The sequence below is a fragment of the Vreelandella sp. 21 genome, assembly GCF_050995515.1.
Lineage (GTDB): Bacteria > Pseudomonadota > Gammaproteobacteria > Pseudomonadales > Halomonadaceae > Vreelandella > Vreelandella alkaliphila.
Genome location: NZ_CP194673.1, coordinates 1,841,792 through 2,070,447, shown reverse-complemented (window position 1 = coordinate 2,070,447; position 228,656 = coordinate 1,841,792). Strand labels below are relative to the sequence as shown.

225 protein-coding genes, 6 tRNA genes and 1 pseudogene (2 of these 232 running past the window's edge) are annotated in these 228,656 nt (G+C 51.1%); 135 read left to right on the top strand and 97 right to left on the bottom strand.

Going from position 1 to position 228,656, the window contains the following annotated elements; all coding sequences use genetic code 11:
* Positions 1-457, bottom strand: partial view of an FxsA family protein gene (locus ACN06F_RS09785; RefSeq protein ID WP_038484793.1) — the 5' portion only. 14 nt of this gene lie to the left of the window's left edge; 457 of the gene's 471 nt are visible here — the first part of the coding sequence; it begins with the start codon at positions 455-457; its stop codon lies off the left edge, out of view.
* A 229-nt stretch (positions 458-686) separates the two neighbouring features.
* Between ACN06F_RS09785 and ACN06F_RS09780 the strand changes: the two genes are divergently transcribed.
* Positions 687-1,448: an SDR family oxidoreductase gene (locus ACN06F_RS09780; RefSeq protein WP_038484790.1), complete on the top strand. Its 762-nt coding sequence runs from the start codon at positions 687-689 to the stop codon at positions 1,446-1,448.
* Between the two features lie 79 nt (positions 1,449-1,527).
* On the opposite strand, the gene ACN06F_RS09775 is transcribed toward ACN06F_RS09780, so the two are convergent.
* The 3 genes from ACN06F_RS09775 to ACN06F_RS09765 form a co-directional block, all read right to left on the bottom strand.
* Positions 1,528-2,568, bottom strand: coding sequence for a hypothetical protein (locus tag ACN06F_RS09775; protein ID WP_253485382.1), 1,041 nt, complete (start codon positions 2,566-2,568; stop codon positions 1,528-1,530).
* A gap of 39 nt (positions 2,569-2,607) precedes the next feature.
* Positions 2,608-3,237, bottom strand: coding sequence for a hypothetical protein (locus tag ACN06F_RS09770; protein WP_038484784.1), 630 nt, complete (start codon positions 3,235-3,237; stop codon positions 2,608-2,610).
* Between the two features lie 158 nt (positions 3,238-3,395).
* Positions 3,396-3,480: transfer RNA gene (locus ACN06F_RS09765), tRNA-Leu, on the bottom strand.
* An 86-nt stretch (positions 3,481-3,566) separates the two neighbouring features.
* Between ACN06F_RS09765 and ACN06F_RS09760 the strand changes: the two genes are divergently transcribed.
* Positions 3,567-4,286 (top strand): ComF family protein, encoded by a 720-nt coding sequence (locus ACN06F_RS09760; RefSeq protein ID WP_198349666.1) that lies wholly within the window; start codon positions 3,567-3,569, stop codon positions 4,284-4,286.
* A gap of 33 nt (positions 4,287-4,319) precedes the next feature.
* Positions 4,320-5,294 carry a serine/threonine protein kinase gene (locus tag ACN06F_RS09755; protein WP_433923815.1) on the top strand — a complete coding sequence of 325 codons (975 nt, stop codon included), beginning with the start codon at positions 4,320-4,322 and terminating at the stop codon, positions 5,292-5,294.
* Between the two features lie 56 nt (positions 5,295-5,350).
* Here the strand turns inward: ACN06F_RS09755 and ACN06F_RS09750 are convergent, their stop codons facing one another.
* A complete protein-coding gene (locus tag ACN06F_RS09750) occupies positions 5,351-5,944 on the bottom strand; it encodes a hypothetical protein (RefSeq protein ID WP_120386890.1) in 594 nt (197 codons plus the stop codon).
* A gap of 297 nt (positions 5,945-6,241) precedes the next feature.
* Between ACN06F_RS09750 and folE the strand changes: the two genes are divergently transcribed.
* Positions 6,242-6,793: a GTP cyclohydrolase I FolE gene (gene folE, locus ACN06F_RS09745; protein ID WP_038484772.1), complete on the top strand. Its 552-nt coding sequence runs from the start codon at positions 6,242-6,244 to the stop codon at positions 6,791-6,793.
* A gap of 119 nt (positions 6,794-6,912) precedes the next feature.
* On the top strand, positions 6,913-8,370 hold the full coding sequence (locus ACN06F_RS09740) for an NAD-dependent succinate-semialdehyde dehydrogenase (RefSeq protein WP_038484769.1): 1,458 nt from the start codon (positions 6,913-6,915) through the stop codon (positions 8,368-8,370).
* A 114-nt stretch (positions 8,371-8,484) separates the two neighbouring features.
* Here ACN06F_RS09740 and purH read toward each other — a convergent pair whose 3' ends face one another.
* The 8 genes from purH to ppa form a co-directional block, all read right to left on the bottom strand.
* Positions 8,485-10,065: a bifunctional phosphoribosylaminoimidazolecarboxamide formyltransferase/IMP cyclohydrolase gene (purH, locus tag ACN06F_RS09735; RefSeq protein ID WP_038484766.1), complete on the bottom strand. Its 1,581-nt coding sequence runs from the start codon at positions 10,063-10,065 to the stop codon at positions 8,485-8,487.
* 60 nt (positions 10,066-10,125) lie between these two features.
* The gene (fis, locus tag ACN06F_RS09730; RefSeq protein ID WP_038484762.1) at positions 10,126-10,449 is read right to left on the bottom strand and encodes a DNA-binding transcriptional regulator Fis; all 324 of its coding nucleotides are present in this window, start codon (positions 10,447-10,449) and stop codon (positions 10,126-10,128) included.
* On the bottom strand, positions 10,446-11,486 hold the full coding sequence (gene dusB / locus ACN06F_RS09725) for a tRNA dihydrouridine synthase DusB (RefSeq protein WP_084183728.1): 1,041 nt from the start codon (positions 11,484-11,486) through the stop codon (positions 10,446-10,448). The genes fis and dusB overlap by 4 nt, the downstream gene beginning before the upstream one ends.
* 99 nt (positions 11,487-11,585) lie before the next feature.
* Positions 11,586-12,497, bottom strand: coding sequence for a 50S ribosomal protein L11 methyltransferase (gene prmA / locus ACN06F_RS09720; RefSeq protein WP_433923814.1), 912 nt, complete (start codon positions 12,495-12,497; stop codon positions 11,586-11,588).
* Between the two features lie 128 nt (positions 12,498-12,625).
* The gene (gene accC / locus ACN06F_RS09715; RefSeq protein WP_038484756.1) at positions 12,626-13,966 is read right to left on the bottom strand and encodes an acetyl-CoA carboxylase biotin carboxylase subunit; all 1,341 of its coding nucleotides are present in this window, start codon (positions 13,964-13,966) and stop codon (positions 12,626-12,628) included.
* A gap of 30 nt (positions 13,967-13,996) precedes the next feature.
* Complete coding sequence (gene accB, locus ACN06F_RS09710) at positions 13,997-14,461, bottom strand: acetyl-CoA carboxylase biotin carboxyl carrier protein (RefSeq protein ID WP_433923813.1); 465 nt, start codon at positions 14,459-14,461, stop codon at positions 13,997-13,999.
* Positions 14,462-14,757: 296 nt separating this feature from the next.
* Positions 14,758-16,638 carry a protein-disulfide reductase DsbD gene (dsbD, locus tag ACN06F_RS09705; protein WP_433923812.1) on the bottom strand — a complete coding sequence of 627 codons (1,881 nt, stop codon included), beginning with the start codon at positions 16,636-16,638 and terminating at the stop codon, positions 14,758-14,760.
* Positions 16,639-16,855: 217 nt separating this feature from the next.
* Complete coding sequence (gene ppa / locus ACN06F_RS09700) at positions 16,856-17,386, bottom strand: inorganic diphosphatase (protein ID WP_009724723.1); 531 nt, start codon at positions 17,384-17,386, stop codon at positions 16,856-16,858.
* 257 nt (positions 17,387-17,643) lie between these two features.
* Here ppa and ACN06F_RS09695 point away from each other — a divergent pair, with 257 nt between their 5' ends.
* Positions 17,644-19,359 (top strand): bifunctional protein-serine/threonine kinase/phosphatase, encoded by a 1,716-nt coding sequence (locus ACN06F_RS09695; protein WP_095603012.1) that lies wholly within the window; start codon positions 17,644-17,646, stop codon positions 19,357-19,359.
* A gap of 91 nt (positions 19,360-19,450) precedes the next feature.
* Here ACN06F_RS09695 and ACN06F_RS09690 read toward each other — a convergent pair whose 3' ends face one another.
* Both ACN06F_RS09690 and rnt read right to left on the bottom strand, forming a co-directional pair.
* A complete protein-coding gene (locus tag ACN06F_RS09690; protein ID WP_038484744.1) occupies positions 19,451-20,710 on the bottom strand; it encodes a 6-phosphofructokinase in 1,260 nt (419 codons plus the stop codon).
* A gap of 199 nt (positions 20,711-20,909) precedes the next feature.
* Positions 20,910-21,578, bottom strand: a complete 669-nt coding sequence (gene rnt / locus ACN06F_RS09685) for a ribonuclease T (RefSeq protein ID WP_038484741.1) — start codon at positions 21,576-21,578, stop codon at positions 20,910-20,912.
* A gap of 209 nt (positions 21,579-21,787) precedes the next feature.
* Between rnt and ACN06F_RS09680 the strand changes: the two genes are divergently transcribed.
* The 3 genes from ACN06F_RS09680 to ACN06F_RS09670 are packed head-to-tail and all read left to right on the top strand — an operon-like array spanning position 21,788 to position 24,546.
* A complete protein-coding gene (locus ACN06F_RS09680) occupies positions 21,788-23,008 on the top strand; it encodes an argininosuccinate synthase (RefSeq protein ID WP_038484737.1) in 1,221 nt (406 codons plus the stop codon).
* 53 nt (positions 23,009-23,061) lie between these two features.
* Positions 23,062-23,388 carry an HlyU family transcriptional regulator gene (locus tag ACN06F_RS09675; protein WP_120386896.1) on the top strand — a complete coding sequence of 109 codons (327 nt, stop codon included), beginning with the start codon at positions 23,062-23,064 and terminating at the stop codon, positions 23,386-23,388.
* Positions 23,389-23,418: 30 nt separating this feature from the next.
* Positions 23,419-24,546, top strand: a complete 1,128-nt coding sequence (locus ACN06F_RS09670; protein WP_120386897.1) for a DUF294 nucleotidyltransferase-like domain-containing protein — start codon at positions 23,419-23,421, stop codon at positions 24,544-24,546.
* 3 nt (positions 24,547-24,549) lie between these two features.
* On the opposite strand, the gene ACN06F_RS09665 is transcribed toward ACN06F_RS09670, so the two are convergent.
* The 4 genes from ACN06F_RS09665 to ACN06F_RS09650 are packed head-to-tail and all read right to left on the bottom strand — an operon-like array spanning position 24,550 to position 29,952.
* Positions 24,550-27,318, bottom strand: coding sequence for an ATP-binding protein (locus ACN06F_RS09665; RefSeq protein ID WP_433923811.1), 2,769 nt, complete (start codon positions 27,316-27,318; stop codon positions 24,550-24,552).
* 2 nt (positions 27,319-27,320) lie between these two features.
* Positions 27,321-27,524 carry a hypothetical protein gene (locus ACN06F_RS09660; RefSeq protein ID WP_038484725.1) on the bottom strand — a complete coding sequence of 68 codons (204 nt, stop codon included), beginning with the start codon at positions 27,522-27,524 and terminating at the stop codon, positions 27,321-27,323.
* Positions 27,521-29,581 (bottom strand): exonuclease domain-containing protein, encoded by a 2,061-nt coding sequence (locus ACN06F_RS09655; RefSeq protein ID WP_433923810.1) that lies wholly within the window; start codon positions 29,579-29,581, stop codon positions 27,521-27,523. Before ACN06F_RS09655 ends, ACN06F_RS09660 begins: the two co-directional genes overlap by 4 nt.
* On the bottom strand, positions 29,578-29,952 hold the full coding sequence (locus tag ACN06F_RS09650) for a response regulator transcription factor (RefSeq protein WP_038484719.1): 375 nt from the start codon (positions 29,950-29,952) through the stop codon (positions 29,578-29,580). Before ACN06F_RS09650 ends, ACN06F_RS09655 begins: the two co-directional genes overlap by 4 nt.
* Before the next feature lie 153 nt (positions 29,953-30,105).
* On the opposite strand from ACN06F_RS09650, the gene ACN06F_RS09645 reads away from it, so the two are divergent.
* Positions 30,106-31,164 (top strand): tRNA-queuosine alpha-mannosyltransferase domain-containing protein, encoded by a 1,059-nt coding sequence (locus tag ACN06F_RS09645; RefSeq protein ID WP_120386901.1) that lies wholly within the window; start codon positions 30,106-30,108, stop codon positions 31,162-31,164.
* A 53-nt stretch (positions 31,165-31,217) separates the two neighbouring features.
* On the opposite strand, the gene nth is transcribed toward ACN06F_RS09645, so the two are convergent.
* The 12 genes from nth to ACN06F_RS09585 form a co-directional block, all read right to left on the bottom strand.
* A complete protein-coding gene (nth, locus tag ACN06F_RS09640) occupies positions 31,218-31,856 on the bottom strand; it encodes an endonuclease III (protein WP_038484713.1) in 639 nt (212 codons plus the stop codon).
* A 15-nt stretch (positions 31,857-31,871) separates the two neighbouring features.
* The gene (locus ACN06F_RS09635; protein WP_038484710.1) at positions 31,872-32,573 is read right to left on the bottom strand and encodes an electron transport complex subunit E; all 702 of its coding nucleotides are present in this window, start codon (positions 32,571-32,573) and stop codon (positions 31,872-31,874) included.
* A complete protein-coding gene (rsxG, locus tag ACN06F_RS09630) occupies positions 32,570-33,205 on the bottom strand; it encodes an electron transport complex subunit RsxG (RefSeq protein ID WP_120386902.1) in 636 nt (211 codons plus the stop codon). Before rsxG ends, ACN06F_RS09635 begins: the two co-directional genes overlap by 4 nt.
* Positions 33,202-34,251, bottom strand: a complete 1,050-nt coding sequence (locus ACN06F_RS09625; RefSeq protein WP_433923809.1) for an RnfABCDGE type electron transport complex subunit D — start codon at positions 34,249-34,251, stop codon at positions 33,202-33,204. Before ACN06F_RS09625 ends, rsxG begins: the two co-directional genes overlap by 4 nt.
* Positions 34,248-35,927: an electron transport complex subunit RsxC gene (gene rsxC / locus ACN06F_RS09620; protein WP_120386904.1), complete on the bottom strand. Its 1,680-nt coding sequence runs from the start codon at positions 35,925-35,927 to the stop codon at positions 34,248-34,250. Before rsxC ends, ACN06F_RS09625 begins: the two co-directional genes overlap by 4 nt.
* On the bottom strand, positions 35,914-36,516 hold the full coding sequence (gene rsxB, locus ACN06F_RS09615; protein ID WP_038484697.1) for an electron transport complex subunit RsxB: 603 nt from the start codon (positions 36,514-36,516) through the stop codon (positions 35,914-35,916). The genes rsxC and rsxB overlap by 14 nt, the downstream gene beginning before the upstream one ends.
* Positions 36,517-36,521: 5 nt before the next feature.
* Positions 36,522-37,103, bottom strand: a complete 582-nt coding sequence (gene rsxA / locus ACN06F_RS09610; protein ID WP_433923808.1) for an electron transport complex subunit RsxA — start codon at positions 37,101-37,103, stop codon at positions 36,522-36,524.
* Positions 37,100-38,701 (bottom strand): sensor domain-containing diguanylate cyclase, encoded by a 1,602-nt coding sequence (locus ACN06F_RS09605; RefSeq protein WP_433923807.1) that lies wholly within the window; start codon positions 38,699-38,701, stop codon positions 37,100-37,102. The genes rsxA and ACN06F_RS09605 overlap by 4 nt, the downstream gene beginning before the upstream one ends.
* 92 nt (positions 38,702-38,793) lie before the next feature.
* Positions 38,794-40,830 carry a methionine--tRNA ligase gene (gene metG, locus ACN06F_RS09600; RefSeq protein ID WP_038484687.1) on the bottom strand — a complete coding sequence of 679 codons (2,037 nt, stop codon included), beginning with the start codon at positions 40,828-40,830 and terminating at the stop codon, positions 38,794-38,796.
* A gap of 99 nt (positions 40,831-40,929) precedes the next feature.
* Positions 40,930-41,211, bottom strand: coding sequence for a hypothetical protein (locus tag ACN06F_RS09595; RefSeq protein ID WP_433923806.1), 282 nt, complete (start codon positions 41,209-41,211; stop codon positions 40,930-40,932).
* A gap of 186 nt (positions 41,212-41,397) precedes the next feature.
* Entirely contained in the window at positions 41,398-42,579 is a 1,182-nt protein-coding gene (locus ACN06F_RS09590) for a 1-acyl-sn-glycerol-3-phosphate acyltransferase (protein WP_433923805.1), read from the bottom strand.
* A 58-nt stretch (positions 42,580-42,637) separates the two neighbouring features.
* Entirely contained in the window at positions 42,638-43,576 is a 939-nt protein-coding gene (locus ACN06F_RS09585; RefSeq protein ID WP_120386907.1) for a recombination-associated protein RdgC, read from the bottom strand.
* Between the two features lie 157 nt (positions 43,577-43,733).
* Here ACN06F_RS09585 and ACN06F_RS09580 point away from each other — a divergent pair, with 157 nt between their 5' ends.
* The 8 genes from ACN06F_RS09580 to ACN06F_RS09545 all read left to right on the top strand — a co-directional run bounded on the left by ACN06F_RS09580 (position 43,734) and on the right by ACN06F_RS09545 (position 54,783).
* The gene (locus ACN06F_RS09580; protein ID WP_271909919.1) at positions 43,734-44,168 is read left to right on the top strand and encodes an acyl-CoA thioesterase; all 435 of its coding nucleotides are present in this window, start codon (positions 43,734-43,736) and stop codon (positions 44,166-44,168) included.
* 153 nt (positions 44,169-44,321) lie between these two features.
* The gene (gene gyrA, locus ACN06F_RS09575; RefSeq protein ID WP_038484673.1) at positions 44,322-47,096 is read left to right on the top strand and encodes a DNA gyrase subunit A; all 2,775 of its coding nucleotides are present in this window, start codon (positions 44,322-44,324) and stop codon (positions 47,094-47,096) included.
* Positions 47,080-48,183, top strand: coding sequence for a 3-phosphoserine/phosphohydroxythreonine transaminase (gene serC, locus ACN06F_RS09570; RefSeq protein ID WP_038484670.1), 1,104 nt, complete (start codon positions 47,080-47,082; stop codon positions 48,181-48,183). Before gyrA ends, serC begins: the two co-directional genes overlap by 17 nt.
* Positions 48,184-48,188: 5 nt before the next feature.
* Complete coding sequence (gene pheA / locus ACN06F_RS09565; RefSeq protein ID WP_038484667.1) at positions 48,189-49,280, top strand: prephenate dehydratase; 1,092 nt, start codon at positions 48,189-48,191, stop codon at positions 49,278-49,280.
* 11 nt (positions 49,281-49,291) lie between these two features.
* Positions 49,292-51,583, top strand: a complete 2,292-nt coding sequence (locus ACN06F_RS09560; RefSeq protein ID WP_433925099.1) for a bifunctional prephenate dehydrogenase/3-phosphoshikimate 1-carboxyvinyltransferase — start codon at positions 49,292-49,294, stop codon at positions 51,581-51,583.
* Positions 51,573-52,262: a (d)CMP kinase gene (cmk, locus tag ACN06F_RS09555; RefSeq protein WP_433925098.1), complete on the top strand. Its 690-nt coding sequence runs from the start codon at positions 51,573-51,575 to the stop codon at positions 52,260-52,262. The genes ACN06F_RS09560 and cmk overlap by 11 nt, the downstream gene beginning before the upstream one ends.
* Before the next feature lie 184 nt (positions 52,263-52,446).
* A complete protein-coding gene (gene rpsA, locus ACN06F_RS09550) occupies positions 52,447-54,123 on the top strand; it encodes a 30S ribosomal protein S1 (RefSeq protein WP_009724761.1) in 1,677 nt (558 codons plus the stop codon).
* A gap of 285 nt (positions 54,124-54,408) precedes the next feature.
* The gene (locus tag ACN06F_RS09545; protein WP_009724762.1) at positions 54,409-54,783 is read left to right on the top strand and encodes a histone-like nucleoid-structuring protein, MvaT/MvaU family; all 375 of its coding nucleotides are present in this window, start codon (positions 54,409-54,411) and stop codon (positions 54,781-54,783) included.
* A 77-nt stretch (positions 54,784-54,860) separates the two neighbouring features.
* Here ACN06F_RS09545 and ACN06F_RS09540 read toward each other — a convergent pair whose 3' ends face one another.
* Positions 54,861-55,694, bottom strand: coding sequence for a helix-turn-helix transcriptional regulator (locus ACN06F_RS09540; protein WP_038484659.1), 834 nt, complete (start codon positions 55,692-55,694; stop codon positions 54,861-54,863).
* Between the two features lie 370 nt (positions 55,695-56,064).
* Between ACN06F_RS09540 and ACN06F_RS09535 the strand changes: the two genes are divergently transcribed.
* Positions 56,065-56,412 (top strand): hypothetical protein, encoded by a 348-nt coding sequence (locus ACN06F_RS09535; protein ID WP_038484656.1) that lies wholly within the window; start codon positions 56,065-56,067, stop codon positions 56,410-56,412.
* Between the two features lie 27 nt (positions 56,413-56,439).
* Here the strand turns inward: ACN06F_RS09535 and ACN06F_RS09530 are convergent, their stop codons facing one another.
* Genes ACN06F_RS09530 through pilB form a run of 6 tightly spaced genes read right to left on the bottom strand, consistent with a single transcriptional unit; the run spans position 56,440 to position 62,128 of the window.
* Positions 56,440-57,312, bottom strand: a complete 873-nt coding sequence (locus ACN06F_RS09530; RefSeq protein WP_038484653.1) for a DNA replication terminus site-binding protein — start codon at positions 57,310-57,312, stop codon at positions 56,440-56,442.
* Positions 57,313-57,325: 13 nt separating this feature from the next.
* Positions 57,326-57,559 carry a DNA gyrase inhibitor YacG gene (gene yacG, locus ACN06F_RS09525; RefSeq protein WP_038484650.1) on the bottom strand — a complete coding sequence of 78 codons (234 nt, stop codon included), beginning with the start codon at positions 57,557-57,559 and terminating at the stop codon, positions 57,326-57,328.
* 39 nt (positions 57,560-57,598) lie between these two features.
* The gene (gene coaE / locus ACN06F_RS09520; RefSeq protein ID WP_433925097.1) at positions 57,599-58,195 is read right to left on the bottom strand and encodes a dephospho-CoA kinase; all 597 of its coding nucleotides are present in this window, start codon (positions 58,193-58,195) and stop codon (positions 57,599-57,601) included.
* A gap of 41 nt (positions 58,196-58,236) precedes the next feature.
* A complete protein-coding gene (locus tag ACN06F_RS09515) occupies positions 58,237-59,082 on the bottom strand; it encodes a prepilin peptidase (protein WP_433925096.1) in 846 nt (281 codons plus the stop codon).
* A gap of 55 nt (positions 59,083-59,137) precedes the next feature.
* Complete coding sequence (locus ACN06F_RS09510) at positions 59,138-60,367, bottom strand: type II secretion system F family protein (RefSeq protein ID WP_433925095.1); 1,230 nt, start codon at positions 60,365-60,367, stop codon at positions 59,138-59,140.
* A 6-nt stretch (positions 60,368-60,373) separates the two neighbouring features.
* Positions 60,374-62,128, bottom strand: coding sequence for a type IV-A pilus assembly ATPase PilB (pilB, locus tag ACN06F_RS09505; RefSeq protein WP_433925094.1), 1,755 nt, complete (start codon positions 62,126-62,128; stop codon positions 60,374-60,376).
* A gap of 214 nt (positions 62,129-62,342) precedes the next feature.
* On the opposite strand from pilB, the gene ACN06F_RS09500 reads away from it, so the two are divergent.
* The 4 genes from ACN06F_RS09500 (at position 62,343) to ACN06F_RS09485 (ending at position 64,464) form a co-directional block, all read left to right on the top strand.
* Positions 62,343-62,738 (top strand): prepilin-type N-terminal cleavage/methylation domain-containing protein, encoded by a 396-nt coding sequence (locus ACN06F_RS09500; RefSeq protein ID WP_269438750.1) that lies wholly within the window; start codon positions 62,343-62,345, stop codon positions 62,736-62,738.
* 163 nt (positions 62,739-62,901) lie between these two features.
* The gene (locus ACN06F_RS09495) at positions 62,902-63,357 is read left to right on the top strand and encodes an anti-virulence regulator CigR family protein (RefSeq protein ID WP_198349682.1); all 456 of its coding nucleotides are present in this window, start codon (positions 62,902-62,904) and stop codon (positions 63,355-63,357) included.
* A gap of 94 nt (positions 63,358-63,451) precedes the next feature.
* Entirely contained in the window at positions 63,452-64,261 is an 810-nt protein-coding gene (locus ACN06F_RS09490) for an inositol monophosphatase family protein (RefSeq protein ID WP_231656968.1), read from the top strand.
* Between the two features lie 126 nt (positions 64,262-64,387).
* A tRNA-Pro gene (locus ACN06F_RS09485) sits at positions 64,388-64,464 on the top strand.
* Positions 64,465-64,607: 143 nt separating this feature from the next.
* On the opposite strand, the gene ACN06F_RS09480 is transcribed toward ACN06F_RS09485, so the two are convergent.
* Together ACN06F_RS09480 and ACN06F_RS09475 are read right to left on the bottom strand one after the other, a co-directional pair.
* Entirely contained in the window at positions 64,608-65,360 is a 753-nt protein-coding gene (locus ACN06F_RS09480) for a VIT1/CCC1 transporter family protein (RefSeq protein ID WP_198349693.1), read from the bottom strand.
* Positions 65,361-65,438: 78 nt separating this feature from the next.
* Complete coding sequence (locus tag ACN06F_RS09475; protein WP_433925093.1) at positions 65,439-65,798, bottom strand: hypothetical protein; 360 nt, start codon at positions 65,796-65,798, stop codon at positions 65,439-65,441.
* Between the two features lie 335 nt (positions 65,799-66,133).
* Between ACN06F_RS09475 and ACN06F_RS09470 the strand changes: the two genes are divergently transcribed.
* Positions 66,134-68,863, top strand: coding sequence for a cation-translocating P-type ATPase (locus tag ACN06F_RS09470; protein ID WP_433925092.1), 2,730 nt, complete (start codon positions 66,134-66,136; stop codon positions 68,861-68,863).
* 96 nt (positions 68,864-68,959) lie between these two features.
* Here ACN06F_RS09470 and ACN06F_RS09465 read toward each other — a convergent pair whose 3' ends face one another.
* The 3 genes from ACN06F_RS09465 to ppnN all read right to left on the bottom strand — a co-directional run bounded on the left by ACN06F_RS09465 (position 68,960) and on the right by ppnN (position 71,465).
* Complete coding sequence (locus ACN06F_RS09465) at positions 68,960-69,160, bottom strand: hypothetical protein (RefSeq protein ID WP_095602977.1); 201 nt, start codon at positions 69,158-69,160, stop codon at positions 68,960-68,962.
* 124 nt (positions 69,161-69,284) lie between these two features.
* The gene (locus ACN06F_RS09460; RefSeq protein ID WP_038484447.1) at positions 69,285-70,010 is read right to left on the bottom strand and encodes a sulfite exporter TauE/SafE family protein; all 726 of its coding nucleotides are present in this window, start codon (positions 70,008-70,010) and stop codon (positions 69,285-69,287) included.
* Positions 70,011-70,082: 72 nt separating this feature from the next.
* Positions 70,083-71,465 carry a nucleotide 5'-monophosphate nucleosidase PpnN gene (ppnN, locus tag ACN06F_RS09455; RefSeq protein WP_038484444.1) on the bottom strand — a complete coding sequence of 461 codons (1,383 nt, stop codon included), beginning with the start codon at positions 71,463-71,465 and terminating at the stop codon, positions 70,083-70,085.
* Between the two features lie 176 nt (positions 71,466-71,641).
* Between ppnN and ACN06F_RS09450 the strand changes: the two genes are divergently transcribed.
* Positions 71,642-72,544 (top strand): LysR family transcriptional regulator, encoded by a 903-nt coding sequence (locus ACN06F_RS09450; protein WP_038484441.1) that lies wholly within the window; start codon positions 71,642-71,644, stop codon positions 72,542-72,544.
* 63 nt (positions 72,545-72,607) lie between these two features.
* Here the strand turns inward: ACN06F_RS09450 and gcvP are convergent, their stop codons facing one another.
* A complete protein-coding gene (gcvP, locus tag ACN06F_RS09445; RefSeq protein WP_433925091.1) occupies positions 72,608-75,502 on the bottom strand; it encodes an aminomethyl-transferring glycine dehydrogenase in 2,895 nt (964 codons plus the stop codon).
* Between the two features lie 77 nt (positions 75,503-75,579).
* Positions 75,580-75,969 (bottom strand): glycine cleavage system protein GcvH, encoded by a 390-nt coding sequence (gcvH, locus tag ACN06F_RS09440; RefSeq protein WP_009724484.1) that lies wholly within the window; start codon positions 75,967-75,969, stop codon positions 75,580-75,582.
* A gap of 410 nt (positions 75,970-76,379) precedes the next feature.
* Here gcvH and ACN06F_RS09435 point away from each other — a divergent pair, with 410 nt between their 5' ends.
* Together ACN06F_RS09435 and gcvT are read left to right on the top strand one after the other, a co-directional pair.
* Complete coding sequence (locus tag ACN06F_RS09435) at positions 76,380-77,789, top strand: alanine/glycine:cation symporter family protein (protein ID WP_038484435.1); 1,410 nt, start codon at positions 76,380-76,382, stop codon at positions 77,787-77,789.
* Positions 77,790-77,882: 93 nt separating this feature from the next.
* Entirely contained in the window at positions 77,883-78,995 is a 1,113-nt protein-coding gene (gene gcvT / locus ACN06F_RS09430) for a glycine cleavage system aminomethyltransferase GcvT (RefSeq protein ID WP_433925090.1), read from the top strand.
* A gap of 50 nt (positions 78,996-79,045) precedes the next feature.
* Here gcvT and ACN06F_RS09425 read toward each other — a convergent pair whose 3' ends face one another.
* The 3 genes from ACN06F_RS09425 to ACN06F_RS09415 form a co-directional block, all read right to left on the bottom strand.
* Positions 79,046-79,999 (bottom strand): LysM peptidoglycan-binding domain-containing protein, encoded by a 954-nt coding sequence (locus ACN06F_RS09425; RefSeq protein ID WP_433925089.1) that lies wholly within the window; start codon positions 79,997-79,999, stop codon positions 79,046-79,048.
* Complete coding sequence (locus ACN06F_RS09420; RefSeq protein WP_433925088.1) at positions 79,936-80,817, bottom strand: acyltransferase; 882 nt, start codon at positions 80,815-80,817, stop codon at positions 79,936-79,938. Before ACN06F_RS09420 ends, ACN06F_RS09425 begins: the two co-directional genes overlap by 64 nt.
* A gap of 146 nt (positions 80,818-80,963) precedes the next feature.
* Positions 80,964-81,857, bottom strand: a complete 894-nt coding sequence (locus tag ACN06F_RS09415) for a LysR family transcriptional regulator (protein WP_038484424.1) — start codon at positions 81,855-81,857, stop codon at positions 80,964-80,966.
* A gap of 147 nt (positions 81,858-82,004) precedes the next feature.
* On the opposite strand from ACN06F_RS09415, the gene ACN06F_RS09410 reads away from it, so the two are divergent.
* The gene (locus ACN06F_RS09410; RefSeq protein WP_009724478.1) at positions 82,005-82,703 is read left to right on the top strand and encodes a CoA transferase subunit A; all 699 of its coding nucleotides are present in this window, start codon (positions 82,005-82,007) and stop codon (positions 82,701-82,703) included.
* A 45-nt stretch (positions 82,704-82,748) separates the two neighbouring features.
* Entirely contained in the window at positions 82,749-83,414 is a 666-nt protein-coding gene (locus ACN06F_RS09405) for a CoA transferase subunit B (RefSeq protein WP_433925087.1), read from the top strand.
* Positions 83,415-83,454: 40 nt separating this feature from the next.
* On the opposite strand, the gene ACN06F_RS09400 is transcribed toward ACN06F_RS09405, so the two are convergent.
* Both ACN06F_RS09400 and ACN06F_RS09395 read right to left on the bottom strand, forming a co-directional pair.
* Positions 83,455-84,222, bottom strand: a complete 768-nt coding sequence (locus ACN06F_RS09400; RefSeq protein ID WP_038484418.1) for a DUF1338 family protein — start codon at positions 84,220-84,222, stop codon at positions 83,455-83,457.
* Between the two features lie 122 nt (positions 84,223-84,344).
* On the bottom strand, positions 84,345-84,608 hold the full coding sequence (locus tag ACN06F_RS09395; RefSeq protein ID WP_433925086.1) for a GrxA family glutaredoxin: 264 nt from the start codon (positions 84,606-84,608) through the stop codon (positions 84,345-84,347).
* A gap of 142 nt (positions 84,609-84,750) precedes the next feature.
* Here ACN06F_RS09395 and hybE point away from each other — a divergent pair, with 142 nt between their 5' ends.
* Together hybE and ACN06F_RS09385 are read left to right on the top strand one after the other, a co-directional pair.
* Positions 84,751-85,188 carry a [NiFe]-hydrogenase assembly chaperone HybE gene (gene hybE, locus ACN06F_RS09390; protein ID WP_120386928.1) on the top strand — a complete coding sequence of 146 codons (438 nt, stop codon included), beginning with the start codon at positions 84,751-84,753 and terminating at the stop codon, positions 85,186-85,188.
* Positions 85,189-85,263: 75 nt separating this feature from the next.
* Complete coding sequence (locus tag ACN06F_RS09385; RefSeq protein ID WP_038484408.1) at positions 85,264-86,037, top strand: 3-hydroxybutyrate dehydrogenase; 774 nt, start codon at positions 85,264-85,266, stop codon at positions 86,035-86,037.
* Between the two features lie 52 nt (positions 86,038-86,089).
* Here ACN06F_RS09385 and ACN06F_RS09380 read toward each other — a convergent pair whose 3' ends face one another.
* From ACN06F_RS09380 to ACN06F_RS09370, 3 genes are read right to left on the bottom strand one after another with little or no spacing between them, the layout of a single operon-like run.
* Positions 86,090-86,629 (bottom strand): response regulator transcription factor, encoded by a 540-nt coding sequence (locus ACN06F_RS09380; protein WP_038484404.1) that lies wholly within the window; start codon positions 86,627-86,629, stop codon positions 86,090-86,092.
* Positions 86,630-86,667: 38 nt separating this feature from the next.
* Positions 86,668-87,942, bottom strand: coding sequence for an ATP-binding protein (locus ACN06F_RS09375; protein WP_198349699.1), 1,275 nt, complete (start codon positions 87,940-87,942; stop codon positions 86,668-86,670).
* A gap of 7 nt (positions 87,943-87,949) precedes the next feature.
* Positions 87,950-88,366, bottom strand: coding sequence for a hypothetical protein (locus tag ACN06F_RS09370; RefSeq protein ID WP_038484398.1), 417 nt, complete (start codon positions 88,364-88,366; stop codon positions 87,950-87,952).
* A gap of 149 nt (positions 88,367-88,515) precedes the next feature.
* Between ACN06F_RS09370 and pyrC the strand changes: the two genes are divergently transcribed.
* A complete protein-coding gene (pyrC, locus tag ACN06F_RS09365) occupies positions 88,516-89,553 on the top strand; it encodes a dihydroorotase (protein WP_038484395.1) in 1,038 nt (345 codons plus the stop codon).
* Positions 89,554-89,635: 82 nt separating this feature from the next.
* Here the strand turns inward: pyrC and mtnN are convergent, their stop codons facing one another.
* Both mtnN and folD read right to left on the bottom strand, forming a co-directional pair.
* Complete coding sequence (gene mtnN, locus ACN06F_RS09360) at positions 89,636-90,349, bottom strand: 5'-methylthioadenosine/S-adenosylhomocysteine nucleosidase (protein WP_038484392.1); 714 nt, start codon at positions 90,347-90,349, stop codon at positions 89,636-89,638.
* Positions 90,350-90,397: 48 nt separating this feature from the next.
* Positions 90,398-91,264, bottom strand: coding sequence for a bifunctional methylenetetrahydrofolate dehydrogenase/methenyltetrahydrofolate cyclohydrolase FolD (gene folD / locus ACN06F_RS09355; protein WP_038484389.1), 867 nt, complete (start codon positions 91,262-91,264; stop codon positions 90,398-90,400).
* A gap of 319 nt (positions 91,265-91,583) precedes the next feature.
* Between folD and ACN06F_RS09350 the strand changes: the two genes are divergently transcribed.
* The 7 genes from ACN06F_RS09350 to ACN06F_RS09320 all read left to right on the top strand — a co-directional run bounded on the left by ACN06F_RS09350 (position 91,584) and on the right by ACN06F_RS09320 (position 95,983).
* Positions 91,584-91,660: transfer RNA gene (locus ACN06F_RS09350), tRNA-Pro, on the top strand.
* Between the two features lie 92 nt (positions 91,661-91,752).
* Positions 91,753-91,829, top strand: a tRNA-Arg gene (locus ACN06F_RS09345).
* A 57-nt stretch (positions 91,830-91,886) separates the two neighbouring features.
* Positions 91,887-91,961: transfer RNA gene (locus tag ACN06F_RS09340), tRNA-His, on the top strand.
* A gap of 46 nt (positions 91,962-92,007) precedes the next feature.
* Positions 92,008-92,082, top strand: a tRNA-His gene (locus ACN06F_RS09335).
* A gap of 527 nt (positions 92,083-92,609) precedes the next feature.
* The gene (locus ACN06F_RS09330; protein WP_433925085.1) at positions 92,610-93,851 is read left to right on the top strand and encodes an NAD(P)/FAD-dependent oxidoreductase; all 1,242 of its coding nucleotides are present in this window, start codon (positions 92,610-92,612) and stop codon (positions 93,849-93,851) included.
* Positions 93,852-94,026: 175 nt separating this feature from the next.
* Positions 94,027-94,236, top strand: a complete 210-nt coding sequence (locus ACN06F_RS09325; protein ID WP_198349701.1) for a putative motility protein — start codon at positions 94,027-94,029, stop codon at positions 94,234-94,236.
* A 508-nt stretch (positions 94,237-94,744) separates the two neighbouring features.
* Entirely contained in the window at positions 94,745-95,983 is a 1,239-nt protein-coding gene (locus tag ACN06F_RS09320) for a tyrosine-type recombinase/integrase (RefSeq protein ID WP_433925084.1), read from the top strand.
* On the opposite strand, the gene ACN06F_RS09315 is transcribed toward ACN06F_RS09320, so the two are convergent.
* The 4 genes from ACN06F_RS09315 to ACN06F_RS09300 all read right to left on the bottom strand — a co-directional run bounded on the left by ACN06F_RS09315 (position 95,959) and on the right by ACN06F_RS09300 (position 97,243).
* Complete coding sequence (locus ACN06F_RS09315; protein ID WP_433925083.1) at positions 95,959-96,144, bottom strand: helix-turn-helix transcriptional regulator; 186 nt, start codon at positions 96,142-96,144, stop codon at positions 95,959-95,961. The genes ACN06F_RS09320 and ACN06F_RS09315 overlap by 25 nt on opposite strands.
* Before the next feature lie 27 nt (positions 96,145-96,171).
* Positions 96,172-96,294: a hypothetical protein gene (locus tag ACN06F_RS09310; protein WP_433925082.1), complete on the bottom strand. Its 123-nt coding sequence runs from the start codon at positions 96,292-96,294 to the stop codon at positions 96,172-96,174.
* Between the two features lie 146 nt (positions 96,295-96,440).
* On the bottom strand, positions 96,441-96,884 hold the full coding sequence (locus tag ACN06F_RS09305) for a hypothetical protein (protein WP_433925081.1): 444 nt from the start codon (positions 96,882-96,884) through the stop codon (positions 96,441-96,443).
* 2 nt (positions 96,885-96,886) lie between these two features.
* A complete protein-coding gene (locus ACN06F_RS09300; protein ID WP_433925080.1) occupies positions 96,887-97,243 on the bottom strand; it encodes a hypothetical protein in 357 nt (118 codons plus the stop codon).
* 142 nt (positions 97,244-97,385) lie between these two features.
* On the opposite strand from ACN06F_RS09300, the gene ACN06F_RS09295 reads away from it, so the two are divergent.
* Positions 97,386-97,682: a hypothetical protein gene (locus tag ACN06F_RS09295; RefSeq protein WP_433925079.1), complete on the top strand. Its 297-nt coding sequence runs from the start codon at positions 97,386-97,388 to the stop codon at positions 97,680-97,682.
* A gap of 177 nt (positions 97,683-97,859) precedes the next feature.
* Here the strand turns inward: ACN06F_RS09295 and ssb are convergent, their stop codons facing one another.
* From ssb to ACN06F_RS09265, 6 genes are read right to left on the bottom strand one after another with little or no spacing between them, the layout of a single operon-like run.
* Positions 97,860-98,411, bottom strand: a complete 552-nt coding sequence (gene ssb / locus ACN06F_RS09290) for a single-stranded DNA-binding protein (protein ID WP_433925078.1) — start codon at positions 98,409-98,411, stop codon at positions 97,860-97,862.
* 52 nt (positions 98,412-98,463) lie between these two features.
* The gene (locus ACN06F_RS09285; RefSeq protein WP_433925077.1) at positions 98,464-99,258 is read right to left on the bottom strand and encodes a DUF2303 family protein; all 795 of its coding nucleotides are present in this window, start codon (positions 99,256-99,258) and stop codon (positions 98,464-98,466) included.
* Entirely contained in the window at positions 99,258-99,617 is a 360-nt protein-coding gene (locus tag ACN06F_RS09280) for a hypothetical protein (protein ID WP_433925076.1), read from the bottom strand. Before ACN06F_RS09280 ends, ACN06F_RS09285 begins: the two co-directional genes overlap by 1 nt.
* 59 nt (positions 99,618-99,676) lie before the next feature.
* Positions 99,677-100,270: a 3'-5' exonuclease gene (locus tag ACN06F_RS09275; RefSeq protein ID WP_317998941.1), complete on the bottom strand. Its 594-nt coding sequence runs from the start codon at positions 100,268-100,270 to the stop codon at positions 99,677-99,679.
* Positions 100,271-100,327: 57 nt separating this feature from the next.
* Positions 100,328-101,341 carry a hypothetical protein gene (locus tag ACN06F_RS09270; protein ID WP_433925075.1) on the bottom strand — a complete coding sequence of 338 codons (1,014 nt, stop codon included), beginning with the start codon at positions 101,339-101,341 and terminating at the stop codon, positions 100,328-100,330.
* Positions 101,334-102,164 (bottom strand): Rad52/Rad22 family DNA repair protein, encoded by an 831-nt coding sequence (locus ACN06F_RS09265; RefSeq protein WP_433925115.1) that lies wholly within the window; start codon positions 102,162-102,164, stop codon positions 101,334-101,336. Before ACN06F_RS09265 ends, ACN06F_RS09270 begins: the two co-directional genes overlap by 8 nt.
* Here ACN06F_RS09265 and ACN06F_RS09260 point away from each other — a divergent pair.
* Positions 102,145-102,192 (top strand): prepilin-type N-terminal cleavage/methylation domain-containing protein, encoded by a 48-nt coding sequence (locus ACN06F_RS09260; protein ID WP_422938744.1) that lies wholly within the window; start codon positions 102,145-102,147, stop codon positions 102,190-102,192. The genes ACN06F_RS09265 and ACN06F_RS09260 overlap by 20 nt on opposite strands.
* 55 nt (positions 102,193-102,247) lie before the next feature.
* Here ACN06F_RS09260 and ACN06F_RS09255 read toward each other — a convergent pair whose 3' ends face one another.
* The 5 genes from ACN06F_RS09255 to ACN06F_RS09235 all read right to left on the bottom strand — a co-directional run bounded on the left by ACN06F_RS09255 (position 102,248) and on the right by ACN06F_RS09235 (position 103,685).
* Positions 102,248-102,412 carry a hypothetical protein gene (locus tag ACN06F_RS09255; RefSeq protein ID WP_235253221.1) on the bottom strand — a complete coding sequence of 55 codons (165 nt, stop codon included), beginning with the start codon at positions 102,410-102,412 and terminating at the stop codon, positions 102,248-102,250.
* The gene (locus ACN06F_RS09250) at positions 102,409-102,705 is read right to left on the bottom strand and encodes a hypothetical protein (RefSeq protein WP_433925074.1); all 297 of its coding nucleotides are present in this window, start codon (positions 102,703-102,705) and stop codon (positions 102,409-102,411) included. Before ACN06F_RS09250 ends, ACN06F_RS09255 begins: the two co-directional genes overlap by 4 nt.
* Positions 102,705-102,905 (bottom strand): hypothetical protein, encoded by a 201-nt coding sequence (locus tag ACN06F_RS09245; protein ID WP_433925073.1) that lies wholly within the window; start codon positions 102,903-102,905, stop codon positions 102,705-102,707. Before ACN06F_RS09245 ends, ACN06F_RS09250 begins: the two co-directional genes overlap by 1 nt.
* A gap of 122 nt (positions 102,906-103,027) precedes the next feature.
* Entirely contained in the window at positions 103,028-103,198 is a 171-nt protein-coding gene (locus ACN06F_RS09240; RefSeq protein ID WP_157698011.1) for a hypothetical protein, read from the bottom strand.
* A gap of 256 nt (positions 103,199-103,454) precedes the next feature.
* Positions 103,455-103,685, bottom strand: coding sequence for a hypothetical protein (locus ACN06F_RS09235; protein ID WP_433925072.1), 231 nt, complete (start codon positions 103,683-103,685; stop codon positions 103,455-103,457).
* Positions 103,686-103,784: 99 nt separating this feature from the next.
* Between ACN06F_RS09235 and ACN06F_RS09230 the strand changes: the two genes are divergently transcribed.
* Positions 103,785-104,288 carry a hypothetical protein gene (locus tag ACN06F_RS09230; RefSeq protein WP_433925071.1) on the top strand — a complete coding sequence of 168 codons (504 nt, stop codon included), beginning with the start codon at positions 103,785-103,787 and terminating at the stop codon, positions 104,286-104,288.
* A 1,033-nt stretch (positions 104,289-105,321) separates the two neighbouring features.
* Here ACN06F_RS09230 and ACN06F_RS09225 read toward each other — a convergent pair.
* From ACN06F_RS09225 to ACN06F_RS09215, 3 genes are all read right to left on the bottom strand, one after another.
* The gene (locus tag ACN06F_RS09225) at positions 105,322-106,344 is read right to left on the bottom strand and encodes a serine/threonine-protein kinase (RefSeq protein ID WP_433925070.1); all 1,023 of its coding nucleotides are present in this window, start codon (positions 106,342-106,344) and stop codon (positions 105,322-105,324) included.
* Positions 106,338-106,799 (bottom strand): hypothetical protein, encoded by a 462-nt coding sequence (locus tag ACN06F_RS09220; protein ID WP_433925069.1) that lies wholly within the window; start codon positions 106,797-106,799, stop codon positions 106,338-106,340. The genes ACN06F_RS09225 and ACN06F_RS09220 overlap by 7 nt, the downstream gene beginning before the upstream one ends.
* A gap of 89 nt (positions 106,800-106,888) precedes the next feature.
* Complete coding sequence (locus ACN06F_RS09215) at positions 106,889-107,683, bottom strand: S24 family peptidase (RefSeq protein ID WP_433925068.1); 795 nt, start codon at positions 107,681-107,683, stop codon at positions 106,889-106,891.
* Between the two features lie 44 nt (positions 107,684-107,727).
* Here ACN06F_RS09215 and ACN06F_RS09210 point away from each other — a divergent pair, with 44 nt between their 5' ends.
* The 28 genes and pseudogenes from ACN06F_RS09210 to ACN06F_RS09075 all read left to right on the top strand — a co-directional run bounded on the left by ACN06F_RS09210 (position 107,728) and on the right by ACN06F_RS09075 (position 126,544).
* Positions 107,728-107,925 (top strand): helix-turn-helix domain-containing protein, encoded by a 198-nt coding sequence (locus tag ACN06F_RS09210; RefSeq protein WP_433925067.1) that lies wholly within the window; start codon positions 107,728-107,730, stop codon positions 107,923-107,925.
* A gap of 55 nt (positions 107,926-107,980) precedes the next feature.
* On the top strand, positions 107,981-108,307 hold the full coding sequence (locus ACN06F_RS09205; protein WP_317997600.1) for a hypothetical protein: 327 nt from the start codon (positions 107,981-107,983) through the stop codon (positions 108,305-108,307).
* Positions 108,308-108,326: 19 nt separating this feature from the next.
* On the top strand, positions 108,327-108,530 hold the full coding sequence (locus ACN06F_RS09200; protein WP_089038259.1) for a hypothetical protein: 204 nt from the start codon (positions 108,327-108,329) through the stop codon (positions 108,528-108,530).
* 109 nt (positions 108,531-108,639) lie between these two features.
* Positions 108,640-109,002: pseudogene (locus ACN06F_RS09195) on the top strand (replication protein); the annotation flags it as partial.
* Positions 109,003-109,468: 466 nt separating this feature from the next.
* Positions 109,469-110,230 carry a replication protein P gene (locus ACN06F_RS09190; protein ID WP_433925066.1) on the top strand — a complete coding sequence of 254 codons (762 nt, stop codon included), beginning with the start codon at positions 109,469-109,471 and terminating at the stop codon, positions 110,228-110,230.
* On the top strand, positions 110,227-110,445 hold the full coding sequence (locus ACN06F_RS09185; protein WP_433925065.1) for a hypothetical protein: 219 nt from the start codon (positions 110,227-110,229) through the stop codon (positions 110,443-110,445). Before ACN06F_RS09190 ends, ACN06F_RS09185 begins: the two co-directional genes overlap by 4 nt.
* Complete coding sequence (locus tag ACN06F_RS09180; RefSeq protein WP_433925064.1) at positions 110,442-110,951, top strand: hypothetical protein; 510 nt, start codon at positions 110,442-110,444, stop codon at positions 110,949-110,951. Before ACN06F_RS09185 ends, ACN06F_RS09180 begins: the two co-directional genes overlap by 4 nt.
* Positions 110,951-111,262 (top strand): hypothetical protein, encoded by a 312-nt coding sequence (locus ACN06F_RS09175; RefSeq protein WP_433925063.1) that lies wholly within the window; start codon positions 110,951-110,953, stop codon positions 111,260-111,262. The genes ACN06F_RS09180 and ACN06F_RS09175 overlap by 1 nt, the downstream gene beginning before the upstream one ends.
* Positions 111,262-111,384, top strand: coding sequence for a hypothetical protein (locus ACN06F_RS09170; protein ID WP_433925062.1), 123 nt, complete (start codon positions 111,262-111,264; stop codon positions 111,382-111,384). Before ACN06F_RS09175 ends, ACN06F_RS09170 begins: the two co-directional genes overlap by 1 nt.
* A gap of 157 nt (positions 111,385-111,541) precedes the next feature.
* Complete coding sequence (locus ACN06F_RS09165; protein ID WP_433925061.1) at positions 111,542-111,736, top strand: hypothetical protein; 195 nt, start codon at positions 111,542-111,544, stop codon at positions 111,734-111,736.
* Positions 111,737-112,130: 394 nt separating this feature from the next.
* The gene (locus ACN06F_RS09160; protein ID WP_433925060.1) at positions 112,131-112,658 is read left to right on the top strand and encodes a hypothetical protein; all 528 of its coding nucleotides are present in this window, start codon (positions 112,131-112,133) and stop codon (positions 112,656-112,658) included.
* A 25-nt stretch (positions 112,659-112,683) separates the two neighbouring features.
* On the top strand, positions 112,684-113,688 hold the full coding sequence (locus ACN06F_RS09155; protein ID WP_433925059.1) for a hypothetical protein: 1,005 nt from the start codon (positions 112,684-112,686) through the stop codon (positions 113,686-113,688).
* 101 nt (positions 113,689-113,789) lie between these two features.
* On the top strand, positions 113,790-114,377 hold the full coding sequence (locus ACN06F_RS09150; RefSeq protein WP_433925058.1) for a hypothetical protein: 588 nt from the start codon (positions 113,790-113,792) through the stop codon (positions 114,375-114,377).
* A gap of 85 nt (positions 114,378-114,462) precedes the next feature.
* Positions 114,463-115,011 (top strand): glycoside hydrolase family 24 protein, encoded by a 549-nt coding sequence (locus tag ACN06F_RS09145; protein WP_433925057.1) that lies wholly within the window; start codon positions 114,463-114,465, stop codon positions 115,009-115,011.
* Positions 115,011-115,316, top strand: a complete 306-nt coding sequence (locus tag ACN06F_RS09140; protein ID WP_433925056.1) for a hypothetical protein — start codon at positions 115,011-115,013, stop codon at positions 115,314-115,316. Before ACN06F_RS09145 ends, ACN06F_RS09140 begins: the two co-directional genes overlap by 1 nt.
* On the top strand, positions 115,313-115,780 hold the full coding sequence (locus ACN06F_RS09135; RefSeq protein ID WP_433925055.1) for a 3TM-type holin: 468 nt from the start codon (positions 115,313-115,315) through the stop codon (positions 115,778-115,780). The genes ACN06F_RS09140 and ACN06F_RS09135 overlap by 4 nt, the downstream gene beginning before the upstream one ends.
* Before the next feature lie 268 nt (positions 115,781-116,048).
* A complete protein-coding gene (locus ACN06F_RS09130; RefSeq protein ID WP_433925054.1) occupies positions 116,049-116,618 on the top strand; it encodes a hypothetical protein in 570 nt (189 codons plus the stop codon).
* Positions 116,599-118,209, top strand: a complete 1,611-nt coding sequence (locus ACN06F_RS09125; RefSeq protein WP_433925053.1) for a terminase — start codon at positions 116,599-116,601, stop codon at positions 118,207-118,209. The genes ACN06F_RS09130 and ACN06F_RS09125 overlap by 20 nt, the downstream gene beginning before the upstream one ends.
* A 20-nt stretch (positions 118,210-118,229) precedes the next feature.
* Positions 118,230-118,679: a hypothetical protein gene (locus tag ACN06F_RS09120; RefSeq protein WP_433925052.1), complete on the top strand. Its 450-nt coding sequence runs from the start codon at positions 118,230-118,232 to the stop codon at positions 118,677-118,679.
* The gene (locus ACN06F_RS09115) at positions 118,672-120,927 is read left to right on the top strand and encodes a portal protein (RefSeq protein WP_433925051.1); all 2,256 of its coding nucleotides are present in this window, start codon (positions 118,672-118,674) and stop codon (positions 120,925-120,927) included. The genes ACN06F_RS09120 and ACN06F_RS09115 overlap by 8 nt, the downstream gene beginning before the upstream one ends.
* Before the next feature lie 253 nt (positions 120,928-121,180).
* Positions 121,181-122,134 (top strand): hypothetical protein, encoded by a 954-nt coding sequence (locus tag ACN06F_RS09110; RefSeq protein ID WP_433925050.1) that lies wholly within the window; start codon positions 121,181-121,183, stop codon positions 122,132-122,134.
* Between the two features lie 51 nt (positions 122,135-122,185).
* The gene (locus tag ACN06F_RS09105; protein ID WP_433925049.1) at positions 122,186-123,130 is read left to right on the top strand and encodes a hypothetical protein; all 945 of its coding nucleotides are present in this window, start codon (positions 122,186-122,188) and stop codon (positions 123,128-123,130) included.
* 56 nt (positions 123,131-123,186) lie between these two features.
* Positions 123,187-123,507: a hypothetical protein gene (locus tag ACN06F_RS09100; protein ID WP_433925048.1), complete on the top strand. Its 321-nt coding sequence runs from the start codon at positions 123,187-123,189 to the stop codon at positions 123,505-123,507.
* Between the two features lie 3 nt (positions 123,508-123,510).
* Positions 123,511-124,212: a DUF6682 family protein gene (locus ACN06F_RS09095; protein ID WP_206049615.1), complete on the top strand. Its 702-nt coding sequence runs from the start codon at positions 123,511-123,513 to the stop codon at positions 124,210-124,212.
* Positions 124,212-124,742: a hypothetical protein gene (locus tag ACN06F_RS09090; RefSeq protein WP_433925047.1), complete on the top strand. Its 531-nt coding sequence runs from the start codon at positions 124,212-124,214 to the stop codon at positions 124,740-124,742. Before ACN06F_RS09095 ends, ACN06F_RS09090 begins: the two co-directional genes overlap by 1 nt.
* Before the next feature lie 8 nt (positions 124,743-124,750).
* Complete coding sequence (locus ACN06F_RS09085) at positions 124,751-125,791, top strand: hypothetical protein (RefSeq protein WP_433925046.1); 1,041 nt, start codon at positions 124,751-124,753, stop codon at positions 125,789-125,791.
* Between the two features lie 10 nt (positions 125,792-125,801).
* Entirely contained in the window at positions 125,802-126,122 is a 321-nt protein-coding gene (locus tag ACN06F_RS09080; RefSeq protein ID WP_433925045.1) for a hypothetical protein, read from the top strand.
* A complete protein-coding gene (locus ACN06F_RS09075; protein WP_433925044.1) occupies positions 126,119-126,544 on the top strand; it encodes a hypothetical protein in 426 nt (141 codons plus the stop codon). The genes ACN06F_RS09080 and ACN06F_RS09075 overlap by 4 nt, the downstream gene beginning before the upstream one ends.
* Positions 126,545-126,562: 18 nt before the next feature.
* On the opposite strand, the gene ACN06F_RS09070 is transcribed toward ACN06F_RS09075, so the two are convergent.
* Positions 126,563-126,946 (bottom strand): hypothetical protein, encoded by a 384-nt coding sequence (locus tag ACN06F_RS09070; RefSeq protein WP_433925043.1) that lies wholly within the window; start codon positions 126,944-126,946, stop codon positions 126,563-126,565.
* Between the two features lie 119 nt (positions 126,947-127,065).
* Here ACN06F_RS09070 and ACN06F_RS09065 point away from each other — a divergent pair, with 119 nt between their 5' ends.
* The 10 genes from ACN06F_RS09065 to ACN06F_RS09020 are packed head-to-tail and all read left to right on the top strand — an operon-like array spanning position 127,066 to position 149,609.
* On the top strand, positions 127,066-128,691 hold the full coding sequence (locus ACN06F_RS09065; protein WP_433925042.1) for a hypothetical protein: 1,626 nt from the start codon (positions 127,066-127,068) through the stop codon (positions 128,689-128,691).
* A gap of 27 nt (positions 128,692-128,718) precedes the next feature.
* Entirely contained in the window at positions 128,719-134,154 is a 5,436-nt protein-coding gene (locus ACN06F_RS09060; RefSeq protein WP_433925041.1) for a phage tail tip fiber protein, read from the top strand.
* A gap of 7 nt (positions 134,155-134,161) precedes the next feature.
* Positions 134,162-134,515 (top strand): hypothetical protein, encoded by a 354-nt coding sequence (locus ACN06F_RS09055; RefSeq protein WP_433925040.1) that lies wholly within the window; start codon positions 134,162-134,164, stop codon positions 134,513-134,515.
* Complete coding sequence (locus ACN06F_RS09050; RefSeq protein ID WP_433925039.1) at positions 134,502-134,873, top strand: hypothetical protein; 372 nt, start codon at positions 134,502-134,504, stop codon at positions 134,871-134,873. Before ACN06F_RS09055 ends, ACN06F_RS09050 begins: the two co-directional genes overlap by 14 nt.
* Positions 134,874-134,904: 31 nt before the next feature.
* Entirely contained in the window at positions 134,905-135,417 is a 513-nt protein-coding gene (locus tag ACN06F_RS09045) for a hypothetical protein (protein WP_433925038.1), read from the top strand.
* A complete protein-coding gene (locus ACN06F_RS09040; RefSeq protein ID WP_433925037.1) occupies positions 135,414-136,034 on the top strand; it encodes a hypothetical protein in 621 nt (206 codons plus the stop codon). The genes ACN06F_RS09045 and ACN06F_RS09040 overlap by 4 nt, the downstream gene beginning before the upstream one ends.
* A 2-nt stretch (positions 136,035-136,036) precedes the next feature.
* Complete coding sequence (locus ACN06F_RS09035; RefSeq protein WP_198361470.1) at positions 136,037-136,513, top strand: hypothetical protein; 477 nt, start codon at positions 136,037-136,039, stop codon at positions 136,511-136,513.
* Positions 136,510-136,749 (top strand): hypothetical protein, encoded by a 240-nt coding sequence (locus tag ACN06F_RS09030; RefSeq protein WP_433925036.1) that lies wholly within the window; start codon positions 136,510-136,512, stop codon positions 136,747-136,749. Before ACN06F_RS09035 ends, ACN06F_RS09030 begins: the two co-directional genes overlap by 4 nt.
* 9 nt (positions 136,750-136,758) lie before the next feature.
* Positions 136,759-137,979 carry a hypothetical protein gene (locus tag ACN06F_RS09025; RefSeq protein ID WP_433925035.1) on the top strand — a complete coding sequence of 407 codons (1,221 nt, stop codon included), beginning with the start codon at positions 136,759-136,761 and terminating at the stop codon, positions 137,977-137,979.
* Entirely contained in the window at positions 137,979-149,609 is an 11,631-nt protein-coding gene (locus ACN06F_RS09020; RefSeq protein ID WP_433925034.1) for an LPD38 domain-containing protein, read from the top strand. The genes ACN06F_RS09025 and ACN06F_RS09020 overlap by 1 nt, the downstream gene beginning before the upstream one ends.
* Here the strand turns inward: ACN06F_RS09020 and ACN06F_RS09015 are convergent.
* Positions 149,596-149,811 (bottom strand): hypothetical protein, encoded by a 216-nt coding sequence (locus tag ACN06F_RS09015; RefSeq protein WP_433925033.1) that lies wholly within the window; start codon positions 149,809-149,811, stop codon positions 149,596-149,598. The two genes, ACN06F_RS09020 and ACN06F_RS09015, sit on opposite strands and share 14 nt — an antisense overlap.
* A 338-nt stretch (positions 149,812-150,149) precedes the next feature.
* Between ACN06F_RS09015 and ACN06F_RS09010 the strand changes: the two genes are divergently transcribed.
* The 3 genes from ACN06F_RS09010 (at position 150,150) to ACN06F_RS09000 (ending at position 153,161) form a co-directional block, all read left to right on the top strand.
* Positions 150,150-150,284, top strand: a complete 135-nt coding sequence (locus tag ACN06F_RS09010; protein WP_433925032.1) for a hypothetical protein — start codon at positions 150,150-150,152, stop codon at positions 150,282-150,284.
* Between the two features lie 468 nt (positions 150,285-150,752).
* Positions 150,753-152,342 (top strand): peptide chain release factor 3, encoded by a 1,590-nt coding sequence (locus ACN06F_RS09005; RefSeq protein ID WP_433925031.1) that lies wholly within the window; start codon positions 150,753-150,755, stop codon positions 152,340-152,342.
* A 33-nt stretch (positions 152,343-152,375) separates the two neighbouring features.
* Positions 152,376-153,161, top strand: a complete 786-nt coding sequence (locus ACN06F_RS09000) for a TatD family hydrolase (protein WP_433925030.1) — start codon at positions 152,376-152,378, stop codon at positions 153,159-153,161.
* On the opposite strand, the gene ACN06F_RS08995 is transcribed toward ACN06F_RS09000, so the two are convergent.
* Positions 153,158-154,126 carry a YgfZ/GcvT domain-containing protein gene (locus tag ACN06F_RS08995; protein ID WP_433925029.1) on the bottom strand — a complete coding sequence of 323 codons (969 nt, stop codon included), beginning with the start codon at positions 154,124-154,126 and terminating at the stop codon, positions 153,158-153,160. The genes ACN06F_RS09000 and ACN06F_RS08995 overlap by 4 nt on opposite strands.
* A 177-nt stretch (positions 154,127-154,303) precedes the next feature.
* Between ACN06F_RS08995 and ACN06F_RS08990 the strand changes: the two genes are divergently transcribed.
* From ACN06F_RS08990 to ACN06F_RS08960, 7 genes are all read left to right on the top strand, one after another.
* A complete protein-coding gene (locus ACN06F_RS08990) occupies positions 154,304-154,501 on the top strand; it encodes a hypothetical protein (protein ID WP_038484371.1) in 198 nt (65 codons plus the stop codon).
* Complete coding sequence (locus ACN06F_RS08985) at positions 154,501-154,908, top strand: OsmC family protein (RefSeq protein ID WP_038484368.1); 408 nt, start codon at positions 154,501-154,503, stop codon at positions 154,906-154,908. The genes ACN06F_RS08990 and ACN06F_RS08985 overlap by 1 nt, the downstream gene beginning before the upstream one ends.
* A 25-nt stretch (positions 154,909-154,933) precedes the next feature.
* Positions 154,934-156,958: an excinuclease ABC subunit UvrB gene (gene uvrB / locus ACN06F_RS08980; RefSeq protein ID WP_038484365.1), complete on the top strand. Its 2,025-nt coding sequence runs from the start codon at positions 154,934-154,936 to the stop codon at positions 156,956-156,958.
* 3 nt (positions 156,959-156,961) lie between these two features.
* Positions 156,962-157,783 (top strand): endonuclease VIII, encoded by an 822-nt coding sequence (nei, locus tag ACN06F_RS08975; RefSeq protein WP_120386930.1) that lies wholly within the window; start codon positions 156,962-156,964, stop codon positions 157,781-157,783.
* Between the two features lie 177 nt (positions 157,784-157,960).
* Positions 157,961-159,466, top strand: a complete 1,506-nt coding sequence (locus tag ACN06F_RS08970; RefSeq protein WP_433925028.1) for a fumarate hydratase — start codon at positions 157,961-157,963, stop codon at positions 159,464-159,466.
* A gap of 118 nt (positions 159,467-159,584) precedes the next feature.
* Positions 159,585-161,003 carry a cardiolipin synthase gene (gene cls, locus ACN06F_RS08965; protein WP_433925027.1) on the top strand — a complete coding sequence of 473 codons (1,419 nt, stop codon included), beginning with the start codon at positions 159,585-159,587 and terminating at the stop codon, positions 161,001-161,003.
* Positions 161,004-161,055: 52 nt separating this feature from the next.
* Positions 161,056-161,973, top strand: coding sequence for a LysR substrate-binding domain-containing protein (locus ACN06F_RS08960; RefSeq protein ID WP_038484353.1), 918 nt, complete (start codon positions 161,056-161,058; stop codon positions 161,971-161,973).
* A gap of 32 nt (positions 161,974-162,005) precedes the next feature.
* Here the strand turns inward: ACN06F_RS08960 and ACN06F_RS08955 are convergent, their stop codons facing one another.
* A complete protein-coding gene (locus ACN06F_RS08955) occupies positions 162,006-163,100 on the bottom strand; it encodes a bifunctional nicotinamide-nucleotide adenylyltransferase/Nudix hydroxylase (RefSeq protein WP_038484350.1) in 1,095 nt (364 codons plus the stop codon).
* 175 nt (positions 163,101-163,275) lie between these two features.
* On the opposite strand from ACN06F_RS08955, the gene ACN06F_RS08950 reads away from it, so the two are divergent.
* Together ACN06F_RS08950 and yccX are read left to right on the top strand one after the other, a co-directional pair.
* Entirely contained in the window at positions 163,276-164,175 is a 900-nt protein-coding gene (locus ACN06F_RS08950) for a YihY/virulence factor BrkB family protein (protein ID WP_095602958.1), read from the top strand.
* A gap of 145 nt (positions 164,176-164,320) precedes the next feature.
* A complete protein-coding gene (yccX, locus tag ACN06F_RS08945; RefSeq protein WP_120386934.1) occupies positions 164,321-164,596 on the top strand; it encodes an acylphosphatase in 276 nt (91 codons plus the stop codon).
* Here yccX and ACN06F_RS08940 read toward each other — a convergent pair.
* Positions 164,593-165,558, bottom strand: coding sequence for a D-2-hydroxyacid dehydrogenase (locus ACN06F_RS08940; RefSeq protein ID WP_433925026.1), 966 nt, complete (start codon positions 165,556-165,558; stop codon positions 164,593-164,595). The genes yccX and ACN06F_RS08940 overlap by 4 nt on opposite strands.
* Positions 165,559-165,760: 202 nt before the next feature.
* Here ACN06F_RS08940 and ACN06F_RS08935 point away from each other — a divergent pair, with 202 nt between their 5' ends.
* The 13 genes from ACN06F_RS08935 to ACN06F_RS08875 all read left to right on the top strand — a co-directional run bounded on the left by ACN06F_RS08935 (position 165,761) and on the right by ACN06F_RS08875 (position 176,751).
* Positions 165,761-166,042 carry an FmdB family zinc ribbon protein gene (locus tag ACN06F_RS08935; protein WP_038484338.1) on the top strand — a complete coding sequence of 94 codons (282 nt, stop codon included), beginning with the start codon at positions 165,761-165,763 and terminating at the stop codon, positions 166,040-166,042.
* 66 nt (positions 166,043-166,108) lie between these two features.
* On the top strand, positions 166,109-167,890 hold the full coding sequence (aspS, locus tag ACN06F_RS08930; RefSeq protein ID WP_038484334.1) for an aspartate--tRNA ligase: 1,782 nt from the start codon (positions 166,109-166,111) through the stop codon (positions 167,888-167,890).
* A 117-nt stretch (positions 167,891-168,007) separates the two neighbouring features.
* Positions 168,008-168,559 carry a crossover junction endodeoxyribonuclease RuvC gene (gene ruvC / locus ACN06F_RS08925; protein ID WP_231656948.1) on the top strand — a complete coding sequence of 184 codons (552 nt, stop codon included), beginning with the start codon at positions 168,008-168,010 and terminating at the stop codon, positions 168,557-168,559.
* Between the two features lie 70 nt (positions 168,560-168,629).
* Positions 168,630-169,238, top strand: coding sequence for a Holliday junction branch migration protein RuvA (gene ruvA / locus ACN06F_RS08920; RefSeq protein ID WP_231656947.1), 609 nt, complete (start codon positions 168,630-168,632; stop codon positions 169,236-169,238).
* A 42-nt stretch (positions 169,239-169,280) separates the two neighbouring features.
* Entirely contained in the window at positions 169,281-170,318 is a 1,038-nt protein-coding gene (gene ruvB, locus ACN06F_RS08915) for a Holliday junction branch migration DNA helicase RuvB (protein WP_095602952.1), read from the top strand.
* Positions 170,315-170,707, top strand: coding sequence for a tol-pal system-associated acyl-CoA thioesterase (ybgC, locus tag ACN06F_RS08910; RefSeq protein WP_038484323.1), 393 nt, complete (start codon positions 170,315-170,317; stop codon positions 170,705-170,707). The genes ruvB and ybgC overlap by 4 nt, the downstream gene beginning before the upstream one ends.
* Positions 170,708-170,890: 183 nt before the next feature.
* Positions 170,891-171,571 (top strand): protein TolQ, encoded by a 681-nt coding sequence (tolQ, locus tag ACN06F_RS08905; RefSeq protein ID WP_226912576.1) that lies wholly within the window; start codon positions 170,891-170,893, stop codon positions 171,569-171,571.
* Between the two features lie 11 nt (positions 171,572-171,582).
* Positions 171,583-172,020, top strand: coding sequence for a protein TolR (gene tolR, locus ACN06F_RS08900; RefSeq protein WP_120386936.1), 438 nt, complete (start codon positions 171,583-171,585; stop codon positions 172,018-172,020).
* A complete protein-coding gene (tolA, locus tag ACN06F_RS08895) occupies positions 172,013-173,239 on the top strand; it encodes a cell envelope integrity protein TolA (RefSeq protein ID WP_433925025.1) in 1,227 nt (408 codons plus the stop codon). The genes tolR and tolA overlap by 8 nt, the downstream gene beginning before the upstream one ends.
* The gene (gene tolB, locus ACN06F_RS08890; protein ID WP_038484314.1) at positions 173,239-174,525 is read left to right on the top strand and encodes a Tol-Pal system beta propeller repeat protein TolB; all 1,287 of its coding nucleotides are present in this window, start codon (positions 173,239-173,241) and stop codon (positions 174,523-174,525) included. The genes tolA and tolB overlap by 1 nt, the downstream gene beginning before the upstream one ends.
* Before the next feature lie 46 nt (positions 174,526-174,571).
* Complete coding sequence (gene pal, locus ACN06F_RS08885; RefSeq protein ID WP_038484311.1) at positions 174,572-175,117, top strand: peptidoglycan-associated lipoprotein Pal; 546 nt, start codon at positions 174,572-174,574, stop codon at positions 175,115-175,117.
* A 47-nt stretch (positions 175,118-175,164) separates the two neighbouring features.
* Complete coding sequence (gene ybgF / locus ACN06F_RS08880; protein ID WP_038484308.1) at positions 175,165-175,956, top strand: tol-pal system protein YbgF; 792 nt, start codon at positions 175,165-175,167, stop codon at positions 175,954-175,956.
* Positions 175,957-175,989: 33 nt separating this feature from the next.
* On the top strand, positions 175,990-176,751 hold the full coding sequence (locus ACN06F_RS08875) for a YciK family oxidoreductase (protein WP_038484305.1): 762 nt from the start codon (positions 175,990-175,992) through the stop codon (positions 176,749-176,751).
* 73 nt (positions 176,752-176,824) lie between these two features.
* Here ACN06F_RS08875 and ACN06F_RS08870 read toward each other — a convergent pair whose 3' ends face one another.
* Both ACN06F_RS08870 and ubiG read right to left on the bottom strand, forming a co-directional pair.
* Positions 176,825-177,493, bottom strand: coding sequence for an HAD-IA family hydrolase (locus ACN06F_RS08870; protein WP_198349709.1), 669 nt, complete (start codon positions 177,491-177,493; stop codon positions 176,825-176,827).
* Positions 177,494-178,237, bottom strand: a complete 744-nt coding sequence (ubiG, locus tag ACN06F_RS08865; RefSeq protein ID WP_198349710.1) for a bifunctional 2-polyprenyl-6-hydroxyphenol methylase/3-demethylubiquinol 3-O-methyltransferase UbiG — start codon at positions 178,235-178,237, stop codon at positions 177,494-177,496. It abuts the gene before it with no gap.
* 165 nt (positions 178,238-178,402) lie between these two features.
* On the opposite strand from ubiG, the gene ACN06F_RS08860 reads away from it, so the two are divergent.
* From ACN06F_RS08860 to ACN06F_RS08835, 6 genes are all read left to right on the top strand, one after another.
* Entirely contained in the window at positions 178,403-179,695 is a 1,293-nt protein-coding gene (locus ACN06F_RS08860; protein WP_198349711.1) for a nucleotide sugar dehydrogenase, read from the top strand.
* A gap of 9 nt (positions 179,696-179,704) precedes the next feature.
* On the top strand, positions 179,705-180,553 hold the full coding sequence (locus ACN06F_RS08855) for a hypothetical protein (protein WP_038484293.1): 849 nt from the start codon (positions 179,705-179,707) through the stop codon (positions 180,551-180,553).
* 84 nt (positions 180,554-180,637) lie between these two features.
* Positions 180,638-182,491, top strand: a complete 1,854-nt coding sequence (gene tamA, locus ACN06F_RS08850; protein ID WP_198349713.1) for an autotransporter assembly complex protein TamA — start codon at positions 180,638-180,640, stop codon at positions 182,489-182,491.
* 9 nt (positions 182,492-182,500) lie between these two features.
* Positions 182,501-186,508 carry an autotransporter assembly complex protein TamB gene (gene tamB, locus ACN06F_RS08845; protein ID WP_433925024.1) on the top strand — a complete coding sequence of 1,336 codons (4,008 nt, stop codon included), beginning with the start codon at positions 182,501-182,503 and terminating at the stop codon, positions 186,506-186,508.
* A gap of 9 nt (positions 186,509-186,517) precedes the next feature.
* Positions 186,518-187,138 carry a peptide-methionine (S)-S-oxide reductase MsrA gene (gene msrA / locus ACN06F_RS08840; RefSeq protein ID WP_038484287.1) on the top strand — a complete coding sequence of 207 codons (621 nt, stop codon included), beginning with the start codon at positions 186,518-186,520 and terminating at the stop codon, positions 187,136-187,138.
* A 70-nt stretch (positions 187,139-187,208) separates the two neighbouring features.
* Entirely contained in the window at positions 187,209-187,706 is a 498-nt protein-coding gene (locus ACN06F_RS08835) for a c-type cytochrome (RefSeq protein ID WP_231656939.1), read from the top strand.
* Between the two features lie 39 nt (positions 187,707-187,745).
* Here ACN06F_RS08835 and can read toward each other — a convergent pair whose 3' ends face one another.
* Positions 187,746-188,393, bottom strand: coding sequence for a carbonate dehydratase (gene can, locus ACN06F_RS08830; RefSeq protein ID WP_038484281.1), 648 nt, complete (start codon positions 188,391-188,393; stop codon positions 187,746-187,748).
* A 172-nt stretch (positions 188,394-188,565) separates the two neighbouring features.
* Here can and gorA point away from each other — a divergent pair, with 172 nt between their 5' ends.
* From gorA to ACN06F_RS08810, 4 genes are all read left to right on the top strand, one after another.
* Positions 188,566-189,948, top strand: a complete 1,383-nt coding sequence (gorA, locus tag ACN06F_RS08825; RefSeq protein ID WP_198349717.1) for a glutathione-disulfide reductase — start codon at positions 188,566-188,568, stop codon at positions 189,946-189,948.
* Between the two features lie 236 nt (positions 189,949-190,184).
* The gene (gene ectA, locus ACN06F_RS08820; protein ID WP_030072977.1) at positions 190,185-190,763 is read left to right on the top strand and encodes a diaminobutyrate acetyltransferase; all 579 of its coding nucleotides are present in this window, start codon (positions 190,185-190,187) and stop codon (positions 190,761-190,763) included.
* Between the two features lie 124 nt (positions 190,764-190,887).
* Positions 190,888-192,156 carry a diaminobutyrate--2-oxoglutarate transaminase gene (gene ectB, locus ACN06F_RS08815; protein WP_038484274.1) on the top strand — a complete coding sequence of 423 codons (1,269 nt, stop codon included), beginning with the start codon at positions 190,888-190,890 and terminating at the stop codon, positions 192,154-192,156.
* An 84-nt stretch (positions 192,157-192,240) separates the two neighbouring features.
* Positions 192,241-192,639: an ectoine synthase gene (locus ACN06F_RS08810; RefSeq protein WP_038484271.1), complete on the top strand. Its 399-nt coding sequence runs from the start codon at positions 192,241-192,243 to the stop codon at positions 192,637-192,639.
* Positions 192,640-192,777: 138 nt separating this feature from the next.
* Here the strand turns inward: ACN06F_RS08810 and ACN06F_RS08805 are convergent, their stop codons facing one another.
* Positions 192,778-193,308 carry a DUF3833 domain-containing protein gene (locus ACN06F_RS08805; RefSeq protein ID WP_038484268.1) on the bottom strand — a complete coding sequence of 177 codons (531 nt, stop codon included), beginning with the start codon at positions 193,306-193,308 and terminating at the stop codon, positions 192,778-192,780.
* 224 nt (positions 193,309-193,532) lie between these two features.
* On the opposite strand from ACN06F_RS08805, the gene ACN06F_RS08800 reads away from it, so the two are divergent.
* The 6 genes from ACN06F_RS08800 to yidD all read left to right on the top strand — a co-directional run bounded on the left by ACN06F_RS08800 (position 193,533) and on the right by yidD (position 198,223).
* A complete protein-coding gene (locus ACN06F_RS08800; protein ID WP_038484265.1) occupies positions 193,533-194,372 on the top strand; it encodes an ATP-dependent zinc protease family protein in 840 nt (279 codons plus the stop codon).
* A gap of 38 nt (positions 194,373-194,410) precedes the next feature.
* Entirely contained in the window at positions 194,411-195,934 is a 1,524-nt protein-coding gene (locus tag ACN06F_RS08795; protein WP_038484262.1) for an inactive transglutaminase family protein, read from the top strand.
* Positions 195,931-196,929, top strand: a complete 999-nt coding sequence (locus ACN06F_RS08790) for an alpha-L-glutamate ligase-like protein (RefSeq protein ID WP_038484259.1) — start codon at positions 195,931-195,933, stop codon at positions 196,927-196,929. The genes ACN06F_RS08795 and ACN06F_RS08790 overlap by 4 nt, the downstream gene beginning before the upstream one ends.
* 31 nt (positions 196,930-196,960) lie before the next feature.
* Complete coding sequence (locus tag ACN06F_RS08785; RefSeq protein WP_038484256.1) at positions 196,961-197,410, top strand: transcriptional repressor; 450 nt, start codon at positions 196,961-196,963, stop codon at positions 197,408-197,410.
* Positions 197,410-197,877: a phosphoribosyl-AMP cyclohydrolase gene (gene hisI / locus ACN06F_RS08780; protein WP_433925023.1), complete on the top strand. Its 468-nt coding sequence runs from the start codon at positions 197,410-197,412 to the stop codon at positions 197,875-197,877. The genes ACN06F_RS08785 and hisI overlap by 1 nt, the downstream gene beginning before the upstream one ends.
* Before the next feature lie 70 nt (positions 197,878-197,947).
* Complete coding sequence (yidD, locus tag ACN06F_RS08775) at positions 197,948-198,223, top strand: membrane protein insertion efficiency factor YidD (RefSeq protein ID WP_205739042.1); 276 nt, start codon at positions 197,948-197,950, stop codon at positions 198,221-198,223.
* A gap of 26 nt (positions 198,224-198,249) precedes the next feature.
* Here yidD and ACN06F_RS08770 read toward each other — a convergent pair whose 3' ends face one another.
* Positions 198,250-198,666 carry a SufE family protein gene (locus tag ACN06F_RS08770; RefSeq protein WP_038484250.1) on the bottom strand — a complete coding sequence of 139 codons (417 nt, stop codon included), beginning with the start codon at positions 198,664-198,666 and terminating at the stop codon, positions 198,250-198,252.
* A 38-nt stretch (positions 198,667-198,704) separates the two neighbouring features.
* Positions 198,705-199,928 carry a tyrosine-type recombinase/integrase gene (locus ACN06F_RS08765; protein WP_232482905.1) on the bottom strand — a complete coding sequence of 408 codons (1,224 nt, stop codon included), beginning with the start codon at positions 199,926-199,928 and terminating at the stop codon, positions 198,705-198,707.
* Positions 199,929-200,104: 176 nt separating this feature from the next.
* On the opposite strand from ACN06F_RS08765, the gene ACN06F_RS08760 reads away from it, so the two are divergent.
* Positions 200,105-201,139: a DNA-binding protein gene (locus ACN06F_RS08760; protein ID WP_038484244.1), complete on the top strand. Its 1,035-nt coding sequence runs from the start codon at positions 200,105-200,107 to the stop codon at positions 201,137-201,139.
* Between the two features lie 103 nt (positions 201,140-201,242).
* On the opposite strand, the gene nfuA is transcribed toward ACN06F_RS08760, so the two are convergent.
* On the bottom strand, positions 201,243-201,854 hold the full coding sequence (gene nfuA / locus ACN06F_RS08755; RefSeq protein ID WP_038484241.1) for a Fe-S biogenesis protein NfuA: 612 nt from the start codon (positions 201,852-201,854) through the stop codon (positions 201,243-201,245).
* Between the two features lie 286 nt (positions 201,855-202,140).
* On the opposite strand from nfuA, the gene metH reads away from it, so the two are divergent.
* The 4 genes from metH (at position 202,141) to ACN06F_RS08735 (ending at position 209,481) form a co-directional block, all read left to right on the top strand.
* Positions 202,141-205,836: a methionine synthase gene (gene metH / locus ACN06F_RS08750; protein ID WP_120386950.1), complete on the top strand. Its 3,696-nt coding sequence runs from the start codon at positions 202,141-202,143 to the stop codon at positions 205,834-205,836.
* Positions 205,836-207,152 (top strand): MATE family efflux transporter, encoded by a 1,317-nt coding sequence (locus tag ACN06F_RS08745; RefSeq protein ID WP_433925022.1) that lies wholly within the window; start codon positions 205,836-205,838, stop codon positions 207,150-207,152. The genes metH and ACN06F_RS08745 overlap by 1 nt, the downstream gene beginning before the upstream one ends.
* A 138-nt stretch (positions 207,153-207,290) precedes the next feature.
* Positions 207,291-208,949 (top strand): nitrite/sulfite reductase, encoded by a 1,659-nt coding sequence (locus tag ACN06F_RS08740; protein WP_038484232.1) that lies wholly within the window; start codon positions 207,291-207,293, stop codon positions 208,947-208,949.
* Entirely contained in the window at positions 208,936-209,481 is a 546-nt protein-coding gene (locus ACN06F_RS08735; RefSeq protein WP_433925021.1) for a DUF934 domain-containing protein, read from the top strand. The genes ACN06F_RS08740 and ACN06F_RS08735 overlap by 14 nt, the downstream gene beginning before the upstream one ends.
* Positions 209,482-209,596: 115 nt before the next feature.
* Here the strand turns inward: ACN06F_RS08735 and smrA are convergent, their stop codons facing one another.
* Entirely contained in the window at positions 209,597-210,187 is a 591-nt protein-coding gene (smrA, locus tag ACN06F_RS08730; RefSeq protein ID WP_433925020.1) for a DNA endonuclease SmrA, read from the bottom strand.
* A gap of 121 nt (positions 210,188-210,308) precedes the next feature.
* Between smrA and ACN06F_RS08725 the strand changes: the two genes are divergently transcribed.
* Genes ACN06F_RS08725 through ACN06F_RS08715 form a run of 3 tightly spaced genes read left to right on the top strand, consistent with a single transcriptional unit; the run spans position 210,309 to position 211,842 of the window.
* Positions 210,309-210,779, top strand: a complete 471-nt coding sequence (locus ACN06F_RS08725; protein WP_433925019.1) for a gamma-glutamylcyclotransferase family protein — start codon at positions 210,309-210,311, stop codon at positions 210,777-210,779.
* A 47-nt stretch (positions 210,780-210,826) separates the two neighbouring features.
* Positions 210,827-211,453 carry an NAD(P)H:quinone oxidoreductase gene (wrbA, locus tag ACN06F_RS08720; protein WP_038484219.1) on the top strand — a complete coding sequence of 209 codons (627 nt, stop codon included), beginning with the start codon at positions 210,827-210,829 and terminating at the stop codon, positions 211,451-211,453.
* On the top strand, positions 211,450-211,842 hold the full coding sequence (locus ACN06F_RS08715; protein ID WP_038484216.1) for a DUF2069 domain-containing protein: 393 nt from the start codon (positions 211,450-211,452) through the stop codon (positions 211,840-211,842). The genes wrbA and ACN06F_RS08715 overlap by 4 nt, the downstream gene beginning before the upstream one ends.
* A 30-nt stretch (positions 211,843-211,872) precedes the next feature.
* Here the strand turns inward: ACN06F_RS08715 and ACN06F_RS08710 are convergent, their stop codons facing one another.
* Positions 211,873-212,565, bottom strand: coding sequence for a cytochrome b/b6 domain-containing protein (locus tag ACN06F_RS08710; RefSeq protein WP_038484213.1), 693 nt, complete (start codon positions 212,563-212,565; stop codon positions 211,873-211,875).
* A 237-nt stretch (positions 212,566-212,802) separates the two neighbouring features.
* On the opposite strand from ACN06F_RS08710, the gene pdxH reads away from it, so the two are divergent.
* Entirely contained in the window at positions 212,803-213,447 is a 645-nt protein-coding gene (gene pdxH, locus ACN06F_RS08705; protein ID WP_038484211.1) for a pyridoxamine 5'-phosphate oxidase, read from the top strand.
* A gap of 116 nt (positions 213,448-213,563) precedes the next feature.
* Here pdxH and ACN06F_RS08700 read toward each other — a convergent pair whose 3' ends face one another.
* The gene (locus ACN06F_RS08700; RefSeq protein ID WP_231656925.1) at positions 213,564-216,311 is read right to left on the bottom strand and encodes a bifunctional acetate--CoA ligase family protein/GNAT family N-acetyltransferase; all 2,748 of its coding nucleotides are present in this window, start codon (positions 216,309-216,311) and stop codon (positions 213,564-213,566) included.
* Positions 216,312-216,417: 106 nt separating this feature from the next.
* On the opposite strand from ACN06F_RS08700, the gene ACN06F_RS08695 reads away from it, so the two are divergent.
* Positions 216,418-217,359 (top strand): histone deacetylase family protein, encoded by a 942-nt coding sequence (locus ACN06F_RS08695; protein ID WP_038484205.1) that lies wholly within the window; start codon positions 216,418-216,420, stop codon positions 217,357-217,359.
* Positions 217,360-217,461: 102 nt separating this feature from the next.
* A complete protein-coding gene (locus ACN06F_RS08690) occupies positions 217,462-218,094 on the top strand; it encodes a helix-turn-helix domain-containing protein (protein ID WP_038484202.1) in 633 nt (210 codons plus the stop codon).
* Positions 218,095-218,135: 41 nt separating this feature from the next.
* On the opposite strand, the gene ACN06F_RS08685 is transcribed toward ACN06F_RS08690, so the two are convergent.
* The 8 genes from ACN06F_RS08685 to ACN06F_RS08650 all read right to left on the bottom strand — a co-directional run bounded on the left by ACN06F_RS08685 (position 218,136) and on the right by ACN06F_RS08650 (position 222,986).
* On the bottom strand, positions 218,136-218,486 hold the full coding sequence (locus ACN06F_RS08685; protein ID WP_433925018.1) for a TusE/DsrC/DsvC family sulfur relay protein: 351 nt from the start codon (positions 218,484-218,486) through the stop codon (positions 218,136-218,138).
* Positions 218,487-218,488: 2 nt separating this feature from the next.
* On the bottom strand, positions 218,489-218,776 hold the full coding sequence (tusB, locus tag ACN06F_RS08680) for a sulfurtransferase complex subunit TusB (protein WP_038484196.1): 288 nt from the start codon (positions 218,774-218,776) through the stop codon (positions 218,489-218,491).
* A 36-nt stretch (positions 218,777-218,812) separates the two neighbouring features.
* Positions 218,813-219,178: a sulfurtransferase complex subunit TusC gene (tusC, locus tag ACN06F_RS08675; RefSeq protein ID WP_038484193.1), complete on the bottom strand. Its 366-nt coding sequence runs from the start codon at positions 219,176-219,178 to the stop codon at positions 218,813-218,815.
* A gap of 53 nt (positions 219,179-219,231) precedes the next feature.
* A complete protein-coding gene (gene tusD / locus ACN06F_RS08670) occupies positions 219,232-219,621 on the bottom strand; it encodes a sulfurtransferase complex subunit TusD (RefSeq protein ID WP_038484190.1) in 390 nt (129 codons plus the stop codon).
* Between the two features lie 81 nt (positions 219,622-219,702).
* On the bottom strand, positions 219,703-220,383 hold the full coding sequence (locus tag ACN06F_RS08665; RefSeq protein ID WP_038484188.1) for a Bax inhibitor-1/YccA family protein: 681 nt from the start codon (positions 220,381-220,383) through the stop codon (positions 219,703-219,705).
* 221 nt (positions 220,384-220,604) lie between these two features.
* On the bottom strand, positions 220,605-220,781 hold the full coding sequence (locus ACN06F_RS08660) for a hypothetical protein (RefSeq protein ID WP_167457121.1): 177 nt from the start codon (positions 220,779-220,781) through the stop codon (positions 220,605-220,607).
* A gap of 115 nt (positions 220,782-220,896) precedes the next feature.
* Complete coding sequence (locus ACN06F_RS08655) at positions 220,897-221,901, bottom strand: aldo/keto reductase (RefSeq protein WP_287706511.1); 1,005 nt, start codon at positions 221,899-221,901, stop codon at positions 220,897-220,899.
* A 56-nt stretch (positions 221,902-221,957) separates the two neighbouring features.
* Complete coding sequence (locus ACN06F_RS08650; RefSeq protein WP_433925017.1) at positions 221,958-222,986, bottom strand: hydrolase; 1,029 nt, start codon at positions 222,984-222,986, stop codon at positions 221,958-221,960.
* Positions 222,987-223,283: 297 nt separating this feature from the next.
* On the opposite strand from ACN06F_RS08650, the gene ACN06F_RS08645 reads away from it, so the two are divergent.
* Together ACN06F_RS08645 and cydB are read left to right on the top strand one after the other, a co-directional pair.
* Entirely contained in the window at positions 223,284-224,696 is a 1,413-nt protein-coding gene (locus ACN06F_RS08645; protein ID WP_433925016.1) for a cytochrome ubiquinol oxidase subunit I, read from the top strand.
* Positions 224,693-225,691, top strand: a complete 999-nt coding sequence (gene cydB, locus ACN06F_RS08640) for a cytochrome d ubiquinol oxidase subunit II (protein WP_038484179.1) — start codon at positions 224,693-224,695, stop codon at positions 225,689-225,691. Before ACN06F_RS08645 ends, cydB begins: the two co-directional genes overlap by 4 nt.
* A gap of 121 nt (positions 225,692-225,812) precedes the next feature.
* Here the strand turns inward: cydB and ACN06F_RS08635 are convergent, their stop codons facing one another.
* Positions 225,813-226,982, bottom strand: coding sequence for an alpha-hydroxy acid oxidase (locus tag ACN06F_RS08635; protein WP_433925015.1), 1,170 nt, complete (start codon positions 226,980-226,982; stop codon positions 225,813-225,815).
* 301 nt (positions 226,983-227,283) lie between these two features.
* On the opposite strand from ACN06F_RS08635, the gene ACN06F_RS08630 reads away from it, so the two are divergent.
* On the top strand, positions 227,284-228,656 hold the 5' portion of the coding sequence (locus ACN06F_RS08630) for a PilZ domain-containing protein (protein ID WP_433925014.1). Its footprint extends 361 nt past the window's final position; the window shows 1,373 of its 1,734 coding nt (coding positions 1-1,373); the start codon lies at positions 227,284-227,286; its stop codon lies beyond the right edge, outside the window.

Genomic DNA, 228,656 nt, shown 5'->3' with positions numbered 1-228,656 from the left:
CTGTTTCATCGCGGCTAATGAATTCACCTTCAATCGGCCCTTCTTGACTGCTTGAGCGTGATGTCTGGGCCTGTTCGTAGCTTGCTTGCTGCTGTTGGTCAGCAGTGCTTTTTAAGCCTAGCCAGGTGAGGGCTTTAAATATTAACTGGCGAGCGTTAGGCAGCAGGCAGGCGATGCCTAGCGCGTCAGAGAGAAAGCCTGGGGCCAAAAGTAGGGCGCCTCCGAAAATCAGAGCGGCCCCGGTAAACAGTTCTTGAGAGGGAATTTCGCCCACTTGCATGCGCTGTCGCGCGCGCGCCAGAGTGGAAACACCCTCTTTGCGAATTAGGTGTAGTCCAATGAAACCAGTGCCCAGTACTAGAAGCAGAGTGGTTAATAAACCAATTTGGCTACCGATCGAAAACAGTAGTACAAAATCAACTAACGTAAACAGCGATATAAAAAGAAGAATGGGCATGACAGACTCCATAACAAACGTAATTCGTCAATATGGTGGCAGAATTCACGAAAACAAGCAGCCAGCGTTCGGTTAGCTTGCTTGCGTATGTGTTCTAATGCTCGATATTTCGCTCAATAGCTTCTATGCTGCGATGCACAATGGCGCCATTTTACGAGGCGATATAGGTAGCGCTTAGCAAGCAATTTAAAGTATCGGTCTTTATAAGTATCGGCCTAAGGAGAATCAGATGAACCTGACAAATAAAGTGATCGCGATTACCGGGGGAGCTCGCGGTCTGGGCTTTGCTATGGCGGAGCGGCTAGGCAAGCAAGGTGCTCGGTTGGCGCTTTTGGATATGAGTGCAGCAGCATTGGATGAGGCGGTATCAGCGTTAGCGTCTCAAGATATTCAAGCACACGCATTTGTGACCAATGTGGCTGATGAGCAGTCAGTGCAGCAGGCATTTGCTGACATTGCGGCCCGCATGGGACCGGTAGGCGGTTGTATTAATAATGCAGGGATCACTGACGATGGCTTGCTGATCAAAGCAAAAGAAGGGGTGGTTGAAAAACGTATGTCGCTATCTGCTTGGCAGAAAGTGCTTGATGTCAATTTAACTGGCGTTTTTCTGTGCGGCCGGGAAGCGGCAACGCAGATGGTAGAAGCTGGGCACCAGGGCGTTATTGTCAATATTTCAAGTATTTCCCGAGCCGGAAATATGGGGCAAAGTAACTATGCTGCTGCTAAAGCTGGTGTCCATGCGTTGACAGTTACCTGGGGCAAAGAGCTTGCCCGTTACGGTATTCGCACTGGAACCGTAGCGCCAGGGTTTGTTGAAACCGACATGACAGCTTCCATGCGGCCTGACATGTTGGAAAGAATCTCTTCCAGTGTGCCTCTTAAGCGGTTGGGTAATCCGGATGACATCGCGAAAAGCGTTGCCTTCATTTTTGAAAATGATTACTTCACGGCGCGAATTATCGAGTGTGACGGCGGTTTGCGGCTTTAAATAACGGTGGCAACTAGCTAATAGGCCATTGGCTGAATTGCCAGTGGCCTATCGCGTGTTCGCGGTGGGCCACTAATTGCTAGAAGTGGAAGTAATCGCGCTGGAGTTCGCGCTGGAAATACATTTCTACCCGTAATGTCATCGCCCAGCGCGGGTCGTAGCTAACCTCTCGCTGAAAATGCAGTTCTGGAATGACATCTGCAAACAGTATTCCTTTATGAATATCTCTGCGGTAGCGAGTTTGCAGGTAGTAGTTTGTCATTCGTGGGTTAGACAGGCTTTCGCCAATAGCGATAGCTGAATAGCGAAGTGCACTACGGCGGTTCAAACGCTGGTTTAGCTGCACTACCTCACTGTATTCAAGCGTGTCTTCCTCTTCACGCCATTGCACATTGGTGATAAATCGCAGGTGGCGATTGGTGGAAAGCGGGCGGCCAAAATCCCACTCGGTGCGTGCTGAATAACCTGAGTTGTTAAACCAGGATAGTCGATTAAATGATTCTAGCTGCCAGGGGCTATCCTTAAAGTCCCACAGGCGTTCGCTGGTAAAGCGGACATAAGGGTCAAGAGGCAGACGAAGGCGTACGCCAGCGCCAAAGCGGTTGCTCCAGTTCTCACGTTTGTCTCTACTTTCTAACCAATCAAGGCCGAATGTCGATGTTCTACGATCGCGCTGATCGTTATAGAGCCGCCCAGAGCCTTGATCAGCCAACGTGCCTTGTGATTCTTCTGGATCACTTTCGATGATTAAGCGAAGGCGGTCTTCTGTCGTGGGAAGATCGATGCGATAGCGCACGCTAATGTCTCCGCTAGTGCCTTCGCCTTCCATCCAGTCAATTTCCTGGCCAAGGCGAAGGTAAGATCTGTTATCGACAGAAGCTGATTGATCACCACCAAAAAAAGAGTCAATGTTTCTTGATGTGTTGTCTACCCAGTTGCCAATGCTTGCTCGAAATGGCTCAACGCGCGCTTCAGCCCACTCCGGTAAGTCGCTATCTTCCTCCTCAATAGAATAGGTCTCTGCAGTGGTAGCTCCAGCAATAGAGGTTTCAGCAGAATAAGAGAGTGGCGACAGTGCACAAAATACGCCAAGGCAAACGACAGCGAGCACTGATTTCATCGAAGGGTCCCTAGAAAAATGTTGTCCGAATGCGACTTGTTATTTTGCTTTGTACATTTCAATATCTTTAGCCCATTGCAGTACGCGTTGTCTTTCCCGGCGGCTGGTCATACGTTTCGTATCGACCTGCAGCGGGGTTAGTTGTTGAAGCGGGTCGGCTGACAAGTTTAATTCAAAGTGCCGTGTTGCGCCGACAGGCATATCTTCAGAGCTATAAATAGCGATGACGCGTATTTCGAGTTGAGGCGTATGCTGTCTTAAAGAGTGCTCATCAATACCATAGTGGCGGATAAGTTGCTGCAAGATAGCGCCAAAGGATTGTATGTGAAGATAGTCGCCCGACGCTAGGGGGCCTTGGTGTGTCCGATAACCTGCTTTTTCATCATCGCCGCTTTGCTGCTGATATTCCACAACATCAAGCTCATAGCTGTGCTCATTCGTGTGTAATACAGCAACTAAATGCTGAATATAAATGGCTTCACTGCTCATGTTGCTTATCAAGCAGAGCGCGTCTTTGCCAACACCCTTGCCTCTGTTAACGATAATCCTAGGGCGTCGCTGGCGGACATAGCCGTTGTAAAGCAGTTGGGCATAAAATACCCAGACAAGAAGGGTGCAGATGCTGGCAATCGCAGAGATTGCTTGGGCGTTATCTTTAAGCCATTCCATGGGTTGAGGTCCTTCTCAAATCAAAGTGGCATTGATAACTGCTAACGTAGCTCAAAAAGAGGTTGGGGTCAGCTAGTTGAGTAATGTTGGGGTCGTAAAACAAAAAAATTCGGTTAGCATAAAGCTACCGAATTTTTCGAAGGCAAAGGCCTTTAAATTGGTGCGGATGGGGAGACTCGAACTCCCACACCTTACGGCACTAGAACCTAAATCTAGCGTGTCTACCAATTCCACCACATCCGCTGAAGACGAGACGTATATTAACAGCATTCGTATTAATGTCAACGGTGTATCATTAAAATTGTTAATTAAACCAGTCTGGGAAAAGTATGTTTCTGACGCGGTTGGTACATGGTGCAAACACTTGGGCCAAAAAGGGGCTGCCAGGCTACTGCGCGTTTTGCCTTTCTCCCGGGCAAACCAGTGGTGGTTGGTGTCAGGAGTGTTTTGAACAGTTGCCGTGGAATGCCAATGGCTGCTGGCAGTGTAAAGAGCCTTGGGGTGTTGGGGGCGTAGCATCCGTTCAATCTGTTTGTGGTCACTGCAGAGAGAACCCTCCAGCGTTTACCGTCGCGACGGTGGAGCTTTTATTTGAAGAGCCTATAAGAGAGTTAGTTCATGACTTTAAATTTAATGCGTCGCCCCGTGCGGGAATGTTGCTGGTAGAGCTGATGATGAGTAAAGCTCCCAGCTATTTGGGAGGAGGTCTCTTGCCTGTGCCGATGCATACCACTCGAGCGCGGCAGCGTGGTTTTAATCAGTCTCGCTGGTTGGCTGATCAACTAGGCAAGCGGGTCAAATTGCCCGTGTTAACGGCTGAATGTCGTCAACAGCTGCCTTCTCAACGGACGTTAAACAGAAATGAGCGAGCAAAAAATTTAGTAGGTGCCTTTCATATTAATGGTCCACTCCCACCACATCTCACGATTATTGACGACGTTGTTACTACTGGCGCGACCTGCCAAGCACTTGCTGAAGAAGCGCTTCGTGCGGGTGCTAAACGTGTCGATATTTGGGCAGTTGCTCGAACACCTCTGGTGCATAATTGATAGAATGCAGGCTTAATTGCACAGGAGCGGTATATGCCACACCCGTTTAGTACGCTTTCTCCGGACACAGTGATGTCTGCTGCGGAGTCTGTTGGGATTTGGCCAGCTGGCGAACCGTTTGCACTTAATAGCTATGAAAATCGAGTGCTGATGTTTCGTGACGATGACGGTAAGCGCTGGGTTGTGAAGTTCTATCGTCCTGATCGTTGGGCAGATGAGGTCATTCAGGAAGAGCATGATTTTCTTCAAGAGTTGGCTGCTGCTAATGTGCCCGTTGTTGCGCCCTGGCGGGATCAGCATGGCAAATCACTCCATACTTACCAGCAATTTCGCTTCACGCTTTACCCTCAATGCAGTGGTCAAGCGCCTGAGTTAGACAATCCTTCGCATCTTTTTGCATTAGGTAATGCGTTAGGGCGGTTACATGCAGTGTCATCACGAAAGGCGTTTGTGTACCGTCCAACATTAGAGTGGCAGGGCGATATTCATGATGCTGAGGCCCGTGTTATCGAGAGTAAAAGGCTAAGCAAGCATCAGCAGCGCGCTTATCACAACGTTGTACAGAAAATTCTTCGTCATCTTGAAAAGCACCCCATCGCCAGCAATCAAATGATTCGAACGCATGGTGATTGTCATCTGGGCAATGTTTTAGGAAGAGATGACTCATTTACCTTGGTGGATTTTGACGATTGCCTTATGGCGCCCGCTATCCAAGATGTATGGATGCTGTTACCCGTTGATGATCCATCTAGCTGGCGAGCACAGCTAAGTGAAATTGTTGAAGGCTATGAAGAGGAGCAGACATTTCCGCAACAACAGCTGTCGCTAATCGAGCCGTTGCGGGCTTATCGTCTTATCCGATACACCGCGTGGCTTGTTTCTCGCTGGGATGATCCAGCGTTTCCTCGTGCGTTCCCATGGCTGGCGGAGAGCGGTTATTGGGATCAGCACATCCGCCAGCTTGAGCAGCAGTTGTTACAGCTTGAAAAGCCTATTTGGCTAGCATAACAATTGCACCGATAGTTAATTAAGCATCGCCCCCATTGACGATGAGTGACATGGTTTTATTCAGGTTGATTGACGGAGCGTGGGTTTTCAGCGCTTGCATCGGGGTCAGGCCGATCTGATGGGATGGGGTTGGCTACGCCTTCTCCATCAGCCTCTCGTCGAGCAGCATTAATCTCCGCTGAAGGGTTATCTTGAGCGTTGATATCGATATTTTCATCCAGTGTCACCACGAATGCTTGGCCTGGCGATAAGGTGCAAGGCGACTCATCACAGGCAAGACCATACTGACCGTCTTCTGCATACGCACCGGCACTAAATGAACCGGTGAAAATAGCGCTTTCAGCATCGTGTGTTTCAATGCAGGTTGCGTCTTGAGTTGTAATGCGAATGCGTCCATTAGTGTACTGTGCATTGGCGACTAAAACGCAGTATTCGGGCAACTGATGCGAGGCACTGCCAGCTTGGGTTGGATGAAGTAAGATATCTTCATAACGCGATTGGCTGTCGGTAAAAGCAAACTCTTCGATGACCTCGACACCGACACTGGCACCTTTAGGTAGTGTTAATGTCTGTTCGGCGGCTAACAAGGGTGTTGCCAATGCAGTTCCCAATAGGGCAGTTAAGAAAAACGGTGCAGGTTTGAATGACATAAGGAACTCTCAGATGAGCGCTACGAATTAAGCTGACTAGTTCGACCCATGATAGCACAGCTTAAATAGTCTCAAAGGGGGGTGCGCGGCACTCTGCCACAGCAGGGTTAGGTGCGTTAAAATAACGGGATGTGGTGTTTATTATTGTGCAAAAGTTGTTTAGCGTATATTTTTTGTACATGATTGGCGCACAGCTCTCAGCTATTGATAGATAGCAATATTTCGCTGTTGATTAAACGCTTTAGTAGTCCAGACGTTTTTCAGTGGCTAGCACGTACAGTTTTGATGAGGCTTCAAATGACCGACGACATTGCTCAACACTATCGCCACATTATCGCCGCAATCGGTGAAAATCCTGACCGTGAAGGACTGCGCGATACGCCCAAAAGAGCCGCAAAAGCAATGCAGTTCTTGAATGCTGGCTACCAGCAATCACTTGAGGAGATTGTTAATGGCGCAGTATTTGAGTCACAAACAGATGAAATGGTCCTTGTAAAAGACATTGAACTGTACTCCATGTGCGAGCACCACTTGCTACCCTTTATTGGCAAATGCCATATCGCCTATCTGCCTAGCGGAAAAGTACTAGGACTTTCGAAGTTTGCCCGTATTGTTGATATGTATGCTAGGCGTATGCAAATTCAAGAGAACTTGACGCGTGAAATTGCTGAGGCAGTGCAGCAAGTTACCCAATCAAGAGGTGTCGCTGTGGTGATTGAGGCACGCCATCTTTGTATGATGATGCGCGGTGTGGAAAAGCAAAATTCAAGCATGACATCTTCTGTGATGCTGGGGAGTTTTCGCAGCAACCAAGCAACGCGGCAGGAGTTCTTAACGTTAATCAGCTGAAATATTGGCTAAGAATCTTTGGCAGATTTCATTGCAAAGATTTGGTTAAACACGCGGTTTCGTCTTAGCATGAACAGGTCAATGAGCCCGTGAGGCCAATATTTGGTCAGGAGTCTGTCATGGAAGCGCTGAAAGAAACACAGCTGTATTGCCCGTTTGCCTATATCGATGGTAGCTGGGTAGCCGCCGACAGCGGTGAGCAAATTAATGTCTTAAACCCTGCGACGGGCGAGCCCGTTGGTGATATGCCACGACTGGGCAAAGTTGAGACTGAGCGCGCTATCGATGCGGCGGATGCTGCGCTACCCGCCTGGCGTGCGTTGACGGCTCAAGAACGAGCTGATCTGCTGCTGAAGTGGCATGATCTCATGCTGGAGCATAAACACGATCTCGCTTTGCTCATGACCTACGAGCAAGGCAAGCCAGTAAAAGAGGCAGAGGGCGAGATTGTCTATGCCGCTAGTTTTTTACGTTGGTTTGCAGAAGAAGCGCGCCGTGTTTATGGCGAGACTATTCCCGCCGCTAAATCGAACCAGCGTATTGTGGTGACAAAACAGCCTGTCGGTGTTGTGGGGGCTATTACCCCCTGGAATTTTCCGGCGGCTATGATCACGCGTAAAGCAGGCGCCGCGTTAGCAGCGGGCTGTACGATTGTCGTTAAGCCTGCAAGCCAAACGCCATTTTCTGCAACGGCTCTCGCCATGTTGGCAGAAAGAGCAGGCATTCCCCGTGGCGTGTTTAATGTAGTGCCTGGCAGTGCTGCAGATATCGCCAGTGCACTTACTCAATCACCCAAAGTGCGCAAAATTACCTTTACGGGCTCTACGGAAGTTGGTCGCAAGCTTATGGCTCAGGCGGCTGAGCACGTGCAAAAAATATCCCTTGAGCTGGGTGGCAACGCGCCCTTTATCGTTTTTGAAGATGCAGACCTTGATGCCGCTGTAGAAGGTGCCATGGCTGCGAAGTTTCGTAATGCTGGCCAAACATGCGTATGCACTAACCGGTTCTTGGTGCAGTCCAGCGTTATTAACGCCTTCTGTGAGAAGTTGGCGGTTGCTATGAATAGTGAGCTTTACGTAGGTAATGGCACCGAGCCCAATATTAATATTGGTCCTTTGATCGATGGTGAGGCGGTCAAAAAGGTTAGTGAGCATGTGCAGGATGCGGTCGACAATGGGGCTGAGCTGCTGCTAGGTGGCCATCCGCATCCACTCGGTGGAAACTTCTTTACTCCGACGCTGATTAGCTTTGCAACAGATAAGATGAAGGTGGCTCACGAAGAAACCTTTGGCCCTCTGGCGGCAGTTTTTCCCTTCGATGAAGAGGAAACTGCTATCGAGATGGCTAATGACACCGAGTATGGTTTAGCCTCCTATTTCTACTCACAAGATCTGGGTCGCGTTTGGCGCGTCGCTGATGCACTTGAGTATGGCATGGTGGGAATTAACACCGGCCTTATTTCTAATGCAGCCGCTCCTTTTGGTGGCGTTAAAGCGTCCGGCCTTGGGCGTGAAGGTGGGCATCAAGGTTTGGAAGAGTACCTTGAGACAAAATATCTGTGTATTGATCTAGGTTAAGCGCAGGCGCAAGTACTACAAATAAATAGTGCTATAAATAAACAGCACTATCAGCAAGCAGGCCCCCATCGGAAAAATCCGCTGGGGGCCTGTTTTTATGGCAAGACGAGGCGATTAATGACGGAAGTGGCGCATGCCAGTAAATACCATGGCAATACCTGCTTCGTTAGCGGCATCAATGACTTCCTGGTCACGCATGGAACCGCCGGGCTGAATAACGGCAGTAATGCCTGCGGCTGCGGCGGCGTCAATACCATCGCGGAAAGGGAAGAATGCATCTGACGCCATTACCGAGCCTGGTACTGAAAGACCTTCATCTGCCGCTTTAATGCCCGCAATTTTCGCTGAGTAAACGCGGCTCATTTGGCCTGCGCCAACACCCACTGTTTGACCCTCTTTGGCGTATACAATCGCATTCGATTTAACGAATTTAGCGACTCGCCAAGCAAAACCCAGGTCGCGAAGTTCTTGTTCCGTTGGAACTCGCTCGCTAACTACGGTTAGTTCTTCGCGGGTTACCATGCCCTGGTCGCGCTCTTGTACCAAAAGTCCGCCGTTAACACGTTTAAAGTCAAACGCAGGCTGTGTTTCGCCAGGCCAGTAGGCACTGACATCAAGCAGGCGTACATTCTGCTTCTCTGCCACGATAGCAACTGCCTCATCACTTACGCCGGGTGCGATAATAACTTCAACAAACTGGCGATCAATAATTGCCCGAGCGGTTTCGGCATCTAGCGCCACGTTAAACGCAATAATGCCACCAAAAGCGCTGGTCGGATCGGTAGCGAAGGCTTTGTCATATGCTTCAAGTGCAGTAGCGCCAATGGCTACACCACAAGGGTTGGCATGTTTGACGATGACACAAGCCGTTTCATCAAACGCTTTAACGCATTCAAATGCTGCATCTGTGTCGGCCACGTTATTGAAGGAGAGTGGCTTACCTTGCAGAGTTTTTGCAGTGGCGACGCTCGGTTCGCTTGCTTGGGGGTCCACGTAAAAAGCAGCTTGCTGATGCGGGTTTTCGCCGTATCGCATGTCCTGCTTTTTGTCCAATTGCAGGTTGAAAGTGCGAGCAAACGTTGCGTTTTCGCTAGTCACTTTACGGCCAAGGTAATTGGCAATGGCGCCATCATAACCGGCGGTGTGTTCAAATGCTTTCACGGCCAGATCAAAGCGGGTAGCGGCGCTCACTTGACCGTCTTGCGCAGCCAGCTCTCCCAGTACCCGAGCATAGTCATCGGCATTTACCACGATGGTGGTAAAGGCGTGATTTTTTGCGCATGCGCGCACCATGGTCGGCCCGCCGATATCGATATTTTCGATGGCGTCTTCCAGTGTGCAGTCTGGGTTGGCAACAGTGGCAGCAAATGGATAAAGATTAACGACCACCATGTCGATGGGGGTGATGTCGTTCTCTGCCATCACCGCATCATCCTGACCGCGGCGCGCCAGAATTCCACCATGGATTTTGGGGTGCAGTGTTTTTACACGGCCATCCATGATTTCAGGAAAACCAGTGTGCTCAGAGACTTCTTTAACAGGAACAGAATTTTCCTGAAGCAGTCGGAAGGTTCCGCCAGTTGAAAGAAGTTCTACGCCGTGTTGGCTTAAACCGCGGGCGAATTCAACAATGCCGGTTTTATCGGATACGCTCAAAAGGGCGCGACGGACGGGGGTAGCAGTACTATCAGCCATTAGAGTGCTCGTGTGCAGAGTCAAGGAGTTAACATCGAAAATTACAAACGACAACGCCCCTTATGGGGCGTCACCTTCAATCAATCCATAGAGCTTAAGTTTTTTGCGCAATGTGCCACGGTTTAAACCCAATACATCCGCGGCTCGGGTTTGGTTGCCTTCAGTATGTTCCATTACGCAGCTAAGTAGCGGCGCTTCTACTTCGGCCATCACCATCGCGTAGAGATCAGTTGCCTGGCTGCCATCGAGATGCTCGAAGTAACGGCGTATCGCTGTCTCAACCGCTTCTCTAAGTGGTTGGGGCGGTACGCTCGCGGCGGGGTCCGCCAGAGTGCCTGAGAGACGGTGAGAGAGCTCGTTCGAAAGCAGGTCGCGTTCAGTCATGCAGCATGGCTTCCTTTAGCTAGCAGACGCTCTGCAGCGTCTTGCGTCATGGCATCATTAATCCAATTAAATTGCGATGCTGGGGTGGCAAGCGCATTAAATTGCTGCTTCAGCAGATAATACTGTTTGTCGTTGAAGCGAGGGTCTTCGTTCAAGTACCAACCTAGGTGTTTTCGCGCTATGCGAACACCCATTGTATCGCCATAAAACGTGTGCAGAGCTTGTAAGTGCTCATTGAGAACGTTGCGGCGCTCATCAAGAGTTGGGGGTGTTAGCAGTTCTCCATGGGCAAGATAATGGGTAATCTGCTCGAATATCCATGGGTTGCCTTGCGCCCCGCGGCCAATCATTACTGCATCGGCACCTGTATATGACAAGACCTCTTTGGCCTTTTGAGGGCTGGTAATATCCCCATTGGCGATAACCGGTATCGTCAGGTGCGATTTTATGTCAGCGATAGTGTCGTACTCAGCCCATCCAGTATAGCGCTGCTCTCGATGACGTCCATGTACTGCTAAGGCTTGGATGCCTGCAGATTCCGCGAGTTTAGCAATGCGTAGGCCATTGTTAGCTTCAGCAGACCAGCCTGTGCGAATTTTTAAGGTAACTGGAATATCAACGGCTTTTACAACGGCGTCTAGAATTTCGGCTACTAGGGCTTCATCACGCATTAGGGCCGAACCAGCAGCCTTATTGCAGACCTTTTTAGCTGGGCATCCCATGTTGATATCAATCACCTGGGCGCCTAGTTCGGCGTTAAGGCGCGCAGCATTGGCAAGCATTTCAGCGTCACCCCCGGCAATTTGTACAACCCGTGGGTCGGGCTCGCCTTGGTGATCCATGCGTAGCTTGGACTTTCGGGTATGCCAAAGAGAGGGGTCGGCTGTCACCATTTCGCCGACCACCCATCCAGCACCTAAACGCCTACAAAGTTGGCGAAATGGGCGATCGGTAACGCCAGCCATCGGTGCCAAGATGACTTGGTTGGGTAGCTGGTGAGGCCCTATCATTGGTGGCTGAAAGTTTTGTGTGGTCATTGTGCTGCGCTGTAGATACAGATAAAAATCGCCGAGTAGGCGTTTCAAGGGGGCGTATGATACGCCTACTCGGCGATGGGGTGAAGGCCGTTGGCTAGATTAAACGGCGCGGTAGCCTGATAGACGAACCCACCCTTTGCGAATTGTGGGCTCTTCCATTATCAAGCCCTGGGCTTCGTAGGCTTGCAAGACCTCATTCGCTTGGTTCGCTAAAATGCCAGACAATGCTATTTGTCCGCCGGGTGCGACATGGCCTGCAATCATTGGGGCTAATTCAACTAATGGCCCAGCTAAAATATTGGCGGTGACAACTGGGTAGTGGCCGTCGATCAGCTGTTCAGGATAGTAAAGGGACAATTGTGCGTCGCTAATCTGATTGCGCGCTGCGTTGTCACGGCTTGCCTGAAGTGCCTGTGGATCTATATCAGTAGCATCGGCGTGGGTTGCCCCTAACTTTAGCGCGGCAATGGCAAGAATGCCTGAGCCGCAGCCCACATCTAGGACGGTTTTATCTTCCAGTCCGCCGCTAACCGCAAGGCTATCCAGCCACTCCAGGCAAAGCGCTGTCGTGGGATGGGTGCCAGTGCCAAAGGCAAGGCCTGGGTCAAGAATGAGATTGACGGCATTGGCTTCTGGGGGCTCATGCCAGCTCGGTACGATCCATAGCCGTTGGCCCATTCGCAACGGCGTAAAGTCATCCATCCACTCTCTTTCCCAGTCTCTATCGGCTAAAAGTTCATACTCAATCGCTGGGCAGGGTTCGCCGGGGACTTGTTCAGACCAAGCGGCTTGAATGCGCTCAAGCATGGATTCAACGCCATCTAAGTCATCATATAGGCCAGTGAGAATTGTATCTTGCCAAAGCGGGGTAGTGCCTCGCTCTGGTTCGAAAACAGGATCATCGTGGGCGTCTTGAAGACCAATGGCCGTCGCGCCTTCCTCTAACAGTAGATCTTCTAGTAATTCGGCTTGTTCTGGAGCAACGTGGGCTTTGAGTTGGAGCCAGGGCATCAGTAATCTCCACTGCGTGCGTGCATTCACGCAAAGGTAAAACAATAACGGGGTGGCTATGGCCACCCCGTTGAGCATTATCAGCTATCTATTCAGCTCAGCGCCTTTGCAGATATTAATTTCTGGTATTAGCTACTGAGTTTCTTTTCAAGATAGTGAATGTTGACGCCACCTTGGCGGAAATAACTATCCCTCACCAAATCTTTTTGCAGATCAATATTGGTCTTGATCCCCTCGACCAGCAGCTCATCTAGGGCGTTACGCATACGCGTCAGGGCAATCTCGCGATCAGCCCCCCAGGTGATTAGCTTGCCGATCAGTGAATCATAATGAGGCGGTACGGTGTAGCCAGTGTACAGATGAGAGTCCATACGCACGCCAAGGCCACCCGGAGCATGGAACAGGGTGACTTTGCCTGGAGAGGGCATAAACGTACGCGAGTCTTCCGCATTGATCCTGCACTCAAAGGCATGGCCATTGATCTTTACGTCTTCTTGACGAATCGAAAGTGGCAGGCCGGAGGCAATGCGCAACTGTTCCTTAACGATATCTACGCCTGTGACCATCTCGGTGACAGGGTGCTCTACCTGTACACGGGTATTCATCTCAATAAAGAAGAAATCACCGTCTTCGTATAGAAACTCAAAGGTGCCCGCGCCACGATAGTTAATTTCGAGGCACGCTTGGCGGCATGCTTCTAGCACCTTTGCACGCGCTTCCGGGTCGATTCCAGGGGCAGGCGCTTCTTCCAGAACCTTTTGGTGACGACGCTGTAAAGAACAGTCGCGATCATAAAGGTGGATAGCATTGCCTTGGCCGTCAGCCAGCACCTGGACCTCAACATGGCGGGGTTTCTCAAGGAATTTTTCCATGTAAACCGTACCATCGCCAAACGCTGAGTGCGCCTCAGTGCGAGTGACAGTAATGGCTGAAAGCAGATGGCCTTCAGTGTGCACCACCCGCATGCCGCGGCCACCACCGCCTGCAGCAGCTTTGATAATTACCGGATAGCCAATGCGGCGTGCAGTGGCTAGGTTGGTGGCTTCATCGTCACCTAACGGGCCATCTGAGCCAGGCACGGTAGGAACGCCAGCAATCTTCATTGCTTCAATGGCACTAACTTTATCACCCATCAGGCGGATAGTTTCCGCGCGCGGGCCAATAAAGGTAAAGCCAGAGCGCTCAACCTGCTCAGCAAAATTAGCGTTTTCCGAGAGAAAGCCGTAACCAGGATGAATGGCGCTTGAATCTGTCACTTCAGCAGCGCTTATTAATGCAGGAATATTCAAGTACGACTGCGCTGAGGAGGCGGGGCCGATGCATACCGCTTCGTCGGCCAAGCGAACATGCATCAATTCACGGTCGGCTTTGGAGTGAACCGCAACGGTTTTAATTCCTAGCTCTTTACAGGCCCGGAGAATACGAAGGGCAATCTCGCCGCGGTTTGCGATAAGTACCTTGTCCAGCATGGGAGAATCCACCCGTGTTGTTTTGAAAGATTAAGCGATGACGATCATAGGTTGATCGAATTCCACCGGCTCTCCGTCTTCCACTAGGATGGCCTCGACGACGCCGTCGCGATCGGATTCAATTTGATTCATCATTTTCATTGCTTCAACGATACATACCGTATCGCCTTGCTTAACCGTATCGCCAACTTCCACAAACGATTTGGCGCCCGGTGCTGGGCTACGGTAGAACGTGCCTACCATGGGTGAATTAACCGCTTCACCTTGATAGCTTACGCCTTGGGGCTCTGCCTCAGCAGCCGGAGCGCTGGGTTGAGTTGGTGCCTGCTGCATAGGCGGCATTTGAGCGTACTGTGGCATCGGCTGAGGCTGCCACGTTGCACCATTCGGATGGCGGCTGATGCGGACGGACTCTTCGCCTTCCTGAATTTCGATTTCGCTAATGTTTGATTCTTCGAGGAGTTCAATCAGTTTTTTAACTTTACGAATATCCATACCTGTTGCCCCAAAAGTGATGAAAGTTAATCGCAATGCAGTTGAGTATCGTATCGCCAACTGCATTGAGCGCTGTCACAGCGCAGTAAACCTTGTTTGAAAATGAAGAGAACGCTGCACGATGTTGAACGTTACCCGGTGCTAAGTCCTAAAACATGAAGATTTTAGCTGATATGGCTGCGAAGTTTGCCGAAAAAGTACGGGCATGTCTAGTGAAGGCCGACATAAGCTCGTTGCTGGTTATTTAAACAACTGTTTGACGACGTTCGCGACACAAGGTGGTCATAGGCTTCAGCTCAGCCTTGTTGCCAGCGCCGTAACGCTTCCAGGTGCTGTACTAGCTGGGTAGCCGTTATTTCACCTTGAATGCGCGCATCTCGTACTTCTTCGCCCTGGCTAAAAAAAAGCAGGCTTGGCGGGCCGAATAAGTTAAAGCGGTTTAGCAGTTCCCGACTTTGAGCATCCGTATTGGTGACATCGACCTCAATCAGGCGGAAATCGTTCAATGCAGCGACCACTTTGGGGTCTGGAAAAACATCGCGCTCCATTAGCTTGCAGGAGATACACCAGTCAGCAGTAAAATTAACAAAGGCAGGCTGTTGGGCACTCGCGGCTTCAGAGAGTGCGTTTTCAAGTGCGCTCAGTTCATCAACTTGCTGAAAAGCAAGCGTTGCTTGCGGCGTGCCGCTGTCCGTTGAGGAGCTTGATACCGTTAAGGGGCGTAATGGATTGCTGCCGCCCTGGGCAGCGCCAATGACAAGAGCAATGCCCCATGCCAGTAGCATCAGCCCTAATGTTTGTCGTGCTTTAGGCCAGCCTTGCGACTGATTCATATTTAAGGCGCCCAGCATGAGTGCGCTACCTATGGCCAGCGCTGCCCAGAGCAAAAGCGCTATCGAAGGCGGCACTAATCGCTCAACCATCCAAATGGCAACGCCCAGTAACAGCAATCCGAAAGCAATTTTAACGCCGTTCATCCAAGCGCCTGAGCGGGGTAGTAGCGTTGCCCCAAAGGTGCCCACTAATAGCAGTGGCACACCCATGCCTAGGCCTAGTGCAAATAAAACAGCTCCGCCCATGGCAGCGTTTCCTGTCGAGGAAATAAACACCAACGCACCGGCAAGTGGGGCTGTTACACAGGGTGAAACCACTAATACCGATAGTGCGCCTGCCAGGGCTAGGCCTGCAGGGCCGCTTTGCTGTGCACGTGCTTGCCAGCCGTCAATTTTTGAGGCCAGTCGCGGCGAAACCCTTAAATCAAACGCCCCGAACATAGCTAAGGCAAATAGCGTAAATAGAACAGCAAAGGTAACTAGCACCGGCGCTGATTGCAGGTGGGCCTGAAGATTTAAGCCCGCGCCAAACAGACCCATCAACACACCGACTAACGCGTAGGTGGACGCCATGCCCAAAACATAGCTGGCTGAGAGTACAAACGCTCGGGGTCGAGTTGGTTTTTGTCCTACGATAATTGAGGACAAAATAGGCACCATCGGTAGGACGCAGGGCGTGAAAGTAAGGCCCAGTCCAGCGATAAAAAATAACCCCAAGGCAAGAGGGAGGCTGGCGCTGCCGAGCAATGCGCTAAAGCGGCTGTCTTCGCTTTGTGGAGCTGAAAATTCAGTGCTGCTATTGGTGCCCGCGGTTTGACTAATTTGCTGGTCATCGCTGCCTTCAGCGCCTGACAGTGCATGATCTGCAGCGTCCCAGTCAGCAAAGGCCGTGGGAGGAGATGACTCTAAGGCTTCAAGCGATATAGTTTCTGGCGGATAGCAAAGACCTGCGTCGGCACAACCTTGGAACGTCAGTTCAATATCGATCGGGCCACTATAGGAGGGGGAAAATGGCGTTTCAAAGACTAATTTGTCACGAAAAACATACACATCGCCCATGAATTCATCAGTTGTGAATGTTCCTTGCGGAAGTAGCGGTTCATCAAGGGATACAGCGTCCGTTTTGCTGCTAACGCTAAATTGGTGGCGGTATAAATAATAGTCGTCCGCAATATCGATACCAATATAAATGGCGCTGCCATCATGCCAAGCAGTAGGCTGAAAGGCTTCTAGAACAGGTAAAAAATCGCTTTGATTACTGGAAGAGGAAAACCACTGAGCATGGGCTAGCAGGGGAAGCCAGCAGAGTAACAGTAACAGACTTAAACGCTTAAAAGGCAACACGAAGTATCCTTACGCAGACGGATCAGGGAGATTTTGAAATAGCATATCCTACCTTGTGATGTCAGCGTAGATGCTGCGGTGACGTGACGCGCTTCTTCATGCTCCGTTAATGTTGAATCTCAGGCCTCGGAATTAAACGACAGATAATAGAAAAGGCTGCCACATGGGCAGCCTTTAAGAGGAAGTGCGGTCTGGCGTTATTGCTCAACCCGATAGATTAAGCTTTTTGGTAAGCCGCGACTGATTTTTCAATCGCTTTGCGTGCCGCTTCAACACCTTCCCAAGACTCTACTTTCACCCACTTACCTTTTTCGAGGTCTTTATAGTTCTCGAAAAAGTGAGCGATTTGCTGACGTAGCAGTTCAGGAAGATCAGTCACTTCTTGAACATCATCATACAGAGTGCTCAGCTTGGGATGCGGGACGCATACCAATTTTGCATCTTCGCCTGCTTCGTCGGTCATATTCAAAATGCCAACAGGGCGAGCGCGAATGATGCTGCCCGGAGCCACGGGGTGGGGGGTAACTACCAAAGCATCCAGCGGGTCGCCATCATCGGCCAGGGTGTGGGGGATAAAGCCGTAGTTAGCCGGATAGAACATGGGGGTTGCCATGAAGCGGTCAACCAGAAGGGCACCCATATCTTTGTCGATTTCATACTTAATCGGCGCGTGATTAGCGGGAATTTCGATCGCCACGTAAATATCGTTGGGCAGATCCTTTCCAGCGGGGATGTTATCGAAGTTCATCGTTTATTCCTTGGCTTGGCTTATTTAGTGCGAAGGCTAAGCAGTTGATGCATTGCATTAATGGCGGAGAATTATACGAAGTTGGCTAGTGGATTACCAATGCGACATAGGTGTGTGCCGCTAACAATGACGATGAATCCAAAAATAAGCGTCGTTTTTCGCCATCACGACGTTTGGCGGGCATCGCTTCCCTTGATCAGCGTGTATCATAACCACTGTGTGGTTCCCATGAAGAGCCTAAAGCCTAGGAGGATGAGTTGGCGCACGCCCAGTTACTAATTAGTTATGGCCAAGCCTTTGTGGCCCCTGATAGGCGTCTACACCGTAGCTCCATGTCGGTGCGGTTGCCTGATGCGCAGCTGTTGAAAGTAAAAGGGGGTTGCGCAGTTATTAGTGACTCGATTTCTCGTAACACCTTGGCTAAACAGGCAGGTGATTTAAGTGTTCGCGGTTTTTTGGCTGACTATTACTCTACGCCTGACCACTGGGACACGAAAACGTCGGCAACCCGGGTACTTCGTGCTCTCAACGGTTGGTGCTACAGCCAAAGCAAGCATGTTAAAGAAGGAAGTTTCGTATCTTCGCTATCCGCGATGGTCTTTCGCGAGCGTGAAGCGCACCTATTTCATATGGGGGATACGTTAGTTTTTCGATTGCGAGGCGCTGAGTTCGAGCAGCTAACCCGCGACCATGTGACTGATATTGGCGGCTATCGTTACCCCTCACGTGCTTTGGGGATGGATGGAAGCGTCGATATCGACTATACCCATCTACCGCTTAAACAGGGCGACTTTTTTGTTTTTACTACTCAGGGCGTCCGTGGCACCTTAATGCCATCTGATTACGTTCGTCTGATCCGCCAAAATGCCAGTGATCTAGACGCGGCCTGTGAGTGCTTAGCGAGCGAAGCAAAGCAGCGTGCCCAAGATAGGGGGTATGGAGGTGATCAATTTTGCTTTCAGCTGCTGCGTATTGATGAGCTGCCGGAAGAGTCTGAAGATCACCCAGGGCTTATTTATGGTGACCTGCCTATTCCCCCCGAGCTGACGCCAGGAGAGCGGTTTGATGGGCTTGAGGTGCTGTCGGTGCTGTCACGTAATGCGCAATCAAGAGTTTATCGCGTCCGTGATGTGCATTCAGAGCGTGAAATGGTGATGAAAGCACCCAGCCCAGAACTCTCTTTGCGTAATGCCTATCTGGAACATTTTTTACTGCAGCAATGGGTGGTAGAGCGTGTAAATTCGCCCTTTGTCGTTAAAGTAATGCAGTCGTCACGACCACGCCGTTACCTTTATTATTTAATGCAGCACGTTGAAGGTGAAACGCTCCGCCAGTGGGCGGAAAGGCATCCACAAGCGAGTTTGGTGCAGCGTCTGGATATCGCCAATCAACTGGGTAAAGCGGTTCAAGCGTTGCATCATCGCGATATCATTCATCAGCAAATTACCCCTGATAATGTGCTGATCGACCCACACGGCAAACTCGTGTTGGCAGATTTCAGTGCCTGCCATATGCGCGAGGTGGATGGCCATCGCCACTCGGGCGAGCTACTTCGCCAAATTGGTTTTAATGAACACACGGCCCCTGAGTACGCACTGGGTGATAGCGTAGGTCGGCGCAGTGACCAGTATTCATTAGCATCAACGGTCTATTGGTTGCTGACAGGGGCATTGCCTTATACGTTGACGCCTAATCGACTGCGCAGCCACACCGATCTTGAAGAGCTCAGCTACCGTAGCGCCCGAACAACCAATCCAGAAATATCGGCTGAGCTTGATGACGCGTTGCGTCGTGCTCTAGATCCTCAGCGTGCACTGCGTTTTAGGCGGCTCTCCGAATTTCTTCATGCCTTAAGAGTCCCGTTAGGGCGCGTGCCCAGTCGTGAGGAGCCTCGCCAAGAGTCACGGCGTTTTTGGCAGGGGGTGGCGGGTATTCTGCTGCTCTTATTGGTGCTTTCTTGGTTATTGCGCTAAAAGCTTAACGTTGCTCACTTAATAAACGCTAACCATAAAAAACGGGGCGATGAATCATTTCACCGCCCCGTTTTTACAACACGCTAACTATTTACAGCGTGAATTTAGGCAGTTTCTGTTCCACTTTTGCGAGCTTTAGCTTAGCTACTTTAGGCAGGCCGTTTTCAAACGGAGGGAAATCCTCGCCCTGAATGAGCGGAGAGAGATACGCTCGGCAAGCGGGTGTAATCGCAAAACCGTTTTCGCTAATGAAATCCCGTGGCATGAATTTTTCTTGGTTAGCCACTTGTGACAGCGGCGCCGAGATGACATCCCACTGATAGGGTTCCTGTGAAATACGGCGTATGGCGGGCATCATGGCATTTTTGCCTGCAAGTGCTAATGTTACCGCCTCGCGGCCCACTGCATAGGCTTGTTCAACGTCGGTTTTAGAGGCCAAATGGCGCGCCGCGCGCTGTAAATAATCAGCAACTGCCCAGTGGTATTTGTAACCAAGGTCTTGCTTCACCATCCCTGCAAGTGTCGGCGCTACGCCGCCTAATTGGCGGTGCCCAAAGGCATCCGTATTGCCGGCATCGGCAAGGAAAGTGCCATCTTCATAGCGTGCGCCTTCAGAAACAACGATGACGCAATAACCGTACTTCTGAACGCACTCTTCAACGCGCGCCATGACCGCTTTACGGTCAAACGATACTTCAGGAAAGATAATTAGGTGAGGCGGCTCGCCTTCGCCTTCACCCGCTAAACCACCTGCAGCTGCAATCCAGCCAGCATGACGGCCCATCACTTCAAGGACGAATACTTTAGTGGATGTGGCGCACATAGACGCAATATCCAATGAGGCTTCAAGCGTCGAGGTGGCGATATATTTGGCAACGCTACCAAACCCGGGGCTGTTGTCGGTAATAGGCAGATCGTTATCAACAGTTTTCGGTACATGAATCGCAGTTAGCGGGTAGCCGAGTTTTTCAGACAGTTGGGACACTTTGAGGCAGGTGTCTGCGCTGTCACCGCCGCCATTGTAGAAGAAGTAGCGAATATCGTGGGCTTTGAAGACTTCGATTAAGCGTTCATATTGAGCACGGTGAGTGTCAATGTCTTTCAGCTTATAGCGGCAGGAACCAAATGCACCGCCAGGCGTGTGGCGCAAGGCAGCAATCGATTCATCGCTCTCTTGAGTCACATCGATGAGGTCTTCCGTTAAGGCACCGATAATGCCGTTATGACCGGCATATACCTTGCCAATCTGGTCGGGCGCTTGTCTGCAAGCTTCGATAACGCCACAGGCGCTGGCATTGATGACGGCGGTAACGCCACCGGACTGGGCGTAAAAGGCATTATGCTGGGCCATGGAAACGTCTCATCTCCTGAAAACGGATGGTTAAAACAGTAGTCAAGCAAAGGACAATAATTATCCTTTGCCTGTGTTAATCGTTGTGCGTTTAGACGCGTGTAATGCTAGAGCACGCTTCTATATAAAATTGTGCAAACGCGGGGTTTGCAGCGGCGAAGTTTAGCGCAAAGCCTCAGTGGGTGCATCTTGGGGCTCATTACTCGCTGTCATCCAGTTCTTGTTCCTGCTGAGCCAGCCGCCATCCGCCTAAGTCTTTATAGCGGTTGACCATCGCACAAAAGAGCTCTGCTGTGCGTTCGGTATCGTAGCGGGCCGAGTGGGCGGACTTGTTATCAAACTCGATACCTGCCGCGCGGCACGCACGAGCAAGCACTGTTTGGCCGTATACAAAGCCTGCCAGGGTTGCTGTGTCAAAGCTGGAAAAAGGGTGAAACGGATTCCGTTTTACGCTGCAGCGGTTCGCCGCCGCATTTAGGAAGCCATGATCAAAGGCAGCATTATGACCAACCAGTATTGCCCGTGAGCACCCATGTGCCTTGATTGATTTGCGGATGGGGCGAAAAATTTCACCTAGCGCTTCAGATTCGCTTAGCGCCACTTGGCGACGCAGTGGGTCATCTAGATTAATGCCTGTGAAATCAAGCGCAGATTGCTCAACGTTCGCGCCTTCAAACGGATGAATGTGATACGCGTAAGTGGCGTCGGGTAATAAATTACCGTCAGGGTCCATGGTAAGCGTCACGGCAGCAATTTCGAGTACTGCGTCACTTTGGGCGTTAAACCCACCCGTTTCTAAATCAATGACAACCGGCAGATAACTGCGAAAACGTTGGGCCATCAATTCGCGGGCAAATGCCTCGCTCATGCAGCTCTCCTTAGTAAAGCGAGTAAGTAGTTAAAATAAGCGGTTAAAGCAACCCCTTTGTTGGCTATGATTCTAGCAGCTTTACCCCTTAGGCGTCGTTGACGGTATTCGCTGAGCATTGAGAGCGCTATACTCGTAGTTTATGTTATTGCACTGCGCTCAGCGCGGTGTCGTTGGGTGAACTACTTTTCATGAACAAGGAGCAAAGAATGTCCGATGTCAAAAAGGTTGTGCTGGCGTATTCAGGCGGCCTGGACACATCCGTTATCGTTAAGTGGTTGCAAGAGACCTACAACTGCGAGGTAGTGACCTTTACAGCCGACATCGGTCAAGGTGAAGAAGTCGAGCCCGCACGCGCTAAGGCTCAAGCACTAGGTGTTAAAGAGATCTATATCGAAGATCTTCGCGAGGAATTTGTTCGCGATTATGTATTCCCAATGTTCCGAGCGAACACCATCTATGAAGGCGAGTATCTCCTCGGCACTTCTATTGCTCGTCCGTTGATTGCTAAGCGCTTAATTGAAATTGCTAATGAGACGGGCGCTGATGCCATTTCTCACGGTGCAACGGGTAAAGGTAACGATCAGGTTCGTTTTGAACTGGGTGGCTACGCACTCAAACCTGGCGTGAAGGTTATTGCGCCCTGGCGCGAGTGGGATCTCACTTCGCGTGAGAAGTTGATGGCTTACTGCGAAGAGCACAATATTCCCGTTGATTTTTCTAATAAAAAGAAAAAATCACCGTACTCCATGGATGCCAACCTGCTGCACATTTCTTATGAAGGCGGCATTTTGGAAGACCCATGGGCCGAAGCAGAAGAGGACATGTGGCGTTGGAGTGTTTCTCCTGAAGCCGCGCCTGAGCAGCCGACTTATGTAGAGCTGACGTTTGAGAATGGCGATATCGTCGCTATTGATGGTGAAGCGCTTAAGCCTCATGAAGTGCTTGAAAAGCTTAACAAGCTAGGTGGCGATAATGGTATTGGCCGCCTGGATATCGTTGAAAACCGTTATGTTGGTATGAAGTCCCGTGGTTGCTACGAAACACCGGGGGGCACGATCATGCTCCGTGCTCACCGCGCCATTGAGTCGCTGACGCTTGACCGTGAAGAAGCGCACTTGAAAGATCAACTAATGCCTAAATACGCTGAAGTGATCTACAACGGTTATTGGTGGAGTCCAGAGCGTCGTATGCTACAAGCGGCGATCGACGAAACACAGAAAAACGTTGCGGGCGTTGTTCGCATGAAGCTCTATAAAGGCAATGCAACGGTTGTAGGGCGTAAGTCCGAGCAGTCGTTGTTTGATGAGTCGATTGCAACGTTTGAAGATGATGCGGGCGCGTACGATCAAAAAGACGCAGAAGGCTTTATTAAGCTGAATGCATTGCGTCTACGGATTGCTGCCGGTAAAGGTCGTCAACAGAGCTAAGCATGCTAAGCGGCCAGGCGAAGTCTGGCCGCTTTTGTTGCGAAGGAGTCCGAATGTTTAAAAAACTATTTTCTGGCCTGTTGGGTGGCGCGGGTGCTGGAGCCTCGGAAGGAGGCACCAAAGCGGCCGAGCCAGTTGAATATAAAGAGTACTTAATTGTGTCTCAGCCTGATAACCAAAGCGGACAATTTCGCGTCAGCGGTTGGATCCGTAAGTTGGATGGCGAGGGCGTTACTCACGAGCACCGCTTTGAACGCTCTGACATGCTGCCAGGTCGTGAAGCCTGTGATGCGATGATGGTCGCTAAAGCGCAGCGCTTTATTGATGAAGTGGGTGAGGAGATGTTTACGGCTGATCCTCGTAATGCTAGTGAAACCTAGCAAGCTTTTCGTTTAGTTGAGGAGCGGAGTATGCACATGGTGTACCGTGCTTCCCCTTGGCGCTCCTTGGTATGTCATCATGGCTCATTAGATATCTCGGCGCTAAGTGCTCCACTTCGCGATTTTTACGCGCATACCTCTCTTTTTAATCCATCCTTATCTGACGCCTATGCCGCACAGCTCTCTTTTGTTGAGACATTGCTGCGTTATGACTTGCCTGCTTGGCGTATTAGCGAACTCATTAGCGACCACATCGCTTGGCTTTATCGCCAATCGATAGCAGCAGCGCTAGATGAAATGCAGGCACAAGGGTGGGGTAAGCCGCCGGTGGATTACTGCGTTGTTACGCTCGGCTCGGCGGCACGCTTTGAAAGCTTGCTTGGGCCTGACCAGGACAATGCGCTGATTATTGACGACTATCCTGACGCTCGACACGTTGAAATTGATGGCTACTTTCAGGCGCTAGGCGAACGTTTTACACAACGCTTAGATGAAGCGGGCATTCCGCTTTGCCGTGGCCATGTCATGGCGCGTTGGCCAATGTGGCGCAAGCGCTTGAGCGAATGGCAGCAGCAATTTGCAATTTGGAGTGCGGATCGTCAGGTTAAGCGGGTGCAGCAAACCAATATATGGCTCGATTTTTATCCTGTGGCAGGGAATCCTGAGCTCGCACAAACGTTAGGCCAACGGGTGCGTTCAACTCTCTCAAGCGCGCCTTTGTTCATGGATGAAATGGCGGCGTTGTTAGATGAGTTGCCGGTGGCGCTTGACCGGTTTGGTCGCATTGCTTCACATCCTGGGCTAGCTGCTCCCTATGACCAAGCAATCGATCTTAAGCGACAAGGATTGATGCCTCTAATAAGCGCTGCCCGATTACTCTGTGTGCGATACCAGCGAAGTGAGATAGGAACACGTGAACGGCTAACGGCACTTGCCCATTTCACACGTGCGTTGACGAAGGAGCAATCGGACTTACTGATAGCCGCTTTTAACCGTATGCAGCACTTGCTGCTAGAGCAGCAGCGCCACAATAAGTATCACGGGCAGACAGCTGACGGCTGGGTGGACCTGCGACGTCTTCGTGATGATCAGCGGTTACTGCTGAAATTTGATTTACAGCAAATCAAAGCGTTTGTTAACCAAGTAAAGCGCTTATAACGGCTATTCCCCTGTAAGCTGCGAAGAGTTACTTAGAGTTGACTCCTTAGGGGCTGCTGGCAGCTCTAGGGTTAAGCATGCGCCACCTAGCGTTTTAGCGTCTTCCACCCAAAGCCTTCCACCAAGGTGAGCAATAATGCCTCGACTGATAGGTAAGCCAAGGCCGCTACCTTTGGGGCGCCCGCGTGGTGTCTCACCGCTTTGCTGTATTTGATGAAATTTCTCAAATACGCGCTCACGCTCGTCAGCGCTGATACCTGGGCCGTTATCTTCAACGCTTAAACGAAAATGATTACGGTGCCGATAAAGTGCCAGCCGCACTTGAGGCTGCTGGCGGTCAGCAAATTTACTGGCGTTATCGAGCAGGTTAATAATGACTTGCTCCAAGCGGTCTTGGTCACCGACCACCATGGCGGGGTCAGCCGCTAAACTGATATCGAGGGTAATACCTCGATCTTCATGTAAGCGGGCAACTGCATCGATGCTCTGCCTCGCTAGGGCTGCTAGGTCGAGGGTGAGAGGATGAAGCGTCAAGCGACCGCTCTCTAAGCGCGCAAGGTCAAGAATTTCCTCGATTAAACGCGAAAGACGCTGGCTCTCATGGACAATAACGCCCAGAAAATGTTGGCGTTTTTCATCGGGTAATTGATCACTATCGCGTAATATTTCGGCAAACGCGCGTATCGAGGTTAGCGGGGTTCGAAGCTCATGACTTACCATAGCGACAAACTCGTCCTTCAGGCGGTCAAGCTCGCGCAGCTGTTCATTGGCACTGCGTAGCTCGTCACTTACGGCGACTAATTCTTGTGATTTTTGCTCTAGTCGACGGTTGTACTCCAGGGTTTGTGACGTGGTGTCTAAAATACTCAAAATCGACTCAAGATCCAGTGCTTCTCCGCGTACCACTGAATTGATTAGTACGCGCGCTGATGCACTGCCAAGTGAACCTGCTAGCGCCTGCTCTGAACGGGTAATTAGATCGGCCGTTGCCGGTTCGTCTGAGCGGTAGTCGCTTTTATTAATGCTTTGGTTAAACACCCGATGGGTGACTTGGTTGCCAAGGTAGCGAATAAGTAATTCTTTTAAGGCGCCTTGAGTCGTCTGTCCTCTCCATAAAGAGGTCGTTTGCAAGTTAGGGTGTAAGGCGCCAGTGAAAAGGGCGGCTTGGGTTTGCTCAAGTGGCGTAGGGCGGCTAAAAAGTGACACGCCAATCAGTAAGCCAACATTTGCCAGCATACTCCACAGCAGTGCGTGGGAATAAATATCCCAATCTTCCAGGCCAAATAAGCGGTAAGGCATCAGCCAAGAAATGCCCCATGGCCCCTGAGTTAGAAACGTTGCATCTAACCAACCGGATTGGGCAAAACCTGGCAGCAGTAACGTATAGCACCAGACTAAAAAGCCTGCGATTAAGCCAGCGGTGGCTCCTTGGCGAGTCGCGCCGCGCCAGTAGAGGCCAATTAACAGGGCTGGGGCAAATTGTGCCACCCCCGCAAAGGATACAAGCCCGATAGTGACAAGGCTGTAGGAGTCACCAATCAGCGCGTGATATAGATAGCCAAGCAGCAGTATCAAAACGATGGCAATTCGGCGAATGCCCAACAGCCAACCTGCCAACTCGCCGGACGTGCTCAGGTGAAGGCGTTGTGTTCTTAGCAGTAAGGGCATAATGAGCTGGTTACTCACCATGGTAGAAAGTGCAATCGTTTCAACAATCACCATGCCAGTAGCTGCTGAAAGACCGCCTATAAATACGAGTAAGGGTAATCCTTCAAGCCCTGCAGAAAGGGGTAGTGTCAGCACAAAACTATCGGAATCGCCCGCGCCAGCTCCTAACAGAAGACCAGCAAAGGCGATAGGAATAACAAACAGGTTGATTAGCAACATATAAAGCGGAAATAACCAGCTCGCCCTGGCTAAATGCTGTTCATCGACGTTTTCGACAACCAGCACCTGGAACTGACGAGGCAGGGTTAAAAAAGCCAGAAAAGCCAGTATTAGCATTCCGGCCCAGCCAGTGGCACCGCCTGGTACGCTTTCCAACCCCATTTTTTCCGCTACTTCTGGCATTGTGGCGACGCTGGCGAATAGCGCACTGGGGCCTTCATACAACACAAACACCACAAAAATACCGACGGCCATAAACGCAATTAGCTTCACCAGTGATTCCAAGGCAATAGCAGCAACCATTCCCTCATGTCGTTCACTGGCATCGAGATGGCGGGTGCCGAAAAGTATAATAAATACCGCAAGCACTAAGGCGACCCAAAGCGATTTGTCCAGCCAGAAACGCTCATCAACCAGGGTGGCATCCGCTGTATTGGGGTAGTTCACAAGTACTGCATGGCTAACGGTGATCGCTTTTAACTGCAGTGCAATGTAGGGCGTTATACAAATAAGGGCCATTAATGCAACGAGTGCGCCTAAGCTGGTGCTTTTGCCATAACGAGCACTAATGAAATCAGCAATAGAAGTGATGCGCTGGCGGGATGCGATGCGTACCATTTTGCGAATGACGACAGGGGCGAGAAGCATCGCTAGGGTTGGACCAAGATAGATAAGCAGGAAGCTGGGGCCATGGTCTGCTGCGCGTCCCACGCTGCCATAGAACGTCCATGCGGTGCAGTAGACGGCAATCGATAGGGCATATACCGTGGGCGAGCCAATTAATGATCGGCCCTGCTCGGCACGACGGTCCCCCCACGCGGCGACGACAAACAGCAGCGCCAAATAGCCAAATGCCGTTCCTAGAATCACTGCATCTGTACGCATGATCAGCGTCCCGAACGTTGTTCCATTAACCAGGCGGTGAGGCCAATTACCGCGCCCCAAGCAATAAACAGATAAAGCGGTAACCAGCTCATGCTCAAAGAGCTGAGCCGGTCAACCATGATAATCAGCGGGGGGCTGAAGAGCAGTATTGCTAGGGCGAATAAGGCTATTAAACGCTCGATTTGCCGTGAGCCTGGATGTTTCATGAGGCGCTAGCATCTTGACGATCAAACGCGTTGGCCTGCAGCGCCAACAGCTGCTCTAACGTATCCACGCCACGTGCTTCAAGCCGGGGTAACAACGCTAGCCATAATTCAGCGGTTACACGGGCGTCACCAAGCGCCGTGTGGCGAGTGCCTGGTGGGAACGTAAGATCGTATCGTTGTGCCAAGGTATCTAAATCATGCCCATCTAACGCTTCGTCTAATGCTCTTGAGATTAATAAGGTATCGATGACAGGCAAATCAAAGATAACCCCTTTGTTAGTAATGGCGAGCATATCAAACGCGGCATTATGCGCTAATAAAACCGCTTCACCGATGTAATCTCGAAAGCGCGTTAGGACAATATCAAGGGGCGGTGCGCCGGCCACATCAGCATCTGTCAATCCGTGTATCGCTGTACTGGTAGGGGGGATTGGACGTTTCGGATCGACTTTTTGATCAAAGACCTCGCTGGCCAACAGCCGCGCATTGACCACCCGACAAGCCCCTAGGCTAATCACCGTATCCCCTCGGCGAAGCTCAAGGCCGGTGGTCTCAGTATCAAATGCAACCACCTCTAAACTGCGTAACGTGCGGTTAGCCAATTCCTCATCGGGTGGCGGCAGGTCAGCAATGCCGAAATCATGGAACTCTGGTCGCGGAGGTGCGGTTTCTCGAGGCGCCCCAACGCGCTCCATGGCTGGTAGCGGCAGGCGCAGGCGCGCATGAATAGCATCATCGTCAGCAAGGCTCCAAATATCGCTCGCATGCTGGCGCAGTACGTCTGACACCAGCGGATTAAGCGGCAGCGATGGCAGAGGCTGGCGACGCCATTTCGCTAGCTCATGCTCTGGTAAGGGGCTGCCTTGCCAAATTAAGTCCAAATAAACCCGCTTGTTGCCAAGGCATATCTCACCTTCAAAATGGCTAACCGGCAGGTGAGAGTTAAGATGCTTGACTAAGGAATCAAACAGAACAATCAGTGCCGGTGCGTCGCCTTTAAACCAGGCAGGCATGCCGACGGGGGTGATGAGCCGATGCGCTGGATCTAAGCGTTCATCCAGGGCTTGCCAGAAGTCATTCGACCACATGGGGGTTAAGCGCTCGCCTTGATGTTGCAAATCATCCAATAACTGTCCGATTTGACCAACATTATCACCTAGGGTGGCGCCTTCCTCTTGGATTACCTGCTCGAACCGCTGGCGTAACATAGGGTTCTCAGTGCCGTTATGGCGCAGTTGTATCAGTGCATCCGCTGCACTGGTCAGGCTTGCCGTATGTTGGCGTAGGAGGGGTAGCTTGGTGGCGAGTTCTGCTCTAACACCCATTTCATTTGACCAGGACGCGGTTGCATCGCTAAACGTTAGTAGTGTTTCTCCATCACTGCCAGGAACTCGACGTAGCACGACCTTTAACCAGCGGTTATCACAGGGGGCAAGCAGTTCGCGGGGCGAACCATCCGCGGGAAGTTGGCTAAGAGCTTGTTGTAGGCTGGCAACGGGTAGTAGCGCTTCTAAGCGTTTACCCAAGCCCAACGCCGTATTATCGACAAAGAAATCTTCCGCGGCCTGGTTGAATAGCATCAAACGGCGGTGGTGGTCACATAGTAATAAGGGGGTTTCGAGTACTTGCAGCAGCGTTTCTAATTCGCGACGTATTTTTGCGGCGCTACGTGCGCCATCGGCATGAGCCGTAGCTAATTGATTGCGGTCAATGCGCCAACTCTCGCGCACTCTTCGTAGGTCAGGGCCAAGCCCTTTCAGCCAGCCTTCTGGCGGGTGTTCATCACGAGCATCTGGGTTTGCCACTAATCTGGCTAGCTGAACCTGTAAATGGCGTAGAGGGGTGAACAGCATACGTTCTAATAGCAGGCCAACTAAAAATATCGTTGTGCCGCCGGAAAAACTGCCCAACCAGAGCGCTACACGGGTAGGGCCAGTAGGCGAAAGCTGAGCATCCAGCCACGCAGCAAAAATAGCGCCCCCCAGCAAGCTGATACCGCTTAGCAGCAGCCATAGGCCAATGAGTCGCTGACGTTTAGGGAGCCCGTCACGGGTCATTGTGGGTTACCATTGAGCAGTGATTTAACTTTTTCAATTAGCGACTGGGTCGAAAACGGTTTGGTGATGTAGTCATCAGCCCCTAGCGCTAAGCCTTTCTCACGTTCGATATCTCGCCCATGGGCGGTCAGCATAATGACCGGCAGCTGAGCGGTCGCTTCTGAACGGCGAAGATGCTCTAGTACATCAAAACCGCTGATTCCGGGCAGGCTGATATCAAGCAGTAGCAGGTCGGGGGCGGAATCGTTGATACGTTCGAGTGCGGCTTCTCCGTCGTAGGCGGTGACAACTTGAAAGCCTGCCTGCTCCATTAAAAATTCCAGAGACAGTACAATATTGGGCTCGTCGTCGACCACGAGTACTTTGGCCATGATGCCCTCCCTAAAGGGGTCGTTGTTAGGTGTTTGATTAGAGTGTATGTAGCGCGACAGGTTAGGCCAAGACGACCTTGGCCGAATGCTCGTAACGTCTCTCATCAAGTGGCTGCTTTTTACTTCGCTTAATGGGCTTTTATTAAGGTGTTTATGCGCGTTTTATTATTGTCTGCTTATGAGGCTGTTAGTCACCGCTATTGGGCACAAAGTCTGATGGCTGAAGTAAATGATGTCTCTTGGACGTTGCTGAGCTTGCCGCCACGCCACTTTTCGTGGCGAATCCGCGGTAACCCATTGAGTTGGTGGTTAAAAGAGTATGAGACACTGAGTGAACCCTATGAGGTTGTGTTAGCCACTTCGATGGTCGATATTGCCACGCTCGTTGGCTTATTCCCTCATTTGGGGCGTGCCAGAAAGGTTGTTTACTTTCATGAAAACCAGTTTGCTTACCCAGAGTCTAGTGATCAAATCTCCCAGGTGGAGGCCAAAATGGTCAATTTATACGCGGCGTTGGCGGCGGATACGTTGGTGTTTAATACCGCTTACAACCGTGACTCTTTTTTTGACGGCGCGCGGCGGTGGTTAAAAAAGATGCCTGAAAACCTGCCAGCAGCTAAACCATTAGAACGTTTACGCCAACAGTCAAAAGTGTTGCCTGTGCCAATGATACCGTCAGGTAAAGCCTCCCCAACTAACGCACACCCACGGCGGATTATTTGGAATCATCGCTGGGAGTACGATAAAAACCCCGAGGATTTCTTTGCAGTGCTGTTCAAGCTGAGTGAGCAGCAGGTTCCTTTTGAGCTGGCGGTGCTTGGGCAGCGATTTTGTGATGTACCCGCTATTTTTGAAGAAGCAGAAGAACGCTTGGCGGCGCACACGATTTGCTGGGGGCCGCAGCCAGAAGCAGAGTACCGAGCACTGCTAGCGGGTGGTGGTATTGTGGTCTCGACCACGTGGCACGAGTTTCAGGGGTTAGCCATTATGGAAGCTGCCCAGCGCGGCGCGATTCCGCTAGTGCCAGACAGGCTGTGTTTCCCTGAATTATACCCTAACGACTATCGCTTTGATGGCACGCAAGAGGGGCTTTACCAACGACTGCACGCTTGGTTAACCGACCCCGCTAGCCAACCAGCACTGTTGAATACTCAGCAGTGGCAGTGGCCCGAATGGCGTCGCGCTTACCGTGCGCTTTTGATGGGGCACTGATCACTGAATTGTTGGTCGAGGTCCTGCTTTGCTCACGTTAACAACCAGTGGGCTTAAGCAAGTTCGGTTTTGTCTTTATAGTCGCACAGGTCTTCAATAATGCAGCTGCCGCAGCGTGGTTTGCGGGCAATGCAGGTATAGCGCCCATGTAGAATCAGCCAGTGGTGGGCGTCCTGTTTAAATGCATTTGGAACATGGCGTAGTAGCTTTTGCTCAACCTCAACGACATCTTTGCCTTTGGCGATACCCGTGCGATTAGAAACTCGAAAAATGTGCGTGTCTACGGCGATGGTGGGCTGACCAAACGCGGTGTTTAGAATCACATTGGCGGTCTTTCTCCCTACTCCCGGCAAGGCTTCCAGCGCTTTGCGTGTTTCAGGCACCTCGCCACCATGTTGATTGATCAGCAAGTGACAGGTTTTCATCAGGTTTTCGGCTTTAGTGTTAAACAGCCCGATGGTTTTAATATAACTTTTTAGCCCATCGATACCCAGGTCAATAATCCCTTGGGGCGTATTGGCCACAGGGAAAAGCTTGTCAGTGGCCTTGTTAACGCCAACGTCCGTCGCTTGAGCAGACAGCAGCACTGCTGCTAGCAGTTCAAAGGGCGTGCTCCAGTTTAGCTCAGTCGTGGGATGGGGATTCTCCGCCTGTAGGCGAGCAAAAATTTCATAACGCTTTTGGGCATTCATCGGATGCTCTCTTGGTTATTTGATAGTGCCAGTAACACGTACTCGACGATCTGTTCGGGGCACTGCTTGAGCAGGTTGCGCGCGAGCGCTACGGCGTTGATCAAGTACATTCTTTAACGCAATCAATAGCCCCGCAACGAAAAAAGCCCCGGGCGGCAGCACGAAAAACAAAAACTGATAATCATCTACGAAGGTGAGTTGCCAGTTGGTAGCAATAGGCCCAAATAGTAGCGCCATATCGCTAAACAGCGTGCCTTGCCCAAGCAACTCGCGTAGCGCCCCGAGCAGAATCAATACGGCACCGAACCCGAGGCCCATCATAAAGCCATCAATGGCAGCCGGTATGACTGGCTGGCGGGAAGCGAACGCATCTGCACGCCCTAAAATGGCGCAGTTAGTGACAATCAGCGGAATAAAAATCCCCAACACTTGGTAAAGCGAATAGGCAAATGCAGCCATTAAAAGCTCAGCGCAGGTCACGAAAGCGGCAATCACCATGACAAAGGCAGGCAGTCTTACTGCGCTGGGAACCTGGTGGCGAATCAACGAAATAGTAGTGCTAGCGCACACCATGACAAGCAGGGTAGCGAATGCCAATCCCAGTGCATTGACAACGCTACCACTAACAGCCAGTAAGGGGCATAGCCCCAATAACTGAACGAGAGCAGGGTTATTCGACCATAGGCCGTTTCGGGCTAGTTCGCGCCACTGACTCATGGGGTGGACTCTTCGAAGGTGATAGGGAGTTCTGTTTCGGTGACATAGCTCAGTGCACTATGGACAGCGTTGACGACTGCGCGTGGCGTAATGGTGGCGCCCGTAAAAGCGTCAAAGTGGCCACCATCTTTACGCACGGCCCATCCACCCGGTGGCAGGCTGTTTAAACTCAAGCCATTAAACTCGGTTATCCAGTCACTTCGCTGGCGCTCAATGTCATCGCCAAGCCCAGGCGTTTCTTGGTGCTGGGTAACGCGTACACCGGTAATGCGTTGTTGCTGGTCAATGCCCACCAGTAGCCGAATTTCGCCATTGTAACCTTGGCGAGTAACGACCGGCAGGATGACGACCCGTTGATGATCGCGCTGGACGTACCATCCCTGTTGAGGTTCGCGGTGCCCCAACTGTTCCGGGTTAGGGAGCTTGAATACGCCATCTAAAACCGTTTGAACCGCTATATCTGTTAATGCGGCAGGCAATACATCCTGCAGTTGGCGGTGTTGATAGGCTAGCTGATGATCAGCGATACGCTCGGCAGTCACCGCACGGGTCAACGCAACGCTGCCAGCAGTGACCAGTGAGAACATTCCTAAGGCGAAAGCGCCGCGTAGCATGGCTTGGCGGGGCGTCATGGTGAGTCACCGTGCTTTGCATGCTGCTGTAATTTAGGCTGGCCCGTAGGGCGTGGCACGGTATAGATATCCAATAGCGGTACACATAAGTTCATCAGTAAAACGGCAAATGCCACGGCATCGGGGTAGCCGCCAAACGTGCGAATAATCATGACCAACGCGCCAATCCCCGCGCCAAAAAACAGTTTTCCTCGGCGACTAGTCGCTGCCGAGACGGGATCGGTGGCAATGAAAAATGCGCCGAACATTGCTGCACCTGTGGTTAGGTGAAACAGCGGTGAAGCGAAGTGGCTTGGGTCGCTGGCATAAAAAAGCGTGGCGAGCACTGCCATGCTAACAAGCATCGAAGCAGGGATATGCCAGCTAATAATTCGTTTGGCAATTAATAGCAGTCCACCTGCTAACCAAGCTAGCGCGACGTTGCGCCAAGCGTTCAATGTCCCTTCAGGTAAAGGCTGACTAGCCCAAAATTCGCTGGCCAGTACCGTTTCACCTTTATGTTTAAAGGCATCTAGCGGCGTAGCACCACTTAGCGCATCAAGTGTGGAAGTCGGTAAGGTACCGCTTATCTGGACCCATAGGTTTTCAGAGATTAGAGGCTGCGGCGGCGACCATAACGTCATGTAAGTGGGAAACGATACGAGTAGTAGTGCGTAGCCCACCATGGCGGGATTGAAAGGATTCTGGCCTAGGCCGCCATACAGTTGTTTAGCAACCACGATGGCCGCAATAACGCCTATCCCAAGGAGCCACCAGGGGCTAGCAGGTGGTAGCGATGCACCTAACAGTACGCCGGTTAATACTGCACTTGAATCTCTAAGTGCAGGCTGTAACGGGCGCTGGCGAAGTTTTAACACCAGCGCTTCTGCGCCGAGTGCAAACAGGGCTGCTAAAAGCACATTGCTAATAACGCCCAGGCCGAAGTAAAACGTCATTGCGGCAAGCCCAGGCACGGTGGCGACGATTACCCATCGCATTAGATGGGCGGTGGGTGGCATCGTATTTAATGATTCAGTCGTTCGCTGCGAGGCGTGCATCATGCTCATGGCGATTCCTGTTGTGCCATCGTGGCGCGAGCTTCAGCCAGCCGAGTATCAGCTGCCTTAAGGTTTTCTTGGGCGGTGGCCAGTTGAGTTTCTAAATCATCGTGGCGCTGACTTGGGTCTTCTGCTGCAGCCCTTGCGAGGGTTTTTTCAGCTTTTCTCACTGCCGCTTTAGCGGCGGTTTGAGCAATGCGCAAGCTGCGTAAATCCACCACTTGCACTGTACTGTCGGTTGCCTTTGAGCTATCTGACGTCTGACGACTTTGTGCCTGCCTCGCTTGGCGACGAGCTTGCTTTTCTGCATTCTCGCGCGCCAGGCGAGCCTGACGAAATTCAAATCGATGTTTAGCGTGCTCGGCTTTGGCGGACTCAATGCGCTTAACGCGAATACGCTGCTTTGCCGAACGATAGTCTTGTACTAATGGGATATAACTAGGGCAAACATAACTGCAGGCACCGCACTCAATACAATCAAATAGGTGGAATTTTTCCAATGTAGCGTCGTTCTCTGCACGGGCATACCAATGCAGCTGTTGCGGAAGAAGCTGAACAGGGCAAACACTTTCACAAGCGCCACAGCGAATGCAGGGAGACTCACTGGGGGCTGGAGGAAGTTCTTCACGGGTGGCTGCAATCAAGCAGTTTGTCGTTTTGGTCACCGGGACATCAAGTGTTGTGAGTGGTAAGCCCATCATCGGGCCGCCCACAATGACTTGATGAAGCTGCTGGTTTGCTAACCCTACCTGCTGAAGCAGCGTTTCAATAGATGTACCAAGGCGTACCCAGTAGTTGCCTGGTGTGCTGATGGCGTCTCCCGTCAAGGTGACAATTCGCTCGACCAAAGGTTTGCCATCACGAACTGCGTATAGCGCTGCCAGCAGTGTGCCGGGGTTGTGACAGAGAACACCGACATCGGCAGGAAGGCCACCACTGGGAACATCGAGGTTGAGCAGTTTCTTGATCAATTGGCGCTCACCACCGCTGGGGTAGCGGGTCTCGATGACCTTCATCGTTATGCTCACTGGATGCTGGCAGTCAGACTGTTGAAAGTGAGAGAGCGCCTCCTTTAATGCATGGATCGCTTCGGGCTTATTATCTTCAATACCCACCACAATCTGATGGGCACCGCAGAGCCTAGCGACCATTTGCGCGCCTTCCAGTATCTCGGTTGGATAGTGGCGAAGAGCCAAGTCGTCTGCTGTGATATATGGCTCGCATTCGGCGGCGTTGACGACGAGCGTATCAATGCGGTGATGATCCGCTATTTGGGCTTTGATATAAGCGGGAAAACCGGCACCACCAAGGCCTACTAGCCCGCAGCTGTCTAGTCTCGCAATGGTCGTTTGGTGGTCTTCGGCACGCCAGTTAAGAGAGGGCAGCACTTGCCAGCGATCTAAGCCATCAGCGTCGATGGTGATGGCGTTATCACTAATCTGAGTCACTGTCCCGCTAATACTGGCGTGCAGGTTGGCCGATACCATGCCGTCTCGCTGGGCAATTAGGCTACCCACCTGAACCGTATCATTGATAGCAACACAGGGGATCGCGGGATTACCTGAATGCTGTTTAAGCGGAAGTGTTACTTGGGTAGGCAAAGTCGCGTTGCGAAGCGGCGATTGGTTCGAGCGATCTTTTCGTTCGGGCGGAGTAATGCCGCCCGGAAATTCATAGGCCGGCATGCTGACTCCTGGTTAGCTGGCGATCGCTGGTGATTAAAGGTGCGTTGGTGACGACAGGCTGCCATTGGTTGAGAGGCTTGCTTCTGGGCAACATATCAATACAGTCGACCGGGCAGGGCGCAACGCACAAATCACAGCCGGTGCATTCATCTTCTATCACTGTATGCATTTGCTTTGCAGCGCCAATAATGGCATCTACTGGGCATGCTTGAATGCACTTAGTGCAGCCAATGCACTCGGCTTCACGAATAAATGCGACGGTATCTTCGGTGGCTGCTTCGCCATCCAGTGGCACAGGCTCTCGGCCTAATAAGTCGGCTAATGCGTGAATAGTCGCTTCGCCGCCAGGCGGGCACTTATTTAACGCATCGCCCTGATTGATGGCTTCGGCATACGGCCGACAGCCTGGGTAGCCGCACTGGCCACATTGGGTTTGTGGCAGCAGCGCATCAATCTGCTCTACCAGCGGATTTTCTTCGCCCTTGAAGCGCACACTGGCCATTCCCAGTAGTGCCCCAAACGTTATTCCAATTCCGGTCAACACACCCACTGCACTGAGAATGCCCCACCAAGAAAAGATGTCTCCCATGGCGGTTACCCCTGTGCTAATCCTGAAAAACCGAGAAAGGCCAGTGACATAAGGCTCGCTGTGACCATTGCAATGGCGGCACCTCTAAACGGGGTTGGTATATCAGCATTGACCAATCGCTCGCGCATCGCTGCGAACAGCACCAAAATCATCGAAAACCCAAGCGCAGCACCCAGGCCATAGAGAGTCGTATGAAAGAAACTCAGCTCGCGGTTAAGCGATAACAGGGCAACACCAAGTACCGCACAATTAGTCGTAATCAGCGGTAGAAAGATCCCCAGCACTTGATGCAATAGGGGGCTGAGTTGACGCACCATGATTTCGGTAAATTGCACGACGGCGGCAATAACAACGATAAAGCTGATAGTGCGAAGATAGGTAACGTCCAAGGGCACAAGTAAGCCATGATAGACCACATAACTAGCGGCAGATGCTAGTGTCAGCACGAACGTCGTCGCTAGCGACATACCCATCGCGGATTCCAGCTTATTGGAAACCCCCATAAACGGGCAGAGCCCTAAAAACTGTACCAATACGAAGTTGTTGACCAGCGCAGTACTGACCAAAATCAAGAAGAGTTCATTCATAGCGGCGTATTTTGCGCAGAAAGAGTGTTACTGGCTTTAGGGGGGGTAAATAGCACAACCTGATGTCTTCCGGCTGCTTTTGCAAGATAGAGCGCTTGGTCGGCTGTACTCATTATGGCGCTTGGCGAAGGCGATTTGCTATCTTTCAGCGTAGCGATACCAACGCTTACCGTTACATAGGGCTTCACGGGTGATGTGGCGTGGGGTAGCTGCAGTTGGTCTATCACTCGCGTCAGTTGCTCGCCAATGCCCTTGGCAGAATCTGGAGAAGCTCCCGGCAAGATGGCGCTGAACTCTTCTCCTCCCGTTCTGGCAATTAGGAAGTTGAATTTGGTTGCGATGCTATTAAAAGCGCCAGCAACTTGCTGCAAACATTCATCGCCTTGTTGATGACCGTAGTGATCGTTGTACAGCTTAAAGTGATCAATATCCAACATCATAACCGCTAATTCACTTGGTGTTGAGACAGCGTCTGAAAAGGCCGTTTCTAGGCGCTGATCATAAAGCCGGCGGTTAGGTAGACCCGTTAGTGCGTCATGGGTGGATAGCTTCAGCAGCTCGGCATTGAGCTGCTGCTGGCAGGCGAATTGCTCTTGAAACGTACGTGCCAGTAACCCTATCTCATCGTTGCGTTTGGTAAGCCCATGGGCATCCGCCCCATCAATGCCTACTTGCTGAGTAAATTGAGTTAATAAACGTAGCGGCTTTAGCACAATTTTCTCAAGAAGCAGTAGTACCAAGGCAATGACCATGATCATCAAGCCAGCGGTCCATAACAGCACATAACGAAATGTGGTTAAGCTGGTTAAATAACTTGTACGATTAAGCTCAATGCCTACGCCTAACGATACAGAGCTGAGATAGCTCGATGTAGGGAAGTAACGTTCGGCAAATACCGTATTGCCTGAAAAGCTGAAAACATCGCTGATAGAAATCGTCTCCTTACTGAGGTTGAGGGTGATAGGTAGCCCTGTATAAACCTCCATAAACGCCAACCAATCATCATCTAATGAGCGCGTCTTGAATAACCACCCAGCTGCCGTGCCACTTTTGTCAGTGCGTAAAATTGGGCTAGAGGCCATTATTGCCGGAGGGCGGTCAGGGTAAATGCTACTCTGATCGGTTCTGTTTTCGGCAATGGCTGTCTGCATATTGGTTACCCATGGGTTCATCCAACTGCAGTCATCGATAGGGGCTCTACATGTTTGGTAGTCGCCTGTTACTGGATTTATTCCAGCAAGAAAGTGCACGTCTCCGCTGGCTGTGAAAAATGCCATGAGCTGATAGCGCATGTCTTCAAACATTTCTTGGCTAAAGTTGACGTCTGCATAGCGTGGATACTCTCCTTGTATGAACTGATAAGTATCATCCCAGTGAGCCCAGTCCCGTACTTGCGAATGTAGCTGCTGTTGATCCAACTCAAAGCTACGTTCAACACGGTCCAGCTCCCGTTTTACCGTAGCCCGTTCTTCTGCTTGCAGTGCCGGGAATATAAGCCATGCGCTTATTGATGCCAGCGCGGCTATTGCACATAGAAGTAATCCGCCAAGGGCAGCGAAAAAACGAAAACGCAATGAGCGTGGGATACGCTGGTGCATATAGCGAACTCAGTAGGGTTAAAATATCAGTATGAACTCATGAAAAAGGGGCTGAGGTTGCGTGCTCAGCCCCTTTGTCAAAGTATACCTAATTAAGTTACGCGCTGTCCTGGTTCCGCACCGGCATCGGGGGAAAGTAGGTAAATGCCTTCTTTGTTAGCAGATGCTAATACCATGCCTTCTGATAAACCAAAGCGCATCTTACGAGGAGCTAAATTAGCTACCATGATCGTCAAGCGGCCCTCAAGTGCTTCTGGTGAATAGGCAGAACGAATACCTGAGAAGACATTACGTGTTTCACCACCTAAATCCAGCGTAAGCTGGAGCAGCTTGTCAGCACCTTCAACGTACTGTGCCTTGGCAATGCGGGCAATGCGTAAATCAACTTTAGCGAAATCTTCAAAGCTGATTTCTGCCGCAATCGGTTCTTCCGACAGGGGACCTTTGGGAGTGTTTTTCAGTTTCTGCTCTTCCACTAAATCCTCCTTGGATGCCTCAATCATAGCGTCAATCTTAGCCCGTTCAACACGCGTCATTAATGGCTTGAATTTATTGATTGAGTGATTGACTAGTACGGTATTGCGGCTGTCCCAGTCAAGTGACTCAATCGCCAGGAATTCACGTGCCTGTTCGGCCATGGTTGGCACCACAGGTGAAAGATAGACCATCAACTGGCGGAACAAGTTGATGCCTACTGAGCAGATTTCCAGTACTTCGGCGTCTTGGTCTTCCTGCTTGGCTAGTGCCCAGGGGGCCTTGTCGGCGATGTACGTATTGGCTTCATCGGCCAATTCCATAATTTTGCGCATGGCCCGGCTAAATTCACGCGCCTCAAAATCGTCAGCAATCTCATCGCCAGCCGCGATAAAGCGCGCGACCATTTGTGGTTCGGCACAGTGTTCAGCCAGCTTGCCGCCGCCCAGTTTTTTCACAAAGCCGGCGCAGCGGCTGGCGATATTGACAACTTTTCCTACTAGATCAGAGTTAACTCGCGCAGAAAAGTCGTCGAGATTAAGGTCCAGGTCATCCACTTTGGACGTTAATTTAGCGGCAAAATAGTAGCGTAAATACTCTGGATTTAAATGTTCAGCGTAGGTAGCTGCTTTGATGAAAGTGCCACGAGATTTTGACATCTTGGCACCGTCTACAGTTAAGAAACCGTGACAGTTGACCGCAGTCGGCGTACGAAGGTCTGCACCGTGCAACATGGCAGGCCAAAACAGGGCGTGGAAATAGACAATATCTTTGCCAATGAAGTGGTAAACCTCTGCATCGGAACCCTTCTTCCAAAAGGTATCGAAGTCGATACCTTCCCGATCACATAAGTTTTTAAAACTTGCTAGATAGCCAATGGGGGCATCTAGCCAGACATAGAAGTATTTACCTGGAGCATCAGGAATTTCAAAGCCAAAGTAGGGCGCATCTCGGGAGATATCCCACTCATTAAAGCCCGACTCGAACCACTCCATCAGCTTGTTACGAATTTGTGGCTGTACATGGCCATCATTAATCCATTGCTGAAGAAATTCAGCAAAGTCTGGCAGCTTGAAGAAGTAATGCGTAGAGCTACGTACTTCTGGCGTTGCCCCAGAAATAGCTGAGACAGGGTTGATTAAGTCAGCAGGCGTGTAAGTGGCACCGCACTTTTCACAGTTATCGCCATATTGATCATCGGCACCACATTTAGGACACGTGCCCTTAATAAAACGGTCAGCTAGGAATAGACCCTTTTGCGGATCAAACATTTGCTCAATATCGCGGGTGGCAATATGGCCTTTATCACGCAAGCGGGTGTAGATCAGTTCGCTAAAATAGCGGTTTTCTTCTGAATGGGTGGAATGATAGTTATCAAATCCCACGCCAAAGCGGGCGAAATCTTCTTGATGATCTTGGGAAACGCGCTCGATCAGGGCTTCGGGCGTAATACCTTCCTGCTCAGCCCGCAGCATAATGGCAGTGCCGTGGGCGTCGTCGGCGCAAACGTAGTAGCACTGCTGTCCACGACTTTTTTGAAAACGCACCCAAATGTCGGTTTGGATGTACTCAAGAAGGTGACCCAAGTGAATGGCGCCATTGGCATAAGGAAGCGCGCTTGTCACCAAGATGTTGCGCGGGGCAGTATTTGACATGGTGAATGATAATTCCGGTTAGGCAGTGCAAATAAAGACGGCGAAGTAGGGGTGCGCTTCGCCGGTAACGTCAACATGCTGCTTACAGCTATTTCTCCATTAGTAGAGTGCCTGCTCTTCCTGAACGACTTCACGCAGAAGCTCTAAAAAAAGCTTGTCAGCTTCAGAGTGCTCAGTGGGGTCTTCGGGAATATGGACGCTCGTAGTGTCGGAGATTTCGTTGGCAATTTTGGCCATTACGGCAGGGCTGTTGCCTTGGACTAGCTGCTGTCGTGCAATCGCTAGGGATTGTTCTAAGATTTTTGGGTCTTGGAGCAGCTTGCGAATAAAATCGCGTAGTTCATTAATAATACGTGTTTTTTGAATTTCTGATGCGGACATTGGAGTTCTCCTTAAGACCGCGCTTGAGGGATGTTCAAGCGAGACCAATGAATGCTTTGACCATAGCACTTTTTTTACAGCTGAGCATGGGTTCCTGGAAGCATTGGATGCAGTCTATTGGCTTTTACTAGCACACTGTTCCAGTAAGGTTGCTTCCTGGACGTATGTTTCCAGTACCCTTGCGCTTTAAAGGCTCAGGCGCCCAGCCTTGTGTTTGACAGGGTTAGCGTATTGTTCCAACCAATAAGGCCGCAACGCTTCAGGTATGCTAGCCAGCCGAGCGTTAAAACGCTCTCTGTCTTGACGCGTTATCGTTTTGCGGGCGATCAGTTCTGGTGATTCGCCTAGGGCTTCCAGTGCTAAATAATGGCTAGGAAACAGGCGATAGCCACCGATCACTTGGCGGTCAATTTCCGCTGCCACTTCATCCGGCGTTGCCATATCAGCGCCTACTGGGCTACCAAAACGCAGTTGCACCCGACCTTTAGAGCCCGTGATACCTGACACAATAGAGCGAATATCTTCGAATTCGCTTTTTGCGTAGCTTCCTTCGGTAGCGATATCGTGGAGTTCCTGAGCTTTCTGTTGGTCGCAAGGGTCGTATTCGTAGCTAATCGATACCGGCACCAGTTTCAACTCGGCAATGGCATCACCGAATACCATATCCCGGTCAGCGTTGCGTCTGGCCATGGTCAGCATTTTGATGATGGCGGGATCGGTGCGATCAATGCCATTTTTAGCACGACCCTCTCGCTGCGCCATCCAAATAGAGTGCTGATCAACAGTAATTGAGTGACGAATATAGGCTGATAACTGCTGATATGCCGCCAGCATCGCACGCTTGCCTCGGGCGCTGCGCGGTACAATAAAACTTTTGTTTAACCGCATCAGATCGGTGACGTAAGGCTTTTTCAGGAGGTTGTCTCCGATCGCAATGCGTACTGTATCGCGACCAGCCAGATAAAGCGCATAGTTCACAAAGGCGGGGTCTAGCGATATATCGCGATGGTTGCCTATAAACAGGTAAGCGCTGTTGTTATCGAGCTTATCAAGCCCGGAGACTTCGAAGGCATCCGTGGTGGTGCGAATCATGCGCTCCATATAGCTGGCGATACGCATCTGGAAGTCATATACGGATGTAACGCCCTTTACTTCACGACGGACGGCATGGCCTGCTAAAGCGCGGGCGATGGGGGGCGCCCACTTGGCCATGCGCGGGAGCCTGAACTGAGTCAATGCATTTAAAAGCTCGCTATCATGTGATAAGCGCTCAAGAACATTGGCCACTTCATGATCCATATAGGGGCGAATGTCAGCCCAGGGGTCGTTGGCGGTGTCGGCGTTAAGTGCGTTGTTGTGATGAGTCATGCGATCCGTTGGATATAGGCAGAAATAAACAGTTTATATCAGCAGGCTAACGGCTGAATTAAGCGTCTGGCTGCGTAGCAGCTTCGCGCTGAGCTTCACCACCCAGCCACTCGATTAGGCGAGGAATATCGTCAGAAAGTGCCTGCGCCATCAAAATAAAATCAGTTTCTAAGCGAGCAAGTGCATCATCGCCATCATCTGCGTGATCAGCTTCCTCTATTAATGCATCGCCAAAACGCAATGATTTCAGCGCTAAATCATCATGCAGAACAAAGCTTAAACGACCTTCCAGGCTAACTGCGAGCTTGCTGGCTTGACGTCCGCTTTCAAGCAATTGCTGGATCTCGTCGCTGTCTAGATCAACTTGGCGAGCACGCAGCACGCCATCATCGCCTTTGGCTTTTAACTCAACCTGATCCCCTAACACAAGGTCGGCAGGGCGGCTTTCCGCTTCGCCCAGCCATTGCGTCATCGCACGGATAGGCAGTGTTTGTGATGTGAGCGGCGTGACTTTCAAGCTGCCCAACGTTTCACGTAGTAGATCCAGCACGTCTTCTGCCCGTGTACGAGAGCTGGCATTGACGCCAATTAATTGACGGCGCGTATCCCACCATAAATCGATTTTCTGACTGCGAACAAATGCGCGGGGCATTAGTTCCTCAGTGACTTGCTCTTTCAGCGCCGTTTTTTCTTTGCGCGTTACCTTGCGCCCTTCGCTGGCTTCGATATCAGCGACTTTATCGTCCACTTCCTCTTTTACTACAGACGCAGGAAGCAAGCGCTCTTGGCGCAGGGCTGAAAGTAGTCGGTGGCCTTGGATTTCATGCAGCCGCTGACCACCACCCAGTCGTCCTGCCGGGGCTGTCCACCCTAAACGACGCGCATCCGCACTGCCTAGCGGCTTGGCTGCATGCTCGTCGAGTGCATTCGCTAGTGTATCGCTATCAAGCTCAGGGGCGCCGTGAAGGCGGTATAAATGTAGGTGCTTAAACCACATGTCACCAATCCTATTAAAAAGGTGGCACATTATGGCGAAACCAAGCCTTTCCTACCAGCGCCTTAGGGGATTGCCTTGTTGTTGCACTGGTTTAAAACTTGTGTTTGATTTGAGTGGTTTTGTGAATGGTTAACAGATTTTTAAAAATGGGGGTGTTATGTCTACAGCAATATCCAGTGTTGCACTGCGAGTACGTGGTTACCATTTAGACGGCTACGGTCACGTCAACAACGCGCGCTATCTTGAATTTATGGAAGAGGGGCGCTGGGCTTTTTTTGATGACCATCCGCGCCTGATAAATCAACTTCATAAGGCAGGCCGAGCGTTTGTCGTGGTCAATCTGAATATTGATTATCGAGCAGCCGCTGTTCAGAACGATGATTTGCAGGTTATGACCGGCATAGTAGATGTGGGTGATCGTAGCGCGATTTGCCATCATCGAATTGTGCGTCAAGACGGCGTACTGGTTGCTCAGGCAGATTTGACCTTTGTGCTGCTAGATACGAAGGCAAATAAGGCTGCTCCTATTGAAGGAGACGTGCGAGAGGTGTTTGAGGGGCTTGTGGTCGATAAAGGCGCCTTTTTAGCGTAAAGCGTAATGCCGTTGCCACTGACTGCCCATGGTGCTTATGCAGTGGTATGATGGTGCTGACTCTGCGCGCCGCCTTGGTGTGGTATCAAGGGCGGCTTTTTTAAGCGCTTTCAACTCTCGCAGTGCCAATGCAGTGCAAAGGATCTGACTTTCATGGGTGACATCGCCAGAGAAATCTTGCCCGTCAATATTGAAGACGAGCTTAAACAGTCGTACCTCGACTACGCGATGAGTGTCATTATTGGTCGCGCTCTTCCCGATGTGCGTGACGGCCTCAAGCCTGTTCACCGGCGCGTGCTTTTTGCCATGCACGAGCTGAGCAACGATTGGAATAAACCGTACAAGAAGTCGGCGCGTGTCGTCGGCGATGTCATCGGTAAATACCATCCGCACGGTGACAGTGCGGTCTATGACACTATCGTTCGTATGGCCCAGCACTTTTCCATGCGTCACGTACTGGTGGATGGTCAGGGTAACTTTGGTTCTATTGACGGTGATAACGCGGCCGCCATGCGTTACACCGAAGTGCGTATGGCACGCCTTGCCCACGAGCTGCTAGCTGACCTGGAAAAAGATACCGTTGATTGGGTCGATAACTACGACGGCACCGAGCGCATTCCAGCCGTGCTGCCAACCAAAGTTCCTAACCTGTTAATCAATGGGTCATCAGGGATTGCGGTGGGCATGGCGACCAATATTCCGCCCCATAACATGCGGGAAATAATTGATGGTTGTCTGGCGTTAATTGATGATTACACGCTCACCGTTGATGACCTCATGCAGTACATTCCAGGGCCGGATTTCCCTACCGGGGGCATTATCAACGGTCGCGCGGGTATTTTAGACGCCTACCGCACCGGGCGCGGGCGTATCTATGTGCGTGCCTGCCACACGATTGAGCATGATGATAAGAGTGGTCGAGATCACATTATTATCACTGAACTGCCTTACCAGGTGAATAAAGCGCGATTGATCGAGAAAATCGCTGAGCTGGTAAAAGAGAAGAAAATCGAGGGTATTGCTGAACTCCGCGATGAGTCGGATAAAGACGGCCTGCGCGTAGTGATCGAGATCAAACGCGGCGAATCGGGTGATGTCGTCGTCAACAACTTGTTTGCGCAAACACAATTGCAAAATGTGTTTGGGATTAACATGGTGGCGCTGGAAAATGGTCAGCCGCGCACTCTGAACATAAAAGAGATGCTTGAGGCGTTTATTCGCCACCGCCGTGAAGTTGTTACTCGCCGTACCTTGTATGAATTGAAAAAAGCCCGTGAGCGTGGTCATTTGTTGGAAGGTTTGGCAGTTGCCATCTCCAACATTGATGAAGTGATCGAGCTGATTAAGGCATCTCCCAATGCCTCTGAAGCGCGTGAAAAATTGTTGGCTAAAACGTGGAAGCCTGGACAGGTTACCGCGATGCTGGAACGCGCTGGCGCAACCTCATGCAAGCCTGAAGAGCTAGATGAAGGGTTTGGTCTAAATACGGCGGCGACGGAATATCGACTGTCGCCCGCGCAGGCTCAAGCAATTCTAGAGCTTCGTCTGCATCGCCTAACGGGTCTTGAAACCGAGAAGCTGTTAGACGAATACCTGTCGATTCTTGAGAAAATCGCGGAATTTACGACCATCCTGGCTTCTCCAGATCGTCTGATGGAAGTGATCCGAGAAGAGCTGCATGCTGTACGTGAGCAGTATGGCGATGACCGCCGTACGGAAATTCAGGCGAGCCACCTTGATTTGTCGATTGAAGATCTCATCGCTGAAGAAGATATGGTGGTCACTGTTTCCCGCTCAGGCTACGCCAAGACTCAGCCGTTGTCTGATTATCAGGCTCAGCGCCGTGGTGGACGAGGTAAATCAGCCACTGCGATGAAAGATGAAGACGTTATTGAACACCTGCTGGTCGCATCTACCCATGACACTGTGCTGCTGTTCTCTAACAGGGGTAAGGTGTATTGGCTGAAAGTGTATGAGATGCCCAACGCCAGTCGTGGCTCTCGGGGCAAGCCACTGGTCAATATGCTACCGCTTGAAGAAGGCGAAGCCGTCAACGCCATTTTGCCAGTGCGTGATTACGATCCTGAGCACTACATTTTCTTTGCCACGGCGAAAGGTACCGTTAAACGCACCAGTCTTGAGCAATTCTCTCGCCCACGTAGTGTCGGCTTGATTGCTATTGATTTGGAAGAGGGCGACCGTTTGGTGGGGGCTGCTATTACGTCTGGCTCTGATCACGCCATGCTGCTTTCCTCTAACGGTAAGGCTATCCGCTTCGAAGAAGGCAATGTGCGCGCCATGGGGCGTACCGCCCGTGGTGTGCGCGGTATGCGTCTGGCGGGGGATGCTGAAGTTATTAGCTTGATCATTCCCAAGAGCCAGCAAATTGACGCTGAAGATGACGCCGATGTAGATGCTGATAGCCAGGTTGTCACGGCCGAGAATGCTCAAGCGGAAGGTCAAATCTATATTCTCACGGCCAGTGAGAATGGCTACGGTAAGCGTACGCGCCTAGAAGAATTTCCGCTGCGTGGTCGTGGTGGGCAGGGTGTTATTGCCATGCAAACCAGCGAACGTAATGGCGCTCTGGTAGCCGCAATGCAAGTCTATGACAGCGATGAAATGATGCTGATCACTGATCGCGGCACCTTGGTGCGCACTCGGGTTGAAGAAGTGTCCACGACCTCGCGAAATACTCAGGGGGTTATGCTGATTCGCCTGGGTAAAGAAGAAAAACTAGTTAAAACTGTCCGTGTGGATGAGCCTGCCGAAGTAGATGAGCTTGAGTCAGATAGTTCAGAAACAGACGTTCTAGACACCGGTGCGATTGATACCGATGTCGTCGATAGCGATGCTGTTGATCCAGGCAAGCCAGATAGCGCTGACGATGGCGAACAGGAACAGGGAACCGATGACACGTCATTATAACTTTTGTGCAGGGCCAGCGGCCCTGCCTGTTGCCGTGCTTGAACGTGCGCGCAACGAACTGCTGGACTTTCAAGGGCGTGGCTTGTCTGTTATGGAGATGAGTCATCGCAGTGATGAGTTTGTCGCTATTGCGGATCGAGCAGAAGCAGACCTGCGTTATTTGCTGGATATTCCCAGTAATTACAAAGTGCTTTTCTTGCAAGGCGGAGCCAGCATGCAGTTTGCGATGCTGCCGATGAACTTGCTTGGACAAGGGGGAAGCGCCAATTTTATCCAAACAGGCATTTGGGGCAAAAAGGCGATTAGTGAAGCCCGGCGGTTAGGGTTTAACTGTAATGTGGCAGCGAGTAGTGAAGATAATGGTCATACGGCGGTGCCGGATGAAAATGCACTGGCGATTAGCAGCGATGCTGCTTACTTACATTACACCTCAAATGAAACCATCGGTGGTTTAGAGTTCGACTATACGCCAAGGGTGCAGCGCGCAGATGGTGCTGATGTGCCTCTGGTATGCGATATGTCCTCGAACATTCTATCTGGCCCTATCGATGTAACGCAGTTTGGAGTGATTTACGCGGGAGCTCAGAAAAACATTGGCCCGGCTGGCTTAACTCTGGTTGCTATTCGTGATGACTTACTCGGCAAAGCGCCTAGCTCCATTCCGTCGCTGTTTGACTATCAAATGCTTGCAGACGCAGGCTCTATGGTCAACACGCCACCAACGTTTGCATGGTACTTGGCTGGCCTTGTTTTCCAGTGGTTAAAAGATGACATCGGTGGCTTAGAGGTGATGGATGACATTAACCAGCGCAAAGCACAGAAGCTTTACGCTGCTATTGATGCCAGTGATTTTTATACTAATCCGATTGCCAGCCGTAACCGTTCCCGCATGAATGTTCCGTTTGTGCTAGCCGATAGCAGTTTAGATAGCGTATTCCTGCAAGAAGCTGACGAGGCGGGGCTTCTTAACCTAAAGGGCCATCGTAGTGTTGGCGGCATGCGTGCGAGTTTATATAACGCGGTGCCTGAAGAGGCCGTTGATGCGCTAATCGCCTTTATGGCGGACTTTGAACAACGAAGAGGCTAACCATCATGTCCGATACGCCGATTAATTTAGACGACTTACGTCAACGTATCGACCAGTTGGATGGCGATATTCTGCGCTTGATTAGTGAGCGCGCCAACTGCGCCCAGCAGGTGGCACACGTTAAGCTTGCTCAAGATAAAGACGCCGTATTTTATCGTCCTGAGCGGGAGGCGCAGGTGCTGCGTCGCATTATGTCGTTGAATCAAGGCCCGCTAGACTCAGAAGAGATGGCGAGGCTGTTTCGCGAAATTATGTCGGCGTGTCTTGCGCTGGAGCAGCCTGTCAAAGTTGCCTACCTAGGCCCAGAGGGTACATTTACCCAGCAGGCGGCGCTTAAGCACTTTGGTGAGAGTGCTGTCAGTATGCCGATGGCAGCGATTGATGAAGTCTTTCGTGAAGTAGAGGCAGGTGCTGTTCATTATGGGGTGGTGCCGGTAGAGAACTCCACCGAAGGGGTTGTCAATCATACGCTTGACACCTTTATGGACTCATCGATCAAGATCTGCGGTGAAGTAGTACTACGCATTCACCACCACCTGCTAATTAGTGAAACCACGCGTCGGGATAAGGTCTCACGCATCTATTCCCACCCGCAATCGTTTGGCCAGTGCCGTAAATGGCTTGATGCTCACTATCCCCATGCTGAGCGGGTGCCTGTTTCCTCTAACGCAGAAGCTGCCAAGCTGGTCAAAACAGAGTGGCACAGTGCAGCAATTGCCGGAGATATGGCGGCCAAACTGTATGGTCTAGAGCGCATTGCCGAAAAGATTGAAGATCGCCCTGATAACTCCACGCGCTTTCTAATTATTGGTAATCAAGATGTGCCGATATCTGGCGAGGATAAAACCTCAATTGTTGTCGCTATGCGTAACCAGCCCGGTGCACTGCATGATCTGCTGGAACCGTTCCATCGTCACCGCATTGATTTAACGCGGATCGAAACACGGCCTTCGCGGACTGGTGTTTGGAATTACGTGTTCTTTATCGATTTCAAAGGGCATCGGGATGAGCCGCAGGTCGCGGCAGTGCTCGAAGAAGTAAGACTACGTGCTTCTGAGCTGCGTGTGCTTGGCTCCTATCCTCTAGGCGTGCTGTGACGGAGTGTACTTTGCAAGTTTTGGATAGTCGCGCTGACGTTAGGTCATCTTGCCAAGAGTCACATTTATTGATTGTTGGCCTTGGCTTGATCGGGGGGTCGCTGGCCGCCGCGCTACGGCAATCAGGTTTCAAAGGACATATTTCAGCGTGTGACTCCAATGCGTCAGAAATCGCCTTGGGGATTGATTTAGGGTTGATAGACCATGGTGGTTCGCAGCTAGCAGAACTGCTTGATGACGTCTCTATGGTGATTTTGGCCGTACCGGTATTGGCCATGGAGAGTGTGATGGCCACCCTGGCAGGTTCGCTTCACCGTGCGTCTAAAAATGTGGTGATTACCGATGTGGGCAGCACGAAAGCGACGATCCGTGACTGTGCTGTGCGTGCCTTTGGGGAGGTGCCCCCTTCAGTGGTGCTAGGTCATCCTATTGCAGGCTCTGAAAAAAGTGGTGTTGCCGCAGCAGATCCCGCCCTCTATATCAATCACAAAGTGATACTAACGCCTGAGCCGAATGTCGACGCAGGAGCGCTTGCGCGGGTTGAGGCGTTGTGGTGTGCCACTGGCGCAGATGTACTGCAAATGAGTGTAGAGCGGCACGACCAAGTGTTGGCGCGTACCAGTCATTTGCCGCATTTGCTGGCATTTTCGTTGGTCGATACGCTGGCACGTCAAGACGAGCGGTTAGAAATTTTTCGCTATGCAGCCGGTGGGTTTCGTGATTTTACCCGAATCGCGGGCAGCGACCCTGTTATGTGGCGAGATATCTTTATTGCCAACCGGGACGCCGTCTTGTCGTCGTTAGATGATTTTGAGGCGGGGCTCGCTCGGTTGCGGAAGGCGGTAGAAAGTGGCGATAGCGATGCCCTTATTGCAACGTTTGATCGTGCCAGTCATGCACGCCATTATTTCGATACGTTATTGAATAAAACCAGCTATCAGGCGGAATATCATATGCAACCACACGGTAAAGTGACTTATCGGGTGCAGCCGGGCGGCCAGGCGCAAGGCCGTCTGCGCGTGCCGGGCGATAAATCAATGTCCCATCGCTCCATTATGCTGGGTGCTCTGGCGGAGGGTGTTACCGAAGTTAAAGGATTTTTAGAGGGTGAGGATAGCCTCGCGACTTTGCAGTCCTTCCGTGAAATGGGTGTTGCCATTGAGGGGCCATATCAGGGGAGAGTTACTATCCATGGCGTAGGGATGCATGGCTTGAAAGCCCCGGCAGGCCCGCTGTACGTGGGTAATTCAGGTACAGCCATGCGCCTGTTTGCGGGATTATTGGCAGGTCAAGCGTTTGATAGTGAGCTAACCGGTGATGAGTCGTTAACCAAACGGCCAATGGGGCGCGTTGCTGACCCTCTGCGCTTGATGGGGGCGACTATCGACACCGCTGAAGGTGGGCGTCCGCCACTTAAAATTAAAGGTGGCGCCGCATTGAAGGGTCTTTACTACGACATGCCGATGGCCAGTGCGCAGGTGAAATCCTGTTTGCTGTTAGCCGGTATGTACGCCGAAGGTGAAACTCGCGTGCGTGAGCCAGCGCCTACTCGCGATCACACCGAGCGTATGCTTAATGGTTTTGGCTACGAGGTCTCGCGCGAGGGCGATACTTGCTGGCTTCAAGGTGGTGGTAAGCTGACGGCAGGCCCGATAGATGTCCCTTCTGATATTTCTTCTGCCACGTTCTTCCTCGTCGCTGCGGCAATTACGCCAGGGGCTGACATTACCCTTGAGCACGTAGGTATCAACCCTACGCGCGTTGGTGTGATTAACATCCTCAGCCTGATGGGAGCTGACTTAACGCTTGAAAATGAGCACGAGGTAGGTGGTGAGCCGGTGGCGGATATCCGTATTCGCTATGCGCCTTTAAAAGGGATTGATATCCCGGTTGATCAAGTACCGCTTGCCATTGATGAGTTTCCCGCACTGTTTATCGCGGCTGCTAACGCGCAAGGCAAAACGCGCTTGCGCGGTGCTGAAGAGCTACGGGTCAAAGAGTCTGATCGGATTCAGGCAATGGCCGATGGGCTGGCGATACTAGGCGTTGAACACACGGTTGTTGAAGATGGTATTGATATTGTTGGCAATGCTGACGATGCCGTGGCGAGCTACGGCGGTGGTCGTATTGATAGCTTAGGTGATCACCGTATTGCCATGGCGTTTGCAATAGCCTCTTTGCGTGCAAGCGATGAGATTATTATTGATGACTGCGCTAATGTGGCCACCTCTTTCCCTGATTTTGTGACCTTGGCGCAGCGTATCGGTATGCAGGTAAGTGTGGAGGGAGCTAATGCCGATTAAATCCCCTGTGCTAACGATTGACGGGCCGGGTGGTGCAGGTAAAGGCACCATCAGTGGACTGGTCGCTGAACGTCTGGGGTGGCACCTATTAGATAGTGGGGCGCTTTATCGGCTTACTGCTCAGGCAGCTTTAAAGCATGACGTGGCCTTGGATGACGAGGTGTCGTTGGCGTTGCTTGCCGCACAGCTGGATGTTGCTTTCCCAGTGCTTGATGGGCAGCCTCGCACGCTTTTGGAAGGTGAAGACGTTTCTCGAGCGATACGTACAGAGCAGGCTGGTGAGCGGGCATCCCGTGTGGCGGCTCTACCGCAAGTTCGTGAAGCATTGCTTCAGCGTCAGCGAGATTTTCAACAATCGCCAGGCTTGGTAGCCGACGGCCGTGATATGGGAACCGTCGTGTTCCCTGATGCGCCATTAAAAATTTTTCTGACTGCAAGTGCGCAGGAGCGGGCTCGGCGTAGGCATCTACAGTTGCAGGAAGCCGGGGTGGATGCTAGTCTATCGAGTCTTTTAAAGGAGATTCAGGCACGCGATGCACGCGATACGCAGCGCAGTGTGGCTCCTCTCAAGCCGGCAGATGACGCCATAACGCTTGATACCACATGCCTGAGCATACCGGAAGTGGTTGATCAGTTGACCGAATTGCTGGCCCAGCGTGGCATGGTAAACGGCACCTGATTCTCCCTTGCGGCGTTTTTGGAAAGGTGTCACGACGTGGCAGGGCGATTACTCCATATCAGAGAGCCCGGTCAGGTCTAACCAGCGCTAACACCTCCAGAAGCAGAATGACATTAGGCCCGTACTTGCTGGTGGTACGGAGAAGGCATTTATGCCTCAACAACGTTGATCACGTAGGAAAACCATGAGCGAAAGCTTTGCTGAACTGTTTGAACAGTCTCTTAACGACATCAACATGGAGCCAGGCGCAATTGTCGCGGCTCAGGTTGTCGACATTGACGGTGACTGGGTTACCGTTAACGCTGGTCTGAAATCTGAAGGTCAGATCCCTGCGTCACAATTCCGCGATGAGAACGGTGAACTGACCATCGCTATCGGTGACGACGTGCACGTTGCACTTGAAGCCGTAGAAGATGGCTTTGGTGAAACGCGTCTGTCCCGTGAAAAAGCCAAGCGCGCAGAAGCTTGGAAGATTCTGGAAGCAGCCTTCGAGAAAGACGAAGTCGTCAAGGGCGTGATCAACGGTAAGGTCAAAGGCGGCTTCACAGTCGACGTCGACTCTATCCGTGCCTTCTTGCCGGGCTCTCTGGTTGACGTTCGTCCGGTTCGTGACACTGCGCACCTGGAAAACAAAGAGCTAGACTTCAAAGTCATCAAGCTTGACCCGAAGCGCAACAACGTCGTTGTTTCGCGTCGTGCTGTATTGGAAGCCGAAAACAGTGCTGAACGTGAAGCACTGCTGGCAACCCTGCAGGAAGGTCAGCAAATCAAAGGTATCGTTAAGAACCTGACTGATTACGGTGCCTTCGTCGATTTAGGCGGCGTTGATGGTCTGCTGCACATCACTGATATGGCGTGGAAGCGCATTAAGCATCCGTCTGAAATCGTTGCTGTTGGCGACGAGATCAACGTCAAAGTGTTGAAGTTTGACCGTGAGCGTAACCGCGTATCTCTAGGTCTTAAGCAGCTGGGTGAAGATCCTTGGGTCAACATCAAAGACCGTTACCCGGAAGGCACCAAAGTGCACGCAGTCGTCACTAACCTGACTGACTACGGCTGCTTTGCTGAGCTGGAAGAGGGCGTCGAAGGTCTGGTTCACGTTTCAGAAATGGACTGGACTAACAAGAACATCCATCCGTCTAAAGTTGTCCAAGTGGGCGATGATGTTGACGTTATGGTTCTTGATATCGATGAAGAGCGTCGTCGTATTTCTCTGGGCATCAAGCAGTGTACTGCTAATCCTTGGGAAACTTTCAACGCTGAATACAACAAGGGCGACCGTGTTTCAGGTACCATCAAGTCAATCACTGACTTTGGTATCTTCATCGGCCTTGAAGGCGGTATTGATGGTCTGGTTCACCTGTCTGATATCTCTTGGACAGAAACTGGCGAAGAAGCTGTCCGTAACTTCAAGAAAGGTGACGAAGCTGAAGCCGTTATTCTTTCAATCGATCCTGAGCGTGAGCGTATCTCCTTAGGTATTAAGCAAATGGATTCCGATCCAGTAGCTGAATATCTGTCGGTTAACGACAAAGGCAGCATCGTTACAGGCCGTATCGTAGAAGTTGATGCCAAAGAAGCACACGTTGAGCTAGCGACTGATGTTATTGCTATCCTCAAGGCGTCTGAAATCAGTGCTGATCGCATTGAAGATGCCCGTAACGTGCTGAATGAAGGCGATAGCATTGAAGCGCGTATCGTAAGCGTTGATCGTAAGAGTCGTCAGATCAATCTGTCGGTTAAAGCGAAAGAGCAAGATGATACTCGTCAAAATCTGAAGAAGCTGCGTGATCAAGAGCCGGAAGCAGGTGGTCCGACCACTATCGGTGATCTAATCAAACAGCAGATGGGCCAAGACTAATTAAGTAGTTGATAGCCCAGAAAAACGCCGCCCTAATGGGCGGCGTTTTTTATGAATTTGTATGATGTGAAATAGATCACTAGCCTATGTTTGACTTGCGTATAAAGCTAGTTTTTATAGTTCCAACTAAGCAATAAAAATTGATTAGTATTTAAGCTAAAGTCAACTAGACTATTGTCAGCTGGCGCATTTAAAGCAATAATGTGCGCGCATCCTGAACTCGTGCGTATTGAGTTGGTAGATTGATTAACTCACGCAGTCAAACCTATGCTAAAAGGAATCCCCATGTCGTTATTAAATGAGTATATTCAAAAGGAACAGCAGCTAAAACAACTACAAGAAGACTTACAGCGCTTGGAAGGTGATCAGCGCTTGAAAAGCGAGCTTGAATTTAAAGCTAAACTTGAAGCGTTAATGAACGAGTTTGGTAAGCGCCCTTCTGATGTTATTGCATTGCTGGACCCTAACGCGGATCAGCGTGGATCCAAAGGTGCTGCGGCATCCTCTACGCGTCGTAAGCGTCGTCTGAAGATTTATAAGAACCCGCATACTGGTGAAGTGATTGAAACCCGCGGCGGTAATCATAAAGGCCTGCGTAGCTGGAAAGATGAGCATGGTGATGAGGCTGTCGAATCCTGGCTAGAGCGTATGGAAGACTGAGTCGTTTTAAACCGGCATTTCTAACAAGAAGTGCCGGTTTTGGTTTAATGAAAGCGGATAAAAACTATTCAGGCTGGCTAGGCAGATAAAGGTATTCGTAGCTCAATATGATCTGGATGCCATAATACTTGCGGTGCATCACCGCTGATATTTAAACGATTTTTTTCATCCATTAATGCCACTAGCGTTTCAGACATTACATAAGATAATTGTGAAATGTTATCGAAGTATATTTTTGCATAGTAGCGTGAAGGAATGTCTACCCGACGGTAGTTGACTGGCAGTGCTAGATATTCGGCAGTATCTCTATTTTCTAGATAGAGCCCGATATCAGTTCTAGTGTGGTTCGGTGCAGGTTCTTCTACAGCGGCCGTCACTTTCTCTGTTAAAAGGTCTGGCAATACCATGGTTGGGGTAGATGTCTCTAGTTGGGCTTGTAGGTGCTCTAAATGGTTAGCGTGATACTTTGTGTTGCCTAGCCCATGAATGTGGTCTGGTGCTTGGTACAAGCGCATTAAAACCACATGTGCGGGACGGTTTTTTTCAATGCTGATTGTGAATTTTTTGTCAGGTCTGTTCAGAAGATACAGGCTGCTTACCACTTGGCGATATTCGCGGGGTGACAGCCGATAGCGGCGCTGAAATGCGCGTGAGAAAGAAGAGTGATTAGTATATCCACAACGAATAGCGATTTGCGCTATATTTTGTGAGGTGAGTGAAAGCAAGACAGCGGCTCGCTCAAGACGCCTTTTTTCACGGTAAGCACTAGGTGAAATGTTGAAGCAGTGGCGGAACTGCCGGCGTATTTGTGATGCTGAGTATCCTAAGTGGTTAGCAAGGTCTTCGATTCCAAGCGGTTTATCGAGAGTGTCTTGCAGCCAGATCTCAGCTCGCATCATTGCATTGAACATTATCTGGCCTCCTATGCTTAAGTCGTACAGGTCGCGCTACTCATCTCACCTGTAATGCACCATCCCGGTGCTTGCGTTGCTAGTGATCTAATAGGCGATTAACATTGCTGCTTGCCTACTAGATGAATTTGCCGCTATATGCGCCACCTTAGGTTGCTTAACTGGGCGTTTTTGCTCTGCCAGTAGGAGCATCCTGTTTTATATCGGGAGCAGCTTATTTATTACTAAGCTGTGATGCCTTTATGCTGGGAAGATAGAGCAAAGGCAAGTTTGCTCAGAGGCTTTACGCGTTTGGGCACAGTTTTGTCGGAAAAAGGTCTGTTTCAGCAGACTTGTCATCCATTTCAAGTAAGGTGTAAATGAAACATCGATGAAATATCAAAAGGTTCAAAAACAGCTAGATGAGCGTGAAAAACTACGTAAGTTTCGTGAGTTGGATGATGCCTTCGCGCAAGCGCTGCGCCAGTTAGAAGATCCTAACAGCGATTTCAATATTCCAACGGGACCGCCAGTACGTTCAATTGCGGCGTTGGAAGCTGACGATCAAGCTGCAGACGAAGTGGCACATTCGCATGAGCAAGAGCGCTTGTTTGATCAACGCTTAAAAGTGCTGATTGGCGAATATGATTTGTCGGAGCGAGATGTAAGCGAGGTCGTACACGCGCTGCTGGAGTCTAAGCAGTGGAAGCTTGATGACGTGCCTGTAGCAGGTAGATAATGCGACGTTATGAGGTGAGGTAGCTCGCTAGCGATACCGATAGATGCGTAAGCTAGGTAAATATACGTCATCTTCGAGTTTTTCGTCGCGCCGCTTAGCTCTTGTGCGAGTCGTTGGAGGCGTTTCTGCTGGGGCTTTGAGATGTGGTAATCGTCCTTCATTTGCAGGCACAATTAGCGGCATTGCAATATTAAGTGCTCGTCGCGTGTGTCCATCCGCAAGCGGTTCGACAAAAAACAGATTTGCGCGCATTAAAGGGGCTTGGGTTTGCACCTGCGCCAATATTTCTCCACTTGGAATGCTGGCGAGCTTGCGTAGTTGTATGCGGATATGTGGTGCATCACTGTCTAGCTGTAATAATTTTTGCTCAGCCTCTTGAACACTAACGCGTTTGATTGAGCGACCGCTGCTATACCACGCTAGCCTAACTCTAGACACCGGCGCAGGGGCAATGGGGAGTTGTCGCCAGCACTGTTTTAGATGGAGTCTTGCAAATCCGCTTTTACGCAGTATGTCGTCGATATGGGGATGACGGTTTGGTAAACGAGACTTAGCGTCGCTCAACGCGTTTGGATGAGACTGCTTAATGCGCGCGAGTAAGTCGCTGATATTTGCCTTTGCGTGGTTAATTTGATGACACGCTGCTAATAAATCATCGTTAGCGGCGATGACTGCGATGTAGTTACGCGTTTCGCGGCCATCCTGTCCCTGCTGATGCCACATGTCCAGTAGTGCATCCCGCAACCAAATAGGCTCGCTAACGTCATGATGAAACCGCCAAGTAGGTGGTGGGTTAAATTCGTATAGCGCTGCAGCCCGCTCAATGGTGGCTACCAGTTGATCAAAGTGGGCATCAAGCTCATGCAGTAGATGATATAGAGGCAGCGTGGCGTCAGTCATGTTGGGCGAGCCTTTAAGAAAGAGGTGTGTCTCTATCTGCTTGAGCAAGCAGGGTATCTAAGTCTGCCTCATCCATGGCGGATTCACCTGCAATGCGATGCGACTCTTCCGCCCAAGCGCCCAAATCAAGCAGTTGGCAACGTTTGCTACAAAAAGGGCGATAAGTACTTTCTGGCCCCCAGATAACTTTCTTGCCACATTGGGGGCAAGCAACCTCTAGCGGTGAATCATTTGCCGGTGTGGGCATGACAAACTCCTGTTTCAAAAGTGCGTCTCAAGTACGTCGTTAAGTGCACTCGGCGCGATAACGACGATCCAGTTGGATGACCTGGCGCATCATATTCGCATGGTCACCACTGTTGTCGATGACATCATTGCCTTTAGCAAGGCGTTCTTCGCGTGGAAGTTGGGCGGCGAGGATAGCACGCACCTGGGATTCACTCACCCCATCCCGGGCAAGTGTGCGTGATAATTGCAGCGATTCGGGCACATCGATGACTAACGTACGATTGACCAGCTTATCTTGACCAGACTCAAAAAGCAGAGGAGACACTAATAATACATAAGGCGACTGCGCCTGCAGACGGTCCAGATGCAAAAGAAGGCGTTCGCGTACCTTGGGATGAGTGACAGACTCTAACCACTGCCGTTGTACAGGATCTTCAAAAATGATGGTACGCAGTGCTGATCTATTCAGTGTTCCGTCGGAGTTCAATACGTCTGTGCCAAAGTGTTCGGCAATAGCAGCTAGCGCGGGTTCGCCAACGGCAACGACTTCTCTAGCGACATCATCGGCATCTACCCAGCCAATCCCCAGTTCTCCAAACGCACGGGCAACAGTAGACTTTCCCGAACCTATACCACCTGTCAGTCCAATGATCATGCATGCTCCCCAAAAAAATTGAATTAAAACCGACATTAGGCTTAATACAGCAACGACGTATAGAGTGTCATTAACTCGTTGCCTACAAGTAGGCAAATCCAGCCCGCCAGCGCAAGAAAGGGACCAAAGGGGAGAGGTTGGCCACGTAACTGGGGAGAAATAGCTTGAGCGGCTAATCCTATGATTGCGCCAATACCCGCAGATAAAATAATCAGTAGCGGCAACATGCTCCAACCCACCCAAGCGCCAAGGGCAGCGAGTAACTTGAAATCCCCAAATCCCATGCCTTCTTTGCCTGTTATGAGCTTAAATAGCCAGTAAAAGCTCCATAACACAACATAGCCCGCCATTGCGCCGATAACAGCGCCAGGGAGCAGCAGAGGCTGAAAGAGCAATTGGTAAGCTAAGCCAGCCCATAACAACGGTAGGGTCAACATATCAGGGAGTAAATAGGTACGAAAGTCGATCACTGCCAAAGCCAGTAGCGTTATACAAGCACCATAGATAAACATTGCGCTTAGCGTCGGGCCATGCAAGGCCACAACCACGATTGCAAGTAGTCCGCCCATCAGCTCTACGAATGGATACTGTACACTGATGGAGGTTTGGCAATGAGCGCATTTCCCCCTTCTTTTTAGCCAGCCTATTAAGGGTAGGTTATTGTGCCAAGCAATTGGGTGTTCGCAGCGTGGACACATTGACCTTGGAGTAGCAAGGTTAAAGCGGGGGGATGTTTCTTCGGCCAGCTCAAGGGAGGCACGTGCTTCATTGCGCCAGCGGCGCATCAGCATAACGGGTAAACGGGTGATGACAACGTTAAGAAAACTGCCAAAGCAGAGGCCGATTAGTAAAGCAAAAAAGAGGTAAAAGCTTGGTGATAAACCCATGGTATTCCAATTGTTGGGGAAGTGCTTGTTGGGGAAGTGCGTATGAACGGTTTATTTATAGTGCGGTGCCAATTTCAAAAATAGGCAAATACATGGAGACTACAACGCCGCCCACTAGCGCGCCAAGGACAACGATAATAATCGGTTCCATTAACGAGGTCAGGGCGTCTACTTTATTATCCACTTCTTCTTCGTAGTAATCGGCTACTCGGTTAAGCATGGCATCCAGTGAGCCGGCTTCCTCACCAATACTCACCATTTGAACTGCCAGCGCTGGAAAGCGGTTGGTCATACGCATGGCGAAATGCAGCTGTTGTCCGGTAGTTACATCTTGGCGCACTTCATTAATAGCTCTGATATACACGCGATTATCCGCGGCACCTGCGGCAGTTTCGAGCCCCTCAATTAGTGGCACGCCAGAAGTAAAGGTAGTCGCTAAAGTGCGTGTAAATCGTGAGACAGCCGATTTGTGTAAAATATCGCCAAGGATAGGCAGGTGAAGCATCAGGCTGTCTAACCGATAAGCGACGCGTGGTGAGCGTCGCGCTGCAGTTTTCAGCAGCATGATACTGCCGATTAGTGTACCCGTTGCTTGTAACCAGTACTTTTGGGCCATGTCCGATAAGTTAACCGTAAACTGAGTGAGCGCTGGCAGTTCTGCGCCAAAACCTTGAAACATGCTCTCAAATTCAGGCACGACTTTGATGAGTAGCAGCATGGTAACGGCAATACCAATGATCATCACCGTAGTGGGGTACCAGAGTGCTTTTTTGACACGATTTTTGAGTGATTCAACTTTCTCTTTATAACTGGCTACCCGCTCCAGCATCTGGTCAAGCGCACCAGCCTGCTCACCCGCGTCGACTAGGCTAACAAACAGGCGGTCAAACTGTTTGGGGTGTTTTGCCATGGCGCTGGAAAGGCTATCACCCGAAGAGACGTCTTCCATGATTTGCTGGGTTAGTGCTACCATCGCGGGTTTTTTTAGGCTTTCAGAAACGGCTTGTAACGCCTGAAGAATAGGGATACCTGCTCGTACCATAGTGGCCATTTGCCGTGCAAAAATCATGATATCGACGTTGGTTACCTTGCTGCGACCACTAAAGCTGCTGCGTTTTTGGATTTTTGTGGCGACGATACGCTGCTTAGCCAGTTGTTCAATGATTTCCGGCTTGGTGCGGCCAATCAGCTCGCCTCGCATAGCTCGGTCTTGTGGCCCTTTGCCTTCCCACTTCCAACGGTGTAGCGGCGTTGGCTTGGTGCGATATGCTTTAGCGTTGGCCATGGCGCGTTACTCCTTACTGATGCGGTTAACTTCTTCCAGACTAGTGCTGCCATCCAGCACACGATGTAGGCAACGCTGATAAAGGCTAGGGTAACCTTCGCGGCGCGCTTGTTGGTCGATATCCAGCGCATCGCCATCGCGCATAATCAGCTGGCGCATGGCATCAGTAATAGGCACCACTTCATAGATACCAATACGACCTTTATAGCCCTGTGTGCACTGTTTACAGCCGACCGCTGAATAAATCGTGCCGTTGCGAATATCCTGTTGGCTAAAGCCAGCTTGACGCAGCGCTTCGTTAGGAATCTTAGCGGGTGTTTTGCATAGGTCGCATAGCTTGCGTGCCAAGCGCTGGGCAATAATCAAGCTAACGGAGCTTGCGATGTTATACGATGCGATGCCCATATTCGCTAAACGGGTTAGCGTTTCAGCGGCGGAGTTAGTGTGTACGGTAGATAGCACTAAGTGGCCTGTTTGGGCTGCCTTTACGGCAATTTCGGCGGTTTCCAAGTCGCGAATTTCGCCCACCATGACGACATCAGGGTCTTGGCGTAAAAAGGCGCGCAGAGCGCTGGCGAAGTTCAGACCGATTTTAGGGAGAACGTTCACCTGATTGACCCCCGGCACTTTAATTTCTACCGGGTCCTCGGCGGTGCAGATATTGCGCTCAATTTGGTTAAGAATGTTGATACCTGTATAAAGCGTCACTGTTTTACCGCTCCCCGTAGGCCCGGTAACCAGAATCATTCCTTGAGGCTTCTTAAGCGCGTGTTCATAAACGGCCTGCTGTTCAGGGCTAAAGCCTAGCTGCTCGATAGCGAGTTGAGCAGAGGCAGGATCTAGCAAACGCAGTACTATTTTTTCACCAAACACAGTGGGCAGTGAGTTCACTCGAAAATCAATTGAGCGTGTGCGTGAAAGCTGCAGCTTGATTGCACCATCCTGAGGCAGGCGCCGCTCAGAGATATCCAACCGAGACATGATTTTTACACGTGCCGCGATGCGGTGCCGCAGCGCAAAAGGTGGGCGAGCAATTTCAAACAACATGCCATCAATACGAAAACGCACCCGGTACTGGGTTTCATAGGGCTCAAAGTGAATATCGGAAGCGCCGCGGCTGATAGCATCTAGCAGTATTTTATTGACGAATTTGACGACGGGGGCATCTTCGCTATCTGTTACTGCCTTGTCTAATGTCGCCTCATCTTCGTCAAGCTGAACAATACTCAACGCGCTGACCGCATCATCTACGTTTTCCAGTTCATCTAGCATGCTGCGCTCATTTTGCGCTAGATACTGCGTTAGAGTGTTTTTAAGTTGATCAGCGGGAGCCAGTACTCCATCTACACTTAGCCCGGTAGCAAATTGAAGTTCATTCAGTTGGGTTAGCGTAGCGGGGTAGGGTACAGCGACAGTAAGGCGGTGCCCGTGGCGTGCCAGGGGAAGAACATCTAGACGCTCTAATATTTTAACGGGGTAGTCGCTGGCGGGTGGTAGCGCGTTTATACGAATGGCATCTAGGTCAACGACCGGTAAACCATACTCCCAAGCAGCGGCCAGCGCTGCTGCGCCTGATTCTACTAGCCCACTATCGACCACGTGCTGTAACAGCGACACGTCAAGCTCTGTTGCTGTGCTTTCCGCGACATTCGCCTGGGCTTCGGTCAGCACGCCATGTTCTATCAGCCGTTTAGTGATACCGTGCAGGCCGCTATGCATGGCCGCCTTGCTCAGCGCCGGCCTGGGGGTTAAATCGTTCATGGCTAAACTCAATCATGTTTATTTTATTTTTTGTGTTAAATATTAATTATTATTAATGGTCAACGGAAATGTAACGGTGAGCTTGCTATAGTTGGTTAAATATAGCATTGAGAAGCTGTTGGTGTTGTTAAATATTGTGGCATTGATTTGTTTAACACACTTTCGGTCTTCATGTTATTGAAGAGGAAGTTTGATAACACAAAGGAGAAGTGTTATGGATAAAAGATTTTTTAAAATAACTACAATTCACAAACAGAGTGGTTTTACTCTCATTGAACTGATGGTAGTCATTGCTATTATCGGCATCTTGGCTGCCATCGGCGTGCCCAAGTATGGAAGCTACTTGGACCGCTCAGAGGCTTCAGCATGTGTTGGAGAACTCAACTCATATCGAACACTTTCAATCGCGGAAGCGTCTCTCGGAGAGGGCGCGCCTGAATTCAGCTTTCAGTCATGTACTGAAAATACGGATGTCGAGGAGCTATTCACTGTATTTGCAGGCGCTGAAGATAACCAATCATTAGAAGCTATTGAAGTTTCAACTCAGGATCGTCAGGAAACTGTGTATGTATCTGGAAGCGGGATAATTTCTATGACTTCCGAGGAATAGTGTACAGCGCCTTAAAATCTAACCATTAGCTTTGGTCGTTGTGCCAGCTAATGGTTTTTTTGTATCTGCAGGCTTTTGCCCGTATTTTTAATATTGTTCAATCTTCACACTGCCTGCGCATTTGCTCTCTATACTCAATGCTCCTGGTCATAAGGAGCCGATAATGAAATCAATTTCTCTTAGCGCTTGCCTGTTAGTTTGCACCCTGTTGTGGCAAGTGGCGGCAGTCGCACAGCCAGCACACGCACCCGCCCATGGTGCTAGAGACAGCAGCCCACATTCCGAGCGCCAGCGTGGCGGGCAGGATATAGGCCGACATGAGCGTCGCCATCGCGACGAACGCGTTGTAGATCTTCCTCGTATCAACGAACGTGAACTGCTTCGTCTCTTGCGGCAATACGATGCGCCACGTGCCCAGCCATTGCCGCCGGGTATTCAGCGCAACTTAGAACGCGGTAAACCCCTTCCTCCGGGAATTGCAAAACGCTTTGATGGTCCGTTGGCATCTCAGCTTCCCCAGTATCCCGGCTACGAATGGGAGCGCGTAGGGGCCGATGTCGTACTCATTGAGGCGGCTACCCGTATCGTTGTCGATGTGCTGGTGGATGCACTTCGTTAAGGATTGTTTCGCATGGCGTCATGGTAATGCCATGCGTCACCGCTTAAGCTGAGCTTATTTCAGGCAATGTGAAACCATCAAGTAAGGAGCGTTAATGACGGCTTACACCCTAGAAGAGCGGCTGGCGCTGGCAGTGCGTATTGCGGAGGAGGCAGGCGATATGATTCGCCGCGCCCGCGAACAGCAAGACTTCAGTCAACGTTTAAAAGCCGGCATTGAGCTGGTTACCGATGTTGATGTGGCAGTTGATACGCTAATTAGCCAGCGCCTGGAGGAGCATTTTCCTGGTGAAGCGAGGCTGAGTGAAGAACTAAGCCCTGAGCGTGCGCTGCATACCCCCGCCGAGCAGCTGTGGGTGGTAGATCCTATCGATGGAACCGTCAACTTTGCCCAAGGCCTGCGCCATGTGGCGGTGTCGATTGGCTGGATAGAGAACGGCATCGCTAAAGTAGGCGTTGTTCATGCACCTTTCTTGGGTGATACCTTCAGTGCCGCGCAAGGATTAGGTGCGTACTGCAATCAGCAACCAATCAAACCGAGTGACGCTGATACGCTTGAAAGCACTCTGGTGGCTACCGGTTTTCCCTACGATAAACAGGCTCGCAAACAGCTTCTACCACGTTTGGAAGCCGTGTTGGTGAACTGTCAGGATGTTCGTCGCAATGGCGCAGCTGCGATTGACCTCTGTGATGTCGCCTGCGGCCGATTAGACGCATATTACGAAAGCGTTTCACCATGGGACTTTGTCGCGGGTTGGGTCATTGCTCGTGAAGCAGGCGCGAAAGTAGGCCACTTAACTGAGGTACCTGACGGCGTGCCAGTTGACCTCTACCCAGAGCAACTGCTCGTCACAACGCCCAAGGTATATGATGCCATGGCATCGCTACTTAAGAGCATCGAGTAAGTGCAAGCGGCAACCAATTGAAAAGAAAGCGCAAAAAGAGCTTTTCATTTGGTTAAGAAAGCGCTAGTATACGCACCGTCTTGAGGCAAACGATGTTGGTTAACATTCGTTGTCAATCCAAGATATCGGAGTGTGGCGCAGCTTGGTAGCGCGTTGCAATGGGGTTGCAAAGGTCGCAGGTTCGAATCCTGTCACTCCGACCAAACAGATAAAACGGTCACTTAGCTATTACAGCGGTGGCCGTTTTTTGGTTTTAAGCTTCATTCTGGATTAGCAATCATTAGCATAAGTTGTGAAGCTTACTGACATACTATGATTATTAATAGCCAAGCAGGTCTTTATAGGCCTAGCCTGCTAATAGACGCTGCGCGAGATAGCCTGTCGCAAAGGCGAGCCCGGCCGCAGCGCTACCCATGAAAAGAGTACGCAGGCCTGAGCGCCAAGCCGGTAGGCCGTAGACGGCGCTCTTGAGCATGCCAATAGCAAGGAATACGCCGCAAGCCAGCCCTAGACTGGCTAGAAACTGCGTCGTGGTTGCTATGCTAGGTATCGTATACGGAAGTAACGGTAGAGCGCCTACGATCAAAAAAGCACTAAAGGTAACTAACGCTGCTCGAAGAGGGTTAAGTCCAACAGATGAAAGCCCATGTTCTTCTTGTAACATAGTAGTCACCCATCTATCCGGTTCACGACATAGCGTTTCCACTACTTGTTCAAGTAGTTCTCCTTCGAAACCTTTAGCGTGAAAAAGTTGGCGAATCTCTTCGCGTTCGCCCTCAGGCACCAGGTCAATATGTTGCCGTTCGATACGCTCAGTACTGGCGATCTGAGCAAGCTGTGCCTGCCCGGCTTCGTAATTGCTTACTGCCATGCTGAAGCCGTCAGCGAGTAAGTTGGCGAAACCCAGTACAAGCGCCACCTGTGGTGAAAAACCTGCTCCAAATGCCCCTGATACAACCGCAAAAGTCGTCACGCAACCATCGATACCGCCGAGCACAGCATCTGGAAGCGTTGATGCTTTTACTGGAGTCGCTAGCCGTTTACGCACTGCATCAGGGTGATGGTCGCTAAGTAGACTTTCACGGCTTGGGGTTGGCATATCAAGGCCTCGTACTTCCCTGGGGTAAGAGGGCCGTTGAATAATTGCTCACAGCCCTCAGGTTAGTCTAGCCACAGCTTACAGCTCACTCCATATCCGCTCGCGTAAGTCCTCGCTGAGTTCCGATACCTTGCGCATGCGGTTAAAAGTGGCCTCTGTCATGTCTCCTGCGATGCTGTGGTAGCAAGCTGCCATTGATGCTGGGGTTTGAGGTCCTTCAAAACCGAGCATGCAGCAGGTTAGCTTGCTGTAGATGGGGGCCACGGTTGAAATGAAATCAAGCTCATACCGAAGTGCTTCGTTAATAGTTTCTAGCCAGACGCGTTGCAGCTTTGCGGCCGAATGTGTGGCTTCCACCCAAGGCTGATGCCAAAGAACCAGTATCGTATCCTTGTTGGTTGTATTCGCTGTCAGATTGGGAAACATTAACGTTGTCATTGTATTGGTTCCTTGTGTGCAGTTAGGAGTCGAACCCTGTTAGGAATAGCATAGTCGCGCCCAGAATAAAGGTTGTCATTAGTAGCTGCTCCTTTGACGCTGATCATATTTTTACTATCTACGAGAAGGTTTAGCTCTTTAGTTTGATTCTTACGACCTATTCCAAAAATTAACGGATCAAAATAGCTAATTAAATGCTGAGCGACGCTACTTAGCCTGGGTGGCGTGGCGTTTTTTGCGTTGCATCATTTCCTTGTTACTTTATGGATAACAGTAGTACTGCAGCGCAGCAACCTGCTGTAAGCTGACAATATATTTAACAAGGGAGCTTATGGATGGAAAACCCTCAAACACCTGCCAAGTCATCGCGAGAGTGGCATAGTGCCTCGATAGATCAAGTGCTTGAGTGGCAGGGTGTTACTGCCGACGGCCTATCTACCACTGAGGCTCAAGCGCGCATAGAGCGCTATGGTCCGAATCGTCTTCAGCAGGCTCAGGGACGTCCTTGGTATCGGCGTTTATTGGATCAGCTCAATAATATTTTAATTCTTATACTGCTGGTTGCTGCTATTGCCAGTTTCCTGCTTGGGCACGTCATTGATGCGGCGGCCATTGTGGGGGTGGTAGCCGTGATTGCGCTGATTGGTTTTATCCAGGAAGGAAAAGCTGAGCAAGCGCTTGATAGCATCCGCAATATGCTTTCTCCCCAGGCCAATGTCATACGTGACGGGAAGCGCACCACAATTCCTGCCGAAGCGTTAGTGCCAGGGGACATCGTGCTGGTGGAGAGTGGTGACCGGATACCTGCGGACGTGCGACTGATTGAAGCGCGGCGTTTTCGCACCGACGAGGCGGCTCTAACTGGGGAGTCGGTTCCTGTTGAGAAGCAGTCGCACCCAGTGGGCGCAGATGTGGATCTTGCGGAGCGCAGCAGTATGGCGTTTGCCAGTACAATTGTGGTGCAAGGCAATGCCCGTGGTTTGGTCGTTGAGACGGGGCGTTACACTGAAATCGGCAAAATTTCTGAACTTCTGCGTGGTGTAGAAAAAATTAAAACACCGCTGCTTCAGCAGCTTGATCGTGCGGGTAGGGTGCTGGCAATTTTTATCTTGGGTGCCGCCGCTATTACCGCGCTGTTAGGCACGCTTCTTCATGACCAGCCCGCTGCGGATATGTTTATGGCTGCTGTCGGTCTAGCGGTGGCCGCGATTCCCGAAGGTCTACCTGCCATTGTTACCATTGGGCTCGCGCTTGGTGTGCAAAGCATGGCGAAGCGCAACGCCATTATTCGTCGGCTTCCTGCTGTAGAAACGTTGGGCTCCATCTCGACTATTTTTTCCGATAAAACGGGCACATTGACGCGCAATGAAATGACGGCTCAAGCGGTATGGCTGGGTGACGAGCAGTTTTTCATCGAGGGTATCGGTTTCTCGCCCAAGGGGGCTTTTTATCGACTGCGTGCCTGCGGTGAACAAGAAACAGAATGTGTCGATATGGACAGTGCCCAACCGTTAAGCGATTTTTTACGTGCTGGCGTATTGTGTAACGACACTGAGCTGCATCAGCAAGCGGGACAGTATCAGATTTATGGTGACCCGACAGAGGGCGCGTTAGTAGTTGCCGGTGAAAAAGCAGGTATAAAAACGTCAGAGGTGCGCCAGCAGTTTCCACGGGTAGATGCAATCCCTTTCGAGTCAGACTTTAAGTATATGGCCACTCTGCATGCAGGAGCTGATGGCCAGCGTGTCATCGTAAAGGGGGCGCCTGATCGTTTGATAGAAATGTGCGACAGCGTTGCTACCAAGCAAGGCACTGTCGATATTGATCGTAATGAGTGGGAAAACCGTATTCACGAGCTTTCCTCGCGAGGTTTACGCGTACTAGCTATTGCGGATAAACCTGCCGCTGCAATCGATGAGCTTGATCATCACCATATTGAAGGTGGGTTGCGCTTACTGGGAATTATTGGCTTGCTGGACCCACCAAGAGAAGAGGCCATTGAAGCGGTTAAACGTTGCCAACAAGCGGGTATTCGTCCCGTTATGATTACCGGTGATCATGCTTCGACAGCGCTGGCTATTGCTAAACAACTGGGTTTTGCGCAAACCCATAAAGCGCTGACCGGGCGAGAAATTGAAGCGATGTCCGATACAGCGTTAGAAGATATCATTTTAGAGATTGATGTCTTTGCTCGGGCATCACCCGAGCACAAATTGCGTTTAGTTAAGGCGATGCAGGCGCGGGGCGGTGTTTGCTCCATGACTGGGGATGGTGTTAATGATGGGCCTGCCTTAAAACGTGCTGATGTCGGCGTTGCTATGGGAGTACAGGGGACTGAGGCGGCGAAAGATGCTTCTGAAATGGTACTGGCAGATGATAACTTCGCAACCATTGTCAGTGCTATTGAAGAAGGCCGCAAAGTCTACGATAACATCCGTAAAACGATCACCTTTATTCTGCCCACCAACGGTGCTCAAGGCTTGGCGATCATGCTAGCCGTGCTATCCGGCTCGGTGCTACCGGTAACGCCGTTACAGGCATTATGGGTAAATATGGTGGTAGCGATTACGCTAGGTCTGGCATTAGCGTTTGAGACTGGGGAAAAAGACTTAATGGCGCGCCAGCCAAGAGATCCTAAAGCACCGCTGCTTGATCTGTTTTTATTATGGCGAGTGATTTTTGTGTCTGTGCTACTGCTTGTTGGCGTCTTCGGCATGTTCTCTTGGATACTCAACCAAGGTGGCAGCGAAGCGCTAGCGCGGGCAGGGGCAGTCAATATGCTGGTCACTGGTAGTGCCGCTTATTTGATCAATAGCCGCTTTTTAATTAATAGTACGCTGTCGTTTGCTGGCATTTTTGGCAGTCGGCCGGTATGGATCGCTATTATGATGGTGATGCTGCTGCAAATGGCGTTTACCTATCTACCCTTTATGCAGCTTATCTTCGGTAGCGAAGGGTTAAGCATTATGCATTGGCTAGCCATCATTTTAAGTAGCGGAATGATTTATCTGTTAATTGAGGCTGAGAAAATGGGCTGGCGCATACTCGAGGCTAAGCAGAAATAAGCCAATACCTATTTGTGAAAGATCAGCGCCACCTAGGGGAATTGAAGAACAAGCCACAGGTGGCGCAACCATACTCATTTTTGCTGAGCACTCTATTTAGCCTTGTGAGTGGTGATCTGCAAGTGCGGCTGCAATGGCTTCTTCCCATTGGCCTGCGGTAATTTCCCAGTGCGCCATTTCATCCTGATCCGGCGCACCTTCTGAGGCTGCATTCAGCTCTTCAGGGGAGTAGCGTTCAAAGCAGTGCTTGGCGAATGCTTTGGTTTTTCCATCCCGAAGCTGATCGATCATTTCCATGCTGTTTATCCTTTCCTTGGTGGTGGTTCTCACCTTGCCATTAACGCCTAGGCAAGGAGTTGCGACTGCGTTATCAGTGTAGCGGTTTGACACTCTTTCTGCTCAGTGAGGCGGTCGTCATGGTTTAAAGTGCAGCATCCACAATAATTTTGACTGCAATGCCTGCTAGCAACAGCATGATGAGATTATCAAACCAACGGTGCGGTAGGCGTTTGCCGAGCTGTGCGCCGATGGGCATGGCGGCGAGAATGACGAATAGCGCTATAAAGCTGTAAAGCGTGCGTTCCAGTGTGAGTATTTCCGCACTCAGCAGCGCGGGTATTTGCACGCAGGTGATGGCAACAAAAAACACAGAGATAGAGCCGATAAACACGCGTCGCTCCAACTGCATTGCGTTTAGAAACGTTACAGACGCGGGTGCTGACATACCCGCCGCACCTTGCAGTACGCCAGCGAGCAAGCCAACAGGCAGTACGATGCGGTTGGCGGTCGCGAAAGGAAGAGCAAGCGTTCGCCTAGCTATTTTGATGACTAAATAGAGCACGATCGACGCGGCCACCCCAAGCGATAAAAGAGTGGGTGATAACACGACTAATCCCCATGTGCCCAACACAATGCCTAACCCACCTGATAAAGAGAAGGCAGCGAGAAAACGCAGTGGCAACAAATGATGCCTGTATTGCCAAACCTGTAAAACATTGCTGAACAAATTGGGGGCGATTAATACGGCAATGGCTAGCTTCACGTCGTAGAGCATGGTGAGAACAGGTACGACTATGACTGGCACGCCAGAACCGATGGCACCTTTGATGATGCCTGCTGCAATCAGCGTTAAAAGAGCAATAATCACGGTGAGTTTCCTGATGTATCAGGCGCAGCGTGGCTGGGTTGCGCCTGATAAAGGCTGTGCTTGCTAAATTAGTTACTTGAGAACATAGCAGGGTGTATATGCTTGTCCATCAAGTTTCATGCGTCCTTGGGCGACAAATGAGGTTAATAGCTCGTCTAAGCGCTGCATGAGTTCTGGTTCAGCGGTTAACTCAAAAGGTCCATGGGCTTCAATTGCTCGAATCCCCGGCTCTTTAACGTTACCCGCCACAATGCCAGAAAAAGCACGACGCAAGTTGGCCGCTAGTTCATGAGTAGGCTGCTGACGGTGAAGCGCTAGACCGCGCATAGCTTCATGGGTTGGCTCGAAGGGGGCCTGAAAGTCACGTGCAATGGTAAGACGCCAGTTGTAGTAAAAAGCGTCCTGATGCTTGCGGCGGAAGTCTGCAATCTCGTCAATTTCTTCACGCATTTTGCGTGCGACAGCCACAGGATTGCCGGTAATAATCGTGTAGTAGCGGCGGATATCCTCGCCCAGCGTATAAACTAAGAATTCATCGATTTTCTGGAAGTACTCGGCAGAATCAGCTGGGCCAGTAAACACGAGTGGGTAGGGAATATCGTGATTGCTTGGATGCAGCAGGATTCCCAGCAGGTAAAGAATTTCTTCTGCAGTACCCACCCCTCCGGGGAAAACAATAATACCGTGCCCTAAACGCACGAATGCTTCGAGCCGTTTTTCGATGTCTGGCATGACAACTAGCTCGTTAACGATAGGGTTAGGCGCTTCGGCTGCAATGATACCTGGCTCAGAAATACCTAAATAGCGGCCATCTTTACGACGCTGTTTTGCATGGGCAACGTTAGCTCCTTTCATGGGGCCTTTCATAGCGCCAGGGCCGCAGCCGGTGCAGATGTCTAGATCCCGCAAGCCAAGGTGATAACCAACGTCCTTGGTATACTCATACTCTTCTCTGGAAATCGAGTGGCCACCCCAGCACACCACCAAACTTGGGTCGCGCCCAGGCTTCAGCGTGCCCGCCTTGCGCAGGATATGAAACACGGCGTTAGTTGTGCCTTCACCCGTGGTTAAGTCAAACCGCTTGTGGTGTTGGATTTCGTTGTAAACATAAACAATGTCGCGAAGAATGGATGATAAATGTTCACGTATACCACGAATCATTCGTCCGTCGACAAAGGCTTCGGCGGGAGCATTGGTTAGCTTCAGGCGGATGCCTCGGTCTTGCTGTAAAACTTCAATATCAAAGTCTTTGTAGGCTTCCATGATGGCCAAACTATCATCCGTTGGGCTGCCGCAGTTAAGCACCGCGAGTGCACAGCGGCGTAGCAGGTCATGCAGGCCACTTTTAGAGGTGCTTTTTAAACGGTTGACCTCATGCTGGGAAAGCACTTCGAGGCTCCCTTCCGGGGAAATAATGCTGGAAATGGTGGCGCGCGGCACTGGGAGTTGCGTCATTAGTCTGGCTGTCCCTAATCATATTGTTAACGAAACCACATACTATCATGGCCTTTACTAACTGAATTCAAGCAATAAGGGTAGTGCTGGTCCTTAGCGTCCGTTTAAGAGTCGGATTGTGCTACTCTGTGCTCTCGTTAAGAGCACACGGTGGCTAGTTAAGATGGCGCTTTATTATGTTTAATGCCCAGTATTTTCGGACGTTTATAACGTTAGTGGAAACGGGGAGTTTCACACGAACTGCGCGCCGTTTGGAGATGACGCAGCCTGGCGTCAGCCAGCATATCCGCAAGTTAGAAAGCTATTTAGATAAACCGCTGATAGAGAGAAAGGGCAGAAGTTTTACGCTAACGGAGTCTGGACGAAGGGCTTATGATTATGCGTTGAAGCTATTTGCCGAGCATGAGCAGTTTCGCCATGGTTTAGATGACGACTCGCTGGATAGCGGTGAATGCCGGATTGCATCCCCAGGAAGTGTTGGGTTGATGTTTTATCCTTTTATTCTTGGCCAGCAGCAGATGCACCCCAACTTAACGGTCAATTACAGTTTTGCTTTTAATCACGAAATCGTTAATGACCTGCTTGAAGGCCGCTACGATATTGGCATCGTGACTGAGCAGGTCAACCATACCGAATTGACCTGCACGGTATGGCACAAAGAGCCATTATGTTTAGTCGTGCCTGCTGATTTCGCTGGTAGCACGCTAACCGACCTGATGGGCATAGGCTTTCTTAATTACTACGACGGCATTAATCACGCCAACGCACTGCTGCGCGCCAATTATCCAGACGAATTTCGTTCAATGACGCACTTTCGACATCAGGGATTTACTAATGAAGTGAGCATGGTGCTGGATGCGGTCGCGCGAGGGCTAGGTTTTACCGTTGTCTCACGCCTGGTGTTAGAAACCTCCCCTTGGCAGCGCCAAGTAAAAGCGTTGGCGTTACCTCAAGGGATTAATGAAGTGCTTTATCTATTGCGCCGGCGAGATTCGGTCTTGCCGAAACGTTATGAAAAGCTACTGGAGGGGTTTCATCACCAACGCCTGCAAGAAAAAACGCCCCTGGTGCCCGAATAACGAGCGCCAAGGGCGTTTAAGAGACAGGGATGTCTTGTCGTCTAATAGCGTATGCGTTGAGTATTAACGGCGGTATTCGTCAATGCTAGGGCAAGTGCAGATAAGTTGCCGATCACCGAATACGTTATCAACGCGGTTAACCGCAGGCCAATACTTTGACGCAGCTACAGCCTCTGTTGGGAAGGCGCCCAGCTTACGGTCATAAGGGCGTTGCCACTCGCTATCCATCAAATCTGCTTGGGTATGAGGGGCATTCACCAACGGGTTATTATCCAGCGGCCAATCACCCTTTTCGACGCGCGCAATCTCTTCTCGAATCGCGATCATGGCATCACAGAAGCGATCAATTTCGTAGAGTGACTCAGACTCTGTAGGCTCGATCATCAGTGTGCCTGGTACAGGGAACGACATGGTCGGTGCATGGAAACCGTAGTCCATCAGACGCTTGGCAATATCTTCTTCACTGATACCAGAAGCACTCTTGAGCGGGCGAATATCGATGATGCATTCGTGGGCGACATTGCCGTTCTGGCCACGGTAGAGAATCGGATAAGCACTCTCTAATCGCTTGGCAATATAATTGGCATTAAGAATAGCCAGCTCAGTTGCTTCGCGAAGCCCACGTGCGCCCATCATCTTAATGTAAGCCCAAGAGATTGGCAGAATTGACGCGCTGCCAAATGCTGCAGCGGAAACCGCACTGTTTTCTGGGTTAACACCATTAATAGGCGTAACCACGTGATTGGAAACGAAGGGGGCAAGGTGAGCTTTGACACCAATCGGGCCCATGCCCGGGCCACCGCCACCGTGGGGTATACAAAATGTTTTGTGCAGATTGAGGTGCGAGACATCACCACCGAAGTCACCGGGCCGCGTCAAACCCACCTGAGCATTCATGTTGGCACCATCCACATACACTTGGCCGCCATGCTGATGTACTACCTCGCAAATCTTGCGAACATGGGACTCAAATACACCGTGAGTAGAGGGATACGTGATCATTACTGCAGATAGGCGATCACTGTGCTGCTCGGCTTTGCGCGTCAGGTCATCCAAGTCAATGTTGCCGTTGGCATCACACTCAACCACGACAACGTCCATGCTCAGCATGGCGGCCGACGCAGGGTTAGTGCCGTGGGCAGAGCTGGGGATTAAACACACATCACGATGGGATTCTCCTTGTGCTGCCTGATAGCGACGAATGGCTAGCAGCCCCGCATATTCACCCTGGGCACCTGAGTTGGGCTGCATGGAGATATGGTCATAACCCGTCACTTCCACTAAGAAAGCGGCTAGCTCATCAATCATTTGATGATAGCCGGCCACTTGGTCGCGGGGGGCGAACGGGTGGAGGTGCGCAAACGCAGGCCAGGAGATCGGAATCATTTCACTGGTAGCGTTTAGCTTCATCGTGCACGAACCCAGCGGGATCATGGCATGAGCCAAGGAAAGGTCTTTGTTCTCGAGACGTTTCAAATAACGCAGCATCTCGGTTTCGCTGCGATAACGGGTAAACGTGGGGTGTTCCAAAAAGCTGCTTTCACGCCGATACAGTGGAGGAATGCCGCTGAGTTCGTCACTAATAACCTGTCCATCCAGCGCTGCGACGGACAAGCCGTGCTCATCGCCTAACAGCACATCAAACAGCGTCGCGACGTCGTGAGCTGTCGTAGTTTCATCCAGGCTAATGCCCACATCGCCATTGGCGAAGTAATGAAGGTTGATATCATGCGTCATGGCGCGGCCATGAATTTTTCCAGCATCTACTTGGGTCAGGCGGAGCGTATCAAACCAGCTGTCGTTCGCTAACATGACCCCACCTTGCTTAAGACCTTCCGCTAGCAAGGTGGTGAGGCGATGCACGCGGCCTGCAATTTTGCGTAGGCCTTCTGCACCATGGTAGGTAGCGTAGAAGCCAGCAATATTTGCTAGTAGTGCCTGAGCAGTACAAATATTGGAAGTCGCTTTCTCGCGGCGGATATGTTGCTCGCGGGTTTGCATGGCCATGCGTAATGCAGTGTTACCGCGGCTATCTTTGGATACACCAATAATGCGGCCAGGAATCGAGCGCTTTAGCTTGTCGGATGTGGCGAAGAAAGCCGCATGCGGGCCACCGAAGCCCATGGGGACACCAAAACGCTGGGAGTTACCGACGACGATATCAGCGCCCATTGCGCCTGGTTCTTTAAGCAGCACTAGGCTCAATAGATCCGTGGCGACGCACGTCATGATGCCGCGTTCTTTGGCAGCACTTAGTAGAGGAGAAATGTCCGTGATGTTGCCGCTGGCGGAAGGATATTGCACCAGGGCACCAAACACATCGTGTTCTGCCAGCGTTTCTGCTGGGCCACTGATTAGCTCAAAGCCAAAAAACTCCGCGCGAGTTTTGATAACGTCTAATGTTTGCGGAAATAGATCATCGGCAACAAAGAAAGCCGTTGACTTACTTTTCTTGTTGCTACGCTTGCATAGCGCCATCGCTTCTGCTGCGGCGGTCGCCTCATCCAGCAATGAAGCATTGGCAAGCTCCATACCGGTTAAATCCATAATGACCTGCTGAAAGTTGAGCAGGCCCTCTAGTCGGCCTTGAGATATCTCAGGTTGATAAGGCGTGTAAGCGGTGTACCAGCCCGGATTTTCCAGCACATTGCGCTGAATGACTGCCGGCATGTGGGTGCCGTAGTAACCTTGCCCGATGTAGCTTTTGGCTACTCGATTTTGGCGCGCCAGCTGGCTTAAATAGTCTAAAGCTTCTGCTTCACTGCGTGGGTCGTCCAGGGCTAACTCACGGCCAAGGCGGATATCGCTTGGCACGGTTTGCTCAATAAGATCTTCCATGCGCTGCAAATTGAGCGCTTTTAACATGGTGTCGACATCAGCGGGGCTAGGCCCATTGTGGCGTTTGATAAAAGCATCATGGTCGGCCAGTTCGGCCAAACGGCGTGTTTCAAATGGCATGGGAGGGTTCCGAACGTAATGAGAAAACCGCGCAGGGTGAAACTAGAAAGCCTGCTTTACGCAGGCTTTCCGACTAATTAATCGTCTGAACTAAGTGTTGCCTGGTAAGCATCTGCGTCTAGCAACCCTTCAAGGGCTGTGTCTGTCAGGCGCACCTTCATGATCCAACCACCTTCATAAGGCGCTTCATTGACTGTCTCCGGCGAATCTTCAAGTGCCTCATTCACTTCGATAACTTCACCGTTAACCGGCGAGTAAAGGTCAGAAGCCGCCTTAACAGACTCGATAACGCCAAACTCTTGGCCTTTGTTGAGTGCCTGACCGACTTCTGGCAGTTCAACGAAAACAACGTCACCCAACGCTTCTTGGGCATGATCAGTAATGCCGATCGTGACGGTACCGTCTTGGTGGTCAAGTACCCATTCGTGGCTTTCGGCATAACGAAGATTGGCAGGAAGATTGCTCATGATGATTCCCTTTATGAAACAGTTGTCTGGACAGGAGCATACTAACGCCTGTCGTTCGCCTTGGCGACTATTGGCCAGTTCTAAGTCAGGCGATCTGTGCCATATGTTAACGTGTTTCCAATCGGAAACAAATTTCTTCAACACCCCATGGCGGCAAAAAAGCCACTTCGAGTTTCCTGATGCTTTACATCTGTTAGAATTTGTAAAAACAGATGCTTTCTCTGCTGAGTTGCGACATCACGATGGATGCGCACTAGGAAAATGGTGTAAAACATGCTGATCATGCGTTTTTTCAAAGCGTGAGACGCGCTATGGTGGAAATGTTTGATAACTCAGCAGCATTAAATAAGGCAGCTTGACTGCCCGGTACCCATAATAAACGAGCTAACGAACAGGGTAAGGAGAAGCGCGTGGAAATACTAACTAACCTCCTAGGGGCAATTAACGGTGTCGTTTGGGGCCCGATAATGTTGGTCCTACTGCTAGGTGTAGGGATTTACTTACAGATTGGCTTGAAACTGATGCCGATTAGAAAGCTCGGTGTGGGTTTCAAACTAATGTGGCAAGGCCGCGACCCTAAGCCTAGCAAAGCAGATGCTGACCAGGCGTCTGCTGACCAAGACGGTGAGATTTCGCCTTTTGATGCACTGATGACGGCGCTATCTGCCACGATTGGCACAGGTAATATCGCGGGTGTGGCAACGGCTATTGCGCTTGGTGGCCCAGGTGCGGTGTTCTGGATGTGGATCACTGCGTTAGTGGGGATGGCCACTAAATTTTCTGAAGCAGTTCTGGCTGTGCGTTATCGTGAAACCGATAGCACTGGCTACCATGTCGGTGGCCCGATGTTCTATATAAAGAATGGCCTCGGTAAGAAATGGCTCTGGCTGGGGGGGCTGTTCTCATTCTTTGGTGCGGTAGCAGCTTTCGGGATCGGTAACACCGTACAGTCCAACTCTGTAGCGGATGCTATGGATTCTACCTTTGGTGTTCCGCATTGGCTAACCGGCGTAATTATCATGGTGCTGGCGGGTGCTGTTATCCTCGGTGGCATTAAGCGCATTGCAAAAGTAGCCGGTAAACTAGTGCCCATCATGGGGATTGCTTACGTGATTGCCGGGCTGTTGGTATTGATCATTAATGCAAGCCAAATTGGTGAAGCGTTTGGTTTGATTTTCTATTACGCCTTTAATCCGATGGCAGCAGCGGGTGGCTTTGCCGGTGCGGCAGTAATGGCAGCTATCCGGTTTGGTGTAGCACGCGGTATTTTCTCTAACGAAGCAGGTTTAGGTAGTGCACCAATTGCACACGCAGCAGCGCAGACCAAAAACCCGGTTCGCCAAGGCCTCATCGCCATGCTGGGCACCTTTATCGATACCATCGTCGTTTGCACCATTACGGCACTGGTTATTTTGACCTCCACGGTATGGATTGATGGTGAGGCGGGTGCATCACTGACGGCGCTTTCGTTCGATGCTGCCTTGCCCGGTTTTGGTAACCAGATTGTTGCGATTGCCCTAGCTGTGTTTGCATTCACCACCATTCTTGGCTGGTCTTTCTACGGCGAAAAGTGCTGTCAGTTCCTGTTCGGTACACGTTCGATTATGCTGTATCGCGTGCTGTTCGTTCTGGCAATCCCGCTGGGTGCTATCGCGCAGCTTGGTTTTATTTGGCTGATGGCTGATACCTTTAACGCTATGATGGCCATTCCTAACTTGATCGCGCTGGCGCTACTTTCGCCAGTGGTATTCAAACTTACCCGTGATTACTTTGCAGGCAAAGATGTGCTGCCAGGTGAAGCGCTGGATCATGATAAGTAAGCCCTATTCAACGTAATATGGGCCGATAAGATGTAATAGAGCCGGGAAGCCAGTCATGGCTTCCCGTTTCTCTTTCTCGACCGAGGAAATCCCATGACCGACCTTAAACAGACGCCACTCCATGAATTGCATCTTTCGCTAGGAGCCAAAATGGTTCCCTTTGCGGGTTATGACATGCCGGTGCAATACCCATTGGGTGTCAAAAAAGAGCATGAGCACACACGTCAGCAATGTGGGCTGTTTGATGTTTCTCACATGGGCCAAATAGCGGTTTCTGGTGACAATGTTGCCGAAGCGCTTGAGTCACTCATCCCAGCAGACCTAGTGGGGTTAAGCAAAGGTGAACAGCGCTACGGACTATTAACCGGGACTGATGGCGGTATTATCGATGATCTAATGGCCGTCAATGCAGGTGATCATTTTTATTTAGTCGTCAATGCTGCTTGCAAAGAGCAGGATATTGCCCATCTGCGTACGAATCTTGCTGCTACTCATCACATTGAGGTGCTCGACCGTGGGCTACTGGCTCTGCAAGGCCCGCAAGCACGCGATGTCATGGAACGTTTGTGCCCCCAAGCGTGTGAGCTAACGTTTATGCAGCATGGCCGCTTCACGATGGCGGGGCAGGAAGTCTGGATTAGTCGTAGCGGTTACACCGGTGAAGATGGCTTTGAAATATCAGTGGCTTCTGATGCATGCCAGGCATTTGCAGAGCAGCTGTTAGCTGAGCCCGAAGTTGAAGCGATTGGTTTGGGTGCGCGCGACTCGCTTCGCCTAGAAGCAGGGCTGTGTTTGTACGGGCACGATATGGATATGACGACGACGCCTGTAGAAGCTGGGCTTATTTGGGCGATTGGTAAGCCTCGCCGACATGATGGGGAGCGTCCAGCAGGTTTCCCAGGAGCGGATCTTATTCTGCACCAAGTAGCCGCGAAAGATCATACGCGTAAGCGGGTAGGGCTAGTGGCAGAAGGGCGTGCACCAGTAAGAGAGGGCGCGCTTTTAGTTGATGCAAATGGCAATGAAATTGGTGTTGTGACTTCCGGTGGCTTTGGGCCAAGTGTTGGTAAGCCAATTGCCATGGGGTACGTGGGGCGCGAATGGGAAGCGCCTGAGACCACTGTTTATGCGTTGGTGAGAGGTAAACAGCTGCCGATGGTGGTGACACCTACCCCGTTTGTGAAGCCGGGCTATTATCGCGGCTAACACCGCCAATGTTCATAAAAAAGCCCCTGAAATTCAGGGGCTTTTTTACGTCATCTTAATACTTGTCGAGGATCAATCGGTTTGCCACCTTGACGCAGGTCGAAAAGCAAGTCGTAGCGCTGTGTCGCACTACTTTGGCCGACATCACACAGCGGGTCGCCTGTACTCACTTGCTGGCCGACACGGACTAAAATGCGTTCGCACAGCGCGTAGACGGTTTGTAAGTTATCCGCATGATGAATAATGACAACTTCGCCAAGCTGGCGCATTCCATCTGCAAAACGCACTTCACCTGGCGCGACTGCTTGGGCTTTGGCACCTGCTTGTGTGGCCAGTAGCATAGGTTGAAGCGTACCACGGCTATCGGCACCAAAACGGCGCACAATCCGGTAATCCTCTAAGGGCCAAGGCCAACGACGTGCAGATGCAGGTAGGCTTGCGCTTGGCGTCGGTGCCGACGCTGGCCGGCTTGCGCTGGAACTGCTGGCGCTGCTTGAGGTGGTGCTGCTACTAAGCGGTACACTGACAATTTGGCCAACTCTGAGCGCTGTTGGAGAGGTGCCTGGATTGGCACTCTGTATACGCCCCGGCGTGGTGCCAAAATGGCGCGCGATACTTGAGTAGGTATCGCCAGGCCGAATCTGGTAGCGATAGGGCCCGCCAGAGGGCGCTCGCTCTTGCTGGGTAGGTATTAATAAACGCTGTCCAACGTTTAAGCGTTGAGCATTTGTTCCGGGGTTGAAGCGTTCAAGACGTTCTAGTGGAACGTTTGCTCGGTTCGCAAGTTTTCCCAGCGTATCGCCGCGCTGTACCTCTACCCATTCACCATTTATTTGACCGGCAGTACTACTGGGGACAGGGTTATTTTGATCATTTGAAGAGTGAGAGCCAGCACATCCCACTAACAACGTTGCTAGCACACAGACCGCTAACCACCGAGCTAGTCGTGGTTGGTTTGCTTGGCTAACAAGGCGTCTTTTTCCTGCCAGAGTGAATTGATCCATGCGTGGAACCGTTCCTTGTGCTGCTGTTCTTCGTGATAGTTGGCTTCGTTCATCCATTGGGGAATAGCGAGTTGCCTTGCGTTAAGTGTAATGCAAGCCTCTTTTCCGCATAGAAAACCCCAGAAAGTTGGCGTTGGATTTTCATAGCTGATGGTTACATCCAAAATGCCATCCAGTTTGTCACCAAGCAGGCTAAGCACCTGAGAGACACCGCCAGCCTTGGGTCTCAGTAAGTGCCGAAATGGGCTTTGCTGTTTTTCCCGTTTTGCTAAGGTAAAGCGTGTCCCCTCGACAAAATTAAATATTGCAATAGGGGCATTTCTAGCTTGCCGGCAAACGCGCTCAGTTGACTCACGGTCGATAGTGGCGAGTTTAGGGTTTTTGGCAAGTTGCTCTCGACTGAAGCGCCGCATAAAAGGGAATTCTAACGCCCAAAATGCCAGCCCGACGATAGGAATCCAAATTAACTGATGTTTCAAAAAGAACCGAGGCATTGGAATGCGGCGATGCAATGCCATAAACAGAATGAAGATATCTGTCCAACTGCGGTGGTTTGAAATAACCAGCCACCATTGATGTGGACTGAGTGAGTCCGGAATGCTGATATTGACATCAGGCTTGATCCACCGGCGCATCCACCACAGATTTGCGCCAATCCAATTGAGCGCAACGCTGCACAGGCCATCAAGAATTCTCTGTTTTTGATGTCGTCCTGGGGTGATGACTTTTAACAGCGTTAACAAAATGAGTGGCACGCCCCAAAACAGCGTCGTTAGCGTCAGCAACAACAGGCTGACGACTCCTTTGGCAGTAGACATACCACAGTTCCTTTTACGTATGATGACACCAGTGGTGCAATTCTAGCGATAGGTGACCAATTTAAAGGCAACCCCGCGTAAATGCTAAAGGATCACGCCCCCGCTGCCCAGTATATTACCAAACCTTAGCATGCTTAACGGATGTGCTAGGGCGTCAGTGTCGGTGTGTTGATACCTTCGATTAGCACTTTACTCAGTGCCTGTGCCGCGACAGATAACTCATGATGCGTCAGTATCCCAACTCGGCAGGCAATGCCTGGTGAGGTTAAGGGAACGCAACGAGCGCCGAGTTGGTGCATTTGCTGAATACACATTGAAGGCACGGCACTTACACCTAAGCCATCTGCCACCATTCTACCAACGGTTGAGAGCTGATGGCTTTCAAAAGCGACCGGTAAGTCAATGTGTTGTTTGGCAAGTCCCTGCTCTAACAATCTACGCACCATTGATGGGCGTTGAAGGGTAATAAAATCCTGTTGTAACAATGTGGCCCAGCTCAGTGTGTTGGCCTGGGCCAAGCCTGATTCGGGGGGGACAACAGCGATAAACTGATCTTCAAAGAGTGGCGTAAACGTTAAGCTGCCGGTTCCTTCGGGTAAAAAGGCAATGCCGATTTCCACTTGGCGAGAGCGCACCATGTCGATGACTTCTTCGTTGATAACATCATGGACAGTAATATTAATTTTAGGATATTGCCGACGAAAGGTAACCAGAGCGCTGGGAAGCAAATTACACGCAAAAGAGGGCATGGCTGCTACGCTTAAACGGCCAAGTTGGAGAGTGAAGCGTTGGCGTAGTCGCTCTTCAGTATTATCCCATTGAGCAAGTAAATGCTTCGCCAGTGGGATAAGGGTTTCACCTTCAGGTGTGAGTCGAACGCTACGGGTACTGCGTATCAGCAGTTTTCCCCCCAGCGAATCTTCAAGCCCTTTGATGGCCAAGCTGAGTGCTGGCTGAGACAAGTGCAGGCGCTCACAGGCTTGGGTAAAGCTCAGAGTTTGGGCTACCGCCAGAAAAGCGCGAAGTTGCTTAACGGTCATACAGACCCTTTAATAAGTTTTTTATATAAATTGATAAGAAAAACAAACTTAACAAATATATCATCTGGTACAACACTGGCTATACAGATCCAACCGCATCATAACGACGCGTGCAACGTACCACCGATAATAATGCGAGGCATAACAATGGCAGGATTTGATAAGCGTGTATCTTCCTATGAGGAAGCGATGGAAGGTATCGAAAGCGGCATGACCGTTATTGCTGGCGGTTTTGGCCTTTGCGGCATTCCTGAGAATTTGATCGCTGAGATTAAACGTCGGGCTGTCACTGACCTCACGGTAGTATCTAATAATTGCGGTGTTGATGGTTTCGGGCTAGGTGTGCTGCTCGAAGATCGTCAGATTCGTAAAATTCTCGCTTCTTATGTTGGCGAGAACGCAATGTTTGAACAGCAAATGCTTAACGACGAAATTGAAGTTGTGCTAACACCCCAAGGCACGCTGGCCGAGAAAATGCGCGCCGGTGGTGCGGGTATCCCCGCATTTTATACCGCCACAGGTTACGGAACACCTATTGGTGAAGGTAAAGAGGTGCGTGAATTTAACGGCCGCCACTATATTTTAGAAGAAGCCATTACCGGTGATTTCGCGATTGTTAAAGGCTGGAAAGCGGATCGCTACGGCAACGTCATGTATCGGCATACGGCACAGAACTTCAATCCCATGGCAGCCACCGCTGGAAAAATAACGGTTGTAGAAGTTGAGGAAATTGTTGAACCAGGCGAATTGGAGCCAAGCCAGATCCATACCCCCGGTATCTATGTGGATCGCATTATTCAAGGCTCATTCGAGAAGCGCATCGAAAAACGCACGGTACGTAGCTGATCGCTCTCTGGTTTAGACATTTTCACTCAATAAGAGGTATACACCATGGCTTTAACACGTGAGCAAATGGCACAGCGCGTTGCGCGTGAACTTGAAGATGGCTTTTACGTCAATTTAGGTATCGGCATACCTACGCTGGTTGCCAACTATGTGCCTGACGGCATTGATGTCATGCTGCAGTCCGAAAATGGACTGCTGGGTATGGGGCGTTTTCCCACTGAGGAAGAAGTTGATGCTGATATGATCAACGCTGGTAAGCAGACGGTCACCGCTCGTCCTGGGGCTGCTATTTTCTCTTCAGCAGAATCATTCGCTATGATTCGTGGCGGTCATGTGGATCTGACCGTGCTGGGTGCTTTTGAAGTGGACCAAGAGGGAAATATTGCGTCATGGATGGTGCCAAGCAAGCTCATCAAAGGGATGGGCGGCGCGATGGATTTGGTTGCTGGCGCAGAAAACATTATCTGTACCATGACGCACGCCTCGAAACACGGTGAGTCCAAGTTACTAGAAAAGTGCACGCTTCCTCTAACAGGGGCAGGTTGCATTAATCGTGTATTGACCGACCTCGCTTATTTGGAAATTAAAGACGGTGCTTTTATTCTCAAAGAGCGTGCACCGGGTGTCAGTGTTGAAGAAATTATTGAAAAAACAGCTGGCAAACTGATTGTGCCCGACCACGTTCCTGAAATGACGTTTGACGCGGAATAACCCTTAGTCGACTACTTTTAGCAGGCGTGAGCTGATCAGCTCACGCCATTTCACAGCGGGTGTGGAAAGGTAGCAGGATTTCAGCAATACGCTCATGGTCGTCGCCGACATGTTTTTGCACGAGTGCTAGTCCCCCCAGACAAAGGCGATGCTCATCGCCTGAGCTGAAAACGGTCTTTAATGGCATTGCAGGATAAAATCGATGCTCAATTAGCGGTGACACGGCAAATACGCCGTTTTGTTGCCCCTCAAAACTGGGCATGCCGCATGCTTCAAGCTGACTATGCAAGGTGTCTAGGGGCTCGCCAATCGTTGAGCAGTCGAAACCTGCGTGATGCAGTCTAGGGCCCATGATCGCTAGCCAGGCAGCGAGGGGGTGTGCCTGTTGTAATTGCTGGTAAAGTGCCCAAGAGGGCATTGGCCATGGGCGTCCTCGGCATAGTAAATTTTGCCCTTGGCAATCGGCCGGATGACTTTGTAGCACGAGCTGCGTTAGTGCTTCGCGGGGTGCTTTTGAAAGCGCACCCAGCTGCAATTCTGCTAATACCAGCCAACTGCTACTGTCATTAGGTGCAAGTAAATGCACCAAAAGGCCTTTATCAGCCATAGCGTAATGGCCAACTGATCGGTAGCCCATATGTGCAAGGCTGGTGTTGAGCTCGCTAGCAGCAAAGGGGCCATAATTTAGCGTCACCAAGGTCAAATACTCGGCTGACGTACTTAGCGGCCACAATCTTAGTCCGCCAAGGTCTGGGTGTGTATGCACGTAGTCCAGCCAAAGCTGTTGAACAAACTCCTCTCGCTGCATTGGGATACCCTCGCCGCCTAATCGAACGCCACATGAACTGTCATATAAACTGTGATACTTCAGTATAGGCAAGCGAAGATTTGGTTGTTCAACGGGTGTAAACGTCAGTTTTAACGCCTGGGTTAAGAAGCCAGCAGCTGCTGTTGGCGCACAAAATGGTCGAACTCAGTAAAACCACCGATGTGCTGTTGGTCAACAAACACTTGGGGAACGGTATGAATAGGTTTGCCAGCCGTTTTTGCAATATCTTCCTTGGTAACGCCTTCTGAAGGCATATCAACGTAGCGGTAGCCTTCTATCTTTCCGTTATTCTCTAAATGCTCTGCGAGATGCTTTGCGCGTACGCAGAAAGGGCATGACATGCGGCCAAAAATTACCACAAACATCGTAGAAACTCCTTTAGGATAAAGATCTATTAAAAATGGGTTGCCTATTGTGGCGCAGCTCATGCAGTTTGGCTAATAGCGCTACACTACACGCTTCATTAAGCCGTGTTATGGGCGAATGTTTAATAATTTGGAAGAACGTATGCGAACCTTAGCTGCCCAAGAATACGCGCGCTTAGCTGAATTAGCGTTGCATTATCGAGATGCGCATCTGCGCTCAATGAAGCAGGCGGATCATTATAACCCTCGTCTTGGAGTTGATGCACTGTGCTTCCAGCCTTGGGAAGAGGAGCATGCGTCACTACTGGTCGGTGCGTTAATAACACCTTGTGCGATGTGGCTAGTTGCTGTGCCATGCCTGAATCAGCATGGTCCCCTGGGAAATGCATTGCGTCTCAACCTTCCTTCTGGCCACTATTCGCTCTCATGTGAACAGTTGCCCAGCGGCAGCGAGCTTTATAAGCGCGTCATTCTGGAGGATCTAAGTGATCTGGAAAGTATGCAGGAAGCTGCGCGACTAGCCCAACGCATGATGATGCAGCTAATGGTGTCTGATAAATCTTCTTCAGAGGTTGGTTAGGCAGAAACGTCTACCTCTATCTACACTGTTGTTTTTACATTTTTACTCTGAATAATCTCAGCAAAAGGAACGTTTATGTCCTCTGAAAAAGCTGTCACACCCCGTGTTGCTGTGGTCACTGGCACTAGCAGCGGTATTGGTGAAGCGGTGGTGAAACATTTCTGTGAGCAGGGTTTTCAAGTGTTAGCAGTAGACTTTAACCCGGCTGGAAAAGAAGTGGCTGACGCGGCTGGCGCAGCGTTTTATCAGGGGGATTTAACCGACCCCGACGCGTGCCGTGGAGCGATTGCTGATGCGGTTAAACGCTTTGGTGGCGTCGATATTTTGGTTAATAATGCAGGTATTCAGCACGTCGCTTCTATTGAGACGTTCCCTGAAGAGAAGTGGCGTCAAATCATTGATTTAATGCTGACAGCGCCGTTTTTGCTTACCCAGGCAGCATGGCCACATATGCGTAAAAAAGGCTGGGGACGTGTGATTAATATTGCGTCTGTTCATGCGCAGGTGGCTTCGCCTGGCAAAGCCGCTTATATCAGTGCCAAGCACGGCATGATCGGGCTAACGAAAACCGCCGCTTTAGAAGGTGGCGAGCAGGGGATTACCGCCAATACTATTTGCCCTGCCTATGTGAAAACACCGCTGGTAGATAATCAGATCGCCGACCAAGCCAAGCTACATGGGATGGATGAGCAAGAGGTGATTGAAAAAATCATGCTGAAAAACGCAGCGGTTAAGCGCTTGATCGAGCCTTCCGAGGTTGCTCAACTAGTTGCTTACTTAGCTTCCGATGCGGCAGGCGCTGTAACGGGCGCAAGTTGGAACATTGATCTAGGATGGACCGCCCAATAACATCAAGTTGACGCCCACTCTTTGCGTCGTTGTTGCGCAAAGAGTGGGGGAATTACCGACGTACCGGGCGCTTCTGTAATTTGCGTTGTAATGTGCGCCGATGCATGCCGAGTGCCCTAGCCGTGGCTGAAATGTTGCCATCATGCTCTTGCAACACCTTTTGAATGTGCTCCCACGTTATACGGTTGATAGAGGGAGGGTTGTCGGCTAGCTCAATATTTGGATCGCCATCCTGATGGTCAAAAGCTGCAATAACATCGTCGGCATCTGCTGGTTTACACAGATAGTTAACGGCGCCAAGTTTGATGGCTTCTACCGCTGTGGCGATGCTGGAATACCCCGTTAATACCACAATACGGCAATTCGGTGCGCTTGCCAGCATGTCGGGCAGTAGCTTAAGCCCGGAACTATGCTCAAGTTTTAGATCGAGTGTTGCCATCGTTGGCATGAACTGCGTGATCAGCGTCATTGCTTGATCAGCATCGTGGGCAACTTGCACTTCAAAACCACGACGCGAAAGCGCTCTGCTTAACACGTGACAAAACATTTCATCATCGTCGACGATTAAAAGGCGTTGGTCTTGCGTCTGCATGATGTCCTCGATTTTCTGGCGAATGCTCTGCGTCGCTGTTACTTATCAGGGGCGGAACAAAGCGGCAACGTCACTTCCGTTAACGTACCGCCTTCAGGATGATTGTACAGACTTACTCCACCACCGAAACGATTAATGGTGGCATGGGTTAAAAACAGCCCGATCCCCATGCCTTTGCTTTTGGTGGAAATAAACGTATCGCCTAGCTGGTCAGCAATCGACATGGCGATGCCGGGGCCGTGGTCGCGTATATCAATAACAACGCTTTCATCTTGCCAATCCAAGCGAATAGCAATGTGCTCTGGATTAGCGTCGGCAGCGTTATTCAGCAAATTGGTTAGCGCTTGATCTAATGTGGCATCGACGGCCAACCAGGGACGGCCGCGTTTCTCGGCAACATCAAAAAAGTGGCTAACATCTGGCCTGATAACGAGCCAACGTTGCACAACGGTGGCTAACCACAGTTCAGCATCCAGTATCTCTGGTTCTGCCATGCGCCGACGATCAGCCGTCGTGACAAGGTGTTGTAAGCGTGATTTGCACACGTCTACCTGCTGGCGAAGAATGGCTATATCTTGTTGCAAGGGGGAGTCATTAGGCGCGTCTTGGTACATTTCATTTAGCAGTACGGCCATGGTTGAAAGCGGCGTGCCAAGCTCATGAGCCGTACCAGCGGCCTGAGTAGCAACGGCTAATACCTGTTCATTGCGCAGGGCCGCTTCTCGCGTGCGAGATAGTGCTTTATCTCGATTACGCAGTGCGTGGGCCATTTTGTAGATAAAGAACGTGACAAGCCCGGCTGATAAGCCGAAATTAAGCCACATACCCAATACGTGCAGGCTTAGTGGGCCGTCGCTGTTAATGTGGCCCAGCTGAGGTATCGGGTGATAAAAGAACATCAGGTAGGTGTACCCGGCCATTGAACACGCGGCGATGATCCAAGCATGCCGCCAGGGAAGTGTTGCGGCGGCAATAGTGACAGGCACTAAATAGTAAGTAATAAAGGGGTTTGTTGAGCCGCCTGAAAAATAAAATAGCAGCGTTAAGCCTGCAATATCGGCCAATAAGTGGGCAAGATATTCGAAATGATTAACCGCTTTTGGTCTGCCTAAACGCCACCATGTGACGATATTCAGTATCCCCATGGCAATCACAACACTGACGACTGCGGTCACTGGCAAGTCGAAAGCGAGTAGCTCTATGCCAACAATAATGGCCAGTAAAAAACCGGTCCAGGTGATACCTCTGACGATCGTTAATCGAACGAGGTTACGGTTTGGCGTCGAGAGCGGGAGAGGTAGGGCGGTAGGCATAGCGTGCTTATTTGCTCGATGCTTTCACGTTGTGAATAACATATTTTATAAATAACGTCATAACGAACGTCAGCCATCCCGCCGAGGCAAGCAAGTTGAATAGCAGCATTTTAGGAGGTAGCCAGGCACTGCCCAGTACAGCCTCTAACATGATATGGAAAAACATAGCGAGCAAGAGTGGCAGTGCTAGCGTATGAATCCACATGTCAGTACGGCGCTTACGTACGTGATAGCGTTTCAACAGGTAACGCAATGGACGGTGCGCCCAACCGAATAGCACGAGTGCACCAACAACGAATAGGACAGCCAGCGTCGGTTCGGTACTCCCAAAATACATTGAAAAGGATATCGACCAGGCAAGACCAAGCCATAATAATCCTTCAATACTGGCGATAATGTCCGCATAGCGACGCACATTCTGCATAAAAAACTGAGTCCTTGATCTTACAAAGTGTCGCCATGATACGACACTTGGGAACGACTGTGGGATGGATAGGGGAGATTTATCCCTTACCCGTATTGGGTATACTGTTCTGACCCTTTTACTTAATTCATTTCTGCACAGGACTTGCCGTGGACGCTATTACGTTGACTCGCCCCGATGATTGGCATCTTCATTTACGTGATGATGAGGCGCTAAGCGCTGTGGTAGGTCATACCGCCGCCCAAATGGGGCGTGCGATTATAATGCCTAATCTAAAGCCGCCGATAACCACTACCGCACAAGCACTAGCGTATCGGCAGAGAATTTTAGCAGCGTTGCCCGAAGGGAGTTCTTTTGAACCTTTGATGACGCTCTATTTAACAGACACGACGCCCCCTGAAGAAATTGAGCGTGCTGCTGAAAGTGGTGTCGTGAAAGCCGTGAAGCTCTATCCCGCGGGCGCTACCACTAACTCTGCATCGGGCGTCACCGACATTGCGCACTGCGATGACACTATTGCGATGCTAGCAAACGTTGGTATGCCGCTGTTGGTGCATGGTGAAGTTACCGATCATGAAATTGATATTTTTGATCGAGAAGCGGTGTTTATTGAGCAGGTTATGAAACCGCTTTTGGCTAGACACCCTAATCTTAAGGTAGTGTTTGAGCATATTACGACCCAGCAGGCTGCCGAGTTTGTCGCTGCTGCGCCTGATAATATTGCTGCCACGATCACAGCCCATCATCTGCTGTTTAACCGCAACAAAATGCTGGCAGGTGGTATTCGTCCGCATTATTACTGCTTGCCCATACTAAAGCGTGAGCAGCACCGTCAGGCGTTGTTAAAAGCGGCGACCAGCGGCAGCCCTAAATTCTTTTTGGGCACCGATAGTGCGCCTCATGCCCAGGGTGACAAAGAGTCTAGCTGCGGCTGTGCAGGGGCATATACAGCGCCTGCTGCCATTGAGCTCTATGCAGCTGCCTTCGAGGAAATGGGTGCCTTGGACAAGTTAGAAGCGTTTGCCAGCCTCAATGGACCACGTTTTTATGGATTACCGGCTAATGCTGATAGCGTGACGTTGGAGCGTCGTTCATGGAGTCTGCCAGCGCATTATCCCTATACGGCTGGTCAGCATATTATTCCATTAATGGCGGGTGAGAGCTTGGCATGGAAGCTGAAAGCGTAGTTCGTATAGCTGGATAGCAAATCATAAAAACGGAGCCAACTGGCTCCGTTTCTTTAACGCTTTAAGCACTCTTTTTTAACGTCTATTTCTTGTTCTTACCAAGCTCGATCAGCATCTGATCCACCATCCGTGATGAATGGTCAGCCGCGATGTCTAAAAATTGCTCGAATGACAGGTGGTTGTCACCGCCGCCGGGTATATCAGACAGCGCGCGAATGACCACAAATGGGCAGCCATAAAGATGACATGTTTGTGCAATAGCGGCGCCTTCCATCTCGACGGCTAGCATGGTTGGAAACTGTTCACGGGTAGTCGCGACACGAACAGGATCGGCCATAAAGGCATCGCCTGTGGCGATGAGCCCCTCACGTACATTGACTTCACCTAATGAGGCAATGGCGTTGCGGGCAATATCACGAAGTTGTTTGTCTGCTTGGTAGGCTGCCGGCATTCCAGGTACCTGACCAAGCTCATAGCCAAAGACCACTGCGTCAACGTCATGATGGCGAACTTCATCCGAAATAATCACATCACCAATAGCAAGGTCGCTCGCAAAGCCGCCTGCGGAACCAGTGTTAATGATCGCATCAGGCTGGTGCCGCTCAAGTAAAATCGCGGTGCCTACCGCCGCATTGACCTTGCCTATCCCCGACTGCAGCACAATAATTTCCAAGCCGTGACGTGTGCCCGTATAAAAAACGAAGCCAGCATGCTCGTAGCGTTCAGCGCCTTCTAGCTGTCCTGCCAGTATGTTCACTTCCTGCGCCATCGCGCCGATGATTCCAATACGTTGCACTCGTGATTACTCCTTAATAAATCGTTAACGGCAGTGGTGTGTGTAACACTACTGCTCTAGGCCTTTGTCGTGCCGTTCAGCGGCTTCTAGCGTGTTTTCAAGTAGCGTGGCAACGGTCATCGGCCCAACGCCGCCAGGCACGGGTGTAATGAAACTGGCACGCTCTGCCGCGGCTTTAAAATCAACGTCACCAGTGAGCGTGCCGTCGTCTTGGCGATTAATGCCAACGTCAATCACGATGGCGCCTGGTTTGATCCATTCCCCTTTGACAATGCCGGGTTTGCCGACAGCGACAACAACCAAGTCAGCGCGGCGCACATGAGACTCAAGCTGTAGCGTGAAGCGGTGGCATACCGTGGTGGTGCAACCTGCCAGCATCAACTCCAACGCCATCGGCCGACCGACAATGTTGGACGCGCCGACTACAGTGGCATCTAACCCTCGAACGGCAATGCCGCTATGGGCGAGCATGGTCATAATACCTTTAGGTGTGCAGGGCCTGAGCGAGGGCATACGTTGCGCTAGACGACCAATGTTGTATGGGTGAAAGCCGTCAACGTCCTTGTCTGGGCGAATGCGCTCAAGAATAGGGCGAGAGTCTAAATGCTCTGGCAATGGTAGTTGAACAAGAATGCCGTCAACCGTTGCATCGTTGTTTAACTGATCGACCAGTGCTTCAAGTTCATGCTGCTGCGTATCAGCGGGTAGCGCATGTTGAAAAGAGTGGATGCCTGCCTGCTCACAGGCGCGGTGTTTGTTGCTGACATAAACATGGGAGGCTGGGTCTTCCCCGACCACAACAACAGCTAGTCCAGGTGCCCGAGCGCCAGCTTGCTGGCGCGCGCTGATTTTCTCGGCAACTTGCTGGCGGACATTAGCGGCGATGGCCTTACCATCGATAAGTTGGGCGGTCATGTAATAGAATCCCTGTGAAGGTTAGAAACGAAGCTGAGTGACTATGTCTAGGCCGTGGCGTTTAAAGTATGGGGGCGGCGCGTGAGCATCGTGCCCGAACACCGATACTTAAACCCTGCTATCTATAATTCAGCCCCTGGAATTGTGTGGCTGAGCGCAGGAGGTCACTGGCTTTCGAGAAGGCCTGATTTTCGCATGCTAGGGCGGCAAGGCAAAGCTTCTAACGAATCAATCACTTTAGGTGTTGACTTTAAACTCAGAAATAGTAATATATGCCTCGCTTGAGACGGGACATGCAGCAGCGTCTAAGGTAAGAAATCGGGATGTAGCGCAGTCTGGTAGCGCGCCTGCTTTGGGAGCAGGATGTCGGGGGTTCGAATCCCTCCATCCCGACCACATACCTAGCGCGGAAGGTGGTAACTTGCTTTTCCGAACATTGGTTGTGGTCAAGTGCTCATCAGTATTCAGTCTCTTAGAATGCTTTATGTGCGCCCATAGCTCAACCGGATAGAGCAACGGCCTTCTAAGCCGTAGGTTGCGGGTTCGAGTCCTGCTGGGCGTGCCATTAAAGCTTTTTATTGGACGCTTTCGGTAAGACATGTAAGTCAGTACTTCATCAATGGTGGATGTAGCTCAGTGGTAGAGCCCCGGATTGTGGCTCCGGTGGTCGTGGGTTCGATCCCCATCATCCACCCCATTTGATGACACGTATTAATTATATGCAATTCTAGTTTTAGGTTGTGGTGGATGTAGCTCAGTGGTAGAGCCCCGGATTGTGGCTCCGGTGGTCGTGGGTTCGATCCCCATCATCCACCCCATTAACCTTGATATTTATCCTCAAAAAATCCTCTCCCATTGTCATTACTTTTCCCCTTTATTAATTATTTTGTTTGAAACCAAGCTGACCTATGTTCGGCTTTTTTGCGTTTTTGGTCGCTCGTGTTTTAAGCCTCTTTACCTTATTTGCTACGCAATGCCTTTCCTAGGTTTTGTCCTTTGATTCATTTCTGGCCCGAAAAATTACTCTCTATCTGAAATTGCTGCGAAATTTCCCTAGGCTTCTTATCGCGATGCCGCCTTAGTAGGGGAGCAGGTCTGCGCTTGATGAACCGCTTAAAAAGGTCTTTAGTAAGAAGCGCTGGTGCATTTTGATGGCTTTGGCGATACGTGTAGTGAAGTCATCTATATTATTTTTTAATGCGATATTTGTTGCTGCTTTTTGGTCTAAAAACAGTTTTTTAAGCTATTTTAATGCTGTTTGGTTAGTGATATTTTTTAATGAGTTGTTTGTTGAAAATAATCATTTGAACTGTAGGCAGTATTTTCTTTTACGGAGTGCAACGCAATGGCGCGTCAAACGGTGGTGTTAGGGGCAGGTATGGTCGGTGTCAGCATTGCATGGCACCTGCAGCAGCGTGGTCATCAAGTAACGCTGGTTGATCGTCGCCAACCTGGTCGTGAAACCTCTTTCGGCAATGCTGGCATTATCCAGCGCGAAGCGGTTCGTCCTTATGCTTTCCCGCGGGATATGAAAACCATCCTGAGCGTGCTGCCAAACAAGCGTGTTGATATTCGTTATCGGCCTGCAGGCATGATTAATGCTGCTTCGCCGCTGTTGAGCTACTGGCATAACTCTTCTAGCCGACACTATAAAAAAATAGTGCCTGAGTATGCGTCATTGATACAGCTCTGCTTGAAGACTCACGGCCCCATGATTGAAGCGGCAAATGCTGATCATTTGGTTCGCCGGGAAGGCTGGTTGGAAATTTATCGCACGCCTGAGGAGCTAGCAAAACGCGTAAAAGAAGCGCAAGACGCCCGTGACAATTTTGGTGTTCAGTTTGACGTTTTGGACCGCGCTGCATTAGAGGCTAAAGAGCCAGATTTGGGTAGCGATATTATTGGTGCTATTCACTGGCTTGACCCTTGGACAGTTGCCGACCCAGGTGGGCTGGTTGCCGCTTATGCCGATACTTTTGTCCAGCAGGGCGGGCGTATTTTGCAAACTGATATTGAGGGGGTGAAGCAGCAAGGAGAGCGCTGGCAAGTCGATACGGCTGCTGAGTGCCTAGAAGCAGATGAGGTTGTCGTTGCACTAGGTCCATGGGCAGGTAGCTGGCTGAAAGGCTTAGGCTATCATTTCCCGACCTTTGTTAAGCGCGGCTATCACATGCACTACGCCACACAGCCCTCTAAAAAGCTTCATTACTGGTTAATGGATGCGGAGGTGGGTTACTTGCTTGCGCCTATGAATGCAGGCGTCCGGTTAACCACCGGGGCTGAGCTTGACCGGCTTGAGTCGCCAGCAGATGAGCAGCAGTTAGCTGCTGCAGAAAAAGTTGCACGCACGATATTCCCCCTCGCTGAGCGTCGCGACGCCTCTGCTTGGAAAGGCGCGCGACCATGTTTGCCTGACATGAAGCCTGTTATAGGGCCGGCTCCCAAGCATCGTGGTCTGTGGTTAGCTTTTGGACATGGGCATCAGGGATTTACCCTAGGTCCTGCTACCGGGCAATTACTGGCGGATATGATAGAAGGTAAGCCGACAGAGATTGATATGGCGCCTTTCAGAGCTGACCGTTTCTAAATCAGTGGGTAGCTGTTGGCTTAGTACTGTTGGCTTAGTACTGTTGGCTTAGTACTGTTGGCTTAGTACTGTTGGCTTAGTACTGTTGGATAAGTACTTAATGGGAAAGGCTGCTTGGTAGTAAAGCATGATGTTTGCTATCTTGGTGCAACATATCGCAATCGTGAGGTGAAAGATGGATGTTGCCGTAAGCAACGCAGTGAGCACCGCACTCTATATGAATCAAGCACAATCTGCTGAACAAGCACAGATGCAGCTTTTTAAGCAGTCTCTTGATATGCAAGCACAGCAAGTGTCGGAAGTACTTGCCTCTGCCAACATGGGGGCTCAGCCAGACCTTGCCCAAGATGGCAACGTGGGGACTCAGGTCAATACTTACGCCTAGCCAAATAAACGTCAGTACGAAAAAAGCGCCGACAAGTTCGGCGCTTTTTTTCAATTTCCCTTCACGACCCTTTTAGCGGTTGCTCTAGCTCCTCTTTTTACGCCGCTAGTGCCTATATTCTTGATTCCCCCTTTGCTATCCATGGTATGCCGCAGCGGCCTAGTTGCGTTACCATATATCCATGTAAACGCCGATATTTAAGGCGCCATCCCAGTCATAACGTTGCACCATTTTTAGAGAACTCCATGTCTGACGCCAAATTAGCGCGCGAAGCAGAACTACGCCGTACGTTTGCGATTATTTCGCACCCAAATCATTGGCGCTGTGCCGCTTAATTCCAAACTGTTCCGCTTTTTTATTCCCGCTCCCTTCCTGCCTGCTTTTTGCCTGTTCTGAACTGTTCCATTTCATTCCTTTTCGTGCCAATCTTTTTAAGTACAAGGGCGAGTACAAATTACTGTGCTGTGACTCGTATTTTTAGTTTGTACTCACCGAAACGAGGCAGGGTATGGCAATTACTGATAGTTGGCTAAAAGCCCAGCATGGCAAAGAGCAAGAACGAACACAGGTTAAGAATGACCGTGACGGCCTTGGTGCGCGCGTGTCACCTAAAGGTAAGATAACTTTTCAAGTCCGATATCGTTTTGAAGGTAAGCAACATCGAATTGATGTTGGCACTTACCCAATCACCTCGCTAAAGCAGGCTCGTGAAGAAGCGCTCCAAGTACGACGCTATGTTGAGGAAGGCAGCAACCCGCGTATCGAGCGTGAACTGATCAGATTGGAGAGAAAAGGAGGGGAAAATTTTGAGGCGTTATTTAGAGATTGGTATGCCTCGTATTGCGTGAAACAAAAGAAAAGCCCAGAGCAGATATTGCGTAGCTTTGAGATTCATTGCTTTCCGCACGTAGGCCATCTGCCTGCAGATAAGATAGCGACCGAACGCTGGCTGACATTACTGGAAGATGTACGCGACCTAACCCCAGCCATAGCTGAACGCTTGTTGATTAACACCAAGCAAGCATACAAATGGGCTGAGCGACGCCGACGCGTTCACAGTAACCCAGTGCTGCATATTGGCAGCGCAACTGATCTACGTGTGAAGAAGAAAACCACTGTCAGAGTGCTTAACGATAAAGAGATAGCGTTGATGTGGGAGGCGTTAGAGCGATCACGGATAACACCTAAAAATCGTTTATTCGTGAAGCTGGCACTTTTTTATGGATGCCGCAATGGGGAGTTGAGATTAAGCAATAGAGGGGATTGGGATTTAGAGGAAGGGGTTTGGACGGTACCGGCTGAGCATCACAAAACAGGCCTGCAAACGGGAAAACCATTGAAAAGGCCTATCACTGGGCCGGTTAGACGGTGGATTGAGGAAGCAATACGGCTGTCACCCACCGCACCAAAAGGCGGAGCGGTGTTTAATAATAATGGTTCGCGTGAGCGGATGACGGATAGCGCTAGTTTAGCGCCACCCTATAACTTAATGCAGTGGACAAGGCGGCATAAGAAAATCGAAGTCCTTCACTGGTCAATGCACGATCTTCGTCGAACTATGCGCACTAACATGAGTCGCCTCGCGCCCTATCATGTGGCTGAGACGATGGTAGGGCATAAGCTGCCAGGAGAGCAGTCTGTTTATGATCATTATGATTATCTTGATGAACAGCGCGCCGGATATGATGCATGGTGGGAGAAAATTCAAGAAATAGTTGAAACTCATGCCGCTATGCGGGCTTCGTAGTTTTCAATATCCTCAATTCGCCAGCGGTTTTGCCCAGCATTGCCGCTAATCGCGGGGGCTGGAAAGGGGGATGATTTACGCTGCATCCAGCGATACAACGTAGTGCGGCCGATACTATAACGTTCGCACACCTCGCGGGTTGTTAAATAACCTTTAGTCATAAATTCCTCCAGGCACAAAAAAACCGCTCATTGGCGGCGGTAGTCTTTGAATAACTTGGTCGATAATCGCCAGCGTGGCGTATCAGGAATAAGCCGCCGTTTGCGGACTATCTCGGCGACTCGCTTGGCGTTCGGGAGCTGGTCGAGCATCTTGGTACTCCTTACAGCTGACGATAATGCGGTGTTTGCTTTTGCTCAGTATGGGCATTGACGAAAAGGGCAGGTGGTCGCAGTCGGCTATGGCGTGGCGGCAAGACATGCACGCCGTGGGTTTTGGGTAATAGCTCATTTCTCTCCTAGGCCACCAGCGATCCAGTCGCTTTGATTTTCGGCAAAGCGTCGATGCGCTCGAAAAGCGTGTCGGCTTCTGCGTCGTCGGCTTTCTCGAAGCGATAGAACCCCGCTGTCTTGGCAGCTTCCATAAAGTTGGGCGTCATGTTCCGCAACGCTTCGTCTGGTAGCTTCGTGGCGCTACATGGCTTGCCGTTTATAACGGCAATGGCATGGACGCGCTCAAGGCAGTAGCCCGTTGAGGCCTCGGTAATATTGATTGTCGCGCTTTCGTCATCGCAAGCGAGCCAGGCAAAGGCCTCGATAATGCGCCCTTTATGCTTACCCTCAGTGACTTCTGCTTTTAGATCGCCCAAAGCGGTGACCATCTTTACTTTGCCTCCCGCTAATAGCGGGCGTTTGTCGTTTTCGTCATCGCCGATGATGTGCGTTGTGATGTTCAGTTTCATAATCAGCCTTTGTAAATATCGCCTGACATTGTTTTGCAGCTACCCGCAACGTGCTTACAGCGTATGTCTCCACTCATGCTGCTAACGCTGCCAGTCACATCGCCGCATGTGATATCACCGCTTTGCGTTTTGGCGCTGCTGCAGCTCCCTGTAACGCTGACACTGCCAGCGGCAACTTCTACTTTGTCGGTGTCACCATGAATTTCAACGGTGACAGGGCCTACTAGAGAACCGCTTTGCGCAACACCATCAACAGTCACATGGCCATCACCATTGATGACTACGTAGCGACCCACAAAATCACGGCCATCTATCGTGACACGACTCTTGCCTTTACCGCTTGACTGAAATACGTTCATGAATACCTCCAAATAAAAGCCCCATCACTGAGGCGTCAGAAATGAAAAAAGCTGCCGCGTGGTGGCCTGCTTTGGATGGCTGTTGGACAGAAATTGCCCGCCCGGCTAGTGTTAGAGTTTTTGCCAACATGAGAGCTGTGCCATGAATGTGATCACGGATGTTAAGTTGGTCTCACCGCAAGAGTTAGATGCGATGAGCCTGGATGGCTTCAACACTATTGAGGCAGTCCAGGAAGATGGGCCTGTTGCTGAAGGTGATGATGTCTATCGCACCATCAGGCTGTGGTCTGATCGTAGCGCGTCCGAAATGGTGTCTCTGGAGCATCCTGAAAAGGGTGAGTCTATTCGGGTTCTGCAAATCAATGTGCCCGACATAGCTGACAAGGAAGAGATTGAGCGCCTGAAGAAGGAAGTATCCTCCAGGCTGGCTCACTCCTGACTCAGCCCAGGCCCGCCTCCTCGCTCGGGTCTTGGCTTGCTGCGGTTCTTCATACCCCCTCCGGATGCGCCTATTACAGATTTTTCGTTAAGCATAATGATTTCCAGCTAGTAAAAAGCCCCGCAAAGCGAGGCGCTAGGCGCTGCGTTTTCGGTATTTGAACGCCCCGATAAGGCGTCAGTTAAAAGGTATTTCGTCGTCAAAGTCGTCGTACTGTGCAGGGTTGGGAGCGCCGTATGCCTGTTGCTGGTTATGTTGCGGAGGGTGTTGGCCCTTGGGCTGCCGTGGAGCCCCATAGCCTGAGTTATTCGGCGGCGGCTGTTGATAGCCACCGCGCTGCTGATTCTGAGGCGGTTGCTGGTGCCCGCTTTGTTGTGGCGCTTGCTGCTGCCCGCCGCTATCTAGCATTTGCATATCGTTAGCGACGATTTCAGTGGTGTAGCGGTCTTGCCCGCTTTGGTCTTGCCATTTACGCGTCTGAAGCCGTCCTTCGATATAGACCTTTGAGCCTTTTCGCAGGTACTGCTGGGCAATTTCTGCCGTTTTCTTGAACAAAATGACGCGGTGCCACTCGGTGCGTTCCTGTCGCTGGCCGCTATTGCGATCCATCCAGCTGTCACTGGTGGCAATGTTGATATTGGCTACCGCTGTACCGGAGGGGGTGAAACGCACTTCTGGGTCTTGGCCCAGGTTGCCAATCAAAATGACTTTGTTAATGCCTCGGGCCATGTGACCTCCAAATAAAAAGGGCCCGAAGGCCCTACGTGATTGTGTGCTGCCGTTAAGGCTGGAAGGTGCCCAGCAAGCACTCGCTTTCTGTCAGGCCATCGGTCACCAACTTGGCGAACTCGGCGGCGATCTCTTCTTTTGCGGCATCTAGCGCGATAGCGCGAAGCCCAAACGATGGACCGCCTTTGGTTTTGCTGGAAACACGCATTGCCAGCGTGCGCTCTGTCAGCCCCTCGTAAGGGGTAACCGTCCAGTAAATCACTGTGGGCAGTCGGTCGGCGTTCTTTACGGTGACGCTATTCATCACTCCCACGCGGCTGGAATGCTCCTGTTTGTCGCTTTCGATACTGGTCAAGTCGTCCAATTTGACCTTGCGGAAAGCGTGAAGGACCTTGTTACGCTCCAGCGCTTCGCCTTCGCTGTTTTCAAACGTCAGTAGATGGCCCCAGTCCTCTACCAGCTCGACCATTTCCTCTTGATCGAAGGTGCTGGCATCGGCCCGAAGAAAAGCGGTGAATTCTGGCGTTTTGGGTAGGGTGAGAGTGGCGGAATGGTCACAATGCCCGGGAAGATCGATGTCGCCGATATCCAGATATGAACTTGCAGCCATGGCGTCTCGGTCGATAAATACCGGTGCATCAGCCTGCCGACCAGCCACGTAGGCAATGAAGTCTTTCAACCCCTTGGTCTTGAATTGCCCACGAAAGCGGCGGCGCTGGTCTTGGTACTTCTCCATATCCACCAGCTTGAAGTTGTCGCCCACGATCAGCGCGTGACCCTCGGCGGCTTCGGTACCGGTTTTGTGGCTGGCTTCAATGTGCTGTAGGGCTTCTTTAGTCAATGACATCAGTGCTGCTCTCCGTGGTGGGCATCTTTACGATGCGGGTGGCCGATCATGTCGAACTGGTTCTTGGGCTCTAGCGTCATTTCGCCGCCCGTATTGACGTACATGACCGTTTCGGTGGTGTGGTTTTCGGCAGTGTCGCCGTGGTTGGTTGGCACCTTGAAGGCGAGCTTGTGAAGCACGCTTACCTGACTGCCAGAACCAATGTTCTCGATAGTCAGTTCAATCGACACTTTGGCTTTCTTCTTCGGGTTATCCGTTGCGGCTGCTGCTGCATGGCTAAGAACTTTGCCCAGGCGTTCAGCCAATACGCCGCCGTCCAAGTCCTCGATGAACTTGGTCACATCAGTGGGATGAGACATTGCGAGTTACCTCATTGAGGTGTGGTGAGTAGGGCTAGAGGCCCAAGGGTGGGGATGAGTTAAGCGGCTTTCGCTTCGTGATCGAGCAGGTGCCAGTAAACCTCCATGCAAGCTCGGGTATCGGCCATAGCGCTGTGCGCATTTTCCAACTGCTTACCGGTAAAGAACTCGTAAGCTTCTGACAACTTCGGCGACTTGTAGCCATATCGGCCTTTGGGAAGCATCTGCATAATCGGCTTGGCCAGAAGCATAGTGTCGGCAAACTCTTCTTTGTCGGCCCAAGCCTCTGCGTCGCCTTCACTCATATAGCGTTTGGCGGCGATGCGGATAATGCGCTGATCAAAGGTGCGGTTGTGAGCGACCCGTGGGTACCGGCCCCAAAGCTGAAAGAAGAGGTTGAGGGCTAGTGATTCATCTACACCGACAGCGGCAGCATGCTCATGTGTGATGCCGTGAATGTCAGATACCTCGGTAGGAATTTCCCAGCCGTCAGGAGCAATGATCAAATCCAGTGTGGCGATTTCCTTACGCGTATCGGTGTCAGCCAGAATGGCGGCTAGTTGCACCAGGTGCGGCTGGTGTTCGCTTTCGCTGGGAGATTTCCAGTCGGGTAGACCAGTGGTTTCAGTGTCGAAGAAGAGAACAGGGTTCATAGTAGGCTCCAAAGAAAAGGGGCCTTGAGGCCCCTTGTGGTAGGAAGTATTAGTTGGTTAAGCGGCTAGTTGATCCATCGCAGCGGAATAGCCAGACCAGTTATCGACGCCCATGGCTTCTAGTGCGCGCAGCTTGGCTTGGTCGGCTAGCAACTGGTCATACTCGCCGCGGCTGATGGTGACCGTTTCGGGTTTTGGAGCCGGTACTGTGGCCTTTGTGTAGGAGTCAGCGGCGGCACTCAGGTGGCTGGTATCGAAGGTTTGGCTCACCGTTTTGTCTGGCCCGCTAGCGTAATCGACACCCAGAATCGCTGGGTTTTTGCTTTCAGCAGCGGCGGGCAGGGGAGCTGGCTCAGGTTTTGGTTCAGGCTGGGGAGGCGGGCTTCGTTTGGCTTCCTGTTCAGCCTTGAAGCGACGAAGTTCTTCAAGTTCTCGCTGTTCAGCTTCGCGCTTCTCGTTTTCTTCGCGTAAGCGGCGACGCTCAGCTTCTACCTCGGCTTGCTCGGCTACTAGGCGTTCTTTTTCCAGAGTTTGGCCGTGCTGTTCACTAATGCGTTTTAATACCGCAGCCTTTGCGTCTTCAGCTTCATTGGTTACATCAAAGTAGCCGTCTACGTCGATGGCTACGGCAGCATCGTGAAGGTCGGCAAGACCGTTTGAATCAAGCCCAACGGCGGTATCCAGAAAGCTCCAAATTTCCACATTAATACGCTCGCGCAGCTTGGCGATGCGTTCCTGCTTTTCACGTTCTGCGCGCTCGTCTTCTGATTTTTTGGCGTCTTTAAGAGGCTGTTCTATTTCACGCAGCTTCTCGATTAGGTCTTTACCGTAGCTGTTCACGCGCTCAATGAAGTCACGGTGCGGCTGTGTAATCTCCTTGCGCAGCTTGTCGGTGCTAGTTCGGTAACTGGTCAGCTCGCGTATGCCGGTCTTGCACAGCACGTAGCCGTCCTTGGTGCGAACATCGGGCACCGTGCCGTACTTTTCACGCAGCCCTGCCAGGGCCTGCTCTACTGCATCTAGCTCGATCAGCTCGCCTTTGTAATCAGTATTGGGGGCTGCGTTAGTCATGGGTCGCTTCCTCTTTTTGCTGTTTGGCTTTTTCTTGCTCGGCATAGACGCGGGCGATACCTTCATCGCGTGCTTTGATGATCATGTCTCTGCCTTTGTCAGCTTCCACACGAGCAATACTGGCTTTATCAGGCAAACGACTGAGGATGCCTGCTGAAGCAAGCTCGATGCTTTTGGGATGTGGGATTTTGTTGCGCAGGGTGTCGCATTCACGCTTGAGCCAGTCGGCATAATCCTGCCGAAGCTTGTCTATCTCAGCGTCTTGGTTCTCAGCTACTGCGATGCGGGTAGCTGCTTGCTGTGTCTCGGTGTAGTCCTTGTTATCGAACTTGCCGTAATAGACGTCTGCCGCGAAGCCCAGCAGTGACAGGCACTTCTTGATGGCGTCTGTGATCGACTTCTTCGGCGCTTCGCCATCGGTCTTCCACTTTCCGGTACCGGTGCGGTATACGGCGCGGGTATGGCCAAACTGGGTGACTTCGCCGCGCTCGCCATGCCAGCGATACCAGAGTGCTAGGCGTATGGTGTGAGTTTGTTCATGGGCAATTAGCTGGCCCTTATTGTCTAGCACTGGTGCGCCAATGTCGTAGCGTTCATCTTCGATGCGGTAGCCCCAGCCGATACCCATAGGGCCAAAGACTTTGGTTGCCAGCTCAATGACGTGCATCGCATCCAAGGTGGTGATTTGCTGCCCATCTACACTGGCTTCACGAACAGCGGTGGTTGGCGTCTTATCGACTTGGCGCCATAGTTCGAGATGGTCGGCGCTATCGACAACGCGATAGCGTCCGGAAGGCACGCGTATGCGTGGCTTCTCATTAATTGAACTCATGGTTTATACTCCCCTATGATCTTCTCAGACGTCGATCAATGGCCCCTGACGTGTTCGCGCACGAAAGGGGCTTTTTAGTTTTCGCGGCTTGGCTCTTGGTCCTGTGCTTCCGCAAGCAGCTTGCCTAGCTCAACGTGGTCATTGACGTTCAAGCTGGTGCTGTCTTTGGTGACGTAGTAAACCGCCACGCCAGTCTCTTCATCCCAGCCCGCTTTGCCTGTGAGTCGCCATTCGCTCATGCGGCCCTCCAGCTTGCTTCCATTTCGGCTTGGTCTTCTTCGATGCCAAGCTGTTCATCTTCAGCGACGTCTTTTGCCCAGGCGTACAACACGCTTTGACCAGCAGTGGACTGGATATAGGCATCGACCATCTGCGCGACAGTAGTTGACGCTGTGAGCTCATCGACTGCACTAGCTAAATCGCCAACTTCGTCAAGGTAAGCGGCAAACTTAGCTACCCCTTCGGGATCGCTGTCATGTATCGATTCGCTCAGTGATTCGGCGCGTAACTGAATTTCTGTCGAGCGTTTCATTAGGCGCTCCAAAGCTGCAGTAGTGGTTCAGCGGTACCGGCTCGGCGGCTTGCGTATGCTTCCATTCGAGCAGCGTTTGCTCTGTCAGTTGGCTTGCTTAAATCGGGTTGAAAAGGGCGGCTTGCTAATTTCGGACGCTGGCCTACTGCAAAGCCCTTCGCGCGTCGTTGTGCGCGCTGCTCAATCAGTGCGGCGTTCATGTCGTTTCACCTTGAAGATGAGTGAAAAGGGGTAGCCGCGGCGCTTAGCTGCTCGCTTAGCATTTTTGCGGCTACAAAAAAGCCCCAAGTCGGGGCGGGGGATAGTCAAGTGACGATGCTGCTCACGCAGAATAAAGCGGGTCATCCCACACCTCTCGGAGCTGATCTCGTAGTGCCTTATCTGCTTTGCGCTGGTCAATCTCGCGCCGACGGCTGTAACGCAAAGCTGCAGCTTTATCGTTGCGGCTGTTTAGCTCGCTTTTTGTAATTGCCTTAGTGGGTAGAGTTGCCATAAAGCCTCCTGTGTAGTGCGCGCCGCCTGCGCTAATGCAGTGCCAATGCGGTTAGTGGAATTCAAGCGACGCGGGCATGGCGACTCGGCAAGAGGCCATGCCGTAAAAAAGCCCGCTGGGCGCGGGCAAGCAGAGAGTTGATGCGGGTGCATCGATATGCTGCCTGGCGCTTCCCCATAGCCCATGGCAGTCATGAGGCAAGCAGCATACCGATGCCGCCTGTGTTTTTAGCCCAGGCGGCAGGCTATGCACCGCACTACGCAGCGGAGCGCGTTGAACTTAGGCCCTGGTCGTAGCTGACTGACTCGCCGCTGTTGCTCTCATGCCGACTGATCACCCCTGACCCTGTAGCTTTAAGCATTTCGTAAGATGAACGCGCAACGACATGGCTATAGTCCTCGCCCCAAACTTTGCCGTTGCGACCCTCAAACCGCTCGTGGCGATAGTGCTTCTTAAGAAATGTGTAAAACGCTTCATATGTGGGCATAACGCTCTCCTGTTGAATTCGTGAAGGGTGGCCGGTGCCGCCCTGCTACTTGTTGTGTCATTCCCTAAGTGCTATTAATGGCCAAAAAGGGGAGGCTCTATGGATTCCGAGAGTCTTGCCAAACTGCAGCGCTTAAAGCAGGAAATGCAAAGGCAACCCGCAGCACCGCGCAGCGGATCAAGTCGCTTATCTCCTGATGACTTCAAGGTTTTGGCTAAAACCATGGGCGTTGCTGAATACGCCGATGCCAAAATAAGAGTTAAAAAGCGTAAAAAACCGAAGATTAATAAGAAAAAAGATGAGCGTTCGGTAGCCGCCAGCCTCCCCAAGCAGCCGAAAAAGAAGAAGGAAAAGCTAAATCCTGCCGATAGCCAGCCAAAACCAAAGCGTAATGACTGGATTCGCGCTCGCTGTACCATTTGCAGAGCCACCTTTTCTTATTTGCCTGAATGGAATCCTAAGCCTGTACTGTGCGAAGGCTGTCGAAACGAGCGCAAAAACACTGCAATAGGAAAAAGAGGGGGCTTTTCGCAGGGGCCAACAAACTTCACATCAGTTAGTGTTTTCCAGGGCGGCTCTCCTGGCGGCGGCAAACGCCGCTAATCCGAAAACCAACTCCGCGAATTAGCTTTCGGATGCTCCCTGCCTTTAACAAGGAGCAGCCATCGAACTTTCGTTCCTTACGCACAACTGGTGTCACTCACCGGCAGCCTGGGGTCGCAATCCAGAGTGCCTACGTCTCCACGTCAGTTAGGAAACGCCCCGCGACGAGTGCATCTTGTATGTGTGCTTTCTCGCCTCCGCATACGGGGTGGCTGTGCGCGTACTACGGCATGTTGTTAAAGAGCGTGGCCTGTGAGGGCCTGAACAAGTTGCGCTGTGTTCGTGCATTTAAATTTATGCATTGATGCATTTAATGTCAATGCATAAATGCATATTTTTATGCATAAGAACAAAAAAACCGCCTCGATGGGCGGTTTTTTAATCTTTTGTTTATTAGCCGTCGCATGCGCAACCGCGCGGCCTTGTGCAGTTGTAGTTCCGGCTAATGCATGAGTTACCACATGCTTTTCCTTTGCGGCATACGCGGCAGCATCCTCCCTGTGCAATATTTAGCTCTTCAGGAAATTCCCCAAGAAACTGTTGGCATGCTGCACCGCCAAGCTGTGGGGTATCGGGTAGTGCTTGTATTTGCTTCTCGGGATGGGACGCAGCGGCGGTGGGCTCTGTTGCAGAAGTTGGCAAAGCTATGAGCAACGCCATAATGATAGCTAGATATTTAGCCATCTATGTTCCCTCAAATTGTTTATGATTTTTATGGTTGGCCACATCAGGGTGGCTGAGGGGAGAGTAGCAAGAATTTGGCAGGAAAGGCATTAAAAAGCCGCCACAAAAGGCGGCTGTCACAACCTAAAACAAGTAGAGCCTATGTGTAACTTCGCTATAGCTTAAACAATGGGCCTAAGTACAGGAATGAGAACGAGGACGTGAAACGAAACCGCGACGCAGGCGGGATTCTGGCTTCATAAGAGGCTCAGAAGCTCCAGAAGCAGAATCACGCACTGGGCGTGATAGAAGCTTTTCTCTAGTCAAAAAATCGCTAGGGTCGCGTACTACAAATCGCTTCATGCCTACCCTACATCCTTTCAAGGAAATGTTTGACGTGCTTATCGTCGCCTTCGTCAACACAAAATTCCGTTATACGTTGCTGTTTCGCACCTTTTGTTGCGTGACAGGACTTTGTTTCAAGATTTCGAACTAACTTTATCATAGCTCGTTCTTCACCTCGATACCAAGTTTCAGTACTTTCATCCTTGTGGTATTTCCAGTCAAGCTGTGTACCATCTAGTAATGAAAGGTCATTCAGAAGCTCTAGACATGTTTGGTATCGACTGTCTTCCTCCACTTGCAAACACTTAATAATTATTGACTTAAGCTTTTTGTGAATATGAAGAGGGAATTTTGTTCTATCTGGAAAATTGCTGTTTCTCAGAAATCTCTCAGGATCATTTGCTTTTTCAACAACTTGGGCTTGTCGGTCAAACTCCACAGTGCCCACGCACATTCTGTACAGTGTTAATCCAACTTGGTAAATATCATAGGTATATGTGAATGAGCCGCCGGAGAATGATTCTGGTGGGACGTGTAAGCTGTATGCACTATAAGCCTCCGCTAAGCCACTATCATCCCTAATGTGATTAGAGATCCCAAAATCTGCTAACATTGCTTCGTTTCTTTCTGAAAGCAATATATTACTAGGCCTTATGTCAAAGTGGCAGAGTTTCTTTGAGTGAACATTATGCAACCCAGAAACAAACTCAATAGCGTATTTAATAATTTGCCTTGAACTAAGGAATTCTGATTCAATTTTTCCCTGCAAGCTTCCATTCCGATAGTATGGCATAGCAATATAGATATATTGATCGTCTTTACAAGCGTACATGACGCTTACCACATTGGGATGTGAGCTTTTATAAAGCAATCCGGACTCTTTAAAAAATTCTTCTTCAACGAGATAGTGCTGTGGAATGCGCTTGATTACAATTTCTGCATCAAGTTGCTTATCATGAGCCAGCCATGTTGTTGAATTTTGGCCCTCTTGGCCAATTTCCCGATCAAGCTTGAAAAACAACTCGGCGTTTTGATATTGCATCAACATACATATGCCCCTAGCGCCACCAAGATTGACTCTTTCTTAGCAGCGTTTCCTTTAGCTGGCCATCCCTCAACAAGATCGCAACCTTCCTGCCCCCTGACGTAAGAGTCAAACTGTTTTGTAGTGATTCCTAATCGACTGCTAATGCTTTTCTTCCTTCCCGTGAAATATGACTCTACTGGGCTAGAAGAGAATGCTTCTTGTATAACAGCCTCTGTATATATCCTTTCTATTTTAATTGTTTGAGAGTTTCCTTCTGCTAGCCTTATGCCAGCTTTCTCAACGTTGTACTCGCGGATGATATCTAGAGTGGTATTTCTAATATATTTAAGCTGGCCAGGCATATCAAGTGACAAGGGAACGTTAATGGCTTCCAAGTTGATAACTTCTTTAAGCTCAGTATCTAAAATTGTTATATAGATTTTTCTAGGCTCCGCTCTAATGCCAAGTATTCTCATTGTTTTCCCTTGATCTTTCTTTACAGGTGTATTTCTTTAGGACTGTTCTAAAACTAACATGGTTTAATACAGCCCTAAAAATAATTGTTTCAATCGAACACTTCCCACCAGAAGACCCTGCCGATGATTTTGGGCGCATCAGGCCCCATCAGGCTGTGAACCTCTTCTGGGTATTCATCACTGTTGTCGCTTACAAGGCGTACACGCCCAAGCGGCAGCTTGTAAAGCCGTTTGATGCGCAGCATGCCACCATGGTCAAGGGCGTAGATTTTACTATCAATGATGTGTCGTGTGCCTTTATCAATCGCGATAGGGGAACCGTCTGCGATCGTGGGCATCATTGATGTGCCAGTTGACGTGGCACATGCAGCGTTTTCCGGTGAGATGCCCAGCTTGGCAAGCTTTGAAAGTGGGAAACGCATGGTGTGTCCATGGTTTTCAACCACTTGTGTGCGGCCATCCCCGGCAGCAAATTCAACCTCTCTGAAACAGGGTAACTCGACTTCATCGGCCCGGAGTGGCTCCTCACTATCAACGATTTCTACGGTGTGAAGTTCGATGTCGTTAGTGGCAGGCCTAGTAGTGCTACTCAAATTGTTTATCTTGTTTATCGGTTCGTATCCTCGTAATTGGTCGCCTGACACACCAAAGTAATCCGCTAACAGTGATATCTGGCGGTCGCTAGGAGACTCAATTTTCCCATTCAGGATGCGCGATAGCGTGGACTGAGACACGCCAGAGTGACGCGCCACCTCAGTAGGGCGTTTTCCAGAATCGCTTATAAGGCGCTGAAGCACCTTTCTGACAGTATTTTTTTGCATGAATGCAATGATTGCCGACCTGTGTGCATACGGCAAATGCATTTGCGCTTGATTTTTATGCATTAACGCATATCCTATGCATAAGGCTCTACTCGGAGGAAATGTCCATGCATGGCGATGAGCTGGCCAAAAAGCTGGAGGCCATTCTGGCATCCGGGGCCACCTATAAAGCGGTTGCTGAACGCGCTCAGTGCGATTCATCCACCGTTTACCGGATTCGAACCGGCGCGATTGCCAACCCCAGCTATTCGGTTGGCCGCGCCATCGATGAAATGCATGCAGCACTTAGCAAAGCTGCTGCTTGATTTAAACCGCCTGCCTGTGAAGGCCGCGATATTCCCACGGTACAGAGGTAATTCCATGACTCGATACCTGCCCGATGATCGCCGCCGTAAACAGGAAGGCGAACATTTAACAAACGTGGTGAAGGTTCGCTTCACCGATGCTGAGCTTGCCGACATAGAGCAAGCGGCCGAAATGACGACTGGCGGACGTATTGCGCCGCTTCTTCATGAGCTTTCACTTGAAGCCCTGGAGGCGCGGCGAATGAGGCAAGCGCAGCTATTAGACGACTTAGCGAATGGGCGACCGCTCGATAAAAGCGCCCGCCAAGCTTTGGCCGATCTGATGGCCCGCAACGCTGAACGTCACTTGCTAGACAAGGTGGCACAGCGCGCAATGGCCTGAAAGGGCCGAGGAGTAATTCGTGATTGATCGCCAAGTAATTGCGCTCGCGGTGACAAGTATGTCGCCAGAAGGGCGTCAGGCAGCGGAGGCAGAAGCGGTTAAGCGCCGCATGAGTGTTGAGGATGTTGTGCTGGAGGCGAATCTGGAAATGGTTCAAGACCAGTTGTATTCGCTGCGTCGCGTCACGCCAGCGTTAAAAGTTATTGAGGGAGGTCGGGCGTAAGCCTGGCTTTTCGACATTAGGCCCTGATAGGGCAGTCCTGAAACGACAAAGCCCAGCAATAAACGCTGGGGAGCGTGCTGGGCTTTGAACTTCATAACGCAGGTTAATTATGACTAATAGTGCTGAAATAATCCAGTTTCCACGTCGAGAAGACGTCGATAGGCCGGAGCCTGAGCGCTCGGGCAGGGGGCCGCAAGTGGAAGACGGCTATACGCGAATAGCTGATGAGCTCTACAAGGTGATTAACAATCGCCATACGTTCCCTGGTACCGGAACACACTTGAGGATCGTACACGCCATTATTGTGCGCACCTATGGTTTCAACAAAACCATGGACGAGATAGCTGATACGCAGCTGGCTGCCGATACTGGCATTCCGCGCCAAAAGATTAACCCCGCTAAGCTTCAGCTGCTTGCGATGAAGGTATTAAAGCTCTCTCCGGACGGAAGAAAAATTGGGGTTAACAAGCACCACAGCGAATGGGATTTTAGTTCTCGTCCTGAAAAAAAAGCACCTCAACGCAAAGGAGTTCCAAATGGTGACACTGTCACCAAAAAGGTGACTCCAAGCGTCACCGATTTGGGGACACACAATAGAGAGATAGATAGCTTAGAACCTAAAGGTTCTAAATCTTCGTCGAAGAAAAAAACTTCTCCGAAAAAATGGGGCGAGGAAATTGACCATGAGCTTGCCGAGTTCATGCACGCCACCGTCACCGCTGAGCTGACCAATCCCAAGAAGCCCAATCTGACCGCCTGGGCCAACGATATGCGCCTGATGCGTACTCGTGATGGCCGCACCGTCGAGCAAATCCGCTACCTGATCACCTGGGTTTCCAGAGACTCATTCTGGAAAACCAACGTGCTGTGCCCGTCGAAGCTGCGCGAAAAGTGGGATCAGCTCGAACTGAAGGTTATCGCTTACAAGGAGTCTCGCCATGCCAACCGCTCAGGAACTGACGCAAAGCGCGCTGAACAGGATCGAATCGCAGCACGCCTCGCCAACCCAAACGACGACGGCTGGATGGACGGGCTCTTCGAAGAAGACGCAGTTGCAGGAGCTGGTGAACCGAGTGTTTACGCGACTGGAAGCGATATACCCAAGGACGTGGCGAACGGCGTTCAGCACGGATCAGATGCTGACGTTGGCAAAACGGGAGGTGGCTACCTCGATGGCGAAGTGGTCAACCCTGCCGACGACGCAAGCCGTGGATGCAGCGGTCGAGCGGATCAAGGCAGAAGGCGGGGAATGGCCCCCGAGCGTGGCCAGTCTGGTGAGATTTTTGAAGCCGAGGCCGGAGGATTTTGGAATGCCTGACGTGGAGATTGCATTCAGCGAGGCGATTCAGAACAGCCAGAACCCAGCTGGCCACCGCTGGAGTCATGCCGCCGTGCGTGAAGCGGGTAAGGCAACTGGCTGGTTTGATCTGGCTCAGGCGAGCAGCGACGCCAAGATTCGTGCCCTGCGCTCGACGTTCCGCAAGCAGTACGACGCCGTGGTGAATCGCGTCATGGCCGGTGGAACGGTTGAAGCGCGTGGGCTGGTGGGCCATGACGGCCAGCTAAGCGCTGCACAGATTGCAGAGCGCAACGGTCGTGAACAGGCCGCCGCCGAGGCTGAGTCAAAATTCGGTCGCCGCATGAGTGGCGAGCAGGGCATTGCCGCGCTGAAAGGGTTGCTACGGGGAAATGACGCATGACTTACAAAACTAATCTCGGCGCCAAAATGGTCGCTCTCGCTGATGCTGATGGCTTGGCCCCCAATCACGCGCTGCGAACGAGGGCCGATGAATTCGAAAGCGCAGCAGCAGGATTTTCTGCCGATAAGCAAACCGTCAGTGCCAAAGGGCTTCTCGGCGCTTGGGCAAGAGCCACCCGCGCTTGGAGTGAATACACAGGGGGGCCGCTGATATGAGCAAGCCAACTACTAAACCGTTTGTTAGTCGCGCGGCAAACCTTCAGGAGGCCCTAGCTGCTATTGGTCGACTTCCTAGCGTGCTGACAACAGCCATCCAACAGTGGGGGCAGGTTGAGATTGTCGTACAGAAACATGAGCCAAGGCGTAGCCTCGATCAAAACCGCCTACAGCGCCTGTGGTGTAAGGAAGCCGCCGAGCAGGGAGACTGCGATGCGGAGTGGTACCGCGGTTACTGCAAGTACCACTTCGGTCTCAAAGTGCTATGCCGAGACTCTGAGGCTTATCGCAACGCCTGCAAGCAAGTGCTTGGCTCCCTGAGTTATGAGCAGTGCATCGCATTGATGATGGAACCCCACGACTACCCGGTCACCCGGGCAATGACTAAAAAGCAAAAGACCGAGTACTTAGATATGTGTTGGCAGCATTTCACCGGACTCGGTTTCCGGCTGACGGATCCAAACGTGAAAGGCTTTAGCCCTACTGACTATCGCGAGGTGGCCTGATGCTTCCCAATGAGTGCTACCTACCCACCAAACCCCATCGCTGCCGCCAGTGGTTGAGCAACGTGCATGAGATTGATAGCTGCGTACTTTGCGGTGCCTGGGGCATCCAAGCCGCCCATAGCAACCAACACCGTGGCCGGAGCCAGAAGGCAAGCGATGCGTTGACCGCTGCGCTTTGCCCCAAGTGCCACCACCAGATTGATAACGGCAAAGACTTGAGCCGTGAAGAGCGCCGAGCGCGTATGAACGAGGCCATTGTACTGACACTGGACCAACTAGCCAGGCGTGGTCTGGTTAAGGCGGTGAAGTGATGAGCCCATGGATTCTATTAGGCGTAATTGTCGCCGGGGCGCTGTTTCTGATTGGGATGGGGCTTTACATCACTCACGATTACGACGACCAAGGCGAACCATTGGAGTACTGGCATGAATAAAGAGTTTCTAGCCCTTGGCCGCCTCAAAGCAGGGCAGATGAATAAGACCGAAGCGGCTTATGCGCAGCACCTAGAAATGCTCAAGCGTGCCGGTGATATCCAGTAGTATCGCTTCGACGGCATCAAGCTGCGCCTAGCGGATAAGACCTTCCTCACAGTGGACTTTGCCGTCATGGCGGGCGATGGGGTGATGGAGCTACATGACACGAAGGGTAGTCCTCGCATATTCACCGATGATGCCCGAGTGAAGATGAAGGTGGCGGCTGAAATGTATCCGTTCCGGTTCAAGGTGGCATATCCCCTTGCCAAGAAGCGTGGCGGCGGCTGGCAGATCGAGGATATAGCGGCGTGATTGATAGGCCGACAGCATGGCCCGATGGTCGCCCGCTAGGTAGCACAAACGGCTATTCCCCTGAGTGGCACCAGTGGGCCGAGGAATGCGAGCTGAAGTTCGTCTTACGGGAAATGCTCAGTGTGCCAAAGGAGAGCCGTAAAGCTGTACACGATAAATGGCTAAAGAAATTTCCACACGCAACAACGCAACGCCTAAAAAGCGTTTGGGATGAAGTGGTTGCAGAGATAAACGCAACGCAGAAGGCAACAAAACGCAACAGTTGCGCAATAACGCAACGAAAACGCAACGGTAGGGGGAAGTGATGCGATATATCTCAGCTCGACAGATGATCTTTGACGCGTATCACGAGCAGCGTGGAAGCGTTATGGCGTATGCGCAGGAGATAGCGCACATGGGTGCACAGGTACAGACGACACAGCGTAACAACAACGATTGGCGCATTGTTAACGGATTGGAAGCAGGAATGGTGATTAGCGCTGTCGAGAATCAGCCTCCACATCTTCAGGCATTAGCACGCTACTGTTTTGGACCGTTTACCAAAGATGAGCTGGCTGAGGATCGTGAGACGATCGAAATTGCACTGTATCGACAAATGCTAACAGATGGAGTGAAGTTACCAGGACAAGGTAAAGGAAAACCGACTGCTCAGCAGCTTGAAACGTTACGCTACCTATGTATGGCCGCGCTCTATCATCACAGTGAGACAACATGGCCTTATTCACGCTCTGGTCTACACTCGCCCAACGCAGTGCGGAAATGGTTTAATGAACACCTAGGCGCGGAAATCGACGTGCGATTTTGGACACGTAAAGATAGAGCAACTTGGGGGGGCGCTTGGGAGTTGTCGCTGTTGGCCCTTGATCGATGGGAGCAAAATCTATTACAGCCAGTCGCAACATTAATATGTCTAGCAGCATAACCTATTGCGAGAAAGGAAATAATGAATGCTCAAACCTGATAAGGGACTATTTCGACATGGCTGGTTTTGGGTCTTTGTATTGGGCCCGCTCTTCATTGCGATAGTCTTGGCTGGATTCTTTGGACTATTCAATCTTGATTTTTCGCGATCTCTTGATGGCGTGGATACGTTCTACGAACGTGGGAAGTTCTTTTTAGCAATTGCTGCTCTCTCGATACCCCTTGGTGCAACTTTTGCAAGGATGCATGCCTCTGAGCAAACAGCGGAATTAATAAATGCCGCTAATGAGCGACGAAAAAAAGATGAAGTTAATGACCTTCTTAAAAATTATATAGCTTACCTTGAAGAGTACCATGGAAAGACCTTTGGAAAAAAAAGTCGGTTTATTTTTAAGTCGGAAGATATTAATCATCCTGTGAAGTGCTTCCATTACTTTATAGGAAAGAAACGTGATGATTATTTGAAAAATGGGTTTTTAGATAATAATTTATTTGATGAGGCTCAAAAACTTTTTAGTCAGCCATTTACTTCAGGAAATGGCTTGAAAGCTCTTGCCAAAAGACAGGAAATGTTTTTAAAGATAGCAGGCTGGTTGAGTGAGGAAAGTTATATGTCAGGATTGTTATGTGATCTTGGATTTAAAAGCTATCCCTCAAAGGAAATTGGTTTTTATAATATAATTTTTTATTCTGAGCTTCCCGTTAATAGTCATCTGGATGCAAGAGATCAAGTGAAAGCTTTAGAAATAGTTTCAGAAGGTTTAGCTAAAATTGCTTCTTGCTATTACTATGGTTCACAAGTTTTTGTTTTATATGATGATGAGTATGCAGAGAATTTAGCAGTCATGGTTGATAAAATCACATTGGTTTCTAATTTTCTTTTTTCTGTGGCTAGTCGTAGCACTAGGAGTATGCATACTAGAAATAAAGAAGAGCTTGAAGAATTTTTTAGTAATTTTAGCTCGTATCCTTTCGAGAATCAAAACATTGCAAGTATGTGGTTCTCGGGAGGTACTATAGGATCAGCGTAGTTACGACATTGCATACTGCATCTTTTTAGAATAAAGTATATCCATTATCTATTTCTTCGCCCTGGCTTTGAGCTGGGGCGTTTTGCTATGAGGCCCTGCGAGTGCCGCCGTTGCTGCCAGAGTACCTAAGCCAGCCTGTTCAGATTGTGGTGCAATCGTTACCTCCTGGCGAACCTTGGCCAATATGGCTTGCTGCAGCTGCAACGCTGCTCGGTAGTTTTGGTGGTGCTTTGATTGGTGGGCTTGTTGCATATAGAGGGACGTTAAAAGCGAATAGCAGGCTTGTACGACAGAGCAAGCTAGAAGAATGTTTAACGCTCATAGACGATATGGAAAGCGTTCACGCCTCTAATCTGAAAACGCTTAGCAATGTGCTAAGAAGGGGCGGGTCCATTGAAAATGCGCAAGCAGTGATTGCTGGTTTTGATCGCTTTAAAAATGTCGAAGTGGCTAAAAAGATTAAAAGCATAGCTAAGCTTCATGCACCTGAGACAAATGATTGCGCTGACATGCTATTGACACAGGCTCACTTCGCCAATCAGCTGTTTAAAGAAATTTCTTTAAAGAGCTGGGCTGGTAGCCAAGACGGTGTCGATAATCTACGTGGGCATTCTTTGGAATTAGGTAATAAAATTAGCTTGTTATGCAGCGAAATTGAAAAAAAGATAATCCACAAAGCTAAAAGCTGATTTTATACCAGCAGCATGATTCTCATAGCCCTGCCAACCGGCGGGGCTTTTCATTTTCTACTGTCGTGAGACAGCAGGTGCCTATATGCCCCGTATCACTCCTCAAGCCGCTGGCGGCAAGAACGTCTGCGCGTTTCTCGACGTGTTGGCGTTCGCTGAGATCGGCACACCGATGCTTCAAGACCCACGTACCGATGACGGTTACCGCGTTATTGTTGGGTCTATTCCTAGCAAGCTGATCTTGTTGGATGACTATACCGACCACCCGCGCCAAAGCGTGAAGGTGCGTAAAGGGCTGCATTCAACAGCGGCAGGCCGGTACCAGATTCTTAGCCGCTTTTGGCCTCACTATCGAGATCAGCTTGGCTTGCTGGACTTTGGTCCATTGAGCCAAGACCGCTATGCCATTCAGCAAATCCGTGAGCAGCGTGCATTGTCGCTAGTTCAGGCTGGAGAGATAGCCGAAGCCATTCACCGCTGCCGGAATATATGGGCCTCACTGCCAGGCGCTGGCTATGGACAGCATGAGCATTCACTTGAACGCTTGCTGTTGGTATTTCAGCGCGCCCAAGGAGAACTGTGCGAATCCGATCAGACTTGGTACGACCGTGCAAAGTTACGGAGGGCGGCGTAATGCCCCAGGAGCGCGATGTGAAGCCTTCCGTATTTGAGCGGCATATGCAGACAGGAATCCAAGTTCTCTTGGTTGGGCTGATCTTCTGGGCAGGCACCGAGCTAGTGCAGATCGGACGCCAGTCAGCTGTTCTGGAGGAGCGTATAGCAACGCAAGGCTTAACTCTCCAACAGATGCGTCAGGAATTAAGGGGCTGGAATGACACCTACTACAGGAAAGCCGATGCCCAGCGTGAGCTAGATGAGATCGAAAACCGGATTGATAGCCTAGACAGCCGCGTGTCGGCTATTGAGAGTGTGCAATGAACCTTGTTTCTAAAGCGCTTAGCGTCATCACTGGCCCGCTGTTCGATGTTCTTGATCAAGTGGTCACCGATAAAGACGAAGCTAACCGGCTCAAGACGGAGATTCAAGCGCAGCTTATTGACTCGCAGAACTCAGCGCTTAAAGCTCAGATGCAGATCATCCTCGCTGAGGCGCAAGGCGATAGCTGGGCGCAGCGAAACTGGCGTCCCGTATTGATGCTAGTGATCGTCGCTATCATCGGTAACAACTACCTGATTGCCCCATACCTGGGTGCGATGTTTGGCGTCGGCCTGACGCTACCGCTACCTGAGCGGCTATGGGATTTGATGACGCTAGGTGTTGGCGGCTACGTTGCTGGCCGCACGGTAGACAAGGGCATCAAGAATTGGCAGCAAGGGAAAGTAGAGCAATCCGCTATGCAATCCGGCCTGTATCGCGACGCCGATGTGAGGCGCAATCCGTAAAGTTCTCGCTGTGAAGCGACACGCCACGCTGTGAAGCGTTGCACCGGCCATGCCGTGAGGCAGTGCCAACCTCGCCGCACGCTGTGAAGCGTCCGGCACCTTGATGCGGTGAATGCACGTGCTTTCGTGCTTCTAGCAGGGTACCTGGGAGTAGCCGGTTCGAATCCGGCGTTAGCTGCACGGATCTAGCCCAGGATGTTGAGATGAGCGCCAACCACCGCATCACCCTATTCTATGGAGACGCTGCCAGTAATGGCGGCGTTTTTTTATGGCTAAACGAAACGATTGGGAGCTGATCGAGCGGGAATATCGAACCGGTCGTTTTTCGCTCGCGCAGCTGGAAGCGCGCCACGGCGTTAACCGCTCTACGATTCATCGCCGTGCCAAAAAGTATGATTGGAAGAAGGATTTAACCGAGCGAGTAAGGGAGCGCACGCAAGAGAAGATCACTCGCGCAACGCTTCCACCAGAGGCGCAAGCCGCGCTCGATGACGAGGTGGTAGAGCAGGCCGCAAACGAGAATGCAGCGGTCGTTAAGGGCCACCGCAAAGCTCTTGAGCGCTGGCGTGGCATTACCGAGCGCTTTGCTGTGCTGCTGGAAAACCAGCTAGCCGAAGGCAAGATCGCTGTCGAGCTACCCACGGGCGGCACTGCTGAAATCGACGTGCCGTTGGAGTATGTCGGCAAGTGTATGGGCCATGGTACGCAAGCACTTGAGCGCGTTGTGAAGCTGGAGCGTCAGAACTACGGTCTGGACGCCAACGATAAAGACGAAGGCGTGAAGACGTTTGAAGAGTTAATGGCCGAGGTAGCGCCCAGTGATCCTGCCGCCGAGTGAGCGAGCGCGCCAGGTCAAGCGCGCAGAGGCCTACCTGCGGGCACACGCTAAGGGGAGGCTAACCGACAAAGCCGACCTGTTGGCTGCACTCAGCTTGAAATGGTTTCGGCTCAATTCGCTGTACAAGATTAAGGATGTTGACGGTAAGAAAGTTCGGTTTCGACCCAACAAAGCGCAGTATGAGCGCTACCTAAGCGGTCACTGCCTAGATTTGATCCTCAAGGCCCGCCAGTTAGGCTTTACCACGTTTGAAATGATCGACGCGCTCGATGATTGTCTGTTCAAAGACAACTTCTCTGCGGGCTGTATCTGCCACAAATTGGAAGATGCCCAGGACATTTTTAGAAACAAGATTACCTTCGCTTACGAGAACATCGACGACGCTTGGCACGCGCTACTGAAGATGCTGGGCACTAGGATACCAAAGGCTATCAGCGACAAGAGCGGTAGCGGTGCCTATGTCTTCGATAACGGCTCAAGTATCAAGGTTTCCACATCTTACCGTGGCGGCACGCTGCAACGGCTGCATGTGTCGGAGTTCGGTAAAATCTGCCGCCAGTTCCCGCACAAGGCCAAAGAGATTGTCACCGGTGCTTTTGAAGCAGTAGGTCCAGGTAATCAAATTACGCTTGAATCCACGGCTGAGGGGCGTGAAGGGTACTTCTTCGAGTACTCGCAGACCGCGCAGCAGCTTAAAGATATGGGCCGACCGCTGACGGAAATGGATTTTCAGTTTCATTTCTTTCCTTGGTGGCAAGAGCCCAGGTACACGATGAACCCGAAAGGCGTCGTGATACCGCAGCGGTTAAACGAATACTTCGAGCAGCTTGAGCACAAGCACGGCATCAAGACTAGTGATGGACAGCGTGCCTGGTACGCGAAGAAAGCCGAAAAGCTGCAGGATGATATGCAGCGGGAGTACCCCAGCACACCAGAGGAAGCGTTCAACCAGTCAGTAGAAGGCGCTTACTTCGCCACACAAATGCAACACCTTCGCAAGAACAAGCGGCTCACGTCTGAGGTGCAGGTTAATCCCAGTCTGCCGGTTTATACCGCATGGGACTTGGGCATGAACGACACCATGGCCATTTGGTTTGCTCAAGTCGTTGGGCGTGAAGTGCATCTTGTCGACTATCTGGAAGGTGAAGGCGAGGGCATTGAATACTACGCCGACCTGCTCAACAAGAAAGGCTATCGCTACGGCGGCCACTTCGGTCCTCACGATCTAGCCGTTAGAGAGTTGGGCACTGGCCTGAGTCGTTCCGACGTTGCCAAGGGCTTCGGCATTAACTTTGAAACGGTACCGCGCATTAGCAACCACGCCGAGGGTGTTCAAGCGACGCGCCAATTCCTGCCAATGTGTTGGATTGACGAAGAGGCCTGCCACCAGGGCGTGTTATGTCTCGATAACTACCGCAAGGAATGGGACGACAAACGCGGCGTGTACAAGTCAACGCCTCGACATGATTGGGCATCCCACGGTGCTAAGGCGCTGGAAACACTCGCACGTTCATCGTTATTTACTCGAGCACAGTTGCCGTCAACGCCTGCTAATCGTTCATCGCGTGGCGGCTGGAACGCTCACACCTAATCACCCCGCCGGGAGGCGCTATGATCCACACCACCCCGAACGGCTCGCAGCAACAGCGGGCGCGCACGGCAGCATTGCGCCTAGCGGGCCTGCAAAGCCGTGAGATTGAAAAGTTTGCACGCGATGCCGCCATGGGTATTGCGCAAGAGCTAATGAAGTACGGTATCCCGATTCCCTCAAAGCGTTTCCGTCCGGACGTTGGCAACGTGCAAATCGATATGATCATTATCGAAGAGAAGGTGACGACGCCAGAGCCAGGTATGCGCCTGCAGTTTGAAGTTGAGGGCAATATGGGCGTGACGTTTAACGTCAAGCTGTTGGAGTTCCTAGACGATCCCGCTGGCTACGTGACCGACCTCTTTAAACAGCTAGGCCCGATGCGCCGCAACGTTCAGCGGATGCGTACCCACAAGCGTGCCGCCGATGCCGCTATTTACCGTGCGATAACGCAGGGTGCTGCTAATGGCTAGTTTGGGGCTACTGCAATACAAGTCGGCGACTGAGATGCACGCCGAGCAAGCCGCCGAAGCTCAACAAATGCAGGCCGAGGAAGAGCGTCGTCGTCAGCTCATGGAGTCGTCGCTGGGTGCGCACATTCGCCGGTCATGGGAATCCGCAAAGACAGCCAAGCAAGAAGTTGAATACCGACTGTTGGATTGTCTGCGTCGTCGTAAAGGCGAGTACGGCCCTGACAAGCTAGCGGCGATTCGCAAGGAAGGCGGTGCCGAGATTTACATGATGTTGACCGCCACCAAGTGCCGCGCCGCAGGCGCTTGGATTCGCGACATTATGATGCCCGCCAATGAGCAGCCGTGGGGCTTGCAGCCTACCCCGGTCGCAGACGTGCCCGACGAGTACGTTGCCCCTGTATTCCAGCAGATGCAGCAGCAAGCCTTACAGGCTCAGCAGGAAGGTCAGCAAGTCGATATGGCTGCGTTGATCGAACAAGCGCGCGAGCAAGTGCGGCAAATGGCGCAAGAGAAAGCTGAAGAAGCTGCCGAGCGTCATGAAGACGTGATAGCCGATCAGCTAGCCGAAGGCGGCTGGTCTGAAGCATTTGAACAGTTCGTTGATGATTTCGTTACCTACCCGGGCGCATTTGTGCGCGCACCTATTCTGCGCCGCGTGCCTACACTGGAATGGCTAGAAGGCTGGCAACCGGTTAAAACCACCACGATCAGACCAGAGTTTGAGCGAGTATCCCCATTCGATTTGTACCCAAGCCCAGACGCCACCAGCGTTGATGACGGCGCATTTCTTATTGAGCGTGCACGCTTCACGCGTATGCAGCTCAACCAACTGATTGGCGTGCCGTCATTCAATGAAGAATCTATCCGCCGTGTGCTGGAACAGTACGGCCAAGGTGGCTTACGCGACTGGCTATGGACAGATGGCGAGCGTGCCGAGCTAGAAGGGCGTGGCCATGAATGGCTGACCCACGGCGAAACTATCGACGGCCTTATTTATTCTGGTGGTGCACAAGGCGTGACGCTGCTGCAGTGGGGCGTTAACCCTGACGATATTGAAGACCCGCTGGCAGAGTATGAGATTGAGGCCATCTTGATTGGTCAGCACGTTATTCGCGTTCGTATTAACCGCGACCCGCTAGAGCGTCGCCCTTATCACAAAGCGAGCTACCAGCCAGTGCCAGGCAGCTTCTGGGGCCAAGCCATCCCTGAACTCATGGCCGACATTCAAGACGTGTGCAACGCCACCGCGCGAAGCCTGGTGAACAACCTCGCTATTAGTTCAGGGCCGCAGGTGGAAGTGTACGAAGATCGCCTGCAGCCGCAAGAAGACCCGACCAACATTTATCCGTGGAAAATCTGGCGTACTAAAGACAGCCAGGTCACCGGTAATAACGCCGCCGTTCGCTTCTACCAGCCCAGCAGTAACGCTGCTGAATTGCTCGCTGTTTACGATCAGTTTGAGCGGCGCGCAGACGATGCCACTAACATCCCGCGGTACACCTATGGCAATGAGAATGTTGGTGGTGCTGGTAATACTGCTAGTGGATTATCAATGCTGATGGAGTCAGCCAACAAAGGTATCAAAGACGCCATCCGGCACATTGACCGTGGTGTGATGCGCCGCGTGATTGAGGCGCTTTGGCTCTACAACATGCAGTACAGCGAAGACCCAAGCATCAAGGGTGATTGTAATGTCGTCGCGCGCGGTAGCTCAGCCATGCTGATACGCGAACAGACCAACATGCTACGCCAGCAGTTCCTACAAATGACCGCCAACGAGATAGATATGGGCATCGTAGGCATGGAAGGCCGCCGCAAGTTGCTAGAAAGCACGGCCGAGAAGCTGGATATGCCCGGCCTGATCCCCACGCAAGAGCAAATGGAGCAGAACCTAGCCGAGCAACAGAAAGCTCAACAAGCGCAACTAGAAGCTCAGCAAGAGATCGAGCAAGCCAAGGCGCAAGCCGACGTGGCCGTTAAGCAGGCGCAGGCACAGAAGTACGGCGCCGACGCTGCCGAAACTCAAGCCGACACACAAATCGCGCAGCAAATGGCACCGCTGGATGCCCAACACCTGCTCGCACAGATTGCCAAGTTGATAGCCGAAACTCAGAGAGGTGCGAATGAACGAGCAGCAGTGGAAAGCCCTGTCGCGAATCAACAGCAGTCAGGACGGCAAGCACCTATTGGAAATGCTCAAGTCCCTGCGCGAGGATTGTCGCAACCACTTGGAGCAATGCCGCGATAGCACAGAGTTGGCGCGTAAGCAGGGCGAGGCCACTGCACTAGCGGGCCTTATCGAAAAGTTAGAAACCGCACACGACGTAATAGATACCCGTTTCAAATAGCCGGAGTCGTCCGGCCTCACAAGTAAGCCGCTTCTCCGGAGGCGGCTTTTTTGTGGGCAACGCTCAACACTGCAGGTTGAACCCGTTACCCGAATCGTGAACCCCGGCTAAGTCCGGCTCACAGACACGCCGAGAGGCGTCATAGGAGTTGAAATGTCATTACCCCAGTCCGTACAGGCGCAAGTTGACGCCGCCGCACAGCACTTTGACCGCGAACCAGAGAACCCCGACGCCGATAAGGCCAAGGCTCCTGATAGTGAGCAAAACCCGCCACGCGACGCTGAGAAGCCGGACACTGACAAACCCGATACGCAACCCGCCGAGCCGCCGAAAGACGAGCCTAAGCCAGAAAGCCAAGACGCCCTTTATTGGCAACACCGTTTTCAAGTGCTTCAAGGCAAGTACAACAGTGAGCTTCCAGCGCTGCGTAATGAGAACGAGCAGCTGAAACAGCAGGTTGCCGAGAAAGATCGCCGCATTCAGGAACAAGAGCAAAAAGCTCCCACGACTGATAACAGCGGCATCACTGATGAACAGCTCGCCCACTTCAAGCAGGAGTACGGTGAAGACCTGGTGACGTTCATTGAGCGGATGGCTCAGCCGAAGGCAACAACCGCTGATGCTGGAAACACCCAGGAGCTACAGCAACGCTTAGACCGTCTCGAAGCTGACAAGCAAGAAGACGCCGAAGCACGCTTCTGGATGAACCTAGAGCAAGCGGTGCCCAATTATCGTCAGATCAATAGTGAAGCGGCATTCCTGCAGTTTCTCAACCAGTTCGATCCTCAAACGGGTAAGCAGTACCAGCAGGCACTCAGCCAGGCGCAACAGGCGCTAAACGCTAAAGGGGTGGCTGACGTTTTCAAACTCTATCTGAGTCAGGCAGCGCCGAAGCCGCAAGAGAAGCGCACGGTCCCCGATGAGCAAGTAGAACCGCGCACCACCAAAGCAGCCCCAACGCCGCAAGCGCAAGGCGGGAAGCTGTGGACGGGTGCCGACATTACCCAGTTCTATCGTGACAAGACCGCTGGCCGCTACTCCGCTGACGAAGCGCAGCGCCTGGAAGCCGACATATTCGCCGCCCAACGTGAAGGCCGGGTTCGATAACCCGGCTGGCGGTTCCGATTCCTCGCCGTGAGGCGATAAGAGGTTACTCCAATGGCAGGTCCAGCACGCGACGCATCGCATCCCGACTATTCCAGCACGTCGTCCTCTGGGTTTATCCCACAGGTCTGGTCGGGAAAGATGATTGAAAAGTTGTATACGCGAACGTGTTTCGCTGAAATTTCCAATACGGATTATGAAGGAGAAATTAAGTCGCAAGGCGACACGGTGATGATCCGCACCACACCGTCTATCACCATCCGAGACTATGAAGTTGGCGGTGGTCTTAACTACGAAAAGCCCACTTCCGACAAAGTTGAGCTTCACATTGATAAGGCGAAGTACTTTGCCTTTGAAGTGAATAATGTCGATGAGTACCAAGCAGACATCAAACTGATGGATAACTGGTCAGATGATGCTGGCCAGCAGATGAAAATTGCCATTGACAAGGTGATTCTTGGCGACGTGTTTGCGGATGCTGCGGCCGAGAACGCAGGCGCTGCTGCCGGTCTTGAATCCAGTGGCTACAACATGGGTGAAGCCGGTGCGCCGGTAGATGTGAGCAAAACCAACATTCTCGACGTGTTCGTGGATTGCGGTTCGGTGTTGGACGAGCAAAATGTGCCCGACGAGGGCCGCTGGATCGTTATTCCCGCATGGATGAACGGCATGCTCAAGAAGTCTGACCTGCGTGACGCGAGTGCCATGGGTGACAACACCTCGGTATTCCGTAACGGCAAGGTGGGCATGCTCGACCGCTTCGGCGTGTATGTCAGCAACAACATGTCGAAGGTGACAGACGCAACAACCACCAAGCAGGCCACAAACTGCATCTTTGGTCATAAGAAGGCGCTCACGTTTGCGTCGCAAATGACCAAGATGGAAGACCTGAAAAACCCGAACGACTTCGGCCAGCTAGTGCGAGGCTTGAACGTCTTTGGTTATGAGGTCATCGACCCCAACGCCATGGGGCATCTGTACGCACAACGCGCCGCCTAATCGCCCACCTACGCCATCCTTCGGGGTGGCGTTTTACTTTCCGTGAGGAAACACGCATGACCAAGACACTGATTGAGCAGATTGAAGAAGCGGTGACCAAGGATGATTTCGACCCACTAGCCGTGAAGCTAGGTGTTGAGCTCAATAAGCGCCAAGGCGTTGAGACGATCCGCGCGGAGCTACTTGAAGCCGCTGAAACGCTGGCAGAAAAGGGTATCACCACGCCTGAAGAGCTTACACCTAACGAGACGCCTACCGAGCCTGAAGAGCCCGAAAAGCCTAAGTATCAGGGGCGCATGCTCAAGCATCTGAAAAACGGGCGCACATTCCCGTGGACGGCTGCACTGGCTAAAAACCGTTACATGCAGGAGGTGTAAGCAATGGCCGTCACAACTGTAGGCACCGTCATACGCAATACCAAACTGGTACTGCAGGAAGTGACGGCCGCCGGTACCCGCTGGACTAATGAGGAGCTGATCGGCTGGCTAAACGAGAGCTACCAGGCCATCGTTCAGATTAAACCCGATGCATCTTCAATCAACGCAGCGGTGCCACTGGTATCAGGAACCCGGCAAGAGATACCTGACGATGGTCTTCGCCTTATTGATGTAGTCCGTAATACGGCAGACCTCAGCGATAAACTAGGTATTTTGGTGACCAGTCGCCGTGCACTGGATACCACGCGCCGCAGCTGGCACGCCGACGAGCCTAGTGTGAACATTGAGCAGTATGTGTTCGATGATCAGGACCCGACGCGCTTCTATGTGTACCCACCTGCTGCTGATGGTGCCGAAGTCGAGCTGATCTACTCATCAACACCCACACCGCACGATGTCGCATTGGGATTGGATGGCTTGAAAGAAGACCCGATTCGCCTCAACGACAGCTATGCGCCAGTTATCACCGATTACATCCTGTATCGCGCTTACTCGAAAGACGCTGAACACGCGGCAAACCTGAATCGCGCCCAGATGCACATGCAGGCGTATATGGGCGCACTGGGGCAGAAGGTTGAAGTCGCGCGCGCTATCTCGCCTAACACGCCTGACAACTCATCCAATCCGCCACGGACGCGGCAGTAATGGATCTATTGCAAACAGTGGTGCAGGACGTTCCAGAAGCGCCGTTGATGAGCGTGCGTGATGCTATTCGCTGGGCAGAGTTTCGGCTGTGCCAGGACGGCAATGCATGGATTGTTGATGCATCAGTAACGCCGGAGGGGGCCATCATGGCCCCCGAGGGAACCCATTGTGTGCGTGTGCTAACGCTGTATCTAAGCGACCGCGTAATGGCGCCAGGCATCGACTACGAGCAGCTATCTCCAGAGTCGGTGAGCATTCATCGAGCGAGTGGTGGCGATACGTTCACAGCGCGTGTCGCAGTCAAGCCCACCAGTAACGGTAATTTGCCAGACAGCTTGCGTCGCCAGCATTTTGAAACCCTGCGTCATGGCGCTACCCATCGCCTCCTATTGCTGCCGCAGCCGTGGCGAAACGTCGAGCAAGCGGCGTATCACGAAAGGCACTTCACCGCAGGCATCAACGATGCCTACCGCTTGTCAGTGTACGGGCAGCAGCAGGGCGCACGCGTTCAACCACGACGATTTATCTAGGGGGCGTTATGTCATTCGAGCAGGCTGTCGTACAGCTAGAACAAACGAACTCCAAGCTGCAAGAAGAAGTGGTGCGTTTCCGCGACGCAGCGATGGGTCTTAACGCGATCTACTCAACGATCACAGAAGGGCGTCAGAACACGGCTGATGGTAAATATTTCAGCGTTCCAGGTAACGGTGCCTATATGCGTCTCTACCGCCGTCAGGGATCTAGCGCCGAGTTGATCGCTGAGTTCCCTGACAGGAATGAACTGAACAGCGTGATTGATCAGCTGGGGCCACTGCTAGGACGTGATGTGACAACAGGGCTGAATAGTTTTGGTTCCGATAGCTCATTAGTTAGGCTAAGGGACATCGTATACGCATCAAGGGCTTATTTTGGTAGTTACTATTCGGGTTCTTCTACATCAGGTAACGTCGATCTTGCTAAAGCAGGTGAGTGCGCCCTGTACTCCAGTAGTAATGAAGGAGTTTTTCCTAGTAGTCCAGGGATCACTTTTTTTTGGGTCGAGACTCAATCAACCTACTCGGGGGAATCTCTACTTCAAACCGCTACTAATTATACAGGGAGGTCTCCCAGCAAAGCCCGCCAATGGATTCGTGTTTGTGCGAACAGCCCTGACACTAATGGGGGACGCCAGTGGGGGCCATGGGGAGAGATTTATACCTCACAAAATATCCTTGGCACCGTCTCTCAGTCTAATGGAATCCCTACAGGGGCGATTATTGAGCGGGGGAGTAATGCTAACGGGGAGTATGCAAAATACGCTGACGGCACCTTAATAATACATACAGCTTATAAAGAGATAACCGTGGAGGGTAACGGCTCTGACGGTAGCGTAGAATTTGATTTGCCAACCTCGACCAGATCTTTGTATTCAAATGGGTTTGCCTATGTGCAAAACACCGGGGGAAGTGCTGGCTTATCTAACAGAGGGCGCGCTAGGTGTGAAACTCCTACTACAGCTAGAGTTAGAATAGTTAATGAGTTTCCAACATCTAGTACAGCCACAATGGTATTAACTCATATCGGACGCTGGTACGACTAAGGAAAACATTATGAAACTAGCACTCAATTTATCCCCCGTCCGCGCAGACGAAGAAACCACGGCTAGCGTCAGCGGCACGGTCTTAACTGTCAACGGCACCGACTACGATCTATCAGAGCTACCTGACGGCGCAACAGCGCAACACCCCGACCTTGGCACAGTGAAGCGTAACGGCGACGAGTATGAGTGCTCTATACGTCTAGGCCATGGCCCTAACGCTTCACACGAAACGCGGTTCCCAGAGGCTATCGTGCTGGAAAACTATAACGGGACTATCGAACTACCGCTGTATGACGTAGTGCCTGAAGTGGAGGAGGATATGACACCATGAGCTGGCTTAATGACGCAGAGGTGACTCTGCCCAAAACAGACGCTGAGCTACTAGCAGACGCCCAGGCAGCTAAGATCGCAGAGATCAACGCGGCGTATACCGCCGAAGCTGAGCCGCTAATCAGAGAGTATCCGGCGATAGAGCAGCAAACGTGGCTTGCGCAAGAAGCTGAGGCGCGCGCTTTCTTGGCGTGGCATGAAGACCCGCAGAGTGAGCAGCCATCAACGCCTGTGTTGGACGCGATACTACTAGGCCGGAACGGCGAAGACGGCACAGAGACGATGAAGGAGTTATGTGACGCGGTGGTTGATAATGCTGAGCGATTCACTCATTTCCAGCAGCTGACCGGGAAACGGCAGCGGCTGGTAAAAGCGGTGCGTGCATCGCAGAGTATAGAAGCTGCCAAAGCTATAGAGTATTAGCGCTACAAGATGATTTTTTTAGGTATTAAAAAAACCAGTCGATACTAGATAGAGAGAAATCGCGGTACCTGCAACTGATAGTATGCTTAGGCCCAGGGCGAGCCCACCCCTTTCTTTTGCTGAAAATAAAAGAGAAACTTGAAAAGTAGTAGGGAATACTGAACTCCAGTATACATTCCCTTTGAATGAATCATTAAAAATTAAAATAAGAACCCCAAATGAAAAAAATAATATTGATGCCGAGAGATGAGAGAATTTGTATCTCGCGTTTTCCCTCTCTTTTATTTTGATGTTAGATAGCTCTTTGCTAGCATGCTCTTTAAATGATTCTAAATTTTCAATTCTTTTTTCTAGTTTAGCTGTTCGTAAGGCTAAGCGGCATTTTTTAAGTTTATTGAACATTGTGTATCTTATTTATGATGTTGGTTTTAATTAAAAATTTTAACTACTTTTATGTGTGTTAGAAATATCTATAAGTAACTGGCTTGCATCTTTCGGTCGCTTTATTCCATGAGATAAATATGAAAATACAGCATAACGCTTTTCGTGGCGAGCTGCCGATAATGGACGCTCGACTGTTGCCAGAAAACAACGCCCAGCGGGCGCGTAACGTTTACCTAAAGCGCGGCACGCTAAAGCCCGAACGCGTACCTCTAGCCGTCGAGTCGCTTAGCTCGGTGGCGAATCCTTCAACGCTTTACCGCTACCCCAGCGGAAACAATGGGCAAGGCTTCTGGCTGACCTGGGGGATGGGGCGTAACGTTCACGTTGTGAAGTCGCCACTAGCGAATGACGACTTTTCCCGCGTGTATTGGACAGGTGACGGCCCACCCAAGATGGGCGGTATTAGCGACATTACCAGTGGCACACCACCGTACCCTGGCAGCAGTTACCGGCTAGGTGTCCCCGCTCCGAATAGCGGCCCCTCGGCAACAGAACCTAGCGGCCGCACGCCTATCAGTGATCGCCCACCGACGACGCTAGAAACCTCATATGTAGTCACGCTGGTATCCCGTTTTGGCGAAGAAGGTGCACCCAGCGCCCCCAGCAACATCATTGAACGCTGGGATATGGTTAGTGGTGCGCCTACTGGGGGCGAGGTGCAACTAGCACTCCCAAACGTACCCAGCGGTAGCCATGACATTGTGACCAAGCGTATTTATCGCGCGGAGACGAACGGTATTTATCAGTATGTAGCCGACGTTAATGCAGCTAATAGCGAGTATTTCGACAACATTCCCAGCGCTCAGCTTGGCCGCTCACTGCTGTCAGTCGAGTGGGATATGCCTGATCCCAGGCTGCAGGGATTAACCGCACTACCTGGCGGAATTCTTGCTGGGTTCTTTGAAAACACTCTGTGCTTTAGTGAGGCGTACTTGCCCCACGCGTGGCCAGTGGCTTACCAGCTCGCCTTCAAAGACAACATTGTTGCCATTGGCGCCACGTCGTCGGGCCTGATCGTCGCGACACAAGGGCAGCCGTACCTTGTCAGTGGTGCCAGTCCCGAAGCCATGTCACCCATGCAACTAGACGTTGACCAGCCCTGTATATCTGCGCGCTCGCTGGTGGATATGGGCGAGTATGTTATCTACGCAGGCCACGAAGGGCTAGTTGCTGCCGGTGGTCGTGATGCCCGCGTGGTGACTGCCGAGGTGTTCACCAAAGATCAGTGGCAAGCGCTGACCCCAAGCACCATGCACGCATATCGTTACGATGGCCGTTACCTAGCGTTCTACAGTGGCGGTTGCATGGTGTTTACACCTGGAGAAGGCGTGGAGTTTTTGGATATTAACGCCAGTGGTGGCTATCACGACATTGCAGCGGGAACTCTCTATTTAATTCAGAACAGCGCGATAAAGGCCTGGGGGCAGGGTGGTCCGATGACGTACACCTGGCGATCGCGCTTACATGAAGTCCCCCCAGGAAGCGCGGGCTTTACCTGTGGCAAGTTGATCGCTTCCCACTATCCCGTTCGTTTGATTATTCGTGCTGATGGCAATGATGTAGTGGATGCCGATATTTTTGATGCTGGAATGTTTCGGCTTCCAGCAGGCTATACGTTATGCCGTGATTGGGAAATCGAGATTCAAAGCAGCAACGAAGTACAGTCCATTCAGATCGCGACCTCTCCCAGCGAATTGATTTAACCCTTTCAGGCTCACCGTGAGGTGCCCATGAACCGACGTCGTCGGACACTGCCGCCTGTGCCGCCGAAGGCGCCGAGCGAGCTACGCCCCCTGATTGCTGCCATGACCGAGATTTTGGAAACCGGCGAAGGCGTTCGGGGCGACCCCTTAGACCGCAAGGTAACGTTGCGTGACCTGTTGGATAGCGGCATTGGTAAGTTAAAGCCAGGCATGCGCCCAGGCCAAGATGGGAATCTAGATTCTGGCGCACTGCCGCCAGCGCCGGATTTAAGCATACCGCCAGCACCTGCCAATTTTGATGCCCAAGGCGGCTTCTACGGCATGATTAACCTCAGCTGGACCATTCCAGGCCAGCAGTATCGTAACCATGCTTATACGAACATCTTTCGCAGCGAAGAAGATAACTTTGCTAATGCAGAAGTTATTGGTCGTGAAGCGGGCGGTTTCTATACCGACTATGTGCGTGATGATGCTGTTGATCCTGACGACCCGACCAAGCTCAAGGGTTACTACTACTGGATCACGTTCACGTCGGTGGCTGATATCGAGGGGCCACCTAACAGCCCGAATGGCACGTACGCGGCACCGCTAGCGGACGTAGGGTATGTGCTTGAGCTGCTAACTGGCGAGATTGACGCGGGCGTATTAGCACAGTCGTTACGTGAAGAAATCGAAAAGATACCGGCGATTGAATCTAACATCGAGCGCATTGGGCAGATTGAAACGGCTATTGAACGCATTGGCCCAATTGAAACGGCGATTGAGCGGCTAGACCCGATTGAAACCGCTATTGAGCGTATTGGACCAATTGAAGCTGAGTTACGTGGGCCAGAGTCGCTAGATGGTTCGGTAGCAAACCGCATTGCGGCAGAGCGTGACGACCGTATAGAAGCGTTGGAATCTGAAAGAATTGAGCGGATCGATAGTCTGACATTTGAAGCTCAGGCGCGTGCGCAAGCGATTCAAGGTGAGGTAGAAAACCGCACCACCGCAATTACCCAAGCCGTTGAGCAGTTGGAGCTAGAAGATAGCTTATTAGCATTGCAGCAAAATGTTATAGCGGCGACTTATGACGCGAACGCAGCGTCAATTTACTCGATGTCACAGGTTCGAATTAATGACAACGAAGTCTTCGCTACTCAGATTGATCAGCTATACGGCAGTGTCGAAGACAACAATGCACTGATCCTGAACGAGCGTCAAATACGCATAGATCAAAACAGCTCGCTGGTAACGCAGGTGGGGATCCTTGCCGCTCGACTTGATGCAAGGCCATCTCTGGCAAGCAGTTTTGAACCAGGCAGCGACTTTGACGCATGGATAGAGACCGCCGGTAGCAACCTTTCCCCTGAAACATCGGATGTGTACGCAGGCCAGCAGGCCGCTTTAGTTTCATCAACGACAGCAAACGCGAACCCTCAAACGCATGGCATTCGCCGTACGGTTGATTCGGATACTGCGAGCGAATTCGCGGGGAATGAAATACGGTTTTCGCTCTACGCCAAACAGCCTAACAGTAATGGCAGTGCGGAATTCGCTATTGCCTACTGTGTTGATGGGGCGTATGGAGAGTGGGTGCGGTTTACCCCCACCGGAGAATATACATTTTACGATGTGGTTGTCGATGTGCCTGCCAATACGGGGGAGCTAATCCACGAATTGGTGATCTGGGGTGACACCGCAGGCAGCGGAAATGGCGTTTTTGTAGACCGTGTGCTTGTTACGTTTGCAGAAACGGATATACCAGAAGTCACTGCAGCAATTGAACAAATTCATCAGGCGCTTGCTGACCAAGAACAAGCTGTCGCCAGCCAGTTGCAAGGGTTTTTGTCTCAACTGGATGACAATACAGCTGCTATCAATAACGAAACCGAAACACGCTCTACTCAATACGGTGCGCTAGCCAGTGACCTGCAAACCCTAACGGCTCAAACTCAGAGCAATGCAGCAGATATTGCCGCTGAACGTGAAGCCTGGACGTCTGCCGTGGAAGCAGTCGCCGGGGACGTACTAGATTTGTGGGCGAGTGTGGGAGAGAACGAGGCGCGCATTACCGGTGAGTCGCGCGTGCGAGCCACCGAAGATGACCTTCTTGCCGCTGTTCAGCGAGTTATCTCTGCGTCGCGTGGCACTGCGTCGGCAACGTTCTATAGCCTGGATGAAGTGCGGCTTGCGGATAGTGCGGCTACTGCGTTACGCATTGATGGCGTTGAAGTGCAGCTAGCTGACGCGTTTTCTGCTATCGAACTAGAGCAGAGTTTGCGCGCCTCAGAAAATCAGGCGTTAGCGACGCAAATTAACACGGCGGTTGCTGAACTAGATGGTGATATTTCGACGGTTCAGCAGACCCTCAGCACGGAAGTAACGCGCCTGGATGATCGTGTCGATGCGACAGCCCAAGCGGTCACGGCCGTTCAATCACAGATCGATAGCGATTTATCGACAGTGCAGCAAAATTTTGAAACTGAAGTTAGCCGCATTGATGAGCAGCTTTCGATAAACGCACAAGCAATAACTGATGTTCAAGCGTCAACTGACGATGCGTTATCTGCCGTTCAGCAAGATTTTAATGCACAGACTAGCTACCTAGATGAACGAATCAATAGCAATGCCCAAGCGTTGACTGAAGTTCGTTCTGACTTAGAAGGCGACGTTGCTGGTGTACAACAAAACCTGAACACGCAAGTAAGTCGCCTGGACGGGCGTGTTGACTCGACTGCGCAGGCATTAATAACGGTGCAGTCTCAGCTAGAAGACGAGCTCTCGACGGTACAGCAAAATTTTAATACTGAAGTTTCAAGGTTAGACGGGCGTGTTGATTCGACTGCGCAAGCGATTACCAATGTTCAGTCAGCAAGCGAGGAAGCGCTTGCTGGTGTGCAGCAGGATTTTAATACAGAGGTATCGTTTCTAAAGAATGAGCAAGCGGTTGTCTCGGCCGTTTATAAAGCCAGCGCCCAGTCTATTACGGCGGTTCAAGCGGGTTTCGAAAATAACCTTGCAACGGTTCAGGAGAGCTTAACTACCGACGTTACGCGGCTTGATGGGCGGATTGACTCACAAGCGCAAGCGCTGACCACCGTTCAGTCCCAGCTAGAAAGCGACATTACGACTGTTCAACAAAATTTTAATACTGCAGTCACGCGTCTTGATGGCGACATATCGGCAAACGCCCAAGCGATTAGCGACGTTCAGTCAGCGACGGATGATTCTCTAGCAGGCGTGCAACAAGACTTTAATACCGAGGTTACGCGGCTTGATGGGCGCATAGATGTTAACGCGCAGGCGGTAACAGAAGTGCGTTCCGATCTGGAAGGTGACGTTGCGGGGGTACAGCAGAATCTAAATACTCAAGTCAGCCGCTTGGATGGCCGTGTTGACAGTGCCGCGCAATCTATCAGCACGGTGCAATCGCAACTTTCAGGTGACATTTCGACAGTCCAGCAAAACCTTACGACGAACGTTAACCGTATCGACGACGAGATTGATGCTAACGCCCAGGCAATCACCGATGTTCAAAGTGCTACTGATGATGCATTGGCGGGAGTGCAACAGGATTTTAATACCGAGATAGCGCGGGTTGATGATGCTATCGACGCCAATGCGAATGCGATTATCGAAGTGCGTTCTGATCTTGGTAGTGACATAGCGACTGTTCAGCAGCGCTTAAACACTAACGTCAACCGCATTGACGGCAACGTGGCGAATAATGCCCAGGCCATTACCACGGCACAATCTCAGCTTGATGGGCAAATTTCCACGGTTCAGCAGAACCTGAATAGTGAGATTTCTCGCGTTGATGGCCAGATCGAAGCGACAGCGGAGTTGGTTCAGAGCGTTCAGACAGATTTAGGTAACGGCCTAAACGCGGTCGAAGTTCGCGCTATGGCAAATGCGGGGTCTGTTGTAGCAAACGGTCAATTTGCAACTGGAGACTTATCAGGTTGGAGCGCTCCATCGCTGGTGGATGTTGTTGAGGCTGACGGGAATAGTGGTACCAACGCCATTCGCACTATGCCTACTAGATATGCCGCTAGATGGGACGCTTTTTCTGGCTGGGGTGATCAGCAAATATTGAGGGGTAGTAACTTTTCGACCAAGGGTGGCGAGGCTTATACCTTTAGGATTTCTTATGCTGGTGGCGGCAACAATGTCGATGTTGGTTTTGTTTTTGCTGTTGGGTGGTTGTTATCGGACGGCAGAGGGGTATTTGAAACTGTCTTTTCTAAACGTGTTACGTCAACTGCTTGGGATACTTCACCGTTAATAAAGCTGACAGCTCCCGAAGGGGCGGTTAGGGCGTATACGCTGGTAAGGCGTTTGCCTAGTGGTTCAGGCGCTTTGCATGTGACCGATATTCAAGGTTATCACCCGGATTCAGTTGTAGGCTCGCTTTACACTGCCAAGGTACAAAGCGGTGGGCTAATTGGTGGCTTTGGTATCTACAACGATGGTACTGAAGTGGACGCGGGTTTTGACGTAGACCGCTTCTGGTTAGGACGAACCAATAGCAACAAGCGTAAGCCGTTCATTATGGATGGCGACGTTGTTTATATAAACAACGCCATGATTCGTAACGGCTCAATTCAAGAGGGGCATCTTGGGCCTATCACTATTGGCAAGTTCTTCTTGGATGACGGTACACCGGTTACCACGGCAGGCGGCTTAATCCGTGCGGATGCGATTGACGTTGATAATCTCAGCGTGGCGGAAGCAGCGCGCTTTTATGCTGACGTGCAGTCGGGGAACTACATTGCGGGGCAAAGCGGTTGGCGTATACGCCAAAATGGCAATGTCGAGTTCAACGAAGGCCAGTTTAATGGCGTTGTTAATATCGGCAACGTGTCGGGGGCTGGGTCATTAGCGACGAAGAACTCGCTGAGTTATTCGGAAGTATCGGGTGCTAAGCCACCGACTAACGCTGATCGCACTGCCAGCAACACGGCAGCGGATACCGCGAAAGTAGGGGGATGGGACGCGGCCACCGTCCGAGACATGGCAAACAGGGGAAATCTTGCCCATGGGACAACAAACGGATGGACACGGCCTGGGTCTACCCTAATTTGGGGAAACCGAATTTCTACAGCAGACGCGTATGTAGATACCTTGGTGATTCAGGGAAACGCAGTCACGATCCCGGTATCGACTGCCGCATCGTCAGTGGTTAGCCTCCCTCAGTCGCCTACCGACAGAGAAATACTCAGCGCGTCTATCGATGCTAAAGGCGCCAACGTAATGGTTATGGTTTCGTTTGGTGCCAATGTTGGTAATGGTGGTTATAGAGTTGAGATTAGAAGAAACGGGACAACTGTTATTGCTCGACCAGGCGTCAACGGCGCTTTTAGCGTTGCAGCGCACGTCGGCGCTGAGTCGTCGGGTGTCTCGACATTCACAGTGCATGTGATCGGCAACTTTACAGACATTAGCGGCCGCTCTTTAGGCCTATTAGCAACTCGAAGGTAATAAAGTAATGCACACATACGCAATGGTTGATGACGATGGCGCGATCCTGCAAATTACTCATGGGCCTTATCGTTATATTAAGTGCGCCGAAAACGTGACGGATGATACACACTACGCCGACGAAGCCAGTGTCATACATGAAAAACGCCCACTAACGTTTGATGAGACCGTCGATGGTTTAACGCTGACGTTGTCGGGCCTTCCTGCTGGCTTGAGAGCCACGACCAATGGTATGGAAACGGTCACGGATGATGAGCCACTAGTGATTGAATACGATGTGCCTGGGGCCTATGAGATTAAGCTGAGTGGCCATGTTGAGTATCTAGATCGAGTCGAGGAGGTGACCATTGGCGAACCTTAATGCTAATACGTTCAAAAGCCGTGAAGAAGCGGAAGACCACTTTCTAACGTTGATTGATACGCTTGCGTCAAGCGCGCGGTATATCGATCCAGCTCAATCTGACGTTTATAAACAGAAGTTAATAGAAGCCCGTGAAGGCAGTGGTAAATTACTAGAGTCAGAGGCTAAAGAATTAGGAATGCCTTTAGATGTATTAATTAACGCCATTCTTCATCAGCACGAAAAGAGACAACTGCGAATCCATCGCATTGAGTTAGATCGAGTAAAGGCAAAAGCAAACATTCGTAAAGCTAATACTGCCGCTGAGATGCATGAAGAGATAAAAGAATTTAAGCAACAACTGACCCTGCTACAATAACCCTTTAAATTGCCCCACCGTGAGGTGCTGCATGCCCCGCAAGAATGAAGCTACGTTTTTACGTGGCATACTCCGCAATAACGAAGCGGCCGCACAATTTTGTGAAATGCTGTTTCGTATTTCCCAGACCCTCGACGACCTCGTTGATAAAGACAATCCCGTAGCCGATACCACGCTGATCCGCACGTTCTGGGAAGCGCTAATTGAGCTGCCCGCTAACCCGTTTTACCGAGAGCACGAACCTTACCTTCGCCCGCTAATGGCCAGCGCCTTACAGGACTGGCGTGATAGCGCATGCCTAGAGCGCTCTGACAGCCGCCATTACAAAACCCTTGCCTTTGTACTGCGTGACCAGCTTACCGCCGTAGTGACGCAGTGCGCCTATCTGATAGGTGGTTACGACTGGATGAACAAAGTCAGCCTGTCGATTCGCGACCACTTCCATGAAGACGGCCTTGATGACTACTTGGCTGGGCTCGACCCCACGCAAGACGAAGCGTACCAGCAAGATGTCGATGAATCGCTAAATGGTGATGACCTATGAGCGGTGGTGGCGGCGGCGATACCACGGTTAAAGATACGCCAGAGCAACGCCAGCTTGCCCAGGTAGCCGCCGAAAAGTGGAACTTCGCTCAAGAGAAGCTGGCACCACTCGAAAACGCTTACATGGAATCCGTAGGCGATATGACCAGCGACGCCAATATGAGCTATATCGCTGGCCGAACGCTTCAAAGTCAGCAGCAAGCGGTGAGCGATGCCAGTCAGCAAGCAGGTTTGCAGTTAAGCCAGGCCGGTATCGACCCCTCTAGCGGTCGCGCGCAATCCGCGATGAGCGGCATCGCGCTAGGCGGTGCCAGCGCAGGCGGCGAAACCCTTGGGCGCGCTCAGTTTGAGCAGGAAAATCAGCAGGTGCGCGGTCTCCAAAATATTGTCGCCATTGGTCAGGGCAAAGCGGGCCAGGCACAGCAAGGCTTATCGAGCATTGCTAGTCAGTCTGCGGTCGATGCCCGCCAAACAGCTGCTAATCGCTTTAATCGCCGTAGCGCTAACCTTCAATTGCTTGGCCAAGCTGCAGGTGCGGGTACCGTCAACTATCTCAACCAGCCCAGTCAGCCCCAAGGGCTGAACCTTTACGATCAAGTCAGCACAGGCGGGGTGTGATTATGCAATACCAACCCACGCTAGGGCAGATTAATTACGCGCCCTCTCAAACGGCACAGCAACGCATTGACCCAAACCAAGCCATGCGCGGCGACCAAGGAGCCTCACAACTACTTGGCCAGCTCAACCGCGCCCAATGGACAGACTGGAAGAACCGCTTTGCGCCGTACGTCGATGAGCTGGCCCGCGTGGCTCAAGACAACAATGCCCCGGGTACTGCCGCTGCTAATGCTAGTAACGCGGTGGGCTTGGCTTTCGACAGTAGCCAGCAAGGGCTTGCCCAGCAGCGCCAAGGGTACGGTATAAGCCAGACACCTCAGCAGCAAGCCGCCGAAGAGCGTCGCACCAGCCTAGAGCGCAGTGCCTCAATGGTCAGTGCAGGTAACGAAGCGCGCATCTCTGCCCAAGATCGACAGCAAGCAATTCTCGCCGGCGGTATGGGCCTTTCGAATATTCCTGATCGGGTGATGAACCAATGAGCTACGGACTTTTAGGCTTACGCCAAAAAATGGAAGGCGAGGCCATGCAAGGGTTAGGCGACCTCGCAGGCCAGCAGCGCCAAGCGAAGGTGGCAGAAGATCAAATGAAGCAGGCCGAGAGCGCTCAAAAAATGAGTGCCGTTGGTACCGGTGCAGGCATCGGCATGATGGCAGGCGGCCCTGTTGGTGCGGCGATTGGCGCAGGCGTTGGCTTTCTCGCAAGCTCAATCTTCTAGGAGAACACCATGGCAGGACTAGATACACGCGGCTTGGCGAGTGGCTTTGCTCAAGGCTTTGGGCTGATGAATCAGTACCAGCGCGGTCAGCGTGCTGATGAGCGCGCCGACCAGCAAATGGGCATGCAGCAAGAGCGTATGGATATGCAGCGCGAGCAATTCAGCGCTCAGCAGGAAGATGTGCAACGCCAACGCGACATGGAAAACATACAGTTCACGTTGGGAAAAATTGGTTCGGGCATGGATGTGGCTGAGGACGAGCTGGAAACGCTGAGGAAGTATCCCAAGTTTTGGGCAGCGCTCGACCCTCAAACAGACGCATCGATCAATCAAGCGATGAACGTTATCGACCCTAACACCACCGTAGATGCCAACGATCCCGAAAGCCTGGAAGCGCTCAACCAAATGTTTGGTGCTGAGATTAACCGCGGCGAGGGTGGGCAAAAACGTGTGGTGGGCATGTATCCGGCTCCCGACGGCCAAAGTGTGGCACTTGAGCTTGAGGTGGTGGGGGAAGACGGCAACACCTACCGCGCGCCGATGACCGAAGGGCGCGGTACCGCTGACGATGACCTGGTGAAATACGTGCCAGTGGAAGCACTAGTAGAGCAGGTGCAAGGCATGCGCTTGCTACGCAATACCATGCGCACGCCAGAAGCCCAGCAACGTGCGTCACAGGTGCTTGGCCTATTACGTGGTGATAGCAACGAACGCTGGGAGCAAGTGCAAGGGCCGGGCGGCTCAATTCTGCAACGCAATACGGTGACTGGTGAAACTAAGCAGGTGCTAGGACGGGCGCCACGCGTCGCAAGTGGTGGCAGCGGCAGCACGCCAAGCCGTATTCAGGAGGCGCAAGCGCTGGTGGAGCGCGAGGTCTACCCAACCTTTGCAAAAGCCTACGAAGCGGTGCGCGCAAGAGCGGGTGAAGGCACTCAGACAGATACGCGGTATATCAGTTTCCTTGGCGATGAACTGAAGCGTATTGACGATCAGTTGGACTCCTATTCCCTTCCGGATGATGAGCGCACCCAGCTTTCCGAAAGGCGCGAGCAGTTGGCCTCGGAGCTAGATACCGCGTCTCGAAAAGTCTTTAACCGACCTGCAGGTCAGCAGCGCTCACAACCTCCGGAAAATGTACAGCCAGAAGCTCCGCAAGTTGGTCACGTAGAAGACGGTTATGAATTTTTAGGCGGCGACCCCGCTAATCCGGACAATTGGAGAGCGCGCTAATGGCAGCACCATGGGAAAAGTATCAGCAACAGCAGCCCTCAAATGCCGCGCCTGCCAAACCCTGGGAGCGTTATGCCAGCCAAGAAGCGCCTGTTGCTAGCGAGCAGCCAGCAGAGCCAACAGGATTGGCAATGGAGCGCGCGCCTCAGCAAGAGCAACCTCAATCGCCTGTCGAGCAGCCGTCTGACACTATTCGCGCTAGTGATTTTGGTTTAGAAGCACTGGAAGGTGGCGTTAGCGGCACCGGCTTTGCCATTGGTGGTGCGGGTGACTTCCTTTCGTGGGGTGGCGACCTAGTGGAGTCTGGCCTACGCAAACTAGGCTTGGGCGACTTGATCGACAAAGGCGATGCCGCGCTTGGCGGTATGGCACCGAGCGATGCGTTCCAGGCGTTTGAAGGCTGGATGCAGAAAGGTTCGGAGCAAATTGACGCCAGCCAGACCGAGGCCTTCCGCGAAGTAATGAAGAACAGCACGCCAGAAGGCGATGTTTTCAAACCTAGCACTTGGTCCATGGGTGAAGACCCCAGCGTTACCGGCTATGCCGCACAAATGGCCGGACTGATCGGCCAGTTTGCACCGCAGGCGGCCACCATGCTCGCAGGCTCGCCGCAGCGCGTGGCCGTGGCCATGACATTAATGGGCGGCACGCAAGCCGGTGGCTCGCAAGCCAGTGAGGCCGAAGACCGCGTGATGGGTATGGACGAGACGCAGTTGAGTGAAGCGTCAACGCTATACCGCGACTTACGCGATAACGGCCTAAGCCATGAAGTAGCACGGCAGCAGACCGCTAAAACAGCAGGCGCTGCGGCGTTTTTGGGTGGCGCGCCAATAGGTGCTGCCGGTGGTGCGGTGACGAGCTATGTGCTTGGGCCTATGCAGCGTGCAGTTGGAGGTGGCATTACTGGTCGAGCAATTAAAAGTGTCGGTCTTGAGGCACCTGCAGAGGCGTTGCAGGAAGTCAGCGAAACAATGATGGCTCGCGCTAACACTAACCAAGCGATTGGCGGCAATCAGGATATTAGCGAAGGCACGTTTGGCGATGCCGTGCTAGGCGGTATGTTCGGCGGCGGCCTTGGCCTTGCTGGGGCAGCTGGTGGCGGCTTAGACGCCACGCCTGAGCGCACGCCTAATGATGCCGTTCGAGAACGTACGCCAGAAGATATTGCCGCTATTAATGAGGAGTACGATAACCGAGAGCCGCAATCACAACCTGTTCAAGAGCCAGAACCCACGGTTGACGCTGCGTTTGAAGCCGAAGTGGCACCGGAGCAAGCGACAGGCTTGGATATGGACGCCCAACGCCGTTGGGAGGATGCGTGGCGCGAGCAGGCCGCACAAGATGGCATTGACGATTACGACCCTAATACTGATCTTCCCGACACCACTATTACGATTAACGGCGACGACGCAGCGCAAGCAGGTGGCTTACAGCTACAAGACTCTACTACGCAAATTGAACAAGCAGCCCGCGAGACAAACACCGAGCCTACCCCCGCTCAAGCCGAGGCGGGCAACTATCGAAAGGGGCGTATAAGGCTAAACGGATTTGACATTGCCATCGAGAACCCTAAAGGCTCAACACGTCGTGGTACCACACCAGAAGGCGCTCAGTGGGAAAGCCTGATGGCACACCACTATGGTGATATTAAGGGCACGAAGGCGGCAGACGGCGACAATCTCGATGTTTTTGTAGGTGATAACCCTAGCTCCCAGCGTGCCTATGTAGTTGATCAAATCAACCCTGATGGCACCTTTGATGAGCACAAGGTGCTACTTGGCTTTGATTCATTAGAGCAGGCACGCCAAGGTTACCTAGATAATTATGAAGACGGTTGGCAGGGGCTGGGTGATATTTCTGAAACGCCCGTTGAAAACCTGAAGCAGTGGGTTAGTAAAGGCGCTATGGAGCTGCCTTTCGGCAATGTGCCTACAGCCAATAGGGAGACGGCAGAAGAAGCGACTCCCGCCATTGCCCCCGATCAGCCTTCTGTAGACCCGGACACCAAAACGCCGCGACGTATGCCTGTGGAGCGTATACAAGTAGACCCAGAGGCCTACCAGTTCCGCACTGAGGTCAATGAGCAGGGCGTGGATACTCGCCTGGAAGGCATCGAGAAGTGGGATGACTTGCGCGCAGGCAATCTAATCCTGCATGAGCGTACTGACGGAAGCGTGTACGCGGCTGATGGCCACCACCGCATTAACTTGGCTCGTCAGCTGCAGCAGCCTGACGTGAACGCCATTGTGTTGCGAGAAGCCGATGGCGTTACTGTTGAGGATGCTCGCCGCGCGGCCGCCGAGGCGAACATTGCCGCAGGTAGCGCCACAGCGATGGATGCCGCCAAGGTGTTCCGTAATAGCGAAGGCGATATCGATGCGGTGATACGCGAGAGTAACCTGCCACGCACTCAGCTTGTGCGCGACGGTGCCAATATTGCCAAGCTCGATACCGAGCCCTTTGGCGCAGTGCTTAACAAGGTGATCACCGAAAAAGACGGCGCGGTCATCGGCCGCTCTTTTGCTGACCCTGACCAGCAAATGGCCGCCGTGGGCGTGTTCCAACGCGTGAAGCCCACCAACGATAATCAGCGCGAGTTGCTAGCCAATGAAGTGCGCCAAGCTGGCTTTGCTGAAAGCCAAGGCGAGCAAGGCGGCTTGTTTGGTGATGATCCGGCAGAATCGCTCATTGGCGAGCGTGTGAAGGTAATGGATAACCTGCGCCAAACCCTGGTGCGCGACAAGCGCTTATTCGCTACGCTGAACGATAACGCCCAAACGGCTGAGCAGGCAGGTAACCGCATCGCCAAGGATCGCAACAACGCTCTGCAGGAAACCTCGGTAGAAGCCATTGCGCTACTTGAGCGGGCCACAACCACGCCTGAAATTAACCAACAAATCAATGACGCCGCGCGCCGCGTGAAGGATGGCGAAGCGCTGGCAAGCGTGACGCGAGAACTTAAAGAGGCACTACTGAATGGCACAAACAGCCCAGCAGCGAGCGAAGGACGTACACCAGCACCTAGCAGCGGACAGACTGATCAAGCAGGGCAAGACGCTGGACGAAGTGACCCAGTACCTGCAGTCAACGACGCACGAACAGCGCGTGCAGGAGAACAACGCTCACGCATTGGAGCAGGAGCGCAAGCAGAGCCAGCGGTAACTCTAAAGACCGACGGCAAGCCTTTCCAAACGCGCCGCGCCGTCGAGCTATCTAAGCGCTTCCGTGACACGCCGAACGCCCAGCCCATTGAGGTAGAGGGCGGGTGGGGATTTATTGCGCAGGATATTGCGCAAGATACTGGTGATGTCGCTACTACTGAGCAAGAAATTGCACAATCAGAAGTGTTTCTCGAAACCCAAACAGAAGAAAGCCTTGCGCAGCGCGAGCAGGAAGTTCAGGCCGCCGAACAGGCCGAAGCCGACCAGCGCAACCAAGAGGCTCAGCGCGTCCAGGCAGACCGTGAGGCTGACGACTTTATGCTAAGCGGCAGCAAACGTACTGCTGATATTGCCGCTTTGCGTGGGCAAAGTGATATTTTTGGCGCACAGCCAGCACAGCCAGCACAGCCAGCACAGCCAGCACAGCCAGCACAGCCAGCACAGCCAGCACAGCCAGCACAGCCAGCACAGCCAGCACAGCCAGCACAGCCAGCACAGCCAGCACAGTCGCTTAGCGAGCCACCGGCAGCCGCTCCTAAAGCAAGCAAGCCGCGAAAGCTCGCCAAGTTGAATCCACGCCAGCAGCGAGCAAGCGAAGCCTTCGGCGGTGCCATGCCTGGCGATATGATCACTATGAGTAGCGATGCCGGGTACGCACGCACTGGAAACGGATATAGAGTGAATGCCATAGGGAAGAATGGCAGCCTTGACGTCACAAACGCGCAAAGCGGCAGCTCCACCGTTATCAGCCAAGGGGAGTGGTTGCAGGCGAGCAGGCGCACCAAAGCCCCCATTGCTGAAGTAATAAAGGTTGAGCAAAGCGGTGATCAGAGTGATATTTCTGATGCGCTGCCAACACAAGCCGCAGAGCCGACACCAGAAAGTGGTATCGAACTATACACAACAGAGCAACTAGCCGATCAGATAGCGAGGTTATTGATTGCGGATAAGGGAGTGGGAGATGCTCGGATAGACGATAGCGCCATAGATATGGTGGTCGACAGTTTTTTCAACACCACTCAGTCAAGCAGCTTCGTTATGAGCCTTCCCGCTGGACGAAACCGCAGAGCTAATATCAATGCCTACAGTCAACAAAAGGCCAACTATGATGCATTGACGCGTCAGCAAGTGGTTGAGCGAATCAAGGCAAATCGCGCCCATACTGCACAGCAGCAGCCACCTATTGCACCGAAAGAGACCTCTAACAACTGGGGTGATAGCAATACCCTGGTTACCCGCGACCGCGCCGACCAGATTCGCGAACGACTGCGCGCCAAGCTAGGCCAGCTAAACAGCGGCATCGATCCTGAAATGCTGTCTTTAGGCACCGAGCTAGCAGCCTTTCACCTTGAGGCAGGCGCTCGCCGCTTTTCCGACTTCTCTCGCACTATGGCACGCGACCTCGGCACCAACGTCGAGCAGATACGTCCCTACCTGCGCGCTTGGTACAATGGCGGTCGAGACATGATGGAAGATAGCGGCCTTGATATTGCAGGCATGGACGATCCCAGTGCAGTGCGCGAGGCGCTTAACACACTAACCGATGAGGGCGATGCCGATGTACCAAGTACCGGCCAGCGTACTGAACCAGATACTGGAGTCTCAGCCGCTGAAAACGACGTGGGCGGAGAAGTTATTCGCGATGGATCAGGACGAGCTCAACGAAGCCCTAGAGGATCAAGCCCAAGCGCTGGAGGCGCACGGGGTGCCCGATCCAGTGGCAATCGCGTATCAGAAGATCGCGCCGGTGCTGGCCGAGCAGGAAGCGATAACCGCGTTCATCGAGGAAACGGGGAGTATGTCGCTAAGAGCCAGCCTGCCGGACGTGACAACGCCGGAAGAAGCGACAATGTTAATGATCGAAGAGCAACGATTAACGCCGGAGCAAGCCAAGCAGTTGCTCGACATGCTCGCAAGGCTCTCGATGCGGTAAATCAGCGAGCCCCCATTTCTGGCTCTCAAATTGATGTGGTCCCCGCGTCGCTGGACAGTATTGCCGAAACGGTGCCTCAGCTTCTTAAAGTACAGCAGGAAGATGTTGCCTTTGCTGAGCGTCGTTTTTTTGAAGCCAACGGACGTGGCGTTTTATTTGCTAATGGTACTGGCACTGGTAAGACCTACTCAGGCTTAGGTGTCGCGAAGCGCTACGAGCTAATGGGGCGTTCCAATATTTTGATTGTGGTGCCCAGCGACAAGATTGCGCGCGACTGGATTGCGGCAGGGGAGAACGTCGACCTAAGTATTAAGCAACTGCTTGATACCCGCGACAATGGCGGCGAGGGCGCAGTCATTACCACTTACGCGAATTTCCGCCAGAACAACAGTCTGGCTGAGCGTGAGTGGGATTTGATTATGGCCGACGAGGCCCACAATCTTCTACAGCGCGATGAGTTTCAAGAGACGGGGGCGCTTTCTACACTTCGCGCTCTAACTGGCTACCCTGGTTCATCCCGCCGACTGGCCGAAATGCGGCGCCCAGACTTAGTGGAGGAGCTTGAAACTCTTAAGTCTCAAGCGGAAGCCGCGCGAGTGCAGGCGTTAGACAGCGGACGCGCCCAAGACGCTAATGAAGAGAATCGATTGTCACTGGCACGCAAAAAAGCAGCGGATGCGCTCGACCAAGTTGCCCGTGAGATTGAAGGCGAACAAGTGCGCCAGTGGGAAGCTCGCAATACCCATGCCGTATTCTTGTCAGCCACACCGTTTGCTTACCGCAAGTCTGTTGAGTGGGCGAACGGCTACCTCTTCGATTATGCCGAAGGCCAGCCAGAGCAAGATCGCGTGCGTGGCTATAACGAAGGCGACGCCCGCGAAAGCTTCTTCATGCAAAACTTTGGCTATCGGATGCGCTACAACAAGCTCAACGCGCCGGGGCCAGAGGTCGACATTGGCCTGATGGAGCGCGAGTTTAACGAACGCCTCAAGAGCGAAGGCGCAATGCGCGCGCGGATGCTGGAAGTGGATCAGGACTATGATCGTCGCTTCCAGTTAGTAGCCGATGGCATCGGTACGCGCATTGATGAGGGCTTGGAGTGGCTGCAAGAGCGGGCGCGCTCCGCTCGAGACCAGGCCCGTGAAGGTGACGACGTCGCCCAGGCAGAAGCCTCGGCATGGAGCGAGCTTTCTGAACGAATCAGCAAGCGCTTTAGCTACCTCAATCGCGCCTACTTGCTGGAATCGATCAAAGCCAAGCATGCAATTCCCTATATCGAGCAGCACTTAAAGCAAGGCCGCAAAGTGGTCGTATTCCACGACTACAACCAGGGCGGCGGCTTCCACCCTTTCCGGCCGATGGCAGGCGAGGGTGATTCCAGCATGTTCAAGCGTTTCAAAGCGGAGCGACCAGACCTTTATAACCTCGACCTTTCCGGCTTGTCTTCCCCTCGCGATGCGCTAAGTAAGGCATTTGGCGACAAGCTAGTAGAGTTTAACGGCACAATTGGTAAGGCTGAGCGCGCCAAGAATGTTGAGCGGTTTAACCAGGATGGTAGCGGCGTCGATGTGATTGCAGTGCAGTCTGACGCAGGCGGTGCCGGTATTTCGCTGCATGACACCACCGGCAAACACCAACGGGTGCTGTTAAACCTTGGGCTGCCGGTCAAGCCGACGGCGGCTATCCAGATCGAAGGACGCATCTATCGCGTGGGCGTTCAGTCGGACGCCATTATGCGTTACATGAGTACCGGCCTTTCTATGGAGCGTTCAATGGTGGCCAGCAAGCTGGCAGAACGTGCTGGTACTGCTGAAAACCTAGCAATGGGTAACTTAGCGCGTGCGCTGAAAGACAACATCATCGAAGCCTACCAAGATGCTGACGACTTCCCAGCGGGCATGGAAGGTGAAGGTGCAGGCGGCAAAAACAGCGACCGCACTGCTTCCGAGATGACCGACTTTGACCGCGCCAAGTCGTTTTATTACGGCCAACAAAAACGCACCGCTCGCAATAAATCCCGCGAAGGTAAGGATTACTTTGCGACACCTGAGCCGGTCGGCCTCAAAATGGTGGAGTGGGCAAGCATTCGTGCTGGGGATGATGTGTTAGAGCCTAGTGCTGGTCATGGCGCGATTGCCCGCTGGATTCCCGAAACCGCTCAAACGCATTTAGTCGAGCCTTCTTACGAGCTAGCGTCTCGCCTTCGCTTGGCCGCTGGCGAGGCTAAGGTGTATGAGTCGACATTTGAAGACCTAGCTAAATCCAACAAGTACGACAGCATTGTAATGAATCCGCCGTTTGGGCTTGGTGGCTCAACGGCGGTTGCGCACCTTGATCGAGCGTTCAAGACACACCTGCGTCAAGGTGGACGTGTGGTGGCATTAATCCCAACCGGACCTGCTGCCGATAAGCGCTTTGACAAATGGTTTGAGGAAACGGAAGGCGTCAGTATGGCGGCTGACGTTAAGTTGCCAACCTCCACCTTTGAGCGTGCCTCAACGAAGGTAGCCACGCGCATCGTCATCTTAGACAAGCATGCTGACAATGAGGGCAGCGCACCTAGCCGCCTAGTTGACCTGAGCAATTCGGATTCTATCAACGATCTGTTCGACCGCATTGAAGGCGTGGACATTGACCGTACTCGAGTGGAGCTACCGACGGAGGCGCAAGTAGACACCGCTGCCGCGAACCTATCTGGCCAAGAAGTAGGCTTTGAGACGGCACAAACTACGCACGCCAAAAAGGGGATCGAGCTATTCGTTGCCAAGATGAATGGCCGTATTGAACGCGAAGCCTTTAACGCGTTGCGCGATCTAGCTAAAGCAAACGGCGGCTACTGGTCAAGCTATAAGCGTGATGGCGCGATTCCTGGCTTTCAGTTTGAAACTACAGCGCAACGCCAAGCGTTTATCGATGCGGCTAGTGAAACTTCATCTGATCAGCGCTATTCAGTCAAACCGCAAGCAGACCGTCCTGAAGCCGCGCCGTCAGCTGATGAAGTAGTCACAGCGCTGGAAAATATGAGCGAGCAGCTTGGCGACTTTGAAGTGGTAGAGAGCACCACTGAACTGCCGCCTATGTCACTGCTTAAAATGGCACTGAGTGGTGTTAACCCGCTAGATGTGCGCGGTTTCTATGAAGGCAATCGCCTGTATGTCATCGCAGCTAATAACGACAGCGTAGACCAAGCCGTTAAGACAGCTATTCACGAAGCGGTCGGCCATAAAGGCGTGCGCGGCGTACTGGGTGACGAGCTGGTACCGGTGATGCGTCAGCTCTACAATCGTTTGCCGCATAGTAAGATTGGCCGCCAGGCGCGTGATGAAGTGCTGCGTGATTATCCCTTCCTTGACCGTAATAGCCCTGACGACCAAGTCACTATTGCTGAAGAGATGGTCGCCCACCTCATTGAGAAAGGGCACCGGCCTGCGGCATGGCAGCGCGCCGTTGCGAAAATAAAGGAACTGTTGCGCCGCGCGTTCCCTGCGATCCCTTGGACAACGACTGACGTGCTTGAGCTAGGCGAGAAGTCTCGCGACTACTTGCAACGCTTGCAGGCAGAAGCCGACCAGGGCAATGCCGACAACATGACGTTTGCTATGCGTCGTCGTGTTGACCAAAGCCGCGTCTCTGACGAGTTCACAGACCTTGATGCTGACCAAGCCGAAGCACTGGATATGATCGGGCCATTGAGCGCGACCGGTTCAGCGATGGTGAAAGTGCGCGAAGTCTCGGATCGAGCTGCGGTTAAGCTGCGTGCAGGCATAGTCGACAAATTCGCTGCCTTGAAAGCGCTGGATGAAAAAGCGCTAGGCCGCGACTTTATTGAATCCAGCACGGCATCATCCAGCTGGATATTGGCGCGTATGGCTCCGGCAGCACAGGGCGCGTTGCACACGCTAATTCACAGCGGACGTATCCGTCTCGACCCTGAGCAAAAGGTGATTGAGCTGCAGGAGGGCGAGAAAAACAGCTTGCATGAAGTGTTGGCACAGCTAGGGGATGCCGCTGAGGTAAGCCGCTTTATGGGCTGGATCGCTGGTAATCGCGCTGAAAAGCTGCGGGAGCAAGGCCGTGAAAACTATTTTGAAGAGCGTCATATTCGCGGCTTGATGGAGCTGAATAACGGTCGCGCTAAAAATGGCGAGGCTCGCCGCACGCTTTATCCCAAAGTCTTCGAACAATTCCAAGCCATCCGTGACGACGTGCTGAGCATCGCTGAGCAGTCTGGCTTGCTGCGCAAAGCCATGAGCGAGTCGGAGGCTGCGCTAGTGATCGCTCGCCAGTACGGCGCTCCGGAAGCGCTGGTCAATAAATTGAAGCGCGCTGATATTTCCATGCGCAATGATGCCGAAGGCGACATGCTCGATAACGCCCAGGCTATATATGCGCAGGCGCGCCAAGAGCTAGAACAATGGCTAGACACCTACGTCAACGACACAGTGCAGCCGGATGCGCTGAATACGCCAGACCAGCAGTACAACAACATCATGCAGGAGTGGGCGTCGCTGACCCGCGACCAGCGTGAAATATGGGCGGAAGAATTTTACGTGCCGTTCTATCGCGTGCTGGATGAGAACACCCACGATGTACAGGGGCCAGCTTCCACGGCAGGCCTGACGCGGCAGCGTGCCTACCAGCGCCTTAAAGGTGCGGATATGCGTATTGGCGACCTGCTAGAAAACACGCTGATGAATTACCACCACCTGCTTTCGGCGTCTCTGAAAAACCAAGCGGCCACGCAGGCCATTGATAACGCAGTGGCGGTGGGGATCGCGGGTGAGGTGACCGAATCTAACCGGGACCCCAAAACCTCAACGTTTATTCTCCGTGACGGTAAGCAGGTGTTTTACGAGATCAGCGACGACTTGGTTTACAAGGCGTTGGTAAACATGACGGATGCAGGCATGAAAGCCGTTATGGATAGTTCCGGCATGAAAGCCATGCGCTGGTTTAAGCGTTTGCTTACCAACATGGTCACGGTCACGCCTGAGTTCGTGGCGGCGAATACCATTCGCGATTCCCTGCAGTCAGCGGCGGTAACACCAGCGGGCATGAACCCGCTATGGAATGCGGTACGCGGCGCGGGTTACTACGCCAACAAGCGGAACCGTGCGCAAATGATTGCCAGCGGAGGCTCCTTCAACTTCGGCCACCTATACGGCGACCGTAGCGACGAACTGAAAGCTCAGCTAAACCGCAACCTTCGCCGCGCCAAGGTGATTAACGACCCAGCCGCTGCACTGCAGGCTGGTAAGTTTTTATGGCGCCGCTGGAATGAAGCCACCGAGTTTGCCGAGAACATTAACCGCGCCAAGGTGTACCAAGCCAATCTTGATAAAGGGAAGCTATACGCCGCCTTCCAGGCGCGCGACCTGATGGACTTCTCGAGCCATGGCAGCTGGTTTATGACGCGGTTTCTGATTGATACCGTGCCGTTCCTGAATGCACGCATTCAGGGCCTCGATAAGCTGTACCGCGATGGCTTTAAACCAACACTGCTAACAGCCTTTGGCAAAGGTAGCGACTCTGACAAGGTGCGCGCTAAGCGCTTCTCCATCGTAACCGGCGCATTGATGGTGGCGTCTATCGGCTTGTTGATGCACAACAACGATGACGAGGAGTACCAGGCGTTACCGGAATGGCAGAAGGATACCTACTGGTACGTTCGCAACGGTGATGACGTTTACTTCATTCCTAAGCCGTTTGAAGTGGGTGCTATTTCCACCATGGCCGAGCGCGTTACCCAGCAGTTTATTGACGACACGGCAGGCGGCGACCTGTTCAAAGAGCGGTTATGGCACATGATTAGCCAGACGTTTAGCTTTAATCCGGTACCGCAGGCAGCCGCGCCCTTGCTTGATATTTACGCCAACCGCGACCCCTTCCGTGATCGGCCAATTGAGCCGTATTGGGATCAGCAGTTATCTCCTAGCTTGCGTTTTCGGTCTAGCACAACCATGCCGGCGCGCTGGTTGTCAGGCGGTCTTGAAAACGTCGTCGGCAATGACAGTATGCTGGCACTCTCGCCTCTGCAGATCGACTACCTAGTGAACGGTTACTTGGGAAGCGTTGGCGGTTATGCGGCAGGTATGGCCGACACTTTCTGGCGCCGCGCGAATGGGCAGCAAGCGCCTAGTAGCCGCTGGACGGAATCAAGGCCTATCCGTCGTTTCTATCGTGACTTAGAGACGCCTGCTTACTCGACGCGCTACATGGATGTTTTCTATAAAGGCCTGCAAGAAGCCGACCGCGTGTATTCAGACTTACGGAAAATGGAAGAGATGGGGGCAATAGAGGAGGCGAGGGAGCTCGCGCAAAACAAGGGTGACTTGCTTCGCTTGCGCAAACAGCTGCAGGACGCGCGTGGCGATCTATCCGACATTAACAAGCGAATGGATCAAGTACGCCAAAGTGCAGAGATGGACCCAGACTATAAGCGTCGCGAGCTTGAGCGCTTACGCACGGTACGCAACCGCATTGTTGAAGTATTGGGAAGGGAGGTAGAGCAACAGCGGCTGGCTAACGACGCCTAAAGGCATAGATACCCATGGCGATAGCCAAGCCAAACAGGAGGGAGTGGTGGTTGACCAGCAGGCCAGCCACCAAAAAGAAGGCAGGGATGCCAACCCAGCTAACCGCCAGCCACATACCTAAGCCACCGTTGAGCTGTGTCATGACTAGTCCCCCTAGCATCAAAAGTGTTAATGCGATGCCGAGTAAATTGCCCAATTCCATTGCAGACTCCAGCGGCTTTTAATGAAGGATATACTATATCTGAGGACTGTTTACTGCGAGGGCCTGCTATTGCTCAGGAAATTCCATAGCCTTCTGTGCTGGAATTGGATCAATGAATCCAGCATATTTATGGCTGAAAGGTTACTTCCATGGAGGGATAAATCGTGCGATACGCAATTTTCATCTGTTTATTTTTGACATCCATTGTTCATGCATCGGACTCGTTTCCCTTGGGGGATCATGTGGCTCAATGCACTGATACCCCTCTCATGTATGAGCCATACAGCAATGAGGAGTTATCAGCTATACATTGGTGCGTGCATGAGCAACGAGTTGCGATGAAAGACTTGCTGTCGCAGTGGAATCATTACGAGGCTGCAAAAAAGCAGCTGTGTCGTGAGCGGGCAATCAGCGATGAAGGAACCGTTGATTATGTGTTACTTGAAGGGTGTCTACTAAACCAAGAAGCTTAAGCTATATCTTAAAATCTCTTACCACCACACCTAGTTCGCCGTTTACATTTCTTGCTCGACGCCACACGCCTTCGGTGATTTGATCCCTGCGTCGAAACATGAACGCCAAAGTGCCAGGTTGATAAGTGTCTTGAGCGCTGAGCCAGCCCACCACACAACGGCCGCTGTAAAGCTTTCCCCGATAGATGATATGAAACTCTACCACTAGCTTAATTGGCACTCCTTTCCTAATGTTGTGCCAGCCTCGACGCTCAAGTGACTTGCGCCACTTTGTAGCTAGATACCTATACTGGTCGTTGCTCATCATGTGAAGTATTCGTCGGAGGAGCCATAGGCGTCTCTTGATCGTTTTGATCAACATAGCACCATTAGCGCCAGAGCGTTACAATCTGCGCCATTCTGAATAACTCAGCGGCAGTAACTTAAAAGTTAAGTACAAAGCTGAGTACAAATTTCCGCAGAGGTAAGATGAAAGACACTCAGCTAGCCCATGAGGCGGGGCTTCGACGCACGTTCGCCATCATTTCGCACCCCGACGCTGGTAAAACCACCATCACCGAAAAAATGCTGTTATTCGGAAATGCTATTCAGTTAGCTGGCTCTGTTAAGAGCAAGCGTAATGATCGCCATGCCACATCAGACTGGATGAAGATGGAGCAAGAGCGCGGGATCTCGGTCACGACGTCGGTGATGCAGTTCCCTTATGGCGGGCGTATCGTGAACTTGCTGGATACGCCGGGGCACGAAGACTTTTCTGAAGATACTTACCGTACATTAACCGCGGTGGATTCCGCGTTAATGGTGATTGATGGTGCGAAAGGTGTTGAGGATCGTACTATCAAGCTGATGGAAGTCTGCCGTTTGCGCACCACGCCTATTTTAACGTTCATCAACAAGATGGACCGCGATATCCGCGACCCCATCGAAGTCATGGATGAGGTAGAGACCGTACTGAATATCCAGTGTGCGCCGATGACATGGCCGATTGGCATGGGGCGGCACTTTAAGGGCGTGTATCACCTCTATAATGACGTCATTCATCTGTATACCCAGGGGCAAGGCAGCCGTATTCCAGATGACAAGCGAATTGAGGGTTTAGATAACCCGGAAGTTGACGCTGTACTTGGCGAAGAGCAGGCCGAAGAGTTGCGCATGGAAGTCGAGTTGGTGCGCGGTGCTTCCCATGAGTTTGATCTTGATGCCTATCGCCGTGGTGAGCTGTCGCCCGTGTACTTTGGTACCGCAATGGGTAACTTCGGCGTACGAGAGATGATGGATGGGTTTGTTGAGTACGCGCCTCCGCCCCAGCCACGCGAGACAGACATCCGCGAAGTAACCGCTCAAGATGATCGCTTTACTGGATTCGTGTTTAAAATTCAGGCGAATATGGATCCGAACCATCGTGACCGTATTGCCTTTTTACGCGTCTGTTCCGGTAAGTACGAAAAGAATATGAAGATGCGCCACGTGCGGATAGGCAAGGATGTGAAAATTGCCGACGCTCTAACGTTTATGGCGTCAGACCGTTCTCAGGTAGAAGAGGCTTGGCCAGGCGATATTATCGGCTTGCACAATCACGGCACGATTCAGATTGGTGATACCTTCACCGTTGGTGAAGATATGCGCTTTACCGGCATTCCTCACTTTGCGCCAGAGTTGTTTAAGCGTGTTCGTTTAAAAGACCCGTTGAAAATGAAAGCGCTGCAAAAAGGGCTCCAGCAGCTCTCTGAGGAAGGCGCTACGCAAGTCTTTATGCCGATGGATAACAACGACCTGATTCTTGGTGCTGTCGGTACGCTGCAGTTTGACGTTGTTGCTCACCGTTTGAAGGAAGAGTACAAAGTTGACTGTCTATATGAAGGGGTCAATGTACAAACCGCACGTTGGGTCTATTGCGAAGACGCCAAGATGTTGGAAGAGTTTAAGCGTAAAGCGAGCTCCAACCTTGCTATCGATGGTGGCGGCTACCTGACGTATATCGCACCAACGCGGGTCAACCTGCAGATGACCCAAGAGCGCTGGCCGGATATTCGCTTCCAGCCCACTCGCGAGCACTGATCGAGCCATCCTTGCTATGTTGATTTCCTTGCTATGTTGATTGATGCCCACTGCCACCTGGATTTTGAGGCGTTTGACGATGATCGCGATGCGGTCATCGAAAATGCCAAGGCGGTGGGTGTCGAACACTTTGTTGTGCCATCAACGATGCGTTCCCTATGGCCAAATGTGTTGACGCTTGGCGCGCGTAAGGAGATAAGTATTTGTGTTGGTCTTCACCCTTACTTCATTGATGAACACGCTAACCACGATTTAGTCGCCTTGGAGCAGCTTTTAGCTGAGCAGAAGGCCGAAAAACGCGTTGTAGCAATAGGTGAGTGCGGTATCGATGGCCGTTTTACGGAGTCGCTAGATAAACAGTGGGCCTTTTTCGATGCGCAGCTAGGTTTAGCAAAACAGTTCGCTTTACCTGTTGTGGTGCACTGCGTAAAAGCGAATGATCAAGTAAGCAAACGCCTACGCCAGCTGGCGCTTCCCAGTGGTGGGCTTATCCATGCGTTTTCAGGCTCTTATGAGCAGGCCGCTAAGTTTCTCGATCTAGGCTATATCTTGGGGTTGGGAGGGGCGATTAGCTACGAGCGCGCACAAAGACTTCGTAACGTGGTGTCACGCTTACCTGACGATGGCTTTGTGTTAGAGACTGACAGCCCCGATATGCCGCTTAGCGGCTATCAGGGGCAACGTAATGAACCATGCAGGGTGGCAAAGGTAGCTGGCGTGGTGGCAGCACTCCGGCATCAGTCATTTGAAACAATAGCGGCACTAAGCAGTGCAAATGCTATTCGGTTATTTCAGCTGCCACATTTCAACGCCCGTTAGCCATTTAGGCTGCTGAACAGCTGTTCAGGATCCAGGCGCTCAACGGTATAGGGCAGGTCGCAGAGAGCTATCGGATGTCCTTGCCAATAAAGGGGCGAGAGCGCTTCAATCGCTTTAGTATTTGCAACGGCGAGCATCTCAATTTGCTGGTCGCCACTAAATGCGCTGCTAACGATTTCACCTACGGTTTTATCCTGTCCATCCACTAGCGTGTCACCGACCTGGGGTAAGCTGTTAACACTGGCAGTAATGCGCACTAAGCGTTTTTTCACTTGGCCCCGGAAATGCGCCCGTGCGACGACTTCTTGTCCTGTATAGCAACCTTTTTTAAAGCTAATTCCCCCCAGCGCTTCCCAGTTCAACATTTGTGGGAGGAAGTGATCTTGCTGTGGGGCTGTTAACCACGCCAAACCACTGCGGATATCTGCTAATTGCCACGTATTAAACGCATCTTCATCATCATTTATTTCAATGGCATTCTGTTCAGCAAAATTTTCTATACTGATTAGCCAACGCCCGTGATCTGGCTGGCATAGGGCTGTCGCTTGGTTATTGCTGTGATGGGTATAAGGTTGATCAGGAAGCGCTAAACCAAACGCTTGAGCAATCTTGTTGGCACTTTCGCTGGCGCCTACGATAAGCATCGATGTCTGAGCCTGCAATTCGACGCGATAAAAAGCGGCAAATTTGGCTAAATGACTGGCGAGCATATCGATCAATGAGGTGCTCAACAGTAGCCTATAATGGTCGTTGCTGATTTTCAGTAATTGAGCATTGGCCAGCATTCTTCCCTTTGGTGTGCAAAAGCAGGTAAGAGGCGCAAAAAAACCATTGGCTAAACTAACTTGTGCGCTTGTTTGCCCTTGTAGGAATTTCTCAGCATCTGGACCTTTGACATCTAAGGCGGCGAGGTGAGGCAAACGGACGCAGCCATTCATCTTGAGTAACGAAGAGACAGTCGCCATATAGACTCCATAAGGGAAGATAGGGTAAACGTAACGTAATCGCATTTGTATCAAAGGTGCGGGCACTGCGGGTAGATTGCAAGGGCTCTGGCGCGTGCTAGACTTCTTTGCCTGTATCAGTTTTGCATAGTTTTCAATAGCGTACTCACTTCAATTCAGCGTAGAAAAGGGCAAGGAATGGCATATCAATCATTAACGTTCCAAGGTGTCACAACAGTAGATCAGGTGAATAAGATTACCACGGCGCTGATGATGCTGGATGGCGTCGATAGTGCTGAGGTAGGGCGCCACGGAGCAGAAGTAGAAGGGCGGGCTAAGCGTGAAGCGCTTATAAAAGCGGTCGAGAAGTTAAACCTCGGTATAAAGGTTTCCTGATGCATAAGCCAATCACGATTATTAGTGAGCGTAACCATACATTTCGTCAGCGTATTGAAGTCGATGGTTTGGAAGACCTCTATGGGGACGTACCGCCGGTAGTCGGAGGAGACGGTAGTGCACCAGACCCGCATGACTACTTCGATATTGCCCTAGGTACCTGTAAAGCCATTACTGTGCAAATGTATGCTAGGCGCAAAGAGTGGCCGCTGGAAGGCATCACCGTTAAGGTCCAGCGCGATGATAGTGAGGAACGAAAAGGTGTCTATAAGTTAGCTGTGACGATGACTTTCCACGGCATTGATGATCCTGAACAGCGGGCAAAGCTAGAAGACATTAGCCATCGCTGCCCGATACAGCGGTTGATGACCCAGGCGACGGTAGAAATTTCCACGTTTACCGAGTAGTACACTGCCTTTCTAAGGAGTAATGATGAGCAAGGAATTCCGGCTGCAGTCCAAATTTAAGCCCGCTGGTGATCAGCCCGCCGCGATACGCAGTCTGATTAGTGGGCTTGAGTCGGGGCTTGCCCATCAGACCTTGTTAGGGGTGACTGGCTCGGGTAAAACGTTCACGATGGCAAATGTTGTGCAGCAGCAGCAGCGCCCAACGATTGTAATGGCGCCCAATAAGACGCTAGCTGCCCAGCTATATGGTGAGTTCAAATCGTTTTTTCCGGATAACGCTGTCGAGTATTTTGTCTCTTACTACGATTATTATCAGCCGGAAGCCTATGTCCCTTCCTCAGATACCTTTATTGAGAAAGATGCCTCGATAAATGACCATATCGAGCAAATGCGCTTATCTGCTACGAAAGCGCTGCTGGAACGCCGTGATGCGCTTATCGTTGTCTCGGTATCGGCAATCTATGGTCTTGGTGATCCGGATCAGTATCTTAAGATGCGGTTGCACTTCACCCGTGGTGAGCTAATTGATCAGCGTGCCTTTTTACGCCGCTTGGCCGAGTTACAATATACCCGCAACGATATGGATTTTCGTCGAGGTACCTACCGGGTACGAGGCGATGTGATCGATATTTTCCCTGCGGACTCTGACGAAGAAGCGGTGAGGGTAGAGCTGTTTGACAACGAAGTTGATTCTATTCGCCTATTTGACCCATTAACTGGCGAGGTGCGTACCCATGTGCCTCGCATGACCATCTATCCTAAATCTCACTATGTTACTCCGCGAGAAACTATTTTAGGTGCTATTGATGCGATCAAGGCAGAGCTTAAGGAGCGTCTTGAGTGGATGCGTAAGCACGAGCGTTTAGTTGAAGCGCAGCGCTTAGAACAACGAACCCTTTACGATATTGAAATGATGCTAGAGCTTGGCTACTGCAACGGCATTGAGAACTACTCGCGCTATCTTTCAGGCCGCGCGCCTGGCGAGCCACCCCCGACGTTCTTCGACTATCTGCCGGATGACGCGTTATTGTTTATTGATGAATCTCATGTGAGCGTACCCCAGGTTGGCGGTATGTATAAGGGCGACCGTTCTAGAAAAGAGACCCTGGTTGAATATGGCTTTCGGCTACCCTCAGCGCTAGATAACCGCCCAATGAAATTTGAAGAGTGGGAGTCTATTTCGCCACAAACCATCTTTGTGTCGGCAACGCCAGGCAAGTATGAAGCAGAACATGCCAGTCAAATTGTCGAACAGGTGGTGCGCCCAACGGGATTGTTAGACCCAGAAATAGAGGTTCGCCCCGCCAGCACTCAGGTTGATGACCTGCTCTCAGAAATTGGCTTACGCACCGCCGTAGGTGAGCGTGTTCTGGTGACGACGTTGACTAAACGCATGGCGGAAGATCTGACCGAATACTTTGATGAGCACGGTATCCGCGTGCGCTATTTACATTCGGATATTGATACCGTTGAGCGGGTTGAAATTATTCGCGACCTGCGTCTTGGTAAGTTCGATGTTTTAGTCGGTATCAACTTACTTCGAGAAGGCTTAGATATTCCCGAAGTGTCGCTTGTTGCTATCCTGGACGCGGATAAAGAGGGCTTTTTACGCGCTGAACGCTCACTGATTCAAACCATTGGCCGTGCAGCCCGTAACGCCCATGGTAAAGCTATTTTATACGGTGACAAAATCACCGATTCAATGCGCAAAGCCATCGATGAAACCGAACGTCGCCGCGCCAAGCAGACCGCTCATAACGAAGAGCATGGCATCACGCCAACCACCGTGACGCGCTCCGTGGCGGATATTCTTGAAGCCGCCCAGGCACCAGGCAAGAAGAGCAGTCGTCGCCGTGGCAACGAGCGCAAAGTGGCAGAGAGTGCTGCTGAATATGATGTGGCCACGATGAGCAAACACGATCTGCTCGAGGCTATTAGTAAGCTAGAGGACGCCATGTTTGAAGCCGCGCAGAACCTGGAGTTTGAAGAGGCGGCAAGGCTTCGTGATCAACTTCATCAAATGCAAGAAAAACAGCTGGCGCTGGGGTAAACGATGCCTGAAGGCCCTGAAATCCGCCGTGCAGCAGATAAAATTGAGAAGCAGATAGGTGGCAAACATCTTGATGATGTGTGGTTTGCATTTCCTGAACTCGCCGTGCAAGCGGATTCATTGATTGGTCAACGGGTTCAGGCAGTTGATACGTGGGGCAAGGCCATGCTAATCCGTTTTGCAGACCATCGTGTGCTGTATTCCCACAATCAGCTTTATGGCGTATGGAAGCTACATAGCGAGAGTAGGCCGCCAAGCACGAAAAGGTCATTACGAGTTCGGCTGGTTGCTGAGGGCAAGGTGGCTAGTCTTTATAGCGCGTCTGATATTTCGCTCTGGCATGAGAGTGAGTTGAGCCATCACCCTTTCTTGTCTCGCTTGGGGCCTGATTTATTAAGTCAAAACGTATCGCCTGATGATGTGAAACAACGCCTGACTGATCCAGCGTTTATGCGTAGAAGCCTTGGTGCATTGTTACTTGATCAAGGGCTTGTCGCTGGGTTAGGAAATTACTTGCGCTCTGAAATTCTTTTTTTATCTAACGTTCACCCTAAGAAGCGCCCCTGTGACTTAACTGAAAATCAGTTAGACCTGCTCGCCACTATGATTGTGGAAACGACGCGTCAGGCGTATTTGGAAGCGGGTGTTACTAATCGTGAGGGTTGGATTAAACAGGCCATTGCCTCCGGTGAGCCACGCCGACAATGGCGTTTTAGTGTGTTTGAACGAGCTGGCCTTTCCTGCCACCGCTGTGGTTCAGTTATCGAACGGATAATGGTTGGCTCTCGCCGTTTATATTTATGTCCAACGTGCCAGTACCTATAATTTTATACCGTTATCTTGTATGTTCTGGTAAACGTCAGACTAATGCCCTAGTTATCATACGTAGGTTAACCGTGGTTGTGGCTGCCGCATAAAGGCCAATACGGTATACTTACCGGTACATCTAGACGGCCATTAAAAAGGCCGCAGCCAAGACGATAACCGAGGAGCTGTTAGTCCATGACCGTGATTCGCCAGGACGACGTCATTCAGAGCGTTGCCGATGCTCTACAGTACATCTCTTACTACCATCCTAAAGATTTCATTGATGCAATGTCAGCCGCTTACGAGCGTGAAGAGAACCCCGCTGCGAAAGATGCGATTGCACAAATCTTAATTAACTCAAGAATGTGTGCTACGGGACATCGTCCAATTTGCCAGGATACGGGCATTGTGACGGTATTCGTTCACGTGGGTATGAACGTCACTTGGGACGCCGAGCTAAGCCTCGATGATATGATTAACGAAGGCGTGCGCCGCGCGTATCAATTGCCTGATAACGTGTTGCGTGCTTCTGTTCTCGCTGATCCCGATGGTAAGCGAGCCAATACCAAAGACAATACACCCGCGATTATCCACCATTCGATTGTGCCGGGCGATAAGGTCGATATCCACGTCGCCGCGAAGGGCGGTGGCAGCGAAGCCAAATCTAAGTTTGCGATGCTAAACCCATCCGATAGCGTTGTGGACTGGGTGATGGAGCAGTTGCCTAAAATGGGCGCAGGCTGGTGTCCGCCGGGTATGTTGGGAATTGGTATTGGCGGCACCGCTGAAAAGGCGATGATGATTGCCAAAGAAGCGCTGCTCGACCCTATCGATATTCAAGATTTGCAGGCCCGTGGGCCTAGCAACCGCGCTGAAGAGCTGCGCCTGGAACTGTTCGATAAAGTGAATAAGAGCGGTATCGGCGCTCAAGGCTTAGGTGGTTTAACCACCGTGCTGGATATTAAAGTTAAAGACTATCCAACCCATGCGGCCAATAAGCCTGTGGCAATCATTCCCAACTGCGCAGCCACGCGTCATGCGCATTTCACGCTTGATGGCAGTGGCCCAGTAGCGCTTCCTGCTCCTAAGCTTGAAGACTGGCCAGAAATTACCCGCGAAGCAGGCGATAACGTCAAGCGCGTTAACCTGGATAGCGTCACTCCGGAAGAAGTCAAAACGTGGCAGCCGGGTGATACGCTGCTGTTGAATGGTAAGCTATTAACTGGCCGTGATGCGGCGCATAAACGCATGGTGGACATGATTGGCAAAGGCGAGCCATTACCGGTTGATATGAAAGGCCGCTTTATTTACTACGTGGGTCCTGTTGATCCGGTAGGTGACGAAGTCGTTGGCCCCGCTGGTCCGACCACCGCTACTCGAATGGACAAATTCACCCGCACTATGCTTGAAGAGACCGGCCTGCTTGGCATGGTTGGTAAAGCGGAACGTGGTCAGACCGCCATTAATGCCATTCGCGATAACCAGGCGGTTTATTTGATGGCTGTTGGCGGCTCTGCTTACCTTGTTGCCCAAGCAATTAAAAAGTCACGCGTTGTTGGTTTTGAAGATCTAGGAATGGAAGCCATCTACGAATTTGAAGTTGAAGATATGCCGGTCACGGTTGCTGTCGACAGCCAAGGAACTTCCGTCCACCAGACAGGCCCGGCCAAATGGAAGGAGATCATCGCCCAAAAGGCGTAGCATACTGATGGCGTAGAACTGCAATCAGTGACAAATAAGCCCCGTCTCACGCGGGGCTTTTGTGCATTAGCAGTGAAATAATCTGATAAACAGCTCACTTCATAGCGAGGAATAGGCAATGACCTCATGGTTGCTAGGGACCGGCATTATGTTGATACATCTATTAGGTATCGTGTCAGCGGTCATGGCGCTTATGTCGAGCAGAACGTCTCAGGGGGCTATCGCCTGGATTATTTCACTATTAACGTTTCCTTATGTTGCGCTGCCTGCGTATTGGTTTTTCGGTCGCCCGCGTTTCTATGGCTATGTAACAGCAAGAGGGGAACGAGATAACGTATTACGTCGAGTGTTGGTACGTTATCGCCATAACATTAAGCCGCACCTTTCATCGCCGACTAGCATCGATATTCAGGCAGTTGAACAGTTGGCAATGATGCCACTGACTAAAGGTAATAGTGCCGACTTGTTGATCGATGGTGAAGCCACCTTCACAAGCCTTTTTGAGGGTATTGATCAGGCAAAAGAGTATCTGCTGCTGCAGTTTTTCATTGTGCGTAACGATGCTTTAGGCAAACGATTGCAGGATCATTTAATCAAAGCTGCACAGAGGGGGGTGCGTGTTTATTTTCTATACGATGAAGTGGGTAGTCGGAAACTGAACGATGGCTTTTTAAATGAGATGATCAAAGAAGGCATCGAAGTAAAAGCATTTCGTTCTTCGCGTGGCTTCAAACATCGCTTTCAGCTTAATTTTCGCAACCACCGTAAAATAGCAGTCGTAGATGGTAAGCAGGGCTGGGTAGGTGGTTTTAATGTTGGTGTAGAATACCTTGGGCAAAATCCACGGCATGGCCCCTGGCGTGATACCCATTTAGCCCTCGGTGGACCGTGTGTGCTGGGTTTGCAGGAAGCTTTTTGGGAAGATTGGCACTGGGCAACAGGGGAAGTCATTACCTTAAACTGGCATGCCGAGAGTCATCCGCAAGATGATTATCATGTGGTTATTGTGCCATCTGGCCCAGCCGATAAACAGGACACGGCTAGCCTTTTAATTCAACAGTTAATTCATAGTGCTAATGAAAGGCTCTGGGTAACTAGCCCATATTTCGTACCAGATCAAGGAGTACAGGATGCGCTTAGGTTAGCAGCAATGCGAGGCGTAGATGTGCGGGTTATGATTCCCGAGCGCCCCGATCATTTGCTGGTGTTTCTATCTGCATTTTCATTTTTGCCTGATATGTTAAGAGCGGGTGTGAAAATATACCGTTATCTTCCTGGTTTTTTACACCAAAAGGTCATGCTCATTGACAACAACGCAGCAACTGTCGGCACAATAAACCTGGATAATCGGTCTTTTCGGCTCAACTTTGAAATAACAGCTTTCATACCCAGCACAGCGTTTGCCAGTAAAGTACACGCCATGTTAGAGCAAGATTTTGCTCAGTGTCGACGCGTTACAATTGATGAAATTAGCCAGCGCCCAATGTGGAAGAAAGTAGTTTCTCGTGCGGCATATTTAACCGCACCTATTCAGTAATCAATAATAACCCTGCACGCCGCTAACAACGATTAGGCAAAAGGAGTTTTGGGTGAATTTAGAAACAAAATGGCTCGAGGATTTCGTTGCATTAGCCAATACACGAAGTTTTTCGGCATCTGCCAGGCAGCGCCATGTTACTCAGCCTGCTTTCAGTCGCCGTATTCGTGCGCTAGAACAAGCGGTAGGGGTCATCTTAGTAGATCGTTCGACAACACCGATTGGCCTGACCTCAGAGGGCCAATTGTTTTTGATCACCGCACGCAACCTAGTGGAGCAATTGAACGAGTCATTGAGCCATCTCCGGGGAGTTTCTATTGCGAATGAAGCGCTTGATATCGTCGCGGCACACTCACTGGCATTAAGCTTCTTCCCACCTTGGATTTCTCGTTTACAAAAAGGCTTGGGTGAACTGCCTACACGATTAGTCGCTATGAACGTTGGAGAGGCGATCCATGTTCTGCGCGAAGGTAACTGTGATCTGATGCTGGCATATTACGACCCCTTTGCCACTATGCAGCTGGACGCAGAAGTCTTTCCCTCTTTCTCGATTGGCCAAGTGAAAATGTTGCCTGTTTCACTACCAGATGAAGAGGGCAAACCGCTTTTCTCGATTCAAAATGACAGTTCAATTCCCTATTTAGCTTATACGCAGGGTGCATTTCTGGGGCGGAGCGTACGCATGCTGCTCAAAAACGATCCATTACGACTGAAGCTGCGTACGGTTTATGAAACGGCCATGGCAGAAGGATTGAAAGGCATGGTACTTCAGGGAGTGGGAGTTGCTTGGATTCCTGATTTTTGTATTCGTGAAGAGCTCAAAACCGGCAAATTAGTAAGAGCTGGCGATGAAAATTGGGATATCCCTCTAGAAATTAGACTTTACCGCTGTTCGTTAGTCCATAAACCTGGCGTTGAGCGTCTCTGGCGCCAAATGATGAAATTGCCACGTGATTTTCTGCAGGCTTAGCCTGCAGAACGACTAGAAAAATACCTTAGATTTTAAAATGTGCCTAAATCTGCCGGCAATCCAAGAAAATTTTGAATAATGAAGAAGTGATCTTCAAACAAGCTTTCGGGTTCTAGATCAGCAAGGGCGACCCAGCGAGCATGATCGCCGCCCTTGACTGGCTTTAAACGGGGCAACTGCTGATCAGGTCTAAGAGCAAAATAGAAAGCTTCAGCTAACGTTCGTCCACGCCAACTGCGATGAGGTTCATCAAACAAGCGTTGTCCGCGTAGCGAGCCCTTTAAAACGGGTTCGGGCACTTTAAGCCTTAATCGTTCACGGAGCTCCCTTAAACAGGCATCTAGTAAACGCTCATGGGGATTGATGAAGCCTCCGGGTAATGCAAGAAGTCCTTTACCCGGCGCAGCCATTCGCTTTACCAACAAAATATGGCCTGATTGGACGACAACCGCATTAACAGTCACAAAAATGGGCGGATAGGGGGCTTGTGCCCAGGCTTGTTTGTATTGATCGAGTAGCTGCTGCTCTTCCAGTAGGCCGTGGTAGGCAATACCTTTGCAAAACTTGTCAACGCTTTTGACGACTTCTGGTGGTAAGTCGTGGTATGCACCTGTACTCAAATAGTCATCGGTAGAACCAGGCGAGCGAAACAACCGCTCACGTATTTGACTCGCTGAAATACCTTCAACGAGTGGAACACTGATGGACTCCCATTGAGGAAAAAGCGATAAATAGTAGCTTGATTGTCCTCTGCTTGCGCCAATCAAACCAATACGGGGTAAGCGAGCGTTAGCAGGGGAAGTCAAATCACGCACTTTACGCTGCACATCACGTACCCACACATCATCGTTGTAAAGCGCGTCAAGTAGGGGAGTAATTTCCAGGCGTTGATTGTCTTGTTCATCAAACCCAGAACGAATCATTGCCTGTCGCTCATCGAACGTCCACGGGTTGCGTAAAGAGCGTGCCTGCCAAGCAGAGCCCACTAATACGATGACTTGGCGTGCCTGTTTTAACGCCTCTCGGATAATGGCAAGGTGGCCAAGGTGGGGAGGCTGAAAACGACCAATAAACACCAAGCAATCAAAGTCGTAAGCCGTAGTAGATTTAACAGCATCCGAATTCATAACGCTTCCTTGGTCGTGGGTGAGAAAGTAGCAGAGAAAAGAGAGCCATTATGAAGTGGGCAGTTAAGGTGCGCAATGCGCCTCCGCCTGCGCTCAACGTTTTAGTTCGGTATGATTGTTAGATGTATCTTGCGCTAGTGCTTGATAGGGACACTCTTTTGTTAAGGGAATGAATATGCTGAAAAAAACGATCATTTTTTGGTGGAACGTGGTTCAAGATGCAACGGCGTTATGGCTTGAACGAAATGCCTTCAGCTATGCCGGATCATTAGCGTTCTACACACTTTTCTCCTTAGCGCCTACCGTTATTATCGCGGTAACAGTGATAGGCGTGGTGCTGGGTGAAGATGCTGCCCAAGGTCAAATAGTTGCTCAGCTTCAGGACACGTTAGGCGCTGACGCAGCACTTGCGATTGAGCAGGCCGTTGTCCAATCACGTATCGAAGAGTCAGGTATCTTACCAACAGTGCTTGGCTTTGTGGCCTTGTTAGTAGGGGCCACGACCGTGTTTGCACAGATGCAATTTTCGCTCAATACCATATGGGGCGTTACTGCAAAGCCCACCTCCAACAGCGCTCTTATCTTTATAAAAAATCGTTTACTTTCTTTAACGGTCGTACTGTCTATTGGCTTCATCCTACTAATATCGTTAGTGTTGGCGGTTGCCTTGCGAGGGATGCTCCACGGAGCTGGAAATTTATTGCCCTATGCCAGTTTATTAACGACATCGCTTGAGTCATTAATTTCACTTGCGATGGTGGCATTGTTATTCGCTACTATTTTCAAAGTATTGCCGGATGTTGTTCTCCGTTGGCAGGATGTGTTGATTGGCGCAGTAGTAACCGCCGTACTGTTTACAATTGGACGCAGCGTTATAGCTATTTATTTAACATATACCGCCACAGCGTCTACTTATGGCGCAGCTGGGTCTGTTGTGATGATTCTATTATGGGTATATTACAGTTCATTAATTCTACTGTTTGGCGCCGCTTTTACTCGTTCCTTGCTACTTCGTCGTGGGCGGCCATTGGTGCCACGTAATAGTGCAGTTCTGGTGAAGCGAGAGTTAGTGTAAGACAAGAATTGGTTTAAAAAAGGTGGGTAAAAAGAGCCCTATAGAGAGCTCGTTTGAAAAGAGTGGATATCAACAGACTTCAGCCTGTCGATTTACCAGGCTGAAGTCTATAAATGCTATTGTATAAACACTGAGAGGACAGTTTATGTCTACTTGTTGTGTACGCGCCTATGTAACAGGAAAAGTGCAGGGAGTATGGTTTCGGCGTTCAACACAGGAACAAGCGCTTCAACAAGGGCTAACGGGCTACGCCAAAAACTTACCCGATGGACGGGTAGAGGTAGTGCTATGCGGTAATTCCACTGCCGTGGCTTCTGTTACTGAATGGTTATGGCAGGGACCCAAAGGAGCGCAGGTAACCCATGTCACTATTGAAGTGCTGGATGGCCACCGCGCTCCTGATCATTTCGCAACCTACTAATTGGCGCTTAATCCACTCGCCTCAGTTTGCCATTGCTTAATATTATCAGCAGTGAGCGCCACAATGTTCTGGCGAGCCTCAGGGGTAATCCAGGCATTGTGAGGGGTCACTATCAAATTAAGTGCCTCTCCTTCTGCTAATGCTGTTAATAGAGGATGACCTTCTTTCGGCGGCTCATTGGGGAGCACATCAACCGCTAACCCTCCAATCTTGCCAGCACGAAGCGCCTCAAGTGCCGCTTCTTCATCAATGATGCCGCCCCGGGCACAGTTGACTAATAGCAGTGATGACTTAGCGTTTGCCAAGCGTGTGCGATTAATAAGGTGCTTGGTTGTTTCGTTAAGCGGGCAATGCAAGCTAATAATATCTGCCGTCGGTAATAAATCGTCGAGAGAGGGCCGCTTGTCGTTTGATTCATTGCCAGGACGAGCAGCAAATGTAACCTTCATCCCAAACGCTTCAGCTAAACGTGCCACTTCTGAGCCAAGCTCACCTTGCCCCACCATCACCAGATGCTTATTGGAAAGCTGCAGCGTCGAGTGAGCTTGTAAGCAAAAGAAATCGCTGCGCTGCCATTCGCCTCGTGCGATGTCAGCTTGGTAACGTGGCAATCGGTTTGCCAGTGTCAGCATTAACATTAATGTGTGCTGAGAAACGCTAGCTGTTCCATAGGCGGTGACGTTCTTTACAATAATGTTTTGGGCTTTAGCTGTGTCGAGATCAATATTGTTAAGCCCAGTAGCCAACACACAAATAAGCTTGAGTTTAGGCAAAGTTGATAGTGTTTCTGCGTTCAGTACAACCTTGTTGACGATCGCTATGTCCGCATCTGACAAGCGCTCACTTGCCTGTTCGGCAGTGCTTTGCTGATACACCTCTAAATGACTAACAAGGTCTCTAATTGCTGTTAGATTGATATCCGCGCCTAAGCTCTCGGCATCCAGCATTACCGCATTGGGCATTTTTCTTTTCTCCATTATCTGCCGAAAGGCACTTGGCCTTGCTCAGCAGGGGGCACAAAAGGGTATAATGTGTTGCTCTATCAACCGCAGTCTTGGAATTTATCCCAGCAGGCCACATATTCTTTGCCTGGCAAGCGTTGGATTTGCCACTAGTTTATACAAACTTAGCCTGTCGGAGTTGAGCTTTTCAGGAGTTATCAACATGCCCATCTATGAGTACGAGTGCAAGGCCTGCGGTCATCGCATGGAAAAATTGCAGAAAATCAGCGCTGATCCGCTGAAGGATTGTCCCGCGTGCCAGCGAGCCAGTCTTGAACGCTTGGTCTCGGCGGCTGGTTTCCGCCTTGCTGGCGGCGGTTGGTATGAAACCGATTTTAAAACAGGAAGTAAGAAAAACTTGGCAGCAGAAGGCCAATCTACTTCTAGCACTGGTGCCACAAGCGATACCAGTAGCGCATCAACGAAAAAGGGCGCCGCGGCTTAGCCGCGGTTGTCAGGGTCAGAACGGCCCACGACAATCTCATTGCCACGCAACAGAACAGGATTAGACATGCGCAGCCATTATTGCGGCCAGCTTAACGAAACTTTGGTGGAACAAACGGTCACTGTCTGCGGTTGGGTTCATCGCCGCCGTGATCATGGTGGGGTCATCTTCCTGGATATGCGCGATCGCGATGGTATCGCTCAGTTCGTAGTCGACCCTGATACCGCCGAGGCATTTGCTAATGCTGACCGTGCTCGCAGTGAGTACGTGCTTCGTATTACTGGCCGTGTCCGGTTGCGCCCTGAAGGAACGCAAAATCCCAACATGCCAACAGGCATGATTGAGGTATTAGCTAAAGAGGTGGAGGTGCTCAACACAGCTGCCACACCACCTTTTCAGTTGGATGAACACAACAAAGTAGGCGAGGAGGTTCGCTTAAAGCATCGCTATATCGACCTTCGACGCCCGGATATGATTGAGAAGCTACGCTTGCGTTCGCGTATTTCTCATAACGTCCGCGCTTACTTGGAAAACCAAGGCTTCCTGGATATCGAGACGCCGGTATTGACTCGCGCAACGCCGGAAGGTGCCCGCGACTACCTCGTTCCTAGCCGGACACATGCAGGCAGCTTCTTTGCATTACCGCAGTCGCCACAGTTGTTTAAGCAGCTGTTAATGGTGGCTGGTTTTGATCGCTACTATCAGATCGCTAAATGCTTCCGTGATGAAGATCTGCGGGCTGATCGCCAGCCTGAATTCACGCAAATCGATATCGAAGCCTCTTTTGTGGAAGAAGACGATATCATGGGCATTACCGAAGCCATGATTCGTCAACTCTTCCAGGAAGTGCTGAGCGTTGAGCTGCCTGAGTTCCCACGGATGACTTGGCAAGAAGCAATGGATCGCTTTGGCTCTGATAAGCCTGACCTGCGCATTCCGCTAGAGTTGACCGATGTTGATGACCTGATGCAGCAGGTTGATTTCAAAGTCTTCTCGGGACCTGCAAGTGCGGAAGACGGCCGCGTAGCGGCATTGAAAGTGCCGGGTGGCGCCAAATTGTCTCGTAAAGAGATCGACGAATATACTAAGTTCGTTGGTATTTACGGTGCGAAAGGGCTGGCGTGGATTAAGGTCAATGAGCGTGCCAAAGGGCTTGAAGGTCTTCAATCACCCATTGTTAAGTTCATGGAAAATGTGGTTGAAGAGCTGCTTGATCGCGTAGGCGCTGAAGATGGCGATATCATTTTCTTTGGTGCGGATAAAGCGCGCATCGTCAATGAGGCCATTGGTGCATTACGCGTCAAGTTGGGTGCCGACCTTGAGCTTTACACCCAGGCGTGGGCGCCGTTATGGGTTGTCGATTTCCCGATGTTTGAAGCGGACGACAACGGTCGCCTCAGCCCGTTACATCACCCGTTTACTGCACCTTCTTGCTCGCCAGAAGCGCTTAAAGCTGACCCAGCAAAGGCCTTGTCGCGTGCTTACGATATGGTGCTTAACGGAACCGAGCTCGGTGGTGGTTCTATTCGTATTCACGATCAAACCATGCAAAGCACTGTGTTTGAAATTTTGGGCATTGGCCAAGAGGAAGCGCAAGAAAAATTTGGCTTCCTGCTGGATGCTCTGCAATACGGTGCGCCTCCCCATGGCGGTCTAGCGTTCGGTTTAGATCGTTTAGTGATGCTGATGGCTGGAGCTAAGACAATTCGTGAAGTGATTGCCTTCCCGAAAACCCAAAGCGCCGGCTGTTTAATGACTGATGCACCAGGTGAAGTCAGCGCGGATCAGTTGAAAGACTTGAACATCCGTCTGCGCCAAAAAGCGAAAGCAGAGACCGCCAGCGAATAATTGCTCAGCTCTGCTTTGTAGCTCAGCAACGAGAAGTTCGCCAACTAGTAGTTCAGCACCGACGTTTAGGCGTCGGTGTTTTTGTTTGAACCGCTCGCTACCAATAGGACAGCTGCCATGGATGAAAAACAGCCCGCTCCCGCGATTAGGATTTTGGGTATCGACCCTGGTTCGCGTATCACGGGCTATGGTGTCATCGATTTAATAGGTGTTAAGCCTCATTATGTCGCCAGTGGCTGCATTAGAACGACCGATGGCCCTTTAGAGCAGCGTTTGGCGCAAATTTATGCAGGTTTAAGCGAAGTAGTGGGGCTGCATCGGCCCAATGCCGTCGCCGTTGAGCGAGTCTTTATGGCTAAAAATCCCGATTCAGCATTGAAGCTTGGCCAAGCACGGGGCACGGCTCTCGTCTGCATCGCGAATCACGGTCTGAACATTGCAGAATACGCAGCACGGCAGATCAAACAAGCCGTTACTGGCCAAGGCGGGGCGGAGAAAAGCCAGGTGCAACATATGGTCACCGCTATTCTGCAGCTCTCCTCAACGCCACAGGCGGACGCCGCGGATGCGCTAGCTATCGCGCTTACCCATGCGTATGCAGGACATGGCTTACTTGTTGCACCCTCTAAGGGCAGTCGTCGGCGCAGCACAGGGCGGTGGCGGCTTTAGCTGCTTACTGGTCATTTGTACAGAGTGTCTTTATAGTAAATGACTGCTTTTTATTATTGCGAGCATACCTATGATCGGTCGTATTAATGGTTTTTTGTTAGAAAAGCACCCCCCTTGGATTGTGGTTGATGTGCATGGTGTCGGTTACGAGCTTGAAGCCTCTATGAATACCCTAGTGGCACTTCCAGCCGTAGGTGAGAGCGTATCCATGTATACGCATCTTACAATTCGTGATGATGCCCATTTGCTTTACGGCTTTGGCCGTGAACAAGAGCGCGCACTGTTTCGTGCCCTAATCAAAGTCAACGGCGTAGGGCCAAAGCTAGCACTAGCTATCCTTTCTGGAATGGACGAAGCCGCCTTTATGCGCTGCGTCCGTGACGACGATAGCAAAGCACTGACGAAGCTTCCGGGCGTTGGTAAAAAAACCGCCGAGCGGTTAATTATTGAAATGCGTGACCGTTTCCCTGAATGGGGGAACGCGGCGGATGCGCCCCTCGCGTTAGAAGCGGCGAATGGTGAACCTGCTCCCCGTGACTCATTAGCAGATGCGGAAGCTGCCCTGGTGAGCTTGGGCTATAAGCTGACTGAAGCCTCAAAAATGCTGGCTGACATTAATCCCAAGCAGTCAACAGAGGCGATTATTAAAGCCGCGCTGACAAAACGCATGACTGGGTAACAACGTGGGTTATTTCATGGAACGACTGATAGTGCGCACTTTATGTTAGAACATGACCGATTAATTGCGGCTGAGCCCGAACAAGGGGAAGGGCGTATTGATCATGCTATTCGTCCCAAACACTTAAAGGATTATATTGGGCAGCCACGGGTACGCGAGCAGCTTGAGATTTTCATGGGGGCCGCAAAGCTACGTCAGGAAAGCCTAGATCATACCTTGGTATTTGGGCCCCCTGGGCTGGGTAAAACAACGCTTGCGAATATTATTGCTACCGAGATGGGGGTAGGGCTGAAGTCAACTTCTGGCCCAGTGCTTGAGCGTGCAGGTGATTTAGCAGCCATGCTGACGAACCTAGAGCCAGGTGATGTACTGTTTATTGATGAAATTCACCGGCTGTCACCCGTGGTAGAAGAGGTACTTTATCCGGCAATGGAAGATTTCCAACTGGATATTATGATCGGTGAAGGGCCCGCAGCCCGCTCAATCAAACTAGATTTGCCTCGCTTTACCTTAGTAGGTGCGACAACGCGCGCAGGCTTACTAACCTCTCCATTACGTGACCGCTTTGGCATTGTGCAACGCCTGGAGTTTTACAACCTTGAAGAGCTGACTGAGATTGTGACTCGCTCTGCCCGCTTGCTAGGTGTTGAAACGAGCCATGAAGGCGCAGTGGAGGTTGCCAAGCGCTCCAGAGGCACCCCGCGTATTGCCAATAGGCTGCTGCGTCGCGTACGTGACTATGCAGAAATAAAGGGCAATGGCATCGTTGATGTTACTCTCGCCGATGCGGCACTCAACATGCTGAATGTCGATCACCATGGGCTGGATCATATGGACCGGCGGCTCTTGCTGGCAATGATTGATAAGTTTGATGGCGGACCTGTTGGGATTGACTCAATCTCAGCCGCTATTAGTGAAGAACGCGGTACCATTGAAGACGTCATCGAACCTTACCTAATACAGCAGGGGCTGATGATGCGCACGCCAAGGGGGCGCGTAGTGACGCGACAAGCGTGGCTACACTTCAATAAAACGCCTCACGAACATGCTATTGATCCAGAAGGAGAGCGGCGCCCATGAGCAATGGGTTCACGATGCCGGTGCGCGTATATATGGAAGATACTGACGCCGGTGGAATTGTCTACTACGTTAACTACTTGAAGTTTATGGAGCGCGCCCGCAGCGAATGGTTACGTACGCTAGGTCTTAATCAGCAATCTTTGCTAGACGATGGCACCCAGCTAGTGGTATATCGCTTGGCCTGTCACTACAGCAAGCCGGCACGCTTGGATGACGCACTTATTGTCAGTACAAATATTGAGAATGTTGGTCGATGCCGGATGACTTTTTTGCAGCAAGTGCAGCGAGATGAGGAACTCTTATGCTCTGCTACAGTCGAGATAGCCTGCTTATGCGCGCATAAGATGCGGCCAAAAGCATGGCCAAAAACATTGCAAGCGCTTGGTTGATTAGTTTAAGACGAACATCGAAAACACGCATAAACCTATGACATGTGTAAACCTATAACATGTGTAAACCTATGGAGTAGATAGCGCGATGTAGCGTGCGTACTTCATGACCTTTATATACCACCACTGTTCGGAAATTCCGACATTAATAGCTTGATGAGGGTAACTGTGAACGATAACACCATGTCCATCCCCCACTTGATAATGAGTGCCAGCACGGTTGTTCAGCTGGTGATGTTACTGCTGGTGGTGGGGTCAATCCTCTCATGGGTGGTTATTTTCCAACGTAGCATTGCCCTGCGCAGGGCAAAACAGGAATACAACCAATTTGAAGAATCCTTTTGGTCGGGTGTCGATTTAAACGAGTTATACCGAGAAATTCCTGCTGACGACCCACGCTATGGAGCAGAGCATATTTTCCAGGCGGGCTTTCGCGAATTTAATCGCTTAATGCCAAAAACCCGAAACCCCGACACCATCTTAGAAGGCGTGCAGCGGAGTATGCGAGTCGCCTGGTCACGGGAAGAAGACCGCCTAACGCAGCATCTTGTATTTCTCGCAACGGTGGCATCCGCGAGCCCTTACATTGGCTTGTTCGGAACAGTTTGGGGGATTATGGGGTCTTTCCAGTCCCTTTCTATGACACAGCAAGCTACATTGGCAACCGTTGCCCCCTGGATTGCTGAAGCGTTAATTGCAACAGCCATGGGCCTGTTTGCAGCTATTCCTGCGGTAATTTTCTATAACCGTCTATCGAATGATGCCGCTCGTTTGTTGGGCAAGTACGAAGACTTTGCCGAGGAATTTCACGCTATCTTGCACCGTAATTTGCAAGGTCGTGAAAGTAAGTCCAGCGCTAGCTAAGGGAGTACGCTATGCAAGGCCCGTTTAATCGCAGCGGCAATAAAAAGCCGATGGCTGAAATCAACGTAGTCCCCTTTATTGACGTCATGCTGGTCTTGCTGGTGATCTTTATGATCACCGCACCAATGCTCACTCAAGGGGTGCAAGTCGACCTGCCTCAAGTCACATCAGAGCCTATCGAAAGCCAAGACGAAAGCGATCCGATTATTATCTCTGTCGATCAGGATGGAGGCTATTTCATCACGCTTGGCGAAGACTCAACGGCTGTCTCTCTTGAGCAAATGGCAGAGCGAGTAACAGCGATATTACAGCGAAGACCTGAGACGCCTGTCATGGTTCGCGGCGATCGCAACGTTCCATACGGACAAATAGTCTTATTGATGAGCACACTGCAACGCTCGGGTGTCGCTAATGTAGGTCTGTTATCTGAGCCGCCACAAGATGGTTAAACGTAGCGCGCAAATGGCAATCAAACCACCCCGTGACCCACAGGATGTTGGCTATACTTGGCCAACAGTCCTGGCGGTTGCGGTGCATCTATTAGTTGTGCTTTTTAGTTTGGTTAGCCTGCCAAGTTCAACGGCAGAGCCAGACTCATCCTCTATTGTGCAAGCGACATTCGTCAGTACTGAAACATTCACTGACCAAGCACAGCAAACGACGGATCAGCAAGCAGCTCTCGATAGTTCAACCGACCCCGATGAGGCTGAGCCAGCACCTGAGCCTGATACAAGTGAGCAAGAAGCATTGCAGCAGCAGCAGGCAGATGAGGCCGCTGCTAGAGAAGAAGCTCAAGCACGAGCAGAAGAGCAAGCTCGCGAGCTGCAGGAGGCTCGAGCTCAGGCCGAAGCCGAGGCGCAGCGACGAGAAGAAGAAGCACAGCGTCTAGCCGAACAGCAGGAAGTAGAAGCTCAAGCTAGAGAACAGGCTCAACGGGAAGCCGAGGCAGAAGCCCAACGCCAGCGCGAAGCCGAGGCAGAAGCCCAACGCCAGCGCGAAGCCGAGGCAGAAGCCCAACGCCAGCGCGAAGCCGAAGCAGAAGCCCAGCGCCAGCGCGAAGCCGAGGCAGAAGCCCAACGCCAGCGCGAAGCCGAGGCAGAAGCCCAACGCCAGCGCGAAGCCGAAGCAGAAGCCCAGCGCCAGCGCCAGCGCGAAGCCGAGGCAGAAGCCCAGCGCCAGCGCGAAGCCGAGGCAGAAGCTCAGCGCCAGCGGGAAGCCGAGGCAGAAGCCCAGCGCCAGCGGGAAGCCGAGGCAGAAGCCCAGCGCCAGCGGGAAGCCGAGGCAGAAGCCCAGCGCCAGCGGGAAGCCGAGGCGGCCATGCAGCGTCAGCTAGAGGGAGAAGCCCAGGCTGCTGCTAACGCACAGCAGGCGCAGCAAGCTGCGAATGGTTTTATTAATATTGTGCGTCGAGCGGTAGAGCAGGCATGGTTAATTCCAGCAGGTGCCAGTGACGCAATGAGTGCTACGATTCAAGTAAGGCTTGGCCCATCAGGAGAGGTACTTTTAACCACTATCGCTTCATCCAGTGGTGATAGTGCCTTTGATCGGTCTGCAATGCAGGCTGTTGAACACGCTGCTCCGTTCAGCGAGCTGAGGGATTTGCCCGCAGAGCAGCAGCGTAACTTACGTCAATTTAATCTGCGATTTACCCCGGGGGATGTTCGCTGATGCAAACCATAAGCAAAGTGTGGCTGTTTTGTGTGCTGCTATTCGTTAGTAGTTATGCAAATGCAAACCTAACTATCGAAATAACACGTGGGAGCGACCAAGCCTTACCGATTGGTATCGTTCCCTTTGCAGGCGGCGATAACATGCCTGAAGACGTGGCTCAAATCATCCAGGACAATCTCGAACGCAGCGGCTTTTTTGCGCCTTTAGAACGCAGTGCGATGTTTGATAGGCCAAGCCAGGCGGATGACGTTGAGTTTGGCACTTGGCGTTCTCTAGATGTGCGATATTTAGTGGTAGGTAGAGCGCAACAGACAGGTAGTGGTTATCAGATTCAATTTGAGTTAATGGATATCAGTGGACAGCGCCGTATGATTGGCGAAACGGTCACTGCAAGCACGAACGATTTACGTGGTGCTGCTCACTATATTAGCGATCAAATTTTTGAAGAAATTACTGATATCCGGGGTGCTTTCTCAACTCAAATTGCTTATGTAACTGCTCAAGGATTAGGCGATAATATGCAATTTGGTCTGTATGTGGCCGATGCGGATGGTCGTAATAGTCAACAAGTGCTTACCTCCGACCAACCGATCATGTCACCTGCATGGTCTCCCGATGGTCGGAAACTGGCATACGTATCCTTTGAAACAGAGCGTCCGGCTATCTATATTCAAGATGTTTCAACTGGGCAACGGATACAGGCAACTTCTTTCGACGGTATCAATGGTGCTCCTACATGGTCACCTGACGGGCGCAAAATCGCTATGTCACTGTCCAAAGATGGACAACCAGAAATTTATATCCTAGATATCAATAATCGCTCAGTAGAGCGCATAACTCAAAACAGTAGCATTGATACCGAGCCAGCTTGGGCACCTGATGGACGTAGTCTGTTGTTTACCTCTGACCGTAGCGGTGGGCCGCAAATTTATGAATATTCGCTAGGTAGCGGTGAAGCAAATCGCATCACATTCACCGGTAACTACAATGCGCGCGCACGCTATTCACCTGACGGGGAGTATATCTTTTTAATTCACCGCTCCAACCGTGGATACCAAGTTGCACGTCAGGAGCGTGATGGAGGACGCCTTGTTGTCATCAGTGAAACAACAAGAGATGAATCCCCTAGTGTTGCGCCGAACGGGACCATGGTAATCTTCGCTACCCAACAGGGTAGTAATGGGGTGCTAAGTGCCGTTTCAGCGGATGGCCGCTCGTCATTTAGATTACCCGCAGCGCAGGGTGATGTGCGCGATCCCGCGTGGTCACCTTTTTTAAATTGATTGACGAAAAGTTTTATTTTTTTGTTTTCAGGCAAGGAGTCTGATTATGCAACTTAAACCGTTGGCTCGCTCATTGGCAGTAGCGTTATCTATCGTAGTTATCGCTGGCTGTTCCAGCACCGGCGGAACCCAGGACGGTGACTCTTATGGAAGCCAGGATGGCAGCGGTACCGGAACTAGCACCTCAGGTGCCGGCACTGGTGGCCAGTATGGTTCTACATCTGGTTCCGGCGCAGGCGCTGGTCAACAAGCCGATTCTCGCATTCCAGAAGTGCGCACCATTCATTTCGATTTTGACCGCGATACCATCAAGAGTGAGTATGAGTCGGTTGTAATGGCACATGCCCGCTATTTACGCGCCAACCCGAATTCGCGTGTTGTCCTGCATGGACACACCGATGAGCGTGGCACACGTGAATACAACATGGCTCTTGGTGAGCGTCGTGCTAATGCTGTACAGCGTTTCTTGAATATCCAAGGCGTATCACCGTCTCAAATGAGCGTTGTGAGCTATGGTGAAGAGCGTCCGGTGGCTAGCGGTCAAAGCGAAAGCGCTTACGCTCAGAACCGTCGTGTTGTCTTTAATTACTGATGGCATTGGCGCGCGCTGCGCGCCAACCCTTAATGTTCGGAGTCATCATGATCCACAGTCTCAAACGTTATTTTGAGAGGCTGTGCGGTGCGGGAGCCATAGTGCTCCCGCTGTCCGTATTGCCTTTAACAGCCTTTGGTCAGCAGCCATTAGTGCATGACTTATCATCGGGGTCAGGCGGGTTTTATCAGGAAGCTCAGCGCCATGAAGCTTCTGGTGGTAATTTAGTACTATTTAATCAGGTACAAGAACACCAGAAGGAGATTCAACAACTACGTGGTCAAATTGAAGAACTTCGACACCAGTTAGAGCAGCTTCGCCGGCAATCACAGCAGCAATACCTGGATATTGAAGATCGTTTGATGAATAGCGGCCCTAGCCAAATTGAACAATCGACTCCTGCAGTGGAACCCGAGGCGGCAGAGCAAGTTGCCAACGCAGCTTCTACTCGGAACGTCAGCGAAGACGCTCAGGCTGACTACCAAGCAGCGTTTGCCCACGTTCAAGCACGTCAATTCGAAGATGCGATCAATGCATTTAAAGCCTTTGTTACTGATCACCCCGACAGCAGTCTGACCGCGAACGGACATTACTGGCTGGGGGAACTTTATGCTGCTGAAGGTGAACTTGGCGCTGCTGATGAATCATTTAGCCGTGTTATTGAGCAGTACAGCGGCAGCAGTAAAGTACCCGATGCGCTTTATAAGCTAGGGTTAGTAAAAGCGCGGCAGGGCGAGGCTGAACGCAGTCGTGAACTGCTGGAACAAGTACGTGATGATTATCCGCAGAGTAGCGCTGCAGGACTTGCCAATGACTTTTTACGTCAGTCGGCAGGATAACGTCTGTTTACACTTTTGTATCAAGGAAACCTCATGAGCTGCAAAATCGACTATCAACCAGCGTCCAATCTTTTGGAAAACCGCGTCGTGTTGGTAACCGGTGCGGGTGATGGAATTGGACGTGCTGCTGCACTTACCTACGCCCGCCATGGGGCAACTGTGATACTGCTTGGCCGCACGATAGCCAAGCTTGAGCGTGTCTACGACGAAATTGAAGCAGAAGGCGGGCCTCAGCCTGCAATTTTTCCGCTCAACTTTGAGGGTGCAACACTCAAAGATTTTCACGATATGGCTGAAACGCTGGACAAAGAATTTGGCCGTTTAGATGGATTGCTGCATAACGCTGGCTTGCTAGGCAGAATTACTCCTTTTGAGCAGTACAATCCAGCGTTATGGGAACAAGTCATGCAGGTCAATATCAATGGGCCTATTTGGATGACCCAAGCGTTGCTACCACTGCTTCAGCAGTCAGCTGATGCTTCTGTGGTCTTCACCTCATCAAGCGTTGGGCGAAAAGGCCGAGCCTACTGGGGGGCATATTCGGTTTCAAAGTTCGCCACTGAAGGTTTTGTGGAAGTGCTTGCTGACGAACTTGAAAACCAGTCTACTGTGCGGGTCAATACGTTAAACCCAGGGGCAACACGTACCCAAATGCGCCGAACTGCTTATCCAGGCGAAGATCCGTTGACGCTGCGTACCCCTGAGGAAATCATGCCCACTTACTTATGGCTTATGGGGCCAGACAGCACGGGGGTTAGTGGCCAGAAATTTGACGCTCAACCACCACGTGCATAAACGTACCTTGCCCATAGCTTTCTGACGTACCGCACCGCTTGTCGATGCTCTATGCGTTTTCATTCAATTAACGCTATGAATGAAAAGCAGTCAGAGCATCGACTAAGTCTTTACAGGTTTCAAACCATAAGTCAGCTGGCCATTGCTGATAGTCGTCTTCCTCACTGATATACCCGTAGCCAACGGCAACAGCCGTCATTCCCGCCGCTTTTGCTGCCTCCATATCACGGATATGATCACCGACGTACCAACACGCTTGTGGCGCCACGTTAAGCCTGCGCGCAGCCTCCCAAAGAGGTTCCGGAGCGGGTTTTCTGACCGCTAGATCATCTGCACATAAAAGAGCTCCTGGCGTGAGCGCCAGGGCCTCAAGTAGCGGAAGGGTATAGCGCCTTGGTTTGTTCGTTACGATTCCCCACAAGCGTGATGCTGAATGCCAGCGGTCTAGCCATTGGTCAAGGGGTTCAAATAGCCGACTGTGAACAGCAACTGCTTTTTCATAATTATCTAACAAATACTGTCGCGCCGTATCATGTTCAGTTGAACCACTTTCGATACCAATAGCCAAGGTTACTAAGGCACTGCCTCCGTTAGAAACCTGACCTCGTATTTTCCCATAGGGCAGTGGTGTCAGCCCATGATGCCGCCTCAATGCATTCGTTGCTTCAGCAAGATCAGGGGCAGTGTCAACAAGAGTTCCATCTAGATCAAACAGTATGGCTTCAGGTATTGATGTTGACATTTATTGGCTCGCTTTTCGGCAATACATCATGTAATTGACCGATACATCATTTGCGACCAAGCGGTAGTGACGAGTCAACGGATTATAGGTCAGTCCCGTTTGTTCATTAATCTCAAGGTCTGAGGCTCTTGCCCATGCGGCCATCTCAGAAGGACGTATAAATTTTGCATAATCATGGGTGCCGCGCGGCAATAGCTTAAGCACATACTCAGCACCTAAAATCGCAAAAGCATACGATTTAGGGGTACGATTTAGGGTCGAGAAGAAAACGTAGCCCCCAGGGCGAACCAGCTCACTGCAAGCACGAATGACCGATGCAGGGTCAGGCACATGCTCAAGCATTTCCATGCAGGTTACGATGTCATAATGCCCTGGCTGCTCTGCTGCTAACGCTTCAACACTTATCAGCCGATAGTCCACCGATGCACCGCTTTCTGCCGCATGTAGTCGGGCAACGTTAAGGGGTGCTTCTCCAAGATCAATGCCGGTAACATTAGCACCTCGATGGGCCATCGATTCACTTAAAATCCCACCACCACAGCCGACATCAAGCACCTTTTTACCGGCTAAGCCTGCACGCGCGTCAATAAAGTCAAGCCGCAAGGGATTGATAGCGTGCAGCGGCTTGAATTCCCCCTCTGCGTCCCACCAACGACTAGCAAGTGCTTCAAATTTCGCAACTTCCGCTGCGTCGACATTGTCGTGGTTGCGATGAGTAGTGCTATCCTGAGGTATCGCTTGCATGTTTTAACTCCCATTGTCGGTAAGTTGGCATGAAGGTGGCAACCAACCAGTCGTTCAGTATTATGTCATTCTAACCACTCCTGGAAAGGAACGCATGAAAAGGAACGCGACATGAATCTTAACCCTCTATTTTCGCGACTTTTATTTTCTCAGGGAGCGTGATGAATGCGAGTATTACTCCACGGAAGTGAACTAAGTGCCGCCACCGCCGCCGCAGCGTTAGCCTGGGTAGGCCATCAAGTTGAGTGGCTACTACACGAAAGCGCACCATGGCCACAGCTTTTAAAGGCGGACTGGTTGCGCAGTGAGCCTGAGTTAATGACGCATATTGAACAAGCGTTAGCCAGTGGAACACTGAGAATCATTGAAGCGCCAGAGCAGGCTCACTCTCCTGATGTAGTTTGGTTGGCTCTGTCGCCCAATCAGCGTCAGGCGGCCAAGGCACTGCTTGAAGCCTCTATATTTGAGCGCCATAGTGGTGCTGTATTAATTAATAATTCAACATTTCCAGTAGGCGAAACAGAGCAGTTGCACGCGCTTATGGGGCCCCAGCACAGTAGCGTTGCCTTACCCGACACTTTGGAAGAAGGGCGGGCCTGGCTCTCATTTACGCGTCCTTCACGCTGGCTATTAGGCTGCGATGATGCAACAGGTGAACAGGTGGCGCGCGAGCTTTTACGTGCATTTAATCGCCGCAATGATGTGTTCCAGCGTATGCCTTGTAGAGCGGCTGAGCTGACTAAGCTCGCTATTAACGGCATGTTGGCAACACGTATCAGCTACATGAACGAGATTGCAGGACTAGCAGACACGCTCGGAGTTGACGTTGAACATGTACGCCAAGGCATGGGGGCTGATACTCGCATTGGTTATGAATATTTATATCCTGGCTGTGGCTTTGGTGGCCCCAATTTCTCTCGCGACCTAATGCGCTTAGCTGATGTTCAGTCAGCCAGTGGTCGTAATTCGGCATTGCTAGAGCAAGTAATGGACATCAATGAACAGAAAAAAGAGACGTTATTTAGGAAGCTATGGACGTTCTTCGAGGGCGATTTAGCCGGCAAAACAATTGCTATTTGGGGGGCTGCCTTTAAACCTGGAACTACCCGAATCGATCATGCGCCAGTGCTGACACTCCTTGCCGCCTTATGGGCACAAGGGGTGAAGGTGAAGCTTCATGATCCAGCGGCAACCCCCGCGCTGCTCAACGCTGTCGGTGACCGAAACGATCTAACTACGTTTACCAGTGACCCTTATCTGGCATGTGAAGGAGCCGACGCACTAATGTTGGTGACTGAATGGAAATCTTATTGGAACCCTGACTGGCATCGTTTAGCCTCCTTATTGAGCGCTAAGTTGGTGTTGGATGGACGAAATATTTATGATCCAGCCTTCGTGGCTAGCTGTGGCTTACGGTATAGAGGAATCGGGCGTCGAGCAGATCCCACAACGTATTGAGGAAAAGTCATGCCCAACAGTACTGCATCTTCTCGCATTGTTCCCGATGTGGATCAAAGCTTGACCGCACAACACTTGCGTCATCGCAGGGGGCCCAAACTGTGGCCATTGTGGTTATTGATGATGCTTATTATCATTTCGCTGGGCGCCGCAGCAGGGGGCCTTTGGTATGAAAGAGAACGCTTATTAGAAGAGGTGCATCGCGTTAGTGGAGAAGTGTCTAATCTTCATGCAAGACTCGACTCAGGTGACACGGATACACAAGATGCGATAGCCTTTTTACAAGCACAGATGAGAACACTGTTCCAAGAGCAAGAGCAATTAGCCGTTGCGGTGACAAGCACACGTGAAGAGCTGTACGGGCTCTTGACGTCAAACGAAGAGCTCATTAATGGTGATGCCCTGAGCAGCATTGCTGACCGTATTAGTCTGCTGGAAGAACAAGCAGCGTTGCGTGACCAGCAGCTTGCCGCAATACGCACATCACTTGATTCACTTGAGCAAGCGGGCATGTCTGGGCGGCAAAATTTAGCAGAAGAAGTAACTTACCTCGAAGAAATGCTGTCACAACGCTTGTCTGCTACTGCAAGCCGGTTAGATGAGGTTGCTCAACTGGAAAATGAGAGCAGCGAATTGGCAACAAAGGTTACAGCATGGCAAGAAGAGATCGATCAGCGTTTTACTGAGGTAAACTCTGCTCTCGAAACGCTAAGAAGTACTGATATCCCAGCTACTCAAGAAGCTTTAGAAGCGCTTGAGCAGCAGTGGGTACAACGGTTAAACACCTTAGAAAGTGATATCCGTCAGGTGCGGCAAGCCCAACTGGCATTCAGTGCCCAGATGGAGATGCTCCGCTAGAAATACACCGTTAAAGATTGCCGGTATCATAGGGCAATTAGTAATAAAGCCACCGAGTCGCTGATTTGGTTAGGGATGAATTGCATGGAAAGAAAACGGCGATGGCCTACCGTTAAAAAAGCGACTTGTGGGGTGGTTTTACCACTTCTTGTAACGTGGTCAGCACCTTTGTGGGCACTCAACGCTTCCATCAATGGTGTTAGCAGTGAAGTTGAGGCCAATATTAATGCTTATCTACAAAATATTAATGAAGAGCAATACACCGATGTCAGGTTAGAAGGTGAGATACGGAAACGTGCGCAAGAAGCCATGCGCGTTTTCGGCTACTACGAACCAGACATTACGGTTGAGGTTGGTAGCTCACCCATCACACTCCGTATCGAGCCCGGTTCGCCGGTCAAAATCGATGTGCTTTCTGTCAATATCGCCGGTGAAGCGAGCGATGATCCTCCGTTTCAGGAAGCACTCGATGCATTTCCCTTGAAGGAAGGCGATACATTGCGGCATGCCCCATGGGATCGCCTGCGCAACCAGTTTTCAGGCTTAGCACTGGAACGTGGTTATTTCGACTCGGAGTTTACCGATCGCCGAATGGAAATAAGACCCTACCTTGAAAGCGCTCGTCTCTATATGGATTTCAACAGCGGCCCACGCTATCAATTTGGCAATACGACTATTGCAGGCAGCCATATTGAGCCTGAGCGGTTACTTCAAATGCAGACCTTTACGTCGGGAGAGCCTTATCTAGCGGAATCGGTAGCCCTTTATAATCAACGTTTGGCTGAAACAGGATGGTTCAGCTCTGTGACGGTTCGACCACGTTTAGCGACAGCACGCGAACTGACCTTATCGCCACCAACAGGTGGCTCACCGTGGTGGGATGAAGCAACAGCATCACAGCCCCAACGCCCCAGACTTTCCAGCGTAGCGTTTGCCAGCGCACTTAGCATAACTAAACGAGACGATACCAGCTTGCCTATTGACGTAAGTGTAGAGCCTGCTGATCGCCATCAATTTGAAGTCGGGGTTGGCTTCGCAACTGACGTAGGGCCGCGTATGCGATTTGGCTGGAAACAGCCATGGATCAATCGTTTTGGTCATAGTTTAAATCATGATCTGTATGTTTCAGCACCCGACCAGCGTTTCACCGGTACCTACAATATTCCATTAGAAGACCCTCTACGTGACAGCTATCGCCTTCAATATGGTGTGCGTAACCTGGATGACGGTGATACCCAATCATTAGAGGGCACCGTAGAAATTGCTCGTCGATGGGAATTTGAAAACCGTTGGGTGCAAACACTTTACTTCCGCACCACCTACGAAGACTTCACCCAAGGGGGAGTGTCTGATGAAGTATTACTGTTTTATCCAGGCATTCAGTGGTCTCGTACGAGAACGCGCCCCCAGCGGTTTCCGCTTTGGGGAGATAGACAACAATTATCGATTGAGTACTCAGACACCCTATGGGGCTCAGACGCCCAATTCGCACGTGTAACAGGCGATACTGAATGGATTCGCACCATCGGCGATGACAACCGCTTTTCTGCAAGGCTAAGTATCGGTGCTATCGAAACAGATAATTTCGATAAGCTGCCACCCTCGTTGCGATTCTTTGCAGGCGGCGACCGAAGCGTTCGGGGTTACTCCTATGAAAGCCTATCGCCGCGAAATGAAGAAGGGCTTTTACGTGGCGGCCAGCAAATGCTGACCTCGACCCTCGAGTATCAGCGTCGAGTTTCTGGAGACTGGTGGGGAGCCACTTTTGTCGATACTGGAGATGCCTTCGATGACTGGGGGCCAGAAGAATTAAAAACGGGCGCAGGGGTTGGTGTACGTTGGATTTCCCCTGTGGGTCCTATCCGACTTGATGTAGCACACCCATTTGACGATGAAGACGATTGGCGGCTGCATTTTTCCATCGGTCCAGAATTTTAGGAGAGCATTTTGGCTAAGGTTGTAACAGCGGCATCCATTAAGCGTCAACCGCTCTCAGTTAAACATCGTGCCGGGTTGTTTTTGTGGAGTTTTGTACGGTTAGCCATTGTGCTACCACTCTGGCTATTTGGTTTGGTCGCTCTTCTATTAGGCATTGCGCTCTCTCCTTGGGGAACAGGACAACTATTTTCTCAAGGCGAGCAACGGGGGTTCTTTACGTATGAACACCAAGAAGGTGCACTGCTCGACCAGTTTGCATTGCGCGGTTTTCAACTATCGCTCGGTGAGACACGCGTCAACGTCGACAGCCTAGAGCTCGCTTGGGCTGAAGACTGTGTGCTGTCAGGCAAGCTTTGCCTAGATCAATTTCATATAGAAGGTGCAGATATACGTTTGGGGGAAAGCGCTGAACCGGACCCTGAATCACCAGAATCAGAGGGGATGCCTAGCATCCAACTTCCTTTTCCTATTGAGCTACGCTCAGTTGAGTTCAATAACGTTCAGCTGCAGCTAGCTGATGGAACTCGCATCGGTTGGGAATCGTTTTCAACCGCGATCACTGCACAACAGCATCTTGTCAGTATCGCGCCTACTACGCTCATGCAGCCAACCGTGTACTTACCTCCCTCGGCAGGCACTCAACTGACCGAAGGTATTCAGACGCCGTTACATGCATCTGGCATTGATGGTGCTGTTATGGCTACCCAACCCCTCATAGAAGAACCTGATCAAGCAGTAGAGGCCTTAACAGCACGGGAGCGAATTGAGCTACCTGAAGTAATGCTTCCCATTGATATCGACTTAGCATCCCTCACCGTGACTGACGTCACTGTCAGCGGAGCCGTTGATTACCAAGTCGAACGATTAGCCGTGGTTGCGAGTGCCGAAGGCAACCAAATAGCTCTCCGGTCATTAGAGTTGCTCACGCCAGATGCCGAGGCAAACTTAACAGCCAACGCTACATTATCAGGCAGTTATCCGATAGATGCTCGATTAACGTCAACTTTGTTTTTACCCGAGATATTTCCCGAGCTAAGTGGGGAAGAGCTTGTTTTGGAGCTGTCGGGATCCCTAGATGAGCTTACAGCCAGTTTAGGGGCATCCGGTGTCGTTAATGCAACACTGGAGGCTCAAGTCGATGCACTAGCACCGACGCTACCCTTTGATATACGACTACAGAGTAACCGAGTACAGTGGCCACTCACACAGCCCAGTAGTGATGAGTCAACGGCAGAACCTTATGTTGTTGAAGATATAGACATCGTTGCTAGCGGCAATTTGGAAGCGTACCAGACAACGCTTTCCTTAAACGCTCAAGGCCCGCAAGTGCCAGCCACCAACATTCGCCTCAGTGGCGACGGAGATCTTTCATCGTTCCGCTGGGCGCCACTAACCCTAACGATAGATGACAGTTCGCTTAGCAGTGAAGGGGAAGTTAACTGGGCTTCGTCACTTCGAGTTGATACCACCATCAGGCTGGATCAATTCGATCCTTCTCACTTTGTCGAACAGCTCAACGGCAATCTCAATGGCGATATTACCGCTAGTGTGAGCCAAACGGGCGACCTCTGGGAAGTCAGTCTGCCAGTCCTCGATATTAATGGGGAGCTCCAGGAGTATCCTCTGACGCTACAAGCCTCCCTAGAGGCTAACAGTGCGCTTGAAGTTGATATCCAAGAACTACTTTTCACTCAGGGAGACAACCGATTAACGGCCTCTGGCCAGGTTAGTGAACAAGCAATGTCGCTAGATACTGAGATTGCATTACGTCAATTACAGACGCTGCATCCAGACTTAGCGGGTACATTAACAGGCAATATTCTTGCCAGAGGTAGCATTAGCCAACCGAGAGTAGAGGCCGAAGTAACTGGTCGCGATTTGCGTTTTGCCGAGAACCGTATTGAAACGTTATCACTGACCAGTAATATCGAGGGTATCGACGATCCATCGCTAGACATTAACCTTGGATTGCAGCAAGTCAATGCAGGTGGGCAGGCATTTTCAAGTATTACCCTTGAGCTTAACGGCCGCCTATCTCAACATGCGCTCGCTGTTAGTATCGATGGCCAGGCCGATAACATGCTAAGCCGTGCGCTTTTAACGCTAAATGGTCGTTTTGATCAGCAAGCGCAGCAGTATCAGGGCCAACTAACCCCACTGGAAGTTGACTCCGAGTTTGGCAACCTACGTTTAGAAGCCCCTCTTGATATTCGTTACAACCTTGCTAACGGCCAAGCACAACTCTCACCTTTCTGTTTGCGGCGCGAAGAAGGAGGGCTTGTTTGTTCAGAAGAACCGGTTACTGCATCAGCTGATCAAGGGCGCACAGTGCTAAGCATCAGAGAAGTGCCGATGGAAGCACTGGAGCCTTTATTGCCTAAAGAGTGGAGCTTTGAAGGCGACACGACGGCAGACCTTGTTGCAGCTTGGCGCCAAGGGGGAGCTCAGTGGCAAGCCGACGTTCAGGTATTAAGTGAGTTAGCGATTACTGCAGTCAATGATTACGGCCAGCCCGTACAGCTTCCTGTGATTAGTTTAAACACGCAGTTAGAAGCCAGCCAAGCTCAAGCTGATGCCGATATTGTACTGTCGCTTGAAGATGCTGGTGAGCTGACACTCGATCTCACCATTAGTGATCCACTTGGTCGTGGTGGTCTTAGTGGAGAGCTAAGGGCCCAAGAGCTTTCTTTAACGCCTTACCGCCCATTAGTGGTGGGTATGGATCGTTTAGAGGGCGACTTAAATGGTAGTATACAAATTACTGGAACAACCAGTCAGCCAGATTTACAGGGGCAGCTTGCACTTCGCAATCTAAGCGCTAATGGCCCAGATATTCCTCTTGATATTAAAAATGGCGAGCTAGTCGTTGCGTTTGACGGCGAGCAAGGGGACATAAATGGTTTTATTGCGGCTGAACGTGGCCGCTTAAATATTACCGGGGATGCGTTTTGGCCCGCAGGTGACGACTGGCGTATTGGTGTCGATGTAAACGCTACCCAGGAGCCACTATTAATCGTTTTACCACAGTTTGGGCGTTTAGAAGCAGCCCCTGATATCCGCATTCGCGTAACGCCGGATCGCTTGCAAGTGCGTGGCAATGTCGATCTACCTTGGGCGCGCTTAGAGATTGGCGATCTTCCTGCCTCGGCTGTTAGCCCAAGCTCTGACGAAGTCATTATCACCGAGCGTGACGACCGAAAAGCGGAACGGCTGGCTCAGCAACGAGCTGCCAATAACGATTCAAGCGCGGCTGACGAGCTCTCACAATCAGGCATGGCCCTTGATGTGCTCATCACACTAACCTTGGGTCGTGATATGCAAATATCAGCATATGGGCTTAATTCTGGCTTGGGTGGCACATTAGAAATTCGTCAAAACCGTGGTGCACTACAGCTGTTTGGTGATGTCAATTTAGTCGATGGCCGCTTTCAAGCCTTTGGTCAAGATCTCCTGATTCGCCGTGGACAGCTAATATTCAGTGGTCCTCCAGGGCTTCCAATCCTCGATTTCGAAGCCATTCGAAATCCAGACATCACAGAAGATGAGGTTATTGCCGGCCTTCGCGTCAGAGGCAATGCCGAAGAACCTAACGTACTTATTTTTTCAGAACCAGGAATGAGTGAAACCCGTGCACTGTCATATTTATTGAGAGGGCGGGCGCCAGATGCTGCTGGTGGTGGAATTGGCAGCGAGCTAACTACCGCCTTGATTGGAATGTCTCTTGGACGGACAGGCCAAGCCGTTGGTTCAATTGGAGAAGCCTTTGGTATTAGCGATTTAACCTTGGATACCACTGGGGCAGGTGACAACAGTCAAGTAGCGCTGACTGGGCAGCTAACCGATGACATCCGTATTAGCTACGGTGTTGGCATTTTCTCGCCCATTGCAGAACTGACGTTACGCTACACACTTTGGCGTAATCTATACGTGCAGGCAGTATCGGGTGCCAATCAAGCCGTCGACTTAATTTATACCTTCACCCGGCCCGGTGACCCTACGATTTATCCACGGCAATAAGAGGGCGTTATGGCGCTATTTTCTAAAGCAAATTCAACACCAATTGGCCGCGTGACGCCGATTGAAACGAGTAGCGTACATACCGTTACTGGCCACTCACTTCACCCTCCTTTTCCAGAAGGGTATGAAGAAATTGTGTTAGGTATGGGGTGCTTTTGGGGCGTTGAGCGCCTGTTTTGGCAAGTACCGGGGGTTTACGTCACTGCCGCAGGTTATGCTGGGGGAGAAACACAAAACCCAACTTATCAAGAAACGTGTACGGGACAAACAGGCCATACCGAAGTGGTTAGAGTGGTATACGACCCCAGTGCCACATCCTTAGATACGCTGTTGCAAATTTTTTGGGAACAGCACGACCCTACACAAGGAAACCGTCAAGGCAACGATGTAGGTAGCCAGTACCGTTCTGCTATTTTCACAACAACGGATGCGCAGTTGATTGCGGCAGAAAAGAGTGCCGATACCTACCAAAAGGCTCTCGATAAGGCTGGCCGTGGTGCTATTACTACCGAGATCAAGCCGCTGAATACCTTTTATTACGCAGAGGCTTATCATCAGCAATACCTGAACAAGAACCCCGGTGGTTACTGTGGGCTCAAAGGTACCGGTGTGACTTGTCCCATCGGTTAGTCGTGGTGAGGGCCAAATCATTCATCATAAGGTCAGTAAAATGCCACACACTTTAAAACGTTCATGGCTCATGCCTTCGGTTTGGGCTCTGACTATCTCTAGTGTAATTGCTACACCGGTCATGGCTGAGGAAGTCACTGAAGACACCGTTCCAGCGATGCCTCAAACGGTTGAAGAAAGCCCGTTTGCCAGTGAACGAGAAGCAGTCATATGGCGTCAGGATGAATTGAAAGAGCTAGAAAGTCTTCTGCGTCAGCTGCGTTTTGACTTGGTGAATAACCAGGATGCCCGCGGAGCCGCTCCACGGTTAGCAACGCTTCAGGAACAAGCTACTCAAGCTCATTTTTTGCCCGCGTTTATTGTCGGCACCCATGGACGCGGGTCTGACGCTCGCCCAGAAATATGGGAGGAATGGGAAGACTTCGCAGCGGGATTTACAGATCTTGAACAAAAGGTGGCAGTGCTGATTGATGCTGCCGAGCAAGAGGATTATCGCGCGGCTACGCGAGCATTTTCTGATGTTGGCTTAAGCTGTAAAAGCTGTCATCGCGCCTACCGCTATAACTAACTGGGATCGATGTCATTAGAGCGATAGGCACAGATAGTGTCAGTCGCTTTGTTGAAGGCGGTCGATACGATAAAGGGTCTCAACCTGCTCCAGGCCGGTTATGGTGCAATTTAGATCTTTTACACGGCCGTCGCTCAACCCATAGACCCAACCATGCACTGAAATATCCTGGCCTCTCTGCCAGGCACGTTGCAGAATTTTAGTTCGGCACAAGCTATTAACTTGAGCCTTTACGTTCAATTCACACATGCGGTCAATTTGCTCTTCCAATGGCAAGTGTTCAAGCGTATCACGGTGGCGGTTATACTGTTCGCGCACCGAATGCAGCCAGTAATCGACGACTCCGCATTCACCGCCGGTTACTGCCGCCTTAATGCCACCACAACCGTAGTGCCCCACAATCATGATATGACTGACCTTGAGTACATCCACCGCAAACTGCACAACTGATAGTGCGTTCATATCGGTATGGTGGAGAAGGTTAGCGACATTACGATGGACAAAGACTTCGCCTGGCGGAAGGGCAATAATCTGGTTAGCGGGCACACGACTGTCAGAACAACCAATCCAGAGGTAATCAGGGTTTTGCTGATTGGAAAGGCGTTTAAAGTAGTCAGGATCTTCCTCACACATACGCTCTGCCCAGGCGCGATTATTATCAAGCAGTGTTTCAATAGCGTTAGACATTGGATCTCCGTCACAGGTTAGGAGCTGTTAGGTTCAAGATAGAGCAAACTAGGATACAGAGAGAGGGGTTTTAACCTTCTCGGAATCTAAGGTCAATCTTTGTGCTTAGCGACCGTTGTCGGCAAGTGCATGACCGATAAGTACATGCAATGGTTCAGGATAGGAGTAGCACATGGCAGATAACGCGGAATATGAATACGATTTACTGGTAATTGGAGCAGGGTCAGGGGGGGTTCGCGCCGCACGAATGGCGGCGGCAACCGGTGCCAGAGTTGCTATAGCAGAAGATCGTTACTTGGGCGGTACCTGTGTCAATGTCGGTTGCGTGCCTAAAAAACTGTACTCCTATGCGGCCCACTTTCACGACAGCTTCGATGATGCCGCGGGCTTTGGGTGGCAGTTGCCTGGGCCTGCTGTCTTTGATTGGTCAGTGCTACGCGACAATAAAACCAGTGAAATAAAACGCCTAAATGGCATTTATCAGCGGATGTTGGAGGGCGCGGGGGTCGTATTGCTTCACGCTAGAGCAACCGTGACAGATGCACACACCGTTTCATTGACCTCTGAAGAGGGTGTTACCCAAGTAACAGCACAAAAGATACTGCTGGCTACAGGTGGCTGGCCATGGGTACCTGATTTTCCTGGCAGTGAATATACAGTCACTTCAAATCAAATATTTGACCTTGACGCTTTTCCAGAGCGGTTTCTCGTTTTGGGGGGCGGCTATATTGCAGTCGAGTTCGCGAGCATTTTTAACGGCCTCGGTAGTGAAACGCATTTGATTTATCGTGGAGAGCTGTTTCTAAAAGGGTTTGATGAAGAAGTTCGAGCTTTTACCCGCGATGAAATGAGCAAAAAAGGCGTCAATCTGCATTTCAATACCAATATTGAACGGATTGAACCCAATGGCTCTGCGTTTAACGTGTATTTAACTAACGGTGATGTTCAAGAGGTAGATGCCGTCTTAGCAGCGACAGGACGTAATGCCAATACGCAGGGGCTAGGGCTTGAAGCATTGGGCATTCATCTTGATAGCAAGGGAAAAATCCCAGTGAATGCGCGCTACGAAACGTCAGTCCCTTCGATTTTGGCGCTTGGCGATTTGACCCAGGGGCCTGAATTGACGCCCGTGGCATTGGCTGAGGCGATGCAGCTAGTCGATATCCACTTCAATGAAACACTGCCTAAACCGCTGGACTACACCACGATTCCTACGGCTGTTTTTTGTCATCCCAATATTGGGACGGTAGGGCTATCTGAAGAGGCTGCCAGAGAAAACATTGGCAAGATTCGCGTTTATAGCGCGGACTTTAAAGCAATGAAACACACATTGTCAGGTAGCCAAGAACGCACCTTAATGAAGCTAATCGTTGATGATGCGACAGATGTTGTCGTAGGGGCTCACATGGTAGGTGAAGAGGCCGGTGAATTAATACAAGGGATCGCTATTGCGGTCAGAGCTGGGCTTACAAAAGAAGATTTTGATCGTACCATCGGTATCCACCCCACAGGTGCGGAAGAGTTTGTGACAATGAGAACAGCTACTCGCAATTGATTACATAAAATTCACATTTTTAAGGCGAGCATCAGCTCGCCTTTTTTGTCTCGCAGCTATGTGAGGTTGATCTAAACTCTTCCAATACAGCGGTTCTTTCAGCTGTTTTTTTGCAGGTAGAGACGCTTTTGATAACCAAAATTTATGGAAAAGGACAGGATGAATAATATGATTTTTGAATTGCTCATAATCAGCTGTTATAATGGCGCTCAAATTCGCTACAGCGAAGCATAACCATGAGCACGCCAATAACACCTTTTACCCCTTCTGCAGATCTTGCCCGCCCGACAGTCGCTGATGCTGTGGTTGGGCATGCGTCTACTCCGTTATTTATTCGCAAGCCGAATGCAGATGATGGTTGGGGCGTCTACGAGTTGATAAAAGCTTGTCCGCCGCTTGATGTTAATTCTGCTTATGCTTATCTACTGTTGGCAACTCAGTTTCGTGACACTTGTGCGGTTGCAACAAATGAAGAGGGCGAGATAGTAGGGTTTGTATCTGGTTATGTGAAAGACAACGCGCCGGACACCTACTTTCTATGGCAGGTTGCCGTCGGTGAAAAAGCACGTGGCACAGGCTTGGCACGCCGCTTAGTCGAAGCCATTATGTCGCGTCCAGAACTTGATAATGTGCATCATCTGGAAACGACGATCACTCCAGACAATCAGGCCTCTTGGGGCTTATTTCGCCGCCTAGCGGCACGTTGGCAAGCCCCTTTAAATAGCCGTGAATATTTCTCTACCGAACAACTCGGTGGAGAGCATGATCCTGAAAACCTAGTTCGCATAGGTCCATTTCAAACAGACAGTATGTAACGGAACGGACCAGCTATCGCCCAGTACGCGGCTCTCCATAGCTGGTTACGTTTTTAAATTTGTTACCACTGCTTCCGCCAGTTTGCCCTACGCTTGGCTCAATGATTTAAAAAGGAGGTCGTTAATGCAGACCCAGACGCTTGAACGCATGGAATCTAACGTACGTACTTATTCGCGCTCATTCCCCGTTGTGTTTACGAAAGCCCAGAATGCTCGTTTAACAGACGAGAATGGTCGTGAGTACATTGATTTCCTGGCCGGTGCCGGGACTCTCAATTACGGTCACAATAACCCACATCTCAAACAAGCGATGATCGACTACCTGTCAACAGATGGCGTTGTTCATGGCCTGGATATGTGGACCGCTGCAAAGCGTGATTACCTAGAAACCCTTGAAGAGGTTATTTTCAAGCCTCGCGGCTTAGACTACAAGGTACATTTGCCTGGTCCGACAGGAACTAACGCAGTAGAAGCGGCCATCCGTTTGGCCCGTGTTGCTAAAGGTCGCCATAACATTGTGACCTTCACCAACGGCTTCCACGGCGTCACTATGGGGGCATTGGCAACCACGGGTAACCGCAAATTCCGCGAGGCGACCGGTGGCATTCCTACACAAGGCGCAAGCTTTTTACCCTTCGATGGTTATATGGGAGAGCATGCGGATACGCTGGATTACTTCGAGAAATTACTTAACGACAAATCTGGCGGCCTCGATATTCCGGCGGGTGTTATTGTCGAAACTGTGCAAGGCGAGGGCGGTATTAACGTGGCAGGCCTTGAATGGCTCAAGCGTTTAGAGAGCATCTGTCACGCCCATGATATTCTGTTGATCATCGACGACATCCAAGCTGGCTGTGGCCGCACGGGTAAGTTCTTTAGCTTTGAACACGCGGGCATCACGCCTGATATCGTGACTAACTCAAAATCACTCTCTGGATTCGGGCTGCCCTTTGCCCATGTGTTGATGCGCCCAGAGCTTGATAAATGGAAGCCTGGACAGTACAACGGTACGTTCCGCGGCTTCAGTCTGGCAATGGTAACCGCTACGGCTGCGCTTAAAAAATATTGGTCAAATGATGTTTTTGAGCGTGATGTTCAGCGCAAAGCGCGTATTGTTGAAGAACGTTTCCAAAAGCTGGCGGCCTTACTCAGTGAGAACGGTATGCCTGCCACTGAACGTGGACGTGGCCTCATGCGTGGTATTGATGTTGTCTCTGGTGATATTGCCGATAAGATCACCAGTAAAGCATTTGAGCACGGCCTTATTATTGAGACCAGCGGCCAAGACGGCGAAGTAGTGAAGTGCCTATGCCCGCTGACCATCAGTGATGAGGACTTGCTGGAAGCGCTGGATATTCTAGAAGCCTCAGTCAATGCTGTTATCCAAGCGTGATGTAGAGTTAGGCTAATTTTGCAGCATCGATTCAGCACTGGGCTGCTTCGGTTAATACCAAGTGCCTCATAACGGAGCAATTCTATGATCGTTCGTAATCTTGAAGAAGCACGTAAAACAGATCGTCTTGTCACTGCCGAAAATGGCAACTGGGACAGCACGCGTCTTGTTCTAGCCAATGATAATGCGGGTTTTTCATTTCATATTACCCGTATTTTCCCAGGTACTGAGACGCATATTCATTACAAAAACCACTATGAAGCTGTGTTTTGCTATGAAGGCGAAGGCGAAGTAGAAACCCTAGCCGATGGTAAAATCTGGCCGATCAAAGCAGGCGATATTTATCTGCTGGATCAGCACGACGAACATCTGTTACGCGGTAAAGAAAAAGGCATGACCGTCGCATGCGTCTTCACGCCAGCAATTACTGGTAATGAAGTACACCAGGAAGACGGCTCATACGCTGCACCTGCTAGTGAGTGATAAGGTCAACGTTAGCTTTCTAATTGGCTAATGACAAAACAAAACAGCCTGCTTTATTAAGCAGGCTGTTTTTAATGGAAGATTGGCATAGGTGATATGGAATTAGTTGCTAAGAAATTAGGTGTTAAGAAATCAGGCTCACGAATCGACTTGCTCGAAAACCAAGGTGATTTCTCCTAAGGTAAAGCCAAATTTCTTCATCGCGGTGCGGTTTATCAAACGCCCATCGGGCTGCAGATACATCCAATCATCCATTAAGAAACGGATAGTGCGGCCGCTAACCTCGATATCAAGCGGGTAGCGCATATGGAAGGCGTGACCATACTGACGCGCATCTACTTGGCCTTCAACATCATTCGCAGTGCCAACCCAGTGATGATCGTCTACTCGCTCAAACTCCCACACCCGTCGATCCGTCTCACCATCAGCAAACAAAAAAGCTTCATCAAGAGTCAGCTTGTTGCCGTCATAAGTTCCCGTGATATCGACTGTGAAACGGCGCTGTACTTCACCAGAGTAGTCTTGCACCATACCCCAAGCTTGGGTGTTGCCAGTGAAGTACTCAGCGATATCTAAGCGAGGAGTTGTGCTGGCATAATCTTCAACCTCGACATTGGCACAGCCAGCAAGCACAAATAGGGTAGTGGCAATTATGAGTTTGCGTATCATTAGAATATTCCTACACGAAGGATGTTAATCGTATAGCTATTGTAGGAGAAATTGGTGCGTTACAGTAGCATTAACAGGTGTTTCTACATAATCTATAGGTTCGTATAATATATATTATGTTAAATCAGATAGATAAAGGTTCCAAAACCAGCTGATCAAGTTGGACAATCCAGTGTCCTTCTCCTTATCATTCATGCTCTTCTTGTTTAAGGATATCTCACGTTATGCGCTCAGGTGTATTGTGTCTAATGGCTGGTTTGTCGCTTTCGGTTGCAGGCTGTGCTGTGACACCGCCAGAAACGAATGAGCCACCGCCATTAAGCGAAGCGTCTTTTAACACCCGCATCCTTGAACTTGAAACCTCTCTTGCCCAGCAGTGTGCATCCGCGTCTGCACTACTACACGAGCAGCAGCTTAACCAGCAGCAAGCGTTGACAGCTGATGTTCGCGAAGTCGGCAGTCTGTTGCGCTATTTGCGTCAAGATGTGGCTGGTATACAAGCTCGCGGTGAAGATCCCGTTATTGTTCGTGAAGAGTGCGATGTTGAGGCCACTCAAGACAACAAAACGCTGCTAGGCCGCAGTGAATGGATTGGTTTACCCAGCGTTGGCACTTATTTGAAGGCGCGCGTTGATTCAGGAGCCAACACGTCATCACTATCAGCATCTGAAATTACCCGCTTTGAACGTGATGGCGAAAATTGGGTGCGCTTTAAGTTGGCACTAAATGACGATGACGTGGTCGTAGATCGCGTGCGTGATGAATGGATCGAAGCGCCAATTGTACGTAGGGTGCGTATTGTTCAGGCATCTGGTGAAGAGTCTCGCCCAGTGATCTCACTGTTAATGACCCTGGGCCCAATCCGCGAAAACGTTGAGTTCACCCTTAATAATCGCACCCATCTGGACTACCCAGTGCTGTTAGGACGGCGATTCATGATGGATATTGCCACCATTGATGTTGCTCAAACCTATCTTTACGAACGCCCAGAATTCCCGGGTGGTGAACCCGCCGATCAAGCCGCTGAAGATGAAGCAGCAGATCAAGACGATACTGAAGAGTAACAGCTCTCCCCCGCCGTTTTTCGCTGAAAGGAATCATGATGTCACGGTTGCCATTTTATTTAATCGTTGGATTACTGCTGTTAGTTGGCATCGCCGCCAGTGTACATCGACATGTTCAGTTTGAAATCCCCTGGCTACCCGGTGAGCAGCGCCAAGTGTGGGAAATCGAAGCGGTTATCAATTTTAATGCCCAGGACGGCCCTGTGCAGGTTGATCTAGCGCTACCTTCTCATCAGGCTGGATATCGGGTGTTGACGGAAAACACCGCATCTTCCGGCTATGGGCTTGCCTACAAAGCAGATGAACTAGGTCGTCAGGCTGAGTGGACTATTCGCAATGCCGCCGGCAGCCAACAGCTTTACTATTCTGTGCAGATGCTTGTTTCGCCAGATGCGCGCTCACCCGTGCAAACGCCACCAGAATTATCGACTATTCCTCCCTGGGAAAGCCCGTACGACTCAGCTGCTAGCCAATTAATTGATCGCGCTTGGGCACGTAGCGCCAATAACGCCACCTTTGCGAGAGAATTGATTTTAGATATTAATGGCGAACGCCAAGGGGAAAATGCACGACTACTCTTAACCCAAGAACAGCCATCGCCGCTGATTGTGCGCTTGTTGAATCAAGCGGGTGTTCATGCAAGGGAAGTCAGCGGTCTATTGATGGAGGATGGTCGTCGTCGACAAACCCTCAGCAGTTGGATTCAAGTGTTCGATGAATCTGCTGAAACATGGACACTATTTAATCCCGCGACCGGCGAGCAAGGAAAGCCCGACAACCTTCTGCTCTGGGAAACTGGCGGTCGCGCTGTCCTAGAAGTTCAGGGCGGCACCAACTCACGGGTTACCTTTTCTATGTTGACGCATTATCAGCCTGCGTCTGCGGCGGTTCGCAATCATTATTCTGACGACACGCTACTGAACTTCTCTATCCATAGCCTTCCTTTGGAAGAGCAGGCACTTTTCCAAACGATTCTGCTGATTCCCATTGGTGCACTGGTAGTAGTGTTCTTGCGCGTGCTGGTTGGGGTGAAAACGTCGGGCACGTTTATGCCGGTGCTTATTGCATTAGCATTTATTCAAACTACCCTGCTAACGGGTTTAATTGGCTTCCTGCTGATTGTGGCCATGGGCTTGATCATTCGTAATTATCTTTCATATCTCAATCTATTGCTGGTAGCGAGGGTTTCGGCGGTCATCATCACTGTCATAGCAATCATCTCAATTTTCACTGTCATTGCTTATCGTATGGGCCTAAGTTCGGGGTTAACCGTCACATTTTTCCCAATGATCATTCTCGCGTGGACGATTGAGCGGATGTCGATTCTTTGGGAAGAGGAAGGGCCAAAGCAGGTATTGGTTCAAGGCGGAGGCAGCCTCTTAACCGCTGTATTAGCGTTCCTTGCCATGAACAACCCCTGGGTTCGCCACATTACTTTCAACTTCCTTGGCGTTCAGTTCATTCTGATGGCGCTCATCTTGTTGCTTGGTAATTACACGGGCTACCGTTTATTGGAGCTACGCCGTTTTAAGCCAATTACCGATGAAGAGAAATCCTCATGAGCTGGCTAAAGAACTGGACGTGGCCGACACGACTTAGAGACAAGGGAATTATCGGCATGAATCGGCGAAATATTCGCTACATTGGCCGCTATAATTCCCGACGCTTATATCCGCTTGTTGACGACAAGCTGAAAACCAAGCTTCTTGCGCAGCGTTACGGCATTACAACGCCTGAACTCATTGGTACGGTAACGACTCAGTTTGGTGTCAAGCATATCAGTGAGATGCTGAGCGGCCATTCAGGCTTTGTGATCAAGCCAGCCAAAGGCAGTGGCGGAAAAGGCATACTTGTTATTGAAAAGGTACAAGAGGGTATCTTTATCAAGCCAAGCGGTGTCAGTTTGTCGATTGAAGATATTGAGCGCCATGTTTCGAACATACTTTCTGGTCTCTATTCGCTAGGCGGCTCACCGGATGTCGCCGTCATCGAAACGCTGATCAATTTCGATGAAAGCCTGATGGCTTATACCTATGAAGGCGTACCGGACATTCGAGTCATCGTGTTTAAAGGGTATCCTGTCATGGCCATGATGCGGCTCTCTACCGCGGCATCAGATGGGAAAGCCAATCTTCATCAGGGGGCTGTGGGTGTTGGGTTGAACATTGCCACAGGCGCGGCTCTGCGCGGGGTGCAGTTCGACCGCCCATGCTTCAGCCACCCCGATACAGGTCACGACTTGGCAAGTCTGGTTGTCCCACAGTGGGATACTCTGCTCCACCTGGCAGCAGGCTGCTACGAGATGACCGGGCTTGGCTATCTTGGCACCGATATGGTACTGGATAGAAAGCATGGCCCCATGCTGCTTGAGCTTAATGCGCGCCCCGGGCTTGCTATCCAAATGACCAACGGAGAAGGGCTTCGTCGCCGGCTTGACCTGATTGAACAGCAGCCTGACGGTGTTCCCGTTGCTGAGCGGGTAGCGTTTGCACAGCACCACTTTGCCCGCCAAAGCGAACTCGTAGAAACGCCTGACACTTCTTCGGCGACGGCGTAGACTACGCATATCCCGTTCAACGAGTGCCCTAATGACAGAAGCTAATACGCTATTACAACAAGCGGAATCCCAGTGCCATACCCGAGGCGTGAGATTTACTCCTATTCGCCGCCGAGTATTGGAACTGATTGCTGAGAATGGTGGCGGCCTAAAAGCGTATGACTTGTTAGACCAGCTATCCACTGAGCATGCCGCAGCAAGACCTCCCACGGTTTACCGTGCTCTAGACTTTCTTATCGAGCAAGGTCTCGTGCATCGTATAGAGTCACAAAACGCTTACGTTGCCTGCGCTTGCCCTGAGCATGCCCATGGCTTTCAGCTGTTAATTTGTCGCCATTGTGGCTATGTTGAAGAGCTTCACTTAGATGAAATAAGCGCTCAGCTGGCCGAATTAGCCAAACGACAAGGGTTTAACGTCGAGCGCCAAACGATAGAACTTCAAGGCTTGTGCCAAAATTGCCGATCTGCGAGTAATGAGTAATGTCACGTTTTGACCAATTAGCCCCGAGCGACCTATTCAAAGCCCTAGAGTCTGCCAGCCCTTCCGACACGTTGCCCGGGACGGAAGCACTTCTTGACGCAGTGCACTTTAACGAACAAGGCTTGCTGCCTGCCATTGCCCAGCAGTTTGATTCAGGCGAAGTGTTAATGATGGCATGGATGAACCGCGAGGCACTCGAAGAAACGCTAGCAACGCAGCGTGCTTGCTACTATTCACGCTCGCGTAAAAAGCTCTGGCGCAAAGGTGAAACCTCGGGTCAACAACAGCAGCTGAAATCTGCGGCTCTCGACTGCGATGGTGACACACTATTACTGCAAGTCGATCAGACTGGACCCGCTTGCCACACCGGTCGACGCAGCTGTTTTTACTTATCGGTAAGTGAAGAGCGTGCGACGATTACCAGCGAGCCGCTTATCGACCCAGCGGCACTTTACGGCAAGAAATAGTGGTAAAAGAAAAGTGGTAAAGCTGCTATCCCAAGCAAAGCACGGGGCCTTGAAGGCACTCGCCATCGTCATGATTGGCTGTATCAAGGTCTATCAATACACCATTAGCCCCCTACTGGGGCCGCGCTGCCGCTTCTGGCCAAGCTGCTCCTCCTATACCGTTGAAGCCATTCAAGTGCATGGCCCTTTCAAAGGCGGCTGGATGGCGATAAAGCGTATTATGCGATGCCACCCAGGCAGCGCCGGTGGCATCGATCCCGTGCCTGGTGGCAGAAGCGAGCAACTGTGTCGTGAAGACCCCGACTTAACAGCACCGCCGCATTCAAAGTGCGACCATCATCACTGATAAAGCTTTCCAATGCGCGTTTACAATTAAGACTGTTTTGCCACCTGGTAAATACGCTCCAACATGGCATGCAAGCCATTACTGCGGGTAGGTGATAGGTGCTTATCCAAACCTAAATCTTTCAAAAAGTGAGGCTCGGTTTGGCTAATCTCATCAGGTGTGCGATCACTATAGATTCTTAGCAGCAACGCAATCAGTCCTGAAACGATGGCCGCATCCGACGTTGCCTTGAAGATAAGCTTGTCGCCCTGCCCTTCGTGACACATCCACACGTTAGATTGGCAGCCCTGAATCTTAAACTCTTCAGTTCGCTGCTCCTCCGGAAAGTCAGGCAGTTGCTTCCCCATATCGATAATGTATTGATAACGATCCATCCAGTTATCAAATATTTCAAACTCTTCGACCAGTTCTTGCTGGGCCAGCTCAGCGCCTGAAGTTGCCATGGCGTTTCCTTTGGGTTGGTGTCTCAATATCATGCCTATTATAACGGGTCAGAAGGCGTTTTTGGGGCTGTTTTCAAGCGATGACGCTGCTGCTCTTGGTGCCATTCATTATCTTCGGTGTGTAAGTAGCGACTCGTCGTATCCAGTTTAGAATGACGGGCACTCTCGGCTAAATGGCGCAGGCTTACCCCCGATTGCGCTTGATGTGTAATCGCCGTATGTCGCAGCCAGTGGGGTGTTGCACGACGCAGCGCGTTCACATAGGCAGGCTTGCCATTTTGCGCTTCTAACGCGTCAGCCGCATCGCTAAATACACCTTTAATCAGCCGGTAAAGTTGGTTATCGCTAATGCCACGACGTTTATCTAGCGCACGGATAAGAGGGTCGGGTTCGTGATAACTGGGCAGACCTGATAATCCAAGCGCTTCCCGCCATTCGAGCACGCACTCAAGCATGTCATCGGGCACCGGAATACGTGCAAGCTTACTCCCCTTACCGACCACCACCCACCACCATCGCCCCTCGCTTTCCTGAAAGTCACCCATCCGAGCGTTAGCCATTTCACTAATACGAGGCGCTAGTAGATAAGCGAAGCAGAATATAAATCGTCGTCGCGCTTGCTCATACGCTTCTCGCTCACTAGCGTGCCCGACTGGCGCATTCAGCCACTGCCAAAACCATGCCCAAAGATCTCGTTCTAGATAACGCTCAATGGTTTGAGCCTGGTTATTCAGCCGCCTAGCCTTGTCGCGCATTAGCACAAATGGATTATGGCGTACCCACCCAGCTTCCACTAGCCAGCTAAACAAGCCCTGCAGAATAATCAGACTTTGCCGCCGACTTGCAGGCGAGAGCCCACCACGAAAAGGTCGCCATTGCGCATGATAGCGAGGCTTACTTGCCCCCACCCACTGCTCAGCTGGCTGAGGATCTGCCAAAAAAGCCTCGTACTGGCGCAACATTTCACGATTCATATCGCATAACGACGTGTTATGGCTGGACAGCCAAAGCAGCAGGCGCTCCGCCTCTCGGCGATAACTTTTCAATGTCTGAGGGCTGTCTTGATACTCCCTAAGCCACGCAGCAACAGCCTCAACGTCGTTTTGAGCATCAATTAACTGCGTGTCAGTTCCCGGGGGGGCAGGCACGGAAGACTTAGCCAGCAAATCAGGCCAACCGCCCTTTTCTAGGCCTTTATATGCTTGTTCTTGCTGTTTCGCGACCTCTCCGGGCATCTCTGCGTTTCCCCATGTCCACTGCATGATTTTTCAATGGGTTAAGTGTGCTGTTATCAGCGTTAAAATTCAAGATTATGGCAGTAATCTTGAATTTATAGCGATGAATGTAAATAATATTACGTTTTATGTATTACGTAATTATTGTAATTTTAACCAAACCCTACGAAAATAGCGCTACCAATCTGACAGGGATAAGCACCATGGCTCGCAGCGGGATTCAATACAGTGATGTTCAGCAAGCAATCGATACCCTGCTCGCTCGCGGCGACACCCCTAGCGTGCAACGCATTCGCGAAGTACTGGGAACTGGCAGCTTCACAACAATCAGTGAGCATTTCCGTAATTGGCGTATTGAACGAGAGCAAAATCGCGATGTTCCGCCACCTAAGGGCGTTCCAGAAGTCATCGTTAACGTCGCAACCGAGCTATGGCGCGAGGCGCAAGAGGTCGCCAATCAAGCGCTCATCCACTATCGCGAAGATGCTAAACGGCAGGTAGAGAGCGCCCAGCAGGAAGCCGCCGAAGCGGTTCAGCAGACAGCCAATGCGGAACAACGCGAAAGCGCCCTTGCAGAGCATTTGCGACATACAGAACAGCGCTTGGAGACACTTAATCGTGAGCTGGCCGCTAGCCAAGCGAGCGAGCATCAGTGGCAGCAACAGGCAGAGCAAGCCACCCAAGATGCTAAGCGATACCAGCAGTTGCTTACCCAGTCTGAGCATGACGTAGCTTCGCTGAAAGAGCGCTTCACTGAGGAGCTGCAACAACGCCAAGCCGCTTGGGAACAGCGCATTGCTCAGGAAGAGCAGCGTAACGAAGCAGCAGAAGGAAAACTGATGGCGTTGCTAGACACGCTAAGACAAGAGCGTGCCCAAGAAGAAAAAGCACTACAAAAGCGCCTACTCCAGTTCGAGCAGCGCTCAGACAGCTTGGCGAAAGAGCTTCAGCTCAAAAAAGACACATTGCAGCACTACCAGTTAGACAACAGCAGCTTGCAACAACGAATTGACGAGCTTGAGCGCAACAATATATCGCTAAAAGAGCTGCACTCCAGCCTGCAGAGCGAGCTCGATAAGGCCCACCAAGCACTAGAACAGCAGCACAAAACGGCGCTTCAGGACGAAAACTGGCAGCAACAGCTTTGGCAACGAATGGAAGCCCTTCAGGCACAATTAACAGCGCTGCCCGAGACGCTCTCCTCGCAAGAAAAAGAAGATAATCCACCCAACGAATGATCTAGCACTTATAACCTATTACTCACAACCTACCACTCATAAAAAAAGCCCAGCAGATTTCTGCTGAGCTTTTCGAAGCGAACACGGTGCCACCAACAGTGCGTTAGCGGTAGTAAGCGTTCGTTGTATCCGTGTGATCGGTCACGTCACGGATACCCGCTAACTCAGGAATCCGCTCCATCAGCGTTTTCTCAACGCCATCTTTAAGCGTTAAATCTACCGCTGCACAACCTTGGCAGCCGCCACCAAAAGCAAGGATCGCCACCTTGTCTTCGGTCAGCTCTACCAGTTTGATTTCACCACCGTGGGCCGCCAGTCCTGGGTTAATCTCACTGTAAAGCGTGTAGTTGATGCGGTCTTCCAGCGGGCTGTCCGCGTTAACTTTAGGCATTTTCGCGTTAGGAGCCTTGATGGTTAACTGGCCGCCCATACGATCCGCGTTAAAATCAACAACCGCCTCGTCTAAAAACGCCAAACTGTTTTTATCGAGAAATACGTTAATTTTTTCAAGCTCAAGCTTAACGTCAGTGGGTTCTTCTTCACCTGGACGGCAATAGGCTAAACATGTTTCCGCGTAAGGCGTGCCGGGTTGGGTGATAAAAATACGCACAGCAATGCCTTCAACATTCTGCTTTTCCAACAGTTCAGCAAGATATTCCTGAGCACTGTCAGTAATATCAATACCTTGGGTATCAGTTTCGATAGTCGCGGTCATAAGGGATGTTATCCTCCCGTGGTTGTGGCTTGGCCACATCACATGTCATTTATAACTATTTCATTAACGCCTATGGTAAGCAAAACTGCTCGCCAGCACAATCCCGACTATTTTAGTAGGCTATTGCCTATGTATATGAGCGCGACTCATTAAGATACTGCAATAACTTCACGCCCTTACTTGCTGCCCTATGGTGTGCCCTTTGTTATGATAGGCGCCGCTCACACTATGACGACGACTATAAAAAATATCCTTTCGACTGAGACGCTGGAGATTCCCCCCTGCCATGGCTGCTAGTGATTTGACTGCTTCCCTCACCCAACGCCTTTCCCAACGTATCCTGATTTTGGACGGCGGCATGGGCACCATGTTGCAGAACGCCGAACTCAGCGAGGACGATTTCCGTAGTGACCGCTTTCGTGACTGGCCCTCGGATCTTAAAGGTAATAATGACCTATTAGCACTTACCTGTCCGGACTTAGTGGCACGTATTCACCGCGACTATCTAGAAGCTGGCGCGGATATTATCGAAACCAATACGTTTAATAGCACACGTCTTTCTCAGTCAGACTATGGCATGGAAGATTTGGTGCCTGAGCTAAATCGTGAGTCGGCACGTTTGGCGCGTAATGTCTGTGACGCCGTGGCTGCTGAAACGAATATCCCGCGGTATGTCGCTGGGGTACTTGGGCCAACCTCACGCACCGCATCTCTGTCGCCAGATGTCAACGACCCTTCTAAGCGCAATGTCACCTTCGACGAGCTTCGCGAGAACTATTACGAAGCTGCTAGTGCGTTAATCGAAGGCGGTGCCGATCTTATTATGATCGAGACTATCTTTGACACACTTAATGCCAAAGCCGCTATTTATGCGCTTGAAGAGTTGTTTGATGACCTGAACACGCGGCTGCCGGTGATGATTTCCGGCACCATTACCGATGCGTCAGGTCGCACGCTTTCTGGTCAAACCACCGAGGCATTCTGGAACTCTGTTCGCCACGCCCAGCCGCTCTCGGTTGGCTTGAACTGTGCTCTAGGTGCGGAAGAGCTGCGCCCTTACATCGAAGAGCTTTCCACTAAAGCCGATACCTTTGTTTCTGCGCACCCCAATGCGGGTCTACCCAATGAGTTTGGTGAGTATGACCAAACCCCAGAGGAAATGGCGGCCATTGTCAGCGAGTTCGCAGAAAGTGGACTGGTCAATATTATTGGGGGTTGCTGTGGCTCAACCCCTGAGCATATTCGTGCCATCGCTGAGGCAGTCAGCTCGATGGCGCCCCGCAAGGTTGCAAAGCGTAGTCATGCGTGCCGTCTGTCTGGCTTAGAGCCCTTCAACATTGAAGCCGACGCGCTGTTTGTCAATGTCGGTGAGCGCACTAACGTGACCGGCTCGGCACGCTTTAAGCGGCTGATCGTCGAAGAAGACTTCACCACCGCGCTTGAAGTCGCCTTGGAGCAGGTCGAGAACGGCGCGCAAATTATCGACATCAACATGGACGAAGGCATGTTGGAGTCCCAGGAAGCGATGGTTCGTTTCCTGAATTTAATCGCTGGTGAACCCGACATCGCTCGCGTTCCGATCATGATCGACTCCTCCAAATGGGACATCATCGAAGCGGGCCTTAAGTGCGTTCAAGGCAAGGCGGTGGTTAACTCTATCTCGCTGAAAGAAGGCGAAGCCGCGTTTCGCGAGCAAGCCACCAAGTGTCGCCGCTTTGGCGCCGCCATTGTCGTCATGGCGTTTGATGAAGAAGGCCAAGCAGATACCTTTGCGCGTAAAACCGAGATTTGTGAACGCGCCTACCGCTTACTAGTCGATGACATTGGTTTCCCGGCGGAAGATATTATTTTCGACCCTAATATCTTTGCTATCGCGACCGGCATAGATGAACACAATAACTACGCCGTCGATTTCATTGAGGCTACCCAGTGGATCCGTGAGCACCTGCCTCACGCGATGATCTCCGGTGGCGTATCGAACGTCTCGTTTTCATTTCGAGGCAATAACCCCGTTCGTGAAGCTATTCACTCGGTATTCCTTTATCACGCCATTCGTGCAGGCCTCAGCATGGGTATCGTCAATGCGGGCCAATTGGCGGTTTATGATGACTTACCCGCCGAGCTGCGTGATGCGGTAGAAGACGTCGTACTCAACCGCCGTAGCGATGGTACCGAGCGACTGCTTGACCTTGCCGACAAGTACAAAGGCGATGGCAGCGGTGCGGCCAAAAAAGAAGACCTGGAGTGGCGCAGTTGGCCGGTTAATAAGCGTATCGAGCATGCGTTGGTTAAAGGCGTAACTGCATATATAGAAGAGGACACCGAACAGGCTCGCGCCGAGGCCGCCAGGCCCATCGAGGTGATCGAAGGCCCGTTAATGGATGGTATGAACGTGGTTGGCGACCTGTTTGGTGCCGGCAAAATGTTCCTACCCCAGGTGGTTAAGTCGGCTCGCGTCATGAAGCAGGCGGTTGCCTACCTGATTCCCTATATCGAAGCGGAAAAAAGCGAAGAGACCAAGGCTAAAGGTAAGATCGTAATGGCCACGGTTAAAGGCGATGTTCACGATATCGGCAAAAACATTGTTGGCGTGGTGCTGCAGTGTAATAACTATGAAGTTATCGACCTTGGCGTGATGGTGCCCACCGAAAAAATTCTTCAGGCCGCTCAAGACCATAATGCTGACATCATTGGGCTTTCAGGACTGATTACCCCATCGCTTGATGAGATGGTGCATGTTGCTAAAGAAATGAAGCGTCGGGGCATGGATCTGCCGCTGCTCATTGGTGGTGCCACTACCTCCAAAGCCCATACAGCCGTAAAAATTGAGCCACAATACGATCACCCCGTGATTTATGTAACCGATGCCTCCCGAGCGGTTGGCGTTGCAGGCCGTTTACTGGCGCCGAACCTTAAAGCCGCCTACGTTGCAGAGATTCGCGAAGAGTACGAAAAAGTGCGCGAGCGTAACGCCAAACGTCGCCCTAAAGCCGCAGACCTGGACTATACCCAAGCCCGTAAACGGCGCTTTCGCACGGATTGGAACAGCTTTACTCCAGTAAAACCTCAGGTGTTGGGTCTAAAAACTTTCGATAACTACGACCTTGAAGAGCTGGTTGAACGCATCGATTGGACACCGTTCTTTATGAGCTGGCAGCTCGCTGGCAAGTACCCCAAAATCCTTGAAGATAAGGTAGTCGGCGAAGCTGCACGCAATTTGTTTGCAGATGCCAAAGTGATGCTGCGCAAGCTAATCGACGAAAAGCGTGTTCAAGCGCGCGGCGTCATTGGTCTGTGGCCCGCCAACAGCGTCGATGACGATGTCATTGAAGTGTATGCCGATGAAAGTCGCACCGAAGTAGTTGAGCGTTTGCACCACATTCGCCAGCAGACCACCAAAGGGCGTGACGGTATTTGCTACAGCCTTGCGGATTTTATTGCGCCTAAAGAGAGCGGCAAAGCCGACTGGATTGGTGGCTTTGCGGTTACCACAGGCCATGGGGTTGATGAACTTTCCAAAGCCTATGAAGCAGCTGGTGACGATTACAATGCCATCATGGTGCAAGCATTAACCGACCGTTTGGCAGAAGCGTTTGCCGAGCGCATGCACGAGCGCGTGCGCAAAGAGTTCTGGGGCTATGTGCCGGAAGAGACGCTGGATAATGACGCGCTAATTGCCGAGAAATATCAGGGTATCCGCCCTGCTCCCGGTTACCCAGCCTGCCCTGATCATACCGAAAAGGCCACGCTGTTCCGGCTGCTTGATGCGACAGAAAATACCGGCTTGGCACTGACCGAGAACTTCGCTATGTGGCCTGCGGCGGCGGTCTCTGGCTGGTACTTCGCCCACCCCCAGTCAAAATACTTCTCCACTGGAAAAATCACCCGGGATCAAGTGGAAGCGATTGCGCAACGCAAGCAGATGCCGTTAGTGGAAATGGAACGCTGGCTCTCTCCGGTACTCTCTTACGACCCTAGCTAATGTCAGCAGTGGGCCGCCGCCAAGGTAAGGTCATACGCTTAGCCTTACCTATCATGCTGGGCATGCTCTCACAGAGCATGCTCAACCTTATTGATGCTGCGCTGGTAGGCCATTTAGGCCAAGAGGCATTGGCAGGTGTTGGTATCGGCGGCTATGCCATGTTTATGATGACGGCATTGGTTTTTGGCCTCTCTTCCAGCGTCCAGTCGCAAACCTCTCAAGACCTGGGCGCAGAACACTTCCCGCTAACACGCTCACTTCACTCTGGCTTGCTGATCGCCGTTATGGTCGGTATTCCATTATCGTGTCTAGCGTGGTGGCAGGCTCCCCAGTTAATACAATTAATTACGCCAGCAGATGATGTGACGACCATTGCCGTGGAGTATTTCCGCTGGCGCGTTGTATCGTTAGCCGCGATTGCCTTAACACTTTGCTTTCGCGGTTACTGGAACGGCCGGCAGCACACGCACCTTTACCTGCGTATTATCGTCATTGTGCATGTGTTCAATGTGATCGCTAGTGCAGGATTAATTTATGGCATTGGTGGCCTTCCAGCGCTGGGTGCCAATGGTGCAGGTATTGGCACGACGCTTTCGCTACTGCTGGGACTGATTATTTGGGCTTACGTGACGTATAACGCCCACGCACTTACCCGACAGAAGCTGACATTGCGTTCATTACAGACCACACTATTTTTGGCTATCCCACACTCACTGCAACAAGTATGGTTTGCCGCCGGCTATGTGGTGCTGTTCTGGCTATTAGGTAGGATGGGCACGCAGAGTGTCGCTGTCGGCCATGTGCTAGTGAATCTATCGTTGCTACTTATTTTACCTGGAGTCGGGGTGGGTGTGGCGGCAATGAGCTTGGTCGGTGAAGCGTTAGGGCGCGATGATCAACAAGCAGCACACCGCTGGGGAATCGACGCATTAAGCGTCGCTGGTTTGCTGCTGACAGTGTTGGCACTCCCTATGCTGTTGTTGCCAGCAACTGTTCTGGCTATTTTTTTTGAAGATCACTCACTCATTCAGTTAGGCACTCTTCCCTTACAAATTACTGGCCTAATGATAGTGCTGGATGCTGCCGCGCTGGTGCTGGCCCAAACGTTAATGGGCGCTGGCGCTCAGCGAACAGTGATGTTGCTTACTTTGAGCATGCAGTGGCTAGTGTTTCTGCCACTGGCTTGGTGGGTAGGCATTGAGTTGGAATATGGGCTACTCGGTGTATGGCTAGTGCAGCTTTTCTACCGTGCGCTCAATTCCAGCAGCTTCTTATGGGTGTGGCAGCGTCGACGCTGGCTAGCTCAAGCGCTATGACTTATAAATCCCAAATACCATTTAGCGATAAAAAGATAATTATATATTCTTTTGTAGAATATGACGCCCGCGTTAAGGTGACGGCACATTACCGTCCGTCTCGACGTGACCATTTCGCTTTTAGCAGGATCGTGCCACATGTACCGTTATGATATTCACGACCAAACGTTGGTTGACGAGCGCGTCGCTCAGTTTCGTGACCAAATGGACCGCTACCGCGCCGGGCGTTTGGGAGAAGAAGAGTTTCGCCCGCTGCGACTCCAAAACGGCCTGTATATTCAGAAGCATGCGCCAATGCTGCGAATCGCCATCCCCTACGGCATGCTGGCGGGCAAGCAGCTTCGCGCGTTAGCGGACATTACCCGCCGCTATGACCGTGGCTATGGCCACTTCACGACTCGGCAAAACTTGCAGCTGAACTGGCCCGCATTGGAAGACGTGCCCGATATTTTGGCTGACCTCGCCAAAGTACAAATGCACGCTATTCAAACCAGCGGCAACTGCATCCGCAATACCACCAGTGACCAGTTTGCCGGTATCGCGGGGGATGAAGTGGAAGACCCACGCCCTTGGTGTGAGCTAATTCGTCAGTGGTCAACCTTACATCCAGAGTTCGCCTACCTGCCGCGCAAATTTAAAATTGCTGTCAGCGGTGCCGCCCAAGATCGCGCAGCTATTCAAGTGCATGACATCGGCCTGCGGCTATGGCGTAACGAGGACGGCGACGTACGCATTAAAGTGCTAGCAGGTGGCGGCCTTGGCCGCACACCGATGATTGGCGACGTGGTGCGCGAAGACCTTCCCTGGCAGCATCTGTTAACGTATTTGGAAGCGTGTGTTCGCGTGTACAACCAATTTGGTCGCCGCGATAACAAGTTTAAAGCACGTATTAAAATACTCGTCAAAGCGCTCGGTATTGAAGAGTTTCGCCGCCGCGTTGACGAAGAGTGGGCGCATCTTAAAGATGGCCCACAAACACTCAACCAAGCAGCGGTTGATGCGGCCAAGATTCACTTCCCTGAACCAGAGCGTCGTCCGGTTGCTGAGAGCGCCATTGCCGATTTCGAACAGTTACGCAGCGAAAATCGTAGTTTGGCCCGCTTTGTGACGAATAACGTCACCGACCACAAAGTCCCTGGTTATAAAGCAGTGACTCTTTCACTTAAGCGCCGCGAACACGCGCCTGGTGATGTCACCGCGGATCAGATGGAAGCCGTCGCCGACTTGGCCGATCGCTATAGCTTCGGTGAAGTGCGCGTGACCCACGAGCAAAACTTAGTGCTGTCTGACGTTCCCGTCGATGAGCTGGAAGCACTCTGGAAAGAGCTTGATGCACTGGGCATGGCCAATCCGACTGTAGGTACGCTGAACGATATTATCTGCTGCCCTGGCGGCGACTACTGTGGCTTGGCCAACGCGGTCTCGATTCCCATCGCTCAAGCACTACAGGAGCGGTTTGAAGACCTGGACTTCCTCTATGACCTCGGCCCACTGGATCTGAATATTTCAGGCTGCATGAACGCTTGTGGGCATCACCACGTTGGTCACATCGGCATACTTGGCGTCGACAAAAAAGGCGAAGAGTATTACCAAATCTCAATTGGTGGTAACTCAACTGACGATGCCTCGTTAGGTAAAATCCTAGGGCCCTCTTTCTACCGCGAAGACGTGCCGGACGTTGTCGATAAGGTACTTCAAGTCTATGTGGCCGAACGTCACGCAGACGAGCGGTTCCTCGACACCTATCGCCGTATTGGCTTAAAACCCTTTAAGGAGCGTGTTTATGCCCAGCAATGACACTCAGACTGACGCGGTTGAGCTCACGCCGGTACATGTCGACCATCTGATCGCTGATGGTGAACTGGCAGCAGAGAATGCGTGGTGTGTGTCCTATGACGCAGACACGCTCCCTGAACAGCGTCCCGCCTTTGTGCCGCTGGCACTCTGGCAAGCGAATCAGGACGATGCCGAGCTAGCACCGCTGCTTTCAAGTGATACCGAGTTAACCACGGAGCTTGGCCAGCAGCTAAGCAGTACCAGTGCGGTTGCCATTGATTTCCCGGCATTTACGGATGGACGTGGCTACACGCTTGCTCGTTTGCTTCGCGAACGCTACGGCTATACTGGTGAAGTACGTGCGGTCGGTGATGTGTTGGTCGACCAGTTGGATTACATGCGCCGCTGTGGCTTTACCGCCATGGCTCTGCGTGATGATCAGCATCCAGACGACGCTATCCGTGCGTTAAACATGTTTAGCGTTCGCTACCAAACCGATTTTGAGCAGCGCCAAGCATTGTTCGAACGCCGCCTGGCGGACACCAAGCAGTAACCGCAAACGGTATCGAGATAGAAGTAAAAAGATAGAAGTAGAGATAGAAACAGAAAGGGCAGCTTCTCGGCTGCCCTTTTGCTTGATAAACAATTACTTGATAAACAATGGCAGGCTATCCGCGGCGTTTTTGCTGGCGCTCACGGTTGTTAGCTTTGGCACGGTCACTTTTACGTAGCATGACCCAGGTAGCACCAAGGCCACCCTCCGAAGGTTGCGCAGAAATATAAGCCTGCACTTCGTCGAACTGAGCAAGCCATTTAGCCAGATAGGAACGCAGGACATTCGCAGGACTATCTATTTCTCGACCTCTCCCATGCACAATGAGCACAGAGCGAAGGTCGTGGAGGTAAGCTTCTTGAATAAACGGGAACAGCATTCTACGGCACTCTGCCAACGGCCGTCGTAGCAGATGTAGTTGGGCCTGAACACTGTAACCACCATGCTTCAGTTTATCGACCACACCTTGCTGAATACCCTCACGGCGGTATTCAATCGGATCAAAGGGCGGCAACAAGTCGACAAAATCATCAGATAAGAAATTACGCTCTTCCAGACGCTGCTCAGCACTTTCACGACGAGCAAGCTGGGCCTCTGTAGGCCGCTGGCGCTGGGTACCTGTATCTGCGCGGTTATGCTTGGGTAACGGCTTTACATCGCCGACCAACGCACTGAAATCCATCTCATCACGAAGTGATTGATTCATAACAGGCTCCTCTGACAGGGTCTAATGCCCTTATCCTAGCAAACCCGCCGACATTGCTTAAGACTTGTTTTCATTAACATCTAACGCCACGCTGATAGCCAACATTATCAAAGGAGTGGGCATGGTTTGGTTAAAACGTTTGATCGCGTGTAGCGCAGCACTACTAATCGGTGCTGCAGGTTGGCTTTGGCTGACAATGCTGAGCCCGTGGTTTTACGAGCGCCCCTCCCACTTGCCAGTCATTGAAGAACGCACCCACAGTGTCTTCGTCTATGGCACGCTGCGCTATCTCCCTGTGCGCTGGGTGGTGATGGGAAGTTCAGGCAACCCACAACCAGCACGTCTTGAAGGCTTTAAAAAACAAGGCCTGGACTTGACTCCCGATACCCATAGCCATGTAGAAGGGTTACGGTTAGAAGTCACTGCGGATCAGCTACTGCGCTTGGATCGTTATGAGCGCCTAGGTATTCGCTATGAGCGGGTCAAACAAACGCTAACGGACGGTTCAACCGTATGGGTTTATCTACGTCTGCCCACGCTTAGCCAATTGCTTAACTCATCTCCTGTACAATCGGTAGCTCTGGTACCATAAGCAGACAACGCAGTGCCCTCTTTACGTCGTTATTTCTAGGATACCTCATGAGTGATTCCACGCCGTTTGTTTTAATTCTTTACTATTCGCGCTCAGGAGCCACTGCGGATATGGCAAGGCAAATTGCAGCAGGTGTCGAAAGCATTACGGGGATTGAAGCGCGGTTGCGCACCGTTCCCCCTGTCTCCACAACCTGTGAAGCCGTTGATCCCGAAATTCCAGCAGAGGGAGCAGTTTATGCAGACCTCGAGGATTTGCGCCACTGCAGCGCGTTGGCATTGGGTAGCCCTACGCGTTTTGGCAATATGGCTGCGCCGCTTAAGTATTTTCTAGATACGACCAGTAGCCTATGGATGAATGGCGCGTTGATTGATAAACCTGCCTGTGCGTTCACATCCACTTCCAGCCTCCATGGTGGCCAGGAAAGCACGCTTCTCAGCATGCTAATTCCGTTACTGCATCACGGCATGGTCTACGCCGGCATCCCCTATAATGAAACCGCCCTGCTTAGCACCCAAACCGGTGGCACCCCCTACGGGGCTAGTCATGTTGCCGGTGTGCGAAGTGACCGTTCTGTCGACGAGCACGAGCGTGCACTGTGTCTTGCTCAAGGCAAGCGGTTGGCTAGGCTTGCGCGAGCGCTGCATAAAATGCGCCAGGAGGAAGCGGCATGAGGCAGTGGTTAGAAGGTCTCGAGACTCGCCATGGACTCGATAAGCTCACACAGCAAGCAAGGCAGTTAGTACTCGTCAGCTTTGTCATTCTGCTGCTGCTAGTTATCTATCGTGGCTTTTTTATTCAGGGTGATACCTTTAACTGGCGTCCTGTTGTCGCATTTGTACTGCCACTCTTACTATTCCTACCCTCTATCATTGGTCAGCGAGCCAGAGGCCATGCTTGGTTAGCATTTGTCAGCCTACTGTACTTTACTCAAGGCACTATGCTGGCAACCCTACCCGGCCAAGGGGTTCGCGGTGTGCTGGAAGCTGTTACATCACTGGCACTATTTACTGGCTGTATGGCGTACGCACGTTTTCGCAGTCGTCAACAGCGCCAGGAGTAAGCTTAGATAACGCTCTGTTTGCTATAAATATCAGTAAGGATAAAACCACAACCAGCCACAAACGCCCGCCGCAACTAAAAAAGCACCTAGCGCAAACAGGCGATGCTTAGTTCGGTGGGCAGGTTTTATATCAATCGGTTCACTGTTGAAATGTTTGATTCCCGTCACCATCGCAGCGACTAAATTTTCTCCCTGCAGAGCATGCACAATGATGCCCGCAACATGGATGCCTATCAGGATAAGCAGCACATCACTATTGAGTGAATGCAAACTGGCTAGCTCGCCACTTATGTCTCGGCCCAGCAAACCGTAAAGTGGACCCTGGAAGAAGATATCGTCACTCAAAAACAGTCCACTCACTGCCTGAAAACTCAGTGAGAGTAACAAAAGGACCACCATCCACCCCCCCAGGGGGTTGTGGCTCGCGTAGCGGGGGGCACGTCGCTTCAGCAGCGCATTTGCATAAATTGCCGTATCTTTTGGACCATAGATAAACGCACTAAAGCGAGCATAGGCAGGACCTGAGACGCCCCATATCACGCGAAATATCAATAAACCAATAATGAGGTAGCCTGCTTGGGCATGAGCCTCAATCGGAAACAAAAACGGTGCGCCATTGGTTTTTGCGGTGTAAAACGAAATGATCACCGCTGCCAGCAGACACCAATGGAATAAGCGTACAAAGACGTCCCAAACGGCCAGCTGTTTTCTTTCATTCTGCATTACGTTGCCCTTTATCTTCTATTCATACATTTTCTCATTTCTTCAATGTTTCTGATATAACGCATTACAGAGCACAGTCGACGCGTTATACAATCAAGCAACTTTGCATTACCCGTAACGCCATCAACTTCTCGGCTGGGCTTCTAAATAGAGCTTGTCAGCAAAGCTTAGAGACAGGGCTTGAGCTTTACCGAAAGACCAGCGACCATGAACAAAATTTAAAGGGAGCAGTATTCAATGACACGCAATATAGCTGATATTAGGCGCGATTATGAAGGTGGCCGCCTTGATGAAGCCCAAGCCCCCGACAATCCCTTTGTGCTGTTTGATGAGTGGTTTAGCCTAGCGCTGGAAACAGAAGGACAAGACGGTAACGCAATGACCCTTGCTACGGTAGACAGTCAGGGGCGCCCCCATGCCCGTGTCGTTCTGCTCAAGGGGTTTGACGAGCAAGGTATGGTGTTCTTTACCAACTACCATAGCCACAAAGGTAGCGAGCTGAGCAACGTACCTTTTGCCGCCATCACCTTTTGGTGGCCCTCGCTGTCACGGCAAGTTCGCATCGAAGGTCCCGTAGAACAAGTGGCACAAGAAGAGTCTGATGAATACTTCTCGAGCCGGCCTCGTGGTAGCCAGCTGGGTGCCTGGATTGCTACCCAAAGCGTTGTGATCCCTGATCGTAATTGGATTGAAGAGCGGCAAAAACGCTTTGAACAAGCCTACGAAGGACAAGATATTCCGCGTCCGAATCACTGGGGCGGCTATCGAGTTAATCCTGAAATGATTGAGTTCTGGCAGGGGCAACCCAGTCGTCTTCACGACCGCCTACGCTTTGAACGGCGTGACGGCGGCGATTGGAGCCGCTTCCGCTTAGCTCCTTAATTAAGAAATCTATTAATATAGTGGTTTCTTAATTTAGACACTGTTTTCACTCGATTTACCCATCCCATGAATAAGCCTGCCTCTTTTGAGGCAGGCTTATTTGGGTCAGCAATAGCTTAGTCAGGCTGGCTCTCCAACCGGTGACGCTGCCATTCGCTTTCAGGCTCGTTCAACCTGAGCACGGCATCAATCACCTGCTCTTCCATGTTGTAGCGACATCTAAAGCCCAAGTGCTTCATCAAGGCGCGCATGGGATGGTTATCTACCATAATTTTGCCGATCATTTCGAGCGTGCCAATGTTGGTGCAGTAATCGATCATCTTTTTCATTAGCAGGCTACCAATACCAAGCCCCTGCAAGTCGTCACGGATAATGACCGAAAATTCCGTGCGAATATTATCGGGATCATTCCATACCCGAACGACACCCAACATCTCCTTACTCCCGTCATCGTGCTGATGTTCGGCAATAAAGGCCATCTGTCGGTCGTAGTTGATATGCGACAGAATCGACAAATCACGCTGGGTTAGGTTGGATTTATTATGGAAATAACGAAAACGAATGCTCTCCTCTGATAACTGTCGGTGGAACGTCGTAATCAGAGGGGCATCTTCCGCGCGGATGGGGCGAACCTCTACCCGCCATCCATTTGTCAGCGTTACCCATTCACGTAGCTCTTCAGGGTAAGGCATGATGGCAAAACGCGCAGGCGGGCCTAAGTCCATGGCAAAATCCACTGCTAACATCCCATCACGGTTCAGCAGCAAAGGATTGAGTTCGAGCCCCCTCAAGTCGCCCAAGTCAGAAGCCATTTGGGATAGCTTGACCAACAGTTGGCAGAGCCGCTGGATATCTCGTTCGGGATCGGCCGAATGCTCGCGAATCAATGAAGCCGCATGGGTTCTACCCACCACGTCAGCGGCTAAACTCATATTCAGTGGTGGTAGCGCAATCTGACGATCCGCTAGCACGTTCACTTTATAGCCACCTATCCCGAAAACAATCAGCGGACCGAACACAGGATCACGAGTGATCCCGGCACAGATCTGCATTGAGTGTTTACCACGCTGCATTGGCTGCAAACAGTATTCGCGAATAGCATATTCGGGGAATTTCTCGCGCACCTTATCGCCTAGCTGACGGATCCCTTCGGCCACTTGCTCCGGCGTTTCTAAATCTTGCAGTAGACCCGCGGATATTTTATGGGGGTGTTTACGGTAGCGATAAGGGCGGCAATTGCCCTCGTGAATGACTTTTAGCGCCTTAGGACCTGGAAAATGATCTGCCATCGCTAAGGCATCTTCCGGATTAGCCAAATAGACACTAGGTGCGGCAGGAATGCCATAGGCTTCTAGCACTTGGGCTGTTTCTGAATGGGTCAACGTTTGCCGCCCCTCCGCTTTGGCATTTTTAATCAGCGCGCGACACTCCGCACGAATCTCTGCGCTGGTGGAAAAAGGTAAGCTAGGCGGAATTTCATGCAGCAGCGCCTGAACACGCTGATAGTCCACCATATGCATAAATGCTTTCACTGCCTTTTCCGGCGATGTATAGGTGGGGATACCCGCCAAATTGCACACATGCCTAGCATTCAGGGCTTCTTTCAGCCCCATCCAACTCGTCAGCAAGTTACGTTTAAATGTTTTTCGATGATCAATCAGCGCCTGAGCGGTGGCCAATGAGGGCGCTAAACGAGTAGGCGCGTGAACCACCAGTACGGCATCCACATTTGGATCGGCAGTGACAATTTTTAACGCTTCTACAAAACGCTCTGGCGTCGCGTTGCCGCCTAAATCCACTGGGTTCTCACCGGGTTTGCTCATATCTACCTGGCTTTTATGCAGCACACGCTGGGTCTCTTCGCTAAACTCCGCCAGTTTACCGCCCGCACTTATCAGTTTATCGATCGCCAGCATGGCGGGCCCTAAGCCATTAGACACAATAGCCAATCGGTCGCCGCGAAGCGGCTTCATGCGCGATAAGGTTTCAAGCGCATCCAGCAATTCATCATAATCATTGACGCGAACAACGCCCGCTCGAGCGAAGGCCGCGTCAAAAACCACATCACGATTAGCAATACCTGGTGTGGGAGCCATACCCGAAATATCAGACTGTGGCGTTCGCCCACTCTTGATGGCGACTACCAAGCGGTTACGCGATGCATCACGTACGGAGGTCATAAAGTGCTGAGCATCCATCACGCGCTCAAGGTGCAGCAGAATCGCTTGCGCTGGAGAAAACTGATTCACATAATCAATCAAATCTGGCAGTAGAACATCAACACTGTCACCTACCGTGATCAAGTGTGAAAAGCCAACATCGCGACCTGCAGCCCAATCGATCATGGCATTTGCCAACATGCCCGATTGCCCTAAATAGGCCACCTTGCCTGCTTGAACTGGCTGACTGGCATAGGAAACATTCAGTTTCTTCCCAGGCACAATCAGCCCCATGCACTCGGGCCCTAGCACCCGAATACCCGACTCTATCGCCGACTGCAACATACGTTGCCGGATTGAGCCTTTGTTGCCCGTCTCACGATCAAGGTAGGCACCACCGGAAAGCACCAAAGCAGCTTTAACACCAAACTGCCCAAGTTTTTTGATAAGACTAGGAACACCATCGATTGGGGAACAGATAACCGCTAAATCAGGGATTTCTGGCAGTTCATTCACGGTGCGGACGCAATCCACGCCGAAGACTGTGTCATATCCTTTCAGATTGACCGCCCATATTTTCCCCCTAAAACCGCCCTCTTGGAGGTTACTGAGCACTAAACCACCCAACGAGGCTGGCTTTTCAGAGGCACCGAACACGGCCACTGTGCGCGGTTCGAAAAAATGATGCAAAAAACGTGTGCTCACGAATGCGTCTCCCCTGAAATTAATAACCACTGTGTACGACTTATTGACACTGTCGCGCAAGCCCCTGAGACGATTAAGGTGGCGATATTGTCTTCGGAGCGCTTGCATGATTACTGCCTACCTTACTCACCCAGACTGCGCATTGCACCATATGGGGCCCGAGCACCCTGAAAGCCCTCAACGGCTTGAAGCGATTCGTGCACGCCTATCTCTAGCAGGCCTTCTTCAACAAACCATGCAGGCGGACGCCAAAGAGGCGTGTGACGAGGCGTTAGCAAGAGTGCACCCAACAAGGCATCTTAATGCGTTAGAGAAGTGCCTACCGAAAGAAGGCATCGTTACACTCGATAGCGACACAATGATGAACCCCGATAGCCTAAAAGCGGCGAGAGTGGCCGCAGGAGCCGTCATTCGCGGAGTTGATCAAGTCTTTAAGCGCCAAGCTGACAACGTATTTTGCGCAGTACGGCCACCAGGGCATCATGCAGAAGCGGCTGATGCGATGGGGTTTTGTTTCTATAACAACATTGCCGTCGGTGCGGCCCATGCAAAAGCAAAATATGGTGCTAAACGTATCGCAATACTCGATTTTGATGTCCATCAATGCAACGGCACTATTGATATCTTCAAAAATGATCCAGAGGTACTGGTGTGCACGAGTTTCCAGTATCCGTTTTACCCATGGCGTTATTTACGCAGTGAATGGCAGAATGTGGTCAATACGCCGCTGGAAGTAGGCACTGATAGTAAAGAGTTTAGACGCATTATCGAACGACAGTGGCTTCCCGCCCTCCATGCGTTCAAACCAGACTTAGTAATGCTTTCTGCAGGCTTTGATGCCCATCGCGACGACCCTATGGGAGACATCTGTTTAGAAGATGAGGACTTTTATTGGATAACCCACTTAGCAATGGAGATTGCAGCCCTCTATGCAGAAAACCGGGTAGTTTCAGTACTTGAGGGGGGATATAACCCGAAAACCCTCGCTAGCGGAGCAGAAGCTCACTTAAAAGCGCTATTGGGTTTGCCCTTTACGGATGTTCCATGACGTATGCCAATCACTATTGAGAAACGTCATGCGACGGCGACCTTGATACAGAGCGTCTGTGATAACATGCGGTTTTATTGACGTTTACTCACGTGGCTTTTTATGACCGCTACTACTGAAGAGCATGCTGCGCTGCGCATAGCCTCTGGGCGAAAGCCCTTTGTCGAACCTTTACGCCTGGGGGAACGTTTAAAACAGATTCGCCTTGCTAACCAGTGGACATTGGAAGACGTCAGCCAGCGCACAGGCTTAGCACGGTCAACGCTCTCCAAGATCGAAAATGACCAAGTGTCGCCTACGTTCAGTGTGGTTCAAAAACTTATTACCGGCCTGAACATCGACCTGCCCCAGCTATTTACGCCGCCGAAGCGTGAGCGCTATACCATGGGGCGTAGAGATCTTACCCGTAAGGGCAAGGGCCAAGTGCACCCTACCCCTACCTACGAGCATGAGCTGCTAGGGCATCAGCTTGCTCAAAAGCGCATGATTCCCTTCAAGACCATTGTTAGAGCACGCAGTTTTGATGAGTATCATCAGTGGGTTCGACACGACGGTGAAGAATTTCTGATGATTTTAGAAGGCGATATTTTGTTATACACAGAATTTTATGCGCCACTCATGCTCGCCGAAGGCGATAGTATTTATTTTGATAGCGACATGGGGCATGCCCTTGTTTCTACCAGCCCAGAAGATGCGGTCGTGCTTTCTGTTTGCACACGGGGCGACTCGGTCTAACGCCAAGATTTCGTATTGCTCAAAATAACCGCAAAAAATAGCTATAAACAGTTTGTGGGCTTAGGAAGGCCAGCGATGCGAGCAATACGCTTTGGTGGACTCCCCGGAAACAGCATCATTAAATAAATCGAATTCCCCTTCTCATCACCCAGCGCCTGTTTTGTGGCTTTCACTAAGGGCCGCATTGCGGGTGCCATTTCATATCGAGTATAAAAATCGCGCACCAGCTGAATAATTTCCCAGTGTTTTTCTGTGAGGGTTAACCCTTCATCCTCAGCGAGTAACTGAGCAACCTCATCGCTCCACTGATCCTGCTTAACTAGATATCCCTCAGGATCTAGTTGAATCTTTTGTGATAAATCAAGATAACGGTATAAACTTTGATTACTCATATTCAATACCAGGAAATGATCTTTTCATTTTGCTCGGTCAACCTAATAAAGCCATCCATCTCTATCAAAGGCAGCCCATGGCTTGTGGCAACAGAGTGAACCCCTCTCGAAATAGCATCTTCAGCTAGCAAAAAAATCGACGCTGTATTGGCTGCCCAGCCTTGCCATTCAGGATAGAGCGCAGCCTGCACGCCGTCTTCTATCAGCACAACAGAATCGCCATTGCTGAGTGCGTTAAGCATTTGCACAGCAGCATCGCTATGGGGAGGTTTATTCAGAATATGCAGCATAGTTATTGGCTACTCTGCTAAAAATTGAGCGCAAAATTAAAAATTAAGAACATAATTATAACGCTGGAATAGGTCTGGCACGTCTGAAGGCGAGACTAGGGTAACTCCCTCAACCAGCTGATCAGTGGCTATATTGAAGGCTTGTAGAGTCTCGGTAGGGACTAATATGTTTTCTATATCGTACATTTCTAACATATTAATTGTCGGTAGCGTGGCTTTTTGGCCAGGCGCGCCAACCTGTTGCTCTTTGAGTAACGCGAATATCCCCTGCCCTAAAAACAGCAGATCAACAGCTTGCCCAAAGGCAGCAGACACTAGCGCAACATCCAGCCCTTCCCGCAACTCATTTGAGCTATAGGGCGCATGTCGTATAACGATAAGTCGCTCATTTGCTTCAGCCATCTTAGTCCTACCTATCTACTCTGGTCGCCCTGTTTTCAGCCCTGTTCTCACTACTAAGCAAACGTAATCAAACGATCACAGCGCTGCTGTAGCTCAAGCAGTTGTCCTAGCCCCGTTAATTCAAAGGGTGGCTCAAGATTGAAGTTCACTTTCCCGTGCCGCTTTGCCTCTGCTTCACTCACCACGCCACGGCGTAACGCCGCCGCGATGCATACATCTAATGCCACCCCGTGCTGATGATGCAGGTCAACCCAAGCATCTCGCATATTGAGCTCATCCTGTGGAGGAGACATTAGTCGGGAGGCATTATGAACGCCATCTTGATAGAAAAAAACGCCCTTGATGTGGTGTCCTTCATTTAGCACTGCTTGGGCAAATCGCAGCGCGGAATGAGGGGCTGCACTACTATACGGCGCCCCCATGACCAATAAGCCATACTCCATCGGATTATCTCGATACAGTCCGCCCTAAAAAAAACAGACCCTAGCAAGTAGGGTCTGTCGCGATAGTACTGCAGGGGTTGATCAATCGTTGCTCATAATGCCTAAAATCGAGAGCAGACTGATGAACAGGTTATAAATGGAAACATAAAGCGTAATAGTTGCGAGGATGTAGTTGGTCTCTCCCGCCCGGTGAACAATTTCACTGGTTTGGTAGAGGATCGCAGCTGATGCAAACAGCACAAAACCAGCGGAAACCATCAATGAAAGCGCAGGAATATTGAAGATCAGCCCAGCTACCATGGCCAAAATCAACACAATGGCACCAGCCATTAGGAAATTACCTAAAAAGCTGAAGTCTTTCTTGGTGGTTAATGCAACCGCAGAAAGGCCAATAAACGTCAAGCCAGTCATTGCCAATGCATTCATTATCAAAGCGCCACCGTTAGGCAACGTAAGATAGGCGGAAATGATTGGGCCAAGCGTAAAGCCCATAAATCCGGTGAATGCAAAAGTCGCCAGCAGACCAGCTGCTGAATTGGCCGTTTTGTGAACCAGGAACATCAGCCCGTATGCACCGATAAAGAACACAAAAATGTTCATTTGTTGGATGCCCATTGCGACAGAGGCACCAGCGGTGACTGCAGAGAATAGCAATGTCATGGCCAATAGCGCGTAGGTGTTACGCAGAACTTTATTAGCGCTAACACTACTTACTTCGCTGCGCGTTTGCGCTCTCGCCGTGTTCGAATCGTTAAAAGCCATTTATCTATGCTCCCTAATGGTAATACTAACAACGGACAAGGATGCCGTTACCAAGTTCCAGACGCAAGTATTTGTCTTCCACGCAAACAACTGCTTTTTAAGGCACTTGCTCCTCCAGCGTTGACTATGCTTAACATTCCACACCACTTTGGACATAGAAATGCGCTATAAAATTCCCCTGACCGTGCCACATTTGGCGTGATTATCTTCGCCTCTTCTGCTTACAGCTTCACTGCTGGCGGTGAAACGTTATCGTCGTCTTCTTCCTTGTGAGGTAAATGCTGCATTGTCGCTGCTTGACGCGCATCCTGAGCGTTATAGAGACGTGCATCGATCACGTTCAGCACCGCCAACTGTGCAAATAGCACGGCAAAACAAATAATCAGACCTTTTAACATGGCAGTGCTCCTTGGTGGGCTAACAACATCGTCGTTGGTAGCGAATAATAGTCCTAGGCGGAAAGAAAGCAACGGTGTTTGGTAAAATCACCATTTGCCCTATCAATTTACTCTATTAATCCGCAAATTCTTCAGTGTCAATATCGGCTTGTTGCGCATCGCTATAACGAGCGCCAGCGACTTGGCTCGGCAACAGCATACCGTTGAGCTGAGTCACTGTTGCGTCATCCAGTACGACCGTTTCAGCGCGTAAGTTCTCGCGTATATGCGTCACTGAGCAGGAACCAGGAATAGGCACAATATGATGGCCCTGGGCGTTTAACCAAGCTAGCGCCAGCTGTGCGAGTGAGATCTCAAGACGCCTAGCCATTGTTTTAACGTCATCCAACAAAGCTATATTGTGAGGTAAATTGTCTTTACTAAAGCGAGGCATTCCGGCGCGCATATCCCCTGTCGAAAACTGGGTACTTTCTTCCACTGCCCCCGTCAGAAAACCACGCCCAAGTGGACTGAACGCCACTAAGGCGGCACCGAGCTCCGCACATACATCCTTCAGAGCAATGTCGGGATTACGTGTCCAGAGTGAGTATTCTGACTGTACTGCTGCGACTGGATATTCCGCATTACCTCTACTAAGTGTTTCTGCCGATACCTCAGATAAACCAACCGCGCCAATTTTACCCTCTTCCACTAGTCGGCCCAGCGCCCCAACACTCTCTTCGATAGGAACACTGCGATCTAGGCGATGCAGGTAGTAAATATCCAAATAATCCGTTTTCAGTCGTGACAGACTCTCTTCACACTGGCGACGCAATGTGCCGGGGCGACCATCGATAATGCGCTTCCCTGTTTCAGCATCCAATGCCATTCCACACTTGCTGGCGAGAAACAGCTGGTGCCTTTTTGTTTTTAAAGCGAGCCCCAACAACCGCTCATTTGCTGTTCCACCATAGAGCGTCGCCGTATCAAAATGGCGGTATCCCATCTCAAAGGCTTCTTCCAATACCCGAAGCGCCTCTGTTTCTGGCACATACTGCCCATAGCCATGGGAAAGATTCATGCATCCCAAGCCAATACGAGGAGACGAGACACCGTTTAATCGGTCAAAGAACACGGACATAGCAACCTCTGGGTGATTGACGTTAATTGGATAGTAGTGCGCTAGTGTTATGCGTTTTACCCCTGGCTACAAACCTGCGACTGCAGCCAGTCAGGCAATCGGTGTTCAAGATAATAACGCGGCCGCCACGGAGGCCCCTCTATAAAGCCCACATGGCCACCCGAGGCATGAAGCTCCAGGGTGACATTGCTTGGCAAAGTTTCCGCATTAGGAACGCTCTGTGGGTAGATAAAAGGGTCATCTAGCGCATGCACAATAAGCGTTGGAATACGAAGGTGCTCCACGAAGAAAGCACTGCTGCAGCGATGGTAATAGTCATCAGCACTTTCAAAGCCATGCAGTGGCGCAGTAACGCGGCCATCGAAGTCCCAAAACGTCTTCATACCTTGTAATGTTTCAAGCGCCGCTAAACACGCCAGTTCTTCCCTTCGCCCTTGGCGTAAAAACACCTGCTGTTTATGTTCAACATACTGGCGCAAGTCTCGCAGGAAACGGGCCTGGTAAATTCTGGAGAAGCCTTTACTTATTCGGTCTGCGCAGTGGTCTAGCCGAAACGGTACCGATACTGCTACCGCCGCCTGCAACGGAGTATTGCCACCCTCTTCACCCAAATACTTGAGCAACACATTGCCACCCAATGAGTAACCTATCGCGGCAAACAATTTGTATGGATAGCGTAACGTTAGTTGCTGAACCACATCCGCTAAGTCCTCACTCGCGCCAGAGTGATATCCCCTGGCACGATGGTTTGGCTCACCAGAGCAGCCACGCCAATTGACAGCCACGCTCTGCCAACCGCGCGCCGCTAACGCTTGTTGTTGCCCTAGTATATACAGTGAAGAAGAACTGCCAGTTAGGCCATGAAGCAGCAGTACACAATTCGCCGACTCACCCTCAGGCCCATACCAATCCACATCGATAAAATCACCATCTTGAAGCCTCATTCGCTCCCGCCGGCGTTGTAATTGGGGCGATGTCCGCCATAGCGGGCTATAGAGCGTTTGCAAATGTCCACCTGGCAGCCAGCGCGAAGGTCGAAATGGAGGCAGAGGTGAAGACGGTAGTGAAGACCGTATTGAAGACATGGAGGAAAAGCGCCAGCAAAAAAACAGCTGAATAGCTTAGCAAAATTTGTAAGCAGATTTGATTATGGCAGAAATATCGCCTGGAGCTCGCCTAAAGCAGAAGCCACTTGTGTGCAGCGTTCTCATAGATGCGACAATACGCCATGCATCATTAGATACTTTCAACTTACGTCGCAGAGTGGTTTCAACTACTATTATTAATGATTAAAGAAATATAGCCATAGCCTTTAAGAATATAGCTCCTGCGACAACTACTGATTTTCAATACTTTCATGCCACACGATCTAGGAGGTCGCCATGGAATTAGATCCTCTGTTGCTTTCAAGGCTGCAGTTCGCTTTTGTTGTCTCTTTTCATGCCATTTTTCCGGTGTTTACTATCGGTCTGGCTTCCTACATCGCGCTACTGCATGGCCTGTTTTACAAAACGGAAAACCCCGCTTGGGATCGCTTGGCGCTCTTCTGGACAAAAGTGTTTGCCGTTGTGTTTGGCATGGGCGTCGTATCAGGCATTGTTATGTCGTTTCAGTTTGGTACTAACTGGAGCAACTTTGCCTACGCCACATCTAACTTCTTAGGTCCTGTCCTCAGCTATGAGGTAGTAACGGCCTTTTTCCTAGAAGCTGCTTTTCTAGGCGTACTGTTATTTGGCCGCAATAAAGTACCTGAAGGTGTGCATTTATTTGCTGCCATCATGGTTGCTGTAGGCACGTTTATATCTTCTTTCTGGATACTTTCTGCCAACAGTTGGATGCAAACTCCTGCAGGTTTTGAGCTGATCGACGGTCGGTTTCATATCACTTCTTGGATGGAAGCACTCTTTAACCCCTCCTTCTGGTATCGCTTTGTTCACATGGGCATGGCTTCTTTCCTAACCGGCGGGTTCGTCGTTGCAGGTGTTAGCGCCTGGTTCTTACTGCGCAAGCGTGATGTTGAAGCTAACAAAAAAGCGCTATCCATGTGTTTGTGGTTACTGCTGATCTTAGCGCCAGCACAAGCGGTAGTCGGCGATTTTCACGGTCTGAACACCTTGGAGCACCAGCCAACGAAAGTAGCCGCCATGGAGGGTAACTGGGAAACGCAAACCAATGTGCCACTTCTGCTTTTTGCTATTCCTGATAAAGAAGCCCAGACCAATCATTTTGAAATTGGCATCCCCAACCTTGCCAGCTTGATTCTGACGCACCATGTCGATGGTGAAGTTCCGGGGCTTAACGCAGTACCGATAGAAGAGCAGCCTCCTGTCATCATTGTATTCTGGGCTTTCCGCGTCATGGTAGGCATTGGCTTGCTGATGATTGCTGTTGCGCTGACTGGATTGTTTCTGCGTCGTAAGGGGCGTGTCTATGAAAACACGCTTTTCTTAAAAACGCTTACCGTCATGATTGCATCCCCTTTCCTTGCGGTTCTGGGTGGTTGGATTGTTACCGAATCAGGACGTGCGCCTTGGTTAGTGTATGGCGTCATGACTCACGCGGAAGGGTTAACGCCTTCCCTTACTGGCGGTATGGCGCTGTTTACCTTGATTGGCTATATCGCTGTTTACAGCGTGGTGTTTTTTACCGGTATTTATTATCTAACGCGCGTTGTGCGCAATGGCATGAAAGAAGAAACACAGGCTGAAGTTGAAGGCGAGGTTGAACGCCCGAAACGCCCCCTATCAGCAGCACACACCCCCTTTGATGATGATTTGGAAGGAGCCAACACATGAGTATTGATCTTTCACTCATCTGGGCTGCCATTATTGGCTTTGGCGTCATTATGTATGTCTTGATGGATGGCTTCGATCTAGGGCTTGGGATTTTGTTTCCCTTCGCGCCTGATGAAGAGTCACGCGATGTGATGATGAACTCTGTTGCTCCCGTGTGGGATGGCAATGAGACTTGGTTAGTACTAGGTGGTGCAGGGCTGCTCGGCGCCTTTCCTTTAGTTTATTCCGTGTTTTTGCCCGCGCTCTATATCGGTGTTTTCCTAATGCTGGCTGGCTTGATTTTTCGCGGCATCTCGTTCGAGTTTCGCTTCAAGTCTAAGAAAAACCGCCGTTGGTGGAACCGCGCATTTTGTTGGGGCTCTGCCATTGCGACCTTCGCTCAAGGCGCGGTCGTCGGCGCTTACATCCAAGGGTTTGCTGTCGAAGACTTTCGCTATGTCGGTGGCGCACTGGATTGGTTGACGCCCTTTACTGTATTGACGGGGCTTGGACTAATGGCGGGCTACGCACTGCTTGGTTCTACGTGGCTGATCCTGAAGTCAGAAGGCCATGTCCAGCAGTGGGCCTATCGCATCACACCAAAATTACTCTTAGCGGTATTGGTGGTATTTGGCATTGTTAGCCTGTGGACACCGCTGGTTAGTCCAGAAGTGCGTGACCGCTGGATGAACCAGATCCACCTAATTTGGCTGTTCCCCATTCTTGCCATGGTCTGCGCTGGAGCTCTTTATCGTGCCGTAAAACGCCAGCAGGAAGGCTTACCGTTTGTCTCAACATTGGGCCTATTTATCTTTACCTACCTAGGCCTCATCGCCAGTAAATGGCCGGTTATCGTACCGCCCAACTATACAATTTGGGATGCCGCTTCAGCACCTGAGTCGCAATTGTTTTTGCTGATCGGCGTGCTGTTTGTAATCCCTATCGTATTGGCCTACACCGCCTGGTCTTACTGGGTATTCCGCGGCAAGGTAAAAGTAGGCGAAGGGTACCACTGAGGCTTTACCAGTTAATCTGTTGATTGCTTGTCACAAATTGCTTGTAACAAAAAAGAAGGGTGCCATTTGGGCACCCCTCTTTTATTACTTTGGATATAGCATAGACCTCACTGAGCGCGGTCTAAAGCTTGACAGTAGGATCAGCAAAACCATGCGGCACATAAAGATTATGAGGGCCTAAGCGGCTAACGTCTGTTTCGCCACATAGCGCCATAGTGGTATCAAGCTCTTTATGGATAATCTGTAGCGCCCTGGTGACGCCCTCTTCACCGGCAGCCCCTAAACCATAGGTAAAAGCACGCCCAATGTAGGTTCCCTTAGCCCCCAGCGCCAACGCTTTCAGCACGTCCTGGCCCGAACGGATACCAGAATCGAGATGGACTTCTATCTCGTCACCCACTTCATCGATAATACTTGTCAGCATTCGGATCGAGCTCATTGCTCCATCAAGCTGACGTCCGCCATGATTAGAAACAATAATGGCATCAGCGCCTATCTCTACGGCACAGCGCGCATCCTCAGGGGTCATAATGCCCTTCACAATCAGCTTACCGCCCCACCACTCTTTGAATTGCGCAATACGCTTCCAGTCCAGCGATACATCGAAGGCTTCTGCTGTCCACGCTGACAATGAGGAAGGGTCAGTAACCCCTTTGGCATGCCCCACAATATTGCCAAATGAGCGACGCTTGGTTTTCAGCATCTCCAGACCCCAAGGAATTTTCGCCGCCATGTTGGCAATCGATTTTGCAGTCAATTTAGGGGGTGCAGAGAGTCCGTTTTTGAGATCTTTGTGGCGCTGCCCCAGTACTTGCAAATCGACAGTGACCACAACAGCTGAGCAGTTAGCCGCCTTGGCACGCTCAAACAAGCGGCGCATAAAATCATCATCTTTTAAGGTATACACCTGGAACCAGAACGGCTGCGTAGTGTGTTCTGCGACGTCCTCAATCGAGCAAATCGACATGGTCGACAGCGTAAACGGCACACCAAATTTTTCAGCCGCCCGTGCTGCTTTAATTTCGCCATCTGCCGATTGCATTCCCGTTAGCCCTACAGGTGCAAGCGCAACCGGCATAGCCACATCTTCGCCCAGCATAGAACTTCGCGTAGAACGCCCTGACATATCGACCGCAACACGCTGTTTTAAATGAATATGCTGGAAGTCGCTGGTATTTTCACGAAAGGTTTGCTCTGTCCAACTGCCCGACTCGGCATAGTCATAAAACATTTTTGGTGTACGGCGGGCGTAATGGCGACGAAGGTCTTCAATGTTGGTATAGATCGGCATAACACATCCTTAATAGATATTGTTCTCATTAGCATCTATAACAGATGACCTCAAAATAGCGCATTACTCAAGAAAATAATTATATAACAGTGATGACACTGGCGGTCAGTGCCTCTGACTGCTAGCCTGATAAACAGGAAACTAGTCTTACGTTCATGATATTTCTAATCAATTTAACAGTATAAAAGCCTCTCCAAGTAATTACACTGCTACCTAATGTGTCGAGTTTGCACGCATAACAACTAGGATTAGTGCCTTGCCCTGGGCAAATAAAAACGACTCACATAGGCAGGTATTCCAGATGATCTCCCCCGCCCAGCACCAAAATCCTTCAGCCAATATCATTCGCTCGTTGCTGAAGCATACTAACGAGCTTTCTGTTTATTCAAAGGACATGCCCTACGCCTTAACCGCGGAGGTTATAGAGCTAGACCTGAGCACTGGGCACATGGTACTGGGAATCGAATACGCAGGATTAGATATCGAGCGTTATTTTGCTCATGGCAGCGTCAACTTTGACTTAGAAGCACTAAAAGGCGCCCATACCATGGAGCGTGAAACATACAGCCTCAGCAATGTCGCTGCCAAACTACAGAAATCGGATAGCACTCATTACCGCCTAGAGTGCCAGCTACCAGAGTCCGTGTTTGTCCAAGAAAATAGGGGCGCGGTTCGCATTCCTTTTATTCTCGGTATGCTAGCCCGCGTAGGCCTAGAGGTTTACTCCAACAATCTTCATGTGCTGGGGCGATTACGTAACCTTTCAATCGGCGGTTGTATGGTCGATATCGATTTGGCAGACAGTGTAGCAATCGGTGTCGACCAGAACATTCCTGGTGTGACACTCGAATTTCCTAATGGAGAGAGCTTTTTTGCCGAAGGCAGAATCTGCCATATGCGCCCTTTTGGCAATCATGGTTATGCGGCGGTGGGCGTTCAGTTCATCAACCTATCGACATCACAAGCCGAAACCCTATTTCAATTCGTTAATGAGTCCGAGAGAGAAGCTGCCTACCGTACCGGATCCAACGATAAGCTGACGTATCACTCTTCCCTTTTCATTCCTGGCCTCAAAGAGAAGAAAATCTTGCAGCGAGAAGCCCAAGAGCGTGAGAAGCAAGGCCGCCAGCCGCCGATGGAACGCGGTGTGATGGATGTCGCCCATCAGCTTCAGATATCGCTGATGTATATGAAAAATCGCGAGTTATTCCCTAGCGATATTTTATACGATTGCGTTGATACACTGCGTTATCTTATCGAACAGGATCGCAAAGCGTTTCTGTATGCGCTGGCATACCTGAGGGAAGAACCAGACTGGGTTAGGCATGCCGTTCAGGTCGCAGGTCTGCTGGCCGACTTACTACTCTCCCGAGACCCGCACGACCCACAGGTGCGTGAAGCGATGCTCGGTGCACTGCTACACACCATTGGCAAGCCACTGTTAGTAAGCGAAGAATTACCATCGTTGAAGGTAAGCATGAACCCGGCGCAGAAGTTAATTCTCAGTGGCCATGTCGAAGAGCTACTCAATAAACTTCACGCGCTAGGTTGGAAGCCAAGCCCCACCTGCCGCGATGTCATTGAGAATGCTAATGAGCGACTAGACGGTTCTGGCTATCCCGCAGCGAAGCGCAGCCATCAATTATCGAAGCTAATTCGTTTGATAGCGGTCAT

Bases quoted from the DNA above. Each gene is read 5' to 3' on its own strand.
- ACN06F_RS09780 (WP_038484790.1), top strand. From the start codon at position 687: ATGAACCTGACAAATAAAGTGATCGCGATTACCGGGGGAGCTCGCGGT.
- ACN06F_RS09775 (WP_253485382.1), bottom strand. From the start codon at position 2,568: ATGAAATCAGTGCTCGCTGTCGTTTGCCTTGGCGTATTTTGTGCACTG.
- ACN06F_RS09770 (WP_038484784.1), bottom strand. From the start codon at position 3,237: ATGGAATGGCTTAAAGATAACGCCCAAGCAATCTCTGCGATTGCCAGC.
- ACN06F_RS09760 (WP_198349666.1), top strand. From the start codon at position 3,567: ATGTTTCTGACGCGGTTGGTACATGGTGCAAACACTTGGGCCAAAAAG.
- ACN06F_RS09755 (WP_433923815.1), top strand. From the start codon at position 4,320: ATGCCACACCCGTTTAGTACGCTTTCTCCGGACACAGTGATGTCTGCT.
- ACN06F_RS09750 (WP_120386890.1), bottom strand. From the start codon at position 5,944: ATGTCATTCAAACCTGCACCGTTTTTCTTAACTGCCCTATTGGGAACT.
- folE (WP_038484772.1), top strand. From the start codon at position 6,242: ATGACCGACGACATTGCTCAACACTATCGCCACATTATCGCCGCAATC.
- ACN06F_RS09740 (WP_038484769.1), top strand. From the start codon at position 6,913: ATGGAAGCGCTGAAAGAAACACAGCTGTATTGCCCGTTTGCCTATATC.
- purH (WP_038484766.1), bottom strand. From the start codon at position 10,065: ATGGCTGATAGTACTGCTACCCCCGTCCGTCGCGCCCTTTTGAGCGTA.
- fis (WP_038484762.1), bottom strand. From the start codon at position 10,449: ATGACTGAACGCGACCTGCTTTCGAACGAGCTCTCTCACCGTCTCTCA.
- dusB (WP_084183728.1), bottom strand. From the start codon at position 11,486: ATGACCACACAAAACTTTCAGCCACCAATGATAGGGCCTCACCAGCTA.
- prmA (WP_433923814.1), bottom strand. From the start codon at position 12,497: ATGCCCTGGCTCCAACTCAAAGCCCACGTTGCTCCAGAACAAGCCGAA.
- accC (WP_038484756.1), bottom strand. From the start codon at position 13,966: ATGCTGGACAAGGTACTTATCGCAAACCGCGGCGAGATTGCCCTTCGT.
- accB (WP_433923813.1), bottom strand. From the start codon at position 14,461: ATGGATATTCGTAAAGTTAAAAAACTGATTGAACTCCTCGAAGAATCA.
- ppa (WP_009724723.1), bottom strand. From the start codon at position 17,386: ATGAACTTCGATAACATCCCCGCTGGAAAGGATCTGCCCAACGATATT.
- ACN06F_RS09690 (WP_038484744.1), bottom strand. From the start codon at position 20,710: ATGGCCCAGCATAATGCCTTTTACGCCCAGTCCGGTGGCGTTACCGCC.
- rnt (WP_038484741.1), bottom strand. From the start codon at position 21,578: ATGAGCGAGGCATTTGCCCGCGAATTGATGGCCCAACGTTTTCGCAGT.
- ACN06F_RS09680 (WP_038484737.1), top strand. From the start codon at position 21,788: ATGTCCGATGTCAAAAAGGTTGTGCTGGCGTATTCAGGCGGCCTGGAC.
- ACN06F_RS09675 (WP_120386896.1), top strand. From the start codon at position 23,062: ATGTTTAAAAAACTATTTTCTGGCCTGTTGGGTGGCGCGGGTGCTGGA.
- ACN06F_RS09670 (WP_120386897.1), top strand. From the start codon at position 23,419: ATGCACATGGTGTACCGTGCTTCCCCTTGGCGCTCCTTGGTATGTCAT.
- ACN06F_RS09665 (WP_433923811.1), bottom strand. From the start codon at position 27,318: ATGCGTACAGATGCAGTGATTCTAGGAACGGCATTTGGCTATTTGGCG.
- ACN06F_RS09660 (WP_038484725.1), bottom strand. From the start codon at position 27,524: ATGAAACATCCAGGCTCACGGCAAATCGAGCGTTTAATAGCCTTATTC.
- ACN06F_RS09655 (WP_433923810.1), bottom strand. From the start codon at position 29,581: ATGACCCGTGACGGGCTCCCTAAACGTCAGCGACTCATTGGCCTATGG.
- ACN06F_RS09650 (WP_038484719.1), bottom strand. From the start codon at position 29,952: ATGGCCAAAGTACTCGTGGTCGACGACGAGCCCAATATTGTACTGTCT.
- ACN06F_RS09645 (WP_120386901.1), top strand. From the start codon at position 30,106: ATGCGCGTTTTATTATTGTCTGCTTATGAGGCTGTTAGTCACCGCTAT.
- nth (WP_038484713.1), bottom strand. From the start codon at position 31,856: ATGAATGCCCAAAAGCGTTATGAAATTTTTGCTCGCCTACAGGCGGAG.
- ACN06F_RS09635 (WP_038484710.1), bottom strand. From the start codon at position 32,573: ATGAGTCAGTGGCGCGAACTAGCCCGAAACGGCCTATGGTCGAATAAC.
- rsxG (WP_120386902.1), bottom strand. From the start codon at position 33,205: ATGACGCCCCGCCAAGCCATGCTACGCGGCGCTTTCGCCTTAGGAATG.
- ACN06F_RS09625 (WP_433923809.1), bottom strand. From the start codon at position 34,251: ATGAGCATGATGCACGCCTCGCAGCGAACGACTGAATCATTAAATACG.
- rsxC (WP_120386904.1), bottom strand. From the start codon at position 35,927: ATGCCGGCCTATGAATTTCCGGGCGGCATTACTCCGCCCGAACGAAAA.
- rsxB (WP_038484697.1), bottom strand. From the start codon at position 36,516: ATGGGAGACATCTTTTCTTGGTGGGGCATTCTCAGTGCAGTGGGTGTG.
- rsxA (WP_433923808.1), bottom strand. From the start codon at position 37,103: ATGAATGAACTCTTCTTGATTTTGGTCAGTACTGCGCTGGTCAACAAC.
- ACN06F_RS09605 (WP_433923807.1), bottom strand. From the start codon at position 38,701: ATGCACCAGCGTATCCCACGCTCATTGCGTTTTCGTTTTTTCGCTGCC.
- metG (WP_038484687.1), bottom strand. From the start codon at position 40,830: ATGTCAAATACTGCCCCGCGCAACATCTTGGTGACAAGCGCGCTTCCT.
- ACN06F_RS09595 (WP_433923806.1), bottom strand. From the start codon at position 41,211: ATGTCCGCATCAGAAATTCAAAAAACACGTATTATTAATGAACTACGC.
- ACN06F_RS09590 (WP_433923805.1), bottom strand. From the start codon at position 42,579: ATGACTCATCACAACAACGCACTTAACGCCGACACCGCCAACGACCCC.
- ACN06F_RS09585 (WP_120386907.1), bottom strand. From the start codon at position 43,576: ATGTGGTTTAAGCACCTACATTTATACCGCCTTCACGGCGCCCCTGAG.
- ACN06F_RS09580 (WP_271909919.1), top strand. From the start codon at position 43,734: ATGTCTACAGCAATATCCAGTGTTGCACTGCGAGTACGTGGTTACCAT.
- gyrA (WP_038484673.1), top strand. From the start codon at position 44,322: ATGGGTGACATCGCCAGAGAAATCTTGCCCGTCAATATTGAAGACGAG.
- serC (WP_038484670.1), top strand. From the start codon at position 47,080: ATGACACGTCATTATAACTTTTGTGCAGGGCCAGCGGCCCTGCCTGTT.
- pheA (WP_038484667.1), top strand. From the start codon at position 48,189: ATGTCCGATACGCCGATTAATTTAGACGACTTACGTCAACGTATCGAC.
- cmk (WP_433925098.1), top strand. From the start codon at position 51,573: ATGCCGATTAAATCCCCTGTGCTAACGATTGACGGGCCGGGTGGTGCA.
- rpsA (WP_009724761.1), top strand. From the start codon at position 52,447: ATGAGCGAAAGCTTTGCTGAACTGTTTGAACAGTCTCTTAACGACATC.
- ACN06F_RS09545 (WP_009724762.1), top strand. From the start codon at position 54,409: ATGTCGTTATTAAATGAGTATATTCAAAAGGAACAGCAGCTAAAACAA.
- ACN06F_RS09540 (WP_038484659.1), bottom strand. From the start codon at position 55,694: ATGTTCAATGCAATGATGCGAGCTGAGATCTGGCTGCAAGACACTCTC.
- ACN06F_RS09535 (WP_038484656.1), top strand. From the start codon at position 56,065: ATGAAATATCAAAAGGTTCAAAAACAGCTAGATGAGCGTGAAAAACTA.
- ACN06F_RS09530 (WP_038484653.1), bottom strand. From the start codon at position 57,312: ATGACTGACGCCACGCTGCCTCTATATCATCTACTGCATGAGCTTGAT.
- yacG (WP_038484650.1), bottom strand. From the start codon at position 57,559: ATGCCCACACCGGCAAATGATTCACCGCTAGAGGTTGCTTGCCCCCAA.
- coaE (WP_433925097.1), bottom strand. From the start codon at position 58,195: ATGATCATTGGACTGACAGGTGGTATAGGTTCGGGAAAGTCTACTGTT.
- ACN06F_RS09515 (WP_433925096.1), bottom strand. From the start codon at position 59,082: ATGGGTTTATCACCAAGCTTTTACCTCTTTTTTGCTTTACTAATCGGC.
- ACN06F_RS09510 (WP_433925095.1), bottom strand. From the start codon at position 60,367: ATGGCCAACGCTAAAGCATATCGCACCAAGCCAACGCCGCTACACCGT.
- pilB (WP_433925094.1), bottom strand. From the start codon at position 62,128: ATGAACGATTTAACCCCCAGGCCGGCGCTGAGCAAGGCGGCCATGCAT.
- ACN06F_RS09500 (WP_269438750.1), top strand. From the start codon at position 62,343: ATGGATAAAAGATTTTTTAAAATAACTACAATTCACAAACAGAGTGGT.
- ACN06F_RS09495 (WP_198349682.1), top strand. From the start codon at position 62,902: ATGAAATCAATTTCTCTTAGCGCTTGCCTGTTAGTTTGCACCCTGTTG.
- ACN06F_RS09490 (WP_231656968.1), top strand. From the start codon at position 63,452: ATGACGGCTTACACCCTAGAAGAGCGGCTGGCGCTGGCAGTGCGTATT.
- ACN06F_RS09480 (WP_198349693.1), bottom strand. From the start codon at position 65,360: ATGCCAACCCCAAGCCGTGAAAGTCTACTTAGCGACCATCACCCTGAT.
- ACN06F_RS09475 (WP_433925093.1), bottom strand. From the start codon at position 65,798: ATGACAACGTTAATGTTTCCCAATCTGACAGCGAATACAACCAACAAG.
- ACN06F_RS09470 (WP_433925092.1), top strand. From the start codon at position 66,134: ATGGAAAACCCTCAAACACCTGCCAAGTCATCGCGAGAGTGGCATAGT.
- ACN06F_RS09465 (WP_095602977.1), bottom strand. From the start codon at position 69,160: ATGGAAATGATCGATCAGCTTCGGGATGGAAAAACCAAAGCATTCGCC.
- ppnN (WP_038484444.1), bottom strand. From the start codon at position 71,465: ATGACGCAACTCCCAGTGCCGCGCGCCACCATTTCCAGCATTATTTCC.
- ACN06F_RS09450 (WP_038484441.1), top strand. From the start codon at position 71,642: ATGTTTAATGCCCAGTATTTTCGGACGTTTATAACGTTAGTGGAAACG.
- gcvP (WP_433925091.1), bottom strand. From the start codon at position 75,502: ATGCCATTTGAAACACGCCGTTTGGCCGAACTGGCCGACCATGATGCT.
- gcvH (WP_009724484.1), bottom strand. From the start codon at position 75,969: ATGAGCAATCTTCCTGCCAATCTTCGTTATGCCGAAAGCCACGAATGG.
- gcvT (WP_433925090.1), top strand. From the start codon at position 77,883: ATGACCGACCTTAAACAGACGCCACTCCATGAATTGCATCTTTCGCTA.
- ACN06F_RS09425 (WP_433925089.1), bottom strand. From the start codon at position 79,999: ATGGATCAATTCACTCTGGCAGGAAAAAGACGCCTTGTTAGCCAAGCA.
- ACN06F_RS09420 (WP_433925088.1), bottom strand. From the start codon at position 80,817: ATGTCTACTGCCAAAGGAGTCGTCAGCCTGTTGTTGCTGACGCTAACG.
- ACN06F_RS09415 (WP_038484424.1), bottom strand. From the start codon at position 81,857: ATGACCGTTAAGCAACTTCGCGCTTTTCTGGCGGTAGCCCAAACTCTG.
- ACN06F_RS09410 (WP_009724478.1), top strand. From the start codon at position 82,005: ATGGCAGGATTTGATAAGCGTGTATCTTCCTATGAGGAAGCGATGGAA.
- ACN06F_RS09405 (WP_433925087.1), top strand. From the start codon at position 82,749: ATGGCTTTAACACGTGAGCAAATGGCACAGCGCGTTGCGCGTGAACTT.
- ACN06F_RS09400 (WP_038484418.1), bottom strand. From the start codon at position 84,222: ATGCAGCGAGAGGAGTTTGTTCAACAGCTTTGGCTGGACTACGTGCAT.
- ACN06F_RS09395 (WP_433925086.1), bottom strand. From the start codon at position 84,608: ATGTTTGTGGTAATTTTTGGCCGCATGTCATGCCCTTTCTGCGTACGC.
- hybE (WP_120386928.1), top strand. From the start codon at position 84,751: ATGCGAACCTTAGCTGCCCAAGAATACGCGCGCTTAGCTGAATTAGCG.
- ACN06F_RS09385 (WP_038484408.1), top strand. From the start codon at position 85,264: ATGTCCTCTGAAAAAGCTGTCACACCCCGTGTTGCTGTGGTCACTGGC.
- ACN06F_RS09380 (WP_038484404.1), bottom strand. From the start codon at position 86,629: ATGCAGACGCAAGACCAACGCCTTTTAATCGTCGACGATGATGAAATG.
- ACN06F_RS09375 (WP_198349699.1), bottom strand. From the start codon at position 87,942: ATGCCTACCGCCCTACCTCTCCCGCTCTCGACGCCAAACCGTAACCTC.
- ACN06F_RS09370 (WP_038484398.1), bottom strand. From the start codon at position 88,366: ATGCAGAATGTGCGTCGCTATGCGGACATTATCGCCAGTATTGAAGGA.
- folD (WP_038484389.1), bottom strand. From the start codon at position 91,264: ATGACCGCCCAACTTATCGATGGTAAGGCCATCGCCGCTAATGTCCGC.
- ACN06F_RS09330 (WP_433925085.1), top strand. From the start codon at position 92,610: ATGGCGCGTCAAACGGTGGTGTTAGGGGCAGGTATGGTCGGTGTCAGC.
- ACN06F_RS09325 (WP_198349701.1), top strand. From the start codon at position 94,027: ATGGATGTTGCCGTAAGCAACGCAGTGAGCACCGCACTCTATATGAAT.
- ACN06F_RS09320 (WP_433925084.1), top strand. From the start codon at position 94,745: ATGGCAATTACTGATAGTTGGCTAAAAGCCCAGCATGGCAAAGAGCAA.
- ACN06F_RS09315 (WP_433925083.1), bottom strand. From the start codon at position 96,144: ATGACTAAAGGTTATTTAACAACCCGCGAGGTGTGCGAACGTTATAGT.
- ACN06F_RS09310 (WP_433925082.1), bottom strand. From the start codon at position 96,294: ATGCTCGACCAGCTCCCGAACGCCAAGCGAGTCGCCGAGATAGTCCGC.
- ACN06F_RS09305 (WP_433925081.1), bottom strand. From the start codon at position 96,884: ATGAAACTGAACATCACAACGCACATCATCGGCGATGACGAAAACGAC.
- ACN06F_RS09300 (WP_433925080.1), bottom strand. From the start codon at position 97,243: ATGAACGTATTTCAGTCAAGCGGTAAAGGCAAGAGTCGTGTCACGATA.
- ACN06F_RS09295 (WP_433925079.1), top strand. From the start codon at position 97,386: ATGAATGTGATCACGGATGTTAAGTTGGTCTCACCGCAAGAGTTAGAT.
- ssb (WP_433925078.1), bottom strand. From the start codon at position 98,411: ATGGCCCGAGGCATTAACAAAGTCATTTTGATTGGCAACCTGGGCCAA.
- ACN06F_RS09285 (WP_433925077.1), bottom strand. From the start codon at position 99,258: ATGTCATTGACTAAAGAAGCCCTACAGCACATTGAAGCCAGCCACAAA.
- ACN06F_RS09280 (WP_433925076.1), bottom strand. From the start codon at position 99,617: ATGTCTCATCCCACTGATGTGACCAAGTTCATCGAGGACTTGGACGGC.
- ACN06F_RS09275 (WP_317998941.1), bottom strand. From the start codon at position 100,270: ATGAACCCTGTTCTCTTCTTCGACACTGAAACCACTGGTCTACCCGAC.
- ACN06F_RS09270 (WP_433925075.1), bottom strand. From the start codon at position 101,341: ATGACTAACGCAGCCCCCAATACTGATTACAAAGGCGAGCTGATCGAG.
- ACN06F_RS09255 (WP_235253221.1), bottom strand. From the start codon at position 102,412: ATGAGCGAATGGCGACTCACAGGCAAAGCGGGCTGGGATGAAGAGACT.
- ACN06F_RS09250 (WP_433925074.1), bottom strand. From the start codon at position 102,705: ATGAAACGCTCGACAGAAATTCAGTTACGCGCCGAATCACTGAGCGAA.
- ACN06F_RS09245 (WP_433925073.1), bottom strand. From the start codon at position 102,905: ATGAACGCCGCACTGATTGAGCAGCGCGCACAACGACGCGCGAAGGGC.
- ACN06F_RS09240 (WP_157698011.1), bottom strand. From the start codon at position 103,198: ATGGCAACTCTACCCACTAAGGCAATTACAAAAAGCGAGCTAAACAGC.
- ACN06F_RS09235 (WP_433925072.1), bottom strand. From the start codon at position 103,685: ATGCCCACATATGAAGCGTTTTACACATTTCTTAAGAAGCACTATCGC.
- ACN06F_RS09230 (WP_433925071.1), top strand. From the start codon at position 103,785: ATGGATTCCGAGAGTCTTGCCAAACTGCAGCGCTTAAAGCAGGAAATG.
- ACN06F_RS09225 (WP_433925070.1), bottom strand. From the start codon at position 106,344: ATGTTGATGCAATATCAAAACGCCGAGTTGTTTTTCAAGCTTGATCGG.
- ACN06F_RS09220 (WP_433925069.1), bottom strand. From the start codon at position 106,799: ATGAGAATACTTGGCATTAGAGCGGAGCCTAGAAAAATCTATATAACA.
- ACN06F_RS09215 (WP_433925068.1), bottom strand. From the start codon at position 107,683: ATGCATAAAAATCAAGCGCAAATGCATTTGCCGTATGCACACAGGTCG.
- ACN06F_RS09210 (WP_433925067.1), top strand. From the start codon at position 107,728: ATGCATGGCGATGAGCTGGCCAAAAAGCTGGAGGCCATTCTGGCATCC.
- ACN06F_RS09205 (WP_317997600.1), top strand. From the start codon at position 107,981: ATGACTCGATACCTGCCCGATGATCGCCGCCGTAAACAGGAAGGCGAA.
- ACN06F_RS09190 (WP_433925066.1), top strand. From the start codon at position 109,469: ATGCCAACCGCTCAGGAACTGACGCAAAGCGCGCTGAACAGGATCGAA.
- ACN06F_RS09185 (WP_433925065.1), top strand. From the start codon at position 110,227: ATGACTTACAAAACTAATCTCGGCGCCAAAATGGTCGCTCTCGCTGAT.
- ACN06F_RS09180 (WP_433925064.1), top strand. From the start codon at position 110,442: ATGAGCAAGCCAACTACTAAACCGTTTGTTAGTCGCGCGGCAAACCTT.
- ACN06F_RS09175 (WP_433925063.1), top strand. From the start codon at position 110,951: ATGCTTCCCAATGAGTGCTACCTACCCACCAAACCCCATCGCTGCCGC.
- ACN06F_RS09170 (WP_433925062.1), top strand. From the start codon at position 111,262: ATGAGCCCATGGATTCTATTAGGCGTAATTGTCGCCGGGGCGCTGTTT.
- ACN06F_RS09160 (WP_433925060.1), top strand. From the start codon at position 112,131: ATGGGTGCACAGGTACAGACGACACAGCGTAACAACAACGATTGGCGC.
- ACN06F_RS09155 (WP_433925059.1), top strand. From the start codon at position 112,684: ATGCTCAAACCTGATAAGGGACTATTTCGACATGGCTGGTTTTGGGTC.
- ACN06F_RS09145 (WP_433925057.1), top strand. From the start codon at position 114,463: ATGCCCCGTATCACTCCTCAAGCCGCTGGCGGCAAGAACGTCTGCGCG.
- ACN06F_RS09140 (WP_433925056.1), top strand. From the start codon at position 115,011: ATGCCCCAGGAGCGCGATGTGAAGCCTTCCGTATTTGAGCGGCATATG.
- ACN06F_RS09135 (WP_433925055.1), top strand. From the start codon at position 115,313: ATGAACCTTGTTTCTAAAGCGCTTAGCGTCATCACTGGCCCGCTGTTC.
- ACN06F_RS09130 (WP_433925054.1), top strand. From the start codon at position 116,049: ATGGCTAAACGAAACGATTGGGAGCTGATCGAGCGGGAATATCGAACC.
- ACN06F_RS09120 (WP_433925052.1), top strand. From the start codon at position 118,230: ATGATCCACACCACCCCGAACGGCTCGCAGCAACAGCGGGCGCGCACG.
- ACN06F_RS09115 (WP_433925051.1), top strand. From the start codon at position 118,672: ATGGCTAGTTTGGGGCTACTGCAATACAAGTCGGCGACTGAGATGCAC.
- ACN06F_RS09110 (WP_433925050.1), top strand. From the start codon at position 121,181: ATGTCATTACCCCAGTCCGTACAGGCGCAAGTTGACGCCGCCGCACAG.
- ACN06F_RS09105 (WP_433925049.1), top strand. From the start codon at position 122,186: ATGGCAGGTCCAGCACGCGACGCATCGCATCCCGACTATTCCAGCACG.
- ACN06F_RS09100 (WP_433925048.1), top strand. From the start codon at position 123,187: ATGACCAAGACACTGATTGAGCAGATTGAAGAAGCGGTGACCAAGGAT.
- ACN06F_RS09095 (WP_206049615.1), top strand. From the start codon at position 123,511: ATGGCCGTCACAACTGTAGGCACCGTCATACGCAATACCAAACTGGTA.
- ACN06F_RS09090 (WP_433925047.1), top strand. From the start codon at position 124,212: ATGGATCTATTGCAAACAGTGGTGCAGGACGTTCCAGAAGCGCCGTTG.
- ACN06F_RS09085 (WP_433925046.1), top strand. From the start codon at position 124,751: ATGTCATTCGAGCAGGCTGTCGTACAGCTAGAACAAACGAACTCCAAG.
- ACN06F_RS09080 (WP_433925045.1), top strand. From the start codon at position 125,802: ATGAAACTAGCACTCAATTTATCCCCCGTCCGCGCAGACGAAGAAACC.
- ACN06F_RS09075 (WP_433925044.1), top strand. From the start codon at position 126,119: ATGAGCTGGCTTAATGACGCAGAGGTGACTCTGCCCAAAACAGACGCT.
- ACN06F_RS09070 (WP_433925043.1), bottom strand. From the start codon at position 126,946: ATGTTCAATAAACTTAAAAAATGCCGCTTAGCCTTACGAACAGCTAAA.
- ACN06F_RS09065 (WP_433925042.1), top strand. From the start codon at position 127,066: ATGAAAATACAGCATAACGCTTTTCGTGGCGAGCTGCCGATAATGGAC.
- ACN06F_RS09060 (WP_433925041.1), top strand. From the start codon at position 128,719: ATGAACCGACGTCGTCGGACACTGCCGCCTGTGCCGCCGAAGGCGCCG.
- ACN06F_RS09055 (WP_433925040.1), top strand. From the start codon at position 134,162: ATGCACACATACGCAATGGTTGATGACGATGGCGCGATCCTGCAAATT.
- ACN06F_RS09045 (WP_433925038.1), top strand. From the start codon at position 134,905: ATGCCCCGCAAGAATGAAGCTACGTTTTTACGTGGCATACTCCGCAAT.
- ACN06F_RS09040 (WP_433925037.1), top strand. From the start codon at position 135,414: ATGAGCGGTGGTGGCGGCGGCGATACCACGGTTAAAGATACGCCAGAG.
- ACN06F_RS09035 (WP_198361470.1), top strand. From the start codon at position 136,037: ATGCAATACCAACCCACGCTAGGGCAGATTAATTACGCGCCCTCTCAA.
- ACN06F_RS09030 (WP_433925036.1), top strand. From the start codon at position 136,510: ATGAGCTACGGACTTTTAGGCTTACGCCAAAAAATGGAAGGCGAGGCC.
- ACN06F_RS09025 (WP_433925035.1), top strand. From the start codon at position 136,759: ATGGCAGGACTAGATACACGCGGCTTGGCGAGTGGCTTTGCTCAAGGC.
- ACN06F_RS09020 (WP_433925034.1), top strand. From the start codon at position 137,979: ATGGCAGCACCATGGGAAAAGTATCAGCAACAGCAGCCCTCAAATGCC.
- ACN06F_RS09015 (WP_433925033.1), bottom strand. From the start codon at position 149,811: ATGGAATTGGGCAATTTACTCGGCATCGCATTAACACTTTTGATGCTA.
- ACN06F_RS09010 (WP_433925032.1), top strand. From the start codon at position 150,150: ATGAAAGACTTGCTGTCGCAGTGGAATCATTACGAGGCTGCAAAAAAG.
- ACN06F_RS09005 (WP_433925031.1), top strand. From the start codon at position 150,753: ATGAAAGACACTCAGCTAGCCCATGAGGCGGGGCTTCGACGCACGTTC.
- ACN06F_RS09000 (WP_433925030.1), top strand. From the start codon at position 152,376: ATGTTGATTGATGCCCACTGCCACCTGGATTTTGAGGCGTTTGACGAT.
- ACN06F_RS08995 (WP_433925029.1), bottom strand. From the start codon at position 154,126: ATGGCGACTGTCTCTTCGTTACTCAAGATGAATGGCTGCGTCCGTTTG.
- ACN06F_RS08990 (WP_038484371.1), top strand. From the start codon at position 154,304: ATGGCATATCAATCATTAACGTTCCAAGGTGTCACAACAGTAGATCAG.
- ACN06F_RS08985 (WP_038484368.1), top strand. From the start codon at position 154,501: ATGCATAAGCCAATCACGATTATTAGTGAGCGTAACCATACATTTCGT.
- uvrB (WP_038484365.1), top strand. From the start codon at position 154,934: ATGAGCAAGGAATTCCGGCTGCAGTCCAAATTTAAGCCCGCTGGTGAT.
- nei (WP_120386930.1), top strand. From the start codon at position 156,962: ATGCCTGAAGGCCCTGAAATCCGCCGTGCAGCAGATAAAATTGAGAAG.
- ACN06F_RS08970 (WP_433925028.1), top strand. From the start codon at position 157,961: ATGACCGTGATTCGCCAGGACGACGTCATTCAGAGCGTTGCCGATGCT.
- cls (WP_433925027.1), top strand. From the start codon at position 159,585: ATGACCTCATGGTTGCTAGGGACCGGCATTATGTTGATACATCTATTA.
- ACN06F_RS08955 (WP_038484350.1), bottom strand. From the start codon at position 163,100: ATGAATTCGGATGCTGTTAAATCTACTACGGCTTACGACTTTGATTGC.
- ACN06F_RS08950 (WP_095602958.1), top strand. From the start codon at position 163,276: ATGCTGAAAAAAACGATCATTTTTTGGTGGAACGTGGTTCAAGATGCA.
- yccX (WP_120386934.1), top strand. From the start codon at position 164,321: ATGTCTACTTGTTGTGTACGCGCCTATGTAACAGGAAAAGTGCAGGGA.
- ACN06F_RS08940 (WP_433925026.1), bottom strand. From the start codon at position 165,558: ATGCCCAATGCGGTAATGCTGGATGCCGAGAGCTTAGGCGCGGATATC.
- ACN06F_RS08935 (WP_038484338.1), top strand. From the start codon at position 165,761: ATGCCCATCTATGAGTACGAGTGCAAGGCCTGCGGTCATCGCATGGAA.
- aspS (WP_038484334.1), top strand. From the start codon at position 166,109: ATGCGCAGCCATTATTGCGGCCAGCTTAACGAAACTTTGGTGGAACAA.
- ruvC (WP_231656948.1), top strand. From the start codon at position 168,008: ATGGATGAAAAACAGCCCGCTCCCGCGATTAGGATTTTGGGTATCGAC.
- ruvA (WP_231656947.1), top strand. From the start codon at position 168,630: ATGATCGGTCGTATTAATGGTTTTTTGTTAGAAAAGCACCCCCCTTGG.
- ruvB (WP_095602952.1), top strand. From the start codon at position 169,281: ATGTTAGAACATGACCGATTAATTGCGGCTGAGCCCGAACAAGGGGAA.
- ybgC (WP_038484323.1), top strand. From the start codon at position 170,315: ATGAGCAATGGGTTCACGATGCCGGTGCGCGTATATATGGAAGATACT.
- tolQ (WP_226912576.1), top strand. From the start codon at position 170,891: ATGTCCATCCCCCACTTGATAATGAGTGCCAGCACGGTTGTTCAGCTG.
- tolR (WP_120386936.1), top strand. From the start codon at position 171,583: ATGCAAGGCCCGTTTAATCGCAGCGGCAATAAAAAGCCGATGGCTGAA.
- tolA (WP_433925025.1), top strand. From the start codon at position 172,013: ATGGTTAAACGTAGCGCGCAAATGGCAATCAAACCACCCCGTGACCCA.
- tolB (WP_038484314.1), top strand. From the start codon at position 173,239: ATGCAAACCATAAGCAAAGTGTGGCTGTTTTGTGTGCTGCTATTCGTT.
- pal (WP_038484311.1), top strand. From the start codon at position 174,572: ATGCAACTTAAACCGTTGGCTCGCTCATTGGCAGTAGCGTTATCTATC.
- ybgF (WP_038484308.1), top strand. From the start codon at position 175,165: ATGATCCACAGTCTCAAACGTTATTTTGAGAGGCTGTGCGGTGCGGGA.
- ACN06F_RS08875 (WP_038484305.1), top strand. From the start codon at position 175,990: ATGAGCTGCAAAATCGACTATCAACCAGCGTCCAATCTTTTGGAAAAC.
- ACN06F_RS08870 (WP_198349709.1), bottom strand. From the start codon at position 177,493: ATGTCAACATCAATACCTGAAGCCATACTGTTTGATCTAGATGGAACT.
- ubiG (WP_198349710.1), bottom strand. From the start codon at position 178,237: ATGCAAGCGATACCTCAGGATAGCACTACTCATCGCAACCACGACAAT.
- ACN06F_RS08860 (WP_198349711.1), top strand. From the start codon at position 178,403: ATGCGAGTATTACTCCACGGAAGTGAACTAAGTGCCGCCACCGCCGCC.
- ACN06F_RS08855 (WP_038484293.1), top strand. From the start codon at position 179,705: ATGCCCAACAGTACTGCATCTTCTCGCATTGTTCCCGATGTGGATCAA.
- tamA (WP_198349713.1), top strand. From the start codon at position 180,638: ATGGAAAGAAAACGGCGATGGCCTACCGTTAAAAAAGCGACTTGTGGG.
- msrA (WP_038484287.1), top strand. From the start codon at position 186,518: ATGGCGCTATTTTCTAAAGCAAATTCAACACCAATTGGCCGCGTGACG.
- ACN06F_RS08835 (WP_231656939.1), top strand. From the start codon at position 187,209: ATGCCTTCGGTTTGGGCTCTGACTATCTCTAGTGTAATTGCTACACCG.
- can (WP_038484281.1), bottom strand. From the start codon at position 188,393: ATGTCTAACGCTATTGAAACACTGCTTGATAATAATCGCGCCTGGGCA.
- gorA (WP_198349717.1), top strand. From the start codon at position 188,566: ATGGCAGATAACGCGGAATATGAATACGATTTACTGGTAATTGGAGCA.
- ectA (WP_030072977.1), top strand. From the start codon at position 190,185: ATGAGCACGCCAATAACACCTTTTACCCCTTCTGCAGATCTTGCCCGC.
- ectB (WP_038484274.1), top strand. From the start codon at position 190,888: ATGCAGACCCAGACGCTTGAACGCATGGAATCTAACGTACGTACTTAT.
- ACN06F_RS08810 (WP_038484271.1), top strand. From the start codon at position 192,241: ATGATCGTTCGTAATCTTGAAGAAGCACGTAAAACAGATCGTCTTGTC.
- ACN06F_RS08805 (WP_038484268.1), bottom strand. From the start codon at position 193,308: ATGATACGCAAACTCATAATTGCCACTACCCTATTTGTGCTTGCTGGC.
- ACN06F_RS08800 (WP_038484265.1), top strand. From the start codon at position 193,533: ATGCGCTCAGGTGTATTGTGTCTAATGGCTGGTTTGTCGCTTTCGGTT.
- ACN06F_RS08795 (WP_038484262.1), top strand. From the start codon at position 194,411: ATGTCACGGTTGCCATTTTATTTAATCGTTGGATTACTGCTGTTAGTT.
- ACN06F_RS08790 (WP_038484259.1), top strand. From the start codon at position 195,931: ATGAGCTGGCTAAAGAACTGGACGTGGCCGACACGACTTAGAGACAAG.
- ACN06F_RS08785 (WP_038484256.1), top strand. From the start codon at position 196,961: ATGACAGAAGCTAATACGCTATTACAACAAGCGGAATCCCAGTGCCAT.
- hisI (WP_433925023.1), top strand. From the start codon at position 197,410: ATGTCACGTTTTGACCAATTAGCCCCGAGCGACCTATTCAAAGCCCTA.
- yidD (WP_205739042.1), top strand. From the start codon at position 197,948: ATGATTGGCTGTATCAAGGTCTATCAATACACCATTAGCCCCCTACTG.
- ACN06F_RS08770 (WP_038484250.1), bottom strand. From the start codon at position 198,666: ATGGCAACTTCAGGCGCTGAGCTGGCCCAGCAAGAACTGGTCGAAGAG.
- ACN06F_RS08765 (WP_232482905.1), bottom strand. From the start codon at position 199,928: ATGCAGTGGACATGGGGAAACGCAGAGATGCCCGGAGAGGTCGCGAAA.
- ACN06F_RS08760 (WP_038484244.1), top strand. From the start codon at position 200,105: ATGGCTCGCAGCGGGATTCAATACAGTGATGTTCAGCAAGCAATCGAT.
- nfuA (WP_038484241.1), bottom strand. From the start codon at position 201,854: ATGACCGCGACTATCGAAACTGATACCCAAGGTATTGATATTACTGAC.
- metH (WP_120386950.1), top strand. From the start codon at position 202,141: ATGGCTGCTAGTGATTTGACTGCTTCCCTCACCCAACGCCTTTCCCAA.
- ACN06F_RS08745 (WP_433925022.1), top strand. From the start codon at position 205,836: ATGTCAGCAGTGGGCCGCCGCCAAGGTAAGGTCATACGCTTAGCCTTA.
- ACN06F_RS08740 (WP_038484232.1), top strand. From the start codon at position 207,291: ATGTACCGTTATGATATTCACGACCAAACGTTGGTTGACGAGCGCGTC.
- ACN06F_RS08735 (WP_433925021.1), top strand. From the start codon at position 208,936: ATGCCCAGCAATGACACTCAGACTGACGCGGTTGAGCTCACGCCGGTA.
- smrA (WP_433925020.1), bottom strand. From the start codon at position 210,187: ATGAATCAATCACTTCGTGATGAGATGGATTTCAGTGCGTTGGTCGGC.
- ACN06F_RS08725 (WP_433925019.1), top strand. From the start codon at position 210,309: ATGGTTTGGTTAAAACGTTTGATCGCGTGTAGCGCAGCACTACTAATC.
- wrbA (WP_038484219.1), top strand. From the start codon at position 210,827: ATGAGTGATTCCACGCCGTTTGTTTTAATTCTTTACTATTCGCGCTCA.
- ACN06F_RS08715 (WP_038484216.1), top strand. From the start codon at position 211,450: ATGAGGCAGTGGTTAGAAGGTCTCGAGACTCGCCATGGACTCGATAAG.
- ACN06F_RS08710 (WP_038484213.1), bottom strand. From the start codon at position 212,565: ATGCAGAATGAAAGAAAACAGCTGGCCGTTTGGGACGTCTTTGTACGC.
- pdxH (WP_038484211.1), top strand. From the start codon at position 212,803: ATGACACGCAATATAGCTGATATTAGGCGCGATTATGAAGGTGGCCGC.
- ACN06F_RS08695 (WP_038484205.1), top strand. From the start codon at position 216,418: ATGATTACTGCCTACCTTACTCACCCAGACTGCGCATTGCACCATATG.
- ACN06F_RS08690 (WP_038484202.1), top strand. From the start codon at position 217,462: ATGACCGCTACTACTGAAGAGCATGCTGCGCTGCGCATAGCCTCTGGG.
- ACN06F_RS08685 (WP_433925018.1), bottom strand. From the start codon at position 218,486: ATGAGTAATCAAAGTTTATACCGTTATCTTGATTTATCACAAAAGATT.
- tusB (WP_038484196.1), bottom strand. From the start codon at position 218,776: ATGCTGCATATTCTGAATAAACCTCCCCATAGCGATGCTGCTGTGCAA.
- tusC (WP_038484193.1), bottom strand. From the start codon at position 219,178: ATGGCTGAAGCAAATGAGCGACTTATCGTTATACGACATGCGCCCTAT.
- tusD (WP_038484190.1), bottom strand. From the start codon at position 219,621: ATGGAGTATGGCTTATTGGTCATGGGGGCGCCGTATAGTAGTGCAGCC.
- ACN06F_RS08665 (WP_038484188.1), bottom strand. From the start codon at position 220,383: ATGGCTTTTAACGATTCGAACACGGCGAGAGCGCAAACGCGCAGCGAA.
- ACN06F_RS08660 (WP_167457121.1), bottom strand. From the start codon at position 220,781: ATGTTAAAAGGTCTGATTATTTGTTTTGCCGTGCTATTTGCACAGTTG.
- ACN06F_RS08655 (WP_287706511.1), bottom strand. From the start codon at position 221,901: ATGTCCGTGTTCTTTGACCGATTAAACGGTGTCTCGTCTCCTCGTATT.
- ACN06F_RS08650 (WP_433925017.1), bottom strand. From the start codon at position 222,986: ATGTCTTCAATACGGTCTTCACTACCGTCTTCACCTCTGCCTCCATTT.
- ACN06F_RS08645 (WP_433925016.1), top strand. From the start codon at position 223,284: ATGGAATTAGATCCTCTGTTGCTTTCAAGGCTGCAGTTCGCTTTTGTT.
- cydB (WP_038484179.1), top strand. From the start codon at position 224,693: ATGAGTATTGATCTTTCACTCATCTGGGCTGCCATTATTGGCTTTGGC.
- ACN06F_RS08635 (WP_433925015.1), bottom strand. From the start codon at position 226,982: ATGCCGATCTATACCAACATTGAAGACCTTCGTCGCCATTACGCCCGC.